Source organism: Sphingopyxis sp. JAI128 (assembly GCF_014207235.1).
Classification (GTDB): Bacteria; Pseudomonadota; Alphaproteobacteria; order Sphingomonadales; family Sphingomonadaceae; genus Sphingopyxis.
Genome location: NZ_JACHDA010000003.1, coordinates 57,545 through 284,549, shown reverse-complemented (window position 1 = coordinate 284,549; position 227,005 = coordinate 57,545). Strand labels below are relative to the sequence as shown.

The following is a 227,005-nucleotide window of genomic DNA, read 5'->3' as shown; positions in this document are numbered from 1 at the left end:
ACCGCGACATAGATGCAGTACAGCTTCTTCGATTCATCGTCGCCGGCGTTCGCCTGCTTCTGGTTGATGAAGGTGTCGATCGCGACGGCGGTCTTGCCGGTCTGGCGGTCGCCGATGATCAGTTCGCGCTGGCCGCGGCCGACGGGGACGAGCGCGTCGAGCGCCTTGAGGCCGGTCTGGACGGGTTCGTGGACCGAGGTGCGCGGGATGATGCCCGGCGCCTTGACCTCGACGCGCATGCGCTTGTCGGCCTTGATCGGGCCCTTGCCGTCGATCGGGTTGCCGAGGCCATCGACGACGCGGCCGAGCAGGCCCTTGCCGACGGGGACGTCGACGATCGTGCCGGTGCGCTTGACGGTGTCGCCTTCCTTGATCTCGGCGTCGCTGCCGAAGATCACGATGCCGACATTGTCGGCTTCGAGGTTGAGCGCCATGCCCTGCACGCCATTGGCGAATTCGACCATTTCACCGGCCTGGACATTGTCGAGGCCGTGGACGCGGGCGATGCCGTCGCCGACCGAGAGCACCGAACCGATTTCGCTGACCGTGGCTTCGGTCCCGAAATTGGCGATCTGGTCCTTGATGACCTTGCTGATTTCAGCGGCGCGGATTTCCATTATTCAGCCTTTCATCGGGGCATTTTGGCGTAGGGCGTTCAGCCCTTCATCGCCTGGGCGAAACTGTTGAGACGGGTACGGATGCTGCCGTCGATCAGCTGGCTGCCCAGCTGGACGACGAGGCCGCCAAGGATGGCGGGATCGACGGTCGCCGCGACGGTGACGTCGCGGCCGACACGGGATTTGAGGTTCGCGGTCAGCTCCTTGAGCTGCGCGGGCGTCAGCGGGTGCGCGCTGGTGACCTTGGCGGTCACTTCGCCGCGGTGATCGGCGACGATCGCGTCAAAGGCGTCGATCATCTTGGGCAGATCGGCGAGGCGGCGGTTCTCGGCGAGCACGCCGAGGAATTTGGCGGTCAGCGAATCGAGCTGCATCGCCTTGGCGACCGCAGCGATGGCGTTCGCGGCGTCGGTGCGGCCGACGACCGGGCTGGCGATCAGGTTCGCGAGGTCGGCCGAATCGGCGATGCCGGTTTTCAGCGTCGCGAGGCTCTTCTGCACCGCGTCGATGGCGTTCGATTCGCGCGCCAGATCGAACAGCGCGCTGGCATAGCGGCCCGCGAGGCCCGCCGTGATGTTGCCCTGAATGCCGCCGGAATTCTCCACGCGCGAAAGTCCTTTTCTTCGATCCCGAGGGGGATGGCTGCGCGGATTTGCCCGGCATCCGAAAATGCCCCCCGCTGCAAAGTCGGGGCGCGCGTAGCAACGATTGTGCCGCAATGCAAGGCGGGGGTGGCCCTAGTTGCAGGCAGATGCGGGAATCGAGTTTGCGACGCTTCGCCGAAGTTCCGAAAGTCGCTTTTGAAGAGCGTCATTTGCGGCGCCGGTCGAACCGTCGCGTGCGGGCGGTGCCGATTTCCAAGCCTTCTCGAGTTCGGTGACTTGATCGAGGTTGCAGACGTCGGGCGAGTCTTGCGATCCGGTGACATAGTAGGTCGCCGTACAGGCCCGCTCGCCGAGTTCGGGGTAGCAGGTATAGGAGCCGGCCAGCGGCGCCGAGGATTCGCCAAATCCTCCGGTTTCCAATCCGGCGGTCGCAGTTTTCAGGGCCTCGTCGACTTTCGAACTATCATGTCCCGCAAATTTGCAGAGGCAGGACTGCCGGGCGAGCCTTTCGATTTTTGGATCGATCGCCGTCGCCCTGCCTTCACTGGAGGACCCGGATCCGGACGGGGAGGCACAACTGCCCGCGAGAACAGCGACGGCGATCAGCAACAAGGCTGTTCGGTGTGCTTGCATTCACATTCCCCCCTCATAAACAGAGGGGCCAATAGCAAGGAGCGGACAATGGGCGAGATGATCCGGATGACGATGGACGACGGCGCCGAAATCGCCGTCTATCACGCCAACCCCGATGGCGAGCGCCGCGGTGGGCTGGTGCTGATCCAGGAAATCTTCGGCGTCACCGACCATATCCGCGAGCTGGCGGACGAATATGCCGCCGACGGCTATGAGGTGCTGGCCCCCGCGCTTTTCGACCGCGAGCATCCGGGGTTCGAAAGCGACTATTCGGGGCCGCAGTTCGAGCGCGCGGTCGAACTCGCGCGCAAGCTGCACCCGTTCGAACAGAGCCTGAAGGACGCGCAGACGTGCATCGACGCGCTCAAAGGAAAAGGCCCCGTCTTCATCACCGGCTATTGCTACGGCGGCTCGGTCGCGTGGCGGATGGCGCAGATCAGCCCCGACCTCGCCGCGGCGAGTGCCTATTATGGCAGCCTGGTGCCGACGACGTTCAAGGACGAGCCGCCACGCTGCGCGACGATCGCACATTTCGGACGCTATGACGCAGGTATCCCGATGGAAGGGGTCGAGGCGCTGATCGCAAGGGATCATCCGACCGCGCAGATCTTCGTCTATGACGCGAACCATGGGTTCAACAGCGACCGGCGCAAGGATTATCACGAAGCATCGAGCGAGCTTGCGCGCGACCGCACGTTGATGTTGTTCAAGGCATGCGGGGGGTGAGGCTCGGGGGCCGGCTGCGATCGGGTGGCCGGGCTCGGCTGACGGTCAGTTGCCGGCGGCACGCTCGATCGCTGCGCCACCCGCCGGCTGGCAGCGATAGACCAGCCGTTCGTTGGGGCTGGCGGGAAGCGCGCTGCGGATCGCATCCTGTTGCGCCGCGAGCCCCGCGAGCGCGTCGGGGTCGGCGGTGCAGCTCTTGAGCGTGACTGCCGCGCGCGTCTCGCGTGCCTTCGCCATCGTTTCGGCATCGAGCAGATAGCGGTCGACGCGATAGTCGCGTCCCGCCGAATCGATCGACGCGACGGTCACGGTCGCCTCCTCATTGGGCACGAGGATGCGCTGCCAGCGGTCGTCGGCCCCCCTTGTATATTGCGTGCGGCCGTTGACGCAGCCGTCCTTGCCGATCGTGATCGGCACGTCGGTCGTCGCCGACACGGTGATGCGGCTGCGGTCGGGCCGGATGGTGCAGAGGAAATTGCCTTGCGCGAGCGCGGGCGCGGCGACGCTTGTCGCCTTGGCGGCTTCTTCGCCGATTTCGGCGTGGGCGTCGGGGCGCGTCACGAACAGCACGGCCGCGCCGATCATCAGCACGGCGCCCGCACCGCCGGCGATCTTGGCGTTCCGGATATTCTTCTGGCTATGGAAAAGCAGCGCGGCGCCCGCGGCGAGCGCGCCGATCACGAAGAAGACGCCCGCGAGCGCGATACGGTTTTCGCGCGAGGCGAGCGCATCCTCTTCGGCGCGCGCCTGCTTCAATTCGCGGTCGAGCCGGGCGGCGGCTTCCTTCGCGGCGTCGGCCTGTTCGCGCGCGCGCGCTTCGGCATCCATCGCCGCGCGGTCGCGCGCGTCGGCCTCGGCCATCGACAGGCACGGCGTGCCGACACTGGCATATTCCTGCCCCGCGTCGGTCAGAAAGCGCGTCAACTCGCGCCCGGCAATCGCAAAGGCAAAGGGCGAATCTCCGTCGTCGGCGCGCGTGATCGCAGTATTGATCCCGGCGATGCGCCCGCACTGGTCGACCAGCGGGCCGCCCGAATTGCCGCGCGATATCTTTGCCGTGTGGATCAGCATCGCAACCCCGTCGACCGCCTGCATGTTCGACATATTGCCCTCGCTGCGCGTCGGGCTGCGCGGGGTGATATAATCATTGGCGCTGCGCGCGGTCGCCAGGTCGACATTGCCCGGATAGCCCAATGCCACGACATCGGCGCCCGAATCGAGCGGGCCGGTGTAGACGGCGGCGGGGGGCAGGCGCCCTTCGGTGATCTCGACGAGCGCGAGGTCGCGCGCGGTGTCGATCGCGACCAGCTTGCCCGCGTAGCTTTTCTGCCCTTCGGACGGGACGACGCCGAGCGCGACATTGCCCGGATATTTGGCGGCCGATTCGACGACATGCGCGTTGGTGACGATCCGGGTGGGCGAGATGGCGATGCCGCTGCCATGACCGAAACCGACGACCTCGCCATCGACCATCGCGACGGTGACGACGCGCACGACGCTGCGCGACGCGGCGCTGATATCGTCGGCGGCGCGCGCCGGCAGCGAAAGGGCAAAAAGGGCGAGCAGTAGCGCGAAGAGGCGGGTCATGCCGCGCACACTAGTCGCCCGAACTTTGAACGCAAGCATCGGGACGCGGTGCGAATCGCGCTGTGGCATTCGTCTTTCGACCGACGAGAAAGGATGTTCCCAATGACCTATCTGATCGAGGGGCTTTGCCCCGATGGCTTCGCCCCGCTGTTCGCGCTCGACGACGCGGGCCTCGCCGCGATCAACGCGCGGCGCGTCACCGCGACCGCCGACCACGGTTTCCCGTGCCGCATCAGCCTCGAGGATGCAAAGGCCGGCGAGGAGCTGATCCTGCTCCATCACACCAGCCACGATGTCGAAACGCCGTATCGCAGCGCTTATGCGATTTACGTCCGGCCGGGCGTGGAAGCCGCGACCTATCGCGACGAACCGCCGCCGGTGTTCGCGGGCCGCCCGCTGGCGCTGCGCGCTTTCGACGCTGACGGAATGCTGCGGACCGCGAGGCTGGCGGGGCCGGGTGAGGCCGACGGCGCGATCCGCGATCTGTTCGAGGATGAGGGCATCGCCTATATCGATGCGCACAATGCCGCGCACGGTTGCTTTGCCGCGCGCATCGAAAGGGATGCCGCATGAGCCGCGACCTGATGACCGACGACGATCGCTGGGCGGCTGTGCTGCGCCGCGACCGCGCGCTCGACGGGCGCTTCGTCACCGGCGTGCTCACCACCGGCATCTATTGCCGGCCGAGTTGTGCCGCGCGGCATCCGCTGCGCGAGAATGTGCGCTTTTTCCAGGATGGCGCGGCGGCGCGCGAAACCGGGCTGCGCCCGTGCAAACGCTGCCTGCCCGACGATGTCGCGCGCGACGACCGGGCGGTGATCAAGGCGATCGCGGCGATCAAGGACAGCGAAGAGCCGCTTGCGCTCGCCGACCTTGCCTGCCGCACCGGTTATTCGCCGACGCATTTCCAGCGCGTCTTCACCCGCCACACCGGCCTGTCGCCCGCGGCCTATGCCCGCGCGCTGCGCGAAGAGCGCGCACGGGCTGCGCTGAGCGACGGCAATCGCGTGACCGACGCGATTTACGACGCGGGCTTTTCGGGTCCGTCGCGCTTCTACGAGAATATGGAGGGACGCATGGGCATGACGGCGTCGGCGTGGGTGGGTGGCGGCAAGGGGGCGACGATCCACTGGGCGGTGGTACCGACCAGCCTGGGCGAGATGCTCGTCGCGGCGACCGAAAAGGGTGTGTGCCGCCTGTCGTTCGACGAGGGCCGCGCGGCTCTGGAAAAACGCTTCCCGGCGGCGACGCTGGTCGAAGGGGGCGCGGAATTCGCAGCGTTGCTGAAACAGGTCGTGGAGGCGGTGGAAGCGCCGACGGGCGGCTTCGACCATATTCCGATCGACGTGAAGGGCACTGCCTTTCAGGAAGCGGTGTGGCGCGAGCTGCGCAAGATACCCGCAGGCGAGACGCGCAGCTATGCCGACATCGCCGCAGCCGTAGGCAAGCCCAAGGCGGTGCGCGCGGCGGGGAGCGCCAATGGCGCGAACAATGTCGCGGTGCTGATCCCGTGCCACCGCGTCGTGCGCAGCGACGGGGCGCTCGGCGGCTATGCCTATGGGTTGCCGATCAAGGAAGAATTGCTGAAGCGCGAAGGGCGCTGAGCCGAACAGGCGCCGGGCCGTGCGAAAGGCGGCCCGGCGCTGTCGGTTCGTGACGCGATGCGGTCAGCTGTCTTCCTTGTCCTGGTCGGCAAAGATGCTCGCCATCGTCGCGCGGGCGGCGTCGATCTGTCCGGCGTCGATTTCATCGACCAGCTTGGCGACCTTGTTCGCCTTTTCCCGCTTGTGGCTCGAAAAGGCGAGCGGGGCGAGCACCGACCGGGCCAGCTTGCCCTTGTTTTCGTTGAGCAGCTGGCGGGCGAGGACCATGCGATAGCCATCGTCGTAGGACGAATATTCGAACACGCTTTCGAGCGCGATGATCGCGGGTTCGGGAATCGGCTCCTTCGCTTCGTAGAAGGACATATAATAGCCGATCGCCGCGCGCGGATCCTTGGGATCGAGGCGGTAGGCCTCGGCAAAGGATTGGCGCGCCGTTGCATAGAGCGCCGGGTTCTTCTCTTCGTCAGCGCGCGTCATGAACAGGCCGCCCATCAGGATATGCGCGTCTTCCGACTGCGGATCGAGCGCGAGCGCACGCTTCAATGCCGCCTCGGCCTTCGCAAACTCCTGCGCGTCGTTATAGGCTTCGGCCGTCATCAATTGCACGGCCAGATTGTCCGGATATTTCGCGTCCATTCCGTCGACATCGTCGGCCACGGAGCGCGCCTCGCGCTCGGTCACGCCGCGCTCGCTGAGGATATGCGCAGAGATCACGGCCTCTTCGCCCGGCGTAAGGCGACGGATATCGACCTTGGGCGCGACATAATTGGTCGGCCGGACGTCGAGTGTCGGGAACGGACCGCTTTTATATTTGCGCAATTCGCCCTGCAGCTTGTCGAGGTCGCCGAACACGCGCTGCGCTGCGGCCAGGCTGTCTTCGCCGGCGTTGAGCGCCTTCAGATATTGCGCCAGCTGGCCCTGCCGTTCCTTGTTGAAATTCAGATAATGCGCGATCATCCAGCCGAAGGAGTAGGATTGGTAATATTCCTGTCCATCGAGCCGCTTGTTGTGATCGAAGAGGCGCGTCAGCCGGATGCCCGGCAGTTCGAACAGGTCGTCGCCGCGATGCTGCGGGACGTTGCCGACCCGGAACGCGCCGTTGTCGAGCAGTTCGAGCGTGCCGTAAAGTTCGGCAAAGCCCTCGACATACCAGTGCGGATAGGCGGTGCTGAATTTCTGCAGCATGAAATGATGGACATATTCATGGAACAGCACGCCCTCGGCCGTCATTGCGGTTTTCTGCCGCAACTCCCGCTGGCGCAGATTGCGGCTGAACCGGTCGGTCTCGCTTTCGTTCGCCGGAACGAACGAAACGGCGGCGCCAGCGCGCGGGATATAGAACCCCGCGACCGTGGCGCTGCCGGCCAGGCGGCCGATATCGTCGGTGTCGCCGAAGCGATAGACGCGCACCTTGTTCGACCGGCCGATATCCGCCCCCGGAATCGGAAGCCCCTGCATATAGCGGAGCGCATTGTCGAAGCGTTCGAGCCGCGAGGCAAAACGCTCGACATCTTCCTTACTGCTTTCGGACGTAATGATGAAATGGCTTGTCTCGGCTTCCCACCATTCGGCGTGGGCTGTGCTGCTCAAGGCAAGGAGCGCAGCGACAAGGCCGCCGCGCAAAGCGGTTCTGAGATATGCGATCATTTGTTTTCCCCGGTAAATTTTCGCAAGGGCGACTATACCGACCGCGGCCGAGGCATCAACTGGTTGCGCATGTTCCTATTTCCGCCGCCATCCCCCAGCGCATCTGACAAGGAGAAGAGAGAATGACCGATAAAATTGCCGCCTTTCGCGCGCTGCACGTCCCTGGCGATCCGCTGATCCTCGTCAACATCTGGGACGCGGGCAGCGCGAAAGCGGTCGCCGCGGCCGGCGCCAGGGCGATCGCGACGGGCAGCTTCGGCGTCGCCGGCGCGCAGGGTCGTGCCGACGGCGAGGATTTTCCGATCGCCGACGTGTTCGAGAACCTCGACCGCATCCTTGCGATCACCGACCTGCCGGTGACCATCGACATGGAATCGGGCTATGGCGCCGATGCGGCGGCGGTGGGCGCCTCGGTGGCGCACGCGAAGGACGCGGGCGCGGCGGGGATCAACATGGAGGACCGGTTGCCGGGCGTGACGGAATTGCTGCCGGTCGCCGAAGCCGTCGCGCGCTATCGTGCCGCCGCCGATACCGGCATTTTCGTCAATGCGCGCTGCGATATGTTCCGCGGGGCGGACGCGGCGAAGGACGGTGATGCGCTGGTCGCGGCGACGCTCGACCGCGCGCGCGCCTACGCCGATGCGGGGGCGGGATCGCTGTTCGTGCCCTTCCTGCTCGATCCGAAATGCATCGGGGCAATCTGCGCGGCGTCACCGCTGCCGGTCAACATCCTGCGCGGCAAGGGCGGGCCGACGCACAAGGAACTCGCGGGTCTCGGCGTCGCGCGGATCAGCCACGGCCACCAGCCGTGGGCGGCGGCGATGGCGTGGCTTTCGGCGCAGGCGGAGCAGGTGCTGGGCGGCGGCGAACCCGATTATTGACCGGGCCTATTCGGCGGCGCCCGGCGCCCGCCTGCCCTCGCGCTGGTCGCGCAGCCGCAGCAATTGTTCGAGGAACGGCCGCGCCTGCGCGCCCATATGCGGGTCGAACGCGATCGACTGGGCGAGCCGGATCGCCGATGTGAAGCGACCCCGGTTGGCGAGCGCGAAGGCATGGGCAACGCGTATCTCGATATTTTCGGGGGCAAGCCGGAACGCCTGTTCGAGCCCGTCGACCGCGATGTCGGGCGGCGCCTCGCCCTGATCGATGAAGCTCTGGAAATAGACGTAGAGCGGCAGCGGATCGTCGGGATCGGTCCGGTTCGCAAGGGCGATGGGCTCGCGCGCCTTTTGCCAGCCGGCATCGTCATAATCGCCCTTTTGCTCGAGTTCGTGCATCAGCAGTTCGCCGAGCAGGACGTTGGCGCGGACATGATCGGGGTCGATCGCGATCGCGCGGTCGAGTGCGCTTCGTACCGTGGCGAGGTCGCGGCTTTCCTTGTCGAGCGCCCATTCGGCGGCCGCATATTCGAACCAGACCGCCGCGTCGCCCGCATGGGCCGATGCCAGCGTCCGAAGGCCGTCGCGGGCGGCGCGGGCATCGTCCGCCGAGCGGGCGTTCAGCCGCGCGAGCCGCAGCGGGATCGCGGCATCCTCGCCCGGGGGCAGGGCGGTCACGGCGATCCGGGTGGGAACGGGGATCGCGTCGCGCGTGATGCGATAATTGAGCGGGCGCCGGAGATAGGCGGCGAGATCCTTGTCGAGCCGGTCGAGGTCGCCGAACACCTGGCGCGCCGCCTGTTCGGCTTCGATCCCCGCATTGATCGCACGGGCATAGGCGACGAGTTGCCCGTCGCGCGGCGTATCGTGGAACAACATATGCGTCAAAAGCCAGGCGCGCCCATAATAGACATCGACCTGGCCGACCGTCTTCAGCGAATGGGGGTCGGTCGCAAGAAGCGTCTCGACCGGTATCTGCGGCAATTCCACAAGGCCATATTGCCGGCCATAGGCGGGTTTGCCGATCAGTGCCTTGCCATTCTTGTCGAAATCGATCGTCGAATAATATTCGGCAAACCCCTCGATAATCCACGCCGGATAGGCGCCGGTGCGATAGCGCTTCATGAAATGATGCGCATATTCGTGGAACAGCGTTTCCTGCGATGCCGAGGTGCCGCGCGAGCGCCCGCCATTCTCCCGGTGCGACACCGCGAAGCTGCCGTCGCGATCGGTCCGGTAGAAGCCGACGAAGGACGCGGACCGCGACCCGGTGTAGAGCTTTGCGACCTCGCCGGTCGAACCCAGCAGATAGATGGGCAGGCGATTGGCTTCGCCCTGTTCCTTGACCTCGAGCAGCAGGCGTAGCGCGACGTCGAACCGCTGAAGCGTCGCCGCGAACTCGCGCAGCGATTTTTCGCTGCCTTCGCTGTAGATGATGAAACTGTCGGTTTCCGCGCGCATCCAGCGCGCATCGGCCGCAGTTGCGACAAGTGCCGCGACCATTGCGGCCGCTGCTGCCCAAATCCTGATCATGAAAGCTCCCCCGGCTTTATTGTTTCCATGCTGACAGCACGGCGCCGAGGTGTAAAGTCCTGCCTTTCAGACGAAACTATAAGGGTCGATGTCGATCGCGAGCCGTGCCTTGGTCGACCATTCGACGCTGTCCACCCACGCGCGGATCGTCCCTTGCAGGTCGAAGCTGCGCGGCGCGTGGAGCAAGAGGCGGAAGCGGTGGCGGCCGCGCAGCATTGCGAGGGGCGCCGGCGCGGGCCCGTAGACGGCGAGCCCTTCGGCTACCGGCGCCTTCGCTCCCAGTCGCTGCGCCTGCCCGCGCGCGACCTCGATATCCTCCGACGAGATGACGAGCGCGGCGAAGCGGCCATAGGGCGGCGCGCCGGCGAATTTGCGCGCGGCGGCCTCGGCCGCGTAAAAACCGTCGCGGTCGTTTGCGACGAGTGCCGCCATCACCGGCGCCTCCGGCACGCGCGTCTGGATCAGCACCTCCCCCGGCTTGACCCCGCGCCCCGCGCGCCCCGCGACCTGCGCGATCTGCTGAAAGGTACGTTCGGAGGCGCGGAGGTCGCCGCCGTCGAGCCCGAGGTCGGCGTCTACGACGCCGACGAGCGTGAGGTTGGGGAAATGATAGCCCTTGGTGACGAGCTGGGTGCCGATGATGATGTCGACGAGGCCGCCTTCGACATTGTCGACGAACTCGGCGGCCTTGGCGGGCGACCAGAGCGTGTCCGAGGTGACGATAGCGGTGCGCGCTTCGGGGAAGCGCAGCGCCACCTCGTCGGCGACGCGCTCGACCCCGGGGCCGCACGCAACAAGACTGTCCTCGTCGTCGCATTCGGGGCAGAGCCGCGGCGGCGGCATCACGTGGCCGCAATGATGGCAGGCGAGGCGGTGGACGAGGCGGTGCTCGACCATCCACGCGGTGCAGTTGGGGCACTGGATGCGGTGGCCGCACGTCCGGCACAAGGTCAGCGGCGCGAAGCCGCGGCGGTTGAGGAACAGCAGGCTCTGCTCACCCTTTTGGAGCCGGTCGGCGAGCGCGTCGACGAGCGGCGGCGCGAGCCAGCGGCCGCGGTCGGGCGGGTCCTGCCGCATGTCGATCGCCGCAAGGTCGGGCAGCGTCGCGCCGCCGAAGCGCGCGGGCAGCTGGATATGGCGATAGCGGCCGGCCTCGACCATTGCGAGGCTTTCGAGCGCGGGGGTCGCGCTCGCGAGGATGACCGGCAGCCCTTCGAAATGGCCGCGCATCACTCCGACGTCGCGCGCGTGATAATGGACCCCGTCCTCCTGCTTGAAGCTCGTCTCATGCGCCTCGTCGACGACGATCACGCCGAGATTGGCGTAAGGGAGGAACAGTGCCGAGCGCGCGCCGACGACGATCTTCGCTTCGCCCGCGGCGATGCTGTGCCAGGCGCGGCGGCGCTCGGTCGAGCGCAGTCCCGAATGCCAGGCGACGGGCTCGCAGCCGAAGCGCGCGGCAAAGCGCGTCAGCATCGGTTCGGTCAGCGCGATTTCGGGGAGGAGGACGAGCGCTTGCTTGCCCGCGCCGATCGCGGCGGCGATCGCTTCCATATAGACTTCGGTCTTCCCCGATCCGGTGACGCCGTCGAGGAGCAGCGTTTCGAATTGCGCCGCCGCGACCGCGTCGCGAAGCTGCCGTGCCGCTGCCGTCTGTTCCGCCGACAGGTCGGGTGGAGCAAAGGTGGAATCGGGCTGCGGATAGGGCTGGTCGGCCGACACGCTCACTGCTTCGAGCGCGCCCGTCTGGACGAGCCCGCGGATCACCGCCTCGCTGACTTCGGCCATCGCGGCGAGTTCGCGCACGATGCCCTGCCGCCGGCCGATCTTTTCGAGCGCGACGGTGCGCTGCGGGGTCATACGGGCGGGGAGTTCGCCGGTGGCGCGATATTCGACGATCGGCCGCCGCGCATCGGCGAAGGCTGCGCCGGGCAGTACCATGCGCAGCACCGATCCCGGCGGCGCCAGATAATAATCGCTCGTCCATTCGATCAGGCGGCGGAGAGGCGCCGCGATTGGCGGCACGGCCACCACTTCGAAGAGGTTGCGCAGCCGGTTGTCGCCGACGGGTTCCGGCGCGCCGAACGCGCTGTCCTCCCACACCACGCCGCCCATCTTGCGCGGGCCGAGCGGCACGACGACGACGCTGCCGAGCGGCGCTTCGCTGCCCTGCGGAACGCGATAATCGAGCGGGCCGAGAGCGGCGGTCAAAAGGAGGACGCGGGCGCGGGTCATGGGCTGCGCAGGATATAGGGCGGCGGGTAAAATAGGAAAGCGCCTAGGGTGGCAGTGTCGGCTAGTGACCGATAGTTGCCCTAAATCCTCCCTGTGGCGAAGCCATGGGGAGGTGGCAGCGCGAAGCGCTGATGGAGAGGCTTAACGCGGCCCCTCCACCTCCCGATCGCTTCGACCCCGGATCAAGTCCGGGGTGACGAGGGGGGAGCTGGCTGTGACGGCTAACCACCCCGAAGCTGACGCGGCCCAGCGCGACTAGACCGATGCCAGCGCCGCTGTCGTTGCCGGTGGCTTCGCCGGCTTCGGCCGCCGGAACCAGAAACTCCACACCGCGAAGCTCCCGAGCAGCGTCAGCGCGAGGCCCGAGATCGTCATCACGATCCGCCACGTCCAGCCGCCGACCTTCGACGCGTGGATAGGGAAAGCCTTGTTGAACGCCTGGGCGCCGGACGGCATTGCGAGAGCGTCGCGCGCGCCAAGCAGTTTGCCGCTCGCCGCGTCGAACCACAGGGTCGAGCGACCGTTGGGGAGCCATTCCGCCTGTTGTCGCATGCGCAGGCTGATCGGATCGCCCGTCTTGCGCGGCAGGCTGAGGATGCGGAATTCGGCGTCGGGAAAACGGCGCCGCGCTTCAGCCAGCATCGCCGCATAATCGGGTTTTGTGGCGAGCGGGCCGCCCTTGTATTTCGGCGGTTCGATGGCCTTCGCGGCCTCGGCGGGCGAGCCGAAGGGCGCGATCATCATCATCGCGAAGGGGCGGAAGATCATCATCGTGCCGGTGACGATCGAGATCAGCAGCAAGGGCGCGACGACGATGCCGAGGTCGCGGTGGTGCATGAGGATCGACGGGCGCGACAGGCGCTTCGGCCACAGGCGAAGCTGGAATGTCCGCCGCGTGCGCCACCACAGGACGACGCCGCTGATCACGAAGAACAGCCCGCACAGCCCCGCGATGCCGATCACCCATTCGCCGCTGTCGCCGGCGAACAGGTGATGGTGGAAGTCGAAGATCCAGAGTTCGGGCCGTTCCCACTGGCTCGGCCAGCGCGTCGCGATCTCGCCCGACTGGCTGGCGTAGGCGCCCGCGCCCTCTCCAAAACGTAGTTGGTGCAGCCCGAAGCGCTCGTCGGCAAAGATGATGCCCTGCGCGCCCGGCGTCGCCATCAGCTTTTCGGTGGTCGCAGCGACCGTCGCGAGGTCGCCGCGCAGCGCATCGCCCGTGCCCGGCACGCCGATCCACAGATGCTCGTAGAGCAGGATCGTGCCCGACAGGCCGAGCAGCGCGAGCAGGAGGCCGATCAGGCCCCCCGTCCAGCGGTGTAGCGTGTCGAGCAGCTTCATCATTTAAAAGCGATAGTCCCAGCCGAGCGTGAAGGTCCTGCCGCGCCCCGCGAAGTTGAAGAAATTGTCGGTCGGGCGCTGGGTGTCGCTTGCGTAACTGATATATTGCTTGTCGAACAGGTTCGACACCGCGAAGCTGATCCCCCCGATGCTGGTCTGATAGCGGACGATCGCGTCGGTGAGGTTGTACCCTTCGAAATCGTTGCGCGCATCCCGGTTCGGGCCGCGGAAGGTGCGCGCCAGGTAGAATTGCGTCTGCACGCGCGCCGAGACAGGGCCCTTCGCGTAGGCCGCGGCCAGGTTCAGCCGGTCGGGCGAGATATTCGCGCCGTCGAGATCGGTTTCGACCACGCCGTCCTCGTCGTCGTCGAACCGGCCGGTGATATGCGCATAGCCCGCCGAGAGCGTGAGCCCGTCGACCGGCATCCTGACCGCGAGATTGATCTCCAGCCCCTCGATCTCGACGCGCTGGCGCTGCACGTCGAAAATTCCGTCGGGGCGCGCGATGAGCAACTGGCCCTTCTTGCTCGACGACCAGAAATAGGTGGCGCTGGCATCGAGCGGGCCGCGCTTGACCTCGACCCCCAGTTCGCGGTTGTTCGAGACGATCGGCGAGATATCGAGGAAATTGTCGATGTCGGTTCCCGCCGTGCGCACCGCGCGGGTGATGCGGCCGACGTCGGGGACGGTATAGCCCTCGGCATAGCTCGCATAGGCGCGAATGCCGGGGACCGGCTCGACGATCACGCCGCCGTTCAGCAGCACATCGTCGAAAGTCGGGCTGCCGCCGGCGACGGCAACACCGCCGTAGGTCGATTCATCGGTGCCGTCGAAGGTGGTCGACGCGAGCGTGCGATAATCGTCGATCGTGATCTTCACATTTTCATAGCGCACGCCGCCCGCGAGCCGGACAAGACCGTTCGCCAGCTTGAGGTTCGCCTGGCCGAAGGGCGCAAGGCTGCGGAAATCGGTCGGCGGCACCCAGGCGCGGTCGGTCGCGATCAGCCTTTGCTCGGTCGAATCCCACAGCGCGTCGAACCCCGCGATCAGCGTCAGCGCATCGAGCCCCGGCACCGTCCGTTCATAGCTCAGCTTGCCGCCATATTTGCGGCTGCGGTTCTGCGACTGGTCGAACAAGGTGCCGCGCGGCGCGATCGCCGGATCCTGGAAGGTCGCGATCGGGTTGGGTTCGCCGCCGAAGGTGTCGCGGCTGCGGTTCCAGAAAATCTGGCTGATGAAATTGCCGCCGCCAAGGTCGGTATCGGTGAGCGACAGCGCGACGCTTTCGGTGCGCCCCGTCGCGGGGACGCCCGGCGGGATGCCCGGTTCCGCGCTCGTCGGCACGCCGCCGAGCTTGTTGCCCGCGACCGCGGCATAATCGCCGTCGCCTTCGAGTTCGAAGCGGCTGGCGATCAGGTCGAGCCGCATCGTGTCGGTCACCGCGTAACCGAAGCGGCCGAACAGCGAGAGCGTTTCCGAATCCTGCGTTTCGCCCTGCGTCAGGTTGATCCCGACGGGCCGGCCTTCGCCGTCGAAAAAGACGCCGCGCCGTTCCCAGGCGGCGCCGACCGACGCATCGAAGCGCCCGGCCTTATATTGGACCAGCCCCGCGACCTTGCCGCCCATGCCCTCGTCGGAGAAATCATTATCGGCGGTTGCCTGGAGCAGCGCGCGGCCCGACACGCCCTCTTCGGCCGGTGCACCGACGGTGACCTGGTTGACGATGCCGCCGGTGCCGCCGACCCCCTGCAACGCGTTCGACCCGAAGATCAGCTCGACCCGGTCGACGAAAAAGCCGTCGATCGTGAAGCCGTCGCGGCTGCCGTCGCGCAGCGGGGTCGATTGAGGGATACCGTTGATCGCGTAAAGCGGCGATCGGCCGCGCAGCGTCTCGCCCGCGCCCGAGAGCTTCTGGCGCGTCGGCGAGAAGCTGGGCGAGAGCGTCGCGACCGCGTCGGTGACCGACCCCGAGATCGCGATCTGCTGGTCGAGCACATCCTTGTCGATCACATCGATCGTCAGCGGCAGCGCATTCGGCGGCAGGATCGTGCGCGCCGCGGTGACGATGATCGTGCCTTCGTCCTCCGCCGTGTCAGCGGGCGTCATATCCTGCGCGAACGCGGGCGAGGACAGCGCCGTGCAAGCGAGCGCGGCGAGAGCGAATGTGCGGTTCATCTAAAACTCCTGTTCGGAGCGCGCGCTAGTGCGACACATTCGCAAAAGCAAGAGGAAAGGCAATCCTGTATCGACCAAGGGACAGGGGACAGCCTCGTCAAAGCGCGCTATCATCTTAGCAATGCGGGAAAAGGAACTACGCTTCGCCCTGATCTGTTACGGCGGCATCAGCCTTGCCGTATATATGCACGGCATCACCAAGGAGATTTGGCGGCTCGCCGCAGCCTCGCGCGCCTTTCACGACCGCGCAGCGATGGACGGGTCGGGCGGCGTCTACCGCGACCTGCTCGCCGCGATCGCCGAGCGGGCCAATATCAAGCTGCGTGTCCTTCCCGACATTATCGCGGGGGCGAGCGCGGGCGGGATCAACGGCATCTTCCTCGCGCGCGGGCTCGCGACGGGCAAGTCGCTCGATCCGCTGACCGAACTGTGGCTGGACGACGCCGACGTCGACAGCCTGCTCGACCCCGACGCGCGGCCCTTGTCGGCGATGACGAAATTCTGGGCGGTGCCGATCGCCGGCTGGGCGATGAAGCGGCGCGGCAATGCGATCGACCGCACCGTCGGCGAGGGCGCGCAGGACGAGGTGCGGGCGAAGCTGTCGCGGTTCGTGCGCGCGCGCTGGTTCGAACCGCCCTTTGGCGGCGAGACGTTCACCAACCTGCTTCTGGACGCCTTCGACGCGATGGACGCGGGCACGCACGGCCCGCCGCTCGTTCCGGCCGCGCAGCCCATCGACCTGATCGTGTCGGTGACCGATTTTGCCGGGCACAAGGAACAGCTGACGCTCAACAGCCCGCCGCGCGTGACCGAGCAGGAGCATCGGTTGGTCATGCGATTCCGGCAGGACGGCCGCGCGGGCAAGCGGCTCGACGACGTGCCGGGGCTCGTCGCTGCGGCGCGCGCGACCGCAAGTTTTCCCGGCGCCTTCCCGCCCTTCACGCTGCGCGAGCTCGACACCGCGCTCGAAAAGCGCGGCGCCCGCTGGCCCGGCCGCGACGCCTTCATCCGCGCGCAGCTGCCGCGCGTTCCCGATGCCGACCCCGCCGACCGCGTGCTCATCGACGGGTCGGTGCTCGCGAATGCACCCTTCCGGCCGGCGATCGCGGCGCTCAAGCAGCGTCCGGCGCGGCGCGAGATCGACCGGCGCTTCATCTATATCGATCCCAAGCCCGACTATAAGTCGATCAGCATCGGCAGGCCGGGGGAACCCGACGAACAGGGCCAGCTTCCCGGCTTCCTGCCGACGATCCTTGGCTCGCTCTCGGCGATTCCGCGCGAACAGCCGATCCGCGAGAATATCGAGATGATCGAAGGCATGTCGCGCCGCATCCGCCGCATGCAGCACATCATCGACGCGATGAAGGTCGAGGTCGAGGAACAGGTCGCGGCGCTGTTCGGTACGACCTTCTTCCTCGACACGCCGACCCCGGCGCGGCTCGCGAAATGGCGCGCGAAGGCGCAGGACCAGGCGGCGGCGCGCGCAGGCTTTGCCTTTGCGCCTTATGGACATTTGAAGCTGTCGGCGGTGATCGACGAAATCGCGAACATCGTCGACCGGCTCGTCCCGCCCGAGGGGCCGGTGCATGTGATCAACCGCCGCATCGCGATGTGGACCGAGGCGCGCGCGCGGGGGCTCGACCGGATATCGGGCAAGAAGGGCGCGGGCGCGAGCAGCGATGCGATCGAGTTTTTCCGCACCCACGACCTCGGGTTCCGCATTCGCCGCCTGCGCTTCCTTGCGCGCGAACTCGATGCGTCGGTCGAGGCGACGCGCGAGCGGCGCGACCCGGTGTGCGAGGAAATGCGCGAGACGATCTTCGCCGCGCTCGGCCAATATCTCGAGCGCGAGGGTGACGCGTGGCTCGCCGAACTCGACGTGCCGGCCGATACCGAACCCGGACAGTGGATCGACGCGATCGCCGCGCGCCGCGACCTTGTCGCGCTCGATGCCGAAACCGACGAGGTGATCGCGGCGGCGCTTGCGAAGCTTCCCAAGGACGACCGGCGCACGATGCTCTTCGCCTATCTGGGCTATCCCTTTTACGACATCGCGACGTTGCCGCTCTTGCAGGGCGAGGGGTTCGACGAATTCGACCCGATCAAGATCGACCGCATTTCGCCGTCGGACGCCACCGCGATTCGCACCGGCGGCGCGGCGGCGATGCTGAAAGGCGTGGAATTCAACAGCTTCGGCGCCTTTTTCAGCCGCGCGTATCGCGAGAACGACTATTTGTGGGGTCGCCTCCACGGCGCCGACCGGCTGATCGATATCGTCGCGAGCAGCGTCACGGGCGAGGGCGCGTTCGCGGCGGAAGAGTTGACGGCGATCAAACGCCGCGCGTTCCACGCGATCCTCGACGAGGAGGAGGGGCGGTTGCCCAAGGTACAGGCGCTGATCGACGAAATCCGGGGCGAGGTCGGCTGACTCGACTCGTCAGTCCCGCTTTCGCGGGCGTGACGAAAAAGCATGTCGGGATAAACGATCAATCTGTCAGATCGTCCCACATTTCCTTGATGCGGCCGAAAAAGCCCTGGCTTGCGGGGCATTCCTCGCCCGTCTCGGTCTCGCGGAATTCGCAGAGCAATTCCTTCTGCCGCGCGGTGAGCCGCGTCGGCGTTTCGACGTCGATCTGGATGACGAGGTCGCCGTGGCCGCGACCGTTCAGGACCGGCATGCCCGCGCCGCGCTGGCGGAGCTGCTTGCCCGACTGGATGCCCGCCGGGATATTGATGTCGTGTTTCTTGCCGTCGAGCCCCGGAATGCTGATTTCCCCGCCGAGCGCGGCGGTGGTGAAGCTGATCGGCGCGCGGGTGAACAGCGTTGTGCCCTCGCGCTCGAAAACCTTGTGCCGCGCCATGTGCAGGAAGATGTAGAGGTCGCCCGGCGCCGCGCCGCGCGCGCCGCTCTCGCCCTCGCCAGACAGGCGGATGCGCGTGCCTTCGTCGACCCCGGCGGGGATGTTGACGGTCAGCGTCTTGCGCCGGTCGACGCGGCCTTCGCCGTGGCATGAATTGCAGGGGTCGGCGATGACCTCGCCCGCGCCCTGGCAGGTCGGGCAGGTGCGCTCGACCACGAAGAAGCCCTGCTGCGCGCGCACCTTGCCGTGACCGGCGCAGGTCGAGCAGCGGTTGGTCCGTGTGCCGGGCTTGGCGCCCGATCCGTCGCACGTCTCGCAGCGCGCCGCGACGTCGACCTGAATCTCGCGCGTAACGCCAGTGAATGCGTCCTCGAGCCGGATTTCCATGTCGTAGCGCAGGTCCGCCCCGCGCGCGGGGCCGCGCTGCTGGCGTCCGCCACCGAAGGCCGATCCGAAGATCGATTCGAAAATATCGCCGATGTCACCGAAATCGGCGCCATTGCCGCCGCCGAAACCGCCCGCGCCGCCATTGACGCCAGCTTTGCCGAAGCGGTCGTAGGCCGCGCGCTTCTGCGGGTCCTTCAGGCAGTCATAGGCTTCGCTGATCGCCTTGAAGCGCGCTTCGCTGTCGCCGCACCCCGGATTCTTGTCGGGGTGATATTTCATGGCGAGCTTGCGGTAGCTCGCCTTCAGCGCCGCCTCGTCGGCGGTGCGTTCGACTTCGAGAAGTTCGTAATAGTCGATGTCGAGAGACATAGGTCAAAGGCCCCCTCAACCCCGCCGCACCCCAAGGTGCGGCGGGGAGAGTTTCATTCTTACTTCTTGTCGTCTTCGACTTCCGAGAATTCGGCATCGACGACGTCTTCGTCGGTCTTGGCCGAATCGGCTTCGTCGGCGCCGGGGGACGCGGCCGACTGCTGCTCCTTCTCGTAGATCGCCTGGCCGAGCTTCATCGCGACCTGCGCGAGCGCGCCGGCCTTTTCGGTCATCGCGGCGGCGTCGCCGCCCTCGACCGCGGTCTTGGCTTCGGCGATCGCGGCCTCGATCTCGGACTTCAGCGCGGCATCGACCTTGTCGCCATGTTCGGCGATCTGGCGTTCGGTCGAGTGGATCAGGCTTTCGGCGTTGTTCTTCGCTTCGGCCGCTTCACGGCGCTGCTTATCCTCTTCGGCGAACTGCTCGGCGTCCTTGACCATCTGGTCGATGTCCGCGTCGCTGAGCCCGCCCGAGGCCTGGATCTTGATCTGCTGTTCCTTGCCGGTGCCCTTGTCCTTGGCATGGACCGACACGATGCCATTGGCGTCGATGTCGAACGTCACCTCGATCTGCGGCACGCCGCGCGGCGCGGGCGGGATGCCGACGAGGTCGAACTGACCGAGCAGCTTGTTATCCTGCGCCATTTCGCGCTCGCCCTGGAACACGCGGATCGTCACCGCCGACTGGTTATCGTCGGCGGTCGAATAGACCTGGCTCTTCTTGGTCGGGATCGTCGTGTTGCGGTCGATCATCTTGGTCATGATGCCGCCCAGCGTCTCGATGCCCAGCGAGAGCGGGGTCACGTCGAGCAGCAACACGTCCTTGACGTCACCCTGCAGCACGCCCGCCTGGATCGCGGCACCGATCGCGACGACTTCGTCGGGGTTGACGCCGGTATGGGGTTCCTTGCCGAAGAAATCCTTCACCACGTCGCGGACGCGCGGCATGCGCGTCATGCCGCCGACGAGGACGACCTCGTCGATCTCGCTGGCGCTGACGCCGGCGTCCTTGATCGCCTTCTTGCAGGGTTCGAGCGTACGCTTCACCAGCTCTTCGACCAGCTTTTCGAGGTCCGAACGCGTGATCGTCTTCACAAGGTGCTTCGGCCCGTTGGCGTCGGCGGTGATGAAGGGCAGGTTGACTTCGGTCGTCGCGGCCGACGACAGTTCGATCTTCGCCTTTTCGGCGGCTTCCTTCAGGCGCTGGAGCGCCAGCTTGTCACCGCGCAGGTCGATGCCTTCGTCCTTCTTGAAACCGTCGGCGAGATATTCGACCAGCTTGCTGTCGAAATCCTCGCCGCCGAGGAAGGTGTCGCCGTTGGTCGACTTCACTTCGAACACGCCATCGCCGACTTCGAGGATCGAGATGTCGAACGTGCCGCCGCCAAGGTCATAGACCGCGATCGTCTTGTTCTCGGTCTTGTCGAGGCCATAGGCGAGCGCGGCCGCGGTCGGCTCGTTGATGATCCGCAGCACTTCGAGGCCCGCGATCTTGCCGGCGTCCTTGGTCGCCTGACGCTGCGCGTCGTTGAAGTAGGCGGGAACGGTGATGACCGCCTGCTCGACTTTTTCGCCCAGATAGGCTTCGGCGGTTTCCTTCATCTTCTGGAGGATGAACGCGCTGATCTGCGACGGCGAATAATCTTCGCCGCCTGCCTTGACCCACGCGTCGCCGTTGGCGCCCTTGACGATGGTATAGGGGACGAGTTCCATGTCCTTCTTGGTCATGGGATCGTCAAAACGGCGGCCGATCAGGCGCTTCACCGCAAATATCGTGTTTTCGGGGTTGGTGACCGCCTGCCGCTTCGCCGGCTGGCCGATCAGGCGCTCGCCATCCTTGGCAAAGGCGACGATCGAGGGGGTCGTGCGCGTGCCTTCGACATTTTCGATAACCTTGGGTTTTCCGCCTTCCATCACCGCGACGCAGCTGTTCGTGGTGCCGAGGTCGATCCCGATCACTTTGGCCATTGATAATAGGTCCTTGTTGCTTCTCCGGCGCCCTGAAAAGGCACGCCGTTCGTTGAGTCCCATGGGGTTTGATGGGGGCGATATAGGTGCGCTAATCCTTGGCACAAGGGTTTTGACCGCCTATCTGGAATCCGGAAATATCGCGCTTTTACGGAGTCCTCCCAAAATGAAACCCTTTGCCCTTGCCACCCTTGCCGCCACTGCGCTCAGCCTGACCGGGTGCGGCGAAAATCTGGGCGCCGGAAAGCCGCTCAACGTCGTCAGCGGGCATATCGTGATGGGGGCGACGCCGGATCGTCCGGCGGTTGGCTATTTCCGCGTCCAGGGCGGACCCCAGCCGGTCGAACTCGTCGCGGTGACCTCCGATCTCGCGCAGCGGGTCGAGATGCACGAAAGCGTCAAGGAAAACGGCATGATGACGATGAAGCCGCTGCTCCGCGCCGAGGTTCCGGCGAAGGGCGAGCTGGTGTTCAAACAGGGCGGCAAGCATTTGATGATCTGGGGCATCAACGGTGCTGCGGTGCGCGCGGGCAAGCTGCCGATGGCGTTCGTCTTCACCAACAATAATAATGAGCGCATCCTCTTCGACATGGTGATCAAGCCCGCCGAAGGCGCGACCGCCACCGAGCATGGCGCGATGGATCATGGTTCGATGGAAAAGGGCACCGAAACGGCGGCGCCGGACGCCGCGAAGAAATAAGCATCGGTGCCGCGTCCCTCGCGACCGCTGACGCCGGGCGAAACCGCGCTCGCCCGGAGCGTGTTCGGCGAGGCCATCACCTATGAGCGGGTGCGCATCTGCCCCCACAAATGGATATTCTTCCAGCCGCGCCATGTCGCGATGGCGCCGATGGGCAGCATCCATTTCAACCCGCACGGCGATCTTTATTGCGACGATTTCAGCGCCGCGTCACAGCGGCTCCAGGGATTGTTCATCCACGAAATGACGCATGTGTGGCAGGCGCAGACGCGCGGCCGCTGGTATCTGGTGCTGATGCGCCACCCGTTCGCGACCTATGGCTACAGCCTCAAACCCGGCTGGCCGCTGACCCGCTACGGACTCGAGCAACAGGCCGAGATCGTGCGGCATTACTGGCTGCTGACGCAAGGCGTCGTCGTGGGTGGTGCGCCGGGGATCGAGGCGTATCGTGCGATGCTGCCCGGGGCGTGGAGCGCCGGGTGAGGTCTCGGTTCGACCGGGGCTGCCGTTTCAGTTCTAATGACGAATATGGGGTCTCCAAAGCAGACGAATGCAAATTCGCCTGAAAAAGGCCTTTCCTACAATATCCGGCTATGCCAGCCTTCGTCCCGGCTCTTTCCTCGGGTGGATAAACGGTGGTGATGGTCCCGCTTGCGCGTGAGGCCGCGGCAGGGTTTGCGTTATGCGTTCGGCGATCCTCCCGGTCCCGAACGGGCGGCGCAGAGGGCTGACTTTTACTGACCTTTGGAAATTCATGCCGCCATGGCGAAAGACGGTATGACGGATGTCCACCCCCAACCGGCGCCCGTCCATTCCCCAATTATCCGCTAGCCAAGTCCCCGGCGTTCGTCCTATGTTCCCTGTATGGATGGAAGTTCGCTCGTTGTCGCCCTTATCGCTCTCGCCATCGGCGCGCTGATCGGCTGGCTGTTCGCCGGCCGGCAAGCGGGCGGGCTCAAGGCCCAGCGCGACGGGCTTTCGGAACGCTTCAAGAGCGCGGTGACCGACCTCGCGGCCGAGGCCGAGGCGCGCAAGGCGGCGGATATCCGGCTTGCGGCGGTGCTCAGCGAACAAAAAGCGCGCGACGCAGCGCACGAAGCGCAAATCGCCCAGCTCAAGGACGCACAGGCGGCGCTCACCGCGCAATTCCGCGAGGTCGGGCAGGCGATGCTCGATAGCGCGCAAAAGACGTTTCTCGAACGCGCCGACCAGCGCTTCAAACAGAGCGAGGAGACGGCGGGGCAGAATCTCAAGGCGCTCCTGTCGCCGGTGCACGAACGGCTGCAGAAATATGAGGAGGCGGTCGGCAAGGTCGAGGCCGAGCGCCGCGACGCCTTCGGCATGCTGCACGGCCAGATCGCGGCGATGCGCGAGGGGACCGAGCGCGTGTCGAGCGAGGCGGCAAAGCTCGTCAACGCGCTGCGCAACGCGCCCAAGGCGCGCGGGCGCTGGGGCGAGCAGCAGCTTCGCAACGTGCTCGAAAGCTGCGGGCTCTCCGAACATGCCGATTTCCAGACCGAGGTGAGCGTTGCCGATGGCGAAGGCGGGCGGCTGCGCCCCGACGTCGTGGTGAAAGTGCCGGGCGGGCAGAGCCTCGTCATCGACGCCAAGGTTTCGCTCAACGCCTATCAGGACGCCTTCGGTGCGGTCGACGACGGAGAAAAGACGGCCCACCTTGCGGCGCATGCCGCGGCGATGAAGGCGCATGTCAACGCGCTGGGGGCCAAGGCCTATTGGAACCAGTTTGCCGATACCCCCGACTATGTCGTGATGTTCGTCCCCGGCGAACATTTCCTCGCGGCGGCGCTCGACCATGATCACGAGCTTTGGGACTATGCGTTCGAGCGCAAGGTGCTGCTCGCGACTCCGACCAATCTCATCGCGATCGCGCGCACCGTCGCGGCGGTGTGGCGGCAGGAAAAGCTGGCGGGGCAGGCGCGCGAGATCGCCGCGCTGGGGAAAGAACTTTACGCGCGCATGTCGGTGATGGGCGCGCATATCGCGCGCGTCGGCAGGAATCTCGATCAGGCGACCGGCGCCTACAACGCCTTCGTCGGCAGTTTCGAAAGCCAAGTGCTGACGCAGGCCAAGCGCTTCGAGGCGCTCGACGTCGAAACGGGCGGCAAGGAGATTCCGTCGCTTCCCGTCGCCGAACAGGCGGCACGTCCGCTCGCGAAGCTGGCCCCGGCGCCCGCGGCGGTCAACGACGCGGGGGAATAGGTCCATCTTGCAAAACCGCCGGCATCGAGCGAAGTCGAGATGTGGTAAGGTTCAACGAAACCGGCGTGTCTCGACTGTGCTCGACACGAACGGAGCAGCGATTGTCTAGATCGCCCGCTTCAGCACCGCGGTCTGCCCGTCGGCGCCGGTCAGGAGCAGCGTTCCGTCGGCGGGAAAACTGAGGCTCACCGGGCCGCGCATCAGCGCGAAGAAGGTGTTTTCCTGCGTCATTCCCGCGCCGGGACACGCCATTTCGGTCGCCGTCAACGGTCCTGCTGTCAGCGTCCGGTCTTTATGCTCGTAAGATCCCGAAAAGCGGTTGCAGCCCGCGCTGCCGCTCAACCGTTCGCCCTCGAAGACGAGCGAAGTCGGGCGATCGGCCGCGACGGGCAGGCCGCCGATCGAAACGAAGGTCCAGTTGGTTCCCGCCAGCTCGCTCGGCGGCAGGATTGCGCCGCCGCAACCCGTCACCGTCTTGCCGTCGGCAATGACCGTCACCGTGTCGGCATAGCGACGGTCGCTCATCCCGTCGCTGCATTCGCCATGCGTCACATCTACCGTCAGCCGCGTCGTGACATAGCGTTCGCCGTTGAGGCCCGCCTTGGCGCCGGGATTGGGAACCATGATCTTGGTCTCGCCATAATCGCCGTCGTAGTTGAGCCGCGACGGCGTAATCTCGAGCGTCCAGCCCGGCTCGGTGCCGAGCGCCATATAGGCCTTGCGTGGTTCGCCGGGGCCGCGGGGCATGTCGCCGGCGGGGGCACAGGCGGCGATGGCAGCAAAGGCGGGCAGGGCAATGAGGAGTGGAGTGCGGATCATCGAATGGACCTTTCCTCTTCGTCATCCCGGACTTGGTCCGGATCCGTCCGGCGTCTGCTTATCGGCCGAAAGGAAGAATGGATGCTGAATCAAGTTCAGCATGACGAAGTCTATAGCAGTTTGCCGGGCGAAACTATCGCCGCTGGTTCAGCACTTCATAGGCCATCACCGCGGTCGCGACCGCGGCGTTGAGGCTGTCGGCCTTGCCCATCATCGGCATCTTCACGCGCACGTCGGCGGCGGCGGCATAATCGGCGGGCATCCCCTGCGATTCATTGCCGGTCAGGATGAAGGTCGGCGCGGCATAGCGAACGGCCTGATAATCCTCCGTATCGTTGCCGAGCCAGGTTGCGACGAGCTGGCCCGATCCGCGACGGAGCCAGGGCAGAAACTCCTCCCAGCGCGCGATCACCAGCTTTTGCGTGAAAATCGCGCCCATGCTCGCGCGCACCGCCTCGACCGCATAGGGATCGGTGCTGTCGTCGAGCAGAATCAGCCCGCCCGCGCCGACCGCATCGCCGGTGCGCAGTATCGTGCCGAGGTTACCGGGATCGCGCAGCCGTTCGGCGACGAGCCAGATCGGCGCCGCATCGCGGTCGAGATCGGCGAGCGTCGTTTTCGGTTCGACATAGATGCCGACCACGGTTTGCGGATTGTCCTTGCCCGACAGCTTCGAAAGGATTGCGGGCGTGGTGTCGATCACCTCGCCGCCCGCCGCCATCGTCGCATCGGCCAGCGCCTTCGCCAACGGATGCGCCGCGCCCTCGGGACCAAGAAACAACCATTGCGGCAGCACACCCGCCTCGCGCGCTTCGGTCGCGATGCGCAGCCCTTCCGCGAGGAAAAGCCCCTCGGCCCGGCGATGACGTTTTTCGCGCAGCAACCGCATCCGCTTGATCAACGGGTTCGACAGACTTTCGATTTGGGAACGGCGACCGCTCGCCATGGGCTCAATCCTCGCCGAAGCTGTCCTTGACCAGCCCGACGAGCTTCAAGAGCGCCGCATCGGCACCGTCGCCCCGGGTATGGATCGTGATCGAGTCGCCCTTGGCGGCGCCGAGCATCATCAATCCCATGATCGAGGTGCCGTTGACGCGCGATCCACCTTTTTCGACCTCGACCGACACGGTTTCGGGAAGGCGGCTGACGAAGGTGACGAACTTGGCGCTGGCGCGCGCGTGCAACCCGCGCTGGTTGGTGATTTCGACGGTCTCGCTATTTTCGGTCAAGGGCCTACTCCCAGCATTTCCGACGCGACCGAGATATATTTCTGCCCCGCTTCCTTCGCCGCGATCACCGCGGCGCGAAGCTCCATCGCCTTGCGCGCGCTTTCAAGCCGGATCAGCATCGGCAGGTTGACCCCCGCGATCACTTCGGTCCGGCCCGATTCGAGCAAGCTGATGGCGAGGTTCGACGGTGTGCCGCCGAACAGGTCGGTCAGCATCACAACCCCGCGCCCCTCATCGACCTCGCGGATCGCATCCGCGATTTCCTTGCGGCGCATTTCCATATTGTCGTTGGGACCAATACATACGGTCGCGACGGCGCGCTGCGGACCGACCACATGCTCCATCGCGCGGACCATTTCCTCGGCAAGGCGGCCGTGCGTCACCAGCACCATTCCCAAAAGCGGCAGAGCCTTATCGTTCGGCATGCAGTCGTCGACCCTTATGTGTTGCCGCCGGACGCGGACGCCGCGGGCGGGGGCTTGCCCTCAAGCCCATCTTGCGGGGCGGAGTCAAGGTTGCGGTGGGTGACCGTCGGCGCATGACCCGCCGCACGAAGCGTTTGCGCCACGCGGTCCGCGACATGGACCGAGCGATGCCGGCCGCCCGTACAGCCAAACGCAATGGTGACATAGCTTTTGCCCTCGGCGCGGTAGCGCGGCAACAAGGTCAGCAGCAGTGCCTCGATCTGCGATATGCTGCTTTCATAGGCGGGATCGGCGATAACATAGGCCGCCACCGCGGGGTCGAGTCCCGTTCCCGGACGGAGCTTCGGATCCCAATGCGGGTTGCGCAGATAGCGCATGTCGAACACCAGGTCTGCGTTGCGCGGCAGCCCGCGCGCAAAACCGAAGCTCAATATCGTCAGCACCGGCTCCTCGGTATGGGTATCGCCAAAGCGCTGGCGCACCTCCTGCTGTAAGTCGTTACTGCTGTAATTGGTCGTATCGACGACATGCTCGGCCCAGCGCCGCAGCGACTCCATCATCTCGCGTTCACGCGCGATGCCGTCGGCGGCGGGGCGATCCTCGGCGAGCGGGTGGCGCCGCCGCGTTTCCGAAAAGCGCCGTTCGAGTTCGGCACCGGCGCAGTCGATGAACAGCGTCTGGACATCGCGGCCGCCGGCCTCACGCAGCGCCTTGATCTGCTTGACCAGGCCGGCGGGCTTGAAACCGCGGCTACGGCTGTCGATCCCGACCGCCAGCGGGCGCGTCGCCTCGCTGTCCTTGGTCGGCGCAACGATCAGCGCCTCGAGCAGCGCGAGCGGCAGATTGTCGACGACCTCCCAGTCCAGATCCTCGAGCACCTTGAGCACCGTCGACTTGCCGGCCCCCGACAGGCCGGTGACGAGCAGCAGGCGCGGTTCGGCCCCATCGGTCATGGACAGCGCTTCATTCGCCGCCGCCCAGCCGGTCGAGCGCGAGCAGGATTTTGATCGGGGCGGACGCTTCGAACGCGGACAGCATCAGCAATGGCATGGCGTGGCCGGCGACAGTTTCGGCCTGTCCTTCGGACGGCATGCGTTCATAGCGTTCGGCAAGGCGCACCGCGAGCGCGAGCGAGATCGGGGCGGTCCACGACTGTTCGACGATGCCGAGCCCGCGGACCTCGATCTTGCCGGCGAGTTCGGCGGGGGGGCTGCACCACAGGTGGCTGCGTTCGAACCAGATGTCGCAGCGGTCGTCGGCCACAAGCCGCGCGCCGCGGTCGATCAATCGCAGTGCGAGGTCGGACTTCCCCTGACCAGAGAGGCCGAGCAGCAGGACGCCGCGACTGCCCACGGCGACGCAGCTTGCGTGGATGTTGATGATGTCGGGTCTGGTCCGGCTCGGCAGCATAGACGACGCTTACCGGCGACGAAGCGGGGCGGCAAGGCGATAGGCGGATCGGGTCAGGCCGAATCTGCCCCGCCTTCGCGCGCGGGAAGCGTGATCAGCAGGCTGCCCCCCCGCCTGCCGTCGTCGCGGTCCTTGGCGTTAATCGTCCCGCTATGGCCCTCGACGATCGTCCGCGCGATTGCGAGGCCGAGTCCGCTGTGGCGGCCAAAGGCTTCGCTGGCGGGCCGTTCGCTGTGAAAACGGCGGAAAATGGCCTCGCGTTGCGCTGGATCGATACCTGGACCGTCGTCTTCGACCTTCACATGCACTTCGTCGCCGAGGCGGGTTGCCGAGATGCAGACGAGGCCGGAGGGGGGGGAGAAGCTGATGGCATTGTCGATGACATTGTCGATCGCGCGTTCGAGCCGGTGACCGTCGCCCATCACCATCGTCGTGCCCTTGCGCGGGCGCGCGAAGGCGATGCGGGGTTGCGATGGGTCGGCATCGTCGGCACGCGCCGCGCGCGACGCGAGCATCGATTCGATCATGATGCCGACGTCGATCGGTTCGAACAGGGTGCGCGACAACTGGGCGTCGACGCGGCTCGCCTCGCTGATGTCGTTGACCAGCCGGTCGAGCCGGCGCACATCCTCGTCGGCGATGGCGAGAAGCTGCGCGCGCTGCTCGTCGCTCTGGACGCGGCCCAGCCCCTCGATCGCCGAACGCACCGAGGCGATCGGGTTCTTGAGTTCGTGCGTGACGTCTGCGGCGAAATGCTCCCCGGCGTCGATGCGTTCGCGCAGCGCCTGCGTCATGTCGGACAGTGCACGGGCGAGCGTGCCGATCTCGTCGCGGCGGCTCGGCAGGCGCGGTACGACGACCTCGCGCGCGCGGCCAAGCCGGACGCGCACCGCAGCCCGCGCGAGGCGGCGCAGCGGCCGGACGATCGTGCGCGCGAGAAATAGCGAAAGCAGCACCGAGGCAAGCAGCACGACGAAGAGGACAATCGCGATGCGGAAGCGTTCGGCGCGGACGGTGCGCGTGATGTCGCGCGCGTTGAGTGTCATCAACACCGTCTGCGGTGTTTCGATATCGACGACACGCGCAGCGCTGAGCAGCGGGGTGCGTTCGGGGGCGTATCGGAAGCGGCTCGTCGCGATGTCGCCGGTCTGCGCTTCCATCACTTCGGGCCATGCACGGGCGTTGTCCACCGCCGGTTCGGTGAAATCGGGGTAGCTCGGCGCGCCGACGATCCAGTCGATGCCGCGGTCCATGGCGCGCGCGGCATCGCGTTTCCACGGCTGCAGATCGGGGTCGCGCAGCGTATAGGTCGCGGGTCCGCTTTCGAAACTGTCGGAGATGCGCGTGCCGTCGGCGGCATAGAAACGCAGCCGCGATTCGGTCGCCGCGGCAAATTCGTCGATCAGCCGCGCGCGCTGGTCGGGGCGCGCCGCCTCGAGCGCGCGGTCGAGCATAGCGAGTTGGTCCTTCATCACCTCGATGCGCGTGTCGACGAGTCGGCTGCGATAGGTGTCGAGATAATAAAAGCCGCCGGCGAGCAGGGCGATCGCAAGGATATTGACCGCGAGGATGCGCGTCGTCAGCGACCAGCGCGCGGACCAGACGAGCGGCGATTCCTCCTGCTCGGCAATGCTCGCGTCGGGTTTCAGGGCGGCGGGATCCGGCATGTCAGGCCTCGTCGGCAAAGCGATATCCCGCGCCATAAAGGGTTGCGATCGCGTCGAATTCAGGGTCGACCTCGCGGAACTTGCGCCGCAGCCGCTTTATATGGCTGTCGATCGTGCGGTCGTCGATATAGACATCCTCCTGATAGGCGGCGTCCATCAGCTGGTTGCGGCTGCGCACGATCCCCGGGCGCCCTGCCAGCGTTTCAAGGATCAGGAATTCGGTGACCGTCAGCGTAACGTCCTTGCCGTCCCAACTGACCTTGTGACGCGCCGGATCCATGCTGAGCCGTCCGCGCGTGATCGGTTCGGCGACGGGTTCGTCGTCGGCGCCGGGCGCCTGCCGATTGAGCTCGACGCGGCGCAGGATCGCGCGGATGCGCGCGATCACGAGGCGCTGCGAAAAGGGTTTGGCGATATAATCGTCGGCGCCCATCGCAAGGCCGAGCGCCTCATCGATCTCGTCGTCCTTGCTGGTAAGGAAGATGACGGGAAGCTGGCTCTTTTCACGCAGCCGACGCAGCAGTTCGAGCCCGTCCATCCGCGGCATCTTGATATCGAAGACGGCAAGGTCGGGCGGATTGTCGATCAGCGGCTTCAGCGCCGCCTCGCCGTCCGAATAGACGCGCGTGACGAAACCCTCCGCTTGCAGGGCGATCGACAAGGATTGCAGGATATTGCGGTCGTCGTCGACCAGCGCGATGGTTGCCGTCATGCTCTTTCCGTTGGGGCCGACCTGACGAGCAATTAGCCGATAAGCCCCGTCGCGACAACCGCGGGTAGCGCGACCGCTTCACAGTCATACGCCCGTCGCAAGCGAGGCAAGACGGCGCTTTAATCTTTTGACCTTGCCCCGCATCGCCGCTAACGCGACCGGGATTTCGGAATCGAAGCCCCGTCGGCACCCCATATTCATGCGGGCCCATCGCTTTCGCATGACATGTCTTGCATACCTATGCAAAAATGCGAACGGGACAGAGGAAAGGCGAAGAGAATGACGAAGCTTGTGATCGGCACCGACACCGTCGAGACCAAGGCGGATGTGGCCGAAAACCTGGGCGCGTCGGCGCTGATCGAGGATGCGGTGCGCCACGACGAAGGCCTGCTGGCCAAAGATGGCCCGCTCGTCGTCGCGACGGGCAAGCACACTGGGCGCAGCGCCAAGGACAAGTTCATCGTCCAGGACGACGAGACGCAGGACACGATCTGGTGGGGCAAGACAAACGTCCCCATGACCCCCGACCGTTTCGCTGCCCTGAAAGCCGATTTCTTTGCGCACCTTGCCGAGCGCCCGCGCCTTTATCGCCAGCAGCTGTTCGGCGGATCGCAGCCCGAACATCGCGTCGCGGTGCAGGTCATCACCGAGTTCGCCTGGCACAGCCAGTTTATCCGCACTTTGCTTTGCCGCCCCACTCCGGCAGAACTGGCGTCCTTCGCCGCCGAATATACGATCGTCGACCTGCCGAGCTTCCGCGCCGACCCAGCGAAGCATGGCACGCGCAGCGAAACGGTGATCGCGGTGAACTTCACCGAAAAGCTGATCCTGATCGGCGGTACGCAATATGCGGGCGAGATGAAAAAGTCGGTGTTCGGCATCCTCAACTATCTGCTTCCGGTGAAGGGCGTGATGCCGATGCACTGTTCGGCGAACATCGGCGCGAACGGCGACACCGCAGTCTTTTTCGGCCTCAGCGGCACCGGCAAGACCACTTTGTCGGCCGATGCGTCGCGCACACTGATCGGCGACGACGAGCATGGCTGGTCGGACACCGCCGTCTTTAATTTCGAGGGCGGCTGCTACGCCAAGATGATCCGCCTCTCGCCCGAAGCCGAGCCGGAGATATATGCCACCACCAAGCGTTTCGGCACCGTGCTCGAAAATGTCGTGATGGATGCCGAGACGCGCGAACTCGATTTCGACGACGCGAGCCTCGCCGAGAACAGCCGCGGTTCCTACCCGATCGATTTCATTCCGAACACGTCGGAACAGAATATGGGCCCGGTGCCGACGAACATCATCATGCTGACCGCCGATGCCTATGGCGTGCTACCCCCGATCGCGAAGCTGACCCCCGACCAGGCGATGTACCACTTCCTTTCGGGCTATACAGCGCGCGTCGCGGGGACCGAGATCGGCGTGACCGAGCCCGAGGCGACCTTCTCGACCTGCTTCGGCGCGCCCTTCATGCCGCGCCACCCGTCGGTCTATGGCAATCTGCTGAAAGAGCGCATCGCCAAGGGCGGCGTCCAGTGCTGGCTCGTCAACACCGGCTGGACCGGCGGCATGGCGACAATGGACGGTATCAAGCGCATGCCGATCAAGGCGACCCGCACGCTGCTCAACGCCGCGCTCGACGGCAGCCTGAACGACGCCGAATTCCGCAAGGACCCGAACTTCGGCTTCATGGTCCCCGTCGCCGTTCCGGGCGTCGATCCGGCGCTGCTCGACCCGCGCGAAGCCTGGGCCGACAAGGCGGCATACGACCGCACGGCGCAAACGCTCGTCGGCCAGTTCGTCGACAATTTCGCACAATTCGCCGACTACGTCGATGAAGGCGTCCGCCAGGCCGCGCCGCAGGCTGCCGTCGCTGCTTGATTGACCCGGATCGCTTCCGGGTGCTCCTCCACCCGGAAGGACCGGACCAATGACCACCGACTACCGCCCGCGCCTGTTCGAGCGCGACGAAGATATCCGCGCGATCGGCTCCGGTCTTCTCGCGCGCACCCTGCCGCGCGAGGCTTGGACGCACGAGGCGCATCTCGCCGCGTGCCTCTGGCTGCTCAGCGAGCGCCCCGACGTCAATGTCGATGCCGAGATCGCGACAATCATCCGCCGCTTCAACGAGAGTGTCGGCGGCGTGAACGATGACACACAGGGCTACCATGACAGCATCACGCGCGCGTATGTTGCCGGTGTTCGGGCGTTCCTGTCGCAGACCCCCGAAACAAGGTTGGCGGAGCGCGTCAACGCGCTGCTGCTGTCGGACATCGGGGGCCGCGACTGGCCGCTGCGATTTTACAGCCGCGAACTGCTTTTCTCGGTGCCGGCGCGGCGTGGCTTCGTCGAGCCCGATCTGGCGCCGCTGCCCTGATCCTCGGCCAATGCTCGCAGTGAATTGGGACCGCGATAGCGACACATTAGCCGCGGCTTGCTGTCGCTGGGGTCAGGACCGAGCTGCCCCCTAATAAAGATGCCCCGGTTTGGCTGATTTCAGTCCAAGATTCATATCCGAGGTCGCCCAAGAGCAGCCGCGAGCTTTGCACGACGATATGAATCTGTCGTGTTTCGGTGGGCAGCCTCCGGCGTTGGCGTTGCTGTCGAAAGCGACGGTGCGCCGTCTGTCGAGATGCCACTCCGCATCAGCTCTTCGCACCCTTCACATATTCGGCGACATTTTGCGCGAGCACGTCGAGCGGAACATTGCCGCCCTTGACCACGACATCGTCGAAATCGCGGAGGTCGTATTTCGCGCCCATCGCCTTTTGCGCTAGGCCGCGCTGGCGCACGATCTCGCTGTGTCCGACCTTGTAGCCGCACGCCTGCCCGGCCCAGCTGCAATAGCGGTCGACCTCGCTCGCGACTTCGAGCGGATTCGAGCCATTTTCCCGCACGAAAAACTCGACGCCCTGCTCGCGCGTCCAGCGTTTGGCATGGAGGCCGGTGTCGACGACGAGGCGGCACGCGCGGAACGCCAGCGACTGGAGATAGCCGAGCCGTCCGACCTCGAAATCGTCGTAGAGGCCAAGCTCGTCGGCAAGCTGCTCGGCATAGAGCGCCCACCCTTCGGAATAGGCGTTGAAAGCCAGCATCGTGCGGATCAGCGGCATCTGGTTGGCATATTCGCCCTGCCACACATGCCCGGGGATCGCTTCGTGCATCGTCAGGTCGGGAAGCGAATATTTGCTGTGCAGTTCGGTGGTGCGCAGGTTGATCCAGAATTTGCCCGGCACCGTGCCGTCGATCGACCCCGCACCGCCATAGGCCGCGGGCGCGCCAGGCTCCTCGGCGAGCGGCAGGCGCTTCACCTCGACATTGCCCTTGACCAGGGTGCGGAAGGCGCGCGGCAACTCAGCGCGGATTTTGCCGAGCCAGGTCTGGATATAGGCGTGGATTTCGGCGCGGCCGGCATCATTGTCGGGGAATTTGAAGCGCGGATCCTTGGCGAGTGCATTCATCCGGTCGCCGACCGAACCCTGCGTATAGCCCAGTTTCTTCAGGATCGGGTCCATCCGTCCGTGCAGTTCGGCCAGCTCGTCGCGGCCCATCTGGTGGACCTCTTCGGGCGTCATCCGTGTCGTTGTCGAGGCGCGGAGGCCCCACGCATACCATTCGTCGCCGCCGGGGCGTGCCCACATACCCGCGTCCATCGTCGCTCTGGGCAGCTGCGCCTTTAGTTCGGTAAGCTGGCGTTCGAGTGCTGCGGCTACCGGGCCCTGCACGATCTTCGCCGAACGCGCGTTCCAGTCGCCCGCGATCTTCGCCTCGCTGGTGCGGCGGACGAGGCTTTCGACCATCGATCCGCCGGCTTTGGCGTCGGCGATCGTCGCTTCCATCTGCTTGACCGCCTTGTCGATCAGGAAGGCGGGGGCAATCAAGCCTTGGCCGGCTGCCGCCTTCAACCGGTCGGTCTCGCCGTCGAGCACGCCGGGAAAGGCATTGAGGCGCGAGAGATAGGCTTCGGCATCGGCCGACGTCTTCACCGGATGATCGCTGTCGAGGAATTTGGGGACGTCGAGATAGGCGCCGACATTCTGGATCACGACATAGGGCGTGTTCCGCCAGCCCCCGACCGCAACATCGCCATAGGGCAGGGCAAAGCCGTCGAGCGCGACGCCATAGGCGCTTTCGATGACGGCAAGGCTGGTGCGCGTGCTGTGGTCGAGCCCGGCCTTGTCGAGCGCGCGCACGCGCGCGATGTCCGCCTTCAGCGTGTTGGCGACGGTCTTTTGTCCCGCCGCCGACCGGTCGCCGAGCTTGCCGCGTTCGGCGGCGCGCGCGCCGGTGTCGATGCCGAGCGAGGTGGCGCCCTCGGGCGACAGCGCGAGCAGGTTGTCAGCGATCGATGTGAGCAGGGTCTGCGCGCCCGTCTTGGCGGGCGATTGCAGCGCGACGGCGGGGCCCGCGATGGCAAGGCTGGCGGTGCCGGCGCCGAGCCCAGCGAGCGTCCGGCGGCGGTTGACGGGGGTGAAAAGCGGATTGAACATGCGGCGGCTCCCTGCGACTTGTTTCTGTTGAAACCTGTCTAGGGACGCGCGCGTCGCGGTCAACGAAAAGGGGCCGGGAAAGCCTGCGCACTCCCGGCCCCTCGTCGAAATTTATCGGCTTTTTGTCAGTCGGTAAGGTCGACTGGGACCTTGCCGCCGTTGGCGGCCAGCTCGCGCATCACGGCCTTGTGCAGCCAGATATTCATCTCGGCGCTGCCGTTGAGTTCGCCGGTATAGCCGAGTTCCTGCGCCAGCTCCTTGCGGTCGGCGAGGCTCGAATCGATGCCGAGCAGCTTCATCAGGTCGACGATCGACGTGCGCCAGTTGAGTTCCTGTCCGGCGTTCGCCGCCTCGGCTGTAAGGATCGCATCGACATCGACCGGAGCGGCGGTGGCGGACGCCATCGCCTGCTTCGCGGCGTCGAGCGCGCTGCCGACGGGGCTGGGGGCTACGGGCGCCGCGGGTTCCGCAGCGACCGCCTTCTTGCCGAAGATGGCGTCCTTTATCTTGCCGAAAATGCTCATTGTCTTGGCTCCCACTAGATGCGGCCCGGCCCGAGGGGCGAGTCGAACGGCCGCAGGCTAGGACTATGCATTTGAAAATGACAGCCAAATGAACGGCTCGCCCGCGGCCTGAACCTTGCTATACTTGCTTCGCGGGTACGGTTCGCACCGTGCCCGAGTGGGAGTATGACAGCATGAACCTGACCGACATATTGGCGCAAGCCGGCGGCATCGAATCGATGGCGAAGGAATTGGGCATTCCGCCTGCGATCGCGAAGCAGGGCGCCGACGCGCTGCTTCCCGCGATCCTCGGCGGGTTCAAGAAGCAGGCGCAATCGGGCGGCGGGATCGAGGGGCTCGGCGGTCTGATCGGCCAGCTCGGCGGTGGCGGGCTGCTCGATTCGGTGCTGGGGCCGCAGCCGACGCCGGTCGGACAGGGCAACGACGTGCTCGGGCAGATTTTCGGGTCGAAGGACGTCAGCCGGACGGTCGCCGGACAGGCGGCGACGCAGACCGGGATCGATTCGGGCATCCTCAAACAGATGCTGCCGTTCCTTGCGATGATGGTCGCGGGCTATCTGGCGAAGCAGGGCGGGCAGGGCAGCGCGAGCGGCGGGCTTTCGGGAGGTCTGGGCGGGATGCTCGGCAATGTGCTCGGCGGCGTGATGGGTGGCGGTGCGGCGCCTTCCGCTGGCGGTTTCGGCGGCGGATTGGGCGGCCTGGGCAAGATGCTCGACATGGACGGCGACGGCAATCCGCTCGACGACATCATGGGCATGGTGAACAAGATGCGGGGGTAAGCGACGTCCCCTCCCGCAAGCGGGAGGGGTGCGCTCACGCCGCCATCAGGCGCAATTCCTCGCGGAAATCCTCGTCCACCCCGATGCGGCTTCGCATCGGGGTGACACCAGCATCGGCATCGGCCTCGCCTTCCTCGAACAGCGCGCATGCCGCTTCGCCGCCGCGCGCCAGGCTGTAGCGCTGAGCGACCTTGCCGGTGGGTTTAAAGCCCAGCTTGCGCAGCACCGCGCCCGACGCCGGATTGTCGAGGAAATGGCCCGCCGACAGCCGGGGCAGGTTCATCGCGCGCGCGATGTGGAGCAACTGGCGCCCCGCCTCGGTCGCGAAACCGAGACCCCAATAGGGACGGGCGATCCAGTACCCCATTTCGAGATCACCTTCCGGGCTCGGCGAAATGCCGCAGCCGCCGACGAGGCGCGGTGCGCCGCCGGTACGGGCGAATATCAGGAAACGCGGCTGGTCGGGGTCGAGCGGCTTCGCCAGAAACTCTTGCGCCTGTTCTTCGCCGTAGGGCCAAGGTACGGTCGCGAGGTTGCGGACCACCGCCTCTTCGCCGATGGCATGGGCGAGCGCGGGAGCATCTTCCAGCCAGCCGGGCCGCAGCAACAGTCTTTCGGTACGCGCGAACATGTCTTCTAACTCCCAATGCCTGTCGCCTTGGCGCCAGATGGTGACGCTTTGACGACATTCGATATGGAGGGAGATGGATGGCCCCGTTTTCGCGCCCGTTCGCGGCAAGCGACGGATTTCGGGCAAGAAAAAAGGGAGTCCGGGGTGACCCGTCTCCCTCTTTTCGAACCTTGTTTCCGCTTGGGGCGGAAAGGACAGCTCCGGGTCATCCCTTGGATGGACGACCCTTTGGCGATCGTCCTTATTCGGCGGCTTCGGCCATCATGTCGACCGATACATATTTGCGGCCGAGCTTGCCGTCATGGAATCGGACGCGGCCGTCCGCGGTCGCGAACAGCGTGTGGTCCTTACCCATGCCAACATTGACACCCGGGTAAACCTTGGTGCCGCGCTGGCGCACGATAATGTTGCCGCCGATCACTTCCTGACCGCCGAACTTCTTCACGCCAAGGCGGCGGCCGGCTGAGTCGCGACCGTTGCGCGAAGAACCGCCTGCTTTCTTATGTGCCATGACTGATGCTCCTTAATTCGTTCGAGGGGCCGAGCCGCGTTGCCGCGCTCAGGCGTCCTTCTTGGGGGCTGCTTTCTTGGCAGCGGGCTTCTTTTCGATCGCTTCGGCCTTGGGTGCAGCGTCCTTCTTGGGAGCGGCGGCCTTCTTCGGCGCAGCTTCCTTCTTCGGAGCTTCCTGGGCGGGAGCAGCCTTGGCTTCGGCGGCGGGCGCGGTTTCGGCCTTCGGAGCGGCTTCCTTCTTCGGCGCGGCCTTCTTGGCGTCGCCGACGGCGAGGATGCGCAGCAGCGTCAGCGACTGGCGATGACCGTTGCGGCGACGATAATTGTGCCGACGGCGCTTCTTGAAGACGATGACCTTTTCGCCGCGCGTCTGGGCGATGATCTCGGCCGAAACGACGAGGCCTTCGGCGCTCTTCACTTCGCCGCCGTCGCCGGCCAGCAGGATGTCGCCGAGCGACACGGTATCGCCAGCTTCCCCGTCGATCTTCTCAACGGCGATCTTGTCTCCAGCGGCGACGCGATATTGCTTGCCGCCCGTGCGCACGATTGCGAACATGGTCTTCCATCCAATCAGAAACTAAAACACCCGCGCTGCCAGTCACCCGCCGAAGCAGGCGATTTTTCCGGCATGCGGGAAAGTCAGCGCCACTAGCGAGCCAGGGGCGTGCTGTCAACCGCATATTTCCGCGCTTTTTGCGGTTTTGTCGCGGGCGGAGCGATCGGACGGCGCCGTGCCCCGATTCGCGCTTGCTGCCCGGGCTTGCCGCCCATATCAGGAGCCATGATGAAGCGCGCCCTTTTTTTATTGCCCCTGTCGGCTGCCGCATCGCTGTCGCTCGCCGCCTGCGCGTCGGCGCAGAACGGCGTCGCGCCCTCGCTCGCAAAGCGCCCGGTCGAGGGGCGATTCGACGTGGCGCCGCCCGCGGTGGTCGTCGCGCCGCCGGGGCCGCTGCCCGCCGACCTGGCGGGGCGCCTCGCGCGGTGGGAGGCCGATGGCGCGGCGGGCCAGCAGGGCTTCGCCGCCGAACGCGATTCCACCGCGGCGCTCGTGTCCGCCGCGGCGGGCGCCCCCGTCGCCAGCGAACGCTGGGTTGTCGCGCAGCAGGCGATCTCGCGCCTGATCGCCACACGCGCGCCGCTCACCGGCGCGCTCGCGGATATCGACCGGCTCTATCTCGAACGCAGCGTCGACGAAGCGATCGACGGCCTGCCCGACATTTATGCGCTGCGCGACCGGCTTGCCGATCTTGTATCGACGCAGGACGCGGTGATCGAGGCTTTGAGCAGCCAGTTGCCGGGGCAATAGGGCGTCCCGCATTCGTTACCCCGACACCCCGACTTGATCCGGGGTCCATTCGCGGGCCGATGCGATCGACGCGGGATCCAGTCCGGCATGACAATCATGACAATGACGTGGGGATCGCCCTACTGATTCAGCCCGTGCTTCTTCAGTGCGTGGCGAATCTGGTCGTAGCTCAGGCCCAGCGCTTCGGCCGCGACTTTCTGGTTAAAGCGGCAGCGTGCCATCGTGTCGGACAATATCTGCCGTTCATAGGCATCGACCGCTGCGCGCAGGTCGCTCACCGGGCCCGAGAGCGGGGCGGTGGCGCCGGTCGCCGCCGACGCGCTCGCGGTCGTCGCGGGCGTCTCTGCCTTCGCTGCCGCCTCGCGCACCGCCGGCTGCCAGGGGCTCGCAAAGGGATCGAATGTCAGCGCGTCGACAGGCTTTTCGGGATCGGCCCAGCGATAGATGGCGCGCTCGATGACATTGCGCAGTTCGCGGACATTGCCGGGCCAGTCATGCCCTTCCATCGCCGCGAGCGCGCGCGGGCCGAAGCCCGGCCACTCCTCCCAACCGAGCACCGCTGCCATGCGCTGCCCGAAATAGGTCGCGAGCACTTCGATGTCGCCTTCGCGCGCACGCAGCGGGGGCAGGGTGATGACCTCGAACGACAGCCGGTCGAGCAGGTCGGCCCGGAACCGGTTTTCCTCGACCAGCGCGGGCAGATGCTCGTTGGTCGCTGCGACGATGCGCACATCGACGCGGATCGGGCGCGACGATCCGACGCGCGTAACCTCGCCATATTCGACCGCGCGGAGCAGCCGTTCCTGCGCACCCATCGACAGGGTCGCGAGTTCATCAAGGAAGAGCGTGCCGCCATCAGCCTCTTCGAAACGCCCGGCGCGGCTGCGCGTCGCGCCCGTGAAGGCGCCCGCCTCATGCCCGAAGAGTTCGCTCTCGATCAGCGTTTCGGGCATCGCGGCGCAGTTCATGATGACATAGGGGCGATCCCAGCGCGCCGACAGGCGGTGCAGGCGCTCGGCGATCAATTCCTTGCCCGTCCCGCGTTCGCCGATCACCAGCACCGGGCGGTCGAGCGCGGCGGCGAGGCTGGTGCGTTCGACCGCGTCCTGAAAGGTTGCCGACTGACCGATGAATTGCGTTTCGCGCTCCATTCCCAATCATTGGCAAAATTTCCCGTTGAGTGGCAAGCTAAATCGATATTGGGGGCCTTTTAAGCGTGAAATTTGGCGCTTTTCCGCCGCTTTGTGCAATTGGCACGCCTCCTGCAATGATTTCGATGAACCGGCGCAGATCGTGCCGGTGCAGCGAAAAGCAGAGGAGGGTTGTCCCATGAAGTCGATGTTTGCCCAAGCCGCCACCTTCGTGCTCAGCACGGCAGGCGCGTTGGCCATCCTCGTCGGCGTGATCGACCAGCCGCAAGCCGCCGCCAGCATCACCGGCACCCCTGCCGGCCCGCTGGTCGCCGCTGTCATGTCCCCGGCGGTCGGGCCCCTGGTCTGACCGGCACTGGTGCCGGGGCACTCTCCCCCCTTGCCCCGCCCCGGCACCAGCCTTTTTTCTGAGAACAGACACAGTCTCAAGATTTTCGACAGGAGTTTCAAAATGGGTATTTTCTCACGAACCCGCGACATCATCGCCGCCAACGTCACCGACCTGCTCGACCGGGCCGAAGATCCGGAAAAGATGATCCGCCAGATCATCTTCGAAATGAACGAAACGCTCGTCGAAGTCCGCGCTTCCGCCGCCCGCACGATCGCGGACCAGAAGGAAATGCGCCGCCACGTCGCCAAGCTCGAAAGCCTGCAGGACAGCTGGAAGGAAAAGGCCGAACTCGCGCTGTCGAAGGACCGCGAAGACCTTGCCACCGCCGCGCTTGTCGAAAAGCAGAAGGCGGGCGACATGGCCGAGAAGCTGAAGGCCGAGATCGCGGTCCTCGACGACGCGCTGACTGGTTACGAGGGCGACATCGCCAAGTTGCAAAAGAAGCTTTCGGAAGCGCGCGCGCGCCAGTCGAGCGTCGTCAACCGCCTCGAAAGCGCCGAGAACCGTTACAAGCTGCGCGAGATGACCAACGGCGACCGGGTCGAAGACGCCTTCTCGCGCTTCGAGATCCTCGAACGCCGCGTCGACGAAGCCGAAGGCCGCGCCGATGCGCTGAACCTCGGCTACAAAAAGTCGCTCGACGAAGAGATCGCCGAGTTGCAGGCCGCCGACAAGGTCGCCGACGAACTCGCCGCGCTGAAGGCCGCGCAGGGCAAGAAATAAGGAGCCGGACCGATGGAAGACATCATCATCGTCCCGATCGTCATCGGAACGCTCTTCCTCGGACTGCCCTGGCTGATTCTCCACTACATCACCAAGTGGAAACAGGCCAAGACGCTGACCGGAGAAGATGAACAGCTGCTCGACGAACTATATGATACGGCTCGCAGGCTCGAGAATCGTCTTCATACTGTCGAACGCATCATCAGCGCCGACCATCCCGACTTCCGCCCCGCGGTGCGTAGCGATGAAGACCTGGCGCAACTCGAAAATATGACCAGGAGGAACTGAGATGTCTGCCAGCCGCACGAAATTCTACCTCGACAAACAGAACGCCAAATGGAGCGGCGTGTGCGCCGGGATCGCGGACTATAGCGGTATCGACGTCCTCTGGGTCCGCGTCGGCGCGGTGCTACTGACGCTGATGGGCGGGTTCCCCTGGACGCTGATCGCATACTGGATGGTCGCCTGGATGGGCACGCCCAAACCCTTCGCGCTCTACGGCTCGAACGAAGAAGCGAAATTCTGGCAGGGCGTGCGATCGAACCCCAGCGCGTCGACCCGCGACATCCGCTCGCGTTTCCGCGACATCGATCGCCGGCTGGCCGACATCGAACAATATTATACCAGCCACAACCGCCGCCTCGCCGACGAGATCGACGCGCTTCGGTAAAGCGGAGCGCTGAGCGGAGCGCCCCGGCGGGCAAAGGCAACAGGGAGACAGAAAATGAATTTCGGTGGTACAGGTTTCGTCCTCGCCATTATCGCATTGTCGATCGGCGGCTGGATGTTCACCACCTGGATCCGTGCCAAGCACGGCTATCCGGTTGAAAATGAATGGGGCGGTACGGTTCATCGATCCGACCCCGACGCTGATCGAAAAATCGCGCTGCTCACCGACGACAATGCCAAGCTGGCGGATCAGGTCAGCCGGCTGGAGGAACGGATTTCGGTGCTCGAACGCATTGCGACCGAAAACCACGGACAGGCGGCGCAGCTCGCCGACCAGATCGACCGCCTGCGCTGAGAGGATTTGAGACGATGAATGCCGATCTTGCAAATGCCCTTGCTCCCGCTGCCACCATCATCGGCCTGTTCGGGGTCGGCGGCTGGGTTTTTACCACTTGGCTGCGCGTCAAACACGGCTATCCGCTCGAAAACAGCTGGGGCAAGGCGGTCTATCCGAAGACCAGCGACGAGGCGATGGAACGCGTCAAGCTGATCAGCCAGGAAAATGCCCAGCTGCGCGCCGAACTCGGTTCGGTGAAGGATCGCCTCGCGGTGGTCGAGCGCATCGTCACCGACGAGGGCCACCGGCTGAGCCACGAGATCGAGGCGCTGCGGCGCCCGGCGAACTGAGGAGAGCAACCATGGAAGCCATCGTCATCCTCCTGATCGTTGTCGGACTGCCCGTGACCCTCGGCATCGGCTACGCCGCTTATGAGCGCCATCTGAAGTTCAAGGAACGTCAGTTCAAAGCGATCACCAACGAAACTGCCGAAAAGGCCGCGCAATATGCGGCGCACACCGAACGGCTGGAGGCGCGCGTCCGCGTTCTCGAGCGCATCGTTACCGACAAGGGAATTGATGTCGCCGACGAGATCGAAAAGCTGCGCGACGCCCCGCTCAACTGACAAGAAAAAGAGAGACAGGAAAGGAACCTCCCCATGGGCCCGTTTGAAATGGTCATCGGCATCGTCCTCATCGTGACGATCGGCAGCATCGTCCGCGCCAAGCACGGAATCCGCCGCGACCACCACGGCAACGACTATGTCGCCGGAAACGACGCCGAGACCAAGGCGCTGCAGGCCGAGATCCGCGCGCTGAAGGAGCGCATCCAGGTGCTCGAACGCATCGCCACCGACAACAACCGCGCCGTCACGCTCGACCAGGAAATCGAGAGACTGCGCGACAGCAGCAAAATCTGAACGCCGGCAAAGGAGCAACGCTCATGGCTTTCATAACCCCCGATTTCACCACCGCCGCCGTCGCTCTGAGCGGGCTCAGCATCGTCAGTCTGGTCGCGCTGCGCGGCTGGCGCGACTGGATCCAGCTGAAGCGCGAGGAACTCGCTGCGGGGCACGCGCCGCTCGCGCAGGACCCGGCGGTACCGCACGCGGGTTCGCGGATCGAGATCGCCGACCTCAAGGAACGGCTGCGCAAACTGGAAGCGATCGCGGCGGGGGTCGACCTCTAAACGTCCCTCCGTCCGACGCGGCACCGGCCCGCTCCGCTGTCAGTTGCCTTCCGTCCGGCGGCTGACAGCGGAGCGGGCCGATGTCGTTTCAGGCCCTTCCAACTTGGCGGCATCTGTGCGAGGGGCCCGCCCATGCGCAGCCTCGACGACATTTTCGAAGAATATGATTTTCTCGACGGCGACGATCGTTATCGCCTGCTCATCGAGCTCGGGCGCGAGCTGGAGCCGATGCCCGAAGCGCTCAAGACCGACGCGACGCTCGTGCGCGGCTGTTCGGCGAGCGTCTGGGTCTATCCCGTGCCGCGCGAAGACGGGCAGCTCCATTTCCTCGCCGACAGCAATGCCGCGATCACCAAGGGCATCGTCGCGCTCGTCCTCGCCGCGGTGCAGGACAAACCGGCGAACGCGGTCGCGGCGATGGATGTCGCTGCCGCGCTCGCGCCCTTCGACCTCACGCGCCAGCTGTCGTCGAACCGCACGCAGGGCGTCCCCAACATGATCGCGCTCGTCCAGGACACAGCCCGCCGTATCGCCGCCGGCTGAGCGTCGTAGGCGGCTTCACCCGGTCGCCCTCGCATTTTGGGTAAGCTCATAAAAAAGGGCGCGGGAGTTTCCTCCCGCGCCCTGTTTCGTTCATTTGTCCTGCGATTAGAATTCGTACGACACGCCGATCTTCAGGCGCCACACCGACGACGACACGTTGATCTGGTTATCGTCGTTATAAGGATCGACGCCGTTGAAGCCGCTGATGATATACTGACCCGTCGCCGTATCGACACCGCCGGTTGCGATATCCTGCAGCCCCGCGAAGTTGCGGCGCTTCTGGACGTTCCAGTCGCTGTCGAGGAAGTTCAGGAAATTGTCCATCGTAGCATAGAGTTTGACCTTGTCGTTCCGACCGAACAGGCGGCCCGGCCCCGGCAGCTCCTGCGAGAAGCTGAGGTCGACGTCGAAATACCAGTCGTTCGAGCAGGTATTGCGCGGAATCGTGCGGCCAAGATATTTCTTGGCGCAGCCAAGGCCGCTGGTGAAGGCGACCAGGTCACGCACTGCGTCCATGTTCGACGAAGCCGAAAGATTGGGATCGTCGATGCCCGTGGGCAGATAGAGCAGCGCATTCTCGAAGCCCGAGGCGCTGTCGTTAAACACGCCGCCCCCGGTGAAGGTCAGGCTGTACGGACGGCCCGACCGCGCGACGAAGGTAACCGCAAGGCGCGTCGACAGCTCGTTGAAAAACTCCTCGCGGAAGGCGAGGCGCGTCGAGATATTGTGCTTGCTGCTGTAGAAACCGCGCGCGGCGCCCGGATTCTGGCGGTCGAACGCCGCGACGAGGTCGTAGTTCGAACCCGCCGTCGAGTTGTACATGCTCCGGCGGTCCTGCGCGTCGGTATAGGCATAGCCGATATTGAAATCGACATTGCCATTTTCGGTGAACAGCCCGCCGTCGAAGGTCTTCGACAGGATGATCGACGCGTTGTGGCTGCGATAGCCCGCGCTGTTGGTCAGCTGCAGTTCGTCGTCGCGGCTGGTGTTGAAGCAGACGGCGTTGACATTCTGCCAGACCGGCGCGGGGTTAAGCCCGACCAGTTCGGCCGTGCAGCCGGCGTTATTGGCATCGATCGCACGATAGATCGGACGACCATCGACGGTATATCCGTTGATCCCGAGCGCCGGGTTCACGGTCTGCGACAGGTCGACCAGCGTGAACGGGTTGCGATATTTGCTGTAGATATAGTCGAGGTTGAGGTTCCAGCCGCTGAAGAAGCCCGACGGGGCGAAATTCAGCTCCGAGGTGAAGCCGATGTTGGCGCGCAGAACCGACGGCATCTTGATGTTCGGGCTGATCGACTGCGTATCGCCGCGGCCCGCAGCCGCGTTGTTCGACGCCGACTGCTGGAAGCATCCCGGAACGCCATTAAACTGGCCCCCGGTGACGACGTCAATCTGCCCATTGGCATCCTTCAGCGGCGTGCACAGCGCGTCGTTGGTCGTTCCCGTCGCGAAGCCGCGGCCGTCGTTCTGGAAGGCGTTGCCGAACCAGACGAGCGGATCGCCGCCCGAGAAGATGCCGACGCCGGCGGTCAGTTTCGGCCGGCCGAACACGGCGAAATCGTCCATGTCATAGGTCAGCGCGAGGCGCGGCATGACGATCGGGTCGAGGTTGCTAAAGGCGGTGGTGTTCGAGAAGCCGTAACGCTGGAGGAACAATGGATTGGCGTTGGGCTGACCGCCCGAATACCAGTCCGCGCGTACGCCGACCACCGCCTTCAGGCGATCGGTGACTTCCCAGTCGTCCTGCGCGAAGATCGAATAGGTCGTGCGCTTGAACGCCGCCGCCGCGTCGCGGACATTGCCCGTCGCGGTGAAATTGCCCTCGGCGCCCACCGCGTCGCCGGCCGCGATCTGCGATGCGGTCGGGTTGGTCGTGCTACCGCCCGAGAGCAGCCCCTCGCGCAGATCGTCGATGTTCTCGAAATAGAGCGTGCCGGTGGCGTTCTGGACGAACAGGTTGAACAGGTCGGCCTGATTCATTTCGAAGCCGACCTTCAGCGAATGCGCGCCCTGCTCGAGCTTGGCAACGGCGCGATAAGCATTGACCGTCGTCCGCAAGTCGTTTGCGGCGCGCGAGAAGCCCGGTCCGGCAAGGATCTGGCCGAAGCTGCTGCCGTCGGCGCTTTCGACGCCGACGATGATGCGCGGGATCGGGTTGTCCGACTGCGCTTCGCCGCCGCCGATCGGATCCTGACGGTCGGTGATCTTCGAACGCGAATAGCGCAGTTCGGTCGAGAAATTATCGGTCCACTGCGAATAGAGACGTCCCGAATAATAATCCGACTTGGTGCCGCTGAGATAGAAGGTGTTGAGGCCCGTGACGCGCGGGTTGCTCGACGAGGTGCTGAAATCGTCGGGGCGGGTCGTCGCTTCTTCGAGCCGCTGATAGGTCAGCTCGAGACGGTGATCGTCGTTGATCTGCCAGTCGAGGCGGCCGAAATAACGGTCATTCTCGAACGGGCGGCTGCGGACCAGCGGACCGGTGTCGATGCCGTAGACGCTGCTCAGGATATCCGAGACTTCGTTGAAGGCCTCGACCGGCACGCCTTCCAGTTCGTTGGCATAGCCCGCGCCGGCCGGACCGTCGTCCTGCGACTGGCCGGCTTCCTGATGTTCATAGGCGCCGAAGAAGAAGAGACGGTCCTTGATGATCGGGCCGCTCAGCCACGCGCCCCAGCGCTTTTCGGTTTCGATCGGCGCGACCGGCTGGCCCTTGACCTTGTCGCCGCGCATGCCGTTGTCGCCATATTCGAAGAAGCCACCGAAATGATAGTCATTGGTGCCCGACTTGGTCACGACGTTGATCGCGCAGCCGGTGAACGAACCATAGTCGACGTCGAAGGGCGCGAACTGCACCTGCGTTTCGCGGACCGCGTCATAGGGAATCGGGGTCGAGCTGCGCGACGAGAAACCCGTGTCGTTCAGACCGTAAATATCGCCCTGGCTGATGCCGTCGACGGTGAAGGCGTTGCCGCGGTCGTTGCCCCCGAGGCACGAGATGCGGTCCTGGCCCGAACCGCCATCATCGCGGTCGAGGCTGACGCGCGGGTCGAGGCGGATGATGTCGCGGACGTCGCGGTTGAACGAGGGCGCGCTGGCGAGGACTTCGCTGGTGAAGCTGGTGCCGGGGCCGACTTCGAGCTGCGTCACGCGGACGCGGCTGCCGGTGACGACGATTTCGCCGCCGCCCGAAGTGAGCGCGAAGGTCAGGTCGGTGCTGCCCTGCAGCGTGGTGTAGATATCCTGGAGCGACTGGCCTTCATAGCTGTCGGCGTTGACGCTGACCGTGTAAGGGCCGCCGGTCGTAAGGCCGGTGGTCGAGAAGCGGCCATCGGCGCCCGTGGTGATCGTGCGCGCGGCGCCGGTGCGGGTGTCGGTGATGACGACCGTCGCGCCGCCGATCGCGGCGCCGCTGTCGTCGTTGACCTGGCCCTGGATGCCGGTCGTGATTTGCTGCGCCTGGGCGGGCGCCGCGACAACGGTCGCGACGCTGATAGCCATCAGGCTAGCCGCGATCGAATAACGAAGTTTCATGTCAGGATGTCCCCTATTGGTGCGTTCGGCAGGCACGCGAGCGGGGCGCGCCAAGACCTGCGAGCGCCCCTGAAGCCCGCATGTGGCACGATTGTGACAGCAATTGTGACAGTGCAAGCGGCGAGCCGTGCGCCGTTCAAAGAGGACTCGAAAAAGCCTGAATTTGCGTGACGCGCCCGATTTTATCCACAGGCGCGGTTTCGTTTTTCCGAGCTACTGTTGCTGCAATGCAACATAAAAGTCGCGCGCCGAATGCGCGCGACTCGGGTCAGGCGGCGTCGCCGGCCGCTTCCTTCGTTTTGTCGGCGTAGACGCGCACGGGATCCTTGCGGCCTTCGACGACATCCTTGTCGACGACGATCTCGACCACATCGGTGAGGTCGGGCAGGTCGAACATCGTGTCGAGCAGGATCGCCTCGACGATCGAGCGCAGCCCGCGCGCGCCGGTCTTGCGTTCGATCGCCTTCTTGGCGACCGCGACCAGCGCATCGTCGGTGAAGGTCAGCGACACGTCTTCGAGGTCGAACAGTTTCTTATATTGTTTCACGAGCGCGTTCTTGGGCTCGCCGAGGATCTTGACGAGCGCGTCGATGTCGAGATCCTCGAGCGTCGCGATGACCGGCAGGCGGCCGACAAATTCGGGAATCAGGCCGAATTTCAGCAGGTCTTCGGGCTCGATATTCTTGAGCACTTCGCCCTGGCGGCGCTCGTCGGGACCGGCGACATGCGCGCCGAAACCGATCGACTTGCCCTGCAGGCGGTCGCCGATGATCTTTTCGAGCCCGCTGAATGCGCCGCCCGCGATGAACAGGATGTTGGTCGTGTCGACCTGCAGGAATTCCTGCTGCGGATGCTTGCGCCCGCCCTGCGGCGGGACGCTCGCGGTCGTGCCTTCCATCAGCTTGAGCAAAGCCTGCTGCACGCCTTCGCCCGACACGTCGCGGGTGATCGACGGATTTTCGGCTTTGCGCGAGATTTTATCGATCTCGTCGATGTAGACGATGCCGCGCTGCGCCTTTTCGACATTATAGTCGCTGGCCTGGAGCAGCTTCAGGATGATATTTTCGACATCCTCGCCGACATAGCCCGCCTCGGTCAGCGTCGTCGCGTCGGCCATGGTGAAGGGCACGTCGAGGAATCGCGCGAGCGTCTGCGCGAGCAGCGTCTTGCCGCTGCCCGTCGGGCCGACGAGCAGGATATTCGACTTCGCCAGTTCGACATCTTCGCCGCGGCCGCTGTTCGCAAGGCGCTTGTAATGGTTGTGGACCGCCACCGACAGGACGCGCTTCGCCTTGTTCTGGCCGATCACATAGGAATCGAGATGCTGGCAGATTTCGAGCGGCGTCGGCACCGCGCCGTCCTTGCGCGCGGCGATCCCGCCCTTGATCTCTTCGCGGATGATGTCGTTGCACAGCTCGACGCATTCGTCGCAAATGAAAACGGTCGGGCCGGCAATCAGCTTGCGGACTTCGTGCTGCGACTTGCCGCAGAAGGAGCAGTAAAGGGTGCTCTTGCTGTCCGAGCCACTCAATTTCGTCATATAACTTCCTATGGAGAGCTCAAAAGGGGCTCTGCCGTCCTTATCCTAGCCCCCGGTCACCCAATTACAATATGGCAATTGGGTGACATGGGAGCAATGTTCCGCCTAGCGCCAACGGGCCAAGCGGATGTCAACAAACGCGGTTACCGGGGCTTGCGCTGGTGGGCGCGCCGGCTCGCTGCTCCATCAGGGCGTCGGGCCTTCGCTCACATCCTTGGGCGCCTCGTCGCCGGGCAGGCCGGGACGGCGGTCGTAGACATGGTCGACGATCCCGAATTCCTTCGCCTCATCGGCTTCGAGGAAAGTATCGCGGTCCATCGCCTTTTCGATCTCTTTTAGCGACTTGCCGGTATATTTGACGTACAGGTCGTTCATCCGTTTGCGGATGCGCAGGATTTCCTTCGCCTGGATCTCGATATCCGACGCCATGCCGCGCGCGCCGCCCGAGGGCTGGTGGACCATTACGCGCGCGTTGGTTAGCGCGACGCGCATGCCGGGCTCGCCCGCCGCGAGCAGGAAGCTGCCCATCGACGCGGCTTGACCGATGCAGACGGTGCCGACCCGGGGGCGGATATATTGCATCGTGTCATGGATCGCCATGCCCGCCGTAACGACACCCCCCGGCGAGTTGATGTACATATAGATGTCCTTCTTCGGATTTTCCGATTCGAGGAACAGCAGCTGGGCGACGATCAACGAGGCCATATTGTCCTCGACCTCGCCGGTGACGAAGACGATCCGTTCGCGCAGCAGGCGGGAGAAGATATCGAAGCTGCGTTCGCCGCGGCTTGTCTGTTCGACGACGACGGGAACAAGGGCAGCGAGCGGGTCGATCATTGGAAATTCGTCCTTCATTCTAGAGGCGCCCTGCCGAGAACCGGCGGGCTGGCCCCTTCGCCGTCTTACATCGTCGCCAAACGGACCTGTTTCAAGAGGGCAAAAAGAAGGGGCGGGAAAGCCCCGCCCCATTGTCTCGTATCGAAGCGATCAGTCGCCTTCGCCCGGTTCGGGCGAGAAATATTTGTCGAACTTGCCCTCGACACCTTTGAATTCGTCGGCGTCCGCAGGGGTTTCCTTCTTGACCGTGATGTTCGGCCATTCGGCGCTGAACTTGCTGTTCACCTCGAGCCATTTTTCGAGGCCGCTCTCGGTGTCGGGCAGGATCGCTTCGGCGGGGCATTCGGGTTCGCACACACCGCAGTCGATGCATTCGTTCGGGTTGATGACGAGCATATTCTCGCCCTCGTAGAAACAGTCGACGGGGCACACCTCGACGCAGTCCATATATTTGCACCGGACGCAGGCATCGGTGACGACATAGGTCATGGGTTCAGCTCCCTTTGTCGGCGGCACCCTTGCCGTCCGACATCTATCGGACCCGCCTCTATTCCGCGCGGACGCGGCACGTCAACGCAAAGCGACAGTTGCGAATCACTCTCAGTCGATACGCAAAAGCCGACGGTTTCGAGCGACAGTTTTTCCTCTCGCGCCGATAGTTCATCTGGGGGCGGCAGGCGCTTCCGCCTCAAGGCGGAGGTAACAGGCTTGCACCTCGGGTGCGGGGCCGCGGCGCTGCGGCAGCGAGAGCAGGCGGATCACCTCGATCCGCTCGCCGACGGGGAGTACCAGGGTCGATCCGGCATGCACCGCTGCGGATGAGCGCGTGACGCGCCGCCCGTCGAGCCGGATATGCCCTGCCTCGACCATTGCCTGCGCGATGCTGCGCGAGCGGGCAAAGCGCAGGAACCACAGCAGCTTGTCGAGCCGGATGCTTCCTGCGGCCCCCGGGCTTGCCATCAGTCCTCGCGGCCTTCAGCGAGCAGCGCCGCCAGCCCGGCAAAGGGGCTGTTCGGAGAGGGGCCGCGGCGCGCAGGACGCTTGTTACGCAGTGGCGGCGGGGCTGCGGGGGCGGGGCGCGGCGGCTTGCCGCGCTTGCCCTTCGCCTGGGGCGTGCCCTTGGCCGCGTGCCCAGGCGCGCGCTTCGTCTCGCGGTTCGCGGGCGCCTGCCTTGGCTGGTCCGCGCGCCGCGCCTGTCCTTTCCGGCGTTGGCGCTTTTCGGCCGCCTTGCGCAGCCCAGACCAGCGCCAGCGTTGCAGCGCGGGTTCGCCGATGGCCCGGAATCCGAAGCTGCCCAGCAGCGCGCGGCGCGTCTCTTCGTCGAGGCCGAGCGAGGTCGCGAGCGCCGGATCGATCACGAAACCGGGCGGCGGCGCGCCGTGCACCTCCTCGCCATGATCGTCATGATGATGGTCGTCGCCGCCCGCCACTGGCGAGGTCGGCGGCGCCGCGGCCTGCATCCGCGCCGCATGCGCCTGCCGCGCGAGCTTTTCGGCCATGTCGATGCGCAGCCAGCCACTGGCGCAGCGGCGAAAGCCGGCGACGGCCAAGCCTGCCTGGCTGCCGTTCTTTTGCAGCACCGCACCGTGCGGGGGTAGCGGGGGCACCGGCGCACCCTGCTGCGCCGCAATCAGCGCCGCGCGCCAGCGTACCGCCTCGGGCTTCAGCAGCAGCGGATGGAAGATGTCGAGCGACCCGATGGTGAAGCCAAGCTTGCGCAGCTGCGGCCGTTCCTCGGGTGTCAACGCCCCGAGCTGATCCTCGACCGCCGCGCGCGCGATCATGCCGCTGGTATCGGTCAGCGCCGCGAGCAGCGCGCGCACCCGCGGTGGGGTGAAAAGGTCGCTCGCTGCTTCTCCCATCGCCGCGAGCGGCGCGGCGTGGCGCGCCAACTGTTCGGCGACAAAACGTTGTAACCGCTCGGAAATTGCCTGTACCTGCGCGGGTTCGAGGCGGCGGAGCGAGGGATCGATCTGGATCGCCGGCTGCACCAGCGTCGGCCCGCGCGCGAGGGTGGCGACGACATGGCCGTGCCAGGCGAGCCGCGGCGCTGTTTCCGCTTCGGCGATCAGCGACAGCATCTTGTCGTCGCCTTCGGCCAGTGCAGTCGCGCGGCGCGCAAGTTCGGCGCGAAGATGCTTTTCGGCGGCGGCGAGGAGCAACCGGTGGTCGCTCGCCTTGGCGACGGGGTCGACCTTGAATTGAAAACCCTTGAGCGTACCGATCGCCTCGCCATCGACCGCAACGGTACCGTCGGCGCCGACCGCGACGGGCAGCGCGGCGTGGCGCTGTCCAGCATCGCGCAGCAGCAGCGCGAGGCGGCGGTCGACGAAGCGCTGGGCCAGCGCCGCATGCAGCGCGTCGGACAGGCGCGATTCGAGCAGCTGCGCCCGCTCGGTCCATCCCGCCGCATCGGCGATCCAGTCGCCGCGCTGCGCGATGAAGCAAAGCGTGCGCACCGCAGCGATACGGCTCGCAAGCTGGTCGATGTCGCCCTCGACATCGTCGAGCCGCGCAAGGCGTCGCGCGAACCAGTCGGGATCGATCATCCCGTTGCCGTTCGTGCGCCACTGCCACAGCTTGAACACGGTGCGGCTGTGATGCTCGGCGCCCAATTGTTCGAAATCGGGGAGGCCGCACACGTCCCACAGCCGCTGCACGGCGTCGAAATCGCCGCCGCGTGCGCGCACTTCCATGTCGCCCGTCAGATGCCGCAGCACCGCGATATCGACTGCCTCGGGCGCTGGGCGCAGCATCGGCTGGTCCGGCGGCTGGGCCAGGTCGGCGAGCAGCTGGTCGAGCGAGTCGAAGCGCGGGGTCGGGTTGCGCCAGAACAGGCTGGACAGCGGCGGGAAATGATGACCCTCGATCGCCGCGATTTCCTCGGGCGTGAAACCGCCCTGCGGCAGGCCGACGGTGCCGAAACTGCCGTCCTGCTGGTGTCGCCCGGCGCGGCCCGCGATCTGCGCCATTTCGGAAATTGTCAGGCGGCGGAGGCGCCGCCCGTCGAATTTCTGCAAGCTGGCGAAGGCGACATGCTGGACGTCGAGATTCAGCCCCATGCCGATCGCGTCGGTGGCGACCAGATAATCGACCTCGCCCGCCTCGAACATCGCGACCTGGGCATTGCGCGTCTTGGGGCTGAGCGCGCCCATCACAACAGCGGCGCCGCCCGAAAATCGGCGCAGCATCTCGGCGATCGCGTAAACCTCTTCGGCTGAAAAGGCGACGATCGCCGATCGTTTGGGCAGGCGCGACAGCTTCGACGATCCGGCATAGCTCAGTGTCGAAAAGCGCGGGCGGGTAATGATTTCGGCGCTGGGGACCAGCCCTTTGACCAGTCCCCTGATGCTCGCCGACCCGAGGATCATCGTCTCCTCGCGCCCGCGTGCGCGCAGCAGGCGATCGGTGAAGACATGGCCGCGTTCGGGGTCGGCGCCGAGCTGTGCCTCGTCGATCCCCACGAAAGCGACATCGCGCGTCACCGGCAGCGCTTCCATCGTGCCGAGCAGATAGCGCGCGTCGGGCGGCATGATCCGCTCTTCGCCGGTGACAAGCGCGACCTGCGCCGCACCCTTGATCGCGACGACGCGGTCATAGACCTCGCGCGCGAGCAGGCGCAGCGGAAAGCCGATCATGCCGCTGGACCGGGCGGTCAGGCGTTCGACCGCCAAATGGGTTTTGCCGGTGTTCGTGGGGCCAAGGACAGCCTTGACCGGCTGGGAAGAGGGTGGTGTCATTATCTTGCCCGCCAAGCTGGCATGAGCGCAGCCGCGGCGCAACAGCCGATCGTCGAACGAGAGGGGCGAGGCGGCTTTTTCGCTGGCGCTTGCATAATATCCCAACCCCGACACGATTCGCCGCAACGCCTTTCGACAAACCCGCCATTAAATTGACTTTAACGACCTTTCTTTACAGACAAACGCGTGAAAACATCATTCGGCGGCCGGGGTTACGGGAGGCTTGCCGGGCGGGGGTTGCAACTTGTTTCAGCGTCATGAACCCATCGCGGGGATGTCCGGCAATGCGGCCGCGCTTGCCATGTCGCAAGCGATCCCGCTGCGGCGCGCCGATTCGGACGCCGAACCGCGGCTCGGCTGGCGCGACCGGCTGGCCGGGCTCGACCTTGTTCCCGACCTTGGCGACAATATCGGTTCGGGTGAATGGTGGCGCGGCCTGGCCACATTAACCCTGCTTTGCGGGACGGCGATCGCCACCTTCCCGGGAATCAAGCCCTTCGCGGTCGGGGGGACGCCGGCGCTCGACGCCGCCGATTTCAACGAAGCGCGTGCACAGATGATCGTGCCGCTGGCGTTCGGCGGCGACACCGGACGCCATATGGCGGCGACCGACGCGGTCCGTCCCCTGACCCAGACGCCCGAACGGCCGCAAATCGAATTGACCGCCACGCTGGGCCGCGGCGACAGTTTCGCGCGCCTGCTCGAACGGTCGGGTGTCGGCAGCAGCGAAGCGCAAGCATTGGCGAATCAGGTCTCGGGCGCGGTCCCGCTCGCCGATATTGCGCCGGGCACGCGCATCGACCTGATCCTCGGCCGCCGCGCCGCGCGCACGATGCCCCGCCCGGTCGAGGCGCTGGCGATGCGGGCGCGTTTCGACCTTCGGATCGAGATGGAACGGCAGGGCGGGCAATTGGTGATGCGGCGTATCCCGATCGCCGTTGATACGACGCCGCTGCGTATCCGCGGCCGGGTCGGCGACAGCCTGTACCGCTCGGCACGCGCCGCGGGCGCGCCCGCGCAAGCGATCCAGTCGTACCTGCGCGTCGTCGGCAAGCAGATCTCGGTTGGCAGCGACATCCGCGCGAGCGACGAATTCGACATCATCGTCGATTACCGCCGCGCCGAAACGGGCGAAAGCGAAACCGGCAAGCTGCTCTATGCGGGTCTGATCCGAAACGGAAAACCGAAACTCTCGATGCTCGAATGGACCGTCGACGGCCGGACCCAATGGTTTGAGGCGTCGGGGGTCGGCGAACAGCGCGGCGGCATGGTACGCCCTACGAACGGCCGCGTGACCTCGACCTTCGGGATGCGGCGCCATCCGATCCTCGGATATAAGCGCATGCACAGCGGCATCGATTTCGGAGGCGGCTATGGCGCGCCAATTTATGCGGTCACCGACGGCGTGGTGACGATCGCCGGCCGCCATGGCGGTTTCGGCAATTATGTGAAGCTCAATCATGGCGGCGGGCTTGGCACGGGATATGGCCATATGAGCCGCATCGCGGTGCGCCCAGGACAGCGCGTCAATCGCGGCCAGGTAATCGGCTATATCGGCTCGACCGGCCTCTCGACCGGCCCGCACCTTCATTACGAACTGTATCGCAACGGCCGCGCAGTCAATCCGGCATCGGTGACCTTCGTTACGCGCGCGCTGCTCGAGGGCAAGGCGCTCGCCGATTTCCGCGCCCGTATCCGCGCGCTGACATCGGTCGCGCCGGGCGCCGCGCTGACCCCGATCGCGCCGAAACAGGTCGAGGGGCCGCAACTCGGCAGCCTCGCCGACGTCGCCTCGAAACGCGCCGAGGGCGGGATCTGATCGCGCTCAAGGTGCGGCAATATCCATTTGCCCGGCGGCGAAGCGCGGCTATGCACGCCGCATGACCCAAGCCGCCTTTCCCGACCTGCGCCTGCGCCGCACCCGCCGCACCGGCTGGAGCCGCGCGATGGTGCGCGAAACGCATCTTTCGCCCGCGAACCTCATCTGGCCGCTGTTTGTGTGCGACGGGTCTGGTGCCGAGGAACCGGTCGCGAGCCTGCCCGGCGTATCGCGCTGGTCGGTCGACCGGATCGTCGAGCGCGCGAAAGACGCGGTTGCCGCGGGCATCCCGTGCCTCGCGCTCTTTCCCTATACGCAGCCCGACCGGCGCAGCATGGACGGCGGCGAAGCGCTCAATCCCGACAACCTCATGTGCCGCGCAGTCGCGGCGATCAAGGATGCGCTCGGCGACGATATCGGCGTGCTCACCGACGTCGCGCTCGACCCCTATACCAGCCATGGGCAGGACGGGCTGATCGACGCGGGCGGCTATGTGCTCAACGACCCGACGGTCGAGGTGCTTGTCGGGCAGGCGCTCAATCAGGCGCGCGCCGGCGCCGATATCATCGCGCCGAGCGATATGATGGACGGCCGCATCGGCGCAATCCGGCAGGCGCTGGAGGCCGAAGGTTTCGGCCATATCCAGATCATGAGCTATGCCGCCAAATATGCGTCGGCCTTCTACGGTCCGTTTCGCGACGCGGTGGGCTCGCGCGGGCTGCTGAAAGGCGACAAGAAAACCTATCAGATGGACCCCGCGAACAGCGAGGAAGCGCTGCGCGAAGTCGCGCAGGATCTGGCCGAGGGCGCCGACAGCGTGATGGTGAAGCCGGGGCTGCCCTATCTCGACATCGTCGCCGCAGTGAAGGCGAATTTCGCCGTGCCGGTCTATGCCTATCAGGTGTCGGGCGAATATGCGATGATCGAGGCTGCCGCGGCCGCCGGCGCGGGCGACCGCGACGCGCTCGTCCTGGAAACCCTGCTCGCCTTCCGCCGCGCGGGTGCGGCGGGCGTGCTCAGCTATCATGCGCTGCACGCTGCGCGGCTGCTCGGCGCATGATCCTGACCGAACGGTTGGCGATGCGATCGTGGCGCGACGAGGATATTGCGCCTTTTCAGGCGATCTGCAGCAACCCGGAGGTCATGGCGACCCTTGGGCCTCCGCTCGATATGGCGGCGACGGAGGCGCTGATCGAACGGGTCAAGGCGCGCGAAGCCGAACATGGACATACGTTCTGGGCGCTGGAACGCCGCGAAGATGCGCGCCTGATCGGTTGGTGCGGCGTCATTCGCGGCGACATGGCGCCGGTGGCGGACAAGGCCGAGATCGGCTGGCGGCTCGCGCGCGACTGTTGGGGCGCCGGTTTTGCAAGCGAGGCCGCGCGCGGCGCGGTAGCGTGGAGCTTTGCAAATCTGCCCGACGATGAAATCCGTGCGATCACCTGGCGGGGCAATGTCCGCAGCCGCGCGGTGATGGAACGGCTCGGCATGCAATATTGCCCCGACCTCGACTTCGATCACCCGAAACTTGCCGGGGGCGATCCGCTTCGCCCTCACGTCACCTATTCCCTCTCACGTTTGGCATGGGAAACCGCATGACCGCAACCGCATCGCCGCGTCGCTGGCTTTTCGTGCTGACCATATTGGTCGGCAGCTTCCTGCTCTTTCAGGTGCAGCCGATGGTAGCGCGGATGGTGTTGCCGCGGTTGGGTGGGGCGCCGGCCGTGTGGAACAGCGCGATGCTCGTCTATCAGGCGCTGCTGCTCGGCGGCTATGCCTATGCGCACTGGCTCGGCCGCTTCGCGGTGCGAAAACAGGCGATCATCCACCTCGCGCTGTTCCTCGTCGCGGCGCTGTGGCTTCCGATCGGCATCGCGCAGCTCGCGCCGCCCGCGGCGGGGCAAGAGGCGCTGTGGGTGCCGCTGCTGCTGCTCGCATCGATCGGTCCCGTCTTCTTCGCCGTGTCGGCGCAGGCGCCGCTGATGCAGCGCTGGTTCGCCGCCGACAGCCGCGCTGGCGATCCCTATTATCTTTATGCCGCGTCGAATCTCGGCAGCTTCGCGGGGTTGATCAGCTACCCGGCCTTCGTCGAGCCGACCTTGCCGCTCGCGGCGCAAAGCTGGGGCTGGACGGCCGGCTATGCGCTGCTCGTGCTGCTCGTCGCGGCCAGCGCGGCGGCGCGCTGGCACGGCCCCGCCGAAACCGCGAACCATGGCGCCGATGCCGGGGATGCACCGCGCCCGACCTGGCGGCGCCAGGTCCATTGGCTGCTGATCGCCGCGGTCCCCTCGGGGCTGATGCTGTCGACGACGACACACCTCACCACGGACATCGTCGCGATGCCGCTGCTCTGGGTGCTGCCGCTGGGCCTCTATCTTTTGAGCTTCGTGATCGCCTTCTCGACGATGGAGCGGCCGACGCAGATCATCACCCTGATCGCACCGGTGGTCTTGCTCGCGGTTGGCGGGCTGGGGCTACTGAGTTCGGGCGGCGGGTCGATGACGATCGCCCTCGCCAGCCTTGCGATGCTGTTCGTGATCGCGACCGCGCTGCACGGCTATCTCTATCATCTTCGCCCCGCGGCGCAGCATCTGACGCTCTTCTATCTCATCATGTCGGCGGGCGGCGTGCTCGGCGGGCTGTTTGCGGCGCTGGTCGCACCGCTGCTGTTCGACTGGGTGTACGAACATCCGATCCTGATCCTTGCCGCAGCGGCGTTGCTGCCGCTGCCCGCGCTGTTCCCGTGGGATAAATGGCTGAAGCTCGAACAGCGGACGGTCCGCCTGGTCCTCCTGCTCCTGATCGCCGTCGCGATGTTTGCGGCGCGCAGCATGATGGGCAACTGGACGGGACGGATCGACGGCGCGACCGCGGCGTGGGGGCTGACGATCTTCGCGATCGGTATCCTCGTCATCGGCTGGCGCTGGGCGTTCGTGCCGGTGCTGGCGCTGCTGATGATCGGTGTCGGCGGCTGGGACACGATCCAGGAAAGCTTCACGGGATCGCGCGTGCGCAGCTATTTCGGCGTCTACACGGTCACCGACTATCCGGCGTCGAACCAGCGCCGGCTGGCGCATGGGACGACGCTGCACGGGTTGCAGCGCACCGATGCCGAACACCGGCGCGACCCCACCACCTATTATGGCCATGAATCGGGCGTGGGCCTGACCCTCGACAAGGCCGAAGCGCTGGCCGGGCCAAACGCATCGATCGGGATCGTCGGGCTGGGGGCGGGGACGCTCGCCTGCTACCGGAAACCGGGACAGCAATGGACGATTTTCGAGATCGATCCCGCGATGGTCGAAATCGCGCGCGACCCCTCGAAATTCACCTTCCTGTCCGACTGCGCGGGGAACACCCCGATCGTCCTCGGCGACGCGCGGCTTCAGATCGCGAAGCAGCCGGCGGGACGGTTCGATATCATAGTTATCGACGCCTTTTCGTCCGACGCGATCCCGCTTCACCTGCTCACCAAGGAAGCGATCGGCATCTATCGGCGCGCGATGAAACCCGACGGCATCCTCCTCATTCATATTTCGAACCGTTTTTTCGGGCTGGAACCGGTGCTGGCCGAAGAAGCGCGGGCGCGTGGCTGGACGGCGGCAATCCGTATGGACCCCGGCCCGGCCGACGATGAATTCGGCGACCTGGCGGGATCGAACTGGGTCGCGCTGACCGCGACGCCGCAACGGATGCAACAATTGACCGGCGGCATCCGTCCGCGCACCGAGGCGTCGGAGGACGGCGCGTGGGTGCCGCTCGAATCGCGGCGGAATTTCGAGCGCTGGACCGACAATTATGCTTCGACGCTGCCGGTCCTGCTGTGGGACCATATCATCGGGAAACGTGACGAATGACCTATACCGACGTCAGCATCATCAGCGTCAATGGCAAGACGCCGCAGATCGACCCCAGCGCCTTCATCGCGCCCGGCTGCCGGATCATCGGTGACGTGCGCGTGGGGCCCGACGTCAGCATCTGGTATAATTGCGTGTTGCGTGCCGATGTCAGCCAAATCGTCGTCGGTGCGCGGTCGAACATCCAGGACGGCAGTATCGTCCACTGCGACGGCCCGATGCCGCATCGGCCCGAGGGCTTTCCGACGATCATTGGAGAGGATGTGCTGATAGGCCATATGGCGATGGTCCACGGCTGCACGTTGGCCGACCGGGCCTTCGTCGGGCTTAAGGCAACGGTGATGAACGGCTGCCGCATCGGTAGCGACGCGATGCTCGCCGCGGGCGCGCTGCTGACCGAGAATAAGGAAATTCCGGACCGCGAGCTCTGGGCGGGCGCGCCCGCGCGGCGAGTTCGCGAGATCGACGATGCCCAGGCCGCGGGGATGCAGATGGGCGTCGCGCATTATGTGCTGAACGGCCGCATGCACAAGGCGGCGATCGAGCAAGGCTAAACCTAACCCGTTCGCATTGAGCGAAGTCGAGATGCCCTCGCTTGGCGCTATGGCGAGGGGTGTCTCGACTTCGCTCGACACGAACGGGAACAAAAAGGGGGCGCCCCGCTTTTCCGGAGCGCCCCCTTTTTAATCTTGCTGGCCGACTTAGCTGAAGTTCACCATTGCATAGAGCATCGGGATCGACAGCAGGGTGTTGGTCCGCGAAAAGATCATCGCGGTCCGCGCGGCTTTCGCCTTCGTCGCATCGTCAGCCTCGACGATGCCCAGCGCCTTCTTCTGGTTCGGCCAGATCAGGAACCACACGTTGAACGCCATGATTAAGCCCAGCCACATGCCGACGCCGATCAGCTTGTACGGGTCCTGAAGCCCGAGCGCGGGCGCCAGATATCGGGCGTGGCCGGCGATGGCGAGACCGAGCAGCACGGTCAGCAGCGCCGCCCAGCGAAACCAGAACAGTGCGGCGGGCGCGATATGTTTCGACACCGCCGGTTTCAGTTCAGCCGGGATTTTCGGCATCGTCGGCATCTGGACGAAGTTGAAATAGTAAAGCAGGCCGATCCAGAGCACGCCGAAGAAGGTATGCAGCCAGCGCATGATCGCATTGCCTGCGGCGATGCCGTCCTCGAAGTTCTGGCCGTTCAGGCACAGCATCAGGACGATCGCCAGCACCAGGCCGGTGCCAAGTATCGCATGCAGATTTCCGAAAAATTTGTCCATGGCAATTCCCCCTGTTTATCGCGGCGCCGCGTGCGACCCGGAGCCGGTGATGCAGCTATGCCAGTCCAAGTGGGAAATGCATCACTTTTCGTCGGCGGCTGCGTCCTCGGGCACGGCAAGACCGTTCTTCAGCATCACGGGAACCTGGCTCAACGTGAAAAGGAAGGAGAGGGCGGTGACGCCCCAGACCTTGATCGTGAGCCACAGGTCGAAGCTCATCTGCTTCGCCTGTATCAGCTCGTACATCACGTGGTTGGCGATACCGAGCGCGGCGAAGAAAATCCCCCAGTTGCGCGACAGGAGCAGCCAGCCGCGCTCGGTCAGCCCCTCGAGCGCCGATTGCAGAAGATATTTGAGCATTGGCTTCTTGAACCAGTAACCGCCGAGCAGCAGCGCGGCAAAGGCGGCATAGATGATCGTCGGCTTCATCACGATGAAGCGTTCGTCATGGAACCAGATGGTCAGCGCACCGAAGCCGAGAACGAGAATGCTCGACATCCACAGCATCGGCGAAATCTTGCCGAGCTTCCATTTCGATACCGTCATCGCAATGACGATCGCGACCATGAAGGCGACCGTGCCCTTTATCGCCGCGGTGGTCGCTGCGAAGGCGCCTTCGCCCCCGGAGGAGAATTTATAGGCGAGGAAGAATATGAGCAGCGGCCCGAAGTCGATCGCGAAGTTGAGCCAGCCATGCTTCGCCGGTGGCGGCGCGGGAACCGCTTCGGGGCCCGAGGGAAGCACGTCGCTCATCTGATATTTCCTGCAATGATACCCGCAATCTCGTCGGCATCGAACGGACGAAGATCGTCGATGGTTTCGCCGATGCCGATCGCGTGGATGGGGAGCCCGTGGCGTTCGGCCGCAGACACGAGCACGCCGCCGCGCGCGGTGCCGTCGAGTTTGGTCATGACCAGCCCGGTGACGCCCGCGACCTCGCGGAACACGTCGATCTGCGACAGCGCATTCTGACCCGTCGTCGCGTCGAGGACGAGCACGACGTCGTGCGGGGCGGCAGGGTTGAGCCGGCCGAGCACGCGCTTGATTTTCGCCAGCTCGTCCATCAGCTCGCGCTTGTTCTGTAGCCGGCCGGCAGTGTCGACGATCAGCACATCGATGCCGGTCGCGGTCGCCTGTTTCACCGCATCGAACACAATGCCCGCGCTGTCGCCGCCCTCGGCCCCCGCCATGACCGGTACGCCCAGCCGTTCTGCCCAGACCTTGAGCTGGCCGATCGCTGCGGCGCGGAAGGTGTCGCCCGCGACCAGCATCACGCCATAATCCTGTTCCTGAAACAGATGCGCGAGCTTGGCGATCGTCGTTGTCTTGCCCGATCCGTTGACCCCGATCACGAGGATGACCTGCGGGCGCGGAAAGGCGTCGATGTCGAGCGGCTCGGCGACGGGGCGCAGCACTGCGGCGATTTCGTCGGCGACGACCCGGCGCAGTTCCTCGGTGCCGTTCGCGGCGATGTCGCGCCGCTCGGACAGGCGATCGCGGATGCGCGCGGCCATTGCGGGGCCGAGGTCGGCGGTGATCAGCGCCTCCTCGATCCGGTCGAGATCATCCTCGTCGAGCCGCGCCTTGCCGGTCAGCCCGGCCAGATTCTCGCCGAGCCGTTCGGAGGTGCGGCGAAATCCGCCGAGCAGCCTTTCGCTCCAGCTTTTGCCGGTCATGCGGCGATGTCCTTTTCTTGCATGGGGGCTGCGACCATGCGGTCGCCGTCGCGCGCGCTTAGGCGCACATCGATGATGGTGCCGGGTGCCGCGGCGGCGGCCAGCATCACGGCAGCGAAATTTTCGGCGTGGCCGGTCACGCCGTCGCGCTCGACGAGCATCGACGCGCTGTGCCCGATCTGGGCATCGAGCCAGTTCTGCCGCCGCCGGGCATTGGCCTCGCGCAGCGTCGCGGCGCGCGCGCGCGCGCGCGCGCGGCCGACCTGCGGCATCCGCGCGGCGGGGGTTCCGGCGCGCGGGCTGTACGGAAAGATATGGCCGAAGACGATGTCGCAATCGTCGATCATCGCCAGCGAGTTTGCGAACATCGCGTCGCTCTCGGTCGGGAAGCCCGCGATCAGGTCGGCGCCGATTGCGATGTCGGCGCGCGCGGCCTTCAGCCGTTCGACCAGACGCACCGCATCGGCACGGCGATGGCGCCGCTTCATGCGCGTCAGCACCATATCGTCGCCCGCCTGCAACGACAGATGGACGTGCGGCATCACGCGCGGTTCCTGCGTCAGCAGCGCGAAGAGCGCATCGTCGATACGGTCAGGATCGAGTGACGAGAGGCGAAGGCGCTCGACGGGCAGCGTCAGCAGCGCCTCGACCAGCGCCGCAAGACTGGTGCCGCTGTCGTCGCCATAGCTCGCGAGATCGACCCCGGTCAGGATGATTTCGCGCTGGCCGCGGGCGAGTGCGGTGCGGGCGGAGGCAAGAACATCCTCCACCGTTGCCGACCGCGCCGTCCCGCGCGCGAGCACCGTCGCGCAAAAGGTGCAGCTGTGCGAGCAGCCCGTCTGCACGCCGAGAAAGGCGCGCGCATGGTCGGCGCCCGAGAGGGCAGGTTGATAAGGACGGCCGTTGGCGTTCCGCATTCTCTTCGGGTCCGACAGGCTCAGGGCGAACGATTCTGCCGATGTACCCCCCTTAAATCCGGTTCGTGCCGAGCTTGTCGAAGCACTGTTTTTTTCTTGGGGGGCGTAGCTGGCAACCAACCCCTTGGCATCGTTGCGCACCACCCGTGCACCCATTTCAGCAAAGCGCCCGGCCTCGAGCTCTGCCGCGCATCCCGTCACCACGACCTCGGCGCCGGGCCGTTCGCGCATACTCCGGCGCACCGCTTGCCGCGCCTGCCGCACGGCTTCGTCGGTCACGGCGCAGCTGTTGAAGACGATCATGTCCCCCGCGCCCGCCCCGTTGACGGCCAAGCGAATCGCCTCGCCCTCGGCGATGTTGAGCCGGCAACCGAAATTGACGACCTGCGGGCGGCCGGCGGTGGCAGCACTCATCCGAACTGCGCCCAGTCGGTCTCGCCCTCGTAAACGCGCGTCGCGGCGCCGCTCATCACGATCGGCTCGCCCGGCGCCCATCGGATGACGAGGTCGCCGCCCGGCAGCGAAACCGTGACCGGCGACTGGACGAGCCCGGCCCGGATCGCGGCGACCGCGGTTGCGCACGCGCCCGTGCCGCACGCTTGCGTCAACCCCACGCCGCGTTCCCAGACGCGCAATTGCAGCTGGTTCTCGCCGTCGAGGCTCGCAACATTTACGTTGACGCGCTCGGGAAAAAGCGGGTCGGTCTCGATCCGCGGGCCGAGTTCACCCAGCGCAACCGCATCGGCCTCGGGAACGAAAAAGACGATGTGCGGATTGCCGACATTGACCCCGGCGCCATGCTCCAGCTCGTCCCACGCGACGGGCATATCGCGCGTGTCCATCGGCATCGCGAGCGGGATATGTTCCCAGTCGAACACGGGTTCGCCCAGCGTGACTTCGGCGCCGCCATCGGCGGGCGTTACGCGCAGCATGCCGCCCAGCGTTTCGATCACCGCGGGCTTGCCGATCAGCGTCGCGACGCAGCGTGTCGCATTGCCGCACGCCTCGACTTCGCCACCGTCGGCGTTGAAGATGCGCATCTTCACGTCCGCGCTCGCCGAGGGTTCGAGCAGGATCAGCTGGTCGCACCCGATGCCGTGGCGGCGGTCGGCGATCGCATGCGCGCGCGCGGGCGTCATCTCGACGGCCTTTTCGCGCGCGTCGATCACGACAAAGTCGTTGCCGAGGCCGTGCATCTTGGTGAAGCGGTCTGCCATAGTCCGCGCATGTAAGGGCGCGCGGTCGCGAAGTCTAGCGACGCGGCGGCGTCAGGCACTCTTGCGCAGCGGCGTTTCCTCGCTCGTATCCGGGCCGGCGGGCGGCACCATCGGCGCGCGGAGCAGTCCGCGCTCGGCGAGCAGGCGGTCGGTGTCGGCGGCCGATGCGGCGCGCCCGAAATACCAACCCTGGCCTTTGGAGCAGCCAAGCCGCGTCAGTTCGATCGCGGTCGCCTCGTCCTCGACGCCCTCGGCGGTGATCGGCATGGCAAGGCTTTCGCCCAGCCGCACAATCGCGACGACGATGGCTTGCGCGTCGGGGCTGCCGCGCATCGCCGCGATGAAGCTGCGGTCGATCTTGATCCGGTCGAAGGGCAGCGCGCGCAGGTGCGACAGCGAGCTGTAGCCGGTACCGAAATCGTCGAGGCTCAAGGACACGCCCTGATTCTTGAGGCTGGTGACGATCGAGCGGACGAGCGGCAGATTTTCGAACAGCGAGCTTTCGGTAATCTCGACTTCCAACTGCGCGGCAGGGAAACCCGTTTCGACGAGCAGTTTCGTCAGCTTCTGGCTGAACCAGGGATCCTTCAATTGCTGGGGCGAGATATTCACCGCGAGCATGATCGACGGGTCCCAGCGTTTCGCGATCTCCATCGCATCGCGGATCACCTGCAACGACAATTCGCCGATTATTCCGCTTTCTTCGGCAACGGGGATGAAGCGCTCGGGCGGGATCATGCCATATTCGGGGGAGTCCCAGCGCATCAGCATCTCGAAGCCAAGCAACCGTCCGCTCGCAATATCGACCTGCGGTTCGAAATGCGGCGCGAATTCCCCGCGCGGCATACCTTCGCGGATGCCGGTCTCGATCTGGTTGCGGACCTGCACAGCCATTTCCATGCCGGGTTCGAACCAGATATGGCGGTTCCGTCCCTCGTCCTTGCAATGATACATCGCGATGTCGGCCTGGCGGACCATTGTTTCCATCGTGACGCTGGCATCGCTTGCAAGCGATATGCCGAGCGAGGCGCCGATGCGGATTTGCTGGCCGTCGTGGTTCACCGAATTGTCGAGCGCCGTCACCAGTTCGGCCGCCAGCGCGTCGATATCCGCGCGCGCGGCGGGGTCGAACGCCAGCATGGCTACAAATTCGTCGCCGCCCAGCCGCGCCTTGGTGGCGTTGGGCGGCAGGATGGCCGAGATGCGTTCGGCGGCGACCTGCAGCACGCGGTCGCCGGCGGCATGGCCGTGGATATCGTTGACGGTCTTGAAATGATCGAGATCGAGCAGGAACAGCGCGACCTGCCGTTTGTCGGCGATCGCGCTCGCGATCTGCCGCTGCCCTGTCGCAAGCAGGGCGCGCCGGTTAAGAAAACCGGTCAGCGGATCGGTATCGGCGAGGTAGCGCGCACGCTGTTCGGCTTCGGTCTTCTCGCGAATTTCGCGATTGAGATCCTCATACCGGCGCCAGCCGAACAGGATCAGCGCCACATTGAGTACCAGCGCCGCAGCGAGCGCCTGATCGGGGCCTCCGCCCAGCCCGCTCAGCGTCTGGACGATCGCCCTCATCACATTGCTGCCCGTCCCGACGAACAGGAGGATTGCCGCGACGACGATGCCGCCGGCGATGATTTCACGCCTGGCTCCCTCGCTGCGGTCCAGCTGCTTCGACGTCACGCTCATATGAAATTCCCCACCATCGCGCCTTGATGCGCGCAAAGCAGTGAAATTTGCGTTAAGTGAGGCGTCGTGGCGCTTGCTTGCCAAGAAGCGGTTTTTTGTGTAGAGGCCGCCGCGTTCGCGCGCATCTTGCGCACGGATTATCGATGTCCGCGACGGAAAACCTGTCCACGGATAGCCGCTGGTTGGCGAGGTTTCGCTCACCGGCGTCTTTTGCGTTGCGGGCCTCGAAAGCAAGGATTTGAGGCGCATGTTCGACAGTCTGAGCAATCGGCTTGGCGATGTTTTCGGGAAGCTCCGCGGCCGCGGCGCGCTGACCGAGGCCGATGTGCGCGCGGCCATGCGCGAAGTGCGAATCGCCCTCCTCGAAGCCGACGTTGCGCTACCCGTCGTGCGAAGCTTCGTCGATCAGGTCACCGAACTCGCGATCGGCCAGAATGTGCTCCGCTCGGTCACGCCGGGGCAGCAGGTGGTCAAGATCGTCAGCGATGCGCTGACCGAAATGCTGGGTTCGGAAACCGCAGAGCTCGACCTTGCCGTCACCCCGCCCGCCGTCATCATGATGGTCGGCCTGCAGGGCTCGGGCAAGACGACCACGACCGCGAAGATCGCGAAGCGGCTGAAGGACAAGGAACGCAAGAAGGTGCTGATGGCGTCGCTCGACGTCAATCGCCCGGCGGCGCAGGAACAACTCGCGGTTCTGGGGCAGCAGATCGACGTTGCGACGCTGCCGATCGTCGCGGGGCAGCAGCCGGTCGAGATTGCGCAGCGCGCCATGCAGGCAGCGAAGCTGCAAGGCTATGATGTGCTGATGCTCGACACCGCGGGCCGCCTCCACGTCGACCAGCAGCTGATGGACGAGATGCAGGCGGTGTCGCGTACGGCCAGCCCCGCCGAAACGCTGCTGGTCGTCGACAGCCTGACCGGCCAGGACGCGGTGCAGGTCGCGCAGCGCTTCACCGACCAGGTGCCGCTCACCGGCGTCGTCCTCACCCGCATGGACGGCGACGCGCGCGGCGGTGCCGCGCTCTCGATGCGCGCGGTGACCGGCAAGCCGATCAAATTTGCGGGGACGGGCGAGAAGCTCGACGGACTCGAACTCTTCCAGCCCTCGCGCATCGCGGGCCGCATCCTGGGCATGGGCGACGTCGTCAGCCTAGTCGAACGCGCCGCCGAAACGATCCAGGCCGAAGAGGCCGAGGCGATGGCGGCGAAGATGGCCAAGGGTCAGTTCGACCTCAACGACCTGCGCACCCAATTGAACCAGATGCGCCGCATGGGCGGCCTCGGCGCGCTCGCCGGCATGATCCCCGGTATCAAGAAGGCGCAGGCGGCGATGGCGCAGGGCGGCGCCGACGACAAGATGCTCGTGCATTTCGACGCGATCATGGGGTCGATGACGCCCAAGGAGCGCGCGAAGCCCGAACTCATTAATGCGAAGCGCAAGATCCGCATCGCCAACGGGTCGGGCACGACGGTGCAACAGGTGAACAAGGTGCTGAAGATGCATCAGGAAATGTCCACCGCGATGAAGAAAATCCGCAAGATGGGCGGGCTCAAGGGCCTCGGCGCGCTGTTCGGGCGTGGCGGCGGCATCCCGGGGATGCCCGGGCTTGGCGGTGGTGGAATGGGCGGCGGTGGTTTGCCCGGCCTCGGTGGTGGCGGCATGCCGCCGGATCTCGCCAACCTGCTCAATAAAAAGAAATGATTTAACCCGAATTTTTGAGTTCAAAACGAAAAGGAATTACGCATGGCTACCTCCATTCGCCTCGCACGCGGCGGTTCGAAAAAGCGTCCCTATTACAAGATCGTCGTCGCCGATTCGCGCAGCCCGCGCGATGGCCGCTTCATCGAACGTATCGGCAGCTACAATCCGCTGCTCGCCAAGGACAGCCCGGAACGCGTCAAGCTCGACGCCGACCGCGCGAAGCATTGGCTGAGCGTCGGCGCCCAGCCGAGCGACCGCGTCGCCCGCTTCCTCGACGCCGCGGGCATCAAGGAGCGCGCCGCGCGCAACAACCCGAACAAGGCCGTCCCGGGCGAAAAGGCCAAGGAACGCGCCGAAGAAAAGGCGCAGAAGCTGGCTGATGCCGAAGAAGCCGCAGCCGCCGCTGCCGCCACCCCGGCACCCGAACCCGAAGCTGCTGAAGAAGCCGCTCCTGCGGCCGAAGAAGCTGCGGCACCCGAAGCCGCTGAATCGGACGCTACCGGTTCGGTGAAGACCGAGGAAACCGCCGAAGCCGTTGCCGACGCCGTCGCCGACGAAACCCCCGCCGACGCGACCGCCGAAGACGCGGCTGCGATCGCCGAGGAAGTCGCCGAAGGCGGTCCGGTTGCACCCGAAGCCGAAGAAAAGGCCGAAGGCTAAGCCCTTATGAACGCCGATCGTCCCGTCACCCTCGCCGCCATCGCCGGCGCGCACGGGGTGCGGGGCGAGGTGCGTTTGAAGCTGTTTGGCGAAGGCGCGGAGGCTCTCCGCGCCTTTTCCGTTTTCGACGCGGGCGACCGCAAGCTCACGCTGAAATCGGTGCGTCCCGCCAATCAGGGCGCGGTCGCGACCTTCGCCGAAATCACCGACCGCGGCGCCGCCGAGGCGTTGCGCGGCACCATTCTCACCGTCCCGCGCTCTGCGCTGCCCGCCTTGGCCGAGGACGAATATTATCACCATGACCTGATCGGCCTGCCATGCGTATCGACCGACGGCACGGCGATCGGCCATGTCGCCGCGGTCGAGAATTTCGGCGCGGGCGATATCCTCGAGATCGAGAAGCCCGACGGCAAGCGCTTCATGGTGCCGATGATCGCGAAGGCGGTGCCGGCGTGGAGCGATGCGGGCGTGACCGTCAACGCGGCGTTCGTCGAGTAACGTCGGTTGGGGGTGGGCTCGCAGCCGCCGTCTGTGACGCTGTCCAAAGGTCAGTAAAGGTCAGCCTTGTGCGCCGCCCGATTTGACGCCGCGGGGATGCGGGACGCACCCGGCCGCGATCGATCGTGCCGAACGATGGGCAACCGCCTTTATCTACCGTATGAAAGAGCCGGGATGAAGGCTGGCATAGCCGGATATTGTAGGAAAGGGCTTTTTTGCAGGCGCCGGCTTTGGGGCGGGGAGCCGCCATACCCCATATTCGTCATCCCCGCGAAGGCGGGAACCCAGCGCCCGCGTAGGCTCGCTCCACACTGGGTTCCCGCTTTCGCGGGAATGACGAAGCTATCAGAACCGAAGCGACCGGTCGTTACCGGAAGAAACAGTTGGTGCCCGCGAACAGCGCGTCGATCTTCGCCGCGTCGGGCGGGGCGAAGATGCCGCCGATGACCCTGTCGCCCGTGCCGATGCTGAATTCCTCGCCGAGCGTGCTGTCTTCGAGGTCGACGATCGGAACCGATTCCTCAGCCTCGGTACGCGTTGTACCTACCGCGATTCCGCTCATCGTCGAATAGCTATCGGCGCCGGGTTCGTTGCCGAGGAACCAACCAACGAACTTCCCGTCCTGAAAATTCAATGTCATCGCGTCGTAACGGGTGAATTCCATCGCGCCGGCGCCGCATTCCGCATTCGCGCTGCGATCATCCTCCTTGCCGGCGACATTGGCGAGCGCGGCTTCCGCTTGCACCCGCGGTACGCCGAAGGCGAGAAGGCTGGTCCTGCCGCTCGTCTTGTCGATGAAGCGCAGCCCTTCGCCGTCGAGACCGACCGCCGTCGTCGCGGCGTTCGGCCCATCGGCCTTTGCCTCGGGCATTTGGGGCGCGGCGGGATCCGCGTCCGCAGGCGCTTTTTCGGCGGCCGGTTTACACGCGGCCAGCAAGCCGATCATCGCGAGGGTTTTGAACTTGCGCATGTCTGTCTCCTGCCGCCGGCTCCCGTCCGGACCATCATGACCAATATCGCACCCAGCGTGGCCAGCGCCATATCCTTTTGCGGGTCCCAGATGTCGCCCTGCTGGCCGTTGTAGCGGTTGGCCGTCTCACCCGCCGCGACGACGGTGAGCAGCCATTCGAAGATTTCGTAGAGGCACGAGACGGCGAGAACCCAGCCCAGCACGCCGACCGTCGCTCCGCGTGTCCCGAGCCCGCCCCAACGCCTTGCGGCTTCGGCGACCGGGATCACCGAGAGCGCGCCGAAAGCGAAATGGACGAGGCGGTCATAATGGTTGCGCGTCCAGCCGAAGGCGTCGGAGAAGCCCGCGCCTGTTAGCGCGCGCGCCCAGTCGTCATAAGGGACATTGCTGTAGGCATAGCGTCCGCCAAGCGTATGCAGCGCCATAAAGGCCACGATACACGCGACCGAGGCGGTCGAAAGCGGCCAGCGGCGCAGCAGCCAGGGCGCGGCCACGATCAGCAGCATCGTCGGGATATGCTGGAGCAGCGCGACCTCGGGATAGGGCTGGTCGACTTGCGCGGCGAGCAGCAGCGCGAGGAGCAAGCCGATCAGCCAGCGCTGCGCGGGCGGGATCGCGGCGATCACCAGCGCAGCGACATGCAGCTGAGCCCGGCATCGACATGCGCGATCTGATCGGTCGGCAGCGGACGAATCGCGATGCCGCGCGCCGTGAGCAAGGCATGGGTCGCAGTCCAGCTATCGCCAACGAGGATGGTATCGCGGACACGAAGAATATTGGCGGCAGGCTCTTCGCCCGGCGGGGTCGTCACGACCTCCAGACCATCGAATTGCGGACAACCGGCGAGCGCGGGAACAACCAGAATCGTGCCTTGGTCGATCAGCCCGCAACCGGTCTTGAAGTGGAGGACGCCGCGCGGCGTTTCGGCGATTTCGGCGCGGTAGCCGATTTCGCCGAGCAGATCGGCGACTTCGGCGGCGCCCGCACGGTCGGTGCGCGCCGACAGGCCGATGATCACGCGGTCGGCGAGGCGCAATATGTCGCCGCCGTCGGCGAAGCCCGGACCGGTCATTTCGAGGAGATTGGTGTGATGGGCAGCGAGAGCCTCGCGGATATGCGCAACCTCGCCCGCGCGGGTCGGCGCGCCGGGGCGGAGCAGGATCGCAGCATCGGGAAAGGTCAGCGCGACGTCTTCGGTGAAGAGCGCGTCAGGGAACTCCTCGATCGGTTCGAGGACCTCGACCGGGAGGCCGATGTCGCGCAGCGACCCGACATAGGCCCGATGCTCGGCGAGAAGGCCGCTGAAATCGGGATCGGGGCCGCCGCCGGCGCGGATGCCGTTCACAGCCGAACGCGCAGGCGCCCGGCAGAGAGCGTGGGTGAAGGCATAGGGGCTGGTCATGCCAGCGGCATAGCCTGAATGCCTGGATATCGCCAAGGCGATACTCCCCGTGCCCCCGGCATGGGGAGGTGGCAGCCTCGAAGAGGCTGACGGAGGGGCTTTTGACGCCAGGTCGCGGCCCCTCCACCATTCGCTTCGCGAACGGTCCCCTCCCCATCGCTTCGCGACAGAGAGGATTAGCTTTAGCCCTTCTTCAGATGCCTGCGTCCCAACAGCTCGGCGATCTGCACCGCGTTCAGCGCCGCGCCCTTGCGGAGGTTGTCGCTGACGCACCAGAGGTTGAGGCCGTTTTCGACCGTCGGGTCTTCGCGGACGCGCGACACGAAGGTCGCAAAGTCGCCGACGCATTCGACGGGGGTGGTGTAGCCGCCATCCTCCCGCTTGTCGTGGAGCACGACGCCCGGCGCCTCGCGCAGGATGCGCTGTGCATCCTCGGCCGACAGTTCCTCTTCGGTCTCGATGTTGATCGCTTCGGAGTGGCCGACGAAGACCGGGACGCGGACGCAGGTCGCGGTGACCTTGACCTTCGGATCGAGGATCTTCTTGGTCTCGACGACCATCTTCCATTCTTCCTTGGTCGAACCGTCGTCGAGGAATTTGTCGATGTGCGGGATGACGTTGAAGGCGATCTGCTTGGTGAACTTCTGCACGTCCTTTTCGTCGCCGACGAAGATCTGGCGCGTCTGGTTCCACAGCTCGTCCATGCCCGCCTTGCCCGCGCCCGACACCGACTGATAGGTCGAGACGACGACGCGCTTGATCGTCGCGGCATCATGCAGTGGCTTCAGCGCGACGACCATTTGCGCGGTCGAGCAGTTCGGGTTCGCGATGATATTCTTCGCGGTGTAGCCGTCGATCGCCTCGGGGTTTACCTCGGGCACGATCAGCGGCACATCGGGGTCCATGCGGTAGAGCGACGAGTTGTCGATCACGACGCAGCCCGCCGCGGCGGCCTTGGGCGCGTGGATCGCGGTCGCGTCGCTGCCGATCGCGAAAATCGCCATGTCCCAACCCGACCAGTCGAAATTTTCGATATTCTGGCACTTTACGGTCTTGCCCGTATCGCCGATTTCGATCTCGTCGCCCTGGCTGCGCGAGGATGCGACCGCCGCCAGTTCGTCGTAGGGAAATTCGCGCTCGGCGAGAATGGCGAGCACTTCGCGCCCGACATTGCCCGTGGCTCCGGCGACAACGATACGATAACCCATTTACTCACTCCTCAGTGCAAAAATTCGGTTGAAACTCTGGTCAGACTTTCCAGCGGAAATGGCCGGTCAGCGGGTGGTCGAACAGCGCGTCCTCCTCGCGCGTGCCGCCTCCGATATTGTGGAGAACGAGCGGAACGCCCGTGGTATCCTTGCGATCGGATACGATGCCGGTGTGTGGCATCCGCCCGCCGACCAACTGCGTGAAGATATCGCCGGGGCGCCAATCGGCGGGATTGTCGGTGACGGGGAGCGAAGCCCCCTGCCGCCGCCAGAAGGTCGAAAGGTTGGGAACGCGGCGATGATCGATATTTCGGTCGGGGCGACCCAGACCCCAATTCTTCGGATAGGCCCCAAAATTGGCACGCATGTCGGCATTTACAAGGGCCTGGAGGTCGGCGCCGAGCGCATCGCGGAAGGCGCGGATCACAACGTCGGTGCACACGCCTTTCGCACGGTCGACGTCGCCGTTCGGAAAGCGCAGCACGGTATAGGCGGGGTCATAGGTCAGGGTGACGCCGACCTGTCGCCGCGCCGCATTTACGATGCGCTGCGCATTGGTGAGCGCCATCGCCTCGCCCGACACGCCAAAGGCGAGCACCGCGCCAAGGAAGGCGCGCCGCGTCGGCTGGAACGGGAGGGGGAACGCTTGCATCAAATTCGCTTTGCCCAAAAGAAAACGACCGGCTCTGCCTGTTGGCGGAACCGGTCGTTTTTGAAAGCTGTTTCGGCTTTGGATGAGAGAAGCTCTCCTTAGCCTTCGCCGGCTTCCGACCGGTAATCGCGACGTTCCGCAATACGTGCCGATTTACCAGTGCGCCCACGCAGATAGTAAAGCTTCGCACGACGGACGGCGCCCTTGCGGACGACGGTAATGCTGTCGATGTTGGGCGAATAGAGCGGGAAGACGCGCTCGACACCTTCGCCGAACGACATTTTGCGCACGGTGAAGTTGGAGCCCATGCCCTTGTTCGAGCGGGCGATGCACACGCCTTCGAAATTCTGGACGCGGGTGCGTTCGCCTTCGACCACCTTCACGCCGACCTTCAGCGTATCGCCGGGACGAAATTCGGGGATCGCCTTGCCAGCCTTGGCAATTTCTTCGGCTTCGATCGTCTGGATGAGGTTCATATCCTCGAGTCCTCTTCTATTCGCCGCGCGCCAGAGGCAGGTCGGTCCCGAGCATCGACATGACGCTCCCAAAGGTCCGGCCTGCGTAACCGTGTCTATCGGCAAAGCCCCCCGATCGCAGCACTTCGGGAACCCTGCGCCCCGTCCGGCAGACCGGCCGGGGATAAGCGGGTGCGGACGCGCGCAATGAATGCGATTCGCCCGGTTCCGCCTGAAGCCGCGGCCACTACGCCGGAAAGCGACGAAATGCAAGCGGTTGCGGCCGCGGACGAGGGGGTGATTTAAACGGCCCTTAACCAAAATCGCCCATGGAGGGCACCGGAGGGACCGATGCCTTATGTGACCGCCATCAAGCCGCTGGCAATCCGCGTTTTCGCGCCTGCCGATGGCGCCGCGCTGGCTGCCTTCCTCAACTGGGCGCTGTGCTGGCTGCTGCTGCCCAACCTCGCTTTCCTGCCGATCACGATCATGGGCGGGCCGATGCGCGCGCCCGAAATCTGGCTGTGCGGCGCGGTCGGCCTTGTGGCGAGCCGGTTCGGATATTGGGTTCGCCTCACCACCTTCTTCGCGCTGCTGGTCTATCTGACGCTGGTTTTCATCGCGAGCATGTTCAACATGCACGTCAGCATGATCCTGTCGGTGGTCGCGCTCGTGCTCGACATTCGGCCCGCCGCCTCGCCCGAATATCTGACCGGCGGCGCGCTGCTCATCCTCGTCCTCGCGCTGGCCGCGCGCCAGCTTGGCCGGCCGGGCAAGCTGCGCGGCCTGCAATGGATCGCCGCGGCCGCCGCGCTGACCTACACGCTGGCAACGGCCGACTATGTCCGCGCCCGCGACAATGCGACCGCGTACAACCGGCTCGCCCCCGCCGCCGCGCCCTTCTCCTCGGCGACGCAGCAGGCCGGCTTTCTGACACTGGCCGATGGTAAAAGGCATGTGATGATCGTCGTTGTCGAGGCGATGGGACTGCCGACCGAACCTGCGTTGCGCACGCGCCTCGATGCCATCTGGACGCGCGCGGAACTCGCCGAACGGTTCGACATCAGCCGGGGCAGCACGACCTTCTATAATTCGACGACCAAGGGCGAAATCCGCGAATTGTGCGGGCGCTGGGGCGATTATACGGAGATCGTCGCGGCCGAGCCCGATTGCCTGCCCGCGACGCTCGCGCGCCGCGGTTATGCGACGCATGCCTATCATGGCTTTTCCCGGGCCTTTTTCGACCGCGACCGCTGGTATCCGCTGATCGGGTTCGAGCGGACGAGTTTTCGCGACGCGATCGAGGCGCGCGGCGCCGGCCATTGTCCCAATGTCTTTCCGGGCGCGTGCGACCGCGACATCCCGCGGCTGATCGGGCGCGACCTTGCCGCGGCGAAGCGACCGCAATTCGTCTATTGGCTGACGCTCAATTCGCACCTGCCGGTGGTCGCCAATGCCGAACTGCGCACTGAGGATTGCCGCCAGCTGGGTCCCGCCCTCGACGCCGACTATCCGCAGGTGTGCCGGCTCTTCGCGGTATGGGACGACACGGCGGCGGCGCTCGCCGCGATGACACACCAGCCCGGCTTTCCGCCGACCGACATCCTGATCGTGGGCGACCATATGCCGCCCTTTACCCAGCAGGCGAGCCGGATGAAGTTCGACAGCACGAAGGTGCCGTGGGTGTTGCTGCGTTATCGCCCGTCGCGCGCGGCGACATAGGCGGCCCACAGGTCGGGGCGGCGCGCCTTTGTATCGCGCTCGGCGCGCTCGCGGCGCCAGGCGGCGATCTTCTTATGGTTGCCCGAACGCAGGACATCGGGGATGTCATGCCCTTCCCAGCTGACCGGCCGGGTATAGTGCGGATATTCGAGCAACCCCTGTTCGAAGGATTCGTCGTCGCCGCTGGCCGACGCCCCCATTACGCCGGGCAGCAGGCGAATACAGGCGTCAAGCAGGAGCAGCGCCGCCATCTCGCCGCCCGACAGGATGATGTCGCCCATCGACACTTCCTCGATAGGCCGCGCGTCGAATATGCGCTCGTCGAATCCCTCGAACCGTCCGCAGAGAATGATTGCGCCCGGACCGGCCGCGAGCTGGCGCACGCGCGCCTGCGCAATCGGCGTACCCCGCGGGGTCATCGCAAGGACCGGCAGCCCGGGATGTGCGGTGGCCGCATGGTCGATCGCGGCCGCCAGAACGTCGGCCTTGAGCACCATGCCCGCCCCGCCGCCCGCCGGCGTATCGTCGACGGTGCGGTGCTTGTCGGTCGCAAAGTCGCGGATCTGCACCGGCGCGCAGTGCCAGGTCCCGCTTTCGAGCGCGCGTCCTGCCATGCTGTGCCCCAGCGGCCCGGGGAACATGTCGGGATAGAGGGTGAGGGGGACGGCGGTGAAGGTCATTCAATCGAACACTTTGGCATTGTGGAGCTTCCGGTCCCGGCGGACAAGAATTCTATGGAAAATCAACGAAATCAAGAATGCGCAACCGATAAACAACGCGACGTTGTCCCACTGGATGTGGGTGACATTGTCGCCCCATACGCGCACAACCATCGGAAAAACCACCGAAAGGATCGTGGCACCCGCCGCAACCAAGAGAGACGCCGTCCAAAATTTCTGTTTGTTCAGGCGAAACAAGACCCACGTCACGACGAGCGGGGCAGCGATCCAAAAGATCGTGACGACAAGTCCCTTTAGATTTACTAGCGGAACAGAAAATTCGATTGCCCCAACTCCTTATTCCAACATTGCGCTCCCATGGCGTTAAAAGTCATGGCAGCGGCTTCCATAGCGCCCCGGGCAGGATGTGGCGATCCTTGCCGATCTCGGCGTGCAGCCATTCGCGGAAGCGTTCGATCTTGCGCACCCCGACGCGGTTCTCGCGGTGGACGAGCCACATGCCCGATGATTCCGAGACATAGAGCGTGTCGAAGGGCTGCACCATGCGCCCGCTCGCGAGTTCGCCCTGCCAATAGAGCGGGGTCATCATCGCGACGCCGAACCCCGCCTGCACCGCGCTCGCTTCCTGCAACTGGCTGTCGAGCTCGATTCCGCGCCGCGACGGCACCGGCGGCGTTTCGACCCCGGCAAGGGCGAACCATTCGGCCCACCAGCTGTCGTTCGGCGCGAGCCGCTGGACGCGCAGCAGGTCGGCGGGCTCGCGGATATCATGTTCGGCGATAAACGCCGGCGAGGCGATCGGCGCCAGATATTGGCGCATCAGGAAATCGGCGCGCAGCCCCGGCCAGACGCCCTTGCCGATGCGGATCGCGACGTCGACGTTCGAGGCGTCGAAATCGACGAGCGCGTTGCTCATCGCCATGCGCACCGCCAGTTCGGGGTAGAGGAGCTGGAAGCTGCCGATGCGCGCGCTGAGCCAAGTGCCGCCAAAGCTGGTCGCGGCGTTGATCGTCAGCACATCGGCTTCATCGCTGCCGAGCGCGGCAAAGGCGTCACCCATTGTCGCAAAAGCGTTGCTGATCGCGGGCAGCAGCCGCAGCCCCGTTTCGGACAGCCGCACGCGGCCTTTCTCGCGCACGAAGAGCGCGCGGCCAAGCCGGTCCTCCAATTGGCGGACTTGATAACTTACCGCCGCCTGCGTCAGCCCCAGCTCTTCGGCAGCGCGCGAGAAATTCTGCAAGCGACCGGCGGCTTCGAAGGTGCGTATCGCGGCAAGCGGCGGCAGGCGGGCCATGCCACCTTATAAGCCAGCCTTATACTATGGTCTACGCCTTTTGTTGGCGGCGCGACGCCAAAGCGCGCATTTAGGACACACCGAAGCGAAAGGAAATGAGCGATGAAAGACGAGCAGTTCATGCGCGTTTGGAATGACGATCATGATCATTTCAGCGCCGATATCACCCGCGCCATCAAATGGCTGGTCGAACCCTTTCGCCGCATGGGCGAATATATGGGACCGGCCAGCGCGCCGGGCGAGGACAGTTTCTTCACCCGCGCCGCCGCGCGTTGCGGCATCAACCCCCGCCGCGCGCACTGAAATCCCTGCCCCCTTCTCAAAAGGTCCAGGGTGAAACGGGGTGGAGCCGTCCCTTGCAAGGCTCCACCCCGTTAATTTTTCAGGCGACGACATCATCGTGCGAATGGCAACGGAAGTCCGCTCACCACCCCTTGCGGTCACGGCCGCATATCCGCCGCCGAATTCAAACCCCTCCGCCGCTTCTGTTACCGTGCCGTGCATGTCCAGCTTCGTCCCCTGCGCGCCGCTCAATGTGCCCAAGCCGTTCGGCGAGCAGATATGGATCGTCGACCGCCCCGAAATCCGCATGGATTATGGCCCTACCTCGATACCCTGCGGCAAAGAGGCTGGACCCTTTCGGCCTGTCGCGGCATTGTAGCAATATGGAGACCGTTGCCACCTGGTTTACCGGCCAATTGCTGCTCGCGCTGCCCGGCATCGGCGATCCGCGCTTCGAGCATTCGGTCATCGCGATAATCAGCCATGACGAAGAGGGCGCGATGGGGATCGGCATCGCCGACCCGATCGCGGGCATGACCGTCGGTGCGGTGCTCGACCAGTTGGAGATCGAGCATGAGAAGCCGCTCGATCAGCCCGTGTTCCTGGGCGGACCCGTCGAGCCGTCGCGCGGCTTCGTGCTGCACAGCCGGGATTGGGGCGGCGAGGCTGCGGTGCAGGTTAGCGACCGCTGGATGGTGTCGAGCTCGCACGACATATTGCGCGCGATCGGCGAGGGGCGCGGTCCATCGCACTGGCTGGTTGCTTTGGGTTATGCCGGCTGGTCGCCGGGACAGCTCGAAAGCGAAATGGTGCGCCATGGCTGGCATGTGACGCCGGGAAGCGATGCGCTGTTGTTCGAAACGCCGCCTGCCGAACGTTGGCAGGCGGCGTTCGCCGAAGCGGGAGTGGACGCCCGCTTGTTGACCACCGAAGGCGGCGAGGCGTAGGGTTTTGCCTCAGCGCGCGAGCGCGAGCAGCGGTTTGCCCTGGTCAAGGTTCGCACGCGCGGCGCGTGCGGCCCAGCGCGAATCCATGTAGCGGCCGCTGGCGAGTTCGACATCATAGCGGATCGGGCTGCCGATCGCTGCGTCATAGGCGGCGGCGGCATCGGCGGTGCGACCCAGCCGGGCATAAGCGGTGCCAAGATTGATCAGCCGCGAGGGATCGCGGGCGTCGAGGGTCGTGGCGCCGGTCAGCTTGTCAATAGCGGCCTGATTCTCGCCGGCCTTGAGCTCGGCATAGGCGACCGGCAGCACCTCCGAATCGGCTTGCGGCGCCGTCACGACGACGATCGATTGCGCCGCGGCAGGGGTCGCAAAGGCAAGAGCGACGAGCGGCAGCAGAAAATTTTTCATCCTTGTATCTCCCGAAAACTTGAGCCGATTTTCTCGCGTGTCCGAAAAATTGTCAATATTTTCGGGACTTTGTAACACTGCTGTCACAAAGTCGAATTAAGCTGATCGCAGGGCGCATTATAAGTCAGATTTTTCAGAATCTTGGCTTTCGCGGCTTCATGTCACAATCGGCCGCGCCCGATTGTCACAATTGATGCGCGCAAAAATTATTTTTGCGGACGGTGCGTTTTCGCGCCGTCGATTCGTTTGTCGGGCGCTGCCGACGGGCGGTGCGCCGGGTACGATATAAAGAAAAGTTTATATTTGATCGGCGGGGGTGTTTCGGCTAGGGCGCGTAAGATAATTACGCAGTTTTCGTGGCCGCTCGCCTGCGGTCGTATATGCCAAAATGGAGACTCCCCCGTGGCCACTCTCGCCGCCGACGCCCGTGACTATGTCGTTGCCGACATCAGCCTCGCCGATTTCGGGCGCAAGGAAATCAACATCGCCGAAACCGAAATGCCGGGCCTGATGGCGCTGCGCGCCGAATATGGCGCGGCGCAGCCGCTGAAGGGCGCGCGCATCACGGGGTCGCTGCACATGACGATCCAGACCGCGGTGCTGATCGAAACGCTGACCGCATTGGGTGCCGAAGTCCGCTGGGCGACGTGCAACATCTTTTCGACGCAGGACCACGCCGCCGCCGCGATCGCCGCGACGGGCGTGCCCGTGTTCGCGGTGAAGGGCGAGAGCCTTGCCGATTATTGGGACTATGTCGGCCGCATCTTCGACTGGGGTGTCGAGGATGGCACGACCTGCAACCTGATCCTCGACGACGGCGGCGACGCCACGATGTTCGCGCTGTGGGGCGCGAAACTCGAGGCGGGCGAGACGATGCCGGCGCCCGAGAATGAGGAAGAGGTCGAAATGCAGCGCGCGCTGAAGGCATTCGTTGCCGCCAATCCGGGCTACCTCACCAAAACCGTCAAGGCGATCAAGGGCGTTTCGGAAGAAACAACGACCGGCGTCCACCGCCTGTATCACATCGCCAAGAAGGGCGAGCTGCCCTTCCCCGCGATCAACGTCAACGACAGCGTCACCAAGTCGAAGTTCGATAATCTTTACGGCTGTAAAGAGTCGCTCGTCGATGCGATCCGCCGCGGCACCGACGTGATGCTCGCGGGCAAGGTCGCGACCGTCGCGGGCTTCGGCGACGTCGGCAAGGGCAGCGCGCAGAGCCTCCGCAACGGCGGCGCACGCGTGCTCGTGACCGAAATCGACCCGATCTGCGCGCTGCAGGCTGCGATGGAAGGGTTCGAGGTCGTGTCGATGGACGAGGCCGTCAAGCGCTCCGACATCTTTGTCACCGCAACCGGCAATGCCGACGTCATCACCGCCGAACATATGGCCGCGATGAAAAATATGGCGATCGTCTGCAACATCGGCCACTTCGACAGCGAGATCCAGATCGCGGCGCTCGCCAACTACAAGTGGACCGAAGTGAAGCCGCAGGTCGATCTGGTCGAATTCCCCGACGGCAAGCAGATCATCATCCTGTCGAAGGGCCGCCTCGTGAACCTCGGCAATGCGACGGGCCACCCGTCGTTCGTGATGTCGGCGAGCTTCACCAACCAGACGCTTGCGCAGATCGAGCTTTGGACCCGCAGCGAGCAGTATAAGAACGACGTCTATGTCCTGCCCAAGCATCTCGACGAAAAGGTCGCGGCGCTGCACCTCGAAAAGCTGGGCGTGCATCTGTCGAAGCTGACGCAGAAGCAGGCCGACTATATCGGCGTGCCGGTCGAAGGGCCGTTCAAGCCCGACCATTACCGGTACTGATTTCGTCGCCTGACGGCGAAGCGGGCCGGTGCCGGCAGCGTTTCCGCATCGCGGAAACTCGGACGAAAATGTGGACGGCGCGCTCATCGGAAGATGTAGCGCGCCGTTTCGCGCTGACATGCGATTGAAACATGTCTTCATCGCCTTTAGGGCAAGCGATCATGTGCGCGGGACTTCCGGACAGAAGAGGGCTTGAGGCGGGATGAGCGACGCGCTTTCGCCGCCGCTCTTGTTCGCGCTTGGCCTGTTCGCGGCGCTGTGGCTGCTCGCGGGACTTTGGGCGGTCGGGCGCGGAATCGCGATGCAGCGGCGTTCGGCGTTCGTCGCCGGCCAGGCCGAACGGCTCGCAAGCCTGGTCGAAGCCTCGCCGCAGCTTCCGGTCATCGTGCGCGCCGACTGGCGGATCGAAGCGAGCGAGCGGCTCGGCCGCTGGCTCGGGCTTGAGCAGGGGCCGCGGAATTTCGACGAATTGCGCGGGCTCGGCAGCGGCCTCGGCCCAGACGCCCATGACGCGCTGCGTCAGGCGATTCTCGGCGCGCAGCGCGGGGCGAAACCCTTTGTCCTCAGCCTTAAACCCGAAGCGAGCAGGCGGACGATCATCGTGCATGGCGCCGCTGCGCCGCAGGCGGTGGGCGGGGCTGGTAGCGTCCTTCTGTGGCTGAGTGATGCAACCGAGGGGCAGCAGGCGCTGGCGCATGCGCGACAGGAACGCGACGAGGCGATGGCGGCGTTCGAGGCGCTGTCGGGCCTGATCGAGGCGGCACCCTTCCCCATGTGGTTCCGCGATACCGACCTTCAGTTGGCGCTGGTCAATGGCGCCTATGTCCGCGCGGTCGAAGCCAAGGGGCCGGCTGCGGTGATCGATGGCGGCATCGAATTGTGCGAAACCGTCGCCGGTGTCAGTGCGGCGGAGGCCGCCGAGACCGCCCGCGCCGCGGGGACCGCGCAGGTCCGTACCATTCCCGTGACGATCGAAGGCGAGCGACGGATCATGCGCGTCGTCGACGTTCCGCTGGCTCCCAAGGGTGGCCGTGCGATCGGGATCGCGGGCTATGCGATCGATATCCAGGAACTCGAAACCGAGCGCGGGGCGCATCGTCGTTTCGTCGATACGCAGCGCGAACTACTCGATCGGCTATCGGCCGCGGTTGCGCAATTCGGCCCCGACCAGAGCCTTGTCTTTGCAAACCAGCCGTTCCGCCGGCTGTTCGGCCTGTCGGCGGAAGATGTGTCGGAGGCGCGGCCCTTCGCACGGCTGCTCGATGCGTGGCGCGAGCGCGGGCGGATTCCGGAAGTTCGCAACTATCCCGAATGGCGGCAGACGCATGTCGACTGGTTCGCGCAGCCGGGCGCGAGCGAGGAGGACTGGTTGCTGCGCGACGGAACCCACCTGCATGTCGTCGCGCAGCCGACGCCCGACGGTGGGCTGTTGCTGATCGCCGAGGACAAGACAGAACAGGTGCAACTGGCCGGCGCGCGCGATACGCTGCTGCGCGTTCGCACCGCGACTTTCGACAATCTGTTCGAGGCGGTTGCGGTGTTCGCGCCCGACGGACGGCTTCATCTGTGGAACCAGCGCTTCCGCCGGCTGTGGGGCATCGACGAACCGACGCTGGCCGCGCATCCGCGCGTCGATGCTCTGATGGGCGGGCTTGCCGACCGGCTGGTCAAGCCGAACCAGATCAGCATCGTGCAGGAAGTCATCCGCGCCGCCACATTGGAACGGCAGCAACGCGGCGGCGAAATCGGTTTTGCCGATGGACGCTATTTCGATTTCGCCTCGATACCGTTGCCCGACGGCAACGCGCTTCTCATCATGCTCGACATCACGGCGAGCCGCCGGGTCGAAGGCGCGCTGCGCGAACGTAACGAGGCGCTTGAGACGGCGGACAAGGTCAAGACCGCGTTCCTGTCGCGGATGAGTTACGAGCTGCGCACGCCGCTTACATCGATCGGCGGTTTCGGCGAGATGTTGCAGGCGGGTTATGCTGGCAAGCTCGACGACCAGCAGCGCTCCTATGTCGATGCGATCATGGATTCGGTCGCAGTGCTATCCCGCCAGATCGACAACGTACTCGACCTCGCGCAGGGCGAGGCGGGGACGCTGGCGATCGAGCGCGCTCCGGTCGATGTGAAAACGCTGCTCGAAAACGCCCTCGCCGATGCGAAGCCGCTCGCGACGAGCGAGAAGGTCGAACTCGTGGGCAATATCGCCGCCGACCTGGGGCGGATCGAGGGCGACGCCCCTCGCTTGTCGCGGCTCGTCGCCGGGTTGCTCGACAATGCGATACGCTTCACCGCGCCTTCGCGCAAATCGGGTGGGCGCGTGCTGCTGCACGCCGAAGGCGATGCGGAGAGGGTCGATATCGTCGTGTCGGATAATGGTCCCGGCATGCCCGACACAGTGGTTGCGGTGACGCGGGGGACGCAGGCCGGAACACAGACAGGCGGCATCGGCCTCGCGCTCGCGAGGCAGCTCGTCGCAGCGCATGGCGGGACGATGGACGTGGTAAGCGAGCAGGGGCAGGGGACGCTCGTGCGGATCAGCCTGCCGCGCGGCGCATGACCGGCTTTTCGATGGGCTATGATCTGCCGGCTGCCGAGCGGATCGGCGCGGCGATCGGCGCGGCGTTGATCGCCGGCGACGTCGTGCTGTTGGCGGGCGACCTCGGCGCGGGCAAGACGACGCTGGCGCGCGCGATGCTGAAGGCGCGGGGGCTCGCCGGCGAAGCTCCGAGCCCCACCTTCGCGATCGTCCAGCCCTATGCGCCGCCCGAGGTCGACCTGCCCATCGCGCACGTCGATCTCTATCGCATCGAGGATCCGGACGAGCTGATCGAACTGGGGCTTGACGACTATCTTTACGATGGCGCCTTGCTGATCGAATGGCCCGAGCGGCTGGGCGATGAAGGATGGCCCGGTGCGCTGAGCCTCAGCATTTCGGGCGACGGCGACGCGCGCGTCTTGACAGCCGATGTGCCGGCGGCTTGGGGAGCACGATGGCCTCTTCGATGATTCCGCCCGCGCATGCGCCCGCCTTTCTTGCCGCGCATGGCTGGGGCGATGCCCAAATCTTGCCGCTGGCGGGCGACGCGTCCTTTCGCCGCTATTTCCGCGTCGTCGACAAGGACCGTCGGGCGGTGCTGATGGATGCGCCGCCGCCGCACGAGGACCCTCGGCCGTTCATCGCGGTTGCCGAATTTCTGTGCGCGCAGGGGCTCAATGCGCCGACGATTCTCGCGCGCGACCTTGCGCAAGGCCTGTTGCTGATCGAGGATTTCGGCGACGTGCGGCTGCGCGAAACGGTCGACGAAGCGCTGCACAAGGAGGCGGACTATTATGCCGGGGTGACCGACCTGCTGGTCCACCTCCACGCTCGGCCGCCGATGGACGGACTGCCGGCGCACGGGCTCGAGCAATGGCTCGACGAGGTGCTGCTGTTCATCGACTGGTATTGCCCGGCGCTCGGCATCGACGTCGATCGCGATGCGTTCCGCGCGGCGTGGGCGGCGGCGTTGGCGCCGGTCGAGCAGGACGGGCTGCCGCGCGTCACCGTGCTCCGCGATTTCCACGCCGAAAATATCATGCTGGTCGAGGGGCAGAACGGCATCGCGCATTATGGCCTGCTCGATTTTCAGGACGCGCTGGTGGGGCATCCCGCCTACGACCTGGCCTCGGTGCTCGAGGATGCTCGCCGCGATGTGAACCCCGCGGTCGAGGCGGCTATGCTCGCGCGTTACATCCAAGCGACCGGACGGGATATCGAGTCCGCCTATTGGGCGCTCGCCGCGCAGCGCAATACTCGCATCCTCGGCGTCTTCGTCCGCCTGTGGAAGCGCGACAACAAGCCGCACTACAAAAATTTCCAGCCGCGCATGTGGGGGCTGCTCGAACGCGACCTCGCCCATCCGGCGCTTGTCCCCGTTCGGCAATGGTTTGACGCCAATATCCCGTTCGCGAAGCGGGCGGAGATATGGAAAGCGATGGTTTTGTGAGCGCGAAGATCGAAAGCGCGATGGTGATGGCGGCGGGCATCGGCAAGCGCATGCGCCCGCTCACCGCCACGCGGCCCAAGCCGTTGGTGCGCGTCGCGGGAAAGGCGCTGATCGACCATAGTCTCGACCGGATCGAGGCAGCGGGCGTCGGGCATGTCGTCGTCAACGTCCATTATCTGGCGGATGCGCTCGAAGCGCATCTCGCGGCACAGAAGCGCAGTTTCACTATCGCGATTTCGGACGAGCGGGGGCAGCTGCTCGAAACCGGGGGCGGGATGGTCAAGGCGCTGCCGCAGCTGAAGGGCGACCCGATCCTGATCGCCAACAGCGATAATATCTGGATCGACGGGCCCGAAGACAGCATCCGGCATCTCGCGCGGCACTGGGACGGAACGAAGATGGATGCGTTGCTGCTGCTGATCCGGCAGGCGAGTGCGACGGGGCACAGCGGACGCGGCGATTTCCACATGGACGGCCACGGCAAGCTGTCGCGCCGCAAGCCGGGGCGGATTGCACCCTTCGTCTACACTGGCATCCAGCTGATCTCGCCGCGCCTGCTCGATGGGGCGCCCGAGGGGGCGTTTTCGACCAATATCCTGTGGGATCGCGCGATCGCGGCGGGGCGGCTCTATGGCGTGTCGCACATGGGCCAGTGGTTCGACGTGGGTACTCCGGCGAGCATCGCGCCGACCGAAGCCGCGCTGACGGATGGCTGACGCCAAGCCCACCGTCTTTTCGATTCCCGTCCAACGGGCCTTCGCCGATGCGCTCGCGGCGGGGCTGATCGACCGCCATGCCGACGGCGCGCTGGGGCTTGCGCAGGGCCTCATCCTGCTGCCGAGCAACCGCGCGCGGAGCGCGGTGCAGGCGGCGTTCGTGCGCGCGGGTGGTGCAGGACTCTTGATGCCCCGGCTTGTCGTGATCGGCGATGCCGACCTCGACGAATCGGTCGCGCTGGCGCTCGATCCGATCGACGAGATCGACGCGATCCCCCCCGCGATCGATGCGTTGAAACGGCGCCTGATGCTCGCGGAGCTGATAGAGAAGCATCATCCGCCGGGCGAGGATCCGATCACCGGTGCCGCGGCGTTCCAGCTCGCGGAGGGGCTGGGGCGCGTGATCGACCAGTTGCACTATGAGGAGGTCGCGCCGGCGCGGCTCGCCGACATCGAAAGCGCGCTCGGTGACCTTGCCGGGCATTGGCAGGCTTCGTGGCGGCGACTGTCGCTGCTCGTCGAACAATGGCCGGCGATGCTTGCAGCGACCGGGCATATCGACCGCGCCGACCGCCGCAACCGGCTGCTCGCACGGGTCGCACGGGGATGGCGCGCCGCACCGCCCGCGCGGTTCGTCGTCGCTGCGGGGATCACCACCGCCGCGCCCGCAATCGCACGGCTCCTGCGAACGGTTGCCGATCTGCCGCAGGGTCTGGTCGTGCTGCCCGGGGTCGACCTGGGCATGGCGGACGACGAATGGCGGGTGCTGGGGCCGGTGCAGGCCGATCCCGACAAGCCTCTTGAGCGTCCGCTGGAAACGCACCCCCAATATCATCTGAAGCTGCTGCTCGGCCGGATGGGAGTGTCGCGCGGCGAAGTGTTGGCGTGGGATGCGACTTCGCCGTTTGACGGCCCCGAAGCGCGCGAGGCCTTTACATCGCTGCTCTTTGCGCCTGCCGCCTATACCGCGCGCTGGCAGCAGGCGGGCGACCTTGGTACGGGCGTCGCGGGGGTTTGCGCCGCCACGTTCGCCGACGACGGGCAGGAGGCGCAAGGGATCGCGCTGATCATGCGCCACGCGCTCGAAACGCCCGCGCGCACCGCTGCATTGGTGACCCCCGACCGGGCGCTGGCGACGCGCGTAGCGGCGGCACTCGCGCGCTGGGACGTGACGGTCGACGACAGCGCGGGGCAGCCGCTCGGCCAGACGCCGCCGGGGGCGCTGCTGCTTGCACTCGCCGAGTTCGCTGCGGCCTTCGACCCGGTGCGGCTCGTCGCGCTGCTGGGGCATCCGCTGGTGCGCGCGGGCGAGGCGCGCCTCGGCTGGCTCGATCAGGTGCGGCGGCTTGACCTGGTGCTGCGCGGGCCCGGGCTGGTGCCGGGATGGGATGGCGTGACGATGCGGATCGCCGAACGCGCGGCCGACGCGAAAGCGCATGGTCATGCGGAGGCGCAGGCGATCGTCGATTGGTGGGCAGAGTTCGCCGCGGGCTTGCGCGCGGCGCTCGCGCCCTTCGCTGCTGCTGCGCCTGTGCCGCCCGCCGTGCTGCTCGGCGCATTGCAAGCGGCGCTCGACTGGCTGACGGGCGCGGGGGCATGGACCGGCCACGCCGGCCGCGCGCTGTCCGAATTATTCGACCGCTGGGCGTTGGCGAAGGACGCAGGTCCGGCGCTGGTCACGCCCGGTGACGTCCCGGCGATGCTCGCCGACCTCCTCGCCGGCGAAAGCGTCCGTCCGCCTTATGGCGGCCATCCACGCCTGTTCATATGGGGTCTGCTCGAAGCACGGTTGCAGCGTGCCGACCTGATGATCCTCGGCGGGCTCGACGAAGGCCGCTGGCCGCAACAACAGAGCCCCGATCCCTGGCTCGCGCCGGGGATCCGCCGGATGCTGGGGCTTGCGGCGCCCGAACGCCAGCAGGGCGCGGCGGCGCATGATTTCGCGGGCGCTTTCGCGGCGCGCGAGGTGGTCGTCACGCGCGCGCTGCGCAGCGGCGGGGATCCCGCGGTGGCGTCGCGCTTCTGGTTGCGGCTTGCCGCACTCGCCGGCGAACTGCCCGAAGCCCGCCTCGACGGGGCAAGCGTCACCGCACTCGCGGCGGCGCTCGACGTCCCGCCGGGGCCGGCCGTGCCCGCGCCGATGCCGCGCCCGCGCCCGCCTGCCGGAGCGCGGCCGGATCATATCAGCGTCACCGGCGTCGACCTGCTCGCGAAGGATCCTTATGCATTTTACGCAGGACGCATATTGCGGCTTTCAGTCCTCGACCCGCTCAGCGCCGGCCCCGATCCGCGCTGGCTCGGCACGCGCGTCCACGCATTCATGGAGAATTGGCAGCGGGCGGGCGCCACGCCCGCAGCGCTGGAAGCCGAACTAGCCCGCCTGCGTGACGATCCGGCGCTTGACGCGCTCGCACGCGCCTTCTGGTTTCCGCGGATCGAGCCGGCGCTGCGCTGGGCGGCGGGGCGGGTGTGGGCCGCGCGCGCGGAGGGGCGGGAGCCCATCGCGGCCGAAGCGTCGGGCATGCACGAACTGGGCGGTATCCGCTTGACAGGCAAGGCCGATCGTATCGACCGGCTGGGGAACGGCAGCCTCGCGATCGTCGATTACAAGACCGGGGCCGCACCAAGCGGGAGCGCCGCCGCCGAGGGGCTCGACAATCAGCTTGGCCTGCTTGGCCTGATGGCAGAAATGGGCAAGATGGACGGCGTCGCGCCGGGGTCGATCGATGCGCTCGAATATTGGAGCCTCAAAGCCGATCGCGCCAAGGGGATCGACGGAAGCGTGACGCCGACACATGGCTCGCGGCGCGAACTCAAGACCGCGGAGGATGCGGTAAGGCGCGCCTACGACGCATTCGCCGATCTCACCGCCGCTTATCTGCTCGGCGACGAGGTGTTCGCGCCGGGAGACAATGCGAAGCGTTTCACCGATTATGACCAGTTGATGCGCCGCGACGAATGGTTCGGACGGGGGAATGACGCGGCAGGAGATGCGCCATGACGCGGCTCCATGACCTCGATCCCGCGCAGCGGGCGGCGGCGGAGCCGCATGAGCATGTGTGGCTCGGCGCATCGGCCGGAACCGGCAAGACGCAGGTGTTGTCGGCGCGCGTGTTGCGGCTGATGCTTGCGGGAATCGCGCCCGATGCGATCCTGTGCATCACCTTTACCAAGGCGGGCGCCGCCGAAATGGCGCACCGCATTCACGAACGGCTGGCGCTCTGGGTGCGGATGAGCGACGGCGACCTTCGGATCGATCTCAACGCGCTCGGCGCCGACTGGCAGGAGCCCGGCATCCTCGACCGCGCGCGGTCGCTGTTCGCCACGGTGATCGATAGCGCCGCCGGCACGATCCGGGTGCAGACAATCCACAGCTTTTGCCAGACCCTGCTCGCAAGCTTTCCGCTCGAGGCGAAAATCCTGCCCGGCTTCCGCGCGCTCGAAGAGGGCGAAGCCGCCGAGTTGCAGCGACAGGTGCTCGCCAAGCTGCTCGCCGAACCCGGTGCCGAGGGCGACGCGATGCGCGCGCAGGCGGCAATGCTGTCGCGGCGGATGGGCCAGGACGCGGCGATGGCGTTCCTGACGCGCTGCGCCCACGCCTTTGCCGCGCCGTTCGAAACGCGCATCCTGCCCCCGCGCGCGTCCGATCTGCGTGCGGCGCTGGCGCTGCCCGATGGCGATGCCGAAGCGTGGCTGGTGGGCAAACTGGCGGCGGGCGCGATTGCCGAGGCGCCGATCCGAGCGGTTGCGGCGAGCGGAGGGGCTTGGGGCACCAAGACCGGACTCGGGTGCGCCGACGTCATGCAGCGGTGGCTGGCAGCCGACCCGGCGGGGCGAAGCGCGATGCTTGGCGAACTGCTTGGCTGTTTCCTTACAGGTAAGGGCGAGTTGCGCGCGGACTTCGCGGGCGACAAAGGCCGGATGACCGACTGTGCCGACAGTGCTGTGCAGATCGTCGAAGCCGCGCAGCAACTGCTCGAGACGGTCACGGCGATGCGTGTCGCCGACGACCTTGCCGCAGCGTGGGATTTGGGAAGCCGCTTTGCCGAAACCTACGCGCTGGCGAAGCGCGAGGGCGGGCTGGCCGATTTCGACGACCTGATCTCGATCGCGGGGGCGCTGCTCCGCCTCGGTCAATTCGGCGAATGGGTGCGTTTCAAGCTCGACCAGCGCACCGATCATATCCTCGTCGACGAAGCGCAGGATACAAACACACGCCAGTGGGCGATCGTCGCGGCGCTCGCGGGAGAATTTTTTGCGGGTGCGGGTGCGAAGGAAGAGCGTGTCCGCACCCTGTTCACCGTGGGCGACCGCAAGCAGGCGATCTTTGGCTTCCAGGGCACCGATCCCGCGGCCTTCGCGGCGGCGCGCATGGTATTCGGCCAACGCGCCGCCGACGGCGGGCAGCCCTTTGCCGAAGTCGATCTGGTCACCAACTACCGCTCCAGTCCCGCGGTGCTCGAAATCGTCGACGCGTGGCTTGCGCACGGCGGCACCGGATTGATGGGGCTGGCGAGCGACGAACCGCCGCATCTTCCCTTCCGCAGCGCGCACCCCGGCCGCGTCGAACTGTGGCAGCCGCTGCCTGTCGGCAAAGCCCTCGCGGCGGGGGAGAGCGAGGACACGGCCGACGACGACGCGAGCGAAGGCGGCGATCCGCTCGCGCCCGCAAACGACCCCGCCAGCCTCCGGCTGTCGCGCGCGATCGCGGACGAGGTTCGCGACTGGATCGAGCATGGCAAGGACGGGCGCAGCGTCGCACCGGGCGATATATTGATCCTCGTCCGCCGCCGCCGCGACCTTGCAGCGCGGATCGTTGCGCGACTGCAATCGCTTGGCGTGCCCGTCGCGGGGGTCGATCGCTTCGCGCTGACGCAGCCGCTCGGCGTTCAGGACCTGCTTGCAGCCATGCGCTTTGCGATCCAGCCGCTCGACGACCTCAACCTTGCGGCGCTGCTCGTGTCGCCACTGATCGGCTGGTCGCAGGACGATCTGTTCGGTTTTGCGCACGGGCGCGGCAAGCGCGCGCTGTGGGAGCAACTGCGCGCCCGCGAGGCCGAGGTGCCTGCGGAAACGATGGCGGCGCTGCGCCACCTCCTCGGCATGGCCGATCTGACGACGCCCTATCGTTTCCTCGATCGCATACTGTCGGGGCCGATGCAGGGGCGGCGGCGGCTCTACGCGCGGCTGGGGCGCGAAGCGCGCGATCCGATCGACGAACTTTTAAACCAGGCGCTTGCGTTCGAACGGCTGCATACCCCTTCGCTGCTCGCTTTCCTGAGCGAGGTCGAGGCGAGCCGCGCCGATATCAAGCGACAAACCGAAGCACGCAGCGATGTCGTGCGCGTGATGACGGTGCACGGGTCAAAGGGTTTGCAGGCGCCGATCGTCATCCTCGCCGACGCGACCGACGATCCGGTGCAGCGGCAACGCGGATTCGACCTGTCGCTGGAGGGTTGGGACAGGCTGCCGGTTTTCGGCCTGCCGGCGGAGGAGCGGCATGGACGAGTCGCGGCGGCGCACGACTCCAAGGCCGCGGCGGAGATCCAGGAACATTGGCGGCTGCTGTATGTTGCGATGACGCGTGCCGAGGAACTGCTGGTGGTCGCCGGCATCACGAAAAAGGAAGATCGCTCGCTACCCGAGCTTTGCTGGCACGCGGCGGTCGACGGCGTGATGGACGCCATGGGGCTCGGCTGGCAGGATGCCGGGCCGCGCTGGGGACAAAAGCGCGTTCATCAGGTCAATGCAAAGACGTGGGCGCGTCAGCGGACGAAGCCGGTTGCAGCGACCGCGGAAATTGCGATCCCCGACTGGGCTGGGCGACCGGCGCCCGAAGAAGCGCGCCCACCGCGCCCGCTCGCCCCCTCCGCTCTCGGCGAGGACGATGTCGCGTCGCCGCCGCAGGGCGGTGAACGCGCGGCGGCGGTCGAGCGGGGCCTGCTGCTTCACGCGCTATTCGAGCGGCTGCCCGCCGTCCGGTCAGAACGCCGCCGCGCCGCCGCGATGCACTGGCTGTCGACACAGGCTGCGGCGCTCGGCGAGAGTGCGCGTTCGGCGATGGTCGATGAAGTGCTGACGGTGCTCGACGATCCCGCGCACGCGGCGCTGTTCGGGATCGGCAGCCTCGCCGAGGTGCCGCTGTCGGCGGTGGTCGACGGCGTCGTCGTCGCAGGGATCGTCGACCGGTTACTGGTGACCGACGATGCGGTGACGGTGATCGACTACAAGACGGGGCGGCACGTCCCGGCGAACGGCGCCGAGGTCGCGTCCGCCTATCTGCGTCAGATGGCGGCCTATCGCGACGCGCTCCGGGTGATCTTTCCGGGGCGGCGCGTCGAGGCGGCCTTGCTCTATACCGCGGCGCCGCGGCTGATCCGCCTCGGCGATGCCTTGCTCGACGCCCACAAGCCGGGCTTGCTGGCAGCCAAGGCGAATTTGCGGGGCTCGGCCCTTGAGCCGGAGGCGCCGACGCCCTAGCTTGGTGGCAACAGCGTTTCAGGAGTTCTGATTATGGGTACCAAAGCCATTACCGACGACAGCTTTCAGGCCGACGTGCTCGACAGCGATACGCCCGTGCTTGTCGATTTCTGGGCCGAATGGTGCGGCCCGTGCAAGATGATCGGCCCGTCGCTCGAGGAAATCGCCGACGAACTGGGTGAAAAGGTCGTGATCGCGAAGCTGAACATCGATGACCATCCGAACGCCCCCGCCAAATATGGCGTGCGCGGTATCCCGACGATGATCCTGTTCAAAAATGGCGAGATCGCAGACACCAAGGTCGGCGCGGCGCCGAAGAGTGCGCTGAAGGGCTGGCTTGAAGGCGCGCTGTAATGGTGTGAACCCCGGCGAAAGCCGGGGCCATTTACGGTGCCGCATGGCCCCGGCTTTCGCCGGGGTTCCCATAAGCTAGCTCCGATAATCGGCGTTGATGCTGATGTAGCCGTGGGTCAGGTCGCAGGTCCAGACCGTCGCCCGGCCTTCGCCGAGGCCGAGGTCGGCGCCGACGCGAATGTCCCGACCCTTGAGATGCGCCGCGACCGGCGCTTCGTCATAGCCGTCGACAGGCAGACCGTCCTTCGCGACCCAATGATCGCCAAAGCGGATCGCGAGCCGGTCGCGGTCGGCGGGTTCGCCCGCCTTGCCCACCGCCATCACGACGCGGCCCCAATTGGCGTCCTCGCCCGCGATTGCGGTTTTCACGAGGGGCGAGTTGGCGATCGCGAGCGCGACGCGTTTGGCGCTGCCGTCGTTCACCGCGCCGTTCACTTGGATTTCGATGAATTTCGACGCGCCCTCGCCGTCGCGCACTACCTGTTGCGCGAGATCGAGCGCGACCTGCCGGATCGCGGCGTACAGTGCGTCGGCGCCCGGATCGTCGCGCGTGGTGAGCGTCGCATTTGCCGCCTGCCCCGTCGCGAACAGCAGCACCGTGTCGCTGGTCGATGTGTCGCTGTCTACGGTGATGCTGTTGAAGCTGCCGTCGGTCGCTTCGCTCAGCATATCCTGCAGCAGCGCCGGCGCGACCGCGGCGTCGGTGAAAAGATAGCCGAGCATCGTCGCCATGTCGGGGGCGATCATGCCCGATCCCTTGACGATCCCCGCGACCTGGATGGTCTTGCCACCGACGATCGCACTGGCGGCCGATCCCTTCGCAAAGGTATCGGTCGTGCCGATCGTCTCGGCGGCGGTTTCCCACGAACAAAGCTCGGCGGTGAGTGCGGTTTCGACGCCCGCGCGCGCCTTTTCCTTGGGCAACGGCACGCCGATGACGCCGGTCGAACTGACGAAGACCTCGCTCGCTTCGCAGCCGAGGTGAACGGCGACCTGCTCCATGATCTGTTCGACCGCCTCGCGGCCGCGATAGCCGGTGAAGGCGTTGCTGTTGCCCGCGTTGACGATCAGCGCGCGGCCCTTGCCACCCTTCACCTGCTCGCGGCCGAGTTCGACTTCGGACGAGCAGCAGACATTGCGCGTGAAGACGCCCGCGACCGTCGTCCCCGGCGACAGTTCGACATAAGTCAGATCGCAGCGATCCCAATCCTTGTAACGCGCGCGCGCGACGCGGCGCGTCACCCCGGCGATGTCGGGGAGGGCAGGAAAGGCGGCGGGGGCGAGCGGGGAGCGGGCGGTCATGATGCGTTCGCGCATAACGGCAGTTCGCTCAAAGCAAAACCCCTGCCGTAAACGGGAGGGGCTCGATCCTGCCTGTCGCGAAACGATGGGGAGGTGGCGGTCGCGATGCGGCTGACGGAGGGGCGGGTAGAGCGCGGCCCCTCCCACCACTCGTTTTATGCGGGTCGTCCCCCTCCCCATGGCCTGCGGCCACAGGGAGGAATATGGCTTACGCCGGGATGCCGCTGATCGACTTCACTTCCATGAAGTCCTTAAGGCCGAACACACCGCCTTCGCGCCCATTGCCCGACGCCTTGTATCCGCCGAACGCCGCGCCCGGTCCGGGACCCCAGGCATTGACGGCGACCATGCCGGCGCGCAGCTTGGGCGCGATTTCAGCGGCCTTGGCGGGATCGCCCGAAACGACGGCCGACAGGCCATATTCGGTATCGTTCGCGATATCGACCGCCTGGTCGAGCGTGTCGTAGGCCATGATCGTCGCGACCGGCCCGAACACCTCTTCCTTCGCGATACGCATGTCGGGGGTGACGCCCGAAAAGACGGTCGGCTTGATATAATAGCCGCGGTTGACGTTGCTCGGCAGGCCGGTGCCGCCGGTTTCGAGCGTCGCGCCTTCGTCGATTGCCGACTGGATCAGGCCCTGGATCTTGTCGAACTGTGCCTTGTTGACGACGGGGCCGATATGACCGCCTTCACTCATCGGGTCGCCGACCTGGGTGCCGTCGAACATCGCCTTGATCACACCGACCGCTTCGGCTTCGCGCTCTTTCTGGACGAGAATGCGCGTCGGCGCGATGCAGCTCTGCCCCGTGTTGACGAGCACGCCCTGCACCGTGGGCGGCAGCACCGCTTCGAAATCGGCGTCGGGCAGGACGATGTTCGGCGATTTGCCGCCGAGTTCCTGATGGACGCGCTTTACGGTGTCTGCCGCCGCCTTGGCGACGAGGATGCCCGCGCGGGTCGAGCCGGTAAAGCTCACCATTTCGATGCCGGGGTGCGCGCTGATCGCATTGCCGACGGTCGGACCGTCGCCCTGCACGAGGTTGAACACGCCCGGCGGGACGCCTGCGGCGTCGAGGATCTCGGCGAAGATCACCGCATTGCCTGGGCATTCTTCCGACGGCTTCAGCACCATCGTGTTGCCCGCGGCGAGCGCGGGGGCAACTTTGAGTGCGATCTGGTTGAGGGGCCAGTTCCACGGCGTGATCATGCCGACGACGCCGATCGGTTCATAGGCGATCATGCCCGCGGCATATTTTTCGGTGAAGCTGAAATCTTTCAGCGCGGCGATCGTGCCGAGGAAGCCGCCGATGCCGGCGCCGACCTGCGCGGTGCCCGCGAAGCTGACCGGCGCGCCCATTTCGGAGGCCATCGACTTGGCGAGGTCGGGTGCGCGCTTCTTATACTCTTCGACGATGCGGTTCAGTAGGTCGAGACGTTCCTCGCGCGTCGTCTGCGAGAAGCTTTTGAAGGCCTCTTTCGCCGCGGCGACCGCATCATCGACGTCGGCGGCGGTGCCGAGCACGACGGTCGAGGCCGCCTCCTCGGTCGCCGGGTTGATGACATCGTGGAGCTTGCCGCCCTTCGAATCGACCCAGCGGCCGCCGATATAATGTTGTTTGAGGTGCGTTTCGGTGCTCATGTCCTGTCTCCCATCGGCGGTGAATCCGTCTCGGATTGCCACCTAATCACTGTGGCGGATGAATCAAGCGAGGCCAACTGCCAAACGCGGCAGTTTAGCGCTTTTCAGCAGAAAGGCGTGACATCAGGATGGCAGCACGCGTCGCTTGCCGCGTGATGCTGGGGATGTCGACCGTTTCCTCGGGGCCGTGATCGCCCGTCGAATAGGCGCCAAGTCCGGCGAGGCTGTCGACGTGCGGCGCGACGAAACTGATGTCGGCGGCGCCGCGCTTTAATGGATCGAGCGCGGCCATTTCGGCCAGTCCGAGGTCGCGGTTGACGGCGTTGAGCCGGATCAGCAACGCGCGGTTGCCATCGGTGGGCGCCATCGCCGGATAGCCGCCGGGGTCGAAAGCGAGCGTGGCCCCGGTGCCGGGGGCGTGATCGGCAACGATCGCGGCCATCTTTTCCTTCACCCGCGCCGCCTGCTCGCCCGACAGCGTGCGCAGGTCGCCGCGCGCAATCGCGGTGGCGGCGATGATGTTGGTCTTGCCGTTCGCGCTTGCGCGAATCTTGCCCTCGTCGAGCGACACCTGCTCGCCGCCCGCGATCAGCCCGACGTTGAAGGTCAGGTTCGGTTCGGGCAGCTCGGTGCGAAAGCGGTGGATGATGCGCGCGAGTTCATAGATCGCGCCGTCGCCGGAATCGGCGCTGAAAATGCCCGAACTGTGTCCCGTCTTGCCCGTTGCGGTGACTTGCCAGCTTTCTGACGAGCGCCGGGCGATCGAGCTCATGTCGGCGCCGCCATCGCGGACCAGCCCCTCGAACCCCAGCGCGACGTCGACACGCTTGCCCGCGGCGATCAGGTCGGCGCGCGCTGTATCGACCGGGTCGCCCGCATCTTCCTCGTCGCCGGTCATATGAAATTCGATGTTCGCGCCCTTCAGCGTTCCCGCCTTGTGCATCGCGCGCAGCGCCGCGACGACGACGACCATTCCGCCCTTGTCGTCGCCGGCGCCCGGACCTTTCGCCTTGTCGCCCATGCGCTCGAAGCGCTGGAACGGCGAATCAGGTTCGAATACCGTATCGAGATGCGCGATGAGGAGCAGGCGCTTGGTGTCGGGCCTGCCGGCGTGCGTCGCGATCAGATGTCCGGCGCGGCCGGTTTCGTGCATCGGTTTCCATTCGACTTTGAAACCAAGGGGTTCGAGTTCGGCGCGCATCATCGCACCGACCTTTTCGACCCCTGCGAGGTTGAGCGAGCCGCTGTTCTGGTTGACCAGCTTTTCGAGCAGCGCGACGCTGCGCTCGCTTTCGGCTGCGACGGTGTGCACCATGCTGCTTTCCGCCTTGCTGAGCTTTGCCTCGGCGGTGGGCGCGAGGGCGAGCTGGAGGACGACGAGCGCGGCGAAGGGCAATGATTTCATGGGGGGCTCCTCTGAACGCCTCCCTTCTGCCGTCTTGGGCGTGCCCCGGCAACCTCTCCCGTCCGGCCAGGATACCGAGGCAGCGATCAGCTTCCTTGCCGCACCATGAAAATATCGCCGCCGAGACTGACTATGAACAGATTGCCCGCGCTGTCCTCGCCAAAGGAGGCGATCGAGTTCAGCGTCCCCGCGTCGGGCGCGAAATCCTCGTTCCGCAGCGCGAAACGCGACGACGCGAGCGTCTGTCCGGGGATGAAACCGGCAAAGGGAATCGTCCAGATATTGTCCGAAACGAAGTCCGCGAAGACATATTGACCCTGAAGCGAGGTGACCGGGCCGCGATAGACATAGCCGCCGGTAATCGACTTGCCCTGTCGCGGGCCGTCGCCATGGCCATATTCGGCGACCGGATCGGTCAGCCCGCCGGGCGGCGTGCCGCTATAGGGCTGGGTGCCTTCCCTGAAGCGCCAGCCGAAATTGAGGCCCGGCTGGGTGGTCGTCACCATATCGATTTCTTCGACGGCACCCTGACCGACGTCGCCGATGATCAGCGTCGATCCCGAGAAGGAAAAACGGAACGGATTGCGCAGGCCGAGCGCGTAGACATAGCGGTCGCCTCCACCGGCGAGATAGGGATTGCCCGGCGCGGGCGCCAGGAAACCCTCGTCGCTGGGAACCGATGCACCCGCATAGGGGTCTTCGACCACGCGGATACGCAATATTTTGCCGAGCCGCGAATTGGGATTCTGGGCATTGTTGCCGGGATCGCCCACGCCCCCGCCATCACCCACCCCGACATAGAGCAAGCCGTCGGGACCAAAGGCCATCGCGCCGCCATTATGGTTATTCGCCCCGGGATGCGGAACCGTCAGCCTCGCCAATATACGCGGCGATCCGGAGAGGCTGCCATATTCGCGAATCTCGATGTCGCCGGCGGCATTGGTGCAATAGATCATGAAGCGATCCGCATTCGCCGGGTTGGGCAGTAGCGCCATGCCGAGCAGGCCGCGCTCGCCATCGGTAGACAGGTCGCCGATCGTGAAGAGCAGCGTCTTTGCGCCGGTCGACGGGGTCAGGCGATAGACCCTCCCGGCTTTCTCGAGCACATAGACGTCGCTGCTGCCCGGAATGCCGAGAAGGAAAGTCGGTTGGTTGAATCCGCTACCGACGCGCTGGACCGATATGCCTTCCTTCGAGTTGGTCACCGTGACATTGACCGTCTGGCTGACGGCCGTTCTGCCGTCGCTGACGTTCAACCGCACCGAATAGACATTGTCGCCGTCGGCATCGCCCGGAAGGTCATAGTCGGGCGCCGCATTGAAACGCAGTGCGCCCGCGGCAGTGATCGAAAAGTGCGCCGCGTCGGCGCCGCCGTCGATGGTGAAGGTCAGCGCGTCGCCGTTGGGATCGGTGGCCGCTGCCTGATAGGCCGCAACGCCGTTTTCGGCGACGCTCGCGGTCTGGAGCGAGGTGAATGCCGGCGGGGCGTTCGCTTCGGGCGACGTTCCGCCATCGCCCCCTCCGCAGCCGGTCAGAAGCAGCGGAGAAAGAAAAATGGCGCGTATCCGCATGATGCAGAACCCCTTTTGCGATCTTGATCGCGGCAAGGTGGCATTTGCGGACCACCCGCGCAACCGCGCTGTTCGTGGGCGCGCGTCAGGCCGCTTCGTCGACCTGTTCGAAATCGTCGAGCTTGTTCAGCGCATCGCGCGCGATCCGCCTCAGCGCGGATCTGTTGACCTGCAGACCCTTCGCGCCGTCGCCGCTCAGTTCGTCGATGGCGAACGCCACGCGGGTCCGATCCGGGGCCAATTCCTCGAACGTGAACTTCAGCCCCGTTTCGAGCGCGCCATCGTCGACGCTGTAGATCAGATGCGCCTCGCGCGGGATTTCCATGGCGACCGCGATCTTGATCTTATAGGCCTCGGGCCGTTCCTCCGGCACCATCTTCTCGAACCCCGGTTCGCCTTTTTTGGTGACGAGTTCATAGAGCCGCGTCGATCCGCCGTTGGTGACGAGCGGCAGGCCCGCGAACATGCTGTCGTCGCCGAACATCCGGGCGAACACCTCTTCGCGTGGCGCGGCAACGGTGTGCGTCTGGTTCGCCAGCTCGACCATCTTGCCGCAGCCGGTGGCAAGAAACAGCGCCGCGACCGGGATCATCATTCGGAACATCGGACATACCCCCGCTTGTAGACGCGGCCGCTTTTAGCCGCGCGGGCTTACCAAAGCGTAAGCGGTAGGGAGGGTGTGCGCCCCGCAGGCGCGCAATCACGGCCGACGTAAACATGGCCGCGAGGGCCCATGCAAAAAGGGCGCCCGGTTCCCCCGAACCGGACGCCCCCTTGGCGTCGCTGATCGCGTGCGATCAGGCGCTGTAGTACATGTCGAATTCGACCGGGCTCGGCGTCTGTTCGAAATTGTAAACCTCGGCCCACTTCAGTTCGATATAGGCTTCGATCTGGTCCTTCGAGAACACGTCGCCCTTGAGCAGGAAGTCGTGGTCGGCGGCGAGGCTGTCGAGCGCTTCGCGCAAGCTTCCGCAGACGGTCGGCACTTCGGCCAGTTCTTCGGGCGGCAGGTCGTAGAGATTCTTGTCCATCGCGTCGCCGGGGTGAATCTTGTTCTGGATGCCGTCGAGCCCCGCCATCAGCAGCGCCGAATAGCAAAGATAGGGGTTCGCCATCGCGTCGGGGAAACGGAATTCGACGCGCTTCGCCTTGGCGCCAGCGCCATAGGGGATGCGGCACGAAGCCGAGCGGTTGCGCGACGAATAGGCGAGCAGAACCGGCGCTTCGAAACCCGGGACGAGGCGCTTGTAGCTGTTCGTGGTCGGGTTGGTGAAGGCATTGAGCGCCTTGGCGTGCTTGATCACGCCGCCGATGAAATAAAGACACATGTCGCTGAGGCCGGCATAGCCATTGCCCGCGAAGAGCGGCTTGCCCTTTTCCCAGATCGAGATGTGCGTGTGCATGCCGCTGCCATTATCGTCCTTGATCGGCTTGGGCATGAAGGTCGCGGTCTTGCCATAAGCATGCGCGACCTGGTGCACGACATATTTATAGATCTGCATGCGGTCGGCGGTCTGCGTCAGCGTACCGAAGGTCAGGCCGAGCTCGTGCTGCGCCGCGGCGACTTCATGGTGATGCTTGTCGCAGGGCAGGCCCATTTCGAGCATCGTCGACACCATCTCGGCGCGGATGTCGACCGCGCTGTCGACCGGCGCGACGGGGAAATAGCCGCCCTTGGCGCGCGGACGGTGACCGAGGTTGCCGCCCTCATAGCTGCGGCCCGTGTTCGTCGGCAGTTCGATATCGTCGATTTCGAAACCCGACTTGTTGTAGCCGGTTTCGAAACGAACGTCGTCGAACATGAAGAATTCGGCTTCGGGGCCGACATAGACGGTGTCGCCGATGCCGGTCGAGGCGACATAGGCTTCGGCGCGCTTGGCGGTGGTGCGGGGGTCGCGGGCATAGCCTTCGCCGGTCGAGGGCTCGACGATGTCGCAGAACATGACGAGCATCGGAGTGGCCGAGAAGGGATCGTCATAGACGGCGTCGAGGTCGGGTTTCAGGATCATGTCCGACTCGTTGATCGCCTTCCAACCCTCGATCGACGAGCCGTCGAACATCAGGCCGTCCTCGAGCGAATCCTCGTCGATGACGCCGGCGCACATGGTCAGGTGCTGCCATTTACCCTTGGGGTCGGTGAAGCGCAGGTCGACCCACTCGATGTCGTTATCCTTGATCCGCGCGATGATATCCTTGGGCTTCGTAGCCATCGTCTATGCTTCCTTCTTGCGAAATGGTCCGGCGTGCCGGGGGTTTTCGGGTTTTCGAAAATTGCGAAAGATCAGAGTGCGTCCTCGTTGCGCTCGCCGGTGCGAATGCGGAGCGCCGTTTCCACGGGGATGACGAAGATCTTGCCATCGCCAATGCGGCCGGTCTGCGCTGCGGCGGCGATCGCCTCCACGACGCGTTCGGCCATCGAGTCCTCGACGATGACTTCCAGTTTCACCTTGGGCAGAAAGTCGACGACATATTCCGCGCCGCGGTAGAGTTCGGTGTGACCCTTCTGCCGTCCGAACCCCTTGGCCTCGGTGACGGTAATCCCGCTGACACCGACTTCGTGCAGCGCTTCCTTCACTTCGTCGAGCTTGAACGGCTTGATGATCGCCTCAATCTTCTTCACGCTTTTCGTCCCCCTTTGGGCTGGCCGCCGCTCCTTGCGCGTCAAGCCGGATCAGGCCTGCCTGGTTCGGTCTGCCGTCGAGTCGGTGCGATGTCCCGCCATCTTGCACCAATCAAAAGCCGTGCCAATTGGCGAATCGCGGGGATTTGGTAAGAATTTTGAAACGAAATGGCGCCGTTGCCCAAGCTGTGAGCAACGGCGTTGTTTCGGTGCTTAAAATTTGGGCAATCAGCGTCCCATCGGCGCCGACGCCTCGGGCAGATTGGCCTTGGTCCAGTTCGACCGGTCGATGACATATGCGCGCAGCGCCTCGGCATCGGCGGGTGTGAGCACGCGTGCAAAACTGACCATTCCGCGATCCTTGAGCGCGCCATCCAAGATCACCGATTTCCACGCATCGGCATTGGTGAGCGTACCCGAGACGCGCAGGTCGGGGGTGAAGCCGTTGCCGATCGCGCTGTCGCCGTGGCAGACGATGCAATAGCGACCGAAATGCGCCTTGCCCGCGGCGATTTGCGCCGGCGTGCCGAACTGGGGCGGCGGGTTCCACGCCAGCGCCGCCGAAACCGGCGGGGCGGGAAGCTGCATCGTGCCGCCGATCTTCATCACGACGAGGCGCGGAATGTTGGGCACCTTGCGCGTCACGCCGCCGGCGACCCCGGCAACGAGTGGGAAGGCGCCGCCCTTGCTCGTCTGGAAGGCGACATATTGCACGCCGCCGACGCGGAAGGTCGAGGGCGCGCTGACGATCCCCGATTGCATGTCGAGGTCGAGCAATTGCTTGCCGGTGTCGGCGGCATAGGCACGGAAGCGCCCGGTGCTGGTGCCCTGGAAGACGAGATTGCCGGCCGTCGTCATCGTGCCGCCGTTCCACGCCGCGGGATGATCGACCGCCCAGGCGACCTTGCCGGTCCGCGGGTCGAAGGCGACGAGGCGCCCGGTGGTTGCGGCGACCGCGGCGCGATAGGCGGCCTTGTCGTCGGGCATCATCGTTGCGGTCAACGAGGAGCCGATGTTGAAGCCGACGACCTTGCGCTTGTCGAGCTCGGTCATGTCCTGAAGATAACCCTGGGGGATCTGCTGCGCGGGGATATAAACGAAGCCGGTTGCCGGGTTGAAGCTCATCGGATGCCAGTTGTGTGCGCCCAATGCGCCGGGGATGGCGATGAAGGGTTTGCCCGTCCTGTAGAAGCGTGCCTCGGGATTTTCGATCGGGCGGCCCGTGGCGAGGTCATAGCCGGTCGCCCAATTGATCCCGTCGACGAAGGGCTTGGCATCGATCAGCTTGCCGTTTGTGCGGTCGATGGTGAAGAAGAAGCCGTTTTTCGGTGCGTGATACAACACTTTGGTCGGCGTGCCGTTCACCGCCTGCTCGGCGAGGATGATCGGCTGGGTCGCGGTATAGTCCCACGTCTCGGCCGGCGTTTCCTGATAATGCCATTTATATTTGCCCGTCGTCGCCTCGAGCGCGACGATCGACGAGAGGAACCAGTTGTCGCCTTCGCCGTTCGAGCGCGTGCCATGGTTCCACGGGTTGCCATTGCCGACGCCGAGGTAGATCTGGTCAAGATCCTTGTCGTAGACGATCGCGTCCCAAACGGTGCCGCCGCCGCCCGAGGTCTGCCATTCGCCCGTGTCGGACCATGTGGCGTTCGCCTTGCTGGCGAAAATATCGTCGGATGCCGCCCCGTCCTTTGCCTTGGTCGGATTGGGTGCGGTGTAGAAGCGCCAGCGTTCCTTGCCGGTGTCGGCGTCATAAGCGGTGACATAGCCGCGCACCCCGAATTCGGCGCCGCCGTTGCCGATCAGCACCATGTCCTTCACGACGCGCGGAGCGCCGGTGATCGTATAGGGTTTCGAGGTGTCGAAGGTCTGGGTCGACCAGAGTTCCTTGCCGGTCTTTTTGTCGAGTGCGATCAGGCGACCGTCGAGCGCGCCGACGAAGACCTTGTCGCCCCACACGGCGACGCCGCGGTTGACGACGTCGCAGCAGGCCGAAACCGCCCGCTCGCCCGGCACCTTGGGGTCGAACTTCCATAGCGACTTGCCCGTCGCGGCGTCCCATGCACTGACCTTTGACCAAGCGTGCGTCACATACATCACGCCATCGACGACGACCGGGGTCGCCTCCTGCCCGCGCGCGTCGTCGAGATCGGCAGTCCACGCGATGCCGAGCTCGCCCACATTCCGGTCGTTGATGTCGGTGAGCGGGCTGAAACGCTGTTCGTCGTAGCTGTAGCCGATCGCGCCCCAATCGTCGCCGTTACCCCCGGTTTTGAGCAGGGTCTCGCTGGCTTTCTCTGCGTCGTCGAGCGACGCGCTGCCCGAGAGGCTCTCATTCTTCGATGCGTTGCATGAAGCCAATACCAGTGCCGCACAGCCCAGCAGCGCAGTCGAAAAGACCCGTTTCGCCATCCCTTGCTCTCCCGTTTTGACGCCTATCTTGACGTTAACGTCAAGTCTGCGCGCGAAGGCGCGAGGGTGCAAGCGGGAAAATGGGGGGCGGCGAGAGGGGGATCGCTTATCCTCCCCCTTGTTGGGGGAGGCAGCGAGACTTGCCAGCTCGATGGCAAGTCGCGGCGGTGGGGGGGGGGGGGGCGGTCTGAGGCGATCGCGTGATGGCGCGCCGCCACCCTCAACCAACTTCGCCTAATGCGTTCGGCTTAAGGCTTCATATCCTTCTCCCATCGAGAGGGAAGGAGGCTCAGTTCCAAGGCGGCGCGTTCAGACCCTTGGGGCTGGCGGTGAAAATCTCGCAGCCGGTCTCGGTGATCCCGATGCTGTGCTCGAACTGCGCCGAGAGCGAGCGGTCGCGCGTCACCGCGGTCCAGCCGTCGGCCAGCATCTTCACTGCAAATTTGCCGGTGTTGATCATTGGCTCGATCGTGAAGAACATGCCGGGGCGCAGCTCCGGCCCGGTGCCGGGGCGTCCCGCGTGGACCACTTCGGGCGCATCGTGGAACATCTGGCCGAGCCCGTGGCCACAGAAATCGCGCACGACCGAATAGCGGTGGCGCTCGGCGTGGCTCTGGATCGCATGCGCGACGTCGCCCATGCGGTTGCCGGGCTTTGCCTGCTCGATGCCGAGCATCAGGCATTCATAGGTGACTTCGACGAGGCGCTTTGCCTTGATCGGAGCATCGCCGACCAGATACATGCGGCTGGTGTCGCCGTGCCAGCCGTCGACGATGCTGGTGACGTCGATATTGACGATATCGCCCTCGCGCACCGGCTTGTCGTCGGGGATACCGTGGCACACGACATGGTTGATGCTCGTGCAGCAGCTGTGCGTGAAGCCGCGATAGCCGAGTGTCGCGGGGATACCGCCGCCGTCGAGCATCATCGTGCGGACAAGGTCGTCGATTGCGGCGGTGGTCACGCCCGGCTGGACGAAGGGAACCAGCGCATCGAGGATTTCAGCCGACAGCCGCCCCGCCTTGCGCATGCCAACAAAGCCCGCTTCGTCGTGCAGCTTGATCGTGCCGTCGCGCACGGGAGTGGGGCTCGCCGCATCGCCGGCGGTTACGGAGACATAGTCGTACATGGGAAGCGATATAGGCGATGTGGCGCCGAATTGCGAGGGCAGTAAGCCCCTCCCGCTTGCGGGAGGGGTTTGGGGGGGGGGGCAAGCACCGTCGCGGCGCCCACCCCGTTGCGACTAGCGGGCAGGCCCGCGAGTCTCGCTGCCCCTCCCGCCTGCGGGAGGGGAGCTAGTTACTCCGCCGCCTTCTTCGCCTTGTCGGGCTTCGCCTTGCCCTTGCCCGCCTTCGGCGCGGCGGGGGTGATTTCGAAGGCCAGCGGATTGCCGACATGGGCGTCCTCGCCGGTCTTCATCTTCACCTTGACCTCGCCGCCATGGACCAGCTTGCCGAACAGCAGTTCCTCGGCGAGCGGCTGCTTGATCTTCTCCTGGATCAGGCGGCCCATCGGGCGCGCGCCATAGAGCTTGTCATAGCCCTTGCCGGTCAGCCATTCGCGCGCCGCATCGTCCAGCTGGATGTGGACGTTGCGGTCGGCGAGTTGCAGTTCGAGTTCGAGGATGAACTTGTCGACGACGCGCGCGACAACCTCGGGCGGCAAATAGCCGAAAGGTACGATCGCATCGAGGCGGTTGCGGAATTCGGGGGTGAACATGCGCTTCACCGCCTCTTCCTGCACATCCTCGCGCGTCGACTGGCCGAAACCGATCGATTCGCGCGCCATGTCGCTGGCGCCCGCATTGGTCGTCATGATCAGGATGACGTTGCGGAAATCGACCGTCTTGCCGTGGTGATCGGTCAGGCGGCCGTTGTCCATCACCTGCAGCAAGATGTTGAACAGGTCGGGATGCGCCTTTTCGATCTCGTCGAGCAGCAGCACGCAATGCGGATTCTGGTCGATCGCATCGGTGAGCAGCCCGCCCTGATCATAACCGACATAGCCCGGCGGTGCGCCGATCAGGCGCGACACGCTGTGCCGCTCCATATATTCGCTCATGTCGAAGCGCTGGAGCGGGATGCCCATGATCGAAGCCAATTGCTTTGCGACCTCGGTCTTGCCGACGCCGGTCGGGCCCGAGAAGAGATAGTTGCCGATCGGCTTTTCGGGATCGCGCAGGCCCGCGCGGCTCAGCTTGATCGCCGACGACAGCACTTCGATCGCGGTGTTCTGGCCGAACACGACGCGCTTCAGGTCGGTTTCGAGGCTGGCGAGCGTCGCCTTGTCGTCGGTCGATACCGACTTGGGCGGGATGCGCGCCATTGTCGCGATCACCGCTTCGATTTCTTTCGCGGTGATCGTCTTCTTGCGCTTCGACGGAGCGACGAGCATCTGCATCGCGCCGACTTCGTCGATCACGTCGATCGCCTTGTCGGGCAATTTGCGGTCGTTGATGTAGCGCGCCGACAGGTCGACCGCGGCGTTGATCGCATCCGGCGTATAACGAACCTGATGATGCGCCTCGAATGCGCTGCGCAGCCCCGCGAGGATCTTTTTCGTATCTTCGAGCGTCGGTTCGACCACGTCGATTTTCTGGAAGCGGCGCAGCAGCGCCCGGTCCTTTTCGAAATGGTTGCGGAACTCCTTGTACGTCGTCGAGCCGATGCAGCGGATCACGCCGCCCGACAGCGCGGGCTTGAGCAGGTTCGACGCATCCATCGCGCCGCCGCTCGTCGCGCCCGCACCGATGACGGTGTGGATCTCGTCGATGAACAGGATCGCGTGCGGCAGGCCTTCGAGCTCGGTCACAACCTGTTTCAACCGCTCCTCGAAATCGCCGCGGTAGCGCGTGCCCGCGAGTAGCGCGCCCATGTCGAGCGAATAGATGACCGCGGGCAGCAGCACCTCGGGCACGTCGCCCTCGATGATCTTGCGCGCGAGGCCTTCGGCGATCGCGGTCTTGCCGACGCCGGGGTCGCCCACATAGAGCGGGTTGTTCTTGCTGCGGCGGCAGAGGATCTGGATCGTGCGATCGACCTCGGCATTGCGGCCGATCAGCGGGTCGACCTTGCCGACCTTCGCCTTTTCGTTGAGGTTGACGGTGAACTGGTCGAGCGCGGTTTCCTTCTTGTTCTTGGCGCTGTCCTTGTCCTTCGTCTCTTCCTTTTCCTCGGGTTCGGCCTGCGGCGAAGGCTTGCCGCCCTTGCCGACGCCGTGGCTCAAATAGGAGACCGCGTCGAGGCGCGTCAGGTCCTGCTGTTGGAGGAAATAGACCGCGTAGCTTTCGCGTTCGGAGAAGAGTGCGACGAGGACGTTGGCGCCCGTCACCTCATCCTTGCCCGACGACTGGACGTGCAGGATCGCGCGCTGGACGACGCGCTGGAATCCGCTGGTCGGGGAGGGGTCGCTGTGCCCCTCGACCTTCAGGCTGTCGAGTTCGGTATCGAGATAGTGGACGACCGCCGATTGCAGGTCGTCGGTCGCGACGCCGCACGCGCGCATCACTTCGGCGGCATGATCGTCGTCGATCAGCGCGAAGAGCAGATGTTCGAGCGTCGCATATTCGTGGTGACGCTCCGAAGCGGCCTTCAGCGCATTGTGTAGTGTCTTTTCGAGGCTTTCCGAAAAGGACGGCATGGTCTTCATCTCCTTGCGGGGACCAGGCCGGGGAGATGGCGGCCCCCTTGGAAACATAACGTGGCGATGCCGCCGCCCCACCGCAAGGGAAAAGCGGTCGGCTTTGTGAAATTACGATGACGGGGTTGTATTATGGATAACGTAGCGTTGATTCCCGCGCTACCTTTCGGAGTAGCTGATCGCTGCAGAGCCGTTGGTGTAATTTTCGATGATGATGAATCGGGCGATTTTTGCTCGCCCGCGAGCCGCGCCTTCAAATACGTCGCCCTTGGCACCATCTCTGTCGCCGCCGGTAATCCTGACGAAACGGTTTTGCTTGACCATATCGCGCGCAATGCCGGCAATTTGTTCGTATCCGGCGCCAACATAATCCAGCGTGCAGCGTTTTTCGGCCGGGTCGTATGAAACAGTCAGATTTCCTTTGCCGCCATCGCCTTTGAACCACAAGCTACGGCCAGGGGCGAGTGGAGCGGTGGCTTCGAAGCCCAACTTCGACAGTTCTTCGGTCGGTGGCGCCGCTTCGGTTCCGATCAGGCGGGGGCACAAATAGAAAGCGCCATTTACGGTTGTGTGAATCGGCGATTCCGGAGCTACCTGCGCATGTGCGGATGCAGGCAACAATAGCAACATCGGCACGTAGGCGAATGGCCGCCCTATCTGTGGAAACTCCACCTACCCCTCCCCGGAAAGACATCGTTTCCTTGGGGCAATTTGAAAGTGAATGATAGTTCAATAAAATCATTCAAATGCGGCCGGCTGTTCCGACGTTAATTCTCACCCGCCCGATCGACCATATCCATGAAGTCGCGCGCCAGATCGCGCTCGCCCTCATCCTTGAACGCGACGTCGAGGTCGGGCGCGACACCGAGCATATACATCAGCGCCCACAGCGCGAAGCGGCGGCCGGGGTTCGTCTCCAGCCCGAAGTCGACGCGCATGCGTTCGGTGCCCGCGGCGTGCGCCTCGGGATGGATCGCCGCGATGTCGGCGGTGCCGAAATAGCGTCGGAGCTGGTCGTCGAAATCCATGCGCGCCCTTTTGGCGCGTTAGCGCCGATTGGCAAGGTCGCATGGCAAAATCAGGCGATCCGAAGGCCCGCCCGGTTGTCTTTGCCCAAGCGCCCCGATAGGGCGGCCAGCGTGAAGACCAGCATCGACATCGGGACGGACGGCACGGGGCAGGGCGTGCGCATCGACGTGCAGGAGCTGCTCGCAACGCGCCTGCTCGTCCAGGGCAATTCGGGGTCGGGCAAGTCGCACCTTTTGCGCCGTATCCTCGAGGAAAGCGCCGAACTGGTGCAGCAGATCGTGATCGATCCCGAGGGCGATTTCGTCACGCTCGCTGACGCGTACAGCCATGTCGTGATCAACGGCGGCGACTATAATGAGCGGGAGATTGCGGCGATGGGCGCGCGCATCCGCGAACATCGCGCGTCGATCATCCTCAGTCTCGAATCGCTCGATATCGAGGCGCAGATGACCTGCGCCGCGGCGTTCCTCAACGCACTGTTCGATGCGCCGCGTGAACATTGGTTTCCGGCGCTGGTCGTGGTCGACGAGGCGCAGATGTTCGCGCCGAGCGTCGCGGGCGACGTCGCCGACAATGTCCGCCGCGCGAGCCTGTCGGCGATGACGAACCTGATGTGCCGCGGGCGCAAGCGCGGCCTTGCCGGCGCGATCGCGACGCAGCGGCTGGCGAAGCTCGCGAAGAATGTCGCTGCGGAGGCCAGCAACTTCCTGATGGGGCGCACCTTCCTCGACATTGACATGGCGCGCGCCGCCGACCTGCTCGGCATGGAGCGGCGGCAGGCCGAGGCGATCCGCGACCTCGAGCGCGGGCATTTCCTCGGGCTCGGTCCCGCGATCTCGCGGCGACCGATCGCGGTGCGGATCGGGTCGACGCAGACCTCGACGCGGCTGGGCACGCACGGGTTGATGCCGCTGCCGTCGGCGGGGGGAGAGGACATGCGCTCGATGCTCTTCACCGAATTGGAAGCGCCCGCCCAACCCCGCTTCTTCGCGCCCGAACCCGAGCCCGTAGCAGCGAGCGAAGTGCTGGAGCGGATCGCGGCGAGCGAGGGGCTGCACGAGGATCTCGACGCCCCGCCCGTGCTCGATATTCTCGAGGCGGTAGAGGAAGCCGAGCAGAGCGATGCCGTGGTGATCAAGACGTTGCAGGAGATGCTGTCGGACCCCGACTGCGCCTTCCAGCCCGAATCCTTCCTCTATCAGGATTTTTCGGTGCGCTGCCGGATGCAGAAACTGAAGAAGGTGCCGCTCGACCTTGCCGCCTTTCGCCGCCGTTTCGCGCTGGCCAAAGGGGGCGTGTTCGATCCTGCCGAGCCGCGCTGGCGCGAGGCGCTGATCGTCGCCGACCGGTTGCCGCACGACATGTTCGCGCCCTTCCTGCAGATCGCGCGCGCGGCGATGGACGGCGAGCCCTGTCCGGACGACGAGATTCTCGGCCGCGCCTATGGCAGCCGCTCGCCCGGACGCATCCGGCGGCTGGTCGAATATATGGAAAAGCAGGGGGTGATCGTCGTGCGCGCCGATTTCGGCGGGCGACGCTCGATCGGTATTCCCGAATTGGGGCTCAGCACCGAGGCGGAGTAATCAGCCCTTACGGAACAGCGCTTCGGCGGCGGCCTTCTGGCTCGTGGCGGCGGCGCGATGCGCCTTGATGCGTGCAATTTCGCCTTCCAGCGCGGCGATGCGGTCGTCGAGTTCGTCGACCGACAGCGGATCGAGCGGCTGTTTGACGAGCGCCGTCAGAACATCGTCGCGGCGGCGGGGAAGGTCGTCATCGTCCATGGCGTATCCTTTTGGTCCCTGTTGCCAATTTGGGCGCGCGACTGTTGACCCGTGTCGCAGCGCTGTCAATAAGGCGGGGCAGGGGATGGGGAATGACAGGACCAGTGGGGGATTTTCCGAAGTGACCAGCTTGCCATCGAGCATGACCGCCATCGCCATCAGCGCGCCGGGCGGGCCAGACGTCTTGCAGCCGGAGACGCGGCCAGTGCCGCAGCCGGCGCCGGGCGAGGCGCTGATACGCGTCGCCGCTGCGGGTGTGAACCGCCCCGATGTGCTGCAGCGCATGGGCCATTATCCGCCGCCGCCGGGCGCGTCCGACCTGCCGGGACTGGAAATTGCCGGGACTGTCGTCGCCGTCGGACCGGGCGGCGATCCGGAGCTTCTGGGGCAGGCGGTTTGCGCGCTCGTCGCGGGCGGGGGCTATGCCGAATATTGCGTCGCACCAGTCGGCAGCTGCCTGCCGGTGCCGGTGGGCTTTTCGATGGCCGAGGCCGCGGCGCTCCCCGAAACCGTGTTCACGGTATGGCACAATCTGTTCGAGCGCGGCTATGTTCGCGGGGGTGAAACGGTATTGGTCCACGGCGGCACCAGTGGCATCGGCACGACCGCGATCGGTCTCTGCAAATTGTTCGATATCAAGATCATCGTGACCTGTGGCAGCGCGGACAAATGCGCCGCCGCGACCGCGCTCGGCGCCGACCTCGCCATCGATTATTCGAGCGCGGACTATGTCGAGGCGGTGAAAGACTTTACTGGCGACAAAGGCGTCGACGTCGTGCTCGATATGGTCGGCGGCGATTATCTGCCGCGCAACCTCGCCTGTCTGACCGAGGACGGGCGGCACGTGACGATCGCATTCCAGCGCGGAATGAAGGTCGAAATCGACATCGCCGACGTGATGCGCCGCCGGCTGACGCTGACGGGTTCGACGCTGCGCGCGCGGAGCGCGGAGTTCAAGGCGCTGCTTGCCGACGAAATCCATCGTACTTTGTGGCCTCGCCTTGCCGACGGTGGGTGGAGGCCTGCAATGGATCAGGCCTTCCCTCTCGTCGAAGCCGCCGCGGCGCATACGCGCATGCAGGCAGGCGCGCATGTGGGAAAGATCGTGCTCATGGTGGGATGAGCCGAGGGAACGGCTTGCCATTTTCGACGGTTAGCCATGCGGGGGCAATCAAAAGGATAAATTCTCCCGATGAATATGCGCAGTTTGTTTCTTCCCGCCACCGCTCTTTCGCTTGCCCTCGCCGCCTGTTCGCAGCCCGCCGAAACCGACAAAACGCCGACCGCTTCCCACGACGGCGAGGTCGCTGTCGATGGCAAGGCGGCCAATATGCCGCCGCCCGCGATCAAGCCGACCGACGTCCCGACGCGCGGCGGCGACGGCTCGCCGATCGAGCTCGCCGCGTTGACCGAAGCGGATGTCGGCGGCGCCAAGCTGAAGGGGGAACTCGCCTGCATCTTCGCCGATGCAGAGGGCGCGCGGCCGATCCTGCTCGCGCAGGGCGACGTCGCGTCGCAGGACCCGTCGCGCGGAATCGTCAAGGTGGGCGACACGGTCGAACCGATATCGGCCAATGGCGGCTTCGACGCGATGGCGAAGGGCACCAAATTCTTCGCCAAGGGGCTCGAGCTTCGCGTCGCGCTTGTCGGTCCGGCGGCGGGCGGAGGCGAATCGCCGCCGCGCCCGGCGACGCTGACCGCCGACCGCGCCGACGGCGCGCAGCGCGTCTTCGCGGGGCTGTGGCAGTGCGGTCCGTAAGCGCCGCTGGCGCTTGGGCGCAGCCTGAGCGGCGCCCGAGCGCCCTTCGCGCTTGCTCCACCGGCCAAACGGGTCTACATCAACCGCCGAACGGCCGCCCCGCGAGGGGCGGCCCTTATTATTTCCGCTTGGAGTGTTTCGCCATGGCCAACGCCAATCCGACCCCGCTGATGCCGCACGCGACCGCCGCCTGGCTGGTCGACAACACCGGTCTGACCTTTGCCCAGATCGCCGAATATTGCGGCATCCACATCCTCGAAGTGCAGGCCATCGCCGACGAGACCGCCGCGACCAAATATACCGGCCGCGACCCTGTCCGCGCGCACGAGTTGTCGATGGAGGAAATCGAAAAGGGCCAGAAGGACCCGAACTACAAGCTCAAGATGAGCGTGCAGGCGCAGGATACGATCCGCCGCACGCGCGGCCCGCGCTATACCCCGGTCAGCAAGCGGCAGGACAAGCCCGACGGCATCGCGTGGATCCTGAAGAACCATCCCGAAGTGTCGGACGGCGCGATCGGCAAGCTGATCGGCACTACGCGCAACACCATCGGCGCAATTCGCGACCGCAGCCACTGGAACAGCGCGAACATCGTGCCCAAGGATCCGGTAACGCTCGGCCTCTGCTCGCAGCGCGAACTCGACGCGCTCGTTGCCAAGGCCGCGAAGAAGGCCGGAATCAAGGCGCCCGAGGACAGCCGGTTCGAGGGTGACCGCGAGGCGTTGCTCGAAGAACTACGCGCCGAACGCACCGCAGCCGCCGAAGCGCGTGCGGCCGAGGAAGCCGAAGCCGACGGCGAAGCCTGACGTCGTGGCGGCGGCGCGCGATGAGGATCATATCCCGGCGGCCAGCGGGTCGCCGGACGCTTCGCTGACCCAGGACGACAGCTTCACCGCGACCAGTCACGCGGGCCTGACCTATCCGTGGGGCGACGCGGCGCCGGGGGCGGGCGAAACGATCCGCATCGCGAACGGGATCAGCTGGGCGCGCATCCCGATGCCGGGCTCGCTCGGCCATATCAACAGCTGGCTGCTCGACGACGCCGACGACCGGGGGGACGGTATCGCGGTGGTCGATACCGGCATCTGCCTGACGATGTGTTCCGACGCGTGGAAGGCGCTCTATGCCGGTGCGCTCGACGGCAAGCGCATCACCCGCGTCATCGGCACCCACCTGCACCCCGACCATATCGGCCTCGCCGGCTGGATCGCGAAGAAACAGCAAGTGAAGTTGTGGATGACGCGCGGCGAGATGCTGACCGCGCGGGCGATCATCGCCGATTCCTCCGACACCGCACCCGACGAGGTGCTCGCCCAGTCGCGCGCCGCGGGCTGGGACGAAGATGCGATCGAAGCCCAGCGTTCGCACGGCTGGAACATGTTCCGGCGCATGATTTTCGCCCTGCCGCGCTCCTATGTGCGGATCCGCGACGGCGAGACGCTCGACATGGGGACGCACCGATGGCGCGTCGTGACCGGGTCGGGACATAGCCCCGAACATGCGTGCCTGTGGAACGAGCGCGAGGGCGTGCTCGTGTCGGGCGATCAGGTGCTGCCGCGGATCAGTTCGAACGTGTCGGTCAACATCACCGAACCCGATGCCGATCCACTCGGCGAATGGCTGGCGTCGATCGACAAGCTGATCGCGACGATACCAGCCGACGTCATCGTGTGTCCCGCGCATGGCGAGCCGTTCGAGGGGCTGCACGTCCGGTTGATGGCGCTGCGCGACGAGCATCGGATGCGGCTCTATAACCTCGCCGAAGCCGCGGCGAAGGCGCCGATGCGCGCGGTCGACGCCTTTCCACTGCTCTTCAACCGCCCGATCGGGGAGCATAACCGCGGCCTCGCGACGGGCGAGGCGCTCGCGCATCTTAAACGGCTCGAGGTCGAAGGGCGGGTGCAGCGCGAGGATCGCGGCGGCGTCTGGTGGTATCACGGCGTCGCATGATGCGGCGGTAGAAGACGCGGCTCGGGGTAAGTCTGAATATTGCCATCCCCTCGTCATTCCCGATTTGATCCGCGATCCGCGGCGCTGAAATCAGGAGCCCGGATCGGGTCCGGGATGACGATGATCGACAGAGCCGCTTGCGACCTGTTGCCGTCATCCCGACCTTAAGGTTGATGGCAGTCCGATTGCCCGGTGCAAACCATGCGGGCGCAAGCGAATTTCGCGAAATCGGTGAGGGCTCCCATCTTATGTAAAGCGCGCTTCCTGGCCACGACGTCGCACGACCGACCCCATCGCTCATCGGTCCCGCAAAATTTGGGACTGTCGTCGAACCGATCATCGTTTGCACCCGCGCGCGAATCCGGCTGCCGACCGAAATCATCGAGAAGATCGGACTCGACGCCGGGAGCCAGCCAATCGAGTCTATGTTGCGGACATTGAGCCTTCCAGGCCTTATCCCATCCGACGCCCGCGCGCCTGATCAATGCCGTCTCGACTTCGTTCGTCGTCGGAGCCGGGGATGCAGTCGAACTGCCACACCCGGCGAGAGCCGCCGCAACGGCGAAGACCAACAACCTGACCGCCACTGCTTTCGTCGCCTGCGAATGCCGCAACGCCCGGCTTTCAGATGCCGTCGACATCACGTAGCATAGGCGTCGCGCAATTCGCGCTTCAGCACCTTCCCGATCGGGCTGCGCGGCAATTCGTCCACCACAGCAATGGCGCTCAGGCGCTGGGTCTTTCCAACCTTGGCGTTGCAGTCGGCGCGGATATTTTCCGCATCGGCGCCGGGTTTCAGCACGACGAACGCCACCGGCGTCTCGCCCCACTCTTCGCTCGGCATGCCGACAACGGCGGCTTCGACGACGCGGTCGTCGGCGATCAATATGGCTTCGAGGTCGCTCGGGAAGATGTTGAAGCCGCCCGAAATGATCATGTCCTTCGCGCGGTCCATCAGCGTCAGGAACCCGTCTTCGTCGATCCGCCCGATGTCTCCGTGGCGATAGAAGAGATTTCCTTCCGCATCGTACCAGTGCATCGCCTTGGTCGCGTCGGGGCGGTTGTTATATCCGGTCATCATCGCTGGGCTGCGGCCGACGACTTCGCCCACCGAACCCTGCGGCAATTCCTTGCCCTCTTCGTCGATCACCTTTGCGATATGCCCCGGCGCGGGCTTGCCGACGGTGTGAAGCTTGTCGGGAAATTGATGCGCCTCGAGGATGAACGCCGCGCCGCCCTCGGTCATCCCGTAAATTTCGACCAGCCCGCCGGGCCAGCGTTGCAGGACATCGGCCTTCAGGGCCGCCGGGAAAGGCGCCGAAGTGCAATATTTGACCACGAAACTCGACAGGTCGAAATCGCCGAAATCGTCGAGCGCCATGATCCGGCGATATTGCACCGGCACCAGCATGCAATTTGTCGCACGCTCGCGCGCCGCGAGTTCGAGAAAGCCACGCGCGTCGAATTTCTTCATCAGCACGACCTGCCCGCCCGACCCGACCGTCGGCAGGAAGCTCGCCATCGTCGTGTTCGAATAAAGCGGCGTCGACAGGATCGTCACCGCATTGGGGCCATAGGCCGGGGCGCCGCGCAGGATATGCTGCCAGCGCATCGCATGGCTGTGGACGATGCCCTTTGGCGTTCCCGTCGTCCCCGACGAATAGATGATGTTAAACCCGTCCTCGGGCCGGATATCGACCGGCGCCGGCCTGGCACCCGCCAATGACAGCCAGGCATCGAGCGGCGTTCCCGCGTCGCCGCCGTCCATCGCGATCAGCTCGCTCGCGGTGATCATTTGCCCTTCAAGGCTCGCCTTGGCCGCGCCGTCGAGGAACAGGTGGCGCGCGCCGGTGTCGGCGATCATCGCCGCCATTTGCTCGCCGGTCGCGCTGTTGGTGACGAGCCCTGCGACGCCGCCCGCGCGCAGCGTGCCCAGGATCACCGCCATCTGTTCGACGCTGTTCAGTCCAGCAATCGCCGTGCGGTCCCCTTTCCGGAAACCGTCCTGCTGGAGGCGCGCGGCGATTCGGTCGGTCAATTGGTCCAGTTCGGACCAGCTCAGCCGCCGCACCGGGTCGGCAGCCGCTACGGCATCGGGGCGCTCCGCCGCATGGGCGCGAACAAGGTCGGACAGGGTGGCGAAATCGCCATCAAGCATTTCGATACTGGTCATGGCCTAGGGTTAGCACAGCCGAAAGGCGGTGCAATGCCGGTGGGGCGGCGAGGCGACAGGATGTTGCGTCGGCGACGGGGGTCGGGAATGGCATCAGCGGATCGCGCCGGGCAGGACGACAGGACGTTGCTCGTCGCCATATATCATCCGTGGACGGCGCGGGCCGAGCAGCTTTGCCTTGCCATCGAAGCCGTGGGTTGCCGCGTTCAAATCCTGCCGCCGCAGGCGAATGGCCTCCGCCCCTGGGTCGATGCCTGTTTCGACCTGCTCCTGATCAACCCCTTTCTCGATTGGCAGGAGCCCTTTCAATTCGTTCGCCTCGCGCGGTCGATCGCCGGACGGCGGCCGTTGATCGTGGTGTCGGATCGCGATTCGCTCGACGACCGGATGGTGGCGCTCTGCGCCGGGGCTGACGATGCCGTCGGCTGGACCGGCAATCTGCCCGAAGTGCAGGCCCGGGTCGCCAGCCTGTTGCGACGCAGTCGCATCGCTGCCGGCCAGCTCGGAGAGGGCGAATTGCGCATCGACCTGATCGATCGCCGCGTCGAACGCGCGGGGCGGTTGATCCGCCTGCCGCTTCGCGAATTCGACCTGCTCGCCAATCTTGCGCGCGTGCCCGATCGGCCGCTGTCGCGCGATGCGCTGCTCCGTGCGGTGTGGCGGCTCGATTTCGATCCCGGCACCAACCGGGTCGAGGTGCATATGTCGCGGTTGCGTGCCAAGGTCGACCGGGGGTTCGCCTGGCCCATGCTGCACACGGTCAAGGGCGTGGGATATACGCTCCGCTCGCGCCCGGAAACCTCTTCGCTTTGACGGGAGACGGCTTTGGGGTGGTCAGTTGCCGTACCCGATATTCGTCATCCTCGCGAAAGCGGGAACTCGGTAGCGGTTAGCCGGCGCACGCGCCCGATCCCCGCTTTCGCGGGGATGACGACGTCGGGAGAAGGGCCGCACCCGGTCAGCCCGGTTTACGGAAGCGCAATGCGAATTGGTCGGTCTTGCCACGGATTTCCTTGTCGAAGACATTGGCGCTACGCGGATCGTCGGGGCGGCGGTAAAGGTCGCTTTCGGCTTCCAGCTCGAAACCCGCGCTGGTCAGCGCGGCGACGACCGCATCCTTGTCAATGCGGTGCAGGCTGTCGGACAAGGTCGTGCCGCTGCCGTCGGCCGCGCTATGGTCGACGACGACGAGCGTGCCGCCGGGTTTCAGCGCCGCGAACAAGGCCGCACTCGCCTTGTCGCCCGTCCCCTCGGGAAAGGGCTTCAGATAGAGATCGTGGAAATTCTGCACGGTGATGATCGTGTCGAGCGGCTCGGGAAAGGCGGGTGCGGCGAAGGGCCCCGCCACGGCATCGACATTGGCATAGGCGGCGTCCACCGCGGCCTGGTCGTCGCCATATTGTTTCTTGAAGGCGATGAATTCGGCGGGCTGGAAGCCATAGACCTTGCCCGCCGGGCCGACCGCGGCGGCGAGCAGGCGCGTGACATAGCCGCCGCCCATGACGAAATCGCCGACCTTTTCGTCCGGGGCAATCTGCGCAAAGGCGAGCAGGTCGGCGGGTTTGCGCGCGGCGTCGCGCTCGCGGTCGGCGGCAGGGCGCGCGGGGTCGGCGAGCGCGGCCTTGTAGCTGACGGTGCTTTCCTTGGCGGCAAGTGGGGTCGCCGAAATGGCGAGGAGGACGGCGAGGGTAAGCGGACGGATCATGGCATCGACTCCCTTTGGTGTATCGTGCGAGTATAACAGCATTGCGCCGCCTTCGCCCGATTATTTGCATCTCGCGAATTTGATGATAGGTTTTTCTGTGAAACTAAAAAATCGGGAGACGGACATGCATGATCTGGTGATTCGCGGCGGCACCGTCGTCGATGGCTCGGGCGGCGCGCCCTTTGTCGCGGACGTCGCGATCGATGGCGACCGGATCGTCGCCGTGGGCGAGAAGCTTGGCGCTGGCCGCGAGGAAATCGACGCGACCGGCAAGATCGTCACCCCCGGCTTCGTCGACGTCCACACGCACTATGACGGCCAGGCGACGTGGGACTCCGAAATGGCGCCGTCGAGCTGGCACGGCGTCACCACGGTCGTGATGGGCAATTGCGGCGTCGGCTTCGCGCCCGCCAAGCCCGATCGCCACGACTGGCTGATTTCGCTGATGGAAGGCGTCGAGGACATCCCCGGCACCGCATTGGCCGAGGGCATGACGTGGGACTGGGAAACCTTCCCCGAATATATGGATGCGCTCGAAAAGCTGCCGCGCACCGTCGATGTCGCGTGCCACGTCCCGCACGGCGCAGTGCGTGCCTATGTGCTCGGCGACCGCGAAAAGCCCGGCGCGATCCCGACCGAGGCCGACATCGCCGAAATGTCGCGGATCGTCGAAGAAGGCGTGCGTGCCGGCGCGCTCGGTTTCTCGACCAGCCGCACCGTGCTCCACAAGTCGGTCGATGGCGAGCTCGTCCCCGGTACCACCGCGACCGCCGAGGAGTTGATCGCGATCGGCCGCGCGATGGGGCGCGTCGGTTATGGCGTGTTCGAAATGGCGAGCGACCTGAAGCGCGAGTGGAACGAGTTTCAGTGGATGGGCGATTTGAGCCGCGAAACCGGGCTGCCGGTGACCTTCGCCGCGCTCCAGTCGATCGCCAAGGAACTGCCGCTCGAGGAGCAGATCGAGGAAATGCGGCGCCAGAATGCGAGCGGCGCGAACATCGTCGCGCAGATCGCGCTGCGCGGCAACGGCGTGATCATGGCGTGGCAGGGAACGGTGCATCCCTTCCGCTTCAAGCCCGCTTGGGAAGAGATCATCGACCTGCCGTGGGAAGAGCAGCTCGCAAAACTCAGGGATCCGGCGTTCAAGGCCCGGATGATCGAGGAAGAAAATATCTGGCCCGAAAGCGACATCATCGACTTTCTGAAAGTCGTCGCACTGGGCTGGCCGGTCCAGTTCGAAATGGACCCCGATTTCAATTACGAGCCCAAGATGGACGAAAGCATCATGGCGCGCGCTGCGGCGGCGGGGGCCTCGCCGGCCGAATATGCTTATGACCTGCTCATGAAGGACGACGGCAAGGGCTTCATCTATTTCCCGATTTTGAATTATCGCGATGGCAACCTCAATTTCCTTGAGGATTTGCAGGCCGCCGACGACACGGTGAACAGCCTGTCCGATGGCGGCGCGCATTGCGGGACGATCTGCGACGCGGCTTCGCCGACCTTCATGCTCCAACATTGGGTGCGCGACCGCAAAGGCCAACGTATCGCGCTCGAACATGCGGTCAAGCGCCAGTGCCGCGATACCGCGATGCTCTATGGCCTCGAAGATCGCGGCGTCCTCGCGCCGGGCTATCTCGCCGACCTCAATGTCATCGACATGGATGCGCTCAAGCTCGGCAAGCCGTGGCTCGCCTTCGACCTGCCCGCGGGCGGCAAGCGTCTGCTGCAAAAGGCCGACGGCTATGTCGCGACGGTGAAATCGGGGGTCGTCACCTTCAGGGACGGCGCGATGCAGGGGCCGACCCCCGGCGGCGTGATCCGCGGGCCGCAGCGCGTCGAAATGGCGATGGCGGCGGAATAGGCCGCTCCCCGGAACGGGCGGCGGCGCGGTTCAACCCAGCGCCGCCGCTGTCTTTTCGACGTCCGCGACGCTGCTGTAGGCGTGGAACGACAGGCGCAGGATCGACCCGCGAAAGTCGGCGTGTAACTGGTGCCGGTCGAGCGCCTCGGCAACACGCGGCTGGCCGGCGCCGGTGTCGATGCACAGCGTGCCGCCGATCTCGCCCGTCGGCCAGCGCCATTGCGGCGTCCTTGGTTCAAGCGCCTCGCGTAACATTGCTTGCAGCGCCCGGTTGTGCGCGCGAACCGCATCGACGCCAACCGCGGCGATCTCGCCGATCCCTGCGGCCGACAGCACGAACGGCGCGACATCGGGCGTGCCGCCCCACCAGCGCCGCGCGTCGGGGGCGTAACGGAAATCGTGGATATTCATCTCGAAAGGATTTTCGTGGCTCCACCAGCCACGCTCCATCGGATCGAGCGCGGTGCGGTCGTGGGGTGCAACCCACAGCCACGCCGCGCCGGGGCCGCCGCACAGCCATTTGACGCTGGTGCCGAGCACCGCGTCGATGCCCCATGCGGCCGGGGCGACGGGCACCACGCCGACCGATTGCGCGCAGTCCGCAATGCACCGGGCGCCGGCTGCCCTCGCCGCCGAAGCGATGGCAGCGATATCGGTCAGCGCGCCGCTGTTCGAGCTGACATGCATCGCGATGACGAGCGCGACATCGTCGCCCAGCGCCGCCGTCCAGTTTTCGGGGTCGCGGACGTCGGAATCGCGCGGTAGGTAACGCGTCTTCCACCCCACCGCCGCGAGTCCGCTCGCGAGATAGCCGATCGTCGGAAAGGCGCTCGGCGCGAGCAGGATCGTCCGCCGGTCGGTCGCCTGTCCCAGCGCCGAGATGTAGCGCGATAGCGCCGCGGTGACGTTGGTCGCGGGGCAGAGATCTTGTGCCTCGACGCCGATCAGCCCGGCGAGCTCGGCGCGCCATGCGCCGATCGCCTCCAGCCAATGCGGCCAGGCCTCGCCCGCCTCGCGCCAGGGCGTCAGCAGCCGGTCGCGGAGCAGCGCTTCGGCGGCACGCGGCTGGCAGCCGACGCTATGGCTCTTGAGATAGGTGACGCCGGGCGGCAGATGGAAGCGGTCGCGGATCGCTTCCGCCAGCAGCGCGCCACTCACAGCCCGCTGCCGTGTCCGGCGGGGGAGGGATTGCTAATGCTGTCGCGCTTGACGCCATATTCGGCGCCCCAGCGGTCGGTCATGTCGGCGCGAATGTCCCACAGCTCGGGGAAGAATCGGTGCCGCGCGCCCGCGTTGAGCAGTTCGACCGGGCGGCCCTTCAGCGATTTCGACCCCATCCCGATCGACCGGTGGATCAGGTAGATGTGATGCGCGCGGAAGATCTGGAACAGTTCGTCGAACTCGATCAGCGCCTCGGCCACCATATAAGCCTCGTCATGCTTGTAGCCGGTGTCGTAAACGTCGGCGACGCTGCGCCCCGCGGGGTCGAGATAGGCGGCCTTGTACCGCGCCCACAATGGCTGCGGCAGTGTCAGGAGCAGCTGGAAGCCCGGGCTTTCCTGCCCCGATCCGTTGCCGAGCTGGAGCCGGATCGACTGATAATCGAAGGGACTCATCGTTTCGAGCAGCGCGAGCTGGTCGGTCATCATCCGCATGATGCGGTTCACGCGGTCGAACAACGTCAGCACGCGCATCGTCTCGCCCGCAGCCATATGGCCGTCGATTTCGACGAGAGTGAAAGCCATCAGCTTCATCCACAGTTCCTCGACCTGGTGGACGATCTGGAACTGCAATTCGTCGGGAGTGCAAAGATCGGCGAGCGGCTTCTGGCAGTCGAGCAAGCGGTCGACCGCGAGGTAGACGCCATAATCCTTCATCTCGGGCGTCTCGATACGGCGATGGGTTTCGGTCTTGTCGAGCATGATCTGCTCCTGGTGAATTGGTTGCAGGGATAATCGGCGGCGCAACGATGCGCCGGTTCCTATCCGTGCGGGGCGACCCCCGCCGGCGGGCGGCGGGGCGAGCCCGCCTGGCCGAGCCACAGGAGCGGTACGCCGCCGGTCATGGCGCCAGCAGGTCCGCCGGCAGCGTGGGCTCGCCGAGGATCAGCGCCATGCGGCGCCAGATTTCGTCGCGGTCCGGTGCGCCGCGTTCGATGAAATCGCGAACAATCTCTTCGCCGAGACCATAGTTGATCACATAGCTGCGATATCGGTCTGTAAAGGCCGTCATCTGTTCGGCGCGCGCCGCCGACACAAGCAGATATTTCCGGGTGAGCGCGACCGCCGCCGCCCGGTCGATTTGCCCGTCGAGATACTGCTGCGCGATCGTTAGCCGCGCGCCCTGCAAAGCCTTCATCGCGTCGAGCAACTGCCAGTAGCGGTCATCGGCGGGCGGCGCGATTTCGGCGAGCGGCATCAGGATGTCGCGTTCGGTGTCGGGCCGCGTCTTGTCGGGAAAGGCGAGATCGATGCCATAGTTGGCCGTGCCTTCGGCGATCAGGCTTTGCGGGCTGTAGAGCGGATAGACGCTGAACTCGATCCAGCCGCGGCCGCGCACCAGCTGTTCCTCGATCTTCATGTTCAGCAGGTGGTGGCCCGGATAGCCTTCGTGGCAACCAAGATCGAGCGCGCGCGACAGGCGGATCGGCAGGTCGGTGTTGACCTGGATGATGCTGTGATAGCCGCCCATGTAATAATTATAGCCGCTCCAGCTTTTGCCGGTGACGAACTGGAGGTCGAAGCTTTCGCCCTCGGGCATTGCGACATGGGTCGCGGTTCGGCCGCGGCATCGCGCGATGGCGGCGTCGAACACCTTCTGCAGCCGGTCGGCGGGGATGGTGAAGCGATCGAGATAGGCTTCGACCCGTTCCGCGAGCGGTTTGTCGCCGGGAAGCATCGCCGCGACGGTCGCGAGCGGCGCGTCATAGGCAGTGAGCGGTTTCAGTTCGGGGCGGACACCGAACAGCCGTTCGGATTCATCGGCGAACGAAAATCGCACGCCCTGCATCATTTCCAGCCGCGTTTCCGCCGCGCGCAACTGCGCGGCCAGGAAGGCGGCGCGGCGGCGTTCGATCGGATCGGTGAGACCGGGCATCGCCACCCTGATCTTTTCGGCCAGCCGCCGCGTGGCCAGCAACAGTGCGTCCTTGTCGCGCGGTTTTGCCGTCGCGGTTTCGAACAGCTGTTTCGGGCCATAATAAGCGTCGATATAGCCCTTTTCGTGCGTCCCGACCTCAAGGCTCAACGCGACATAGGCGGCGGCGACCTCGCCGATCGCCTGTCCTGCCTGGCTTGCCGCCGCCGGATCGACCGCGGGGCGCGGTTCGGGCCAGCCGGACTGTCCGTCGGTACGCCGCACGTCGACGACGGGAACCTCGGGGGCCGATACCGGCGGCGCGATTTCGGGAGCGGCCGCGGGCGCACGCTCGCGCGCCTTGCGTTCGGCGACCGTGCGCTTCATTTCGGGGTCGAGCGCATAACAGCCGGACAGCGCCAGGCTCGCGCCCAGCATCGCCCCGGTCAGCCGCACGCGCCGTCGCATCAGGCCGGCCGCTCGCCCGCGGGCGTCTCGCTGTCGCAGATGTCGCGCACGTCGCCATCGGAATTGATTTCGGCATCGGACGCGCCTTCGATCGCGTCATGCTGCGAATGGGCAGGGGCAAAGCGCAGCACCGCAAAGCCGGCCAGCGCCGCCGCCAGCGATCCCATCAAGATACCGATCTTCGCTTCCTCGACGAGCGTCGGATCGCCGGGGAAGGCGAGCCCGCCGATAAACAGACTCATCGTGAAGCCGATACCGCACAGCATGGCGACGCCGTAGATCTGGAGCCAGGTCGCGCCGCGCAGCTTGCCCGCGATGCCAAGTTTGACCGACAGCCAGACGCTGCCGAAAATGCCGATCTGCTTGCCGAAGAACAGCCCCGCCGCGATACCGAGCGGCAGCGGCGCAAAAATCTGTTCGGCGGTCAATCCGCCGACATCGACTCCGGCATTGGCGAAACCGAACAGCGGCACGATCGCAAAGGCGACCCACGGATGCAGCGCATGTTCGAGCCGGTGCAGCGGCGAGGTCGCGCTGTCGGGCGCGCCGGGCGTGTGTTCGAAGGGGATCATCATCGCGGCGAGCACGCCCGCGATCGTCGCATGGACGCCCGACAGCAGCATCGCATACCAGAGGAGGAGGAACATCAGCAGGTAGAGGATGAGGCTTTTCACCCCTGCGCGGTTCATCGCGAACATGAGGGCAAGGACCGCCGCGGCGGCACCGAGGGCGACCATGTTGATCTCCGCGGTGTAGAAAAGCGCGATGATCGCGACCGCACCCATATCGTCGACGATTGCGACCGTGACGAGGAAAAGCTTAAGCGACGTCGGCGCGCGCTTTCCGAGCAGTGCGAGCACCCCCATCGCAAAGGCGATGTCGGTCGCCGCCGGGATCGCCCAACCCTGCGCGAGCCCCGGCTCTTTCCCCGCGAAGAGCATGTAGAGCGCGGCCGGCACCGCCATGCCCGCCGCCGCGGCGATGAAGGGCAGCCGTCGCCGGTCCCAGCTCGCGAGTCGGCCGTCGACGAACTCGCGCTTGATCTCCAGCCCGACGAGCAGGAAAAATATCGCCATCAATCCGTCGTTGATCCACAGATGGACCGTCATCGGGCCCAGCTTGTCGGTCAGCACCGGACCGGTTACTGCGTGGATGGCATGTTCATAGGTTTCGCCAAGCGACGAATTGGCGACAATCATCGCCAAAATGGCTGCGAAAATCAGCAATATGCCTCCCGCACTTTCGCTCTCGAGAAAGTCGCGCAGCGCTGAACGGGGCGGAAAACTGCGGTTCACGATCGGCCAATTCCCTTGTGACGATGAAGGATGGCGGGTTCCTATCGACAAGCGCCGCGCTTTACAAATTTGCCTTGCGGATTACCCCTTTGCCAAGGGGCATTGGGCCGCGAGGGGGGCGGGCTGGCAGGTGGAGCTTTCGACTGCATGGCTGGAATGGCTGGTCCACGGGGCCGGCCACGAACTGATGCTGTTTGCATCGGTCGGCATCCTGTTGATCGGACTCGACGATTTGCTGTTCGACGCTTGTTGGCTGGCGATCGGCCGGTCGCGCCCGGCCGATCGTTCCGCTACGTCGCCGATCGCTGGCGCGCTCGCGATATTCGTGCCCGCGTGGGACGAGGCGCGTGTCTTGCCGGCGATGCTGCGCCGGACGCTCGCCACTTGGGCGGACGAGGACTTCATCCTTTATGTCGGATGTTATCCTAACGACGCAGCGACGCTTTTCGCCATTTCCCCCTTGATCGCGCGCGACCCGCGGCTGCGCCTCGTCATCCACGAGGCAGAAGGCCCGACGACCAAGGGAGACAATCTCAACCGGCTGTGGGCGGCCCTTTGTAACGATGAGCGCGCTGGCGACATGCGCTTTGCCGCGGTCGTCCTCCACGATGCCGAAGATCATGTCCATCCCGACGAACTTGCGCTGTATCGCATCGGCCTTGCCGACAATGCGATGGTGCAAATTCCGGTGGTCCCCTGGCTCGTGCGCGGGGCGCATTGGGTCGGCGGTCATTATGGCGACGAATTTGCCGAAGCGCATGGCAAGGAACTGGTCGTGCGGTCGCGCCTGCGAATGCCGCTGCCGTCGGCCGGCGTGGGCTGCGCGCTCGCGCGCAATACGCTGGCGTTGCTCGCGATCGAACGTGGGGGCGATCCGTTTCGCCGCGACAGCCTGACCGAAGATTATGAGATCGGGATGCTCCTTGGGACCTATGGCCTTGGCTCGCAATTCCTGCAGGCCATCGGCCCGACCGGCACTCCCATTGTATCGCGGGGTCTTTTCCCCGACAGCATCGACGCCGCGGTGCGGCAGAAGGCGCGCTGGATCGCGGGAATCGCGCTTGCGGGCTGGGACCATCTGGGCTGGCCCGGATCGCGGAACGGCGATTCCGGGCGGTCCGCGGGACAGGGCTGGCTTGCGCGCTGGATGCTCTGGCGCGACCGGCGTGCGCCGCTTGCCGCGCTGATCCTGCTGGCGGCCTATGCGGGATCGATCGTCATGGCGATCGGCTGGGCCGGCCGGATGCTGCTGGGGTGGGAGCCGGTCGTGGTCGGCGATGGCCTGCGCCTTCTCCTCGCGCTCAATGCGGTGCTGCTGCTTTGGCGGCTCGGCATGCGCAGCCATTTTACCGCGCGCTGGTACGGCTGGAGGCAGGGTTGCCTGGCGCTGCCGCGCGCCTTTGTCGCAAATATCATCGCGATGCTCGCGGCGAGGCGCGCGGTGGCGATCTATTGGCGCATCCTGCGGTCGGGCGAGGTCGTGTGGGACAAGACCGATCACATGGAAAGCGACATCGCCGCGCAGCCTGCCGCGCTGCCGGTGTCGAGGCGATGATGGTGCGCCGGTCCGCGATGCGGCGCGAAGCGGGGGCGCTGCGGTTCCTGATCCTGTGTTTGGGCGGCTGGATTTCCTTGCGTGTCCTGATGGCCTGGAACCCGGCGGTGCCGCCGCCGCCCGCTGCGGTGACGAACCCCTGGTCGATGCCCCCTCCCTTCGCGGCGAGCGGCGTCTCGCCGATCGCCGGGCGGACGAAGGGCGCCGGGGTTGCGCCTCCCGCGGTGCCTGCGCCGCAAGGCAAACGTCCCATGGGCATGATGGCGCTGCTGCGAGCGGATACGGGATTCGCTTTGGGCGAGGCGGGAATGGAAGCGCGCCCGTCCGGGCCGACGGGCGGAGGTTTCGGTGCGGACCGGCACAGTCTTCGCCTTGCGCTGATGGCGCGCTTATTGCCCGCGATTTCGGCGCGCGCAGGACGATCGGCCGTCGCGACCGGCGAACCCATGTGGCAACACGCGCCGGTCGCCGCGCACGCCGAACCGGGGCAGGGCAAGCCATTCTGGATTCGCCGTCAACTCGCCGGATGGTCGCTTGGCGGGTGGGCCTATGTGCATGGCGGCGACCAGCCGTCGCCCGAAGGCATTGCGGCGGCCAGCCAGCTTGGGGGCAGTCAGGCCGGACTGCGGCTGGCCTATGGCTTTGGCGATACCGGCCGTGTGCGGGCCTATGGCCGGGCGACGATGGCGATACGCCGGACCGAACAGCGTGAGGTTGCGCTTGGGCTTGCCTTTGCGCCATTGCCGCGGTTTCCGGTCGACCTGGCTGTCGAACGCAGGATCGCGGCCGGGCAAGAAGGGCGGAGCGCGTTCGCCGTGATGGTCAGCGGCGGCGTGGGCGACGTTTCGCTGCCCGGCGGCTTCCGGCTCGATGCCTATGGGCAGGCGGGCGTCGTCGGCGCGCGGCGGCGCGACGGTTTCGTCGACGGTGCGGTCGTGGTCGACCGCCGCCTCGGCCCCGATGACGATGCGCCGTTGCGCCTCGGCGCGCTGGCGGCGGGTGCCGCACAGCCCGGCGCCGCGCGCGTCGATGTGGGCCCGCGACTGACGCTTCGCCTTCCCGATATCGGCGAAGGGAGCCGGGTGGCGCTCGACTGGCGGCAGCGCGTCGCGGGCGACGCGCGTCCCGAAAGCGGGCTGGCCCTGACGCTCGCCACCGACTTCTGACCCGCGAAGAAAATAGCCGCAGCAACGATTCCCCGCTTCGACAAAATCGTCTAGGGTCCTGGAATCGGTGCCGCTCGGCGCCGCCTAGGTCGTCCGGAGCCCATGGATCTTTACCTCCCCGTCGCCAATTTGTCGGTCAACGCGCTGGTCATCGTGCTGCTTGGCGGCGGCGTCGGATTCCTGTCGGGCATGTTCGGTGTCGGCGGCGGTTTCCTGACCACGCCGCTGCTGATCTTTTACGGCATTCCGCCCACGGTCGCGGCGGCATCGGCCGCGACGCAGGTGACGGGCGCCAGCGTGTCGGGCGCGCTCGCGCATCTCGAGCGCGGCGGGGTCGACCTGCGCATGGGCTGGGTGCTCGTCGCCGGGGGGCTGCTCGGCTCGCTGCTTGGCGCCGCCTTGTTCGAACTGCTCGCCGCCTGGGGGCAGATCGATACCGTGATCAACATCCTGTATGTCGCGTTGCTCGGGTCCGTCGGCGGGCTGATGGCGCGCGAGGCATGGACGGCGTTGCGCGCGGCCCGCGCGGGCCTCCCCGCGCCGGCCCGCAAACGGCGCCATCATCCGATGGTCGCCAACCTGCCGATGCGCTGGCGCTTCTATCGGTCGGGGCTTTATATCTCGCCGCTCGCGCCGCTCTTGCTGGGCATGGCGGTCGGTGTTCTGACGATGCTGCTGGGTGTCGGCGGCGGCTTCATCATGGTTCCCGCGATGCTCTATCTGCTGGGCATGGGGACGCAGGTGGTCGTGGGCACCTCGCTGTTCCAGATTCTGTTCGTGACCATCGCGACGACGATGGTTCACGCGATGACGACGGGCGCGGTCGATATCGTGCTTGCGGGGCTGCTGCTGCTCGGCAGCGTCACCGGCGCGCAATTCGGCGCCCGCTTCGCGCAAAAGGTGAAGCCCGAATATCTACGCATGGCGCTCGCCGCGATCGTGTTGCTTGTCGCGCTGCGCATGGCGGTCGATCTGTTCATCCGTCCCGATGAAATCTACACGGTCCAATGATTATTGCGCGCGCCTTGATCGTCGGGCTCGCGCTGGCGCTGCTCCCGGCGACCGCCGTGCACGCCGCCGATCCGCGGCTGGTCCCCGACGTGTCGAGCCGCGCGATCGATATCCAGTACAGCTTTACGGGCGAGGAACTGCTGCTGTTCGGCGCGATCCTCTATCCCGGCCAGCGGCTTCCCAACGACCGCGCCGATATCGTCGTCGTGCTGAAGGGGCCGGTGCGGCCGATCATCCTGCGCGAAAAGCGTCGCGTCGCGGGAATATGGGTCAATGCGAACAGCCTGCGCCTGCGCACCTCGCCCGGATTTTACGCGATCGGTTCGTCGCGTCCCATCGACAAGATCGTCGACGAACGCACTGCCGCCATCTTTGAACTCGGGCTCGCCAACCTGTCGATGTCGCCCAGCGGATTTTCCGAAGCGAAGAAACTCGAACGGTTCGAGGCGGGACTCGCCGACCTCTATCGCCGGATCGGGCTGTTCTACGAAAATCCCGCGGCGGTCGAGATCACCGAAGGCGTCCTTTATCGTGCCCGCATTCCCGTTCCGGCGCGCGTTCCCGTCGGCACCTATCGCGCGGAAACCTATCTGATCAGCCGGGGCCGCGTGCTTGCAGTCGCCTCGCGCGATGTCCAGATCCGCAAGGCCGGTTTCGAACGTTTCGTCGCGCTAGCGGCGGAGCGCCACGGCTTTCTCTATGGGCTGAGCGCGGTGCTTCTGTCGCTCGTGCTCGGTTATGGCGCATCGGCCATATTCCGCCGCCGCTGACCGCCTTCAGCCAATATTTACCCTCAGCTGCGATACCGGGCCCGGGGACCATGATAGGCGGGGCAAATTGATGGATATGCAGGGCGGCGGATTGAGCGCCGGGGATTCGACAGCGGTACAGCATGTTCGGCTCGCGGGTGGGGGCATCGCCGCGCCGGTCGCGCCGGTCGCGCCCGCCACCGTGCATCATCGCGACGACCTGATGATCGGCGAAGTGATCGATATTTCGGGTTCGGCGTCGCGTATCCTGCTCGATGCCGAGACGATCGGCAAATTGTCGTCGTCCAGCGATGCCGCCGTGGCGATGGCGGGACAGGTCGGCGCGCAGGTCAAGATACGGGTCGGCAATGTCTGGCTGATCGCGAGTATCCGCGACCAGCAACTCCACGAACGCGGCGAAGGCCTGATCGTCGCGACAATCGATTTCCTCGGCGAAGGCGAAGAGGAAAAGATCACCGGGCGTATCCATAATTTCCGGCGCGGCGTGACGCGCTATCCGATTCCGGGTAGCCAGGTTTTCGCCGCCACCAGCGCCGATCTCAAACAGATATACGCCGCCGACGAGCGCGCGCATGTCGAAATCGGCACCGTCTATCCGACCAAGGACATCCGCGGTTCGCTCTATGTCGATGCGATGCTCGGCAAACATTTTGCGCTGCTCGGTTCGACGGGTACGGGTAAATCGACCAGCGCCGCGCTGATCCTCCACAAGATCTGCGAAATGGCGCCGCAGGGCCATATCGTGATGATCGACCCGCACGGCGAATATTCGGCCGCTTTCAAGGGCACCGGCGCGCTGTTCGACGTCGACAATCTGGCGATGCCCTATTGGCTGATGAATTTCGAGGAACATTGCGAGGTCTTCATCACGGCGGAGGGCCGCGATCGACAGGCCGACTGCGACGTGCTCGCACGTTGCCTGCTGCAGGCGCGTACCAAGAACCGGCTCGCCGAAGGCATGAGCAAGATCACGGTCGATTCGCCGATCCCCTATCTGCTCTCCGACCTGCTCAACATCCTGCAGAACGAGATGGGCAAGCTCGACAAGGCCACCTCTTCGGCGCCGTTCATGCGCATCAAGGGCAAGATCGAGGAAATGCGCGCCGACCCGCGCTATAATTTCATGTTCTCGGGCATGCTCGTTGCCGACACCATGGCGAATTTCCTCGGAAAGATTTTCCGCCTGCCGTCGGACGGCCGGCCCATCTCCATCATCGACGTGTCGGGCGTCCCGTCGGATATCACGGGAGTTGTCGTCGCGGTGCTGTCGCGCCTGACCTTCGACTATGCGATCTGGTCGCGCGGCGAACCGCAGCGTCCGATCCTGCTCGTCTGCGAAGAAGCGCATCGCTACATCCCGTCGAAGGACGTCGGGGGGGGACAGGCGGTGCGCAAGATCCTGGAGCGGATCGCCAAGGAAGGCCGTAAATATGGCGTTTCGCTGGGGCTCATCACCCAGCGCCCGTCGGATCTTGCCGAAGGCGTGCTGTCGCAGTGCGGCACGATCATCTCGATGCGCCTCAACAACGAGCGCGACCAGCATTTCGTGAAGGCGGCTATGCCCGAAGGCGCGCGCGGGTTCATCGATTCGATCCCGGCGCTGCGCAACCGCGAGTGCATCGTCTGCGGCGAGGGCGTGTCGATCCCGATCCGCGTCTATCTCGACACGCTGGAAGAGGAAAAGCGGCCGGCGTCGAGCGATCCTCTCTTTTCGAAGCTGTGGCGCGAAACCGGCGGCGAGGTCGAAATCGTGGAGCGTGTCGTCAAGCGCTGGCGCAGCCAGGGGCGTTAAGCCCCTCCGTCAGCGCTTCGCGCTGCCACCTCCCCATGGCTTCGCCAGAGGGAGGATCTTACGTCCGCAACCGGTCGAAACCGGCCGTTCCAACTGGCTGCGCGGTTAGCCTTTCGGCAGTTCCCAAAGCTCGATCGGATTGCCTTCGGGGTCGTGCACGCGCGCGAAGCGGCCGATCGCCGGATCATCCCAGTCGGCCTTGGTGATGATTTCATCGCCGGCCTCGCGAAACGGGGCCAGCACGGCGTCGAGATCATCGACGCGCAGGTTGATCATGAACTGGCGGTCGGCAGCGAAATAGTCGGTGTCGGCCTTGAAGGGCGAAAAGACCAGCGGGCCCGCTGAGACGTTCCAGACCCACTGGTTCGGCGGCACGCTGTCGTCCGCGCTGCACCCGCCGCCAACGCCCAGCCGGTCGCGATACCATGCGGCGAGCGCCGCGGGGTCGTGCGCCCGGAAAAACAGTCCCCCGATGCCTTTGACATGTCCCATGATGGCCTCCCGTGAAGATATCGGAAGCCTAGGCCGAAAGGCTCAGCCTTTCCACTCTCCGCTCTTGCTGAATTCTTCACGGATCTGGCCCGACTGGTTGAGCCGCGGGTCGGTGTAGGTCGGCGCGGCGGCCGGCGGCGGGGTGGGCGCGGGTGGTGCGGCGGGCGCCATCGCCCCGGGCAGCGGTGCCGGGCCGGCGTCGGGCAGCGGCGCGGCGGGGCCGGTGAGAGCGGCAACCGGGCCCGCGCCGGGCGGAAGCCCCTGACCCTTCAGGATCGCAAGCTGCTGCGCGATCGGCAGATAGGGGCCGGGTACCGGCTCGCGGCCCGGATAGGGCGCGCGAAACGCGTCGGGCATCCCCCAGCGCCCGCGCCAGCGGTGAAAGATATGCGCGCCGACAATGTTGGTCATCACCAGGCTCTTGCCCCAGCGCGGCCAGATTGCCTGCGTGTGATAATGGGTGGCAAGCCCGACCTTTGGAAAGACGAATCCGCCAAGCGCGGCCGAGGCGACGCGGCTCGCGCGCAGCCAGTTCCGCCGTTCGGGCGCGCGCGCCATCGCACCGTCGCAGCTGAAGGTGAACTGGCACACGCCGGCGCGCTGCGATCCCTGGAAAACGACGCCGCATATTGTGTTCGGAAAGCTTGGGTGGCGGACGCGGTTGACGACCGTCTGTGCGACGCCGCGCATCCCGTCGTCGGTTTCCGACGCGGCTTCATAATAGATGGCGGCGGTCAGGCAATAATGCGCGCGCTCGCGGTCGAGCGCGGTCAGTCCGCGGAAAATATAGGGTTTTGCGGGCGGGCCCACAAAGGCCTCCTCGCGCAGAAGCGCGGGATCGGCCGGGGGCATCGCGGTCGCGTCGCCATAGCCCACGCTGGCCGGATCGGGCAGCGTCGGATCGATCTTCAGCGCCGTCTCATAATCCTCGGCATTCATGATCGCCCAGCGTTCGGGGTCATAAGCCTTGAAATCGAGCGGGACCGACACGCTGTAAGGCCCAAAGACCGCCGGCGCGCGAAGCTGTCCGCTCGACAGCAGGAAGGCGAGACAGGCGACCGCGACCACCGCGATAATCGCCGCCCAGAAGGCGCGCCCCGGCCCCACCGGCTTTTCCGGTATCGGGTCGCGCCACGTCGATCGGGCGGTCAGGGTCAGTTCGGGCTTCATGCGTTCGTTACATTTCCATGGGTGCTCCCCGCGCGATTCGCGCAGGACGGGCCAGCCCGCCTTATACGCGGAAACGCCAACAAAATGTTGCACGGCAGATCTGGCGATCCGCCGCCGATGCCATTCCCCCTTGCCGACTCGCCGCCACGCGCCTATATGCGGCCCTACTTCTTGACATGGTTAGCCAGTTGGGACGTCGGGGCCGCGGGCCGCGGCGGCTATACCCACATGCTTTCCGGTCATCCGGATTGGGAAGATAGCTTGGTCGATTTCGACTCCCTCAACGCGATCATCGCACCCGAAGCCGAAGCGATGGGCCTTGCGCTCGTGCGCGTCGCCTTTTTCGGCGGCGAGAGCGATCCGACCTTGCAGGTAATGGCCGAACGCCCCGACACGCGTCAGCTGACGATCGAAGATTGCGCCGACCTGTCGCGCCGTATTTCGGAGAAGCTCGACGCACTCGAAGAGGCGGGTAAGGACCCGATCGAGATCGCCTACCGGCTCGAGGTGTCGTCGCCCGGCATCGACCGGCCGCTGACGCGCCGCGCCGACTTCGCCGACTGGGCGGGGCATGAGGCGAAAGTGGCGCTCAAGGAAAAGCTGGACGGGCGCCAGCGCTTCAACGGCATGCTCGTCGGTATCGACGGCGATGTCGTGATGATTTCGGATAAGGAAGGGGTGGAACACAGGCTGCCGTTCGACGCGATCGATACTGCAAAGCTGGTTCTCACCGACAAATTGATTGCCGCAACCGTCCCGCTCTCGGTCGAGGGTGCCGACGAAATGGAAGAAGAAGGACAGGACTGATGGCCACTGCCATTTCCGCCAACAAGGCCGAGCTGCTCGCGATTGCCAACAGCGTCGCCAGCGAGAAGATGATCGACAAGGCCATCGTCATCGAGGCCATCGAGGAAGCGATCCAGCGCGCCGCGCGCGCGCGTTATGGTGCCGAGAACGACATTCGGGCCAAGCTCGACGCGCAGACCGGCGACCTTCGCTTGTGGCGCGTCGTCGAGGTGGTCGAGCAGGTCGAGGATTATTTCAAGCAGGTCGATCTGGCCGCGGGCCAGAAATTGCAGAAGGACGCGAAAATCGGCGACTTCATCGTCGATCCGCTGCCCGCGGTCGATCTGGGCCGCATCGACGCGCAGTCGGCGAAGCAGGTGATCTTCCAAAAGGTCCGCGAGGCCGATCGCGAGCGCCAGTACGCCGAATTCAAGGACCGCGCGGGCGAGATCATCACCGGCGTCGTGAAATCGGTCGAATTCGGCCATATCGTCGTCAACCTCGGCCGCGCCGAGGGCGTCATCCGCCGCGACCAGCAGATTCCGCGCGAACTGATGCGTGTCGGCGACCGCGTCCGCGCGCTGATCCTGTCGGTGCGCAGCGAAACGCGCGGCCCGCAGATTTTTCTCAGCCGCGCGCACCCCGACTTCATGAAAAAGCTGTTCGCGCAGGAAGTGCCCGAAATCTACGATGGCATCATCGAGATCAAGGCCGCCGCCCGCGATCCGGGCAGCCGCGCCAAGATCGGCGTGATCAGCTATGACGGCAGCATCGACCCCGTCGGCGCGTGCGTCGGCATGAAGGGCAGCCGCGTTCAGGCAGTCGTCCAGGAAATGCAGGGTGAAAAGATCGACATCATCCCCTGGTCGGAAGATACGGCGACCTTCGTCGTCAACGCGCTCCAGCCCGCGACGGTGCAGCGCGTGGTTATCGACGAGGATGACAGCCGCATCGAAGTCGTCGTTCCCGACGACCAGTTGAGCCTTGCCATTGGTCGCCGCGGCCAGAATGTCCGTCTCGCGAGCCAGCTGACCGGCAGCCAGATCGACATCATGACCGAGGCCGACGCGAGCGAGAAGCGCCAGCGCGAATTCGTCGAGCGCTCGACGATGTTCCAGGAAGAACTCGACGTCGACGAAACGCTCGCGCAGCTGCTCGTTGCCGAAGGCTTCGGCGAACTCGAGGAAGTCGCCTATGTCGGCATCGACGAGCTCGCGAGCATCGAAGGGTTCGACGAGGAGCTGGCGCAGGAACTGCAAAGCCGCGCCTCCGAAGGACTCGAACGCCGCGAGGAAGCGTCGCGTCAGGAACGCCGCGAACTGGGCGTCGAGGATGCGCTGGCCGATATCCCGCACCTCACCGAAGCGATGCTCGTCGTGCTCGGCAAGGCAGGGATCAAGACGCTCGACGACCTCGCCGACCTTGCGACCGACGAACTCATCGCCAAGAAGCGCCAGGACAACCGCCGCGGTCCGGCGCGCAGCGAGCGCGCCGAGGACAAGGGCGGCGTTCTGGGCGAATATGGCCTGAGCGAAGAGCAGGGTAACGAGATCATCATGGCGGCGCGTGCGCACTGGTTCGACGATGAGCCCGAAGCGGCTGCCCCTGCCGAAGCTGGGCCCGCGGCGGAGCCGCAAACCGGGGAGGCCGCCGATGCGGACCCCGCGCAATGATCAGCTGACCGAAACCGACCGCGCAAAGGGGCGCGGCCAGCATGTGCCCGAGCGGCGCTGCGTAGTCACCGGCGATGTTTTGCCGGCGGAGCGGCTCGTGCGCCTTGCGCTCGGCCCCGACGGCAGCATCGCCCCCGATGTGCTAGGCAAGGCGCCGGGCCGCGGCGCGTGGATCGGCGTGTCGCGCGCCGAGCTTGAGGCTGCGCAAACCAAGGGCAAGCTGAAAGGCGGGCTCGCGCGCGCGCTGCACGAAAGCCATATCGCGATCCCCGACGATCTCGGAGCGCGTATCGAGGCGCAGCTCAAGCGCGCGACGCTCGACCGGCTCGGCCTGGAATCGCGCTCGGGCACGCTGATCAGCGGCAATGAAAAGATCGAAACGGCGGCGCGCAAGGGGCAGGTTCGCCTGCTTCTCCACGCCAGCGACGCGGGCGAAGACGGCCGCAAGAAACTGGCGCAGGCGTGGCGCGTCGGCGACGATGCCGAAGGGTCGGGACGCGAGGGGATGGTCTTGCCGGTGGACCGCGGCACCCTATCTATGGCATTGGGCCGCGAGAATGCGGTGCATCTGGCGATTACCGACGCCCGCGCTGCGGACAGGGTGCTGGCGCATTTGAGCCGCTGGCAGTTTTTCACAGGATGGAGTAGGGACGCGGCCAACCGCGATTCCGATCCGCACGCCCCGCCGCCCGCCGGCGAGGAAAAAACAGGGACGGCGCCAGCTGGCACCGCCGCTTCGGACGCGTTTTGAAGGAATGATGTTTTTCGATGAGTGACGAACAGGACAAGCCGACCCTTACCCGCAAGCCCCTGGGGCTGAAGCGGACGGTCGAGGCCGGACAGGTGCAGCAGCAATTCAGCCATGGCCGTCGCAACACGGTGGTGGTCGAGGTGAAGCGTCGCCGCGTGATCGGCCGTCCGGGCGAAGCCGCGCCGGCACCCGAGGCCGAAGACGTCGAGGCCGCTCCGGCGCCGGCGCCTGCCCCCACCCCTGCGCCCGCTCCGAAGCCGGCCGCGCCGAGGGCGAGCGAGAATGACAGCCTGATGACGCGTCAGGAACGTCAGGCGCAGCTGCTCCGCGAGGCCGAAGAGGCGCGTATGGCGGCGCTCGAGGAAAATCGCCGTCGCGACGAAGCCGCGCGCGCCCGCGCCGCCGAAGAAGAAAAGGCCCGCGCCGAAGCGCGTCAGGAACAGGCCGCCGCCAAGGAGGCCGAGCCGGCTCCCGCCGCGCCTACCGCCGCCGAACCCGCCGCCGAAGCGCCGGCGGCCGAAGCGCGCGACGAGGCGGCGCCTGCTGCGCCGCGTCCGGCCGCGAGCGCGGCTCCGGCTCCGCGCCGCTTTACCCCGGTCGAGGCGCCGAAACGTCCCGAACCGAAGCGCCCCGAGCCCAAGGCCGCCCGCGGCACCGACAATCGCCGCCAGTCGGGCAAGCTGACCGTCACGCGTGCACTTAACGAGGATGAGGGCGCGCGGGCGCGCAGCCTGGCCGCCTTGAAGCGCGCGCGCGAAAAGGAAAAGCGTTCGCACATGACCTCGTCGGGGCCGCGCGAAAAGCAGGTCCGCGAAGTCGTCGTGCCCGACAGCATCACGGTGCAGGAACTGGCGAACCGCATGGCCGAAAAGGGCGCCGACCTGGTCAAGGCGCTGTTCAAGATGGGTATGCCGGTGACCGTCAACCAGACGATCGACCAGGATACCGCCGAGCTGCTCGTCACCGAATTCGGGCACGAGATCAAGCGCGTCAGCGAAGCCGATATCGACATCCGCCACGACGAGGATGTCGACGACGCCGCGCAGCTCAAGCCGCGCGCGCCGGTAGTCACGATCATGGGCCATGTCGATCACGGCAAGACGAGCCTGCTCGACGCGTTGCGCGGCGCCAATGTCGTCGCGGGCGAAGCCGGCGGCATCACCCAGCATATCGGCGCCTATCAGGTGAAGGCGAAGGACGGCAGCCTTATCACCTTCCTCGATACGCCGGGCCACGAAGCCTTTACCGAGATGCGCCAGCGCGGTGCCAACGTGACCGACATCGTGATCCTGGTGGTGGCGGCCGACGACGGCCTCAAGCCGCAGTCGATCGAGGCGATCAGCCATGCGAAGGCGGCGGGCGTGCCGATCATCGTCGCGATCAACAAGATCGACAAGGAAGGCGCCAACCCGCAGCGCGTCCGCGAACGCCTGCTCGAACACGAGCTGGTGGTCGAGGAAATGGGCGGCGACGTCCAGAATGTCGAAGTGTCGGCGCTGAAGAAGACCGGTCTCGACAAGCTGCTCGATGCGATCGCGTTGCAGGCCGAGATCATGGAGCTGAAGGCCAACCCCGATCGCAACGCCGAAGGCACGGTGATCGAGGCGAAGCTCGACAAGGGCCGCGGCCCGGTCGCGACGATCCTCGTGCGCCGCGGCACGCTCAACGTGGGCGACATCTTCGTCTGCGGCGCCGAAAGCGGCCGCGTCCGGGCGCTCGTCGACGATCACGGCAAGCAGATCAAGGCCGCCGGACCGTCGATGCCGGTCGAGGTCCTCGGCCTCGGCGGCGTGCCGATGGCGGGGGATACGCTCACGGTCGTCGAGAATGAGGCGCGCGCGCGCGAAGTCGCCGCCTATCGCCAGGAACAGGCGCTCAAGAAGCGGACGGCGCAGGCGCCGGTCAGCCTCGAGGGCATGTTCTCGGCGCTCGCCGACAAGGCCAAGGTGATTGAATATCCGGTGGTCATCAAGGGCGACGTGCAGGGCAGCGTCGAAGCGATCGTCAACGCGCTCAACCGCCTGTCGACCGACGAAATCCGCGTCCGCGTGCTCCAGTCGGGCGCCGGCGCGATCACCGAGAGCGACGTGACGCTGGCGGCTGCCACCGGCGCGCCGATCATCGGCTTCAACGTCCGTCCGAACGCCAAGGCGCGCGAGATCGCGAACCGCGAAAAAGTGCGCTTCATGTATTATGACGTCATCTATCACCTGACCGCCGACGTGGCGAAGGAGATGGCGGGCGAGCTGGGTCCGGAACGCATCGAAAATGTCGTCGGCCGCGCCGAGGTCAAGGATGTCTTCCCGGCCGGCAAGCGCGACAAGGCTGCCGGTCTGCTCGTGCTTGAAGGTTCGATCCGCAAGGGGCTCCACGCGCGCCTCACGCGCGACGACGTCATCGTCTCGGCGACGACCATCGCGTCGCTTCGCCGCTTCAAGGACGACGTCGCCGAAGTGCGCGCCGGCCTGGAGTGCGGTGTCGTGCTCGCCGATACGAACGACATCAAGCCGGGCGACCATCTCGAAGTCTTCGAGGTCGAGCTGCGCGAACGTACGCTATAACTATGCCATCCCTGCACCCCCGCCGGCGCGGGGGTGCAGGAGGAATTGACCGATGCGCCACAAGGAACAATCCGAAGGCCCCTCCGTCCGCGTCCTGCGCGTGGGCGAACAGGTGCGCCATGTGCTGAGCGAGATCCTCGCGCGCGGCGACGTGCACGACGATGTGCTGGCCACGCACCCGGTCAGCGTAACCGAAGTGCGCATGTCGCCCGACCTCCGCCACGCGACCGTGTTCGTGAAGCCCCTGCTCGGCAAGGATGAGGAGGCGGTGCTGAAGGCTCTCCGCACCAACACCGCCTATCTGCAGCGCGAGGTCGCGCACCGCATCCGCATGAAATATGCCGCAAAGCTCAAATTCCTCGCCGACGAAAGCTTCGATGAGGCGAGCCATATCGACCAATTGCTGCGCGATCCGAAGGTGGCGCGGGATCTCGCGGCGCCGGACAGCGAGGACAACGCCTGATGTCCGTTTGTGTCGAGCGAAGTCGAGGCAGGCTGGCACTGCGCTAGGCTGCGACGCATCTCGACTTCGCTCGATGTGAATGGGTCAGATTTTGGACTTGGATGATTTGATCCCCGCCGCCGCTTCCAGTTCGACCAGCGCTTCCTCCAGATAGTCGATCATCCGCTGTGCATGCGGCACGCTGCGGCGGCACGCGGTGATGCCGAAGTCGATATTCTTGAAGTTCGAGACCTGCGTGATGTTCATCGCCATGCCGTCGACCGGGATGCTCGCGGGATACATGCCGTCAAGCCGCGCGCCGTTCCAGTACATCTGCTCGCGCGGGCCGGGAACGTTCGAGATCGTCACCGAATAGGCCGGGAATCTGTCGGCGGTGCGCGTCAGCGCGGTGAGCATCATCGGGAAGCTGGTGATCGCGGTATAGAGCTGGATCTGCGCCGCGGTCATCGCGCGCAGCTGCGCCTTTGCCGAATTCATAGACTCCTGGATCATCGCCATGCGCGTCGCCGGATCGTCGATGTGCGTCGCGAGGTTCGCGGTGACCGAGGCGACCGAATTGCTCGAATCGATATCGTCCTTCGGGCGGATCGACACGGGCGCCATGGCTTTGAGCGGCTTGTCGGGGAGTTCGTTCAGCGATTGCAGATATTTGCGCATCGCGCCCGCGCACATGCCGAGCACCGCGTCGTTGATCGTTCCGTCATAGGCCTTGCCCACCGCGCGCACGCGTTCCAGCGACCAGCTTTGCGCGACGAAGCGGCGGGCGCCGGTGATGTTGCGGTTGAAACTGGTACGCGGCACGCCCGCAAAGGGGGTGACCAGCCCGTCGCCGCCGATGCTGAACATCGCGGCGAGATATTGGTTCATCGCCTTGGTCACCCCGACGCTGTTGCCCCATTGCTCCTTCAGGAAGTCGCCGATCGCCTTGATGTCGGTCAGGTTCGGGCGCGCAGGCTTTTTGGCGGGTGGGAAGAGACGCTTGTACGCTTCATAGGCCTCGACCGAGAGCGGCGACGCGGCGCGGCGTTCCTTGGGATCGGCCGACAGCATCGAATTATAGAAATGGATGCTCGCCGCGCCGTCCATCAGCGCGTGGTGGACCTTTTTGAAGGTCGCGATCTGGCGGTTGGGCAGGCCGGAGATCAGCGTGATCTCCCACAAGGGCCGGGTGCGGTCCAGAAGCCCCGAATGGAGCCGCGAGGCGAGCTCGAACATCTCGCGATAGCGCCCCGGCTTCGGCAGCGCCGCGGCGCGGACATGGTAATGCATGTCGATGTCGCGGTCGGGTTCAAGGCGGATCGGACCATATTGGCCGAGCGGGGTCAGCTTCAGCACCTCGCTGAACGGCCGCCTGAGGCCCTCCGACTGGCGGAGCAGCGCGAGTTGTTCGTTCAGCCATTCGGTCTCGTCGACCCCGTCGGGCAGCGTGTAAAGATTGATGCCGCCGATGTGCATCGGCATTTCGCGGCTCTCCCCCCACAGGAACATTGCGTCGGTTACCGGCATCAGGCGCATCGCAGCTCTCCCCACTGTTTATGCTGCTTCTTTTGCCGCGCAGCATGACAGGGGGCGGGATCGTGTCAAGCGGCGGCCGGCTCGTGTGGATAATAGTTGACATTGGCAACTATTTGCTCGACGAAGCGGGCATGATGCAATCAACAACTTCTTGTCCCAACCCGGCGATCGCGCCCGCCGTCGCCGCCTTGCGACGTTTCAACCGATTCTATACCCGCCGGATGGGCGCGCTCGATCCGCATTATATGGGTAGCGAGCTGTCGCTGATCGAAGCGCGCATATTCTATGAGATCGCGGTCGGCGAACCCGTTCTTGCCAAACGGATTCAGGAAGATCTGGGGGTCGATCCGGGCTATCTGAGCCGTATTGTGGGCAAGTTCACGCGGAGTGGATGGATCGCGCGTGGGCGCGGCACCGACGGACGCGAGCGGCCCATCGCCTTGACGGACGCGGGCAGGGCGGCCTTTGCGGCGCTCGATGCCCGCACCTTTGAAGAGACCGCGCGGCTCCTCGAGGGGCTATCGGAACAGGAGGTCGCGGGGCTGAGTGCCGCCGTCGATTGGATCGCCGACCGACTGGGTAACGCTAAAGGGCAGGCATATAATATCCGGACTTGGGGGGTCGGCGACATGGGCATGGTCACCGCGCGACAAGCGATCCTGTATGATCAGGCCTATGGCTGGGGGCCGCCCATGGAGGCTCTGATCGGCGAGATCGCCGCCAGCTTCATCCGCAATTTCCGGCCGGGACGCGAGCAATGCTGGATCGCCGAGCGGGCGGGACGGATGCTCGGTTCGGTCTTTCTGGTCGCCGAGGGCGAGCACGTGGCGCGGCTGCGACTGCTCTATGTCGAGCCTGAGGCGCGGGGGCTCGGGATCGGCGGCGACCTTGTCACGCGCTGCGTCGAATTCGCCCGCGCCGCAGGGTATCGCGAGATTGTGCTGTGGACGCATGCCGTTTTGACCAGCGCCCGTAAAATCTATGCGGCGCAGGGATTCGAGGTCGAGTCGGTGGAAACGCATGACGATTTCGGCAAACCCGAAGTGAGCGAAAGCTGGCGGCTGCGGCTTCGCGATTGAACGGGGTGGAACCACGTCCGTATTGATCCTAAGCATCGGCGCATGGCGAAGCTCTATTTCTATTATGCCAGCATGAACGCCGGCAAATCGACGACGCTGTTGCAGGCGGATTTCAACTATCGCGAGCGCGGCATGGAAACGATGCTGTGGACCGCCGCGCTCGACGATCGTTATGGTGTCGGGCAGGTGACGAGCCGTATCGGGCTGATGGCCGAGGCCCATAAATTCGACCCCGACAGCGACCTGTTCGCATCGGCGAGCGATGAGAACAGGCAGCGCCCGCTCGCTTGTGTGCTCGTGGATGAGGCGCAATTCCTGTCGCGGGAGCAGGTGCTCGGGCTCGCCCGGCTCGCCGACGAAGTCGATGTTCCGGTGCTCTGCTATGGCTTGCGTACCGATTTTTCGGCCGAGCTTTTCCCCGGATCGGCGGCGCTGCTCGGCATCGCCGACGCGCTCGTCGAACTGAAGGCGGTGTGCGAATGCGGGCGCAAGGCGACGATGAACCTGCGCGTCGATGAGGCGGGCCGCGCGGTGGTCGAGGGCGCGCAGACCGAGATCGGCGGCAACGACCGCTATGTCGCGATGTGCCGGCGGCATTTCATGGCGAAACGGCGCGAGGCGGCGACGTCGCTGATGCCGGCCTGATCCGGGCGCCGGTCCCGCGCGCTGTATTTTCGCGAAAGGAGAAACCATGCGTAATTTCGTGTCGCTGAGCCTCGCCGCCGCGCTGCTTGCTGTGTCGCCCGTGCAGGCGACCCCGGCTTCGCAGCCGGAGGCGGTGCTCAAGACCAAGGGCTATCGCGCGGCGGTCGAGATTCTCGACCGCGATCACGACCGGATGGTCGAGGAGATCGTCAAGCTGACCGAAATCCCCGCGCCGCCGTTCAAGGAAGCGGCGCGCGCCGCCGCCTATCGCGACATGCTCATGGACGCGGGGCTCGAAGATGTCGAAATCGACGCGGCAGGTAATGCGATGGGCGTCTATCGCGGCACCGGCCCGGCGGGCGGTCCCGCGGTGATGATCGCAGCGCACCTCGACACCGTCTTTCCCGAAGGCACGCCGGTCAAGGTCCGCCGCGAAGGCACACGCCTTCACGCTCCCGGCATCGGCGACGATACGCGCGGCCTTGCGGTGCTGCTCGCCTATGCCCGCGCGATGAAGGAAAGCGGCGTCAAGGTGAAACGGGACGTCATCTTTGTCGGCAATGTCGGCGAAGAGGGGCCCGGCGACCTGCGCGGCGTTCGCTACCTTTTGACCAAGGGGAAATATAAGGATCGGGTGAAGGCCTTTTTCTCGATGGACGGGACCGACCCATCGCGCATCGTCACCGGCGGCGTCGGGTCGAAACGCTATCGCATCACCTGGAAGGGGCCGGGTGGTCACAGCTATGGCGCCTTCGGGCTCGTCAATCCGATGGCGGCGATGAGCCAGGCGGTTGTCGATTTCTACAAGATCCCGGTCCCCGCGACACCCAAGACGACCTATTCGGCCAGCGTGGCAGCGGGCGGCACCTCGGTCAATTCGATCCCGAACGAGGCCTATATGGAGTTCGACATGCGCTCGGTGAGCCCGGCCGAACTCGCCAAGCTCGAACAAGCCTTCCTTGCGGTCGTCCAAAAGAGCGTCGAAGTCGAAAATGCGGCGCGTTCGGTGAACGAAGGGCCGATCACTGCCGATATCAAGGTGATCGGCGATCGTCCCGCGGGCGAGACCGCGGCAACCCAGCCGATCGTGCTGGGCGCCCATGCCATTATCCGCGCGAACGGCCTCGAACCGAAAGCCTCCTTCTCGTCGACCGATTCGAACCTGCCGATGAGCCTCGGCATTCCGGCGGTGACGATCGGGTCGGGCGGCGAGGGCGGGCGGGCGCACGCCCTCGAAGAGTGGATCGACGTCGAAAAGACCAAGAGCCTGAGCGGCGCGATGATCGGCCTCGGCATGCTGCTCGCGACCGCCGGGGTCCAGTGATGCGCGACGCGCTGTATGTCGAACTCGCCGACGGCGACCTGCGCCTCGCCAAGCTGGAGGAGACGCACCGCGAGGCGTTGCGCGTCGCCTGCTTCGCCGACCCCGACATCTGGCCGATCTATTCGTCGAGTTTCGATCCCGATCATTTCGATGCGAGCTTTACGGCGCTGCTCGCCCACGACAGCCGGATGCCCTATGCCATTTTCGGTGGCGAGACGCTCGTCGGGATGACCGCATGGCTGCGCCCGGACTGGTCGGCGCAGACGATCGAGATCGGCAACAGCTTCATCCATCCCGCCGCGCGCGGAACGGGCTTCAACGGGCGGCTGAAAAATCTGATGATCGACCATGCGTTCGCGGTCGGCATCCGTCGCATCGAATTTCGCATCGACGAGCGCAACAAACGCAGCCAGGCGGCGGTCGCGAAGCTCGGCTGTACCAAGGAAGGCGTGCTGCGCTCTGAACGCATCACCTGGACCGGCCATGTCCGCGATACGGGACTCTGGTCGTTGCTCGCGAAGGAGTGGGAGGGGCGGGCGGAGCGCTGAACGAGATGCTTTTGCGGGAAAATTCATCTATGCTCAGGCATCCCGCACCGCCGCAATCGAAGGATGGAGCATGAAACCACAATTGTTACTCTCGCTCGCGCTGCTCGCGATTCCTTCGGGGGCGGTGGCGGAAGAGCCGGCTAAGGAACCGCGACCGCTCGGCGTCGAGGCGGCGATCATTTTCCCCGGCAACAGCTCGATTCGCAGCTGGAAGGCGGATCGCGACCGCGGAATATGGATTCAGGACCGGCGCCGGAACTGGTTTTATGGGACCTTTATCGGGACATGTCCCAGCCTCAGCTTCGCGCAGGCCTTCGGCGTCGAGACGCGCGGCGCCGGTCGGCTCGACCGTCTGGCGTCGATCATCGTCCGGGGTGACAGCTGCCCGCTGAACTCGTTCGTCACCTCCGCGCCGCCGCCATCGAAGGAAGAAAGCGAGGCGGCGCGCAAAGCCGAAGAGGCCGCGCAAAATTGACAAACGGCATGGCGGCGCCCTAGCGGCGCTGCGATGAACGGCTGGATCATATTGGATAAACCCGTCGGCCTCGGCTCGACCCAGGCGGTCGGCGCGGTCAAGCGTGTGTGCCGCGAGGCGGGGCTGGGCAAGGTCAAGGTCGGCCATGGCGGGACGCTCGATCCGCTGGCATCGGGGGTGTTGCCGATCGCGCTCGGCGAGGCGACGAAGCTGTGCGGGCGGATGCTCGACGCGAGCAAGACTTACGACTTCACCATCGCTTTCGGAACCGAGACCGAGGGACTCGATGCCGAGGGCGAGATTGTCGCGACGAGCGATGTGCGGCCGACGCTGGCCGACGTCGAGGCGGTGCTGCCGCGCTTCACCGGGCCGATCGAGCAGGTTCCGCCGGCCTATTCGGCGATCAAGATCGACGGCCAGCGCGCCTATGACCGCGCGCGCAAGGGCGAGGCGGTCGAGATGAAGGCGCGGCGGGTAACCGTCCATTCTCTTCATCGTGCCGGACTCGATCCGGCATCTGTTGCCGCGGGCGCCGAATGGACCCCGGATCAAGTCCGGGGTGACGAAAGTAGGGATGCACTGGAATCCATCACCCTCACCGCGCATGTCTCGAAGGGCACCTATATCCGCTCCCTTGCGCGCGACATCGCGCGCGCGGCCGGCAGCGTCGGGCATGTCGCGATGCTTCGGCGGACCAAGGCGGGGCCCTTTGCGCTCGAACAGGCGATTTTGCTGGACAAATTGAACGCTTTCGGCCAAGGCGCCGCGCAATCAGAGATTATTCTGCCGCTCGAGGCAGGGCTGGTCGACATCCCGGCTCTGAACCTTTCCCCGGAAGCGGCAGGGGCGATCCGACAGGGTCGCGTCTGGACCGGGGGTAGCACGGATGACGGGCTCTATTGGGGAAGGGACAGCGATATGCGTCCCGTTGCCCTGATCGAAGCTTTGGCGGGAACGCTGAAAGTCGTCCGGGGCTTCAATCTGTAACAAGGATGTTCGAGGAAAAGAACTATGTCGATTACCGCCGAGCGCAAAGCCGAAGTCATCAAGGACAATGCCCGCGAAAAGGGCGACACCGGTTCGCCGGAAGTCCAGGTCGCGATCCTGACCGACCGCATCAATACGCTGACCGATCACTTCAAGGCGCACCACAAGGACAACCACAGCCGCCGCGGTCTTTTGATGATGGTCAACAAGCGCCGCAGCCTCCTCGACTATCTTAAAAAGAAGGACGAGGCCCGCTATCAGGCGCTGATCGCGAAGCTGGGTCTTCGTAAATAAGAGTTTCTGGCGGCCCCGGACTTCCGGGGCCGCTGTCATATTGGTCCCGCGCAATCGCGCCGGGCCGCAGGGCCGTTTCCGCATCCGGCGGGACCGCCATAGGGCAGACCGATGCCCTGAACCGCCCCGGGCCGGACTGCCCGGACACAGAGGCCCCGCCCGGCATAGGGCCCGGCGGGCGAAGGAAACCACATGTTTGACGTGAAAAAAGTATCGATCGAGTGGGGCGGCGAAACGCTGACGCTCGAAACGGGCAAGGTTGCCCGCCAGGCCGACGGCGCCGTGATGGCGACGCTGGGCGAAACGGTCGTCCTGTGCGCCGTGACCGCCGCCAAGTCGGTGAAGGACGGGCAAGACTTCTTCCCGCTCACCGTCCATTATCAGGAAAAATATTCGGCCGCCGGCCGCATCCCGGGCGGCTTCTTCAAGCGCGAACGCGGCGCGACCGAAAAGGAAACTTTGGTCAGCCGCCTGATCGACCGCCCGATCCGCCCGCTGTTCCCCGAAGGTTTCTACAACGAAATCAACGCCATCGCCCAGGTGCTGAGCTATGACGGCCACAATGAGCCCGACATCCTTGCAATGGTCGCCGCGTCCGCAGCTCTCACGATCTCGGGCGTGCCCTTCATGGGGCCGATCGGCGCCGCGCGCGTCGGTTATGTCGATGGCGAATATATCCTGAACCCGACCGACGCGCAGGTTGCCGAAGGCGATCTCGATCTGGTCGTCGCCGCGACCTACGACGCGGTGATGATGGTCGAATCCGAAGCCAATGAGCTGTCGGAAGAGATCATGCTCGGCGCCGTGCTGTTCGCGCATGACGCATGCAAGGAAGTCGTCAAGGCGATCGTCAAGCTGGCCGAACAGGCTGCCAAGGAGCCTTGGGAAATCGCATCGTCGGACGACAATGCGGCGCTCAAGGACAAGCTCAAGAAGCTGATCGGCAAGGACATTGCCGCCGCCTACAAGCTGACCGACAAGTCGGCGCGCTCGAACGCGCTCAACGAAGCGCGCGCGAAGGCGAAGGAACAGTTCACCGCCGACGGGCTCGAACCACAGCAGGTGATGGCGGGCATCAAGCTCACCAAGAAGCTCGAAGCCGAAATCGTCCGCGGCGCGATCCTGAAGGACGGCAAGCGCATCGACGGCCGCACGACGACGCAGATTCGTCCGATCGTCGCCGAAACGCATTTCCTGCCGCGCGCGCACGGCTCGGCGCTGTTCACCCGCGGCGAGACGCAGACGATCGCGACCTGCACCCTTGGCACCAAGGATGCGGAGCAGATGATCGACGGCCTCAACGGCCTGTCGTACCAGAACTTCATGCTGCACTATAACTTCCCGCCCTATTCGGTCGGCGAAGTTGGCCGCTTCGGCGCGCCGGGCCGCCGCGAAGTCGGCCACGGCAAGCTCGCGTGGCGCGCGCTGCACCCCGTGCTGCCGACCAAGGACGAGTTCCCCTATACGATCCGCCTCACCAGCGACATCACCGAGTCGAACGGCTCGTCGTCGATGGCGTCGGTTTGCGGCGGCAGCCTTGCGATGATGGACGCCGGCGTGCCGATCGCGCGCCCCGTTTCGGGCATCGCGATGGGCCTGATCCTCGAAGGCAAGGATTATGCGATCCTGTCGGACATCCTGGGCGACGAGGATCACCTTGGCGACATGGACTTCAAGGTCGCGGGCACGTCCGAAGGCATCACCACGATGCAGATGGACATCAAGATCGCGGGCATCACGAAGGAAATCTTCGAAGCCGCGCTGACGCAGGCGAAGGAAGGCCGCGCGCACATCCTCGGTGAGATGAACAAGGCGCTCGGCGAAACCCGCAGCGAATTGTCGGCGCACGCGCCGCGCATCGAGACGATGCAGATCGACAAGGCGAAGATCCGCGACGTCATCGGCACCGGCGGCAAGGTGATCCGCGAGATCGTCGCGACCACCGGCGCCAAGGTCGACATCGACGACGAAGGCCTGATCAAGATCTCGTCGAGCGACCTCGACCAGATCGAAGCCGCGCGCAAGTGGATCGCCGGCATCGTCGAGGAAGCCGAAGTCGGCAAAATCTATGACGGCAAGGTTGTCAACCTTGTCGATTTCGGTGCGTTCGTCAATTTCATGGGCGGCAAGGACGGCCTGGTCCACGTCAGCGAAATCAAGAATGAGCGCGTCGAAAAGGTCGCCGACGTCCTCGCCGAAGGCCAGGAAGTCAAGGTCAAGGTGCTCGAGATCGATCCGCGTGGCAAGGTCCGCCTGTCGATGCGCGTCGTCGATCAGGAAACCGGCGAGGAACTCGAAGACACCCGCCCGGCACGCGAACCCCGCGAACCGCGCGGCGATCGCGGACCGCGCCGTGACGGCGGCGACCGCGGTCGTGGCGGCCGCGACCGTGGCCCGCGCCGCGACGGTGAAGGCCGGAGCGACCGCGGCCCGCGCCGCGAGCGCAGCGAAGACGGTCCGGAAGACCAGGGCCATGTGCCCGACTTCCTGAAGGACTAAGTCCTTCCGCTGGCGGACAAGAGAAGGGGCTGCCGAGAGGCGGCCCTTTTTTGCTGCGATGGAATGGCGGCTGTGGGGTGGGGTGGGAAGCGGACGGTAAAATCCTCCTTGTCGCCAAGCGATGGGGAGGGGGACCGCCGCCGCAAGCGGTGATGGAGGGGCGGCGACGTCGCGCCATCAGCCCCTCCGTCAGCGCTTCGCGCTGCCACCTCCCCATGGCTTCGCCACAGGGAGGACTAGGGACCGCAACCGGTGGTTTCCCGCTATAGGGAAAGGGCTGCAGCGCATCGCTCTCCTTTCAGCATCGCAGGCAAATCAGCCGAATAGCCGCTCGGCATATTCGGTTCGCAGTCTGGTCCAATTGTCCCAGTGCGGTTCGGCCCGCGTCCCGTGTACCCGCGCTTCGAGGACGTCGAGATGCGCGTGCCAGCCGGCGCTGACATTGAGCCGCACTTCGGGGTCCTCGATCCGCTGGTGGACGATCGTCAGCAGCACTTCGTCGCCCTTTTCCTCGAGCGTGAAGGTCACGCCCCCGGTGCTGCCCCAGCTGATCGACAACAGGTGCGGCGCATCGATCCGGGTGACCTCGCATGTCATCCTATGTTCGTCGCCGAACCCATCGGGCCTCTGTCCCGGCGGGTCGGTGAGTTCGTCGTTGCGCCACACGAGTTCGACCGGCGCGCCGGCCTTTTCTTCCATCGCGCCCGCAGCAAGCCACTGACGCCGCAGGTCGCTATCGGTCAGATAGGCCCACACCCGTTCGACTGGGCCGGGCAGCAAGCGCGCGATCGTCAGCGTCGCGGGTTCGGTGAGTGTGCCGTAGCGGTCCTGGTCAAGCATCGTCGTCATCGTCATTCTCCTTCTTTCCCGGGGAGGGGTTTCTGGGGGGAGGGGGCGCCGCCTTTTCCGTGCGCAGGATTTTTTCGAGCAGGTCGAGGCGATCGGTCCAGAAGCGGCGATAGATGCCGATCCACTGGTCGGCGAGCATCAGCGGCGCGGGATCGAGGCTGCACATATGCGTCCGGCCGCGGATGTCGCGGCGGACGAGGCCGGCGGCTTCGAGTACCTTGATATGTTTCGACGCCGCGGCGAGCGACATGGCGAAGGGTTCGGCGAGTTCGCCCACGCTGCGTTCGCCGCTGGCAAGTTCGCCGAGCATTGCGCGGCGCGTCGTATCGCCGAGCGCGTGGAAGATCGTATCGAGGGCGTGCGAATCATATTCAACCATAAAGTTGAATATGACGTCCCTTTTTTCATTGTCAACCGATTGGTTGAATTATCGCGTCCGGACCCCGCCGATCCGGTTCCCCGCATCCTCGCGGTAAAGCGTCCAGTCGGCGGGGCATGTGTTCACGGCCTTGGGCAGTCCCTGCATGCCCTCGGTTACCCAGCAGTCGTTGAAGATCGAACAATAGCAGGCCCGGACCTCGAGTTTCCATCGTTCCTTGTTGAATGTCTGCCAGACTTTGTCCGAGGCAGGCGTATAGGGAAAACTGACGAACTCGATGGTTTCGCCGGGCCGCACCGCGATTCCGGTCGAAGGCGACGTCGAAAAGCGCAAGGGGGGCGCGTCGCTTTCCGTGCAGCATGTTCTGAGCAGATCGACCGGAGTGGTTATCGGTTTCCCCTCATAGCGGATTTCGATAGGGCCGAGGATCGCAGGGCCCACACCGTTGTTCGTCAGCGTTAGCGCGATGTCGCGATTGCCCTGTTCGTCCCCGTTGCTCGTCCCGAAAGTGACGAAGGGCATAACCCCTCCGGTCTGCATCTTTTGCGTCGCATCGGCCTGGACGAAGGCGAAATAGGCCAGCGCGAGCGAGGCGATGAGCGCCGGCAACCCGATCAGGAAATGCAGGGTGGTGATCAACGGCAGATAACGCAGGAGTCGCGATCCGACCTCGGCGGGGGACGGAGCGGACGTGGGTGCGGTATCGGGCGCGGTGTCGCGGTTCGGCGTCTCGGTCATTATTTTCCTCTTCGCTTCCGGTCCTGCTCGTGCCTACCGGGCCGCGCCGCATTTTCCAATGTGAGCTTGCCGTCAAACAGCCGATGCGGTGCAATCGGGGTCGCCAGCGCTGCGCATTATTGTTTATGTATCGGCCATGCTGACGATCTTCTCCGCGTTCGCCCCCATGCTCGCCCTTGCTGCGCAGGCCACCGCCTCGCCGCCGCAGGCCACGCAATTGCCGCCGCCCGTCCCGCCGGTGCCCGCTCCCGTCCTGCCGGCGGTCCAAGCAGATACGCGGCCATATGTCGCGCTCGTCACCGACCTTGGCACCATCACGCTGCGGATCGAGAACAAACGCGCGCCGATCACCAGCGCTAATTTCCTGCGTTATGTCGATACGAAGCGGATGGACGGGTTCAAATTCTATCGCTCGACGCGAAGCTGGGGGCCGGCGAACCAGTTGATCCAGGCGGGCAACCGCGGCGATGCGCGCAAGAATTTCCCGCCGATCGCGCACGAGCCGACGAAGGCGACGGGACTTACCAACTGCAAGGGCGCGCTGTCGATGGCGCGGCTCAATCCCGGCGATGCGACAACCGATTTCTTCCTGCTATTGTCGGATATCAAGGGTTTCGACAGTGATGCCCCTGGCGGCGACGGCGCCGGTTTTGCGGTGTTCGGCGAAGTCGTGGCGGGCGCCGACGTTGCCGAAGCGATCTTCAATGCGCCGATTTCGCCCACCGCGGGCGAAGGCGTGATGGCCGGCCAGATGATCGAGCCGCAGGTGACGATCAAGACGGCGCGCCGCGTGTCAACACCGGCAAATGCCCCGCAAGGCTGTGTCGTCAAAACGCCGTAAAGCTGCGCCGAACCCCCATCATTTATTTTGCGTTCATCTGCGCTGTGGCTATACCGCGCGCATGACTCGCTTTGACCCTTCGCGCGCGACCGTGCGCCTGCTCGCCGCCGCACTGATGATCACGCCCCTGGCGGCCTGTGCCGGCGGCGGCGGGGTCAAGAAGGATACACGGTACGTCGCGCGCGACGTGAACACGCTGTATCGCGCGGCGCAGGACCGGCTCGACCGCAAGCAATATGGCTTGGCGGCCGCGCTGTTCGACGAGGTAGAGCGCCAGCATCCCTATTCGCCCTGGGCGCGCCGCGCGCAGTTGATGAGCAGCTTCAGCTATTATATGGACCGCGAATATACCCCGGCGATCGAAGCGGCGCAGCGGTTCCTTGCGATTCACCCGGGCAACAAGGACGCGCCCTACGCCTATTATCTGATCGGCCTTTCCTATTATGAGCAGATCAGCGACGTCACCCGCGACCAGAAGATCACCCAGCAGGCGCAGAACGCGCTCGGCGAAGTGATCCGACGTTATCCCGACAGCCGTTATGCGGCCGACGCGCGGCTCAAGATCGATCTCGTGCGCGACCATCTCGCGGGCAAGGAAATGGAAATCGGCCGTTTTTACCAGCGCAGTTCGAACTGGCTCGCTGCGTCGATCCGCTTCCGCGAGGTCGTCGACAAATATCAGACGACGAGCCACGCGCCCGAAGCGCTGTATCGCCTGACCGAATCTTATCTCGCGCTCGGTATTCCCGCCGAAGCCAAGAAGTCGGCCGCCGTACTCGGTGCCAACTATCCCGGCAACGAATGGTATGAGCGCGCGTACAAACTGATGCAGAGGTACGCCCCCAGCGCCTGATACTGCGCATAGATTCTGTCTTTGTTCTGCGGTAAGGGCGGGGCATGCTGACGGCGCTTTCTATCGCCAATATCGTGCTGATCGAACGGCTCGACCTCGATTTCGAGGCCGGGCTGGGCGTGCTGACGGGCGAGACAGGGGCGGGCAAGTCGATCCTGCTCGACGCGCTGGGATTGGCGCTCGGCATGCGCGCCGACAGCGCGCTCGTGCGGCAGGGTAGCGACAAGGCGCAGGTGACCGCCAGTTTCGCCGCGCCGGCGCCCGGCACGCCGCTGGCGGTGCTGCTTGCGGACAACGACATTGCGCTGGAGGCGGGCGAACCGCTGTTGATCCGCCGGACACTTAAGGCCGACGGCGGCAGCCGCGCCTTTCTGAACGACCAGCCCTGCTCGGCGGCATTGCTGCGCGAAGTCGGGGGGCATCTCGTCGAGATCCACGGCCAGCACGACGACCGCGGCCTGCTCGCGCCCGCAGGGCACCGCGCGCTCCTCGACGCCTATGCGCGCGCCGACACCGGCGCGGTCGCGGCGGCACATGCCGCGTGGCGCGCGGCGGAGGACAAGCTCGCCGTCGCGCACGCTGCCATTTCGGAGGCCGAGCGCGACCGCGAATGGCTCGACCATTGCGTTGCCGAACTGCAGGCGCTCGCGCCCCAGCCGGGTGAGGAAGCTGAACTCGCCGAAGCGCGCGCCGCGATGCAGAAGGGCGAACGGCTGGCCGGCGATATGGGCGCGATCATGGAAGCGTTCGAGGGCAGCGACAGCGGCCCGGCGCAACTGCGCGCCGCGGCGCGGCGGCTCGACCGGCTCGCCGGCGATCATCCGTTGCTCGCCGAGGCGCTGGCCGGCCTCGACCGCGCGATCATTGAGGCTGACGAGGCCGAGACGAAGCTCCACGAGGCCGCGCGCGCGATGGAATATGACCCAGAACGGCTCGAGGCGACCGAGACGCGGCTGTTCGAACTTAGGGCCATGGCGCGGAAGCATAATGTTCAGCCCGACGAACTCGCCGAACTGACGGGCACGCTCGCCGCGCGGCTCGACGCGATCGAGGGCGGCAGCGCGGGGCTCGCCATGCTCGAGGCCGCGGTGGCGGAGACCGCCGCAGCCTATACCCATGCCGCGACTGCGCTCTCGGACCAGCGCGCAAAGGCTGCGATCCGGCTCGACGCTGCTGTCGCGGGCGAACTCATGCCGCTGAAACTCGACGCTGCGCGTTTCCGGACGCTCGTCGAACGGCTGCCCGCCGATCGCTGGGGGCCGGAGGGCATGGACCGCATCGAATTCCTCATCTCGACCAATCCCGGCGCGCCCTTCGCGCCACTCGCCAAGATCGCCTCGGGCGGCGAATTGTCGCGCTTCATCCTCGCGCTGAAGGTCGCGCTCGCCGAAGAGGGCGGCGCCGACACGATCGTCTTCGACGAAATCGACCGCGGCGTCGGCGGCGCGGTGGCGAGCGCGATCGGCGAGCGGCTGGCGCGGCTTGCGGACGCGGGCAAGCAATTGCTCGCGGTGACGCATAGCCCGCAGGTGGCGGCGAAAGGCGCCGTGCATTTCGTCATCGCCAAATCGAGCGAGGGCGTCGTGACGCGTACAACCGTCCGGATGCTCAACGATGCCGGGCGCCGCGAGGAAATCGCGCGCATGCTGTCGGGCGCCGAGGTGACCGAGGAAGCGCGCGCGCAGGCCGAGCGGTTGCTGGAGGTGGCGACTTGACGCCCGCTCATCCGCTCGACCGTCCGGTCTGGAGCATGCTCACAGGCCGGCAGGCGCATCTCGCCGAAGGCGACGCACGCGCGGTGCGAATCGACCGCGGTTACGGCGTTTTTGGTGCCGCCGCGGACGCCGGCGCCGAGGCGCAGGCGGCGCTCGCCGCACTCGTGCCCGACGACGGCGAGATTTGGATCGTCGAGGGTGAGCGCTGGCCCGTGCCCGGCGGCACGCGCGAGGTGAAGCGCGCTCTACTCGCGCAGATGGTCGCCGACGGGGCGCCGCCCGCGCCGCGCGCAGGCGAATCGGAAATCATTGTGCTCGGTGAAACGGACGCCGCCGAGATGGCAGCGCTCGCCGATCATGCGAAGCCGGGCCCCTGGGGCGCGAGGACGCATCGCTATGGTCCCTTTTTCGGCATCCGCGAGCAGGGACGCCTGCTCGCGATGGCGGGACAACGCATACTCGTCCCGGGCATGGCCGAGGTCAGCGGCGTCGCGACGTGGGAGGATTGCCGTGGCCGCGGCCTCGCGCGGACGTTGATCGGCCATGTGATGCGCGCGATGGTGGCGCGTGGCGAGACGCCGTTCCTGCACAGCTATGCCGACAATGCGGGCGCGATCGCGCTTTATAAATCGCTCGGCTTCCGCATCCGGCGAGAGGTGCATGTGCTGGCGATCGCGAAATGAACCGGCGCACGCATCTTGCCGCGATGCTGGCGATGGCGGCGGCGCTGCTCCCCGCGACCAAACTCCGGGCCCTAGAGGCGAAGATGGAAGTAACCGATCCGCAATATGGCCTGCTCGGTCAGATGATGGCGCGGCCGGGACAGCGCGCCGAACGTGTCGCGATCCTGTCCGATCCCGACGCGATCTGGATCGTCAAGCTGTGGGACAGCAAGGCGGCGCACGCCGCCTCGCTAAAGCTCCCCGCGGTGCAGACGGCGATCGCCAAAGGGCGCCCGCTTATTGCAGGATTTGGTACTCGCGCCGAGTTCAGGCCGGTGGCAAAGACCGGCCGATGACCGAAATCGAATCCATGTCCGAAGCCGAGGCCGCCAACGAACTGATGCGGCTGGCAAAGCAGATCGCCCACCACAACAAACTCTATCATGCCGAGGATTCGCCCGAGATTTCGGACGCCGATTATGACGCGCTCGTTCGCCGCAATAATGCGATCGAGGCGGCTTTCCCGCATCTGATCCGCGCCGATAGCCCGAACCGGCTCGTCGGCGCCGCGGTCGAGGCGTCGCCGCTCGCGAAGGTGACGCATGCGGTACGGATGATGAGCCTCGACAACGCCTTTTCGGGTGAGGATGTCGAGGAATTCGCTGCGCGCGTCCGGCGCTTCCTCAATCTCGGCACCGACGCGGCGGTTGCGATGACGGCCGAGGATAAGATCGACGGCCTCTCCTGCTCGCTTCGCTACGAAAAAGGCAAGCTGGTGCAGGCGGCGACGCGGGGCGACGGCAGCGTCGGCGAGGATGTCACCGCGAACGTCTGCCATATCGCCGATATTCCGCAGGAACTGAAAGGCGCCGCCCCCGATGTTTTCGAAATTCGCGGCGAGGTCTATATGGCCAAGGCCGATTTCACAGCATTGAATGCGCGCCTGCTTGCCGAGGCCGAAGACCCGGAAAAGGCGCGCCAGTTCGCGAACCCGCGCAATGCCGCCGCAGGCTCGTTGCGTCAGAAGGACGCAAGCGTGACCGCGTCACGCCCGCTACGTTTTCTAGCGCACGGCTGGGGCGAGGTCAGCGCGCTGCCTGCCGAGACGCAATTCGACGTGATGCAGGCTATCGAGCGCTGGGGCGTGCCGGTGTCGCCGCTGCTCCGGCGTCTCGAAAGCGTCGAGGCCGTGCTTGCGCACTACCGGAAGATCGAGGGCGAGCGCGCCGAGTTGCCCTATGATATCGATGGCGTCGTCTACAAGATCGACCGCCTCGACTGGCAACAACGGCTGGGGTTTGTCGCCAAGGCGCCGCGCTGGGCCATCGCCCATAAATTCCCTGCCGAGCGCGCGCAGACGACTTTGGAAGCGATCGACATCCAGGTCGGCCGGACCGGAAAGCTGACCCCCGTCGGGCGGCTCAAGCCGGTTACGGTCGGCGGCGTCGTCGTGTCGAACGTCACGCTCCACAACCGCGACGAGATCGGTCGGTTGGGCGTGCGCCCCGGCGACCGCGTCGTCATCCAGCGGGCGGGCGACGTGATCCCGCAGGTGGTCAAGAATCTGACTCGCGACGAGGATCGCGCGTCGTTCGTCTTCCCCGACCATTGCCCCGTGTGCGACAGCGAAGCCGTCGCCGAGGAGGGCGAGGTCGACGTGCGCTGCACCGGCGGCCTCATCTGTAACGCGCAGAAGTTCGAGCGCCTGCGCCACTTCGTCAGCCGCGGCGCGCTCGACATCGAGGGGCTGGGCGAAAAGAGCATCGCGGAGTTTCTGGAACTCGGCTGGCTCGACAAGGGTCCGGCCGATATCTTTCGCCTGAAGACCCACCGCGACGAGTTGCTCGGGCGCGAGGGGTGGAAGGAAAAATCGGTCGACAATCTGTTCGCCGCAATCGAAGCGAAGCGCGCGCCCGACGCCGCGCGCCTGCTATTCGGGCTCGGCATCCGCCACGTCGGTGCCGTGACCGCCCGCGACCTGCTCAAGGGGCTGGGCGACATCCGGTGCCTTCCCGAAAAGGCCGCCGAAATTCATGCCTATCTGGAGAAAAATCCGCGCACCGAAGGCGAATCGGACGGCAAATATACGGCCCGCCGTGTCGAAGCGTTCAAGGCGATCCTCGAAGTGCGCGCCGACGGAATCGGCATCGCGGTCGGTGAAGCGCTTTCCGATTTCTTCCACGAACCGCACAACCGCGACCTGTGGGACGATCTTCTGTCCGAAGTCGCGCCACCGCTCTACATCGTCGAAACGCGCGAGAGTGAGGTGTCGGGCATGACCATCGTGTTTACCGGTAAGCTCGAAACGATGAGCCGCGATGAGGCGAAGGCGCAGGCGGAAGCGCTCGGCGCAAAAGCGGCCGGCAGCGTCAGTGCCAAGACCGACTTGGTGGTTGCAGGACCGGGGGCGGGATCGAAGCTCAAGCAGGCGAGCGCGCTCGGTATCCGCGTGATCGATGAGGCCGAATGGGCGAAGATTGTCGAGATGGCGGGATAAGATGTCCGCGCCTTCATTCGTCACCCCGGACTTGATCCAGGGCCCATGGCGTCGGAGTAGGAATGGATGCCGGATCACGCCCGGCATGACGAAAATGGAGTTAGCGTGACAACGAGCCGTGCGCGCCGTCACAGAACGCGGGGCCGAAATGCTGTGAGGGGCCGACATGGCAAAGCTTGACTATCTTCAGAATCTGATGCGCGATCTTGAATCGCATACCGAGGTGCGGCGCTTCGGCAGCGGCTGGCTGTCGGGCTTTTTCGGGTTGCTCTTCGCGATCGCGGGCTTTTTTATGGTCGTCGCGCTGCGGTTCCCCGACTGGTTCGCGACGCCCGAGCTGGAAATCGTCAAGGACTGGAGTGGCTTCCGCGGGGTTGTCCACGCGGTTCTGCTTGTCAGCTACGGACTCTCCCTGCTCAGCCTGCTGCTGCGCCCCCGGAAAGTGCTCGGGCTCTCCGCGCTGATGATCGGGCTCGCGGCGATTCTCGTTGGCGGCGCCAACGTCCAGCCGCAGGAGACGCGCGACTGGGGCATTTTCTTCGGGCTCGACTTCTTCGTCGTAAACCTGCTCGTGACCGGCTTCATGTTCGCGCCATTGGAACGCGCTTTCCCGCATCGCCGGACCCAAAGATTGTTCCGCACAGAATGGCGCGAGGATCTCTTCTACTATCTCGTCAGCACGATGTTCGTGCAGGTGTTGGGCTTCCTCGCCCTTGCGCCCTCGACGATCATTAACGAGAATACGGGCAATTGGGAGGCGTTTCGCGCTGGGGTCGCTTCGCTGCCGTGGATTGCCCAGTTCGTGATCGTGCTCGTCGCGTCGGACATGGCGCAATATTTCTTTCACCGTAGCTTCCACCGCTACCCCTTTCTCTGGGGCTTCCACGCGGTGCACCACAGCGCCAAGTCGATGGACTGGCTCGCGGGATCGCGGATGCATTTCGTCGAGATCATCCTCTTGCGCTCGATCACGTCGCTGCCGCTCTTCACGCTCGGCTTCGTTCCCTCGGTGATGCAGGCCTATATTGGCTTCGTCTATGTCTGGTCGTCGCTGCTTCACGCCAATGTCGGCGGCAATTTCAACCGGCTGGGGCACTGGATCGCGACCCCGCGCTTTCACCATTGGCATCACGGCTTGGAGCGCGAGGCGTTCGACGTCAATTTCGCGATCCACTTCCCGTGGATCGACAAGTGCTTCGGCACCTTTCATCTGCCCAAAGACCGCTGGCCCGAAAATTACGGCATCCCCGAGGATGTGCCGAAACATTATTGGGGTCAGTTTCTCTATCCTTGGACGCGCACTGGCAAGAAGACCGACGAGAAGCCGGCGGAATAGGTCGGACCGGCGAGGCAATCTGTCCGCTTGTCAGCCGCTCGGCCGCGCCGTAAGACGCGGCGCGTGGGGATTTTCGCCGCCTTTCGCCGTCCGGGCCTATTTCTGCTGTTGCCGCTGATCCTCGCGCTCGCGGCGCGGGTGCTTGTCGCGCCGGGCTGGATGATCGAAAGCGACGCGGGCGGGTCGATAACCGTCCGCATCTGTTCGGACCCCACCAATCCCGGCGGAACGATGACGATCACGTTCGAGAAATCGGGCGAAAAGGCAGGTAGCCACGATGCGGGCAACGCGCAGCAGCATTGCCCGTGGGGTGCGCTCGCCAATGCGCCGATCGTTCCTGACCTGCCGACGCTCGCCGCGGCGCCAGCCATCGCCGACCCCGCGCCTGTCGCTTTGCCGTCGCTCGGCTTCGCGCCGGGGATCGCATCGCCGCTCCCGCCGAGTACCGGACCACCTCGCTTCGCCTGATCCAGCCTGAACTGCCACCTGCGCACCGTGCGGCGTGGCGCCATGCCTGTTTCCGGAGAAGTATATCAATGATCAAATCCGCTTATCGCGGAGCGCCCTTGCTGGCGCTCGTCACCTGTCTTTCGACCGCTCCTGTTCATGCCGAAGAGGCGAACTCGACGATTATCGTCACCGCGCCGCAGCTCACGAACGAAGCCGAAGGGCGCGCCGCAAAAACCGCCGGCGGCACCGACATCGTCGGGCATCAGGACTATGCCGACAAATCGATCGTCAGCCTGCGCGACACATTGGCGTTTTCGCCCGGCGTCTATCTTCAGCCGCGCTATGGGCAGGAAGTCCGCATCTCGATCCGCGGTTCGGGCCTGTCGCGCGGCTTCCACATGCGCGGGCTCACGCTGCTGCAGGACGGCGTGCCGACCAATCTTGCCGACGACAATGGCGATTTCCAGGAGCTTGAGCCGATCTTCTTCGATCATCTCGAGGTCTATCGCGGCGGTAATGCGCTGCGTTTCGGGTCGGGAACGCTCGGCGGCGCGATCAACGGCGTCACACCGACCGGCCGCACTGCGGAGGGCTTCTACCTTCGCGGCGATGTGGGCAGCTTCGACAGCTACCGCGGGCTCATCTCGACGGGCGTCGCGGGCGAGCGCGTCGATGCGTGGGCGGCGGTTGGCGCCGACACGTCGGATGGCGACCGCGACCATGCGAAGCGTAGGAGCTTCCGCTTTCACGGCAATGTCGGGATGCAGTTCAGCGATGTTCTGTCGAACCGGCTCTATGTCAGCTTCAACAACATCAATCAGGAAATCCCGGGCGCATTGACTCGCACACAGGCGCTTACCTCGGCGCGCATGGCGAGTGGCGGAGCGGTCACGCTCGACCAGGCACGCGACGTCGATTCGCTGCGCATCCAGAACCGCACGCGCCTCGACTGGGGCGCGCTAACGCTCGACGTCGGTGCTTTCTTCAACGTCAAGTCGCTCTATCACCCGATCTTCGAGCTGATCGATCACGAGAGTGCCGATCGCGGCGGCTTTTTCCGCTTCGACTATGCGGGCGACGTTGTCGAGGCGACCGTCGGCGGCGAATTGCGGGTCGGCGACATCCGCTCGAAACGCTTCGTCAATCTTGCCGGCAAGCGGGGCACGCTCCGCTTCAACGCCGATCAGGACGCGCGCGCTGCGACGCTTTATGGGGAAGTACGCCTGAAGCCGGTGGAGCGGCTGTCGCTGATCGCGGGCGGCATCTACGCCGACGGCAGGCGCAAACAGGTCATCAATTTCAACGCCGCCGCACCGGCACAGAATGGCACCGTCGGTCGCGCCGACTTCGACGCCTTCTCGCCCAAGTTCGGCCTGCTGTTCGAACCCGCAGCGGACGTCCAGCTTTACGCCAATTACAACCGCTCCGCCGAATTCCCCGGTTTCAACGAGCTGGCGCAGATCGCAAGCTTCGTCGCACTCGATCCGCAGCGTGCCTGGACCGCCGAGATCGGAACGCGTGGCCGCGCCGGGTCGGCGAGCTGGGACCTCACCTACTATCGTAGCGACATCAAGGGCGAGCTGCTCCAGTTCAACGTCGGCCCGACGATCCCGGCGTCGACTTTCAACGCAGGTCGTACCCGCCACGAAGGTGTCGAGGCCGCTTTGCAGTTCGATGTCGCCGATTGGCTTCGGCTGCGGCAGGTCTATACCTACAGCAACTTTCGCTTCCGGGGCGATGCCGACTATGGCGACAATCGCCTGCCGGTCGTGCCGAAGCATGTCTATCGCGCCGAGATCAGGATCGGGTCCGATACGCTCCACATCGCGCCCAACCTCGAATGGGTCCCCGATGGGCCTTTCGCCGATTACCATAACCGCGTTTCGACACCCGACTATGCGCTGATCGGCGTAACCGGCGGCGCGACGATCGCCGACGGAATCGACGCCTTTGTCGATGTTCGCAATGTCACGGGTAAAAAGGCACTCGGCGACATCAGCGCGGCGGTCACGGTCACCGATATGTCGGCGATTTATTACCCCGTCGAACGCCGCGCGATTTCCGCCGGTATCCGCGCGCGCTTTTAAGGAGTGGGGGAATGACCGACAGCAATCGCATTCCGCTCTATCGCACGATCTGGCGCTGGCATTTCTATGCCGGGCTGTTCGTCATCCCCTTCTTGCTTGTCCTGTCGGCGACGGGCGCGGCCTATCTGTTCAAGCCCGAGCTCGACCGGTGGGAGGAGCGCGCCTGGCGCGGTCTGCCCACTATGGGCGCGGTCGACGCCGATGCGCAGGTGACCGCGGCGCTCGCCGATTTTCCGGGCGCCAGCTTCCACTATTATCGCATACCCCAGGCGCCCGGCGATGCCGCGGTCGTCCATCTTGGGCTGACGAACGGCACGATGCGCGACGTCGCGGTCTCGCCGCAGGGCCGCGTGATCGGCGCGGCCGACCCCGACGCGCGCCTGTCGGCGTGGCTCGCCAGAATCCACGGAAGCCTCCTGATCGGCCGCGCCGGCGGCCTGCTCGTCGAGCTAGCGGCAAGCTGGGCGATCGTGATGATCCTGACCGGCCTTTACCTATGGTGGCCACGCGGGCGCGGCGCGGCCGGCGTGCTCTGGCCGCGCTTGTCGCTCGGCGGCCGCACCGCGCTGCGCGATCTCCACGCCGTTACGGGATTCTGGGTCGCCGGCTTCGCGCTGGTCCTGCTCTTCACCGCGCTGCCGTGGACCGATGTATGGGCCAGCGGCTTCCGCGCCGTGCGCGCCGAAATGGGCTGGGTGTCGGGGGTGCAGGACTGGAAAGGCGGTGCGAACCCCCATTCCGCGCACGATCATCGCGCGATGGCCGCCGCGCAGCCAGCCGCGCCACCGCCGCGCGCGCGGCTCGACTATATCGTACTGCGCGCCCGCGGCGAGCATATGCCCGCCCCCGCGATCATCCAGCCGCCGGGCGCGCCCAATGCCTTCGGGCCACCCAACGGCAATGTCTGGACGCTGACCACGCTCACGCAGAACCGGCCGCAGGTGCGCAAGGTCAGCTACGACCCGGAAACCAGCCTGGAAGTTGCGCGCAGCGGCTTTGCCGACAAGCATGTCATCGACCGCGCCGTCGGCTATGGCATCGCCTGGCATGAGGGGCAGCTGTTCGGCTTCGCCAACCAGCTGATCGGGGTTGTCACGGCGCTCGCGCTCTTCGCGCTCGCGATCTCGGGCTTTCTAATGTGGCGCCGCCGCAAGCCCGACGACGCGCTCGGCGCGCCGCCCCCGGCGCGCGGCACCGCGCGGCTGCGCGGCGTCGCGGCGATCATCCTGCTGCTCGCGGCGCTACTGCCCTTGCTCGCAGCCTCGCTGATCCTGCTCTGGATCGTCGAGCGCCTGCTGCTACCACACCTCCCGCGTGCGGCGCGCTGGCTCGGCGTCGCGGCCTAGGTCGTAACCGCTGCCGTCCCCGGCGCCATCGGCGCGGCGCCAGGGATTCGCGCATCCATGTCCCTGTTCTCGGGAAAGATCGGCCATAGCAGCTGCTGTCCCAAGGTTGCAGGCGGCAGATTTTCGACGCCATAGCTTTTCGGATAGTGGCGCGTGATTTTCGCGGTGCCGAACAAGACGTCCCAGAAGAAGAGCAGATTCCCGAAATTGCCCTTGTAGTTCACCGCTGGATCGTCGGCGTGGCGGCCATGGTGCGCATGGTGGGTCGCGGGGGTGCTGATCGAGCGTTCGACGACCCACATCAGCGGCGACAGCGCCTTGATCCGGTAGAGGGGCGCATCCCATGCGACATCGCTGTGCGCGCCGATGATCACCGCCATCTTGACCACCAGATAGCCCGCATAGAACCAGCCGAGCCCGAGATAGACGAGTACGCCCGCCAACCAGATGCTCGGCATCATCGCATAATAAATGATGTTGTTCCGGTACACGAGCCGCACGCTCATGTAGCGCGCATTGTGGTGCGCGCGGTGGAGGTTGTAGAGCCACGCGAAGCTGTGGCTCGCGCGGTGCCACCAATATTGCATCATATCCTCGAAGACGAGGAACAGCGCGAGCGCCGCAAGGAACGGCACATTCGCCAGCGCGCCCTCATATTGCGGAAAGAAGCGGTGCCCGAGCGCGCCGACGATCAGCAGGATCGTCGGCTGCGTGACGATCAGCAGCGTGAAGGTGCTGATCACCTCGATGATCCCGTCGTGCCGCGATTGCTCGCCCTTTGCGAACAGGCGCGTGCGGATCAACTCGATGAGGCAGAAGCCGAGAAAGATCGCCGCAACGATTGCGCTCGACTGGGCGGTGGTCAGGTGCATCCTCAATCTCCCGTTGCGGCCGCGCCGCTTGTCTTTGATCGCGTCGTGCCGCAAAAGCGGCGACAGAAATGCAAAGATCTTATCAATTGGCGCTCGCCGAGCGCACGCGCCTCGCAGGCGAGGAACGCGACCGCCTGCTTGCGGCGCGCGAGCCGCGCGGTTTCGCCGACGGCCAGTTCGTCCAGCATCAGGGGGACCCCGGCGACGCCTTCTGGGCGGTGATCGAGGGGAATGTTCTTGTCGGCCGCTATGCCGAGGACGGAGCCTTCACCGCCTTCGCGGTGCTCGGGCCCGGCGATATTTTCGGCGAGCTCGCCTTCTTTACCGGCTTGGAACGCCAAGTCGATGCGATCGCCAGCGGCCCTGCGCGGCTGGTCGCGATCGATCGCTCGCTGCTCCGCCGGCTGATGCAGGAGGATGTCGGCTGGGCCGAGCTGTTGCTGCGCAGCCTCGGGCGCCAGCTTGCGGTGTCGCTCGACATCATCGACGCCGAGCGGCGGCTGCCGACCGCCGAGCGATTGCGACACCTGCTCGCGGCGATGGCCGCCGACGCGCCTGACGGTTGTACGGTCGCGGCGACGCAACAGCAGCTCGCCGACCTGCTCGGCGTATCGCGCGTGACGCTCGGCGCCGCGCTCCGTTCCCTCGAGGCGCGCGGGGAGCTCGCCTGCGGCTACCGCCATATCAGGCTGCGCGCGCCGCTTTCGCCGGGTGGGTGAGGGCGCTATAGCTTGCCGATGGCCCGTTTTCTTCACCTGTTCGCGCTGCTCTTGGCTTTGTTGCTGACGCCCGCGGCGATCGCACGGGAGCACGGGCCGGTAGTGCTCGCGGCGGCGAGCCTGCAGGAATCGCTCACCGAAGCCGCCAACGCCTGGGCCGCCAAAGGACACGCCAAACCCGTCATCTCCTTCGCGGCGTCGTCGGCGCTCGCGCGGCAGGTGATCGCGGGCGCGCCCGCCGACCTTTTCGTTTCGGCCGACGAGCCGTGGATGGATGCGGTAGCGAAAGCGGGGATGATCCGGGCGGGCACGCGCGCGATCTTGCTCGGCAACCGGCTGGTGCTGGTCGCTCCCGCCGCGAGCCGCGCGAAGCTCACGATCATGCGCGGCTTTCCGCTCACGCGGGCGCTCGGCACCCGCCGCCTCGCGCTCGCCGATCCAGACGCGGTGCCCGCGGGCAAATATGCGAAGGCCGCGCTCACCCGGCTTGGTGTGTGGCCGGGGGTCGCGGCGAAGGTCGCTCCCGCCGAAAATGTCCGCGCCGCGTTGGCGCTCGTCGAGCGCGGCGCCGCGCCCTTTGGTATCGTTTACGCAACGGACGCGCACGCGTCGAAAGCCGTCCGCGTCGTCGGCACTTTCCCTGCGACCAGCGATCCCCCGATCCGCTATCCGGTTGCGCTGCTCAAGGCATCGCGGCACCGGGAGGCGGCTGCCTTCCGCGCTTTCCTCTTTTCGAAACAGGGTCGCGCGATCTTCGCCCGCCACGGCTTTTCGGCTTCCTGATGCTGTCGCCCGAAGAGTGGGGGATCGTCGCGCTGTCGCTGAAGGTCGGCGGCGTCGCCGTGCTCGCCACGCTTCCCATTGCCTTCGGTCTCGCGTGGGTGCTCGCGCGTTACCGCTTTCCCGGCCGCGTGATCCTCGACGGGCTCGTCCACCTGCCGCTCGTCTTGCCGCCCGTCGTCACCGGCTGGCTGTTGCTCATTGCCTTCGGTCCATTGGGCCCCGCCGGCCGCTGGCTCGAAAGCTGGTTCGGCGCGACCCTGATGTTCCGCTGGACGGGCGCCGCGCTTGCGGCCGCGATCATGGCATTGCCGCTGATGGTGCGCGCGATGCGGCTGTCGATCGAGGGGATCGACCGGCGGCTCGAGGGTGCGGCTAGGACGCTTGGCGCGAGTCCATGGCATAGTTTCTGGAGCGTCAGCCTCCCGCTCGCGCTTCCCGGCATCCTCGCCGCGCTCGTGCTCGGTTTCGCGCGCTCGATCGGCGAGTTCGGCGCGACGATCACCTTCGTCTCGAACATCCCCGGCGAAACGCGCACCTTACCGCTTGCCATCTATTCGGCGCTGCAGGTGCCGGGCGGCGAAGCGATGGTGACGCGGCTCGCTCTGCTCTCGGTTTTGCTGTCGCTCGGCGCGCTAATCCTCTCCGAATGGCTCGCGCGCCGGACGCATGGCGGAAGGCAGCGGCATGGCGATTGATATCGACGTCGAAAAGCGGCGCGGCGACCGCGTCATCGCCGTTCGCTTCTCCGCCGGGCCGGGGCTGACCGCGCTGTTCGGCCCCTCGGGCGCGGGCAAGACGAGCATACTCGCGATGGTCGCGGGGCTGCTGCGGCCCGACCGCGGCCATATCCGCATCGGCGAGCGGACGCTGTTCGGCGACGGCATCGACCTGCCGCCCGAGGTGCGCCGCGTCGGCTATGTTTTTCAGGATGGCCGGTTGTTCCCGCATCGCCGCGTCCGCGCGAACCTGACCTATGGTTACGACCTTGCCGAACCCGCCGATCGCTGGATGACGCTCGACGAGGCGACGCTGTTCCTCGGCATCGACCACCTCCTTGACCGTTGGCCGTACACGCTTTCGGGCGGCGAGGCGCAGCGCGTCGCGATCGGGCGCGCGCTGCTCGCGGGGCCCGAAATCCTGCTGATGGACGAACCCTTGTCGTCGCTCGACGCCGCGCGGCGCGGCGACATCATGACGGTGATCGAGCGGATTCGCGACGAGCTTAAACTGCCGATCCTCTATGTCAGCCACGACCGCGCCGAGGTCGATCGCCTCGCGACGAGGGTCGTGGAGATCGGCGAATAAGTTTCGCTTGAAACCATTTTGATGGTAGAAGCTGTCCTATGGAAAGCCAGTTTGCCCACGTCCATGATAAGCCGCCGCCGGGCGCCGCGCCCGATTGGACGATTCCACAGCGTTGGGACGCCTTCACCGCAGACGAGCATGCGATGTGGGACCGCCTCTTCGCGCGCCAGTCGGACATGCTTCCCGGCCGCGCGTCCGACGCCTTCCTGCGCGGTATCGACGTACTCCGCCTCGAAAAGCCGGGGATTCCCGACTATCGCGAGCTCAATGCGCGCCTGACGGCGGCGACAGGGTGGCAGGTCGTCGCGGTGCCGGGGCTTGTCCCCGACGATGTCTTCTTCGATCATCTCGCGAACCGGCGCTTTCCTGCGGGCAACTTCATCCGCGCGCCCGAACAGCTTGACTATCTGCAGGAACCCGACGTTTTCCACGACGTCTTCGGCCATGTCCCGATGCTCGCCGATCCGGTGTTCGCCGATTATATGGTGGCTTATGGCGAAGGCGGGCTGCGCAGCCTGAAATTCGACGCATTGAAACAGCTCGCGCGGCTTTACTGGTATACGGTCGAATTCGGCCTGATCCGCGACGCGGGCGGCCTGCGCATCTATGGCGCGGGGATCGTCTCCTCCTTTGCCGAGAGCGTATTTGCGCTCGACAGCGATAGCCCGAACCGCATCGGTTTCGACCTGGCGCGGGTGATGCGCACCGATTACCGGATCGACGATTTCCAGCAGAATTATTTCGTCATCGACAGCCTCGACCAGCTGCTCGACACGACGGTCAACACCGATTTTGCGCCGCTCTATGCCGCCAATGCCGCGCTGCCGCCGATCCCGATCGCCGATATCCTGCCCGAGGATGCGGTCATTACCCGCGGCACGCAGGACTATGCGTCGGCGAAGGCCTGACCCCTACCAGCTCCCGAAGCTCGCGTCCGCGGGGTCCGAGCGGTGGAAGGCGCGTTCCTTGCGGCGCCAGCCGTAACGGCGGCGCTTGACGAGCAGCAGGCACGGCCATTCGGCGCTGCCGCCGCGCGCGGCAAGGCGGAAGCCCTGCGCGCGCCAGGCGGCGAGGACGGGCTCCATCTGGCGCGCGATCAGCCCGGCAAGGATCGCATGACCGCCGGGCGCGGTCACGGCGGCGATATCGGGGGCGAGCGTGATCAGCGGCCCGGCGAGGATGTTGGCGATGACAAGGTCATAGGGCGCGCGGTGGCGGATCGCGGGATGGTCGGTCCCCGGCGCGACCGCAAGCGCCAGCCGCCCGCCGCCGCGCCCCAGCGGCACGCCGTTGATCGCGGCATTGTCGCGCGTCACGACAATGCTCGCGGGGTCGATGTCCGACGCGATCGTCCGCGCGCGCGGCCACAGCGCCATCGCGGCAAAGGCGAGCAGCCCGGTGCCGGTACCGATGTCGGCGATGTTGCGCGGGGCGGCGCCTTGCCGCGCCAGCCGGTCGAGCATGGCGAGGCACCCCGCGGTGGTGTCGTGCCCGCCGGTCCCGAACGCCTGGCTCGCGTCGATCAGGAAGGCGGTGGTGCCCGCGGGCACGCGGTCCGCGTGGCTGCTCGTATGGACGAAAAACCGCCCCGCGCGCACGGGTTCGAGCCCCTGCTGCGACAGCGTGACCCAATCCTCCTCGGGCAATCGCTCGACGGTGGGTTTCACCCCCTTGGCGCTCGGCACGAACGACTGGAGCAGCGCGAGCAACGCCGCGCCGGGCCGATCGTCGAGATAGGCGTCGAGCTGCCAGCGCCCCGCATCCTCGTCGATCTCGCGCGTCACGACGACGGGGGCTTCGGACAGCGCGTCGAGTTCGGGGATTTCGCCCGACAGCGCCTCGGCCTCGGCGCGGGTGCAGGGGAGCGAAACGATCCAGCTCATGCGATGCCATCCCCCCTGCCATCCCCCCTGCCGCGCGGCGGGTGGTGGAGCGGCGGGCGCGTTATTGCCCCTCCGTCAGCCGCGCCGCGGCTGCCACCTCCCCATGGCTGCGCCACAGGGAGGATTAACGGGTCCGCGGCCGCGGCGTCAGCGGACATAGCTCGCGCCATTGACGTCGAGCACCGCGCCGGTCATCGACGCGGGGGCGTCCGTCGCGCACCAGCGCGCCATTTCGCCGACTTCGCCCGGCATCGCGACGCGCCCCAGCGGAATGTCGGCGAGCAATTTGTCGCCGCCGCGGCTTGCCAGATAGTCGTCGGCCATGCCCGTCATCGTGAAGCCGGGGCAGATGGCAAAGGCGAGGATGCCGTCCTTTGCATAAGCGCGCGCGATCGTCTTGGTCATCGCGACCATCCCCGCTTTCGACGCCGCATAATGCCAGTGCGCCGGGCTGTCGCCGCGATACGCCGCGCGGCTCGCGATATTGACGATGCGCCCGCCCGATCCGCGCGCCTGCCAGTGCCGCACCGCGTGGCGGCAGAGCTGCGCGCTCGCGGTCAGATTGACCTGCATCGTGCGGTTCCAGCCCGCCAGCCAGTCGGCGTCGGCGGCATCGGCCGGGTTCGCCTCGAACACCCCGGCATTGTTCACCAGCCCGTCGATGCGTCCGTCCAGCCGGTCGAGGCTCGATTGCCACAGCCGGTCGGGGGTGGCGGGGTCGGCAAGGTCGCCGTCGGCGCTCGACAGCGCGACGACGCGCGCGCCGCCGCCCGCCAGCGCCGCGGCGATCGCGGCGCCGATACCGCGGCTGGCGCCGGTGATCAGGATATGCGTGCTCATGCCCCCCGCCTTAGGCAGCGCCGCGGGGCTTGCCAAGCGGGCTGAGGGCGGGGTGGGGGGCAGGGGCCGCGTCCCGACCCCGGCCTTGTCCAACGGCGCTGAACATCCAAAGGTCAGTAAAGGTCAGCCCAATGGCGATCCCCTGACCGTCGGTCCGGCCGGTCGGTGCGGCGCGAAGGAAGGAGTGCTGCTCATCGGCCAGTTTGAAGCATGGCGGAATAATGTAGGAAAGCATTTTTTTTTGCGGGCGGGGCCGTGGAACTAGAGAAACCCGGCGTCATTCGACCGCCGTCTGGAACGCCCGCGCCTCGACCAGCGGTTCGCGGGTGCGCAGCGTCACCGCCTTGCGGTTCTCGATCCGGTCGAAGGCGAGCGGAAAGGGCGGAGCGGCGAAGCTGTCTCCTCGAAGTCAGTTTCTCAATATTACTCAATCATGCTCCCGACCACACGCGCCCATATACAGCCCGCGCCCCGTATCCTCATAGACTTGGCTCATTTCCGCCATGCCCTTCTCGGCTTCCTCGAATTACGGTGACAGGTACAACGACCCCTAATCTCAGTTGTCAGTTTACGGCGGGCGTGTGACCATATTCGGCGTAGAGTTCGAGTAACCGTTCCGCGCTGATACCCTCCTGCTGGGCAGTCGCCAATTCATGCGCGTTTTCGTCCAGGCTGATCGCCGGTCGTTGTCGGCCCAACTGCGGATAGACCCAGCAGCCTTGATTGAGCGTTTCGGGAAAACCTTTAAGGCTGTTCGCGAACCAGCCCCACCACGGCCCCAAGTCGCGGTATTTGCCGTCGTCGAAGCCGTCGACATAGCGGTCGAAATTCTCGCGCGAGAGCGTCGACCAGACACCGTAGCCGAATTTTTCGGGCATGCCGTGAACGGGGATGTCGAAAACGCAGCGGACGAAAAAATGTTCGCCGCCGATGACGCAGAAATCTTCGGACAGGAAATCGCCGTCGAGGCGTAGCGCACTGTTGGGTTCGAGCTCCTCGGCCTTGCCCCAATGATCGGGAGCGAGCGCCCCGATGTCGAACATGCCTTCATGCTCGACATCGCAGTTCGCGCATTTCCAGCGGGCGGATTGCAGGATTTCGCGCGCGGACGGCTTGCGCCGTCCGAACAGCTTTCCGAAAATGCCGCGTTCGGCCATCTGCTCTGTCTCCGAAGGGTCCGATTATGAGTGTCTTGGCAGCGGGCCGCTTTCGGGGTCGATCTGATCATCCAAGCCCTCTTTGCGCAAGCGCTCGATCCAGTCGGGCTTGCAGGCGTGGACGCGGATGCAGTCGACTTCGCCGACCCGCATCGCTTCCATCATCCGCTCGAACTCCTCGTCGGTTTCGGGCTGGCGCTGGACGTAGCAATGCGGGACGTCGTCATCCTCCAGCCAAGCGAGCAAGTCGGGGGCGACATCTTCCCAAACGCCGCAGCTGATGCAGCAGCCGTCCTCGACATAGAAGGGGCCGGGGACATTCGCGGGATGCGGGGGGAGACGGGTTGCGGTGGGCATCACGCCGCTACCGAGGAGCGCCTCCCATCGATCCCGCACCCAGCGAAACATCAGTCGTGTTCGCGGCCACCCGCCCCCATATACAGTTCGCTGCCCGTTTCTTTGAACAGCTCGCTCATCTGCTTCATGCCTGCTTCGAATTACGGTGACAGCTTACTTAACCCCCAAACTCACGCGGCCCTCGCTGCAGGCGCACCTCTAAGCAACCCTTCGGTGCTCAAATCCTCGTCCACGTCGGGCCAGTGGATGCCATAGCCGCCGCCGCATTTTTCCCAATGCGCGCGCTGTTCGGGGGTGGCGGCAGCGAGGCGCGGATACCAGGCGAGCGGGACGGAGATGGTGCGGCCGTCCATCAGGTCCACAATCAGGCGGTGTTCGTCGAAGCGGACGTCGAGGACGCGCTCGTCGGTTACCTTAGCCGAAATATTCATGCCACTTCTCCACGAACATCGTGCGATGCTCGGCTGTCATTGCGATGATGCCAGAAATCTCGTGCGCGCGAAAGCCCCGGCTTTTCGCCACTTCGAGGCTGTCGAGCCAGATTTTGATCGTCGCCTCGCCGCAGTCGATGTGCACGTGCGGCGGCTCGTTCGGTTCGTGGCTGTAGAAGTAGAAACGAAAGCCGTTCAGGCGGAGAAGGGTTGGCATGGGGTGTCATCCTTTATCCGCCCGATGGGTATCAGTCGTGTTCGCGGCCACCCGCGCCCATATAGAGTTCGCTGCCCGTTTCCTTGAACAGCTCGCTCATCTGCTTCATGCCTGCTTCGGCGTCCTGCGGGTCGAGCGTCGCGGCCCCTCCGTCAGCCGTTCCGGCTGCCACCTCCCCATCGCGGCGCGACAGGGAGGAGCTATCGCCCAGCACGCCGTTGGGGTTATTGGCCGCAAACTCGCGCACCTCTTGCGAAATCTTCATCGAACAGAATTTCGGCCCGCACATGCTGCAGAAATGCGCGGTCTTGGCGCCTTCCGCTGGCAGCGTCTGGTCGTGATATTGCTCCGCCGTGTCGGGGTCGAGGCTCAGGTTGAACTGGTCGCGCCAGCGGAATTCGAAGCGCGCTTTGCTTAGCGCGTCGTCGCGGACCTGCGCCGCGGGATGGCCTTTCGCGAGGTCGGCGGCGTGGGCGGCGAGCTTGTAGGTGACGACGCCGACCTTCACATCGTCGCGGTCGGGGAGGCCGAGATGCTCCTTCGGCGTGACGTAGCAGAGCATCGCGGTGCCGTACCAGCCGATCATCGCGGCGCCGATGCCGCTGGTGATATGGTCGTAGCCCGGCGCAATGTCGGTGGTCAGCGGCCCGAGCGTGTAGAAGGGCGCCTCGCCGCACGCCTCGAGCTGCTTGTCCATATTCTCCTTGATCTTGTGCATCGGGACATGCCCCGGACCCTCGATCATCACCTGCACATCCTGGTCCCACGCGCGCTTGGTGAGCTCGCCCAAGGTGTAGAGCTCGGCGAACTGCGCTTCGTCATTCGCGTCGGCGATGCTGCCGGGGCGGAGGCCGTCGCCGAGGGAGTAGGCGATGTCATAGGCCTTCATGATCTCGGTAATCTCGTCGAAGCGTTCGTAGAGGAAGCTTTCCTTGTGATGCGCGAGGCACCACTTCGCCATGATGCTGCCGCCGCGGCTGACGATGCCGGTGACGCGCTTCGCGGCGAGGGGGACGTAAGGCAGGCGGACGCCGGCATGGATGGTGAAATAGTCGACGCCCTGTTCGGCCTGTTCGATCAGCGTGTCGCGGAAGATTTCCCAGCTCAGCTCCTCGGCGATGCCGCCGACCTTTTCGAGCGCCTGATAGATGGGGACGGTGCCGATCGGGACGGGCGAGTTGCGCAGGATCCATTCGCGCGTGTCGTGGATGTTGCGGCCGGTCGAGAGGTCCATGACGGTATCGGCGCCCCAGCGGATCGACCAGACCATCTTGTCGACTTCGGCAGCCACGTCGGACGCGACCGCGCTGTTGCCGATATTGGCGTTGATCTTGACGAGGAAATTGCGGCCGATCGCCATCGGCTCGCTTTCGGGGTGGTTGATATTGTTGGGGATGATCGCGCGGCCGCGCGCGACTTCGTCGCGGACGAATTCGGGGGTGACATAGTCGGGGATGCTGGCGCCCCAGTCCTGCCCGTCGCGGACATATTCGGCGAGGCGTTCGCGGCCGAGATTTTCGCGGGTCGCGACATATTCCATCTCGGGCGTGATGATGCCGCGGCGGGCATAGTGCATCTGGCTGACGTTCGCGCCGGGCTTCGCGCGCAGCACCGTCTTGCGGACATTGGGGAAGGCGGGGACGCCGCCCGAACGGTCGGGGCCGAGCTGGCCGTTATCCTCGGGCCGGACTTCGCGCTGAGCGACTTCCTCGACGTCGCCGCGCGCGCGGATCCAGCTTGCGCGCAGTTCGGGGAGGCCCTGCGCGATGTCGATCTTCGCATCGGGGTCGGTGTAGGGGCCGCTGGTGTCGTAGACGCGGACGCTGGGTTCGCCGCTGTGCGGATCGAGGTCGATCTCGCGCATCGCGACGCGGATGCCGCTGCCGGTGGGGGAGGCGACATGGACCTTGCGGCTGCCACGGATGGGGCCGGTGGTGACGCCGATGGGTTCGGCTTGTTTCACGTCGAGGCGGGAATCGATGTCGGCCATGTGCAGTCGCTCCATTGTTCGGAGCGAGAATAGGGATTCCGCCTGGGGAATACCGACCCTCCCTCCGCCGGTATTACCCGGATCAGGTTCAACGGGTCGCGGCTTGTTCCGCTCTCAACCTGTTTCTGCACACAGGCTCCCCGGGGATGGGGAGGGTTATAGGAACGAGTGGCGCGCGAGGCCACCCCCTATCTTGTCGATCGCGGCTGCGCCGCGATGCGGGGGAGGGGGTTTACGCGACGCGGCGGCTGAAGTCGCTTGCCGCCCTTTCCAGCTGTTGCAACCGGTCGCCCATCCTGGCGAACTCGTCGCTCAGCGTGCTGATCTCGCCGGCGACCATGCCCGAATCGTTGCGGATGCTGGCGATGGTCGACGACATCGAGTCGGCGGCGAGCGCGGTTTCGTCGACCGCGGCGGTGATCGAGGTGACGGTCTGCGCCTGCGCGTCCATCGCGTCGCGGATGCGCTGTGCCGACCGCTGCACCTCGACGATCGTCGCCTGGATCGACTGGTTCGCCGACACCGACCCGCGCGTCGCCTGCTGGATCGCGGCGATCTTGCCCGCAATATCGTCGGTCGCGCGCGCGGTTTCGTTGGCGAGGCTCTTCACTTCCTGCGCGACGACGGCAAAGCCGCGGCCCGATTCGCCGGCGCGCGCCGCCTCGATCGTCGCGTTCAATGCGAGAAGGTTGGTCTGCCCCGCGATCTCGCGGATCAGGCCCAGAATCGATTCGATCGATTCGGCGTGATGCGACAGCGCTTCGGACATGGCGACGGCTTCGCCCGCCTGTTCGGAGGCGCGCGTCGCGACCGTGGCCGAGGCTTCGACCTCGCTGCGCGCATCCTCGATCGCGCGGATCAGCCCGGCGGCGGTCGAGGCGGCCTCGCGCATCGCCATCGCCGATTGTTCGGACGCGGCGGCGACTTCGCTTGTCTTGGCGATCATACCCTTGGCCGCCTGGTCGGCCGAGGCCGCCTGCCGCGCAAGCTGTTCGCGCACGCCGTCGGTATCCTGCACCAGCGACGCGATCGAGCGGTCGAAATCGCCCGCCAGCGCCTGCCGCTCGCTCGAAAAGACCGCGCGGTCGAGCTTGGCCGCATAACGCTGCATGATGTCGAATTCGAGCAGCGCGAGCCGGTTGATCGCGCTCGTCAGGCGCGCGAGGCGCTCGGCATCGCCGATGCACGCCTCGACGACATATTCGATGGTGAGACGCTGGCTTTCGGCGATGCACGACATGACCGATGCGAGCGGCAGTTTCACGCGCCGCGCCATATGCGTGTTCTGGCACGCGATCGTCGCGACCTCCTGCCCCGCGGCGTCGGCATATTTGGTGAAGGTGTGGCGCGCGCTGCCGCGGACATAGCTGTCGTAAAGCTCGCCCTCGACCTTGCGCTCGACGCCGGGCAACTGGTTGAATGCGTCCCAATAGGCGCGCGCGACTGCGTCCTCGCGGCCCGCGATGATCGCGTGGATTTCCGCACCGCTGGCCGTGAGCCGGCCGTCGAGGTCGTAATAGGGAAAACGCTCCGACATCAAAATCGGGTCGATCTGCTGCTTATGAATCGGATTGTCCTTCACCATGATCCTGCTTCCCTGATCACCCAAAGACGTGCGGGTCTGTCGTCCGCATTCATCCTGCCAAACTGGTGAACGGGATATGCGATGAAGTGGTAAATTCGCCGTTAACCGGCGAATGCGACCGGATATCCCTCGAACGCCTTGATCGTGCGCAGCGCAAAGGCGCTGTGCATCGCCGCGACGCCGGGCAGGCGCGACAGGCAGTGGCGGTGCAGCCGGTCGAAATCGGCAACGTTGCGCGCCGCGACGCGGAGGCGATAGTCCGACGCGCCCGACAGGAGTTGGCACTCCAATATCTCGTCGAAACTTTTGACCGCGCTTTCGAAGGCGGTGAGCGCCTCTTCGCTCTGCGAGGTCAGGCTGATGTCGACGAACACGTCGAGCCCGAGGCCGATGCGATCGGGAGCCAGTCGCGCGGCATAGCCAGTGATGATCCCCGCCGCCTCGAGCGCGCGGACGCGGCGGTGGCACGCCGATGCCGACAGCCCGACGATCTCGCCCAGTTCGGCGGCCGGCTTGGGCCCCTCGCGTTGCAGCAGGTGAAGCAGCTTTGCGTCGATGCGGTCAATCATATTGCGCGATCAGCCCATATGGCGCGAAAATATCGCGCACTTGTGCAAAATCAAAGGAGCATATGCAAGCACCTCGCACGCGATTCCTGCTAAAAGCGCCGACAAGATTTCGGCGGTCCTGTCGATCGCCGACAACATTCATATGCGGAGAGCGACCATGATCATCGGCACCCCGAAGGAAATCAAGAATCACGAATATCGCGTCGGCCTGACCCCCGAAAGCGCGCGCGAACTCGTCGTTCACGGCCACCGCGTGCTGGTGCAGACCGGCGCCGGCGAGGGCATCGGCGCGCACGACCGCTTCTACGTCGAGGCGGGCGCCGAGATCGTGGCGGCCGCCGAGGACATCTTCGCGACCTGCGAGATGGTCGTGAAGGTCAAAGAGCCGCAGCCGGTCGAGCGCGCGATGCTGCGCGAGGGGCAAATCCTCTACACCTATCTCCACCTCGCCCCCGATCCCGACCAGACGCGCGACCTGATGAAGTCGGGCGCGGTGTGCATCGCCTATGAAACCGTCACCAGCCCGCACGGCGGCCTGCCGCTCCTGAAGCCGATGAGCCAGGTCGCGGGCCGCATGTCGATCCAGGCCGGCGCGACCGCGCTCGAAAAAGCGCATGGCGGCCGCGGCGTGCTCTTGGGCGGCGTTCCGGGCGTCGCGCCGGGCAAGATCTGCGTGATCGGCGGCGGCGTCGTCGGTTTCAACGCGGCGCAGATGGCGGCGGGGCTCGGCGCCGATGTCACCATCCTCGACCGCGATCCCGAGGTGCTCGAACGCGTCGGCACCTTTTTCGAAGCGCGGGCGAAGACGCGCTTCTCGAACCGCGCGAACCTCGCCGAATGCGTCGCCGAGGCCGACCTTGTCATCGGCGCGGTGCTGATCCCCGGCGCCGAGGCGCCGAAGCTTGTCACGCGCGAGATGCTCGGCACGATGCGTCCGGGTTCGGTGCTCGTCGACGTCGCGATCGATCAGGGCGGCTGTTTCGAGACGAGCCACGCGACGACGCACGCCGACCCGACCTATATCGTCGACGGCATCGTCCATTATGCGGTGGCGAACATGCCGGGCGCGGTGGCGCGGACCAGCACCTATGCGCTCAACAACGTCACCCTGCCGCACGCGCTGCGCATCGCCGACCTCGGCTGGAAGGAAGCTTTGCGACGCGACATGCATCTTGCGCAGGGTTTGAACGTTTGGAATGGTAAGGTGACGTTCGAAGCCGTAGCGGAGGCGATCGGAACCGATTATGTGCCTGTCGATCGGGCACTCGCCTGACAACAAGGACCCGTAAAGACGATGACTGACCAAGTGCCGCCGCCCCCGCCCGCTCAGGACGATGAAACGGAAGAAGAAAATGAAGTGCTGCGCGCCGCGCGCGAAACGCAGCAGCAGCGCGAGGCCGCCGAAGCCACCGAGGCGGCCGACAAGGACGCGGGCAAGGCCAGACGCGGCTGGAAGACTGCGGCCGCCGCGGGGCTCGGCATCGGGTCGGCGGCGGTGATCGCGGCACTGCTTTACGCGAACCGCGGCAAGATCAAGTGAGATATTCCCCGCGCATCGCGTGCGCGGGGATCGAAGCGAGGGGCTCCAGGAAGGGCGGAGCCCGAATGGGTGGTTGCGGCCGCCTATATTTGTGCGCGCGTGATGGCGGCTTTGGGCGGGGAGGGGGACCGCCGCGTAGCGGTGGTGGAGGGGGCCGCGAGCTCGCGCCATCAGCCCCTCCGTCAGCGCTTCGCGCTGCCACCTCCCCATGGCTTCGCCACAGGGAGGATCGAGGACCGCAACCGGTCGATAGCTGCCCTGCGTGCACTGCGGCGGAAGCCGGGGTCCGGCGCGGGAAAACGCAAGGTTGGTCTGGCAATTCCGGGCCCCGGCTTTCGCCGGGGTTTACATCCCTAGCGAGCGCAACCGGGCGAAGCCCGCCAATCGGTTCAAGCTGGCGGTTCGGCGAGGTCGAGCCGCGCCGCGCGCTCGAATATCTGGGTCAGCACCGGTTCGGTATCGGCGACGCGCATCGCGACGTGGAACTCGACCGGGGCGAGCGCGGGCATCGCGGCGATTTGGACCAGCGTCCCGCGCGCGACCTCGCCGCGGACCATCGGCTGCGGAAAAATGCCGATGCCGCCGCCCGCCCTGGCGATGTCGATCATCGTGCGCGCATTGTTGCAGAGGTTGAGCGACTTTTGCGCGATGCGCGACGCCGCGATCGCCTCACGCATCCGGCCGTGGATCGGCGAATGGCTGGCGAGCGACCAGACCGGCAGCGCCGCCGCGCCGCCCGCGAAAGCCGACGCGACCGCGGGGCTCGCGAGCCACACCAGTTCGACCTCGCCGATCGGGCTGGTCTTGAGCGCGGGGTGCGCGATCGGTCCGGCGGCGAAGGCCATGTCGGTGCGGCCGGTGAGCAGCTGCTGGATCAGGTTCGCGGTGAGGTCGATTTCGATCTCGAGCCCGACCTGGGGCATATCGGCCTTGAGTTCGGCGACGAAGGCCGGAAGGCAGCTTGCCGCCGCGATCTCGCCCGCACCGATCCGCACCACCCCGCTCGCCTCGCCATAGCCGCCGCTGCCGAGCAGCGCATATTGCATGTCGCGGAGCAAGGGGTCGCAGTCGCGCACCAGCTTGCGCCCCGCCGCGGTCAGCGTCATCGCGCGGCCTTCGCGGCGGAAGAGCGGGGTGCCGAGCCTTTGTTCGAGTTCGCGCATCCGCGCCGAGACCGTCGGCTGCGTCGTGTTGAGCCGCTCGGCCGCCGCCGAAAAGGTACCGAGCCGATCGATCCACAGCAGCGTTTCGAGATGATAGAGCGCGACGCGATTAATAGACATTATCTATGTATAATCCAAAAATCGAACAATTAGAATTGATGGATCAAATGGGCCAATGTCGCGCCCGACATCCCGGCAAGGAGGCCCCTTTCATGGCGAACAAGCAATATTCCGACGCAGCAGCCGCGCTCGACGGCCTCCTCTTCGACGGCATGCAGATTTGCGCGGGCGGGTTCGGCCTGTGCGGCATTCCCGAACGGCTGATCGACGCGATCCGCGACGCCGGCACGAAGGACCTCACCATCGCGAGCAACAATGCCGGAATCGACGGCGAGGGCCTTGGCAAGCTGCTCCGCACGAAGCAGGTCAAAAAGATGATCTCGTCTTACGTTGGCGAGAACAAGGAGTTCGAGCGGCAATATCTGGCGGGCGAGCTCGAGGTCGAATTCTGCCCCCAAGGCACGCTCGCCGAACGCTGCCGTGCGGGCGGCGCGGGCATCCCCGGTTTCTATACCAAGACAGGCGTCGGCACGCTCGTTGCCGAGGGCAAGGAAGTGAAGAATTTCGACGGACAGGATTATATCCTCGAACGCGGCATCTTTGCCGACCTGGCGATCATCAAGGGGTGGAAGGCCGACGAGAGCGGCAACCTCATCTTCCGCAAGACCGCGCGCAACTTCAACCAGCCCATGGCAACCGCGGCGAGGATCTGCGTCGCCGAGGTCGAGGAAATCGTGCCCACGGGCAGCCTCGACCCCGACTGTATCCACCTGCCCGGCATCTATGTGAAGCGCATGATCGTCGGCGCGCCCTATGACAAGAAGATCGAGTTCCGCACTACGCGCCCGCGCGAGGCGGCGTGATGCGTAGCGTCGCCATCGTAAGCGCGCTGCTGCTGGCGGGCTGCGCAAGTACGACGCCAGGGGTGGCGACGGCGCCGACCGCACCCGTTGGTCCGGTCGAAACTCCCAAACCGCCGGCCCGGCTGCAATATCTCTATGGCTCGCCCGAGGCGGCGGTCGCGGTGCGCGCAACCAACGCGCGGATCGCCGATTATGGCGCGTGGCGGATCAAGCAGCGGCCGAAGGATAGCGTTGTGCTGGCGCCCGGCGCGACGATGGATGCGCCCGCGTTCGAGCCGTGCGGGGACAAACCCTTCGCGGCGGTGTTCGACGCCGACGAGACGCTGATCTGGAACCTCGGCCCGATGCGTTACTTCGCCGAGAAGGGAACCCCCTTCGACGTGAAGGTCTGGGACCAGTGGGAAAAAACCGGCGCGGGCAAGGCGCTCGCGATGCCCGGCAGCGTCGAGATGGTAACCAGGCTCCGCGCCGCGGGCATCGCCGTCATCGCGAACACCAACCGCAGCGCCGCCAATGCAAAAGGCAGCGAAGATACGCTGCGCGCCGCCGGACTCGGCGAGTTCAAGCATGGCGAAACGCTGTTCCTGATGGGCGACGATGCCGGCGGGTCGAGCAAGGACGACCGCCGCGCCACGATCGCATCGAAATATTGCGTGATCCTGATGGCAGGCGACCAGCTCGGCGATTTCAGCCAGCAGTTCAACGCCCGGGACCTGCCCGCCGCGCGGCGCATGGCGCTCGCGACGAGCGCCGCCGCAAACGCATTGTGGGACAAGGGCTGGTTCCTTTTCCCCAACCCCGTCTACGGCCCTTGGGAAAAACTGGGCTGGGACGATGTTTTCCCTGCTGCGAGCAACTGGACACCCGAGTGAGCACGGAGGCGAACACCCCGGACCGTGAATTGATGGAGCGCGTGCAGACGATCCCGAACGCGGCCAGCAGTCTGCAGGCAGCCTTTGCGGAGATGGAGATCGGGACGGCGATCGACCAGTTGAATAATCTCGTCACGCATTATTCGACCGAACTGCGCCGCGTCGAGGGTGTGTTCGTCGCGCTGTTGCTGCCCGCTGCGGTAGCGCTGATCGTCGCGCAGGTGCGGCCCGCTGACGTCGATCCCGCGCGCGCCGGCCTCATCGGATTTTTTGCCGTCTACGCGATTCTCATCTTCGTCGATCTCTGGTCGGCGGAGCGCCGCCTGTCGCACGCGCGCGATCTGCGCTCGGTCCTCTTTCACTATCGAAACGACACCGGCGTCGAGCATTTGAAGACGGTCGCAGCCAGGGCCGATGACGCTGTATTCGCCGCGCGCTATGCCTATGTGCAGACATGCGCCGAGCGACCCTATCTGTTGGGCGCGCGCATCAAGCCTGTCGTGGGCTTGGCCGGCGCCTTTCTGATCTGGCTGATTGTTCGAGGAGGGGGTGTATGACGGTTCAAGAATGCCTCGAAAAGTGCCGGACGCGATGTTTCGCCGCCTCGCCCGCAGGGCTGATGCCGCCGCTGACCGACATGGAGGCGCTGGCGCGCTATCAGGAGGCGGCGATGGCGCTGATCGCGGCGCATGAAAACCTGCAGCAATGGATGGTGGGCGACGGAATGAATCCGGCCGACCCTGTCCATGTCATCGCGATCGCTGCGGCGGCGGCGAGCGAAACCGTACCCGCCGGCGAAGCGATCGCCACCGAATTTTGACGAGGAGATAATGGAGTGAGCTGGACGCGTGATGACATGGCGGCGCGCGCCGCGAAGGAGCTGCAGGATGGCTATTACGTCAACCTCGGCATCGGCATCCCGACGCTGGTGGCGAACCATATCCCTGCGGGGATGACGGTGACGCTCCAGTCCGAGAACGGCATGCTCGGCATCGGCCCCTTCCCCTATGAGGGCGAGGAGGATGCCGACCTGATCAACGCGGGCAAGCAGACGATCAGCGAACTGCCGCAATCGGCCTATTTCAGCTCGTCCGACAGTTTCGCGATGATCCGCGGCGGGCACATCGACCTGACCGTATTGGGCGCGATGGAGATCGCCGAAAATGGCGACATCGCCAACTGGATGATCCCCGGCAAGATGATCAAGGGCATGGGCGGCGCGATGGACCTCGTCGCCGGGGTCAAGAAGATCATCGTCGTGATGGAGCATAATGCCAAGGACGGCAGCCCCAAGTTCATCCCCGCGTGTACGCTGCCGCTCACCGGCCAGAATGTCGTCGACATGATCATCACCGACCTCGCGGTGTTCAAGCGCGACGATCATGACAGCCCGTTCCGGCTGATCGAACTGGCGCCGGGGGTCACCGCCGAAGAAGTCGCTGAAAAGACGACGGCGCATTATATTTTCCCGGGGTGACGACCGGGCGAGTCGCGGCTAAGACAGCCAACCTATAACAAGGTCGCAACCCGTCGCGAGGTCATGAAACGCGTTTTTGTCATCCTGATCGCCGTCGTCACCCTGGCGTTGACGGGCTGGTTCGGCGTTCGATTTGCGGGGGGCAGCCACACGCTTGCCAGCGTTCCGATTCCGATCAAGGCCGCGGAAAACCTGCCCGACACGCCAGCCGAATGGCGCGGGCGGATCGATTATAAACTGCTCGATCGGCAATTGTCGGATCTTGCCCGGCGGCCCGAAATGGCGGGGCTGGCCGTCGCGGTGGTCGAAGACGGCGAATTGCGCTTCGTACGCACCTATGGCGTCGCCGATGCCTCCACCGGTGCGCCCGTGACGCCGCACACTTTGTTTCGCTGGGCATCGGTTTCCAAGACCGCGACGGGCGTGCTCGCGGCGGCGCTGGCGCGCGAGGGCCGCGTCGATCTCGACCGGCCGCTTGCCCGCTCCCGCACGACGCTGCGCCTGCCCGGCGGCGGCGAAGCGCGGGTTACGCTCGAAGATCTGCTCGCGCAGCGCACCGGCCTCACCAAAAACGCCTATGACGAAAAGCTGGAGGACGGGCAGAGCCCCGAACTGCTGCGCGCCAGCCTCGCGCTCGCGCCGCTGCAATGCGACCCCGGCACGTGCCATACCTATCAGAATATCGCCTTCGACGCGGCGAACGAAATATTGGGCGAGGCGGCGGAAAAGCCGTTCGCCGAAACCGTCGAGGACCGGTTTTTTCTTCCCCTCGGCATGGTCAGCGCGGGCTATGGGATGGACCGGCTGACGGGCGCGAAAGACTGGGCGAAACCGCACCGCGGCGCGCATGTCCGCCCGGTCAAGGAGGCCTATTGGCGCGTTCCCGCCGCCGCGGGCGTCGAAAGCGATATCGTCGATTTCGCGACGTGGATGCGCGCGATGATGGGCGCCCGCCCCGATGTGCTGCCCGGCCCGGTGCTCGAACTGGCGCACCGACCGCGCGTCGGCACCGCGCGCCTTTACGGCGGTGCGCTGCGGCAGGCGACCGATGACGCGTCCTATGCCCTTGGCTGGCGCAATTTCACTTATGCCGGACACCGGCTCGCCGGCCATTCGGGCGCGGTCGCGGGATATCGCGCGACGATGATCTTCGAACCCGCGACGCGAACGGGCGTCGTCGCGCTGTGGAACAGCGATTGGGGTTTTCCCTTTCGCATCCCCTTCGCGGCGATCGACAGCTATCACAAGCGCGCCGATGCGCGCTGGCTCGACCTCGGCGAATTGCCGCCGGTGACGGGCGGCGCGGCCGCAGCGGGCCCCGTTACCGTGAATTTGAAGGAATAACGGCCCCTGTGTATCAGGCGCGCATCCGAACTCGAGGGGAGAATCATCGATGCGGGTGCTGCTGACCGGTTCCTCTGGCTGGCTCGGGCGCTACCTCGCGCCGTTGCTCGCCCGGAACGGCCATGACGTTACCGGGTTCGATGTCGTTCCCGGCGCGCATACCGAGGTTATCGGCACCGTAGCCGACCGCCCGCTCATCGATCGGACGATGGGTGCGCATGGGATCGAGGCGATCGTCCACGCCGGCGCGCTGCACAAGCCCGACATCGCGCGCTATCCGCGGCAGGCGTTCGTCGACGTCAATGTGACGGGCACGCTGAACCTGCTCGAAGCGGCGGTCGCGGCGGGGAACGACCGCTTCCTCTTCACCTCGACCACCTCGCTGATGGTGCGCGCCGATGTTCGCGCGGGCGCGGGCGAAGCGGGCGCGTGGTGGATGGACGAGGATTTCGCGCCCGTGGAACCGCGCAACATCTATGGCATCACCAAGCTCGCCGCAGAACAGGCGTGCCGGCTGTTTCACCGCGAGCATGGCATCGACGTGGCGATCCTGCGCACCGGTCGCTTCTTTCCCGAGGATGACGACACGCATGCGGTGCCGAGCGGCGAGAATCTCAAGGCCAATGAACTGCTCAATCGCCGCCTGACGGTCGAGGATGCCGCGGCGGCGCATCTCGCGGCGCTCGAGGCCGCATCCGCGATCGGATGCGACACCTTCATCCTGTCGGCCCCGCCGCCCTTCGCGCGCGCGGACGCCGAAGAACTCGCCCGCGACGCGCGCGCGGTGATCGCGCGCCATTACCCCGACGCCGCCGAACTTTATGCGGCCAAAGGCTGGGTGCTCCCCCAGATCATCGACCGCGTCTACGACCCGTCGCGCGCCGAACGCCGCTTCGGATGGCGCGCGCGGACCGATTTCGGCAGCGTGCTCGCGGCGCTCCGCGACCGCACCGGCCTGCCCTTCGCGCACGACCCCGACTACACCTCGCCCATCATCGCTCAGGAGCGCGACGCATGTATGTGCTGATCACCGCCAACCGCAATTATTCGAGCTGGTCGCTGCGCCCGTGGATGCTGATGAAGGGACTCGGTATCGCGTTCGAGGACCGGATCGAGCCCTTTGCCCGGCCGGTGAATTATGAGGCGTTCCGCAGCTTCTCACCCACCGGACAGGTCCCCGCGCTCCTCCACGAAGGGAGGACGATTTACGACTCGCTGGGGATCGCGCTCTATCTCGCCGACCGGCACGACGGCGTATGGCCCACCGACCCGGACGCGCGGGCCTGGGCGCAATGTGCGACGGCAGAAATGCACAGCGGCTTTTCGGCGCTGCGGAACGATTGCACGATGAACGTCGGCGTGCGCGTGACGCCGAAGCCGATGTCGGATGCGCTGAAGGCCAATGTCGCGCGCCTCCGCGAGTTGTTCGAGGATGGGTTGGCGAAGTTTGGCGGCCCTTGGCTCGCGGGTAACAATTTCTCGGCGGTCGATGCCTTCTTTGCGCCCGTCGCCTTCCGCATCCGTACCTATGGCCTCGACGTCGGCGCCGGGCAGGCATGGGTCGACCATATGCTCGCGCATCCGGCGATGCTCGAATGGGATCGGCAGGCACTGCTCGAAACCTGGCGCGAGGAAGGCCACGAAGCCGAACTGGCAGCGGCGGGGGTGGTTACGGCGGATTACCGCACCGCTTAATCGGCGAGCGCCTCGCGCACCACCGCCACGCCCGCCTCGCGCTGCACCTTGAGTTCCGCCTTCAGCTTCGCGGGGTCGCGCGCGAACACGAAGCCGAAGCTGACCCCGCCTTCCTTGCCGATCGTCGCATGGTGGAGCTTGTGCGCCTGCACCAGCCGCTTCGCATAGCCACGCCGCGGAACCCATTTGAAATAGCGCTGGTGGACGAGGCCGTCGTGGACCAGCGTGTAGATGATCCCGTAGAACAGGATCCCGAGGCCGATCCATGTCCCCGGCTCCCACGCACCGCCGCCCATGATCATGGGGCTGCCAAGCGCGAACATCGAGATGCTCATCGCGGCGCCGAAGATCGCGAACAAGTCGTTCTTTTCCAGCTTCCTGTCGTGCGGCTCGTGATGGTCGCGGTGCCAGGCCCAGCCAAAGCCGTGCATGATATATTTGTGGCTCGCCCACGCGACGAATTCCATCGCCACGACGGTCGCGAGGATGAGGGCGAGAATGGCGAGGATCGACATGGGGGGATTATAGGCGCGCTGCGTACGCGAAGCCACATCCCGCTTGTCGACACGATTGCGACCGAAAATTGCGTTTTTGATCGCCACCGGCTTGCAAAGTTATGCTGCAGGCGTAAGTGAGCCGCATGACTCGGCCCCGCACCCTTTACGAGAAAATCTGGGACGCGCATGTCGTCGAACAGCGCCCCGACGGTACCTGCCTGATCTTCATCGACCGCCATCTCGTCCATGAAGTCACCAGCCCGCAGGCGTTCGCGGGGCTTCGCGCGAACGGTCGCACGGTGCGCCGCCCCGATCTGACGCTCGCGGTGCCCGACCATAATGTGCCGACGACCGCGCGGCTCGACGCGGCGGGCAATCGGCTGCCGATCGCCGACCCCGAAAGCGCGGCGCAATTGGCAGCGCTCGAAAAGAACGCCCCCGAATATGGCATCCGCTATATCGACGCGGTCGCGCCCGAACAGGGCATCGTCCATGTCGTCGGCCCCGAGCAGGGCTTTTCGCTGCCCGGCACGACGATCGTCTGCGGCGACAGCCATACCGCCTGCCACGGCGGCATCGGCGCGCTGGCCTTCGGGATCGGGACGAGCGAGGTGGAACATGTGCTCGCGACGCAGACGCTGTTGCTCCAGCCGTCGAAGACGATGGAAGTGCGCGTCGAGGGCGAAGTCGGCCCCGGCGTCACTGCGAAGGACATCATCCTCCACATAACGGGAACGATCGGCGCTGCGGGCGGCACCGGCCATGTCATCGAATATACCGGCAGCGCGATCCGCGCGCTCAGCGTCGAGGGCCGGCTGACCGTCAGCAATATGGCGATCGAGGGCGGCGCGCGCGCCGGGCTGATCGCGCCCGATGAGACGACGTTCGAATATCTGAAGGGCCGACCCTATGCGCCGAAAGGCGCCGACTGGGACGCGGCGGTCGCCTGGTGGAAGAGCCTCACGACCGACCCCGGCGCCACCTACGACAAGGTCGTGGTGATCGACGCCGCCGACATCGCGCCGAGCGTGACCTGGGGCACCAGCCCCGAGGATGTCGTGCCGATCACCGGCGTCGTTCCCGACCCCGCCAGCTTCGCCGACCCGTCGAAGCAGGTCGCGGCCGCCAAGTCGCTCGCCTACATGGGCCTCGAACCCGGCACGCGGATGCAGGACGTCAGCATCGAGAATATCTTCATCGGCAGCTGCACCAACAGCCGCATCGAGGACATGCGCGCCGCCGCCGCGATCGTGAAGGGCCGCAAGAAGGCCGACAATGTGAAATGGGCGATCGTCGTCCCGGGCTCCGGCCTCGTGAAAGCGCAGGCCGAGGCCGAGGGGCTCGACCGCATCTTCACCGAGGCCGGCCTCGAATGGCGCGAGCCGGGCTGTTCGGCGTGCCTCGCGATGAATCCCGACAAGGTGTCCGCGGGCGAACGCTGCGCCTCGACGAGCAACCGCAATTTCGTCGGCCGCCAAGGCCCCGGCAGCCGCACCCATCTGGTCAGCCCCGCAATGGCGGCGGCGGCGGCCGTGACGGGCAAGCTCACCGACGTGCGGGAGCTGATGGCATGAACGTACGGAAGAGGGAACCGAAACGCATGATCGGGAAAGCCGTTGTATCGATCGCGGCGGCGCTGGCGCTTGCCGCCCCCGCGCTGGCACAGGACAAGCCCGCACCGGCAAAGCTCAGCCTGACCCGGCTCGATTGCGGGACGGTGCGCGTCAACCGGCTGAACGCCTTTTCGGATACAGCGGCCTATCCGGGGCAAAGCCGCGACCTGACGGTCGGTTGCTACCTGATCCGCCACGGCGACCAGCTGATGCTGTGGGACCTTGGCCTGCCGGCCGCGCTGAAGGACGCGGCGTTCAACAGCGACGGCGACATGTCGGCGACGGTGCGCAAAAGCCTGGTCGAACAGCTCGCCGAACTGGGCATCAAGCCTGCGGACATCGACGTCGTTGGCATCAGCCATTTTCACTTCGACCATATCGGCCAGCTTCCCGATTTTCCGGCCGCGAAGCTCTATATCGGCAAGCGCGACTGGGACTGGCTGATCGACAGCGGCCGCCCGGCGTGGGTCAATCCCGAACCCTTTACGCACTGGATCAACGGGGGTGGCACCGTCGAACCGGTCGAACGCGACAAGGACATATTCGGCGACGGCCGCATCGTGATGCTCGACATGCCGGGGCACACACCCGGCCACCACACGCTGCTCGTGCGGCTCGCGGGCACTGGTCCGGTGCTGCTCAGCGGCGACCAGGCGCATTTTCAGGAGAATTACGACAGCGACGGCGTCCCGGAGTTCAACACCGACCGCGCCGAAACGCTCGCCTCGTTCGACCGGTTCAAGGGGTTGGCGAAAAATCTGGGCGCGACGGTCATCATCCAGCACGAGCCGCGCGACGTCGCGAAGCTGCCGCCCTTTCCCAAGCCGGCCGAATGACATGACGCCGCTCAATCAGGTCGAGGGCCGCGCGATCCCGCTGGGCCTTAAAAATGTCGATACCGACGTCATTATCCCCGCGCATTGGCTGAAGACCACGACGCGCGAGGGCATGGGGCGCGGCGCATTCGAGTCGATCCGCAAGGACCCCGACAATCTGTTCGACCGCGCCGAATTCAAAGGCGCGCCGATCCTGATTGCGGGCGACAATTTCGGTTGCGGATCGAGCCGCGAACACGCCGCCTGGGCATTGGGCGACCTGGGTATCCGCGTCGTGATCGCGCCGAGCTATTCGGACATTTTCTCGGGCAATGCGGTCAAGAATGGCATCCTGCCCGTCGTTTTGCCGCAGGCGGCGATCGATCGCCTGATGGAAGTCGCAGCGACCGATCCCGTGCATGTAGACCTTGAGCACCAGACGGTGACGACGCAGTTTCAGGACCGCTTCACCTTCGAGATCGATCCGTTCCGCAAGATGTGCCTGATCGAAGGGCTCGACGAGATTTCGCTGACGGAAAAGAGCGATGCGGCGATCGGCGATTATGAAAAGCAACTCGACGCCGAGCGTCCGTGGATGCGACCCGCAGCTTAACAGCAAAAAGAGGAGAAGATGATGAAGGCTCTCTTGTCGACCGCAACCGGCGGCCCCGAAACGCTCCAGCTTGGCGAACTGCCGCGCCCGACCGCCGGCAAGGGCCAGATCGTGATCGATGTGCGGGCCTGCGCGGTCAATTTTCCTGATACGTTGATCATCGAGGATAAATATCAGTTCAAGCCCGAACGCCCCTTCGCGCCCGGGGGCGAAGTGGCGGGGCTTGTCGCGGAAGTTGGCGAAGGCGTCACCGATTTCAAGGTCGGCGACCGCGTGATCGCGGGCTGCGGCAACGGCGGCATGTCGGAGGCGGTCGCGGTTTCGGTCCACAATGTCTATCATCTGCCCGAAGGCCATGACTTCGCCGAAGGCGCCTCCTTGCTGATGACCTATGGCACCAGCATCCACGCGCTCGTCGATCGTGGCCATATCCAGGAAGGCGATACCCTGCTCGTGCTCGGCGCGTCGGGCGGGGTCGGCATCGCCGCGGTCGAACTCGGCAAGGCATTCGGCGCGCGCGTCGTCGCGGGCGTGTCGAGCGAGGAGAAGGCCGAGATCGCGCGTGAGGCCGGCGCCGACGAAGTCATCGTCTATGGCCGCCAGCCGTTCGACAAGGACCAGTCGAAGGCGCTCGCGAACAAGTTCAAGGAAGCGGTCGGCCCGAACGGCGCCAATGTCATCTATGACGCGGTCGGCGGCGATTATGCCGAGCCCGCGCTGCGCTCGATCGCGTGGGAGGGGCGCTATCTCGTCGTCGGCTTCCCCGCCGGGATCCCGCGCCTGCCGCTCAACCTGACGTTGCTCAAAAGCTGCGACGTCGCGGGTGTGTTCTGGGGCGCCTTCGTGATGCGCGAACCCGCGCGCAACCGTGCGAATATCGCGCGGCTGTTCCAGCTGTGGGAGCAGGGCAAGATCAAGCCGCGCGTCACCGGCACATATGCGCTCGCGGACGGCGGCAAGGCGATCGCGAAGCTCGGCGACCGCAGCGCGGTCGGCAAGCTGGTCGTCACCATCTGAAATACCGCCCCGACCCCGCGCTGACCGACGCGCTGCGCGCGCTGGCGGCGTCGGGGCGGATCGAGGTGCGCGTGACGCCCGGCGCGAGCCGCGACGACGTGAAGATCGCGGACGGCCGGGTACAGCTTCGCGTCACCGCGCCGCCGGCCGATGGCGCGGCGAACGATGCGGTCATCCGGCTGCTCGCCGCCGCGCTCGACCGTCCGCCGCGCCACCTGACGCTGCTGCGCGGCGCGACGGCGCGGATCAAATTGATCGGGGTTGCTAACGCTTCGTCGCATTTCGGGCGGTCCGGTTAACGCTTTGGCAGGAGCTGGCGGCTATATCCGGCAGCAGGACTAGCTGGGGCCAGGGTGCATCGATGGCGACTCGCCGACCGACAGTGACGGGCAATCGTAACGAGAGTATCGCGAACATCTCGCGGACGCGCCGTGCGCAGCTCGTCGCCGAATTCGAAGGCGAGCTGGGCATCGATTATAAGGCGCGTGCTGCCGCCGCCGAAGCCGAACGCCGCTGGCAGTCGCGCAAGACCTTCATCGTCTGGACGGTCGCGCTGATCTTTTTCACCGTCGCGTGCCAGAAGCTGTGGACGATCGGGCAAAAGGTCGATGTGCCTTTTGCCGACGTCAACCCGATTCACGACTTTTTCGGAGAATAAAGGTTCGCCCGATCAATCGACCGGGCTTCTCCGACAGGAATCCGATCGACAATCTGCTCGGCAAGGGTGACGCGCCCGCGCGGTGGCCCGAGGGCCCCGCGACGGACTTCCAATCGTTCCAGAAAAACGCAGTTAGTAAACGCGCGCCTTCGGCTTGATATAGTCGACGTCGTCCGACAGCGTATATTCGTGGACCGGGCGATAATCGAGGCGGACACCGCCGCCCTTGCCGCCCCAGCCGTCGAACCACGCCACGGTGTGCTTCATCCACGTCGCGTCGTCGCGATTCGGGAAATCCTCGTGCGCGTGGGCGCCGCGGCTTTCCTTGCGATTGAACGCCGAGTGCATCGTCACCGTCGCCTGGCTGATGAGGTTGTCGAGCTCGAGCGTTTCGATGAGGTCGGTGTTCCAGATCAGGCTGCGGTCGGTGACATGGACGTCGTTCATGCGGCTGTAGGTCTTGGTGAGCTTTTCCTTGCCCTCCGCCATCAGCTCGTCGGTGCGGAACACCGCCGCGTGCTGCGACATCGCGCGCTGCATCTCGGTCCGGATTTCCGCGGTCGGCGAACCACCGTTGGCATTGCGGAAATGGTCGAGCCGCGCGAGCGCGAGGTCGGCGCTGTCCTTGGGCAGCGGCGCCTGCGCGGCGCCGGGGGTCAGGATTTCCTTGAGGCGATGCCCCGTCGCGCGGCCGAAGACGACAAGGTCGATCAGGCTGTTCGAGCCGAGACGGTTCGCGCCATGGACCGACACGCACGCGGCTTCACCGACCGCGAACAGGCCGGGGACGACGGTGTCGGGGCCGTCCTTGCCGAGCGTGACGACTTCGCCATGATAGTTACAGGGAATGCCGCCCATATTGTAATGGACCGTCGGCACGACCGGGAGCGGCTGGCGCGTCAGGTCGACGCCCGCGAAAATCTTGCCGCTCTCGGTGATCCCCGGCAGGCGCTCGGCGAGAACCGCGGGATCGATATGGTCGAGGTGCAGGTAGATATGGTCGCCATGGGGACCGACGCCGCGGCCTTCGCGGATTTCGAGCGCCATCGACCGCGAGACGACGTCGCGCGACGCCAGATCCTTCGCCGACGGGGCATAGCGTTCCATGAACCGCTCGCCTTCCGAATTGGTGAGATAGCCGCCTTCGCCGCGCGCACCCTCGGTGATGAGCACGCCCGCACCGTAAATTCCGGTCGGGTGGAACTGGACGAATTCCATGTCCTGCAAGGGAAGCCCCGCGCGCAGCACCATGCCGCCGCCGTCGCCGGTGCAGGTGTGCGCCGAGGTCGCAGTGAAATAGCAACGGCCATAGCCGCCGGTCGCCAGCACGACAGCCTGCGACCGGAAGCGGTGGATGCTGCCATCCTCCATGCAGAGCGCGATGACGCCGCGGCAGACCTTGCCGTCGGGGCCGTCTTCCATGATCAGGTCGAGCGCGAAATATTCGACGAAGAAGTCCGCGTCATATTTCAGCGACTGCTGATAGAGCGCGTGGAGCATCGCGTGGCCGGTGCGGTCGGCCGCGGCGCAGGTGCGCTGCACCGGCGGGCCTTCGCCCATATTCTGCATATGGCCGCCGAACGGGCGCTGGTAGATGGTGCCGTCGGCATTGCGGCTGAACGGCACGCCCGCATGTTCGAGTTCATAGACCGCGTTCGGAGCCTCGCGCACCATATATTCGATCGCGTCCTGGTCGCCGAGCCAGTCGGAGCCCTTGACGGTGTCGTACATATGCCATTGCCAATGGTCGGGCGAATTGTTGCCGAGCGACGCGGCGATGCCGCCCTGCGCCGCGACCGTGTGGCTGCGCGTCGGGAACACCTTGGTGATGCACGCGGTCTTGAGCCCGGCTTCGGCGCTGCCCATCGTGGCGCGCAGGCCGGAGCCGCCGGCGCCGACGACGACGGTGTCATAGATATGGTCGATGATCTTGTAGGCGTCGGTCATCTTACATGCCCCCCGGAGCAAGCCCGGCGGCGGGCGCAAGCGCGATGCGGACGATGGCGAAAATGCCATAGGCGGCGCCGCCGATCGCGTAGAAGTTCAACAGGACGAGCGACAGCAATTTGGTCGCTTCGCCGTGGACATAATCCTCGATCATCACCTGAAGCCCCAAACGCAGGTGCCAGAAGACGCTGACCGTCATCAGGATCAGCGCCAGCGCGACGGTCGGGTTCGACGCCCAGCGCAGCACCGCCGCATGATCGGTCATCGGCAGGCGCAGGAACGACACGAAGAGGAAGCCGACGAGCAGGATGTTGCCGAGCGCGGTCAGGCGCTGTTGCAGCCAGTGGGCCGAACCATGGTGCGACGAGCCGAGCCCGCGCACGCGGCCGAGACGCGTTCCGTTACCCATTGAGCGTCTCCGCAAAGATATAGAGCCACACCGCGATCGTCGCGGTGATCGAGCCGACGAAGACGAGGATCGACCAGAGCTTGTTGGTCTTGAGCTCATAGCCCGCGCCCGCGTCGAGGACGAAGTGGCGAAGGCCCGAGAAAAGATGCTGGAAAAAGGCCCAGGTCAGGCCGATCAGCACGATTTTGCCGACAAGGTTGGTGACCATGTGGAAGGTGCCGGCATCGGGGCTGGGATCGTGCCACACGCAGGCGATGAAGGCGTTATAGGCGTCGGGCCCCGCGGCGATCGCGCCGAGCCACCAGAGGAACATCAGCCCACCGACGATCGCGAGACCGTCGCCGGAAACACGGTGAAAGATCGAGACCGCCATCGCGGGCCCCCATTTATACACCTGCAAATGCGGGGAGCGCGGACGCGCACTCGGTTCGTTGCCAGCCATATCAGCCCTGTCTTGACTCTAAACGGTCGATGCGGTGCCGGTTAAGCCTTCCCGCCACGATATGCAATTGCTTAGGAGCATAGGGGATTAAATCCTTTGCCGGACGGCGACGGCGATGCTTTCCTTGCTCCAACGGTTCACGAGATGGCAGCTTGCCACCCCGAAACCCCCGTCCTTCGTGCGGTCGAACAGAGCAACCGTCAGGGCAATGGCATGCCCAGCGCCGCCGACAGGTCGGCGAGCGCCTGGTCGCCGCTCGTCACCTTGATCGCGTGCATGCCGAGCTGGCTCGCGGGTTTGCAGTTGATGCCCAGGTCGTCGAGATAGACGCAATTCGTGGGCCGGGCGCCGAGTGCCTCGCACATCATTTCGTAAATCCGCGGGTCGGGCTTGCGCACGCCGACCTTGCTCGATTCGATCACATGGTCAAAGCGCGCCATGATCGCCGCGACTTCGGCGGCGAGCGCTTCGCTTCGCGCCATGCCCGCGCCTTTGCCGCTGGGCACGTTGTTGGTGATGCACGCGATGCCGAATCCGCTCGCTTTCAGCGTATCGAGTGCCGCGACCATCGCGGGACGCACTGCCCCCGCCAGCACCGCGAGCACCGCTTCGCCCTCGAGTTCGTGCCCCATCGCCCTCGCCTCGGCCGCAAATAGTACATCGAACGCCGCGGCGTCGATCTCGGCGCGTTCGAAGCGCGCCCAGGCGTTGCTGTCGGGGTCGGCGGCGTTGACGCGGCGCACGAAGTCGCGCGGCAACCCGCGCGCTTCTTCGAGGCGGTTGAAGGCTTCGAAGGGCGAGGCGGTGATGACGCCGCCGAAGTCGAAGATGACATGCGTGTATCGGGACATGCGCGGGCTAGAGCGCAGATTGACGTTAACGTCAACTGCGGCGATCAGGGTTCGACAATGATTCCGGCCCTGGGGTCGGCGCGGCCCGAAAGCATCTCGTGATAAGCCGCCAGCGCCGCGTCGCCGCCGCCACGCTTGTCGATCGACGCCAGCCGCGGGGCGATGTCCATGAAGGCGAGCCAGGCCGCGGCAATCTTCTGCCCGAACGCCGCACCGCCCCAGTCGGCGATGCGTTTCTGGCTGCGGCCGGGCGCGAAAAAGCCTTGCCGCTCGGGCCCGGGAAGCGCGGCTCCGCCTGCGTCGGCATCCCAGTGCGACTTGCCGACGATGATCGAGGCCTTGAGGTTGTTCCCGAAATGGCTGTGCACGACGCGCGTGACCGCGCCATTGCCCGCCATGTCGACCAATGCCGACAGCGTAGCGGGGTTGAGCGTAAGGATGTCGTCGTAGGCGATGACGCGGTCGTAAATGCGCTGCGCATCGAGGGCGGCGACATGGGCCTTGCTGGTAAGGCCGACGGTTTCGGGGCGGTGTCCGGCGCGCCGCGCGAGCGAGAAGCCGAGCCCGATCGCGGTCTTGCTCGATGCGCTCGCGATCAGGATCTGGCTCGCCCCATAATCGCCCTCATCCTCGAACTGGTCGGCGATCAGCCAGCCGGTCAGGAAGAGCGGGCGGAAGACCGGCCAATAATCATGGTCGGCTGCGCGGTAATCGGCCAGCGCTTCGATCCGCTGATAATTGTTGTAGATGGGGGGCAGGGTGGTGCGGCGCGGGGTGACGTCGGTGAAGCCGCCCGGACCCGCCTTGCCGACGCTCAGTACCGCGCCCTCCGCCATCGGATAATAGCCATAGAAGCGATCACCGACCGCAATGCCGTCGACATTGCTTTCGGTCACCGTCGCAAAGCCCCACACCGGCAGTCGGCCGGGCGCGCCTCGCTCGGCGAAGAAATCCCAATAGCCCTGGTCGTTTCCGAACAGCCCCGCGGGCTTGCCGAACACCGCATAGGTGATGTTGTTCGCGGTCATCGCATAGCTGTCGAGGCGAACGCGAACCTGTCCGTGTGCCAGCGGCGCGCCTTCGTCGGCGGTCAATGTGGCTTGCGTGATATCATCGCGATCGATGTCGATCGCCCAGCTCTTTGCGCTCATTTCGGACCCCTCCGATTGATGATCCCGCGGACGCGGGGTCGACAGTCATACAGATGACGGCGTCCCTGACAATCGCGGCCCGACGCGCATCCGGTCCCGGCGGCGGCGCGGATCAGCCGACAGTCGTTCCGAGCAGCGACCCGATCGCGATCGTCGCGGCCATGGCACAGGCGCCCCAGAAGGTGACGCGAAGGACGGGACGCAGCATCGGCGCATTGCCTGCCCGCGCGCCGAGCGCGCCGAGGACCGCGAGGAAGATAAGCGACGCGCCCGATACCGTGAAAGGCAGCGTGTCGCCCTGGTCGACCAGCACCGTCGCCAGCGGCAGCGCCGCGCCGGTCGCGAAGCTCGCCGCCGAAGCCGCCGCAGCCTGCACCGGCCGCGCCGCCGTCACGTCGGTCATGCCCAGTTCGTCGCGCAGATGCGTGTCGAGCGCATTATGCGCCGTGAGTTGCACCGCGACCTGTTCGGCGAGCGAGCGATCGAGCCCGCGCTGCTCGTAAATCTGCGTCAACTCCTCCAGCTCGAACTCGGGATCGGTGGCGAGGTGACGTTTCTCCAGCTCGACGTCGGCTTTCTCTGCGTCACCCTGCGAGCTCACCGACACATATTCGCCCGCCGCCATCGACATTGCACCTGCGACGAGCCCCGCGGTGCCGGTGACGAGGATCGACGATTGCGACGCGCCCGCCGCGGCGACCCCGGCGATCAGGCTGGCGGTCGAGACGATCCCGTCGTTGGCGCCGAGGATCGCGGCGCGCAGCCAGCCGACTCGCGTGACGGCGTGGGTTTCCTCGTGCATGCGGCGCCCTTCAATATTGCAGCTGCAGCCCGGGCCGCGCCCAGCGCGTCTTCACCAGCCGCCCTGTGCCCGACAGGGTGATATAAGCATCCTGCCGGTCGGGCCCGCCGAAAGCGATATTGGTGGTGAAAATGTCATCGGTCGCGACGAACTCGACCAATTCTCCTTGCGGCGAGACGACGCTGATCCCGCATTCGCCGATCGTCGCGACGCAGATATTGCCGTTCGCCTCCATCGCGAGGCTGTCGAAGAATTTATAGCCCGCCGGGCGATAGAGCGGGATGCCAGGGCCGCCGGGGCCCGCCGCGTCGTCGACCTTGCCGGGGGCGACGATGTTGAACTGGGTCAGGCGGCAGGTATAGGTTTCGGCGGCATAGAGCCTGGTCCCGTCGGGCGATATGCCGATGCCGTTGGGGTTGTAACTCGGGAAAATCACCTCCTCGATGAAGCTGCCGTCAGCCTTGGCGTAAAAAATGCCGACGATGTCGTGGCAGCGCGCGGCATAATCGACCTTGCCATGATCGGTGAACCAGAAGCCGCCGTGCGCATCGAACATGATGTCGTTGGGGCCGCGCAGGACGACGCCATGGTCGCCCGACTTGTAGAGGATTTCGACTTCGCCCGTCTCGATGTCGATGCGCTCGATCCGTCCGCCCGAATAGTCGTCGGCGATGCCGTGGGGGGCGAGGTAGCCGTTCGATTCGACATAGTTGAACCCGCCATTGTTGCAGCAATAAAGCTTGCCATCCGGACCGATGGCGAGGCCGTTGGGGCCGCCGCCAGGTTCGGCAATGACCTCCTTCTTTCCGCCGGGCCAGCAGCGCGTGATCCGCTTCGCCTCGATCTCGACGATAATGACGCTGCCGTCGTCCATTACGACCGGCGCTTCGGGAAAGCGCAATCCGTCGGCGATCAGTTCAAACTCGGCCATCCTCGTCTCCCTTGCTTGTCTGTCCTGGCTGTGCTTTGCGGCCATCATGCCCGTTCGCACGCTCTTCGCCACCAATTTTTACGAGGCCGATATCGGCTCGCCCGCCCTGCTCGACGAGCTGGAGGCAAGCAGCCGCCTGTTCGCCGAAGAGGATGGCGCGGGGAAGGCGTGGAGCCGCGAGCATGGCTATAGGGGATATACCAGTTACGCGAGCCTTGGCGACCTGCCCGAGCGCGATCCGGCCTTTTACGACCTGAAGAAACTCCTCGACAAGCAAGTGAAGGCCTTTGCCCAGGCGTGTCATTTCGACCTCGCCAAGCCGCTCAAGCTCGACAGCCTGTGGGTCAATATATTGAAACCCGGCGGCACCCACAGCGGCCATATTCACCCGCACAGCATCGTGTCGGGCACCTTCTATGTCGCCGTCCCGCCGGGATCGGGCGCGCTCAAGCTCGAGGATCCCCGCCTGCCGATGCTGATGGCGGCGCCGGGGCGCACCGACGATGCGCCCGATCATCTCCATCCCTTCATCTACGCCGAACCCGCCGCAGGTCGCGTTTTCCTGTGGGAAAGCTGGCTGCGGCACGAGGTGATGCCGCATTCGGGCAAGGGCGAACGGATCAGCATCAGCTTTAACTATCGCTGAGGCGGCCTATATGGGGCGCATCTGACCAACCCCCATCCGTTTGTGTCGAGCGAAGTCGAGACACGCCGCGCTGCGCGAGAGGCATTTCGACTTCGCTGTGATGCTAATGGACCAGTTAGGAAGTCCTCCCATGACCGACACCGCGACCTACGACGCCGACCTCCAGCTCTTCATCGATGGCGCATGGCGGAGCGGCGAGGGGCGCGATGCGCGGCCGGTCTATAACCCCGCGACCGCGGGCACGATCGCCGAGCTGCCGGTCGCGACCGCCGCCGACCTCGACGAAGCGCTTGCTGCCGCGACACGCGGCTGGCCGGTGTGGCGCGCGAAGACCCCCGACGAGCGCGCCGCGCTGATGCACAAGGCCGCCGGACTGATCCGCGAGCGGGTCGACCATATCGCTACCTTGCTGACGCTCGAACAGGGCAAGCCGATCGGCGAGGCGCGCGGCGAAGTGCTCTCGGCCGCGGGACTGTTCGATTATTTCGCCGAACAGGGCAAACGTATCGAGGGCCGCGTCCTCCAGCGCCCGCTCGGCCAGCGCGCCATGGTGACGAAGCATCCGGTCGGTCCTGTCGCGGGCTTCAGCCCGTGGAATTTCCCGGTCAACCTGATGGTCAAGAAAATCGCGCCCGCGCTCGCCGCGGGCTGCGTCGTCATCGCCAAGGCGCCCGAGGAAACGCCGGGCTGCACCAGCGCGGTGATGCGCTGCATCGCCGACGCGGGCATTCCCGGCGACGTCGTCCAGCTCGTCTATGGCGATCCCGACATGATCAGCCGCCACCTGCTCGCCAGCCCGGTGATCCGCAAGGTCAGCTTCACCGGCTCGACCGCGGTGGGCAAGCATCTGATGCGGCTCGCCGCCGACGGGGTGAAGCGGATCACGATGGAACTCGGCGGCCACGCCCCGGTGCTGATCTTCGACGATTGCGATCTCGAAGCGACGCTCGACAGGGTCGTGTGGCAGAAGTTCCGCAACGCGGGTCAGGTCTGCATCTCGCCGACGCGCTTCTATGTGCAGCAGGGCATCTACGACGCCTTTGTGAAGGGTTTTGCCGAGCGCACGGCGAAGGTGAAGGTCGGCAGCGGCCTCGACGCCGACACGCAGATGGGCCCGCTTGCCAACGCGCGCCGCATCCCCGCACTGGAAGCGCTGGTCGCCGATGCCAAGGCCAAAGGTGCGCGTGTGATCGCGGGCGGCGAAGCGACCGGCAACGGCTATTTCTTCCAGCCGACCGCGATCGCCGACGTGCCGATCGATGCCGACGCGATGGTCAACGAACCCTTCGGCCCGATGGCGCTGATCCGCCCGTTCGGTTCGGAAGAGGAAGCGCTGGAGCAGGCAAACCGGCTCCCCTACGGCCTCGCCGCCTTCGCCTTCACCGAGAATGGCCGCCGCATCAACCGCATCGTCGACAGCATCGAAAGCGGCATGGTCGGCGTGAACAGCTTCGTGATCTCGGCGCTCGACACGCCGTTCGGCGGGATCAAGGAATCGGGCTTTGGCAGCGAGAGCGGACCCGAGGGGCTCGACGGCTATCTGGTGACGAAGGCGGTTCACATCTATTGAACCGCCTCCCAACCCGTTCGTGCTGAGCTGGTCGACGCACTGTCCTTTTCGTCGACGTCCCCTTCGTCACTCCGGACTTGATCCGGGATCCAGGACGACGAGGCGGCTATGGATCCCGGATCAAGTCCGGGATGACGATGAAATAAAGGATCGCGTTACTTGTCAGCGACCTCAAATCCTCCCTGTCACGAAGCCATGGGGAGGGGGACCGCTCGCGTAGCGAGGGGGTGGAGGGGCCGCGACGTTGCGCCATTAGCCCCTCCGGCAGCCCTGCGGGCTGCCACCTCCCCATGCCTGCGGCACAGGGAGGATCGAACGTCCGCAACCGGTCGTTTGCGGACATCACGCCACCGCGACGCTAGTCCCGCTCCAACGCCACAAAATCGCGCGCCATCGGCGCCAGATGCGCGCCGCCGTCGACGAAGATCGTCTGCCCCGTGACCGCCTCGGCGCGCGCCAGATAGACGACGGCATCGGCGATCTGCCCCGGCGTCGGCAGCGCGCCCAGCGGCATAAGCTTCGCCAATCGCTCGACCTGCGCCGCCGAATAATCGTCGGTCGCCATCGTCAGTCCCGGTGCGACGGCATTGACGCGCGCGCGGCTTCCGAACGCCACCGCCAGCGTTTGCGTCGCCTGCCACAGCGCCGATTTCGACAGGCTGTAGGCGATCTGGTCGGGCACCGGATGGGCAACGCGCTGATCGACGATATTGACGATCGCGGGGCGCCGCCCTTCGCTCGCCGCGACGAGTGCCTTTGCCAGCATGACCGGGGCGTGATGATTGACCTGCATCATTTCGGCCAGCGCATCGGCGGTCAGGTCGGCCCATTCGCCCTCGGCGAACAGCGCGGCGTTGTTGACGAGCAGGTCGGGCGCGCGGCCGAATTTTTCGATCACCGCCGGGATCAGCGCATCGACCACCGCCGGGTCGGCTAGGTCGGCGGCGAAACGATGGCTGATCGCGCCCGTCTCTGCAAGCGCTTCGGCAAGCACCGGGTCCGCTTCGCCGGGACTGCGCTTGTGGATCGCCAGCGCATAGCCTTCGCGCGCAAGCCGCGCGGCAATCGCGGCGCCGACGCGGTGGAGCCCGCCCGTGACGAGAGCGAGCTTCCGGGTCATTTGCGGGTCCGCCGCATGGTGATGCCGATCTCTTCGCCTTCCTCGGCGATCGCGAGCTTGACGATCTTGACCTCGACCTCTTCGATCTTTTCGTCCTGCAGGAACAGCGTGTCGATGATATGGTCGGCGACGCTTTCGATCAGCACGAAATGGACGTCCTTGGGAATGCCCTCAGTCGCCGCGAATTTGAGGTGCATGTAATTTTTCGAGCGGCTGAGCGGCGTCGTCGGCTCGTAATGATCGGCCATCGCCAGCTTCGCCCGCACCGAGATGCGCAGCGGCTGCGGCAAATGCGTTTCTTCGGAATAGATGCCGGTCAATACGTCGACGGTCAGCCCGGTCACTTCCAACCACAATATATCGGTCACAAGAAAATCCTGTCGAACGGGCGCGACATTCGGCTTTCCATCGCCGTGCCCTCACCCTAAAGCGCCGCCGCATTAGCGAAAGGGTGCGCGTTGGTCGAGTTACTTCCATTGTCCGATATCGAGCCGCAGGCGGTCGAGGCGCTTCTCGACGCTGCTTTCGGTCCGGATCGCTTTGGACGAACCGCCTATCGCATCCGCGAAGGCATCGATGCGGTGCGCGCCTTGAGCTTCGCCGCGGTCGAGGATGGCGCGCTGATCGGCACGATCCAGTGCTGGCCCGTCGCGCACCGTACGGCAAACGGCACCGCGACGCCGCTGGTGATGGTCGGGCCGGTCGCGGTGCGCCCCGACGTCCAGCGCGGTGGCCACGGCCGTTTGCTGATGGCGCATATGCTGGAGGCCGCCGAGCACGAGGCCGACGGCGCGCTGATGATGATCGGCGACCCCGAATATTACGGACGTTTCTTCGGCTTTGCCGCCGATGCGACGGGGGCGTGGGATTTGCCCGGCCCGTATGAGAAGCGCCGCCTGCTCGCGCGGGCGGTCAACGGGCACGTCCTGCCGACGGGCGCGGGACGGATCGGGCCGCGCTGAGCGGGCTTGGGGTTGCGCGCTCCGCCCTTCCGCCTATGTCGGATGGATGGTCAGCCCCGCACCCTCGCTTCCAAAGGACTTCGCCCAGCTTTCGCTGGCCGAGGCGGCCGAGCTGCTCGCCGCGCGCAAGCTGCCGCCGGTCGAAAGCTGGCACCCCGAACGCAGCGGCGACAGCGCGATGGAGATTCGCGCCGATGGCAGCTGGTATCACGAGGGCGGTCGCATCAACCGGCCTGCGATGGTACGGCTCTTCTCGACGATCCTGCGGCGCGAACCCGACGGCAGCCACGTCCTTGTCACCCCGGCCGAGAAGCTGGCGATCACCGTCGAGGACACCCCGTTCCGCGCGGTCGAGATGAAGAGCGAGGGCAAGGGTGAAGCGCGCAGGCTCGTCTTCCGGCTCGATACCGACGACCTTGTGATGGCGGGAGCGGACCACCCCCTGAGTTTCGGTGACGATCCCGACCACCCCGACCCGCGACTCCACGTCCGCGGTGCGATCGGCAACGGGCTGGAGGCCCGCATCGACCGCGCGCTCTATTACGAACTTGTTGAAATGGCGCTGGCTGCGGGCGAAGAAGTGCCCGCGATCTGGTCGAACGGTGTCCGTTTTCCCCTGGTGGATCGCTGATGCTTTCCGAAAAGCTGCGCGACGCGCTCGATAATCTGCTTCCCGACGCAGGCGAGGACGAAGCCTATCTCGGCACGCCGACGCTGCGCGATGCCGCGGTGCTGATCGCCTTTACCGACAGGGCCGACCCCGGCGTCATCCTGACGCAGCGACCGCAATGGTTGCGCAGCCATGCCGGGCAGGTCGCCTTCCCCGGGGGCAAGATCGATCCGGGCGACCGCGACGCAATCGACGCGGCGCTGCGCGAGGCCGAGGAAGAAATCGGGCTCAATCGCCGCGACGTGATGATCGCGGGCGCGACCGAACCCTACCAGTCGGGCAGCGGCTATCGGATCACCCCGGTGCTCGGCGTCATCCCCCCCGACCTGGCGTTCGATCCCAATCCCGACGAGGTCGAGGACTGGTTCGAGGTACCGCTCGACATCCTGTTCGATCCTGCCAATTATGCGCGCCAGCATGCGAATTTTCAGGGGCACGACCGCCATTATTACGACATGGACTGGCAGGGACGGCGGATCTGGGGCGTGACGGCGGGGATCATCATCAATCTGGCGCGGCGCCTGCCCGCGGGGTGGCACCGGTGACGACGCTGCCCGAAGCGCCTTGGCGCGACCGCGCCGGGCTGCGGCGGATCGTCGCGGCGCTGACCGCCGATGGCGGCGCCGTGCGGCTGGTGGGTGGCGCGGTGCGCGACACATTGCTCGGCCTGCCGGTCGCCGACATCGATCTTGCGACGCCCTTGTTGCCGGAGGAGGTGACGCGGCGGCTCGCCGCGGCGAATATCAAGGTGATTCCGACGGGGATCGCGCACGGCACCGTCACCGCGATCGCGAGCGGCGACCATCATGAAATCACGACGCTGCGGCGCGATGTCGAAACCGACGGGCGCCGGGCAACGGTCGCCTTTGCCGACGACTGGCGCGACGATGCGGCGCGGCGCGACTTCACGATCAACGCGCTTTATGCCGATCCCGACAGCGGCGCGATCGACGACTGGTTCGACGGGATCGACGATCTGCGGAACGGGTGCGTGCGCTTCATCGGCGACGCCGCGACACGGATCGCCGAAGATCATTTGCGCATCCTGCGCTTCTATCGCTTTGCCGCGCGTTTCGGTCGCGGCCCGCTGGAACCGGCCAGCCATGCGGCGGTGATCGCGGCACGCCAGTCGCTGAAAAGCCTGTCGCGCGAACGGATCGCCGACGAACTGCTCAAGCTATTATCGCTGCCCGACCCGCGCGCCATTGTCGGCCAGATGGCGGCGGACGGCATTTTCGAGGTGCTGCTGCCCGAACTGGACCCCGCATTTGCCGGGGGGCTCGATCGCCTGCTTTCCAATGAGACGGCCGCGGGCGCCACGCCGGGACCGCTGCGCCGCCTGTCGGTGCTGCTTCCCGCCGACGCCGCGGTCGCCGAGCAGGTGGCGAGCCGGCTGCGCCTGTCGACGCGGCAGCGTAAGCATCTGGCCGCGATCGCCGCACGTCGCGGCGACGTCGACCGTCCGGCTCGGCAGCTTGCGCACGCCATCGGGATCGACGCGGCGCGCGATGTCCACCTGATTGCGGGCCGCCCCGACGCGGTGCAGGCGCTCGCGGGCTGGCAGGTGCCGTTGCTGCCGGTGAAAGGTGGCGACATCGTCGCGCGCGGGGTTGCCGCCGGCCCCGACGTGGCGCGCATATTGAAAGCGGTCGAAGCCCAATGGGTGGCGGAGGATTTTCCCGATGCGGCGCGCGTCGCCGAGCTGGTCGATCAGAAGATCGGGCGTACCAGCGACTGACGCCAGTAATCGAGCGCGGCCTTGCTATCCATCGGCCGCGCAAACAGGAACCCCTGTCCGAAGTCGCAGCCGAGCGCCGACAGCAACCTTGCCTGATCGGTGGTTTCGACGCCCTCGGCGGTGGTGCGCATGCCGAGCACTTCGGCGAGGCTCTGGATCGTTCGCACGATGGCGACCTTGTCGCGGTCGTCGACCATATGTTCGACGAAACTGCGATCGATCTTGAGCACGTCGATCGGCAGGCGCTGCAAATAGGCGAGGTTCGAATAGCCGGTGCCGAAATCGTCCATCGCGACGCGAGCGTGCAGCGCTTTGAGTTCGCTGAGCACCGACAGCGCAAGGTCGGGATCGCCGATGATTGCGCTTTCGGTGAGTTCGATCATCAGCCGTTCGCCACCGATGCGGTGTTTTTCGAGCGCGTTTCGCACCACCCCCGCGACATCGTCGCGGACCAGTTGGATCGCCGAAACATTGACCGAGAAATAGGCGTTGACGATCTCGCCGCCATTCTGGGCGTCCCATTCGGCGAGCGTCGCCGCCGCCTTGCTGACCGCCCATTGGCCGAGCGGGACGATCAGCCCCGAATCCTCGGCGATCGGGATGAATTCGGCGGGCGAGACCGAATGGCCACTGCTGTGGTCCCAGCGCGCGAGCGCCTCGAAACCCGCGACGCGCCCGCTCGACATTTCGATCAGCGGCTGGAAGGCAAGGTGGAGCCGGTCTTCCTCGATCGCGTTGCGCAGTTCGGTTTCGAGCCCGAACCTGTTGTCGGAAAGCATAGCCGCTTCGGGTTCGTAGATTTCGATGCGGTCGGTCTGCTTCGCGCGTTTCAGGGCAATCTGGGCATGGCGAATCTGATCGGCGACATCGGTGTCAGCTGTGGGTTGGATCGCGCAGCCGAGCGCGCAGTCGACGCTGACTTTCAATTCACCGATGCGGAAGGGGTGGTCGAAACAGCCGCGGATGCGCCGCGCCATTTCGCGCACGTCGGCGCGGCCGCCGGTGACCCGCGACGAAATGGCGAATTCGTCGCCGCCCGTGCGCCCCAATATGTCGCCGCTGCGCAGGCTCGATTTCAGCCGGCGGGCAACGGTGATGATCAGTTCGTCGCCCGCCATCGGACCGATATGTTCGTTGATCCGTGAAAAGCGCGCAAGGTCGAGCAGCAGGATCGCATGATCGGCGCCGGCGCCTCCGGCCAGCGTGCGCTGCTCGACCAGTTCCTCGAACCCTGCGCGATTGGGAAGGCCGGTCAGGCTGTCGGACACAAGTTCGCGGCGCAGGTTGCGCTCCGTCATCATTTCCTGCGTGCGATCGATCAGCGTCAGCAGGAACAGCCCTTCGTCGCCCGCTTCGGTGGGCAGCGGGCCGATCGATCCGCGCAGGTCGCGCGCCGCCGGACCTTCGCCCAGCTGGCATGAAAATTCCTGGGCTTCGTCGGACCGTTTGGCGGCGCGTTCGATCGCGCGGAGCATTTCGATCGGCGCATCGACGCCCACCGGCGACAATTTCAACCGGTCGAAGGCGGCATTGCTGGCATGGAGGCGAAAATTGCCACGACCCAGCGGGCGGATAAGCGCCGCCGGGACCGGCAGCGCATCGATCCATCCGACAAACAGCGAGGGCCGGTCTTCACCGGTTCGATCAATAGGCATGACAGCGGGTTTTAAGCGACCTTTCCCCATTGGTCCTTGCGTAATTGCCGGGGGGTAAAGAAGCTGTTTACGGCAACAACAAAATAAGGTCAGTCGAAGCGGTTATTGCGCGGAAAGCCGGTCGGCGGCATCCGGCCGGCCGCGCCGCGCGCGACGCGCCATGGCGCAAGGTCGGTTTCGGTCCGCGTGCGGCCGGTATCGCCGCCCATCGCCCAGCTCAGACCGTCGGCAAAGACAAAGCTGATCGCGTCGGACAGGCCACCGTCACGATAGCGTTGCAGCATCACCCCCTGACCGCGCGCCATCACCGGCACTTCGGCGAGCGGGAAAACGACGAGTTTCCGGTTCTCGCCCACCGCAGCGACGCTGTCGTCGCCCGGCGCGATCGGGCGGACGACCGCCAGGACGGCCTTGGGTTTGAGGTTGACGACGCCCCGCCCCTTGCGCGTTTCGGCGACCACTTCGGACATTTGCGCGACGAAACCGTGCCCGCTCGACGATGCGAGCAACAGCCGGCCCTCGGCACTGGCCGGGAACAGCGCGACGATCCGCGCGTCGGGGTCGATGTCGACCATCAACCGCAACGGTTCGCCGAACCCGCGCCCGCCGGGCAATTTGTCGGCGCCGACGGTGAAGAAGCGCCCGTCGCTCGCCGCGACCAACAGCTTGTCGGTCGTCTGCGCGTGCGCCGCGAACAGCAGCTCGTCGCCTTCCTTGAATTTGAACTCGGCCCACTGGTCCGCCGCAACATGGCCGCGCTGGGCGCGAATCCAGCCGCGTTTCGAGAGGATTACCGTCACCGGCTCCTTCTCGATCATCGCGTCGAGCGGGATTTCGCGCGTCGGCGCGGCTTCGGCGATCGTCGTGCGCCGCGCGCCGAGCCGGGTTTCGAGGCCATAGACGTCACGCAGCTTTTCGAGGTCCTTGCGCAGCCGCGTCTTCTGCCGCGCGGGGCTTTCGACCAGCTTTGCGAGCTCCTCGCGCTCGGCGGTCAGATCGGCCTGCTCGCGCTTGAGCTCCATTTCCTCGAGCCGGCGCAAGCTGCGCAGCCGCATGTTGAGGATCGCCTCGGCCTGCCGGTCGGTGAGGATGAATTCCGCGATCATCACCGGTTTGGGCTCGTCCTCGGTTCGGATGATCTCGATGATCCGGTCGAGGTTGAGGAAGGCGATGATATAGCCCGCGACCAGCTCCAAACGGTCGTCGATCTTGTTGATGCGGTGCTGCGCACGGCGGACGAGGACGATGATCTGGTGCTGTAGCCATTCGGTGAGCAGCTGTTTCAGCCCCATCACCTTCGGCGTGCGGGTCGCATCGAGGACGTTGAGGTTGAGCGCGAAGCGGCTTTCGAGGTCGGTCAGCCGGAACAGGCTGTCCTTCAGTACCTCGGGATCGACGTTGCGGCTCTTGGGTTCGAGGACGACGCGCAAATCCTCGGCGCTTTCGTCGCGGACATCCTCCAGGATCGGCAATTTCTTGTCGGCGATCAGCTGCGCGATCTGTTCGATCAGCTTGCCCTTGGCGACGCCGTAAGGAATTTCGCTGATGACGAGCTGCCAGGTGCCGCCGGGCAGCTTCTCGATGCCGCTGTCTTCCCAGCTGCCATCGGCAGTCTTGCCGGTCGAGAAACGCGCGCGGACGCGAAAGCCGCCGCGGCCCGTTTCATAGGCGTGGGCTATCGTCTCGGGGCTGTCGACGACGATGCCGCCGGTCGGGAAATCGGGGCCCTTCACATGGTCGAGCAATTCGGCGAGCTCGGCGTTCGGCTTTTCGATCAGCAAGAGCGCGGCGCCGATCACCTCGGCGGCATTGTGCGGCGGGATGTTCGTTGCCATGCCGACCGCGATCCCGCTCGCGCCATTGGCGAGCAGGTTCGGGAACAGTCCCGGCATGATCTCGGGCTCTTCATCCTCGCCATTATAGGTCGGGCGGAAATCGACCGTGCCCTCGTCGAGCCCCTGCATCAGGTCGATCGCGACGCGCGTCAGCCGCGCCTCGGTATAGCGGTAGGCCGCGGCATTATCGCCATCGATATTGCCGAAATTGCCCTGACCGTCGACGAGCGGGTAACGCAGCGAGAAATCCTGCGCGAGGCGGACCATCGCGTCGTAGACCGCGGTATCGCCGTGCGGGTGGAATTTGCCGATGACGTCGCCGACGACGCGCGCCGATTTTTTATAACCCTGCGAAGGATCGAGCCGCATCGCACGCATCGCCCAGAGCAGGCGGCGATGCACCGGTTTCAACCCGTCGCGCAGGTCGGGCAGCGAGCGCGCGGTGATCGTCGAGAGCGCATAGACGAGATAACGTTCGGACAGCGCGCTGTCGAACGGGGTATCGATCATGCCGGGGACGGGTTCTGGATTGTCGGGATCGTCGGTGGTGCTGGCCATTGTCCGCAGCCGATAGCAAGGCTGATGCGCCAAGGCAAAGGCTTGCGTCGACGCCCAGCGACACTAGCTTGGTCTTTCCACTGAGGGAGGGTCGGCATTTTGAGCGAAACCACTGGCGCCGTTCGCAAAGGCATCTGGTCGCGCGCGAAGGAAATGGCGCTTCAAGCGCCGCCCGAGCGCAATCGCTACGTCGATTTCCTGCGGGCGCTGTCGATCCTCGCGGTTGTCGTCGGCCATTGGCTGGTTGCCGCGCCCTATATGAAGGACGGCGCGGTCGAGGGCGGGCATCTGCTCGGTATCCTGCCGTGGACGCAGTGGCTGACCTGGGGATTCCAGGTAATGCCGCTCTTCTTCCTCGTCGGCGGTTTCTCGAACGGCATGTCGTGGGCGGCGACGCGGCGCAAGGGCGACAGTTACGAAAGCTGGTACAGCGGGCGGCTGCAACGGCTGATCAACCCGGTGCTGCCCTTGTTCCTGATCTGGACATTCGTCGCGATGTTCGGAACCCTGGCGGGGATCGAGCGCGGGGTGGTCGCGATGGCGGCGCAGCTCGCGCTGATCCCGGTATGGTTCCTGTCGGTCTATCTGATGGTCGCGGCGGTCGTGCCGCTGACGTGGCGCGCGTGGCGGCGCTGGGGCTTCGGTTCCTTCTGGGCGCTCGTCGCGGGCGCCGTCGCGATCGACGTCGCGGCGCTGCGTTTCGACGTTCCTTACGTCAATTTCCTCAACTTCGCCTTTGTCTGGCTCGCGATCCACCAGCTCGGCTTTGCGTGGAGCGAGGGGCGGTTGGCGCCGCGCAAGGCGCTGTTGTGGGGCATCGGCGGGCTGGCCGCGCTGGCGCTGCTCGTCGGGCTTGGCCCCTATCCGGTGGCGATGATCGGCGTACCGGGATCGGATCTCAGCAATTCGATGCCGCCGACACTTGCCCTGCTCGCCCTCGGCATCGCACAGGCGGGCTTCGCGCTCGCGCTCGAACCCGCGGGGCGACGGATGCTCGGCAATATCCGCATCTGGACCAGCGTCGTGCTCGTCAACGGGATGATCATGACGATCTACCTCTGGCACCTCACCGCCTTCGTACTCGTCATGGTTGCGGCGTGGCTGCTCGGCGGGGTGGGGCTCGACGTCGCGCCGGGCAGCGCGGCGTGGTGGCTCGCGCGGCCGGTCTGGTTCCTGCTCTACATCGCGGCGCTCTTTCCGCTGATCATGGCCTTCGCGCGCTATGAAAGCGCGAGCAAGGATAGCGGCGCGGTGCCGCACTGGCGGTTGATCGCAGGGCTCGTGCTGATTTGCGCGGGGCTCGGGGCGACGGCAGCGATCAGTATCGCGAGCCCCTTGGGGGTGACCGGCGTGCGGCTCTGGCTCGTTGCGCTGCCATTCGTGGGGGCGGCGGTGGCGCAGTTCGGTCCAGTGCATCGGTTGACGCAATCGCGGACTTGAAGGTCGGCTTTCGCCGGGTTTCACCTCGACAAGGGCCGCAACCCCATCCTCGTCAGTTCCAGCGCAACGCTCGCTTTACCCCCCACGCCCCAGCCGCTCGACAAGGAAGTCGACGAACACGCGCACCCGCGCAGGGGTGTTCGCGCCGCCCGCGAACACCGCATGGATCACCTCGATATCGCCGGGATTATATTCTTCGAGGATCGGGACGAGCGCACCGCTTGCGATCTGGTCGGCGATGCTGAACGCGCCGACGCGCGCGATGCCGACGCCCGCCGCCGCCAATTGCCCCAGCGTTTCGCCATTATTCGCCTCGATATTGCCTTTGACCGACAGCGCATACTGCCGCGCGCCGTCGCGAAACGGCCACACCGGTTCGGCGCGGCGGAAATTGAAGTTGAGGCAATTATGATCGTGCAGCTCCTCGGGCACGCGCGGCGTGCCGTGCGCCGCCAGATAGGCGGGCGAGGCAACGATCACGCGGCGGCTTTCGCCGAGCTTGCGCGCGGTGAGCGGGCTGTCGGCGAGCGGGCCGAAACGGATTGCGATATCGGCCTGCCCCGCCGCGATATCGACGAGCCGGTCGGCGAGGCTGATATCGACGAGGATATGCGGATAGAGCGCCACGAACTCGCCGATCAGCGGCACGATGGTCAGCCGCCCGTGCGCCTGCGCCGCGCTGACGCGCAGCCGCCCGCGCGGCGCGCCCTGATCGGCGATCGCCTGTTCGGCATCGCCGAGGTCGGCAAGGATGCGCCGCGCCGCGCGCAGATAGGCCTCGCCCTCGGGGGTCAGGGTCAGCGCGCGGGTCGAGCGCAGGAGCAGCCGCACCCCCAGCCGCGCCTCGATCCGGTCGATCGTGCGGCTCACCGCCGACGGTGTGAGCCCCAGGCAGCGCCCGGCGGCCGAAAAACTCCCTTCGGCGACCGTCGCGGCAAAGACTTCCATCGACCGTGCGCGGTCGCCGCTTCCATCCATCTTTGCGTTCATTTCAAAAATCCTTCGCTTTGCGCGACGCTACTCCGGCCATGCACGCGCGTCCATCTATGCGTTCGACACGCAATCGAAAGGGTGGATCATGGAATATCGCCAATTGGGATCGTCGGGGCTGCGCGTTCCGGCCTTGAGCTTCGGAACCGGCACCTTCGGCGGGCAGGGGCCATTGTTCAGCGCGTGGGGGACGAGCGACGCCGCCGAGGCGCGGCGCCTGATCGACATCAGCCTCGACGCCGGGGTGACGTTGTTCGACACCGCCGACGTCTATTCGAACGGCGCTTCGGAAGAGATTTTGGGCGAAGCGATCAAGGGCCGCCGCGACGCGGTGCTGATCTCGACCAAGACCGGGCTGCCGATGGGCGACGGGCCGCAGGATTGGGGCGCCTCGCGCAGCCGGCTGATCGGCGCGGTCGAGGATGCGCTCCGCCGGCTCGGCACCGACCATATCGACCTGCTCCAGCTCCACGCCTTCGACGCCTCGACCCCGGTCGACGAGCTGATGGACACGCTCGCGACGCTCATCGCCGCGGGCAAGCTGCGTTATGCCGGCGTCTCGAACTATCCGGGCTGGCAGCTGATGAAGGCGCAGGCGGCGGCCGACCGGCTCGGCACGCCGCGCTTCGTCGCGCACCAGGTCTATTATTCGCTGATCGGCCGCGCATATGAAGCCGATTTGATGCCGCTCGCCGCCGACCAGGGGATCGGCGCGCTCGTCTGGAGCCCGCTCGGCTGGGGACGCCTCACCGGCAAGATTGGGCGCGGGCGCCCGCTCCCTGCGGGCAGCCGCCTCCACGAAACCGAACAGTTCGCGCCGCCGGTGACCGAAGATCTGCTCTACCGTGTGATCGACGCGCTGGAAGCTGTCGCCGCCGAAACCGACAAGACGGTGCCGCAGGTCGCGATCAACTGGCTGCTCCGGCGGCCGACCGTGTCGTCGGTGATCATCGGTGCGCGGAACGAGGAACAGCTTCGCCAGAATCTCGGCGCGGTCGGCTGGGCGCTCAGCGCCGAACAAGTGGCGACACTCGACGCCGCGAGCGACGTGCTGCCGCCCTATCCGCACACGCCGTACCGGCAACAGGCGGGCTTCGCGCGCCTGAACCCGCCGCTCGTCTGATCGGAAGAACCGACATGAAAATCAACTTTCCCCTCCTGGCGCTCGCAACCGGCGCCTTCGGCATCGGCATCACCGAATTTGCCCCGATGGGGCTGCTCCCCGACATGGCCCAGGGGCTGGGCGTCTCGATCCCCGCCGCCGGGCTGCTCGTGTCGGCCTATGCGCTCGGCGTCATGCTCGGCGCGCCGCTGATGACGCTCGCCACCGCGCGGATGAACCGCCGCACCTTGCTGATCGGCCTGATGGCGATCTTCACGCTCGGCAATTTCCTCTCCGCCGTCGCGGGCGACTACACGACGCTGATGGTCGCGCGCGTGATCACGTCGCTTAATCATGGCGCCTTTTTCGGCGTCGGATCGGTCGTCGCGGCGAGCCTCGTCGCGGCCGAAAAGCGCGCTAGCGCGGTCGCGGCGATGTTCATGGGACTGACGCTCGCCAATGTCATCGGCGTGCCGCTCGCGCCGTGGGTCGGCGAGGCGTTCGGCTGGCGCACCGCGTTCGGAGCGATCGCCGTCTGGGGGCTGATCACCATGGCGGCGCTGCGTTTCGCGCTGCCCGACATCGGCCGCGACGCGGGCGGCAACATGCTCGCCGAACTCGGCGTGCTGAAGCGCCGGGAGGTGCTGATCGCGCTCGCTTTAACCGCGATTGGATCGTCGGCGATGTTCACCGTCTTCACCTATATCGCGCCGATCCTGCGCGATGCGGCGGGGGCAGGGACCTTGTTCGTCACCGCGATGCTTGTCGTCTACGGGCTCGGGCTCACCGCGGGCAACTGGCTCGGCGGCCTGTTCGCCGACAAGTCGATCGACCGCACTTTGATCGTCTCGCTCGCCGGGCTCGCCGCGACGCTCGTCGTCTTTGCGGGCGCGATGTTCCAGCCGTTCGCGGCGGCGGTCACCATCTTCGTCTGGGGCGTCGCGACCTTCGCCATCGTTCCCCCGCTCCAGATGCGCGTGATGGAAGCGGCGTCCGACGCGCCCAATCTGGCCTCGGCGGTCAACATCGGCGCCTTCAACCTGGGCAACGCCGTCGGCGCCGCGGTTGGCGGCGGGGTGATCGGCCTCGGGCTCGGCTATCCGGCGGTGTCGTTCGCGGGGGCGGCAATGGCGGTGGCCGGGCTCGCGATCGTGCTCGCGACGCGGACGCAAAAGGCACCCGCGCTGGCCAAAGCCTGATGATTGCCATTTCTGCAGCGGGTCCTATGCAATCGGCGGCATGAAGACCCCGATTCTCGCAGTCCTGACGGGCAAGGCTCGCCCCTTTCGCGGTGACGAACCGAGCGCGATCGGCAAGCTGCCGGTCGCCGAAGCGGTCGCGGTCGATGCGATGGGGCTCGCCGGCGACGAACAGGCCGACCGCAGCGTCCATGGCGGCATCGACAAGGCGGTCCACCATTATCCCGCCGACCATTATGACTGGTGGCGCGGCCAGCTCGGCGCCGCCCCGCTGCTCGATGCGGCGGGCGCGTTCGGCGAGAATATCTCGACCATCGGGCTCGACGAAAACAGCGTCTTCCTCGGCGACCGCTTCCGCCTCGGCAGCGCGCTCGTCGAAGTGACGCAGGCGCGCCAGCCGTGCTGGAAACTCGACCATCGCTTCGGAACGAAGGGCGTGATGGCGGGGGTCGTCAGGTCGCGGCGCTCGGGCTGGTATTACCGCGTGCTCGAACCCGGCACGGTGCGCGCCGGCGACGATCTCGATCTGGTCGACCGGCCATATCCCGACTGGCCGCTCGCCTCGCTCTTCGGCCTGCTGATCGGGGGCGAGGCGAAAGATCGCATCGCCGATCTCCGCGCGCTCCGCGACGTGCCAGCGCTCGCCGAAACCTGGAAAATCCGCCGCGCCAAGCTCGCCGAACAGTTCGGCGCCGATTAGGCGGTGGTCCCCGACTCCGCCGATCCGCTATTCACACGGCCTTCGAAATAGTCCGGATCGGCCAGCCGCGCTTCGGCAACGAACCGCTCGGCATGCGCGGCAAGGCGCGCCACCTCGTCGACGCTGAAATGCAGGCCCAGCTTGCTGCGCCGCCAGAGGATATCGTCGGTCGTCCGCGCCCATTCGCGCGTCACCATCCAGCGGACTTCGGCGACGCTGAGCCCGTGCGCGATCTCGCCGCCCAATGCGTCCCAGCCGGTCGCGCCCGCCAGCCAGCGGCGCGCGTCGGTGCCATAGGCCTGCGCGATACGATCGACCGTCGCGGCGGGCAGGAAGGGGTAGGCGAGCCTATATTCGGCGTTCAGCGCCGCGGCGCCATCGGTCGCGAAATCGCCGCCGGGCAGCGGCGCTTTCGCCGTCCAATGCCTGTTTGCGAGCGCGTCGATGTGCCCGGCGAGTTCGTCGACGGCCTCTTCGGCCACATGGCGATAGCTGGTGATCTTGCCGCCATAGATGGTGAGCAAGGGCGCGCCCTCGTCCATATCGACGTCGATGCGGTATCCGCGCGTCGCTGCCTCGGGGCGCCCCGATCCATCCTCGACCAGTGGCCGCACGCCCGAATAGGTCCACACGACATCGGCGGGGGTGACGGGCGCGCGGAAATAGAGGCTCGCGCCTTCGCACAGATAGGCGATTTCCTCGTCGTTCGCCCTGGCTTCGCTCGCCGGACCCTCATGATCCTGATCGGTCGTCCCGATCAGTGTGAAGTCGCGTTCGTAGGGGATAGAAAAGAAGATGCGCCCGTCGGGCAGCTGGAAGAAATAGGCATAGTCGTGCTCGAACAGCTTGCGCACGACGATATGCGACCCGCGAACCAGCCGCATCTGGTGGTCGGGTTCGGCATCGGCGCGCTTCAGCAGGTCGAGCACAGCCGGGCCTGCCGCATTGACGACGCTGCGCCCGGTAAAGCGATATTGATGCCCCTGGTCGTCGCGCGCATCGACGATCCACAGCCCGTCCTCGCAGCGCAGCATCTCGGCGCGCGTGCGTGTGCGGACGCGCGCGCCGCGATCGGCGGCGTCGCGTGCGTTGAGCGCGACAAGTCGCGCATCGTCGACCCAGCCGTCCGAATATTCGAAGCCCTTGACATATTGCGGCTGGAGCGGTCCGCCGGCGGAGTGGCGGCGAAGGTCGATAGACCGCGTCGCGGGCAGCTTCTTGCGGCCGCCGATATGATCGTAAAGAAACAGCCCGAGCCGCAGCAGCCAGCGCGGGCGAAGCCCGTCGCGATAGGGTAGGACGAAGCGCAGCGGCCGGATGATATGCGGCGCGATGCCCCAGAGGATCTCGCGTTCCTTCAGCGCCTCGCGCACCAGGCCGAACTCATAATGTTCGAGGTAGCGCAGCCCGCCGTGGATCAGCTTGGTCGATTTCGACGATGTCCCTTCGGCAAGGTCGTTCGCTTCGAGCAGCAACACGCGCGCCCCGCGCCCGGCGGCATCGCGTGCCACGCCCGCCCCATTGACACCGCCGCCGACGACGATGACATCATAGGGCTGTACGCTATCGGGCATGCGAATCCCTATGGCAGCGTTGTCCGATTTTCCAAGGGGCGACATCGTATGCGGCTTACGTATGCGCGTTGCATTCGCGGGGTGCATCCGCCAATTCCGAAAAACTATCCAAGGGGACTATAGTGAGCGTGAAAGTCGAAACCCTGATCCTGTTCGGCGCAACGGGCGACCTCGCGCAGCGCATGCTCTTTCCCTCGCTCTACAATCTCCACGTCGACGGCCTGCTCGAAGATGCGCTGACGATCCTCGCGTCGGGGCGTTCGAAGATGGATCGTGCGGCGTGTCACCAGATGGTGCGCGAGGCGCTGACCGAGCATCTTCCCGAAGACCGGCTCGACGACGGCGCGATTGCAGGCTTCCTCGATCGCGTCGATTATTGTCCGGTCGATGCCGGCGCGGGTACGGGCTATGACGAACTTGCGGCGCAGCTCGGCGACCGGCTCGGCCGCCCGATCGGCGCCTATCTCTCGACCCCGCCGTCGATGTTCGGCCCGATCGCGCAAGGCCTCAAGGCCGCGAATATCGCGTGCGCCGAATGCCGCATCGCGATGGAAAAGCCGATCGGTCACGACCTCGCCTCGTCGCGCGAGGTGAATGCCGAGGTCGGCGACGCCTTTGCCGAGGACCGGGTGTTCCGCATCGACCATTATCTGGGCAAGGAAACGGTCCAGAACCTGCTCGCGCTGCGCTTCGCCAACATGCTCTTCGAACCGCTGTGGAACGCGCAGGCGATCGACCATGTCCAGATCACCGTCGCCGAGACGGTCGGGCTCGAAGGCCGCGTTTCCTATTATGACGGCGTCGGCGCGCTGAAGGACATGGTGCAGAACCATATGCTCCAGCTGCTCGCGATCATCGCGATGGAGCCGCCCGCGAGCGTTTCGTCGACCGCGGTGCGCGACGAAAAGGTCAAGCTGCTGCGGAGCCTGCGCAAGATGAGCGCCGACGATGTGAAGGCGCACAGCGTGAAGGGGCAATATAGCAGCGGCGCGGTCAATGGCGGCGCGGTCGCGGGCTATGCCGACGAGCTTGGCAATCCGTCGAACACCGAAACCTTCGTCGCGCTGAAGGCCTATATCGACAATTGGCGCTGGAAGGGTGTGCCCTTCTACCTGCGCACGGGCAAACGCATGCCGCAGCGCAAGTCCGAAGTTCTGATCCAGTTCAAGCCGGTGCCGCACAATATCTTTGCGCGCGTCGGCGCGGGCAAGCTCGATGCAAACAGCATGATCATCAACCTCCAGCCCGAGGAAAATATCCGGGTCAAGGTGATGGCGAAACAGCCCGGCCTCGACCGCGACGGGGTAAAGCTGAAAGAGGTGACGATGGACGTCTCACTATCGCACAGCTTCGCCGGCGAGCGGCGACGGATCGCCTATGAGCGCCTGCTGCTCGATTTTATCGAGGGCGACCAGACGTTGTTCGTGCGCCGCGACGAAGTCGAGGCGCAGTGGCAGTGGATCGATTCGATCCGCGACGCCTGGGCGGCGGTCGACATGGCGCCGCAGACTTACACCGCGGGAAGCTGGGGGCCGAGTTCCTCGATCGCGCTGATCGAACGTGACGGAGCGAGCTGGCATGACTGATCTGAACCCCGTAATCGCCAAGGTTACCGACCGCATTATCGCGCGGAGTGCTCCGCGCCGTGCCGCCTATCTCGAGCTGATGGATCGCCAGCGCGAGGCCGGAACCAACCGCGGCAACCTGTCGTGCGGGAACCTCGCGCATGGCTTCGCGGCCTCGGGCGAGGACAAGCCCGCGATCCGCACCGGCGCGGCGATGAACATCGGCATCGTCACCAGCTACAACGACATGCTCTCGGCGCATCAGCCCTATGGCCGCTATCCCGAGCAGATCAAGCTGTTCGCGCGCGAAGTCGGCGTCACCGCGCAGGTCGCGGGCGGCGTCCCGGCGATGTGCGACGGGGTGACGCAGGGGCAGGCGGGCATGGATCTGTCGCTGTTCAGCCGCGACAATATCGCGCAGGGGACGGTGATTGCCCTCAGCCATGCGATGTTCGAGGGTGCGCTGTTGCTCGGCATCTGCGACAAGATCGTTCCCGGCCTGCTGATCGGCGCGCTGCGGTTTGGGCATCTGCCGCAGATATTGATTCCCGCCGGGCCGATGCCCTCGGGCCTCGCGAACAAGGAAAAGCAGCGCGTCCGCCAGCTCTATGCCGAGGGTAAGGCAACCCGCGACGAACTGCTCGAAGCCGAGGCTGCGAGCTATCACGGCGCGGGCACCTGCACCTTCTATGGCACCGCGAACTCGAACCAGATGATGATGGAACTGATGGGGCTGCATATCCCCGGCAGCGCCTTCACCAATCCCGGCACCAAGTTGCGTCAGGAACTGACGCGCGCTGCGACGCACCGGATCGCCGAGATCGGCTGGGACGGCGGCGATTATCGCCCGCTGGCGCGCTGCATCGACGAAAAGGCGATCGTCAACGCCGCGATCGGCCTGCTGGCGACCGGCGGCTCGACCAACCATGCGATCCACTTGCCCGCGATCGCGCGCGCCGCCGGGATCGTCATCGACTGGCAGGATTTTGACGAGCTGAGCCATGCGGTGCCGTTGCTCGCGCGCGTCTATCCGAACGGCGCGGGCGACGTGAACAATTTCCACGCCGCGGGCGGCATCGGCTATGTCGTGCGCGAACTGCTCGCCGCCGGATTGCTTCACGGCGACGTACTGACCGTCGGCGGGACGATGGCCGATTATGGCTATGAGCCGGTCCTGCAAGATGTGATCGCCGGCGAAAGCCGGGGCCCAGTCCCATCGTCCGCAGACAGGCCCCCGCTTTCGCCGGGAATCACATCGCTGGCATGGCGACCCGCTCCCGAAATTTCGCGCGACGATACGATGCTGCGCCCTGTGGCCGCGCCCTTCTCGCCCGACGGTGGGATGCGCCTGCTCGCGGGTAATCTCGGCCGCGCGATCATCAAGACCAGCGCGGTCGCCGAGGATCGCTGGACGATCGAGGCGCCGTGCCGGATCTTCGACGACCAGAATCAGGTACTGACCGCGTTCAAGGCGGGCGACCTCGACCGCGACCTCGTCGTCGTCGTCCGTTTCCAGGGGCCGCGCGCCAACGGCATGCCCGAACTGCACAAGCTGACCCCGGCCTTGGGCGTGTTGCAGGACAAGGGTTACCGCGTCGCTTTGCTCACCGACGGCCGCATGTCGGGCGCCAGCGGCAAGGTGCCCGCGGTGATCCATCTGTCGCCCGAGGCGCTGCCCGGCCCCGACGGGATCAGCGGCCCGCTCGCCTATCTTCAGGACGGCGACATCGTCCGTATTTGCGCGGTGAACGGTGAAGTCGTGGCGCTCGTCGACGAAGCCGGATGGGCCGCGCGCCAGCCCGCCGCCGCGCCTCCGCCGGCGGTTGGCGTCGGCCGCGAACTGTTCGCCCTGTTTCGTCACCACGCCGACGAAGCCGAAAAGGGCGGGTCGGCCGTTCTTGCTGCCATGGAGTCCGTCATTTGAGCCAGTCCATCGACCAGATCATGCGCCTCGCACCCGTCATCCCGGTGATCGTCATCGATCGCGTCGAGGATGCGGTGCCGATGGCCGACGCGCTCGTCGCGGGGGGGCTCCGCGTCCTCGAAGTGACGATGCGCACCCCCGCCGCGCTCGATGCGATCCGGGCGATGAAGGCGGTGCCCGGCGCGGTGGTCGGCGCGGGAACGGTGCTCAATCCCGCGATGCTGAAGGACGCGATCGATGCAGGCTCCGAATTCATCGTCTCGCCGGGTCTGACGGACAAGCTGGGCGAGGCCGCCGTTGCCAGCGGCATTCCCTTCCTGCCCGGCACCGCCAACGCCGGCGACATCATGCGCGGGATGGACCTTGGTCTCGAGCGTTTCAAATTCTTCCCTGCGGCGACGAGCGGCGGCATTCCGGCGCTGAAGGCGCTCGCGGGCCCCTTCGGCAACGCGCGCTTCTGCCCGACGGGGGGGATCAGCGCCGCGACCGCCCCCGAATGGCTCGCGCTCGAAGCGGTGCTGTGCGTCGGCGGCAGCTGGGTCGTCCCGTCGGGGCCGCTCGATCCGGTCCGGATCGAGGCGCTGGCGCGCGAGGCGTCCGCACTTTCGCGCCATTGATTAACCCCATTTTACCTGTCATCGTGCAGGGATAAGCGGCAACATAGCCGCCGTGGGGAGATGTGCGTGCCAAGACCGCAGCCGCATTTGGAAGAAGTTCTGAGTTCCGAACCCGGGCCGCACATCGCCGCGCTCTTCGATTTCGACGGCACGATCATCTCGGGCTATTCCGCGACCGCGATGCTGCGCGAGAAATTCCAGCGCCGCGAAATGTCGGTCGAGGAAATCGCCGAGACCGCGCAGGTCGTCGCGCAGCACAGCCTGGGCACCATCGGCTTTTCGGGGCTGATGTCTGGCGCCGCCAAGTTCATGAAGGGCGTCGAGGAGCAAAGCTTCATCGAATTCGGCGAGGAACTTTACAAAAAACATATCGCTCGGAAAATCTATCCCGAGACGCGCGCGATCATCGAGGCGCATCAGGCAAAGGGGCACCGCGTCGCGATCATCTCGTCGGCGACGATCTACCAGATCGAACCGACCGCGCGCGACCTCGGCATCACCGACATCAAATGTTCGGCCTACGAAATCGAAGACGGCGTCTTCACCGGGGAAATCATCCGCCCGCTCTGCTTCGGCGAGGGCAAGGTGCTCGCCGCCGAAGAACTCGCCGCCGAATATGGCCTCGATCTCGACCAGAGCTTTTTCTATTCGGACAGCGACGACGATATCGAACTGCTCGAACGCGTCGGCAAGCCGCGCCCGCTCAACCCGAACATGAAATTGAAGGCCATCGCCGACGAACATGGCTGGCCCGTCCAGCGGTTCGCAAGCCGCGGCACGCCGTCGTGGATCGATTATACGCGCACCATCTATGCCACCGGCTCGCTCGTCGGCGCCTTCGCCGCGGGCCTGCCGATCTGGGCGCTCACCCGCTCGCAGCGCGAGGCGGCGAATTTCTCGATCGGCCTCTTCGGCGATTTCGCGACGGCGATCACCGGGGTCGAGCTCGAGGTCGAGGATGAAAAGCACCTCTGGTCGTCGCGCCCGTGCGTCTTCATCTTCAACCACCAGAGCAAGGCGGACGTGATGATCCTTGCCAAGCTTATCCGCCGCGACATGGGCGGGGTGGGCAAGAAGGAGATCAAGGACATCCCCATCCTCGGCAAGCTGATGGAATGGGGCGGCACCGTCTTCGTCGACCGCGCCGACGGCAAGAGCGCGATCAAGGCAATGGAGCCGCTGGTCGACGCGATCCAGAAAGAGGGCAAGTCGATCTGCATCGCCCCCGAGGGCACGCGCAGCCTGACGCCAAAGCTCGAACCCTTCAAGAAGGGCGCCTTCCACCTCGCGATGCAGGCCGGGGTGCCGGTCGTCCCGATCGTGATCCATAACGCGACCGACGTCGCGCCGAAGAACGAGTTTGTGATGCGCCCCGCGACGGTGCGCGTGACGGTGCTGCCGCCGGTCGATACGTCCAAATGGACCCCGAGGACGATCAATCATCATGTCCGCAATGTGCGGAACATGTTCCTGCGTACGCTCGGGCAGCCCGAGGAAAGCGTGGCGGAATCGGTCGCGACCGAAACGCCTCCCACGGCAAAGCCTGAAAAGCCGAAGGCAAAGAAGGCGACGGGGAAGAAGCCCGCCCCAAAGAAAAAGGCGCCGGCGGAAAAGCCGGCCGCCCGCAAGGGAAAGACCGGCTAAGCGGTGGCCGACGGAACGCCCCGCAACCCGATCGCGGCGGAGCAGGCGGCCGACCGGCTTTACATCATCGACGCGCGCAACGGAGTCGAACGGCGCCTGTTGCTCGACTGGATTCATGCGACGAGTGGCGATGACGAGCCCGCCTGGGCGAGCCTCGATATCGAGGACGGCGACCATGCGCTGCCCGTCGATGTGTTGCAGGCGCGGCTTGGCGGTGCCTCGTCGCGGCTGGTCGTGCCGCTGCGCGTGGCGTGGCGCATCCCGGGTTTCGACAAGGACCGCGCGCTCAAATTCCGTCACCTGATCTTCGGCGATCCGCGCCACCCGGGGCCGCTTCGCGCGCGTGCGATCCTGATCCGCGATCGCCGCCGCGCGCAGATACTGGTGGGCGAGGCGGCGACGCTCGACGCGCTCCGGACGCGCTTTTGCGCGCAGACCGGCGGCGGCGACGGCGCAGGCGAGGGCAGCCCGGAATTTGCGCGCTTCGTCGCGCGTCAGGCGGCGCTTGCGCTCGACGTGGCCGAGCGCGGCATTCGGGGAACGCGTTACAAGGTGCCCCGCTTCGTCGCCGATGGCCTGCGCACCAGCCCCAAATTCCGCGCCGCGCTCGCCGATCTGGCCGAGGCCACCGGCCGCCCCGTCGCCGACCTTTACCGCGAGGCGCGCCCGTTGATGAAGGAGGTGATCGCGCGGCCGTCGGCGCTGTTCCTCGATCTGCGCGCGCGGCTCGATCGCATGATGTTCGGCGGTTACGCGCCCGAGATGGAGATCGACGCCGCCGAACTTGCGAAACTCCGCAATATCCTCCGCGAGCATCCCACCGCGATCCTGTTCACGCACAAAACCTATATCGACGGCGCGACGCCCAGCCGGCTGACCTATGAAAAGGACATGCCGATGCTGCACAGCTTTGGCGGCGCCAATCTCGACTTCGCGGTGATGGGCGAGTTCTTCCGTCGCTCGGGGATGATCTTCATCCGCCGCAGCTTCCAGGACCAGGCGGTCTACAAGCTCGTGCTGCGCCACTATATCGCCTGGCTGCTCGCCAAGCGCTTTCCGTTGAGCTGGGCGTTCGAGGGGACACGCTCGCGGCTCGGCAAGCTGATGCCGCCCAAATACGGCCTGATGAAATATGTGCTCGACGCGGCGCACGCCACGGGGACGCGCGGCGTGCATTTCGTCCCCTTCGTCACCAGTTTCGACCTGATCCGCGACGTCGAGGAATATGCCGCCGAACAGACCGGGCGGAACAAAAAGCCCGAAAGCCTGTCGTGGTTCATCGGATATATGAAGAGCCTGAAGGAGCCGTCGGGGCGTATCCGCCTCGACATCGGCGAGCCCGTCGTGATCGAGGACGCACCCGGCCCCGACGATCGGCGCGCGCTCGAACAGATCGCCTTTGCGGTGGCGGTCGAGGCCAACCGCGTCACCCCGCTTACCGTCACCTCGGTGATGTGCCTGATCCTGCTCGGCATGGCGCCGCGCGGTGCGACCTCGGCCGAATTGTTGGGGGCGATCGGCGCGGTGACCGACTGGGCGCGCGCGCGTGGCATCAGGCTCAGCAAGGAACTCGAAGGCGGCGACGATGGGGCGCTGTCGGCGACCGTCGATACGCTGGTCGCGAGCGGGCTGCTCGCGCGCTACGAAGCGGGCCGCGAGACGATCTATTCGATCGACCCCGCCAAGCATCCGATGGCGAGCTATTATCGCAACATCATCGCGCATCATTTCCTCGACCGCGCGATGATCGAACTCGCGCTCGTCGAACTGCGCGATGCCGACAGCGGCGACGCGACCACCGCCTTCTGGGCGAGGATCGACCGGCTGCGCGACCTGTTCAAATTCGAATTTTTCTATCCGCCGCGGGGCGAGCATCTCGCCGCGATCGAAGCCGAGCTTTCGCGCATCGACCCCGTCTGGGACCGGCGGCTCGCGAGCGGCGACCGCGGCATTGCGCAGCTGCTGCGCCGCTGCCAGCCGGTCGTCGGCCACGCGATCCTGTTGCCCTTTGCCGAGGCCTATTCGGTTGTCGCCGAACAGCTTGCGCGCGCGAACCCCGGCGACATGGTCGACGAAACGGCGCTGCTCGATGCCGCACTGGTCGAGGGGCGGCAGGCCTATCTGCTCCGCCGGATCAGCAGCGAGGCGGCGATCGGCAAATTGCTCTTCGCCAACGGCCTGTCGCTGATACGCCATATGGGGCTCGCCGAGGAGGCGACGCCGGACACGCTCGCCGCGCGCCGCGCGCTGCTGATGGAACTGCGCGGGCTTGCCAACATCATGGAAACGATGCGGCTTTCGACCGTCGCGCTCGCGGACCGGCTGCCGGAGGTTGGCAATGAACGAGTGTAGCCTTCGCTCGTCATTCCCGCGAAAGCGGGAACCCAGCAGCAACGCTGGCTCGCTCGGTTCCCGCTTTCGCGGGAATGACGAAATTTTTGATTTCGACAGGAACTGAACATGCTCAAACAGCTCAGCGCGCAGGACGCCCAGTTCCTCTATACGCAAACCGCGAACAACCTGACGCATATCATGGGGGTCTATATCTACGACCCCTCGACCGCGCCCGGCGGCTTCGTGCGCTTCAAGGACATCATCCGCCACGTCGAAAGCCGGGTCGACACGTCGCCGCTGTTCAAACGACGCCTCCACCGGCTGCCCTTCGACATCGACCATCCCTATTGGGTCGAGGACGAGCATTTCGATATCGAGGCGCATATGAGCCACGCGCGGCTGCCCGAACCCGGCGACTGGCGGCAATTCTGCATCGCGGTCGCACGCTGGTTTTCAAAGCCGATGGACATGAATCGTCCGCTCTGGGATATTTATATCATCGAGGGGCTCGATCGCATTCCCGGCATACCCAAGGGCAGCTTCGCGATGCTCCACCGGGTCCATCATGCCGCGGTCGATGGCGCATCGGGGGCGCACGCCTTCATTGCGATGAGCGACATCGACGCGAAAGGCACCCCCGCCATTCGCGAACCGCCGCCGATCGAGGAATTGGGCAAGGCGCCGTCGAGCGCCGAAACGCTGTCGCGTGCCTGGTCGGCTTCGATGCAGTCGCCGGTCAAGTTCATGAACGCGCTGATGAAGATGTCGCCCGCGATCGTCGCCTCGGCGCGCAAGTCGATCGCCGAAGGCGGGATGACCGCAGGGGTTCCCGAAACGCGCTTCAACGTGCCCGTCGGCCCGCACAAGATGTTCGATGCGACGACGGTCGCGCTGGCCGACGTGGCAGAGATCCGCAAGAAGGTGCCTGGCGCGACGGTCAACGACGTCGTGCTCGCCACGGTCGGCGGCGCGCTGCGCAAATATCTCGCCAAGCACAAGGAATTGCCGAAAGAGAGCCTTGTCGCGGTCGCGCCGGTCAATCTGCGCGGCAAGGGCGGCAAGGCGGCGACGCCGGGCAATCAGGTGTCGGCGATGAGCGTGCCGATCCGCACCGACATTGCCGATCCGCTCGAACGGCTCGCCGCGGTGCGCGACTATACGGTCGAGGCAAAGGAAGCGAAGGCCGGCGTCAGCGCCCGGATCATGACCGACCTGTCGCAGCATATTCCCGGTGCGACGATGGCGGCGGTGGCGCGGCTGGTCACCAGCGAGCGTTTTGCGGTGCGCGGGACCAACCTCTTCATCTCCAACGTCCCCGGTGCGCAGGTGCCGCTCTACCTTGCGGGTGCCAAACTCGTGCAGCAGCACGGCATGGCGCCGCTCGCGAACAATATGGGGCTGTTCGTCGCGACCCCCAGCTACAACGGTCGCATCGCCTTCTCGCTCATTTCGGAACGCGCGATCATGCCCGACATCGCCTTTTTCCGCGAATGCATCGACGAAAGTTTCGCCGATTTGATGGTGGCGCCGCCGGAACCTGCAAGACCGAAAGCCGTTACGGTAAAGTCGAAAGCGGCGCCCAAACCCAAGGCGAAGGTGAAAGCCGCGCCGAAACCTGCCGCGAAGATCAGGGTGAAACCGGTTGCAAAAAAGAACGCAACCGGCAAGAATCCGAAAAAATAACGATGCTCTCGCAGGATTACCGAATGCTTTTCACCCCGACGCTCAGCGCCGACCGCGACCTTGTGACCGCGCCCGACTATGCCGCCTGGACCCGGGCAGCACAGGAGCATGACAAGAAATCGGGAATGCAGGCGTGGCGCGATACCGACGAAAGCAAGCATTTCGACTATAAGGCGATCCGCGCCCGGCTCGCAAAGCTGCGCAAGCTGTCGGCGGCGGGTGACGTCAAGGGCCTGCTCTTCGTCCTCAACGAGGGCATCCACGGCAATATCGACGGCATGGGGCACGAGCGGCTGTATCAAAAGGCGCGCTTCGGCACGAAAAGGCTGGTCGAGGATTATGTCGCCGAGGTCGTCGCATCCTTGGACAAGATCGCCGCAGCACGCAGCATCGGCCGCGAGGAAAAGCGCGATTTCTTCCGCCGCGCGCAGCATTGTTACGGCCGATCGGCGCTGTTGCTGTCGGGATCGGGCAGCTTCCTTTTCTTTCACATCGGCGTCGTGAAGGCGCTGTGGGAAGAGGGCGTGCTGCCTTCGATCATGTCGGGCGCGAGCGGCGGGTCGATCGTCGCCGCGGTCGTCTGCACGCGCAAGAATGTCGATATCGGCGCCTTCCTCGAAAGCGACCGCCTCGCCAATCCCGACCGCGATCCCGAGGGACGCCGCCTCGCCTCCGACCAAGTTCGCGAGCGGCTCGCGGACCTCATCCCCGACCTGACCTTTCAGGAAGCCTATGAGGTCAGCGGGCGGCATCTCAACGTCTCGGTCGCGCCCGCCGAAAAGCATCAGAATGGCCGGCTCTTGAACGCGATCACCGCGCCCAATGTGCTGATCCGCGAAGCCGTGCTGGCGTCGTGCGCGGTTCCGGGCGTCTTTCCGCCGGTCATGCTGATGGCGCGCGACGATGCGGGCGAGCGCGTTCCCTACCAGCCCGACCGGCGCTGGGTCGACGGGTCGGTGACGCACGATATCCCGACCAAACGGCTCGAACGCCTGTACGGCGTCAATCACCATATCGTCAGCCAGGCGAACCCGATCGCGCTGCCCTTCGCCACCGACACGCGCAAGCAGATGGCGCCGATCGAGGCGATCCAGCATGCGTCGATGACGACCTTCAAGGCATGGCTCAACGCCAATATGGTGATTTTCCAGAAGCCGCTCGAACTGATCCCGCCGCTGAACAGCATCGCCAATATGGCGCGATCGGTGATCAATCAGGAATATACCGGCGACATCAACATCATCCGCCCGCCCAAATTCTGGTCGCCGGCGAAGATATTGTCGGACCTCGGTCAGGACGACATCGACGAGCTCATCGACACCGGCATGCGCACCGCCTGGCCGAAGATCGAAATGGTACGCACCCAGACCGCGATCAGCCGCGCGCTCGAAGCGATACTGGCAAAGATCGACAAGGCGGGCGACGACGGCCCGGGGCACCGCAGCGGCGCGCTGCAAAAGGCGGTTCGCTGACCATGGCGGCCGGCGCCGTCATCCTGCCCGCCGAATCCGCCGGGGCGGGCGCGCGGCTGCGCGTCACCCACTGGCTTCCCGACGGCCGCCCGCGCGCCATCGTCCTGCTCGCGCACGGCTATGCCGAACATGCCGGGCGCTACGCCCATGTCGCGACGCGGCTGACCGACGCCGGCTACGCGATGTACGCCGTCGATCATTGGGGGCATGGCCAATCGGATGGGGAGGGCGGCTATGTCCCGCGCTTTTCGGCCTTTCTCGACGGGATGAGCGAACTGCTGACGCTCGTCGAAATCAACCATGGCGACACGCCGCGCCTGCTGCTTGGGCACAGCATGGGCGGGCTGATCGCGACCCTGTTCCTTGTCGAGCGGCAGCAGGCGTTCGTTGCCGCCGCGCTTTCGGGTCCCGCGATCCTGCCTGCCGAACCGCCATCGCGCTTCACCGTCTGGATCAGCCGCTTTCTCTCGCGCTTCTTTCCCCGCCTTGGCGTGCTGTCGCTCGATGCAAGCGGCGTCAGCCGCGATCCGCAAGTCGTCGCCGCCTATCGGGCCGACCCGCTCGTCTACGGCGGCAAGATCGGGGCGCGGCTCGGCAAGGAATTCATGGACGCGATGGCGGCGGCGCAGGCCGATGCGTCGAAAATCCGCCTGCCGATCCTCATCCAGCATGGCGCGGCCGACCGGCTGACCGCGCCCGCCGGTTCGCGCTACCTGTTCGACAACGTCGGCTCGACCGACAAGCGCCTCGAAATCTATCCCGGCCTGTTCCACGAAATCTACAACGAGCCCGAGCGCGATGCCGTGCTCGATGACCTTATCGGCTGGTTCGACGCGCATGTGAAAGGCCCCGCTGCGGCATGAGAATCCTGCTTGTCCTCATCTTCGCGCCGCTGATTGCGCTCGCGCTCATGTATTTCGTCTTTCCCGGCCGCCTCGTCGCGATCGGGCGCGCGCTGCTGCGGCGGCGCGGCGGGATGGTGCAGAAGAGCGTCGTCGTCGACGGTCGCACCTGGCCCTATCTGGAGGGCGGCGATCGGTCGAAACCCTTGCTTCTCCTCGTTCACGGCTTTGCGGGCGACAAGGATAACTGGTCGATGATCGCGCCCTATCTGACGCGCGACTATCATGTCATCGCGCCCGACCTGCCGGGGTTTGGCGAGAATGAGCGCAACCCCGACCTCGCCTATGATTTGCAGGCGCAGACCGCGCGGTTGAAAGCCTTTGCCGACACGCTCGGCCTATGTCGCCCGCATGTCGGCGGCAACAGCATGGGCGGCTGGATCGCACTGCGCTACGCGATCGACTATCCGGACGCGCTCGCCAGTCTGATCCTGCTCGACAATGCCGGCGTCAACGGCGCCAACGAAAGCACGCTTCAGAAACAGGCGGCGAACGAGGATTATAATCCGCTCGTCCTCGCCAATCTGGAAGACGCCGACCGGCTGGTTGCGATGGTCGTCCACAAGCCGCCCTATATTCCGTCGCGGCTGAAGCCGGTGCTTTATGCCGACGGCCTCAAATATCGCGACCAGCTCGACACGATCTTCTGGGTAATCGCGACCGAGGGGCGCGACCATCCGCTCAACGACCGGCTCGGTGAGGTGAAGGTGCCGACGCTGATCATCTGGGGCCGTCACGACCGGCTGATCGACGTCAGCTGCGTCCCCGTTCTCGAAGCGGGCATCGCGGGCAGCGAGAGCCACATCTTCGAACATGTCGGCCATGTTCCGATGATCGAGGATCCAAAAGCGACCGCGGCGGTGATGAAGGCGTTTCTGGCCAAGCATTAATCCTCCCTGTCGCGCAGCGATGGGGAGGTGGCAGCGCGAAGCGGTGACGGAGGGGCTTTGGCGCTGCCGTCGCGGCCCCTCCACCACTCGCTGCGCGAGCGGTCCCCCTCCCCATGGCTTCGCCACAGGGAGGATCGCAAGCTTGCCAACCCGCCATTCCCCCGCCACTCTCCCCAAAAACAGGGGAGAGACATATGCGCCTGAAGGTCGGCCTGCTCGGTGGGGGCAGCTGGGGGACGACGGTCGCATCGGTGGTGTCACGCAACGCGCCGATCACGCTCTGGGCGCGCGACGCCGAGACGGTCGACGGCATCAACGCCGACAACGAGAACCGCAAATATCTGCCCGGCATCAGGCTGCCTGCCGCGCTGCGTGCGACGCTGGATATGGCCGAGGCGGTCGCGGGCGCCGATGTGCTCGTCATGGGTGTCCCCTCGCACAGCTTTCGCGCCGTGCTCGAAGAGGCGAAGCAGCATCTTCGTCCGTGGGTTCCGGTGATCAGCCTGACCAAGGGGCTCGAACTCGCTTCGGGCAAGCGCATGACCGAACTGATCGAGGACGTCTTGCCCGGCCACCCCGTCGGCGTGCTCACCGGCCCCAACCTCGCGCGCGAGATCATGACGGGGCAGGCAGCAGCGAGCGTGCTGTCGATGGAGGACGAGATCGTCGTGCGCGCGCTCCAGCCGGTTTTCCACTCCGGCCTGTTCCGCGTCTACACCAACACCGACCTCTTGGGCTGCGAACTCGGCGGGGTGCTCAAGAATATCATCGCGATCGCGGTCGGCATGGGCGACGGGCTCGGCGCGGGCGACAATACAAGGTCGGCGCTGATGACGCGCGGACTGGCCGAGATCACGCGGCTCGGCGTCGCGATGGGCGGCCGCCCCGAAACCTTCGCGGGCCTCACCGGCATGGGCGACCTGATCGCGACCTGCACCAGCCCCCTGTCGCGCAACCGGCATGTCGGCGTCGAACTCGGCAAGGGGCGCCCGATCGAGGAGATCATCGCAGGCATGAACATGGTCGCCGAGGGAGTGAAGAGCGCACCCACGGTGATCGCGCTTGCCGAACGCCATGGCCTCGACATGCCGATCGCGCGCGACGTCTATGATGTAACGCAGGGAAAACGCAGCGCGCAGGAGGTGTTCCGCGGCCTCTTACGGTCGGCTGTCGGCGACGAAGCGCATCCCGGCTGAGCGTTTTTCGGGCAATTCCGCCGCGACCCGTGACATTTCGTCGATCAGTCGGGAAGAAAAGCAGGCCATGCTTCGTTGACTCCCTGACCCGCCCGCCAGCGGGCAGGAAATCAGGAGATGGACGATGAAAAAATGGACCACCCTCGCCGCAATTCTGGCTCTTCCCGCCACCGTCGCCGTGGCTGCCGTTCCCTATGACGCGATGCCGCCGGGGTTCGAGGCGCCGCATATCCGCACCGCCCCGATCGCAGGCGTCGTCAACCAGCAATGGTATAATTACAAGGCCGACATCCTCGAAGCCGAGAAGGAACTCACCAGCGACCTTCGCCGCGCCACCGACCGCGAGGACCGCTGGGACGCGTGGGACGAATGGACGGTCGAAGTCGTCGATGCCGACAAGGATTATGTGAAGGAAATGCGCAAGAAGGGCTATCGCGCCGGTCGCGTGACGGTCGGCAGCTAAGCCGCGCGAATTTTCCCGGAGCGCTCTCGGGTCGCAGGGAAGGGCGGGTGTCATGGGGCACCCGCCTTTTCTTGTTTTCAGGATTTCGCCTCCGCCAGCAGCGCCTTCGCCTCGGCACCCTGCCAGTCGATCGCGCCGATGACGCGCC

At 65.7% G+C, this 227,005-nt stretch carries 215 protein-coding genes, 1 pseudogene and 1 riboswitch (2 of these 217 cut by a window edge); of the genes and pseudogenes, 118 read left to right on the top strand and 98 right to left on the bottom strand.

From position 1 onward, the window contains the following. The 3 genes from atpA to HDC35_RS08730 form a co-directional block, all read right to left on the bottom strand. A protein-coding gene (gene atpA, locus HDC35_RS08740) for a F0F1 ATP synthase subunit alpha (RefSeq protein WP_184645761.1) crosses the window boundary here: on the bottom strand, positions 1-617 show its beginning. Its footprint begins 913 nt before the window's first position; only the first 617 of its 1,530 coding nucleotides appear in the window; the start codon lies at positions 615-617; its stop codon lies beyond the left edge, outside the window. A 38-nt stretch (positions 618-655) separates the two neighbouring features. Continuing rightward, entirely contained in the window at positions 656-1,222 is a 567-nt protein-coding gene (locus tag HDC35_RS08735) for a F0F1 ATP synthase subunit delta (RefSeq protein ID WP_184645759.1), read from the bottom strand. 132 nt (positions 1,223-1,354) lie between these two features. Then, entirely contained in the window at positions 1,355-1,834 is a 480-nt protein-coding gene (locus HDC35_RS08730) for a hypothetical protein (protein WP_184645757.1), read from the bottom strand. 69 nt (positions 1,835-1,903) lie between these two features. Between HDC35_RS08730 and HDC35_RS08725 the strand changes: the two genes are divergently transcribed. After that, the gene (locus tag HDC35_RS08725; RefSeq protein ID WP_184645755.1) at positions 1,904-2,581 is read left to right on the top strand and encodes a dienelactone hydrolase family protein; all 678 of its coding nucleotides are present in this window, start codon (positions 1,904-1,906) and stop codon (positions 2,579-2,581) included. Positions 2,582-2,626: 45 nt separating this feature from the next. On the opposite strand, the gene HDC35_RS08720 is transcribed toward HDC35_RS08725, so the two are convergent. Continuing rightward, positions 2,627-4,168 (bottom strand): S1C family serine protease, encoded by a 1,542-nt coding sequence (locus HDC35_RS08720; RefSeq protein WP_184645753.1) that lies wholly within the window; start codon positions 4,166-4,168, stop codon positions 2,627-2,629. Positions 4,169-4,270: 102 nt separating this feature from the next. Between HDC35_RS08720 and HDC35_RS08715 the strand changes: the two genes are divergently transcribed. Both HDC35_RS08715 and ada read left to right on the top strand, forming a co-directional pair. Continuing rightward, entirely contained in the window at positions 4,271-4,741 is a 471-nt protein-coding gene (locus HDC35_RS08715) for a DUF1203 domain-containing protein (RefSeq protein ID WP_184645751.1), read from the top strand. After that, a complete protein-coding gene (gene ada / locus HDC35_RS08710; protein WP_184645749.1) occupies positions 4,738-5,772 on the top strand; it encodes a bifunctional DNA-binding transcriptional regulator/O6-methylguanine-DNA methyltransferase Ada in 1,035 nt (344 codons plus the stop codon). The genes HDC35_RS08715 and ada overlap by 4 nt, the downstream gene beginning before the upstream one ends. Before the next feature lie 63 nt (positions 5,773-5,835). Here the strand turns inward: ada and HDC35_RS08705 are convergent, their stop codons facing one another. After that, positions 5,836-7,419 carry a tetratricopeptide repeat protein gene (locus HDC35_RS08705; protein ID WP_184645747.1) on the bottom strand — a complete coding sequence of 528 codons (1,584 nt, stop codon included), beginning with the start codon at positions 7,417-7,419 and terminating at the stop codon, positions 5,836-5,838. Positions 7,420-7,541: 122 nt separating this feature from the next. Here HDC35_RS08705 and HDC35_RS08700 point away from each other — a divergent pair, with 122 nt between their 5' ends. Continuing rightward, positions 7,542-8,300 (top strand): isocitrate lyase/phosphoenolpyruvate mutase family protein, encoded by a 759-nt coding sequence (locus tag HDC35_RS08700; protein WP_184645745.1) that lies wholly within the window; start codon positions 7,542-7,544, stop codon positions 8,298-8,300. A gap of 6 nt (positions 8,301-8,306) precedes the next feature. Here the strand turns inward: HDC35_RS08700 and HDC35_RS08695 are convergent, their stop codons facing one another. The 4 genes from HDC35_RS08695 to HDC35_RS08680 all read right to left on the bottom strand — a co-directional run bounded on the left by HDC35_RS08695 (position 8,307) and on the right by HDC35_RS08680 (position 15,581). Beyond that, positions 8,307-9,830: a hypothetical protein gene (locus tag HDC35_RS08695; RefSeq protein WP_184645743.1), complete on the bottom strand. Its 1,524-nt coding sequence runs from the start codon at positions 9,828-9,830 to the stop codon at positions 8,307-8,309. Positions 9,831-9,896: 66 nt separating this feature from the next. Further along, positions 9,897-12,065, bottom strand: a complete 2,169-nt coding sequence (locus HDC35_RS08690) for a primosomal protein N' (RefSeq protein ID WP_184645741.1) — start codon at positions 12,063-12,065, stop codon at positions 9,897-9,899. A gap of 255 nt (positions 12,066-12,320) precedes the next feature. Next, positions 12,321-13,406, bottom strand: a complete 1,086-nt coding sequence (locus HDC35_RS08685) for a PepSY domain-containing protein (protein WP_184646505.1) — start codon at positions 13,404-13,406, stop codon at positions 12,321-12,323. A 3-nt stretch (positions 13,407-13,409) separates the two neighbouring features. Further along, a complete protein-coding gene (locus tag HDC35_RS08680) occupies positions 13,410-15,581 on the bottom strand; it encodes a TonB-dependent receptor (protein WP_184645739.1) in 2,172 nt (723 codons plus the stop codon). A gap of 121 nt (positions 15,582-15,702) precedes the next feature. Here HDC35_RS08680 and HDC35_RS08675 point away from each other — a divergent pair, with 121 nt between their 5' ends. Further along, positions 15,703-18,009 carry a patatin-like protein gene (locus tag HDC35_RS08675; protein WP_184645737.1) on the top strand — a complete coding sequence of 769 codons (2,307 nt, stop codon included), beginning with the start codon at positions 15,703-15,705 and terminating at the stop codon, positions 18,007-18,009. 58 nt (positions 18,010-18,067) lie between these two features. Here HDC35_RS08675 and dnaJ read toward each other — a convergent pair whose 3' ends face one another. Together dnaJ and dnaK are read right to left on the bottom strand one after the other, a co-directional pair. Then, positions 18,068-19,198 carry a molecular chaperone DnaJ gene (gene dnaJ / locus HDC35_RS08670; RefSeq protein ID WP_184645735.1) on the bottom strand — a complete coding sequence of 377 codons (1,131 nt, stop codon included), beginning with the start codon at positions 19,196-19,198 and terminating at the stop codon, positions 18,068-18,070. A 59-nt stretch (positions 19,199-19,257) separates the two neighbouring features. Continuing rightward, the gene (gene dnaK, locus HDC35_RS08665) at positions 19,258-21,165 is read right to left on the bottom strand and encodes a molecular chaperone DnaK (RefSeq protein WP_184645733.1); all 1,908 of its coding nucleotides are present in this window, start codon (positions 21,163-21,165) and stop codon (positions 19,258-19,260) included. Positions 21,166-21,331: 166 nt separating this feature from the next. Between dnaK and HDC35_RS08660 the strand changes: the two genes are divergently transcribed. From HDC35_RS08660 to HDC35_RS08650, 3 genes are all read left to right on the top strand, one after another. Next, the gene (locus HDC35_RS08660; RefSeq protein ID WP_184645731.1) at positions 21,332-21,865 is read left to right on the top strand and encodes a copper chaperone PCu(A)C; all 534 of its coding nucleotides are present in this window, start codon (positions 21,332-21,334) and stop codon (positions 21,863-21,865) included. Between the two features lie 6 nt (positions 21,866-21,871). Continuing rightward, the gene (locus HDC35_RS08655) at positions 21,872-22,348 is read left to right on the top strand and encodes a vgr related protein (RefSeq protein ID WP_184645729.1); all 477 of its coding nucleotides are present in this window, start codon (positions 21,872-21,874) and stop codon (positions 22,346-22,348) included. Between the two features lie 381 nt (positions 22,349-22,729). Continuing rightward, complete coding sequence (locus HDC35_RS08650; protein ID WP_184645726.1) at positions 22,730-24,085, top strand: DNA recombination protein RmuC; 1,356 nt, start codon at positions 22,730-22,732, stop codon at positions 24,083-24,085. A gap of 105 nt (positions 24,086-24,190) precedes the next feature. Here HDC35_RS08650 and HDC35_RS08645 read toward each other — a convergent pair whose 3' ends face one another. The 8 genes from HDC35_RS08645 to HDC35_RS08610 all read right to left on the bottom strand — a co-directional run bounded on the left by HDC35_RS08645 (position 24,191) and on the right by HDC35_RS08610 (position 30,347). Further along, positions 24,191-24,904 carry an META domain-containing protein gene (locus HDC35_RS08645; RefSeq protein WP_184645723.1) on the bottom strand — a complete coding sequence of 238 codons (714 nt, stop codon included), beginning with the start codon at positions 24,902-24,904 and terminating at the stop codon, positions 24,191-24,193. Between the two features lie 133 nt (positions 24,905-25,037). Next, positions 25,038-25,850: an RNA methyltransferase gene (locus HDC35_RS08640; RefSeq protein ID WP_184645721.1), complete on the bottom strand. Its 813-nt coding sequence runs from the start codon at positions 25,848-25,850 to the stop codon at positions 25,038-25,040. A gap of 4 nt (positions 25,851-25,854) precedes the next feature. Next, positions 25,855-26,133, bottom strand: coding sequence for an HPr family phosphocarrier protein (locus HDC35_RS08635; RefSeq protein WP_184645719.1), 279 nt, complete (start codon positions 26,131-26,133; stop codon positions 25,855-25,857). Next, positions 26,130-26,558 (bottom strand): PTS sugar transporter subunit IIA, encoded by a 429-nt coding sequence (locus HDC35_RS08630; RefSeq protein ID WP_184645717.1) that lies wholly within the window; start codon positions 26,556-26,558, stop codon positions 26,130-26,132. The genes HDC35_RS08635 and HDC35_RS08630 overlap by 4 nt, the downstream gene beginning before the upstream one ends. 14 nt (positions 26,559-26,572) lie before the next feature. After that, positions 26,573-27,511, bottom strand: a complete 939-nt coding sequence (gene rapZ / locus HDC35_RS08625; protein ID WP_184645715.1) for an RNase adapter RapZ — start codon at positions 27,509-27,511, stop codon at positions 26,573-26,575. Positions 27,512-27,521: 10 nt separating this feature from the next. Continuing rightward, positions 27,522-27,968 carry an HPr kinase/phosphorylase gene (locus tag HDC35_RS08620; protein ID WP_184645713.1) on the bottom strand — a complete coding sequence of 149 codons (447 nt, stop codon included), beginning with the start codon at positions 27,966-27,968 and terminating at the stop codon, positions 27,522-27,524. Positions 27,969-28,021: 53 nt separating this feature from the next. Next, entirely contained in the window at positions 28,022-29,635 is a 1,614-nt protein-coding gene (locus HDC35_RS08615) for a stimulus-sensing domain-containing protein (protein ID WP_184645711.1), read from the bottom strand. A gap of 1 nt (position 29,636) precedes the next feature. Then, positions 29,637-30,347 carry a response regulator transcription factor gene (locus HDC35_RS08610; protein WP_184645709.1) on the bottom strand — a complete coding sequence of 237 codons (711 nt, stop codon included), beginning with the start codon at positions 30,345-30,347 and terminating at the stop codon, positions 29,637-29,639. A 279-nt stretch (positions 30,348-30,626) separates the two neighbouring features. Here HDC35_RS08610 and HDC35_RS08605 point away from each other — a divergent pair, with 279 nt between their 5' ends. Beyond that, positions 30,627-32,228 (top strand): phosphoenolpyruvate carboxykinase, encoded by a 1,602-nt coding sequence (locus HDC35_RS08605; RefSeq protein WP_184645707.1) that lies wholly within the window; start codon positions 30,627-30,629, stop codon positions 32,226-32,228. A gap of 49 nt (positions 32,229-32,277) precedes the next feature. Continuing rightward, the gene (locus HDC35_RS08600) at positions 32,278-32,724 is read left to right on the top strand and encodes a hypothetical protein (protein ID WP_184645705.1); all 447 of its coding nucleotides are present in this window, start codon (positions 32,278-32,280) and stop codon (positions 32,722-32,724) included. Positions 32,725-32,992: 268 nt separating this feature from the next. Here HDC35_RS08600 and HDC35_RS08595 read toward each other — a convergent pair whose 3' ends face one another. Together HDC35_RS08595 and HDC35_RS08590 are read right to left on the bottom strand one after the other, a co-directional pair. Then, positions 32,993-34,837, bottom strand: a complete 1,845-nt coding sequence (locus HDC35_RS08595) for a DUF885 family protein (protein ID WP_184645702.1) — start codon at positions 34,835-34,837, stop codon at positions 32,993-32,995. Positions 34,838-34,962: 125 nt separating this feature from the next. Next, entirely contained in the window at positions 34,963-35,361 is a 399-nt protein-coding gene (locus HDC35_RS08590) for a DUF3597 domain-containing protein (protein ID WP_184645700.1), read from the bottom strand. Positions 35,362-35,534: 173 nt separating this feature from the next. On the opposite strand from HDC35_RS08590, the gene HDC35_RS08585 reads away from it, so the two are divergent. Beyond that, complete coding sequence (locus tag HDC35_RS08585; RefSeq protein ID WP_184645698.1) at positions 35,535-36,140, top strand: DUF937 domain-containing protein; 606 nt, start codon at positions 35,535-35,537, stop codon at positions 36,138-36,140. Between the two features lie 34 nt (positions 36,141-36,174). Here the strand turns inward: HDC35_RS08585 and HDC35_RS08580 are convergent, their stop codons facing one another. From HDC35_RS08580 to rplU, 3 genes are all read right to left on the bottom strand, one after another. Then, positions 36,175-36,771, bottom strand: a complete 597-nt coding sequence (locus tag HDC35_RS08580) for a GNAT family N-acetyltransferase (RefSeq protein WP_184645696.1) — start codon at positions 36,769-36,771, stop codon at positions 36,175-36,177. 241 nt (positions 36,772-37,012) lie between these two features. Next, the gene (gene rpmA / locus HDC35_RS08575) at positions 37,013-37,282 is read right to left on the bottom strand and encodes a 50S ribosomal protein L27 (RefSeq protein WP_058804062.1); all 270 of its coding nucleotides are present in this window, start codon (positions 37,280-37,282) and stop codon (positions 37,013-37,015) included. A gap of 48 nt (positions 37,283-37,330) precedes the next feature. Further along, positions 37,331-37,837, bottom strand: a complete 507-nt coding sequence (gene rplU, locus HDC35_RS08570) for a 50S ribosomal protein L21 (protein ID WP_184645694.1) — start codon at positions 37,835-37,837, stop codon at positions 37,331-37,333. Positions 37,838-38,062: 225 nt separating this feature from the next. Here rplU and HDC35_RS08565 point away from each other — a divergent pair, with 225 nt between their 5' ends. Next, positions 38,063-38,587, top strand: a complete 525-nt coding sequence (locus HDC35_RS08565) for a hypothetical protein (RefSeq protein ID WP_260397628.1) — start codon at positions 38,063-38,065, stop codon at positions 38,585-38,587. 119 nt (positions 38,588-38,706) lie between these two features. On the opposite strand, the gene pspF is transcribed toward HDC35_RS08565, so the two are convergent. Beyond that, entirely contained in the window at positions 38,707-39,738 is a 1,032-nt protein-coding gene (gene pspF, locus HDC35_RS08560) for a phage shock protein operon transcriptional activator (protein WP_184645692.1), read from the bottom strand. Positions 39,739-39,916: 178 nt separating this feature from the next. Between pspF and HDC35_RS08555 the strand changes: the two genes are divergently transcribed. The 10 genes from HDC35_RS08555 to HDC35_RS08510 all read left to right on the top strand — a co-directional run bounded on the left by HDC35_RS08555 (position 39,917) and on the right by HDC35_RS08510 (position 43,589). Further along, entirely contained in the window at positions 39,917-40,087 is a 171-nt protein-coding gene (locus HDC35_RS08555; protein WP_160328042.1) for a hypothetical protein, read from the top strand. Between the two features lie 102 nt (positions 40,088-40,189). After that, a complete protein-coding gene (gene pspA / locus HDC35_RS08550; RefSeq protein WP_184645690.1) occupies positions 40,190-40,852 on the top strand; it encodes a phage shock protein PspA in 663 nt (220 codons plus the stop codon). Between the two features lie 12 nt (positions 40,853-40,864). Next, positions 40,865-41,140: an envelope stress response membrane protein PspB gene (gene pspB / locus HDC35_RS08545; protein ID WP_184645688.1), complete on the top strand. Its 276-nt coding sequence runs from the start codon at positions 40,865-40,867 to the stop codon at positions 41,138-41,140. 1 nt (position 41,141) lies between these two features. After that, positions 41,142-41,522: an envelope stress response membrane protein PspC gene (gene pspC, locus HDC35_RS08540; protein ID WP_058804067.1), complete on the top strand. Its 381-nt coding sequence runs from the start codon at positions 41,142-41,144 to the stop codon at positions 41,520-41,522. Positions 41,523-41,576: 54 nt separating this feature from the next. Then, on the top strand, positions 41,577-41,876 hold the full coding sequence (locus HDC35_RS08535) for a hypothetical protein (protein ID WP_184645686.1): 300 nt from the start codon (positions 41,577-41,579) through the stop codon (positions 41,874-41,876). Between the two features lie 14 nt (positions 41,877-41,890). Further along, the gene (locus HDC35_RS08530; protein WP_184645684.1) at positions 41,891-42,208 is read left to right on the top strand and encodes a hypothetical protein; all 318 of its coding nucleotides are present in this window, start codon (positions 41,891-41,893) and stop codon (positions 42,206-42,208) included. Positions 42,209-42,219: 11 nt separating this feature from the next. Beyond that, positions 42,220-42,483, top strand: coding sequence for a hypothetical protein (locus HDC35_RS08525; protein ID WP_037554916.1), 264 nt, complete (start codon positions 42,220-42,222; stop codon positions 42,481-42,483). 33 nt (positions 42,484-42,516) lie between these two features. Further along, positions 42,517-42,777 carry a hypothetical protein gene (locus tag HDC35_RS08520; RefSeq protein WP_184645682.1) on the top strand — a complete coding sequence of 87 codons (261 nt, stop codon included), beginning with the start codon at positions 42,517-42,519 and terminating at the stop codon, positions 42,775-42,777. A 23-nt stretch (positions 42,778-42,800) separates the two neighbouring features. Further along, entirely contained in the window at positions 42,801-43,046 is a 246-nt protein-coding gene (locus HDC35_RS08515) for a hypothetical protein (protein ID WP_184645680.1), read from the top strand. A gap of 132 nt (positions 43,047-43,178) precedes the next feature. After that, positions 43,179-43,589, top strand: coding sequence for a SufE family protein (locus HDC35_RS08510; protein WP_184645678.1), 411 nt, complete (start codon positions 43,179-43,181; stop codon positions 43,587-43,589). Positions 43,590-43,694: 105 nt separating this feature from the next. Here HDC35_RS08510 and HDC35_RS08505 read toward each other — a convergent pair whose 3' ends face one another. The 6 genes from HDC35_RS08505 to HDC35_RS08480 all read right to left on the bottom strand — a co-directional run bounded on the left by HDC35_RS08505 (position 43,695) and on the right by HDC35_RS08480 (position 53,249). Beyond that, positions 43,695-47,132: a TonB-dependent receptor gene (locus HDC35_RS08505; protein ID WP_184645676.1), complete on the bottom strand. Its 3,438-nt coding sequence runs from the start codon at positions 47,130-47,132 to the stop codon at positions 43,695-43,697. Positions 47,133-47,400: 268 nt separating this feature from the next. After that, positions 47,401-48,672: an ATP-dependent Clp protease ATP-binding subunit ClpX gene (clpX, locus tag HDC35_RS08500; RefSeq protein ID WP_184645674.1), complete on the bottom strand. Its 1,272-nt coding sequence runs from the start codon at positions 48,670-48,672 to the stop codon at positions 47,401-47,403. A gap of 186 nt (positions 48,673-48,858) precedes the next feature. After that, positions 48,859-49,509 (bottom strand): ATP-dependent Clp endopeptidase proteolytic subunit ClpP, encoded by a 651-nt coding sequence (clpP, locus tag HDC35_RS08495; RefSeq protein WP_058804112.1) that lies wholly within the window; start codon positions 49,507-49,509, stop codon positions 48,859-48,861. Between the two features lie 150 nt (positions 49,510-49,659). Then, positions 49,660-49,998 (bottom strand): ferredoxin FdxA, encoded by a 339-nt coding sequence (gene fdxA, locus HDC35_RS08490; protein ID WP_184645672.1) that lies wholly within the window; start codon positions 49,996-49,998, stop codon positions 49,660-49,662. Positions 49,999-50,169: 171 nt separating this feature from the next. Beyond that, positions 50,170-50,469 carry an RNA-binding S4 domain-containing protein gene (locus HDC35_RS08485; protein WP_184645670.1) on the bottom strand — a complete coding sequence of 100 codons (300 nt, stop codon included), beginning with the start codon at positions 50,467-50,469 and terminating at the stop codon, positions 50,170-50,172. After that, the gene (locus HDC35_RS08480) at positions 50,469-53,249 is read right to left on the bottom strand and encodes a helicase-related protein (RefSeq protein ID WP_184645669.1); all 2,781 of its coding nucleotides are present in this window, start codon (positions 53,247-53,249) and stop codon (positions 50,469-50,471) included. The genes HDC35_RS08485 and HDC35_RS08480 overlap by 1 nt, the downstream gene beginning before the upstream one ends. A 274-nt stretch (positions 53,250-53,523) precedes the next feature. Between HDC35_RS08480 and HDC35_RS08475 the strand changes: the two genes are divergently transcribed. The 5 genes from HDC35_RS08475 (at position 53,524) to HDC35_RS08455 (ending at position 59,479) form a co-directional block, all read left to right on the top strand. Then, positions 53,524-55,068: a M23 family metallopeptidase gene (locus tag HDC35_RS08475; RefSeq protein WP_184646501.1), complete on the top strand. Its 1,545-nt coding sequence runs from the start codon at positions 53,524-53,526 to the stop codon at positions 55,066-55,068. 61 nt (positions 55,069-55,129) lie between these two features. Beyond that, on the top strand, positions 55,130-56,128 hold the full coding sequence (gene hemB / locus HDC35_RS08470) for a porphobilinogen synthase (RefSeq protein ID WP_184645667.1): 999 nt from the start codon (positions 55,130-55,132) through the stop codon (positions 56,126-56,128). Next, positions 56,125-56,667 carry a GNAT family N-acetyltransferase gene (locus tag HDC35_RS08465; protein WP_184645665.1) on the top strand — a complete coding sequence of 181 codons (543 nt, stop codon included), beginning with the start codon at positions 56,125-56,127 and terminating at the stop codon, positions 56,665-56,667. Before hemB ends, HDC35_RS08465 begins: the two co-directional genes overlap by 4 nt. Next, on the top strand, positions 56,664-58,925 hold the full coding sequence (locus tag HDC35_RS08460) for a spermidine synthase (protein ID WP_184645663.1): 2,262 nt from the start codon (positions 56,664-56,666) through the stop codon (positions 58,923-58,925). The genes HDC35_RS08465 and HDC35_RS08460 overlap by 4 nt, the downstream gene beginning before the upstream one ends. Beyond that, positions 58,922-59,479: a gamma carbonic anhydrase family protein gene (locus HDC35_RS08455; protein WP_184645660.1), complete on the top strand. Its 558-nt coding sequence runs from the start codon at positions 58,922-58,924 to the stop codon at positions 59,477-59,479. The genes HDC35_RS08460 and HDC35_RS08455 overlap by 4 nt, the downstream gene beginning before the upstream one ends. Before the next feature lie 147 nt (positions 59,480-59,626). Here HDC35_RS08455 and HDC35_RS08450 read toward each other — a convergent pair whose 3' ends face one another. The 6 genes from HDC35_RS08450 to HDC35_RS08425 all read right to left on the bottom strand — a co-directional run bounded on the left by HDC35_RS08450 (position 59,627) and on the right by HDC35_RS08425 (position 65,692). Next, positions 59,627-60,199 carry a urate hydroxylase PuuD gene (locus HDC35_RS08450; protein WP_184645658.1) on the bottom strand — a complete coding sequence of 191 codons (573 nt, stop codon included), beginning with the start codon at positions 60,197-60,199 and terminating at the stop codon, positions 59,627-59,629. Between the two features lie 81 nt (positions 60,200-60,280). Then, complete coding sequence (locus HDC35_RS08445; RefSeq protein WP_184645656.1) at positions 60,281-60,952, bottom strand: inner membrane-spanning protein YciB; 672 nt, start codon at positions 60,950-60,952, stop codon at positions 60,281-60,283. Next, the gene (gene ftsY, locus HDC35_RS08440; protein ID WP_184645654.1) at positions 60,949-61,875 is read right to left on the bottom strand and encodes a signal recognition particle-docking protein FtsY; all 927 of its coding nucleotides are present in this window, start codon (positions 61,873-61,875) and stop codon (positions 60,949-60,951) included. Before ftsY ends, HDC35_RS08445 begins: the two co-directional genes overlap by 4 nt. Then, positions 61,872-63,206, bottom strand: coding sequence for a MiaB/RimO family radical SAM methylthiotransferase (locus tag HDC35_RS08435; RefSeq protein WP_184645652.1), 1,335 nt, complete (start codon positions 63,204-63,206; stop codon positions 61,872-61,874). The genes ftsY and HDC35_RS08435 overlap by 4 nt, the downstream gene beginning before the upstream one ends. Beyond that, positions 63,203-64,009 carry a diaminopimelate epimerase gene (dapF, locus tag HDC35_RS08430; protein WP_184645650.1) on the bottom strand — a complete coding sequence of 269 codons (807 nt, stop codon included), beginning with the start codon at positions 64,007-64,009 and terminating at the stop codon, positions 63,203-63,205. Before dapF ends, HDC35_RS08435 begins: the two co-directional genes overlap by 4 nt. Positions 64,010-64,060: 51 nt before the next feature. Continuing rightward, on the bottom strand, positions 64,061-65,692 hold the full coding sequence (locus tag HDC35_RS08425; protein WP_184645648.1) for a bifunctional diguanylate cyclase/phosphodiesterase: 1,632 nt from the start codon (positions 65,690-65,692) through the stop codon (positions 64,061-64,063). A gap of 247 nt (positions 65,693-65,939) precedes the next feature. Here HDC35_RS08425 and ffh point away from each other — a divergent pair, with 247 nt between their 5' ends. The 3 genes and pseudogenes from ffh (at position 65,940) to rimM (ending at position 68,555) form a co-directional block, all read left to right on the top strand. Then, a complete protein-coding gene (gene ffh, locus HDC35_RS08420; protein WP_184645646.1) occupies positions 65,940-67,397 on the top strand; it encodes a signal recognition particle protein in 1,458 nt (485 codons plus the stop codon). A gap of 42 nt (positions 67,398-67,439) precedes the next feature. Further along, positions 67,440-67,898 (top strand): annotated as a pseudogene (gene rpsP / locus HDC35_RS08415) (30S ribosomal protein S16); the annotation flags it as partial. Positions 67,899-68,063: 165 nt separating this feature from the next. After that, a complete protein-coding gene (rimM, locus tag HDC35_RS08410) occupies positions 68,064-68,555 on the top strand; it encodes a ribosome maturation factor RimM (RefSeq protein WP_184645641.1) in 492 nt (163 codons plus the stop codon). Between the two features lie 367 nt (positions 68,556-68,922). Here rimM and HDC35_RS08405 read toward each other — a convergent pair whose 3' ends face one another. The 6 genes from HDC35_RS08405 to rplS form a co-directional block, all read right to left on the bottom strand. Then, on the bottom strand, positions 68,923-69,525 hold the full coding sequence (locus tag HDC35_RS08405; protein ID WP_184645639.1) for a hypothetical protein: 603 nt from the start codon (positions 69,523-69,525) through the stop codon (positions 68,923-68,925). Continuing rightward, a complete protein-coding gene (locus HDC35_RS08400) occupies positions 69,498-70,151 on the bottom strand; it encodes a DUF2238 domain-containing protein (protein ID WP_311770739.1) in 654 nt (217 codons plus the stop codon). The genes HDC35_RS08405 and HDC35_RS08400 overlap by 28 nt, the downstream gene beginning before the upstream one ends. Beyond that, positions 70,148-70,927 carry an arginine deiminase-related protein gene (locus HDC35_RS08395; protein WP_260397627.1) on the bottom strand — a complete coding sequence of 260 codons (780 nt, stop codon included), beginning with the start codon at positions 70,925-70,927 and terminating at the stop codon, positions 70,148-70,150. The genes HDC35_RS08400 and HDC35_RS08395 overlap by 4 nt, the downstream gene beginning before the upstream one ends. A 182-nt stretch (positions 70,928-71,109) precedes the next feature. Beyond that, positions 71,110-72,135: an aspartate-semialdehyde dehydrogenase gene (locus HDC35_RS08390; protein ID WP_184645635.1), complete on the bottom strand. Its 1,026-nt coding sequence runs from the start codon at positions 72,133-72,135 to the stop codon at positions 71,110-71,112. 40 nt (positions 72,136-72,175) lie between these two features. After that, positions 72,176-72,787: a DUF1287 domain-containing protein gene (locus HDC35_RS08385; protein WP_221438182.1), complete on the bottom strand. Its 612-nt coding sequence runs from the start codon at positions 72,785-72,787 to the stop codon at positions 72,176-72,178. A 98-nt stretch (positions 72,788-72,885) separates the two neighbouring features. Further along, positions 72,886-73,263 carry a 50S ribosomal protein L19 gene (gene rplS, locus HDC35_RS08380; RefSeq protein WP_184645633.1) on the bottom strand — a complete coding sequence of 126 codons (378 nt, stop codon included), beginning with the start codon at positions 73,261-73,263 and terminating at the stop codon, positions 72,886-72,888. A 330-nt stretch (positions 73,264-73,593) separates the two neighbouring features. Between rplS and HDC35_RS08375 the strand changes: the two genes are divergently transcribed. After that, entirely contained in the window at positions 73,594-74,964 is a 1,371-nt protein-coding gene (locus HDC35_RS08375) for a sulfatase-like hydrolase/transferase (protein WP_184645632.1), read from the top strand. On the opposite strand, the gene trmD is transcribed toward HDC35_RS08375, so the two are convergent. From trmD to HDC35_RS08360, 3 genes are all read right to left on the bottom strand, one after another. After that, complete coding sequence (gene trmD / locus HDC35_RS08370; RefSeq protein WP_184645630.1) at positions 74,937-75,644, bottom strand: tRNA (guanosine(37)-N1)-methyltransferase TrmD; 708 nt, start codon at positions 75,642-75,644, stop codon at positions 74,937-74,939. The two genes, HDC35_RS08375 and trmD, sit on opposite strands and share 28 nt — an antisense overlap. Then, positions 75,645-75,881, bottom strand: a complete 237-nt coding sequence (locus tag HDC35_RS08365) for a hypothetical protein (RefSeq protein ID WP_184645627.1) — start codon at positions 75,879-75,881, stop codon at positions 75,645-75,647. A 133-nt stretch (positions 75,882-76,014) separates the two neighbouring features. Then, a complete protein-coding gene (locus HDC35_RS08360; protein WP_184645625.1) occupies positions 76,015-76,938 on the bottom strand; it encodes a LysR substrate-binding domain-containing protein in 924 nt (307 codons plus the stop codon). A gap of 102 nt (positions 76,939-77,040) precedes the next feature. Between HDC35_RS08360 and HDC35_RS08355 the strand changes: the two genes are divergently transcribed. Beyond that, on the top strand, positions 77,041-77,241 hold the full coding sequence (locus tag HDC35_RS08355; RefSeq protein WP_184645623.1) for a hypothetical protein: 201 nt from the start codon (positions 77,041-77,043) through the stop codon (positions 77,239-77,241). 362 nt (positions 77,242-77,603) lie between these two features. After that, positions 77,604-78,167, top strand: coding sequence for a YqgE/AlgH family protein (locus HDC35_RS08350; RefSeq protein WP_184645621.1), 564 nt, complete (start codon positions 77,604-77,606; stop codon positions 78,165-78,167). A 9-nt stretch (positions 78,168-78,176) separates the two neighbouring features. On the opposite strand, the gene HDC35_RS08345 is transcribed toward HDC35_RS08350, so the two are convergent. Then, positions 78,177-78,575: a hypothetical protein gene (locus HDC35_RS08345; protein WP_184645619.1), complete on the bottom strand. Its 399-nt coding sequence runs from the start codon at positions 78,573-78,575 to the stop codon at positions 78,177-78,179. A 402-nt stretch (positions 78,576-78,977) separates the two neighbouring features. Here HDC35_RS08345 and ahcY point away from each other — a divergent pair, with 402 nt between their 5' ends. From ahcY to trxA, 8 genes are all read left to right on the top strand, one after another. Beyond that, positions 78,978-80,393, top strand: a complete 1,416-nt coding sequence (gene ahcY, locus HDC35_RS08340; RefSeq protein WP_184645617.1) for an adenosylhomocysteinase — start codon at positions 78,978-78,980, stop codon at positions 80,391-80,393. A 202-nt stretch (positions 80,394-80,595) separates the two neighbouring features. Further along, complete coding sequence (locus HDC35_RS08335) at positions 80,596-82,959, top strand: PAS domain-containing sensor histidine kinase (RefSeq protein WP_184645615.1); 2,364 nt, start codon at positions 80,596-80,598, stop codon at positions 82,957-82,959. Then, on the top strand, positions 82,956-83,408 hold the full coding sequence (gene tsaE, locus HDC35_RS08330; protein ID WP_184645613.1) for a tRNA (adenosine(37)-N6)-threonylcarbamoyltransferase complex ATPase subunit type 1 TsaE: 453 nt from the start codon (positions 82,956-82,958) through the stop codon (positions 83,406-83,408). The genes HDC35_RS08335 and tsaE overlap by 4 nt, the downstream gene beginning before the upstream one ends. Further along, complete coding sequence (locus HDC35_RS08325) at positions 83,405-84,388, top strand: aminoglycoside phosphotransferase family protein (protein ID WP_184646496.1); 984 nt, start codon at positions 83,405-83,407, stop codon at positions 84,386-84,388. The genes tsaE and HDC35_RS08325 overlap by 4 nt, the downstream gene beginning before the upstream one ends. Further along, entirely contained in the window at positions 84,385-85,104 is a 720-nt protein-coding gene (locus HDC35_RS08320; RefSeq protein WP_311770738.1) for a nucleotidyltransferase family protein, read from the top strand. The genes HDC35_RS08325 and HDC35_RS08320 overlap by 4 nt, the downstream gene beginning before the upstream one ends. Next, on the top strand, positions 85,097-88,105 hold the full coding sequence (addB, locus tag HDC35_RS08315; RefSeq protein WP_184645609.1) for a double-strand break repair protein AddB: 3,009 nt from the start codon (positions 85,097-85,099) through the stop codon (positions 88,103-88,105). Before HDC35_RS08320 ends, addB begins: the two co-directional genes overlap by 8 nt. After that, positions 88,102-91,584 carry a double-strand break repair helicase AddA gene (gene addA, locus HDC35_RS08310; protein ID WP_184645607.1) on the top strand — a complete coding sequence of 1,161 codons (3,483 nt, stop codon included), beginning with the start codon at positions 88,102-88,104 and terminating at the stop codon, positions 91,582-91,584. The genes addB and addA overlap by 4 nt, the downstream gene beginning before the upstream one ends. Before the next feature lie 33 nt (positions 91,585-91,617). Continuing rightward, a complete protein-coding gene (trxA, locus tag HDC35_RS08305; RefSeq protein WP_058804108.1) occupies positions 91,618-91,938 on the top strand; it encodes a thioredoxin TrxA in 321 nt (106 codons plus the stop codon). Between the two features lie 75 nt (positions 91,939-92,013). Here trxA and argJ read toward each other — a convergent pair whose 3' ends face one another. The 12 genes from argJ to HDC35_RS08245 all read right to left on the bottom strand — a co-directional run bounded on the left by argJ (position 92,014) and on the right by HDC35_RS08245 (position 107,560). Then, positions 92,014-93,240, bottom strand: coding sequence for a bifunctional glutamate N-acetyltransferase/amino-acid acetyltransferase ArgJ (gene argJ / locus HDC35_RS08300; RefSeq protein WP_184645605.1), 1,227 nt, complete (start codon positions 93,238-93,240; stop codon positions 92,014-92,016). 208 nt (positions 93,241-93,448) lie between these two features. Further along, on the bottom strand, positions 93,449-94,882 hold the full coding sequence (locus tag HDC35_RS08295; protein ID WP_184645603.1) for an aldehyde dehydrogenase family protein: 1,434 nt from the start codon (positions 94,880-94,882) through the stop codon (positions 93,449-93,451). Between the two features lie 94 nt (positions 94,883-94,976). Further along, positions 94,977-96,287 (bottom strand): M20/M25/M40 family metallo-hydrolase, encoded by a 1,311-nt coding sequence (locus tag HDC35_RS08290; RefSeq protein WP_184645601.1) that lies wholly within the window; start codon positions 96,285-96,287, stop codon positions 94,977-94,979. Positions 96,288-96,373: 86 nt separating this feature from the next. After that, positions 96,374-97,858 (bottom strand): sorbosone dehydrogenase family protein, encoded by a 1,485-nt coding sequence (locus HDC35_RS08285; RefSeq protein ID WP_184645599.1) that lies wholly within the window; start codon positions 97,856-97,858, stop codon positions 96,374-96,376. Between the two features lie 85 nt (positions 97,859-97,943). Then, positions 97,944-98,462, bottom strand: coding sequence for a hypothetical protein (locus HDC35_RS08280; RefSeq protein ID WP_184645597.1), 519 nt, complete (start codon positions 98,460-98,462; stop codon positions 97,944-97,946). A gap of 193 nt (positions 98,463-98,655) precedes the next feature. Continuing rightward, positions 98,656-100,068, bottom strand: coding sequence for a type I glutamate--ammonia ligase (glnA, locus tag HDC35_RS08275; protein ID WP_184645595.1), 1,413 nt, complete (start codon positions 100,066-100,068; stop codon positions 98,656-98,658). Between the two features lie 71 nt (positions 100,069-100,139). Further along, positions 100,140-100,478, bottom strand: a complete 339-nt coding sequence (locus HDC35_RS08270) for a P-II family nitrogen regulator (protein WP_037518110.1) — start codon at positions 100,476-100,478, stop codon at positions 100,140-100,142. A 228-nt stretch (positions 100,479-100,706) separates the two neighbouring features. Then, positions 100,707-102,893: a PQQ-dependent dehydrogenase, methanol/ethanol family gene (locus HDC35_RS08265; protein WP_184645593.1), complete on the bottom strand. Its 2,187-nt coding sequence runs from the start codon at positions 102,891-102,893 to the stop codon at positions 100,707-100,709. 289 nt (positions 102,894-103,182) lie between these two features. Next, positions 103,183-104,022 carry a type I methionyl aminopeptidase gene (gene map / locus HDC35_RS08260; RefSeq protein ID WP_184645591.1) on the bottom strand — a complete coding sequence of 280 codons (840 nt, stop codon included), beginning with the start codon at positions 104,020-104,022 and terminating at the stop codon, positions 103,183-103,185. Between the two features lie 170 nt (positions 104,023-104,192). Then, positions 104,193-106,532, bottom strand: coding sequence for an ATP-dependent Clp protease ATP-binding subunit ClpA (clpA, locus tag HDC35_RS08255; protein ID WP_184645589.1), 2,340 nt, complete (start codon positions 106,530-106,532; stop codon positions 104,193-104,195). 159 nt (positions 106,533-106,691) lie between these two features. Further along, the gene (locus HDC35_RS08250; RefSeq protein ID WP_184645587.1) at positions 106,692-107,204 is read right to left on the bottom strand and encodes a hypothetical protein; all 513 of its coding nucleotides are present in this window, start codon (positions 107,202-107,204) and stop codon (positions 106,692-106,694) included. 95 nt (positions 107,205-107,299) lie between these two features. Further along, on the bottom strand, positions 107,300-107,560 hold the full coding sequence (locus tag HDC35_RS08245; protein ID WP_184645585.1) for a hypothetical protein: 261 nt from the start codon (positions 107,558-107,560) through the stop codon (positions 107,300-107,302). A gap of 111 nt (positions 107,561-107,671) precedes the next feature. Between HDC35_RS08245 and HDC35_RS08240 the strand changes: the two genes are divergently transcribed. Continuing rightward, positions 107,672-109,144, top strand: coding sequence for an ATP-binding protein (locus HDC35_RS08240; protein WP_184645583.1), 1,473 nt, complete (start codon positions 107,672-107,674; stop codon positions 109,142-109,144). Here the strand turns inward: HDC35_RS08240 and HDC35_RS08235 are convergent, their stop codons facing one another. Then, positions 109,145-109,342 carry a DUF1192 domain-containing protein gene (locus tag HDC35_RS08235; RefSeq protein WP_184645581.1) on the bottom strand — a complete coding sequence of 66 codons (198 nt, stop codon included), beginning with the start codon at positions 109,340-109,342 and terminating at the stop codon, positions 109,145-109,147. A 142-nt stretch (positions 109,343-109,484) separates the two neighbouring features. On the opposite strand from HDC35_RS08235, the gene HDC35_RS08230 reads away from it, so the two are divergent. From HDC35_RS08230 to HDC35_RS08215, 4 genes are all read left to right on the top strand, one after another. Then, positions 109,485-110,465 (top strand): NAD(P)H-quinone oxidoreductase, encoded by a 981-nt coding sequence (locus tag HDC35_RS08230; RefSeq protein ID WP_260397626.1) that lies wholly within the window; start codon positions 109,485-109,487, stop codon positions 110,463-110,465. Positions 110,466-110,534: 69 nt separating this feature from the next. Further along, a complete protein-coding gene (locus tag HDC35_RS08225; RefSeq protein ID WP_184645577.1) occupies positions 110,535-111,101 on the top strand; it encodes a hypothetical protein in 567 nt (188 codons plus the stop codon). 143 nt (positions 111,102-111,244) lie between these two features. Next, a complete protein-coding gene (locus tag HDC35_RS08220; protein WP_260397625.1) occupies positions 111,245-111,907 on the top strand; it encodes a DUF1013 domain-containing protein in 663 nt (220 codons plus the stop codon). 4 nt (positions 111,908-111,911) lie between these two features. Further along, complete coding sequence (locus tag HDC35_RS08215; protein WP_184645575.1) at positions 111,912-113,051, top strand: MBL fold metallo-hydrolase; 1,140 nt, start codon at positions 111,912-111,914, stop codon at positions 113,049-113,051. Positions 113,052-113,691: 640 nt separating this feature from the next. Here HDC35_RS08215 and HDC35_RS08210 read toward each other — a convergent pair. Further along, positions 113,692-115,224, bottom strand: coding sequence for a class I adenylate-forming enzyme family protein (locus HDC35_RS08210; RefSeq protein WP_184645573.1), 1,533 nt, complete (start codon positions 115,222-115,224; stop codon positions 113,692-113,694). Positions 115,225-115,311: 87 nt separating this feature from the next. Between HDC35_RS08210 and HDC35_RS19615 the strand changes: the two genes are divergently transcribed. Further along, entirely contained in the window at positions 115,312-116,037 is a 726-nt protein-coding gene (locus HDC35_RS19615; RefSeq protein WP_260397624.1) for a response regulator transcription factor, read from the top strand. A gap of 145 nt (positions 116,038-116,182) precedes the next feature. Here the strand turns inward: HDC35_RS19615 and HDC35_RS08200 are convergent, their stop codons facing one another. Beyond that, positions 116,183-116,929, bottom strand: coding sequence for a class I SAM-dependent methyltransferase (locus tag HDC35_RS08200; RefSeq protein WP_184645571.1), 747 nt, complete (start codon positions 116,927-116,929; stop codon positions 116,183-116,185). 124 nt (positions 116,930-117,053) lie between these two features. On the opposite strand from HDC35_RS08200, the gene HDC35_RS08195 reads away from it, so the two are divergent. After that, entirely contained in the window at positions 117,054-118,793 is a 1,740-nt protein-coding gene (locus HDC35_RS08195) for an amidohydrolase family protein (RefSeq protein WP_184645569.1), read from the top strand. Positions 118,794-118,823: 30 nt separating this feature from the next. Here the strand turns inward: HDC35_RS08195 and HDC35_RS08190 are convergent, their stop codons facing one another. From HDC35_RS08190 to nhaA, 4 genes are all read right to left on the bottom strand, one after another. Further along, positions 118,824-119,951 carry an aminotransferase class V-fold PLP-dependent enzyme gene (locus HDC35_RS08190; protein WP_184645567.1) on the bottom strand — a complete coding sequence of 376 codons (1,128 nt, stop codon included), beginning with the start codon at positions 119,949-119,951 and terminating at the stop codon, positions 118,824-118,826. Then, entirely contained in the window at positions 119,948-120,715 is a 768-nt protein-coding gene (locus tag HDC35_RS08185; RefSeq protein ID WP_184645565.1) for a tryptophan 2,3-dioxygenase family protein, read from the bottom strand. Before HDC35_RS08185 ends, HDC35_RS08190 begins: the two co-directional genes overlap by 4 nt. Positions 120,716-120,854: 139 nt before the next feature. Continuing rightward, on the bottom strand, positions 120,855-122,336 hold the full coding sequence (locus tag HDC35_RS08180; RefSeq protein WP_184645563.1) for a hypothetical protein: 1,482 nt from the start codon (positions 122,334-122,336) through the stop codon (positions 120,855-120,857). Continuing rightward, a complete protein-coding gene (nhaA, locus tag HDC35_RS08175) occupies positions 122,336-123,631 on the bottom strand; it encodes a Na+/H+ antiporter NhaA (protein ID WP_409437937.1) in 1,296 nt (431 codons plus the stop codon). The genes HDC35_RS08180 and nhaA overlap by 1 nt, the downstream gene beginning before the upstream one ends. 130 nt (positions 123,632-123,761) lie before the next feature. On the opposite strand from nhaA, the gene HDC35_RS08170 reads away from it, so the two are divergent. The 5 genes from HDC35_RS08170 (at position 123,762) to HDC35_RS08150 (ending at position 129,925) form a co-directional block, all read left to right on the top strand. After that, a complete protein-coding gene (locus tag HDC35_RS08170) occupies positions 123,762-125,186 on the top strand; it encodes a glycosyl transferase family protein (RefSeq protein WP_311770737.1) in 1,425 nt (474 codons plus the stop codon). Further along, positions 125,183-126,352: a hypothetical protein gene (locus HDC35_RS08165; protein ID WP_184645559.1), complete on the top strand. Its 1,170-nt coding sequence runs from the start codon at positions 125,183-125,185 to the stop codon at positions 126,350-126,352. Before HDC35_RS08170 ends, HDC35_RS08165 begins: the two co-directional genes overlap by 4 nt. A 102-nt stretch (positions 126,353-126,454) precedes the next feature. Next, the gene (locus HDC35_RS08160) at positions 126,455-127,363 is read left to right on the top strand and encodes a sulfite exporter TauE/SafE family protein (RefSeq protein WP_184645557.1); all 909 of its coding nucleotides are present in this window, start codon (positions 126,455-126,457) and stop codon (positions 127,361-127,363) included. Beyond that, complete coding sequence (locus HDC35_RS08155) at positions 127,360-128,133, top strand: TIGR02186 family protein (protein ID WP_184645555.1); 774 nt, start codon at positions 127,360-127,362, stop codon at positions 128,131-128,133. Before HDC35_RS08160 ends, HDC35_RS08155 begins: the two co-directional genes overlap by 4 nt. 70 nt (positions 128,134-128,203) lie before the next feature. Continuing rightward, positions 128,204-129,925, top strand: coding sequence for an ATP-binding protein (locus tag HDC35_RS08150; RefSeq protein ID WP_184646480.1), 1,722 nt, complete (start codon positions 128,204-128,206; stop codon positions 129,923-129,925). Between the two features lie 105 nt (positions 129,926-130,030). On the opposite strand, the gene HDC35_RS08145 is transcribed toward HDC35_RS08150, so the two are convergent. Beyond that, a complete protein-coding gene (locus HDC35_RS08145; RefSeq protein ID WP_184645553.1) occupies positions 130,031-130,417 on the bottom strand; it encodes a VOC family protein in 387 nt (128 codons plus the stop codon). A gap of 42 nt (positions 130,418-130,459) precedes the next feature. Beyond that, positions 130,460-131,587 (bottom strand): cell wall hydrolase, encoded by a 1,128-nt coding sequence (locus tag HDC35_RS08140; protein WP_184645551.1) that lies wholly within the window; start codon positions 131,585-131,587, stop codon positions 130,460-130,462. A gap of 261 nt (positions 131,588-131,848) precedes the next feature. Here HDC35_RS08140 and rimP point away from each other — a divergent pair, with 261 nt between their 5' ends. From rimP to rbfA, 5 genes are read left to right on the top strand one after another with little or no spacing between them, the layout of a single operon-like run. Then, the gene (rimP, locus tag HDC35_RS08135; RefSeq protein ID WP_260397623.1) at positions 131,849-132,394 is read left to right on the top strand and encodes a ribosome maturation protein RimP; all 546 of its coding nucleotides are present in this window, start codon (positions 131,849-131,851) and stop codon (positions 132,392-132,394) included. Beyond that, positions 132,394-134,046, top strand: a complete 1,653-nt coding sequence (gene nusA, locus HDC35_RS08130; RefSeq protein ID WP_184645549.1) for a transcription termination factor NusA — start codon at positions 132,394-132,396, stop codon at positions 134,044-134,046. Before rimP ends, nusA begins: the two co-directional genes overlap by 1 nt. Beyond that, positions 134,027-134,797, top strand: coding sequence for a DUF448 domain-containing protein (locus HDC35_RS08125; protein WP_184645546.1), 771 nt, complete (start codon positions 134,027-134,029; stop codon positions 134,795-134,797). Before nusA ends, HDC35_RS08125 begins: the two co-directional genes overlap by 20 nt. A 17-nt stretch (positions 134,798-134,814) precedes the next feature. Beyond that, entirely contained in the window at positions 134,815-137,358 is a 2,544-nt protein-coding gene (infB, locus tag HDC35_RS08120; RefSeq protein WP_184645545.1) for a translation initiation factor IF-2, read from the top strand. 52 nt (positions 137,359-137,410) lie between these two features. After that, the gene (gene rbfA, locus HDC35_RS08115; protein WP_184645543.1) at positions 137,411-137,821 is read left to right on the top strand and encodes a 30S ribosome-binding factor RbfA; all 411 of its coding nucleotides are present in this window, start codon (positions 137,411-137,413) and stop codon (positions 137,819-137,821) included. Positions 137,822-137,905: 84 nt separating this feature from the next. On the opposite strand, the gene HDC35_RS08110 is transcribed toward rbfA, so the two are convergent. Continuing rightward, entirely contained in the window at positions 137,906-139,336 is a 1,431-nt protein-coding gene (locus HDC35_RS08110; RefSeq protein ID WP_184645541.1) for a wax ester/triacylglycerol synthase family O-acyltransferase, read from the bottom strand. Positions 139,337-139,398: 62 nt separating this feature from the next. Here HDC35_RS08110 and HDC35_RS19835 point away from each other — a divergent pair, with 62 nt between their 5' ends. The 8 genes from HDC35_RS19835 to pnp all read left to right on the top strand — a co-directional run bounded on the left by HDC35_RS19835 (position 139,399) and on the right by pnp (position 147,187). Beyond that, positions 139,399-140,415, top strand: coding sequence for a bifunctional helix-turn-helix transcriptional regulator/GNAT family N-acetyltransferase (locus tag HDC35_RS19835; RefSeq protein WP_221438178.1), 1,017 nt, complete (start codon positions 139,399-139,401; stop codon positions 140,413-140,415). 42 nt (positions 140,416-140,457) lie between these two features. Further along, the gene (locus HDC35_RS08100) at positions 140,458-141,060 is read left to right on the top strand and encodes a thymidine kinase (protein WP_184645539.1); all 603 of its coding nucleotides are present in this window, start codon (positions 140,458-140,460) and stop codon (positions 141,058-141,060) included. A gap of 46 nt (positions 141,061-141,106) precedes the next feature. Beyond that, the gene (locus tag HDC35_RS08095) at positions 141,107-142,384 is read left to right on the top strand and encodes a M20/M25/M40 family metallo-hydrolase (protein ID WP_184645537.1); all 1,278 of its coding nucleotides are present in this window, start codon (positions 141,107-141,109) and stop codon (positions 142,382-142,384) included. Continuing rightward, positions 142,384-142,932: a GNAT family N-acetyltransferase gene (locus HDC35_RS08090; RefSeq protein ID WP_184645535.1), complete on the top strand. Its 549-nt coding sequence runs from the start codon at positions 142,384-142,386 to the stop codon at positions 142,930-142,932. The genes HDC35_RS08095 and HDC35_RS08090 overlap by 1 nt, the downstream gene beginning before the upstream one ends. A gap of 70 nt (positions 142,933-143,002) precedes the next feature. Beyond that, the gene (locus HDC35_RS08085) at positions 143,003-143,407 is read left to right on the top strand and encodes a DUF6491 family protein (protein WP_221438177.1); all 405 of its coding nucleotides are present in this window, start codon (positions 143,003-143,005) and stop codon (positions 143,405-143,407) included. Between the two features lie 33 nt (positions 143,408-143,440). Then, positions 143,441-144,394 (top strand): tRNA pseudouridine(55) synthase TruB, encoded by a 954-nt coding sequence (truB, locus tag HDC35_RS08080; protein WP_184645533.1) that lies wholly within the window; start codon positions 143,441-143,443, stop codon positions 144,392-144,394. Between the two features lie 24 nt (positions 144,395-144,418). Further along, positions 144,419-144,688, top strand: coding sequence for a 30S ribosomal protein S15 (gene rpsO, locus HDC35_RS08075; protein WP_184645531.1), 270 nt, complete (start codon positions 144,419-144,421; stop codon positions 144,686-144,688). Positions 144,689-144,880: 192 nt separating this feature from the next. Further along, the gene (pnp, locus tag HDC35_RS08070; protein ID WP_184645529.1) at positions 144,881-147,187 is read left to right on the top strand and encodes a polyribonucleotide nucleotidyltransferase; all 2,307 of its coding nucleotides are present in this window, start codon (positions 144,881-144,883) and stop codon (positions 147,185-147,187) included. A gap of 315 nt (positions 147,188-147,502) precedes the next feature. Here the strand turns inward: pnp and HDC35_RS08065 are convergent, their stop codons facing one another. From HDC35_RS08065 to HDC35_RS08055, 3 genes are read right to left on the bottom strand one after another with little or no spacing between them, the layout of a single operon-like run. Beyond that, positions 147,503-148,036 (bottom strand): SRPBCC family protein, encoded by a 534-nt coding sequence (locus HDC35_RS08065; RefSeq protein ID WP_184645527.1) that lies wholly within the window; start codon positions 148,034-148,036, stop codon positions 147,503-147,505. Further along, positions 148,020-148,415: a helix-turn-helix transcriptional regulator gene (locus tag HDC35_RS08060; RefSeq protein ID WP_184645525.1), complete on the bottom strand. Its 396-nt coding sequence runs from the start codon at positions 148,413-148,415 to the stop codon at positions 148,020-148,022. Before HDC35_RS08060 ends, HDC35_RS08065 begins: the two co-directional genes overlap by 17 nt. A 48-nt stretch (positions 148,416-148,463) precedes the next feature. After that, positions 148,464-149,153 carry a hypothetical protein gene (locus HDC35_RS08055; protein WP_184645523.1) on the bottom strand — a complete coding sequence of 230 codons (690 nt, stop codon included), beginning with the start codon at positions 149,151-149,153 and terminating at the stop codon, positions 148,464-148,466. A gap of 136 nt (positions 149,154-149,289) precedes the next feature. On the opposite strand from HDC35_RS08055, the gene HDC35_RS08050 reads away from it, so the two are divergent. The 10 genes from HDC35_RS08050 to HDC35_RS08005 all read left to right on the top strand — a co-directional run bounded on the left by HDC35_RS08050 (position 149,290) and on the right by HDC35_RS08005 (position 160,940). Continuing rightward, positions 149,290-149,994 carry a peptidylprolyl isomerase gene (locus HDC35_RS08050; RefSeq protein ID WP_184645521.1) on the top strand — a complete coding sequence of 235 codons (705 nt, stop codon included), beginning with the start codon at positions 149,290-149,292 and terminating at the stop codon, positions 149,992-149,994. A gap of 61 nt (positions 149,995-150,055) precedes the next feature. Further along, positions 150,056-150,847: an outer membrane protein assembly factor BamD gene (locus HDC35_RS08045; RefSeq protein WP_184645519.1), complete on the top strand. Its 792-nt coding sequence runs from the start codon at positions 150,056-150,058 to the stop codon at positions 150,845-150,847. 44 nt (positions 150,848-150,891) lie between these two features. Further along, on the top strand, positions 150,892-152,562 hold the full coding sequence (recN, locus tag HDC35_RS08040) for a DNA repair protein RecN (RefSeq protein ID WP_184645517.1): 1,671 nt from the start codon (positions 150,892-150,894) through the stop codon (positions 152,560-152,562). Continuing rightward, on the top strand, positions 152,559-153,245 hold the full coding sequence (locus HDC35_RS08035; RefSeq protein WP_260397622.1) for a GNAT family N-acetyltransferase: 687 nt from the start codon (positions 152,559-152,561) through the stop codon (positions 153,243-153,245). Before recN ends, HDC35_RS08035 begins: the two co-directional genes overlap by 4 nt. After that, entirely contained in the window at positions 153,242-153,580 is a 339-nt protein-coding gene (locus tag HDC35_RS08030) for a putative quinol monooxygenase (protein WP_184645515.1), read from the top strand. The genes HDC35_RS08035 and HDC35_RS08030 overlap by 4 nt, the downstream gene beginning before the upstream one ends. Continuing rightward, entirely contained in the window at positions 153,577-155,721 is a 2,145-nt protein-coding gene (gene ligA / locus HDC35_RS08025) for an NAD-dependent DNA ligase LigA (protein ID WP_184645513.1), read from the top strand. The genes HDC35_RS08030 and ligA overlap by 4 nt, the downstream gene beginning before the upstream one ends. Positions 155,722-155,887: 166 nt before the next feature. Beyond that, positions 155,888-157,057 (top strand): sterol desaturase family protein, encoded by a 1,170-nt coding sequence (locus tag HDC35_RS08020; RefSeq protein WP_184645511.1) that lies wholly within the window; start codon positions 155,888-155,890, stop codon positions 157,055-157,057. Positions 157,058-157,120: 63 nt separating this feature from the next. Further along, a complete protein-coding gene (locus tag HDC35_RS08015) occupies positions 157,121-157,525 on the top strand; it encodes a DUF2946 family protein (protein WP_184645509.1) in 405 nt (134 codons plus the stop codon). A 68-nt stretch (positions 157,526-157,593) separates the two neighbouring features. Continuing rightward, positions 157,594-159,594 (top strand): TonB-dependent receptor domain-containing protein, encoded by a 2,001-nt coding sequence (locus HDC35_RS08010; RefSeq protein WP_184645507.1) that lies wholly within the window; start codon positions 157,594-157,596, stop codon positions 159,592-159,594. Positions 159,595-159,605: 11 nt separating this feature from the next. Further along, positions 159,606-160,940 (top strand): PepSY domain-containing protein, encoded by a 1,335-nt coding sequence (locus HDC35_RS08005; RefSeq protein ID WP_184645505.1) that lies wholly within the window; start codon positions 159,606-159,608, stop codon positions 160,938-160,940. Here the strand turns inward: HDC35_RS08005 and HDC35_RS08000 are convergent. Next, on the bottom strand, positions 160,937-161,812 hold the full coding sequence (locus HDC35_RS08000) for a sterol desaturase family protein (RefSeq protein ID WP_184645503.1): 876 nt from the start codon (positions 161,810-161,812) through the stop codon (positions 160,937-160,939). The genes HDC35_RS08005 and HDC35_RS08000 overlap by 4 nt on opposite strands. A gap of 68 nt (positions 161,813-161,880) precedes the next feature. Between HDC35_RS08000 and HDC35_RS07995 the strand changes: the two genes are divergently transcribed. The 5 genes from HDC35_RS07995 to phhA are packed head-to-tail and all read left to right on the top strand — an operon-like array spanning position 161,881 to position 165,527. Beyond that, positions 161,881-162,531: a Crp/Fnr family transcriptional regulator gene (locus HDC35_RS07995; RefSeq protein ID WP_184645501.1), complete on the top strand. Its 651-nt coding sequence runs from the start codon at positions 161,881-161,883 to the stop codon at positions 162,529-162,531. 18 nt (positions 162,532-162,549) lie between these two features. Next, complete coding sequence (gene modA / locus HDC35_RS07990; protein WP_184645499.1) at positions 162,550-163,314, top strand: molybdate ABC transporter substrate-binding protein; 765 nt, start codon at positions 162,550-162,552, stop codon at positions 163,312-163,314. Next, the gene (modB, locus tag HDC35_RS07985) at positions 163,314-164,009 is read left to right on the top strand and encodes a molybdate ABC transporter permease subunit (protein WP_184645497.1); all 696 of its coding nucleotides are present in this window, start codon (positions 163,314-163,316) and stop codon (positions 164,007-164,009) included. The genes modA and modB overlap by 1 nt, the downstream gene beginning before the upstream one ends. Next, entirely contained in the window at positions 163,999-164,619 is a 621-nt protein-coding gene (locus HDC35_RS07980; protein ID WP_184645495.1) for an ATP-binding cassette domain-containing protein, read from the top strand. Before modB ends, HDC35_RS07980 begins: the two co-directional genes overlap by 11 nt. Before the next feature lie 38 nt (positions 164,620-164,657). Next, complete coding sequence (gene phhA, locus HDC35_RS07975; RefSeq protein WP_184645493.1) at positions 164,658-165,527, top strand: phenylalanine 4-monooxygenase; 870 nt, start codon at positions 164,658-164,660, stop codon at positions 165,525-165,527. 3 nt (positions 165,528-165,530) lie between these two features. Here the strand turns inward: phhA and HDC35_RS07970 are convergent, their stop codons facing one another. From HDC35_RS07970 to HDC35_RS07930, 9 genes are all read right to left on the bottom strand, one after another. Beyond that, complete coding sequence (locus HDC35_RS07970) at positions 165,531-166,502, bottom strand: 50S ribosomal protein L11 methyltransferase (RefSeq protein ID WP_184645491.1); 972 nt, start codon at positions 166,500-166,502, stop codon at positions 165,531-165,533. 147 nt (positions 166,503-166,649) lie between these two features. Next, positions 166,650-167,342: an SDR family NAD(P)-dependent oxidoreductase gene (locus HDC35_RS07965; protein ID WP_184645489.1), complete on the bottom strand. Its 693-nt coding sequence runs from the start codon at positions 167,340-167,342 to the stop codon at positions 166,650-166,652. A gap of 563 nt (positions 167,343-167,905) precedes the next feature. Continuing rightward, positions 167,906-168,499 carry a DUF2199 domain-containing protein gene (locus HDC35_RS07960; RefSeq protein ID WP_184645487.1) on the bottom strand — a complete coding sequence of 198 codons (594 nt, stop codon included), beginning with the start codon at positions 168,497-168,499 and terminating at the stop codon, positions 167,906-167,908. A 24-nt stretch (positions 168,500-168,523) separates the two neighbouring features. Beyond that, entirely contained in the window at positions 168,524-168,856 is a 333-nt protein-coding gene (locus tag HDC35_RS07955) for a ferredoxin (protein WP_184645485.1), read from the bottom strand. A gap of 170 nt (positions 168,857-169,026) precedes the next feature. Then, positions 169,027-169,287 carry a DUF2442 domain-containing protein gene (locus HDC35_RS07950; RefSeq protein WP_184645483.1) on the bottom strand — a complete coding sequence of 87 codons (261 nt, stop codon included), beginning with the start codon at positions 169,285-169,287 and terminating at the stop codon, positions 169,027-169,029. Next, positions 169,271-169,504 (bottom strand): DUF4160 domain-containing protein, encoded by a 234-nt coding sequence (locus tag HDC35_RS07945; RefSeq protein ID WP_184645481.1) that lies wholly within the window; start codon positions 169,502-169,504, stop codon positions 169,271-169,273. Before HDC35_RS07945 ends, HDC35_RS07950 begins: the two co-directional genes overlap by 17 nt. Positions 169,505-169,535: 31 nt before the next feature. Then, on the bottom strand, positions 169,536-171,494 hold the full coding sequence (thiC, locus tag HDC35_RS07940) for a phosphomethylpyrimidine synthase ThiC (RefSeq protein WP_221438176.1): 1,959 nt from the start codon (positions 171,492-171,494) through the stop codon (positions 169,536-169,538). 42 nt (positions 171,495-171,536) lie between these two features. Further along, positions 171,537-171,647, bottom strand: a riboswitch (TPP riboswitch). Between the two features lie 79 nt (positions 171,648-171,726). Continuing rightward, entirely contained in the window at positions 171,727-173,079 is a 1,353-nt protein-coding gene (locus HDC35_RS07935) for a methyl-accepting chemotaxis protein (protein ID WP_184645479.1), read from the bottom strand. Positions 173,080-173,180: 101 nt separating this feature from the next. Beyond that, positions 173,181-173,648 carry an Lrp/AsnC family transcriptional regulator gene (locus HDC35_RS07930; RefSeq protein WP_184645477.1) on the bottom strand — a complete coding sequence of 156 codons (468 nt, stop codon included), beginning with the start codon at positions 173,646-173,648 and terminating at the stop codon, positions 173,181-173,183. A 157-nt stretch (positions 173,649-173,805) separates the two neighbouring features. Here HDC35_RS07930 and ald point away from each other — a divergent pair, with 157 nt between their 5' ends. Both ald and HDC35_RS07920 read left to right on the top strand, forming a co-directional pair. Continuing rightward, the gene (gene ald / locus HDC35_RS07925) at positions 173,806-174,921 is read left to right on the top strand and encodes an alanine dehydrogenase (protein WP_184645474.1); all 1,116 of its coding nucleotides are present in this window, start codon (positions 173,806-173,808) and stop codon (positions 174,919-174,921) included. A gap of 21 nt (positions 174,922-174,942) precedes the next feature. Continuing rightward, positions 174,943-175,188 carry a hypothetical protein gene (locus HDC35_RS07920; RefSeq protein WP_184645472.1) on the top strand — a complete coding sequence of 82 codons (246 nt, stop codon included), beginning with the start codon at positions 174,943-174,945 and terminating at the stop codon, positions 175,186-175,188. A gap of 389 nt (positions 175,189-175,577) precedes the next feature. Here the strand turns inward: HDC35_RS07920 and HDC35_RS07915 are convergent, their stop codons facing one another. Further along, entirely contained in the window at positions 175,578-176,471 is an 894-nt protein-coding gene (locus tag HDC35_RS07915; RefSeq protein WP_184645470.1) for a LysR family transcriptional regulator, read from the bottom strand. 92 nt (positions 176,472-176,563) lie between these two features. On the opposite strand from HDC35_RS07915, the gene HDC35_RS07910 reads away from it, so the two are divergent. The 8 genes from HDC35_RS07910 to HDC35_RS07875 all read left to right on the top strand — a co-directional run bounded on the left by HDC35_RS07910 (position 176,564) and on the right by HDC35_RS07875 (position 182,662). Further along, positions 176,564-177,274 carry a CoA transferase subunit A gene (locus HDC35_RS07910; protein ID WP_184645468.1) on the top strand — a complete coding sequence of 237 codons (711 nt, stop codon included), beginning with the start codon at positions 176,564-176,566 and terminating at the stop codon, positions 177,272-177,274. Beyond that, entirely contained in the window at positions 177,274-178,146 is an 873-nt protein-coding gene (locus HDC35_RS07905) for an HAD family acid phosphatase (RefSeq protein ID WP_184645466.1), read from the top strand. Before HDC35_RS07910 ends, HDC35_RS07905 begins: the two co-directional genes overlap by 1 nt. Next, positions 178,143-178,703: a hypothetical protein gene (locus HDC35_RS07900; protein ID WP_184645464.1), complete on the top strand. Its 561-nt coding sequence runs from the start codon at positions 178,143-178,145 to the stop codon at positions 178,701-178,703. Before HDC35_RS07905 ends, HDC35_RS07900 begins: the two co-directional genes overlap by 4 nt. Then, on the top strand, positions 178,700-178,966 hold the full coding sequence (locus tag HDC35_RS07895) for a hypothetical protein (RefSeq protein ID WP_184645462.1): 267 nt from the start codon (positions 178,700-178,702) through the stop codon (positions 178,964-178,966). Before HDC35_RS07900 ends, HDC35_RS07895 begins: the two co-directional genes overlap by 4 nt. 15 nt (positions 178,967-178,981) lie before the next feature. Continuing rightward, on the top strand, positions 178,982-179,623 hold the full coding sequence (locus tag HDC35_RS07890) for a CoA transferase subunit B (RefSeq protein ID WP_184645460.1): 642 nt from the start codon (positions 178,982-178,984) through the stop codon (positions 179,621-179,623). Positions 179,624-179,686: 63 nt separating this feature from the next. Then, entirely contained in the window at positions 179,687-180,967 is a 1,281-nt protein-coding gene (locus tag HDC35_RS07885; protein WP_184645458.1) for a serine hydrolase, read from the top strand. A gap of 49 nt (positions 180,968-181,016) precedes the next feature. Continuing rightward, positions 181,017-181,994, top strand: coding sequence for an NAD(P)-dependent oxidoreductase (locus HDC35_RS07880; RefSeq protein ID WP_184645456.1), 978 nt, complete (start codon positions 181,017-181,019; stop codon positions 181,992-181,994). Next, positions 181,982-182,662 carry a glutathione S-transferase family protein gene (locus HDC35_RS07875; protein WP_184645454.1) on the top strand — a complete coding sequence of 227 codons (681 nt, stop codon included), beginning with the start codon at positions 181,982-181,984 and terminating at the stop codon, positions 182,660-182,662. The genes HDC35_RS07880 and HDC35_RS07875 overlap by 13 nt, the downstream gene beginning before the upstream one ends. Here HDC35_RS07875 and HDC35_RS07870 read toward each other — a convergent pair. Next, a complete protein-coding gene (locus HDC35_RS07870) occupies positions 182,659-183,177 on the bottom strand; it encodes a sterol desaturase family protein (RefSeq protein WP_184646467.1) in 519 nt (172 codons plus the stop codon). The genes HDC35_RS07875 and HDC35_RS07870 overlap by 4 nt on opposite strands. A gap of 125 nt (positions 183,178-183,302) precedes the next feature. Here HDC35_RS07870 and leuC point away from each other — a divergent pair, with 125 nt between their 5' ends. The 6 genes from leuC to HDC35_RS07840 all read left to right on the top strand — a co-directional run bounded on the left by leuC (position 183,303) and on the right by HDC35_RS07840 (position 187,875). Beyond that, the gene (leuC, locus tag HDC35_RS07865) at positions 183,303-184,733 is read left to right on the top strand and encodes a 3-isopropylmalate dehydratase large subunit (protein ID WP_184645452.1); all 1,431 of its coding nucleotides are present in this window, start codon (positions 183,303-183,305) and stop codon (positions 184,731-184,733) included. 26 nt (positions 184,734-184,759) lie between these two features. Then, a complete protein-coding gene (locus HDC35_RS07860) occupies positions 184,760-185,608 on the top strand; it encodes an N-acyl homoserine lactonase family protein (protein WP_184645450.1) in 849 nt (282 codons plus the stop codon). Position 185,609: 1 nt separating this feature from the next. Continuing rightward, on the top strand, positions 185,610-186,200 hold the full coding sequence (leuD, locus tag HDC35_RS07855) for a 3-isopropylmalate dehydratase small subunit (protein ID WP_184645448.1): 591 nt from the start codon (positions 185,610-185,612) through the stop codon (positions 186,198-186,200). 21 nt (positions 186,201-186,221) lie between these two features. Then, positions 186,222-187,217 (top strand): NADPH:quinone oxidoreductase family protein, encoded by a 996-nt coding sequence (locus HDC35_RS07850; RefSeq protein ID WP_184646465.1) that lies wholly within the window; start codon positions 186,222-186,224, stop codon positions 187,215-187,217. A 65-nt stretch (positions 187,218-187,282) separates the two neighbouring features. Further along, on the top strand, positions 187,283-187,516 hold the full coding sequence (locus HDC35_RS07845) for a DUF167 domain-containing protein (protein ID WP_311770736.1): 234 nt from the start codon (positions 187,283-187,285) through the stop codon (positions 187,514-187,516). A gap of 62 nt (positions 187,517-187,578) precedes the next feature. Further along, positions 187,579-187,875 (top strand): hypothetical protein, encoded by a 297-nt coding sequence (locus HDC35_RS07840; protein ID WP_184645446.1) that lies wholly within the window; start codon positions 187,579-187,581, stop codon positions 187,873-187,875. A 132-nt stretch (positions 187,876-188,007) separates the two neighbouring features. Here the strand turns inward: HDC35_RS07840 and sdhA are convergent, their stop codons facing one another. The 7 genes from sdhA to HDC35_RS07805 all read right to left on the bottom strand — a co-directional run bounded on the left by sdhA (position 188,008) and on the right by HDC35_RS07805 (position 194,408). After that, entirely contained in the window at positions 188,008-189,822 is a 1,815-nt protein-coding gene (gene sdhA, locus HDC35_RS07835) for a succinate dehydrogenase flavoprotein subunit (RefSeq protein WP_184645444.1), read from the bottom strand. A 1-nt stretch (position 189,823) separates the two neighbouring features. Further along, the gene (sdhD, locus tag HDC35_RS07830; RefSeq protein ID WP_184645442.1) at positions 189,824-190,231 is read right to left on the bottom strand and encodes a succinate dehydrogenase, hydrophobic membrane anchor protein; all 408 of its coding nucleotides are present in this window, start codon (positions 190,229-190,231) and stop codon (positions 189,824-189,826) included. Continuing rightward, positions 190,224-190,604, bottom strand: coding sequence for a succinate dehydrogenase, cytochrome b556 subunit (gene sdhC, locus HDC35_RS07825; RefSeq protein ID WP_409437936.1), 381 nt, complete (start codon positions 190,602-190,604; stop codon positions 190,224-190,226). The genes sdhD and sdhC overlap by 8 nt, the downstream gene beginning before the upstream one ends. A 269-nt stretch (positions 190,605-190,873) precedes the next feature. Continuing rightward, complete coding sequence (locus HDC35_RS07820) at positions 190,874-191,524, bottom strand: HAD-IA family hydrolase (protein ID WP_184645438.1); 651 nt, start codon at positions 191,522-191,524, stop codon at positions 190,874-190,876. Positions 191,525-191,568: 44 nt separating this feature from the next. Further along, entirely contained in the window at positions 191,569-192,675 is a 1,107-nt protein-coding gene (locus HDC35_RS07815) for a DUF2855 family protein (protein ID WP_184645436.1), read from the bottom strand. A 112-nt stretch (positions 192,676-192,787) separates the two neighbouring features. Continuing rightward, entirely contained in the window at positions 192,788-193,477 is a 690-nt protein-coding gene (locus tag HDC35_RS07810; protein ID WP_184645434.1) for a VIT family protein, read from the bottom strand. Between the two features lie 10 nt (positions 193,478-193,487). Beyond that, complete coding sequence (locus HDC35_RS07805) at positions 193,488-194,408, bottom strand: SMP-30/gluconolactonase/LRE family protein (protein ID WP_184645432.1); 921 nt, start codon at positions 194,406-194,408, stop codon at positions 193,488-193,490. A 46-nt stretch (positions 194,409-194,454) separates the two neighbouring features. Here HDC35_RS07805 and HDC35_RS07800 point away from each other — a divergent pair, with 46 nt between their 5' ends. Beyond that, entirely contained in the window at positions 194,455-195,054 is a 600-nt protein-coding gene (locus HDC35_RS07800) for a TIGR02466 family protein (protein ID WP_184645430.1), read from the top strand. A 130-nt stretch (positions 195,055-195,184) separates the two neighbouring features. Then, the gene (locus tag HDC35_RS07795) at positions 195,185-196,624 is read left to right on the top strand and encodes an NAD-dependent succinate-semialdehyde dehydrogenase (protein WP_184645428.1); all 1,440 of its coding nucleotides are present in this window, start codon (positions 195,185-195,187) and stop codon (positions 196,622-196,624) included. 358 nt (positions 196,625-196,982) lie between these two features. Here HDC35_RS07795 and HDC35_RS07790 read toward each other — a convergent pair whose 3' ends face one another. After that, positions 196,983-197,744 (bottom strand): SDR family oxidoreductase, encoded by a 762-nt coding sequence (locus HDC35_RS07790; RefSeq protein WP_184645426.1) that lies wholly within the window; start codon positions 197,742-197,744, stop codon positions 196,983-196,985. Continuing rightward, positions 197,741-198,112, bottom strand: a complete 372-nt coding sequence (locus tag HDC35_RS07785) for a dihydroneopterin aldolase (RefSeq protein ID WP_184645424.1) — start codon at positions 198,110-198,112, stop codon at positions 197,741-197,743. Before HDC35_RS07785 ends, HDC35_RS07790 begins: the two co-directional genes overlap by 4 nt. A gap of 90 nt (positions 198,113-198,202) precedes the next feature. Here HDC35_RS07785 and HDC35_RS07780 point away from each other — a divergent pair, with 90 nt between their 5' ends. From HDC35_RS07780 to HDC35_RS07765, 4 genes are read left to right on the top strand one after another with little or no spacing between them, the layout of a single operon-like run. After that, positions 198,203-198,706 carry a GNAT family N-acetyltransferase gene (locus HDC35_RS07780; RefSeq protein WP_184645422.1) on the top strand — a complete coding sequence of 168 codons (504 nt, stop codon included), beginning with the start codon at positions 198,203-198,205 and terminating at the stop codon, positions 198,704-198,706. Positions 198,707-198,752: 46 nt separating this feature from the next. Next, entirely contained in the window at positions 198,753-199,337 is a 585-nt protein-coding gene (locus HDC35_RS07775; RefSeq protein WP_184645420.1) for a DUF1285 domain-containing protein, read from the top strand. After that, positions 199,337-199,921 carry a CoA pyrophosphatase gene (locus HDC35_RS07770; RefSeq protein ID WP_184645418.1) on the top strand — a complete coding sequence of 195 codons (585 nt, stop codon included), beginning with the start codon at positions 199,337-199,339 and terminating at the stop codon, positions 199,919-199,921. The genes HDC35_RS07775 and HDC35_RS07770 overlap by 1 nt, the downstream gene beginning before the upstream one ends. Beyond that, the gene (locus HDC35_RS07765) at positions 199,918-201,114 is read left to right on the top strand and encodes a CCA tRNA nucleotidyltransferase (RefSeq protein ID WP_184645416.1); all 1,197 of its coding nucleotides are present in this window, start codon (positions 199,918-199,920) and stop codon (positions 201,112-201,114) included. The genes HDC35_RS07770 and HDC35_RS07765 overlap by 4 nt, the downstream gene beginning before the upstream one ends. Here HDC35_RS07765 and HDC35_RS07760 read toward each other — a convergent pair. Continuing rightward, a complete protein-coding gene (locus tag HDC35_RS07760) occupies positions 201,087-202,769 on the bottom strand; it encodes a putative bifunctional diguanylate cyclase/phosphodiesterase (protein ID WP_260397621.1) in 1,683 nt (560 codons plus the stop codon). The genes HDC35_RS07765 and HDC35_RS07760 overlap by 28 nt on opposite strands. An 89-nt stretch (positions 202,770-202,858) precedes the next feature. Continuing rightward, a complete protein-coding gene (parC, locus tag HDC35_RS07755; protein WP_184645411.1) occupies positions 202,859-205,162 on the bottom strand; it encodes a DNA topoisomerase IV subunit A in 2,304 nt (767 codons plus the stop codon). Positions 205,163-205,261: 99 nt separating this feature from the next. Here parC and HDC35_RS07750 point away from each other — a divergent pair, with 99 nt between their 5' ends. After that, a complete protein-coding gene (locus HDC35_RS07750; RefSeq protein ID WP_184645409.1) occupies positions 205,262-206,602 on the top strand; it encodes an acyltransferase in 1,341 nt (446 codons plus the stop codon). A 75-nt stretch (positions 206,603-206,677) separates the two neighbouring features. Here HDC35_RS07750 and HDC35_RS07745 read toward each other — a convergent pair whose 3' ends face one another. Further along, positions 206,678-207,592, bottom strand: a complete 915-nt coding sequence (locus HDC35_RS07745; protein ID WP_184645407.1) for a LysR family transcriptional regulator — start codon at positions 207,590-207,592, stop codon at positions 206,678-206,680. Between the two features lie 88 nt (positions 207,593-207,680). Between HDC35_RS07745 and HDC35_RS07740 the strand changes: the two genes are divergently transcribed. The 3 genes from HDC35_RS07740 to HDC35_RS07730 are packed head-to-tail and all read left to right on the top strand — an operon-like array spanning position 207,681 to position 210,593. Next, the gene (locus HDC35_RS07740) at positions 207,681-208,715 is read left to right on the top strand and encodes an aldo/keto reductase (RefSeq protein ID WP_184645405.1); all 1,035 of its coding nucleotides are present in this window, start codon (positions 207,681-207,683) and stop codon (positions 208,713-208,715) included. A 14-nt stretch (positions 208,716-208,729) separates the two neighbouring features. After that, positions 208,730-209,893, top strand: coding sequence for an MFS transporter (locus tag HDC35_RS07735; protein ID WP_184645404.1), 1,164 nt, complete (start codon positions 208,730-208,732; stop codon positions 209,891-209,893). 40 nt (positions 209,894-209,933) lie between these two features. Then, positions 209,934-210,593: an MOSC domain-containing protein gene (locus HDC35_RS07730; protein WP_184645402.1), complete on the top strand. Its 660-nt coding sequence runs from the start codon at positions 209,934-209,936 to the stop codon at positions 210,591-210,593. On the opposite strand, the gene glpD is transcribed toward HDC35_RS07730, so the two are convergent. Continuing rightward, positions 210,590-212,167, bottom strand: a complete 1,578-nt coding sequence (gene glpD / locus HDC35_RS07725) for a glycerol-3-phosphate dehydrogenase (RefSeq protein ID WP_184645400.1) — start codon at positions 212,165-212,167, stop codon at positions 210,590-210,592. The two genes, HDC35_RS07730 and glpD, sit on opposite strands and share 4 nt — an antisense overlap. A gap of 182 nt (positions 212,168-212,349) precedes the next feature. Between glpD and zwf the strand changes: the two genes are divergently transcribed. The 11 genes from zwf to HDC35_RS07670 all read left to right on the top strand — a co-directional run bounded on the left by zwf (position 212,350) and on the right by HDC35_RS07670 (position 226,857). After that, positions 212,350-213,753, top strand: coding sequence for a glucose-6-phosphate dehydrogenase (gene zwf / locus HDC35_RS07720; RefSeq protein ID WP_260397656.1), 1,404 nt, complete (start codon positions 212,350-212,352; stop codon positions 213,751-213,753). After that, positions 213,746-215,656, top strand: a complete 1,911-nt coding sequence (edd, locus tag HDC35_RS07715) for a phosphogluconate dehydratase (protein WP_184645396.1) — start codon at positions 213,746-213,748, stop codon at positions 215,654-215,656. Before zwf ends, edd begins: the two co-directional genes overlap by 8 nt. Beyond that, entirely contained in the window at positions 215,653-216,273 is a 621-nt protein-coding gene (locus HDC35_RS07710; RefSeq protein ID WP_184645394.1) for a bifunctional 4-hydroxy-2-oxoglutarate aldolase/2-dehydro-3-deoxy-phosphogluconate aldolase, read from the top strand. Before edd ends, HDC35_RS07710 begins: the two co-directional genes overlap by 4 nt. 60 nt (positions 216,274-216,333) lie before the next feature. Next, a complete protein-coding gene (locus tag HDC35_RS07705) occupies positions 216,334-217,917 on the top strand; it encodes an HAD-IB family hydrolase (protein ID WP_184645392.1) in 1,584 nt (527 codons plus the stop codon). Positions 217,918-217,920: 3 nt separating this feature from the next. Beyond that, the gene (locus tag HDC35_RS07700) at positions 217,921-220,269 is read left to right on the top strand and encodes a glycerol-3-phosphate 1-O-acyltransferase (RefSeq protein WP_184645390.1); all 2,349 of its coding nucleotides are present in this window, start codon (positions 217,921-217,923) and stop codon (positions 220,267-220,269) included. Between the two features lie 108 nt (positions 220,270-220,377). Beyond that, entirely contained in the window at positions 220,378-221,934 is a 1,557-nt protein-coding gene (locus HDC35_RS07695; protein ID WP_184645388.1) for a wax ester/triacylglycerol synthase family O-acyltransferase, read from the top strand. Between the two features lie 23 nt (positions 221,935-221,957). After that, positions 221,958-223,406 (top strand): DUF3336 domain-containing protein, encoded by a 1,449-nt coding sequence (locus HDC35_RS07690; RefSeq protein ID WP_184645386.1) that lies wholly within the window; start codon positions 221,958-221,960, stop codon positions 223,404-223,406. A gap of 2 nt (positions 223,407-223,408) precedes the next feature. Beyond that, positions 223,409-224,269 carry an alpha/beta hydrolase gene (locus HDC35_RS07685; RefSeq protein ID WP_184645384.1) on the top strand — a complete coding sequence of 287 codons (861 nt, stop codon included), beginning with the start codon at positions 223,409-223,411 and terminating at the stop codon, positions 224,267-224,269. Continuing rightward, on the top strand, positions 224,266-225,198 hold the full coding sequence (locus HDC35_RS07680) for an alpha/beta fold hydrolase (protein ID WP_184645382.1): 933 nt from the start codon (positions 224,266-224,268) through the stop codon (positions 225,196-225,198). The genes HDC35_RS07685 and HDC35_RS07680 overlap by 4 nt, the downstream gene beginning before the upstream one ends. A 194-nt stretch (positions 225,199-225,392) precedes the next feature. Continuing rightward, on the top strand, positions 225,393-226,394 hold the full coding sequence (locus HDC35_RS07675; protein ID WP_184645380.1) for an NAD(P)H-dependent glycerol-3-phosphate dehydrogenase: 1,002 nt from the start codon (positions 225,393-225,395) through the stop codon (positions 226,392-226,394). Between the two features lie 124 nt (positions 226,395-226,518). Further along, complete coding sequence (locus tag HDC35_RS07670) at positions 226,519-226,857, top strand: hypothetical protein (RefSeq protein ID WP_184645378.1); 339 nt, start codon at positions 226,519-226,521, stop codon at positions 226,855-226,857. Positions 226,858-226,934: 77 nt separating this feature from the next. On the opposite strand, the gene HDC35_RS07665 is transcribed toward HDC35_RS07670, so the two are convergent. Continuing rightward, a protein-coding gene (locus HDC35_RS07665; RefSeq protein ID WP_184645376.1) for a TlpA disulfide reductase family protein crosses the window boundary here: on the bottom strand, positions 226,935-227,005 show its 3' portion. Its footprint extends 553 nt past the window's final position; the window shows 71 of its 624 coding nt (coding positions 554-624); the start codon falls outside the window, past its right edge — the gene reads right to left on this strand; its stop codon occupies positions 226,935-226,937.

Coding starts and splice junctions, on each gene's coding strand:
- HDC35_RS07955 (WP_184645485.1), bottom strand. CDS start 168,856: ATGCCCACCGCAACCCGTCTCCCCCCGCATCCCGCGAATGTCCCCGGC.
- HDC35_RS07875 (WP_184645454.1), top strand. CDS start 181,982: ATGTATGTGCTGATCACCGCCAACCGCAATTATTCGAGCTGGTCGCTG.
- HDC35_RS08600 (WP_184645705.1), top strand. CDS start 32,278: ATGACCACCGACTACCGCCCGCGCCTGTTCGAGCGCGACGAAGATATC.
- HDC35_RS08465 (WP_184645665.1), top strand. CDS start 56,125: ATGATCCTGACCGAACGGTTGGCGATGCGATCGTGGCGCGACGAGGAT.
- HDC35_RS08180 (WP_184645563.1), bottom strand. CDS start 122,336: ATGCGACGGCGCGTGCGGCTGACCGGGGCGATGCTGGGCGCGAGCCTG.
- ftsY (WP_184645654.1), bottom strand. CDS start 61,875: ATGACCGGCAAAAGCTGGAGCGAAAGGCTGCTCGGCGGATTTCGCCGC.
- HDC35_RS08705 (WP_184645747.1), bottom strand. CDS start 7,419: ATGATCGCATATCTCAGAACCGCTTTGCGCGGCGGCCTTGTCGCTGCG.
- HDC35_RS08335 (WP_184645615.1), top strand. CDS start 80,596: ATGAGCGACGCGCTTTCGCCGCCGCTCTTGTTCGCGCTTGGCCTGTTC.
- thiC (WP_221438176.1), bottom strand. CDS start 171,494: ATGGCCGACATCGATTCCCGCCTCGACGTGAAACAAGCCGAACCCATC.
- pspB (WP_184645688.1), top strand. CDS start 40,865: ATGGAAGACATCATCATCGTCCCGATCGTCATCGGAACGCTCTTCCTC.
- trxA (WP_058804108.1), top strand. CDS start 91,618: ATGGGTACCAAAGCCATTACCGACGACAGCTTTCAGGCCGACGTGCTC.
- HDC35_RS08045 (WP_184645519.1), top strand. CDS start 150,056: ATGACTCGCTTTGACCCTTCGCGCGCGACCGTGCGCCTGCTCGCCGCC.
- HDC35_RS08095 (WP_184645537.1), top strand. CDS start 141,107: ATGCGTAATTTCGTGTCGCTGAGCCTCGCCGCCGCGCTGCTTGCTGTG.
- rplS (WP_184645633.1), bottom strand. CDS start 73,263: ATGAACCTCATCCAGACGATCGAAGCCGAAGAAATTGCCAAGGCTGGC.
- HDC35_RS08515 (WP_184645680.1), top strand. CDS start 42,801: ATGGCTTTCATAACCCCCGATTTCACCACCGCCGCCGTCGCTCTGAGC.
- ffh (WP_184645646.1), top strand. CDS start 65,940: ATGTTCGACAGTCTGAGCAATCGGCTTGGCGATGTTTTCGGGAAGCTC.
- trmD (WP_184645630.1), bottom strand. CDS start 75,644: ATGACCTTCACCGCCGTCCCCCTCACCCTCTATCCCGACATGTTCCCC.
- dnaJ (WP_184645735.1), bottom strand. CDS start 19,198: ATGTCTCTCGACATCGACTATTACGAACTTCTCGAAGTCGAACGCACC.
- dnaK (WP_184645733.1), bottom strand. CDS start 21,165: ATGGCCAAAGTGATCGGGATCGACCTCGGCACCACGAACAGCTGCGTC.
- HDC35_RS08480 (WP_184645669.1), bottom strand. CDS start 53,249: ATGACACCACCCTCTTCCCAGCCGGTCAAGGCTGTCCTTGGCCCCACG.
- clpX (WP_184645674.1), bottom strand. CDS start 48,672: ATGACGAAATTGAGTGGCTCGGACAGCAAGAGCACCCTTTACTGCTCC.
- rpmA (WP_058804062.1), bottom strand. CDS start 37,282: ATGGCACATAAGAAAGCAGGCGGTTCTTCGCGCAACGGTCGCGACTCA.
- HDC35_RS08295 (WP_184645603.1), bottom strand. CDS start 94,882: ATGAGCACCGAAACGCACCTCAAACAACATTATATCGGCGGCCGCTGG.
- sdhC (WP_409437936.1), bottom strand. CDS start 190,604: ATGGCGGTCTCGATCTTTCACCGTGTTTCCGGCGACGGTCTCGCGATC.
- HDC35_RS07980 (WP_184645495.1), top strand. CDS start 163,999: ATGGCGATTGATATCGACGTCGAAAAGCGGCGCGGCGACCGCGTCATC.
- modA (WP_184645499.1), top strand. CDS start 162,550: ATGGCCCGTTTTCTTCACCTGTTCGCGCTGCTCTTGGCTTTGTTGCTG.
- HDC35_RS08695 (WP_184645743.1), bottom strand. CDS start 9,830: ATGATCAGGATTTGGGCAGCAGCGGCCGCAATGGTCGCGGCACTTGTC.
- fdxA (WP_184645672.1), bottom strand. CDS start 49,998: ATGACCTATGTCGTCACCGATGCCTGCGTCCGGTGCAAATATATGGAC.
- HDC35_RS08530 (WP_184645684.1), top strand. CDS start 41,891: ATGAATGCCGATCTTGCAAATGCCCTTGCTCCCGCTGCCACCATCATC.
- HDC35_RS07675 (WP_184645380.1), top strand. CDS start 225,393: ATGCGCCTGAAGGTCGGCCTGCTCGGTGGGGGCAGCTGGGGGACGACG.
- ada (WP_184645749.1), top strand. CDS start 4,738: ATGAGCCGCGACCTGATGACCGACGACGATCGCTGGGCGGCTGTGCTG.
- HDC35_RS07670 (WP_184645378.1), top strand. CDS start 226,519: ATGAAAAAATGGACCACCCTCGCCGCAATTCTGGCTCTTCCCGCCACC.
- HDC35_RS08375 (WP_184645632.1), top strand. CDS start 73,594: ATGCCTTATGTGACCGCCATCAAGCCGCTGGCAATCCGCGTTTTCGCG.
- HDC35_RS08660 (WP_184645731.1), top strand. CDS start 21,332: ATGAAACCCTTTGCCCTTGCCACCCTTGCCGCCACTGCGCTCAGCCTG.
- HDC35_RS07950 (WP_184645483.1), bottom strand. CDS start 169,287: ATGAATATTTCGGCTAAGGTAACCGACGAGCGCGTCCTCGACGTCCGC.
- sdhD (WP_184645442.1), bottom strand. CDS start 190,231: ATGGGTAACGGAACGCGTCTCGGCCGCGTGCGCGGGCTCGGCTCGTCG.
- HDC35_RS08615 (WP_184645711.1), bottom strand. CDS start 29,635: ATGCCGGATCCCGCCGCCCTGAAACCCGACGCGAGCATTGCCGAGCAG.
- HDC35_RS08485 (WP_184645670.1), bottom strand. CDS start 50,469: ATGGCAAGCCCGGGGGCCGCAGGAAGCATCCGGCTCGACAAGCTGCTG.
- HDC35_RS07690 (WP_184645386.1), top strand. CDS start 221,958: ATGCTTTTCACCCCGACGCTCAGCGCCGACCGCGACCTTGTGACCGCG.
- HDC35_RS08425 (WP_184645648.1), bottom strand. CDS start 65,692: ATGAGCGTGACGTCGAAGCAGCTGGACCGCAGCGAGGGAGCCAGGCGT.
- HDC35_RS08280 (WP_184645597.1), bottom strand. CDS start 98,462: ATGTTCCGAATGATGATCCCGGTCGCGGCGCTGTTTCTTGCCACCGGC.
- HDC35_RS08510 (WP_184645678.1), top strand. CDS start 43,179: ATGCGCAGCCTCGACGACATTTTCGAAGAATATGATTTTCTCGACGGC.
- leuC (WP_184645452.1), top strand. CDS start 183,303: ATGACTCGGCCCCGCACCCTTTACGAGAAAATCTGGGACGCGCATGTC.
- HDC35_RS08620 (WP_184645713.1), bottom strand. CDS start 27,968: ATGCTGCCGAGCCGGACCAGACCCGACATCATCAACATCCACGCAAGC.
- HDC35_RS07840 (WP_184645446.1), top strand. CDS start 187,579: ATGGCGACTCGCCGACCGACAGTGACGGGCAATCGTAACGAGAGTATC.
- HDC35_RS07745 (WP_184645407.1), bottom strand. CDS start 207,592: ATGAACGCAAAGATGGATGGAAGCGGCGACCGCGCACGGTCGATGGAA.
- pnp (WP_184645529.1), top strand. CDS start 144,881: ATGTTTGACGTGAAAAAAGTATCGATCGAGTGGGGCGGCGAAACGCTG.
- HDC35_RS08005 (WP_184645505.1), top strand. CDS start 159,606: ATGACCGACAGCAATCGCATTCCGCTCTATCGCACGATCTGGCGCTGG.
- HDC35_RS08355 (WP_184645623.1), top strand. CDS start 77,041: ATGAAAGACGAGCAGTTCATGCGCGTTTGGAATGACGATCATGATCAT.
- HDC35_RS07895 (WP_184645462.1), top strand. CDS start 178,700: ATGACGGTTCAAGAATGCCTCGAAAAGTGCCGGACGCGATGTTTCGCC.
- HDC35_RS08145 (WP_184645553.1), bottom strand. CDS start 130,417: ATGGGACATGTCAAAGGCATCGGGGGACTGTTTTTCCGGGCGCACGAC.
- HDC35_RS07685 (WP_184645384.1), top strand. CDS start 223,409: ATGGCGGCCGGCGCCGTCATCCTGCCCGCCGAATCCGCCGGGGCGGGC.
- dapF (WP_184645650.1), bottom strand. CDS start 64,009: ATGGCAGACCGCTTCACCAAGATGCACGGCCTCGGCAACGACTTTGTC.
- HDC35_RS08185 (WP_184645565.1), bottom strand. CDS start 120,715: ATGCTCGACAAGACCGAAACCCATCGCCGTATCGAGACGCCCGAGATG.
- HDC35_RS08235 (WP_184645581.1), bottom strand. CDS start 109,342: ATGGACGATGACGACCTTCCCCGCCGCCGCGACGATGTTCTGACGGCG.
- parC (WP_184645411.1), bottom strand. CDS start 205,162: ATGGCCAGCACCACCGACGATCCCGACAATCCAGAACCCGTCCCCGGC.
- HDC35_RS08230 (WP_260397626.1), top strand. CDS start 109,485: ATGACCGCCATCGCCATCAGCGCGCCGGGCGGGCCAGACGTCTTGCAG.
- HDC35_RS08405 (WP_184645639.1), bottom strand. CDS start 69,525: ATGCGCAAGTTCAAAACCCTCGCGATGATCGGCTTGCTGGCCGCGTGT.
- addA (WP_184645607.1), top strand. CDS start 88,102: ATGACGCGGCTCCATGACCTCGATCCCGCGCAGCGGGCGGCGGCGGAG.
- HDC35_RS08650 (WP_184645726.1), top strand. CDS start 22,730: ATGGATGGAAGTTCGCTCGTTGTCGCCCTTATCGCTCTCGCCATCGGC.
- sdhA (WP_184645444.1), bottom strand. CDS start 189,822: ATGACCGACGCCTACAAGATCATCGACCATATCTATGACACCGTCGTC.
- HDC35_RS07800 (WP_184645430.1), top strand. CDS start 194,455: ATGCCCGTTCGCACGCTCTTCGCCACCAATTTTTACGAGGCCGATATC.
- HDC35_RS08610 (WP_184645709.1), bottom strand. CDS start 30,347: ATGACGGCAACCATCGCGCTGGTCGACGACGACCGCAATATCCTGCAA.
- HDC35_RS08505 (WP_184645676.1), bottom strand. CDS start 47,132: ATGAAACTTCGTTATTCGATCGCGGCTAGCCTGATGGCTATCAGCGTC.
- HDC35_RS08590 (WP_184645700.1), bottom strand. CDS start 35,361: ATGAGCATTTTCGGCAAGATAAAGGACGCCATCTTCGGCAAGAAGGCG.
- HDC35_RS08535 (WP_184645686.1), top strand. CDS start 41,577: ATGAATTTCGGTGGTACAGGTTTCGTCCTCGCCATTATCGCATTGTCG.
- HDC35_RS08565 (WP_260397628.1), top strand. CDS start 38,063: ATGATGAAGCGCGCCCTTTTTTTATTGCCCCTGTCGGCTGCCGCATCG.
- HDC35_RS08395 (WP_260397627.1), bottom strand. CDS start 70,927: ATGACCAGCCCCTATGCCTTCACCCACGCTCTCTGCCGGGCGCCTGCG.
- HDC35_RS08390 (WP_184645635.1), bottom strand. CDS start 72,135: ATGGGTTATCGTATCGTTGTCGCCGGAGCCACGGGCAATGTCGGGCGC.
- HDC35_RS07680 (WP_184645382.1), top strand. CDS start 224,266: ATGAGAATCCTGCTTGTCCTCATCTTCGCGCCGCTGATTGCGCTCGCG.
- HDC35_RS08225 (WP_184645577.1), top strand. CDS start 110,535: ATGAATATGCGCAGTTTGTTTCTTCCCGCCACCGCTCTTTCGCTTGCC.
- HDC35_RS08580 (WP_184645696.1), bottom strand. CDS start 36,771: ATGTTCGCGCGTACCGAAAGACTGTTGCTGCGGCCCGGCTGGCTGGAA.
- argJ (WP_184645605.1), bottom strand. CDS start 93,240: ATGACCGCCCGCTCCCCGCTCGCCCCCGCCGCCTTTCCTGCCCTCCCC.
- HDC35_RS08060 (WP_184645525.1), bottom strand. CDS start 148,415: ATGGTTGAATATGATTCGCACGCCCTCGATACGATCTTCCACGCGCTC.
- HDC35_RS08350 (WP_184645621.1), top strand. CDS start 77,604: ATGGAGACCGTTGCCACCTGGTTTACCGGCCAATTGCTGCTCGCGCTG.
- HDC35_RS08605 (WP_184645707.1), top strand. CDS start 30,627: ATGACGAAGCTTGTGATCGGCACCGACACCGTCGAGACCAAGGCGGAT.
- HDC35_RS07820 (WP_184645438.1), bottom strand. CDS start 191,524: ATGTCCCGATACACGCATGTCATCTTCGACTTCGGCGGCGTCATCACC.
- HDC35_RS07815 (WP_184645436.1), bottom strand. CDS start 192,675: ATGAGCGCAAAGAGCTGGGCGATCGACATCGATCGCGATGATATCACG.
- HDC35_RS07770 (WP_184645418.1), top strand. CDS start 199,337: ATGCTTTCCGAAAAGCTGCGCGACGCGCTCGATAATCTGCTTCCCGAC.
- HDC35_RS08195 (WP_184645569.1), top strand. CDS start 117,054: ATGCATGATCTGGTGATTCGCGGCGGCACCGTCGTCGATGGCTCGGGC.
- HDC35_RS07910 (WP_184645468.1), top strand. CDS start 176,564: ATGGCGAACAAGCAATATTCCGACGCAGCAGCCGCGCTCGACGGCCTC.
- HDC35_RS08290 (WP_184645601.1), bottom strand. CDS start 96,287: ATGAAATCATTGCCCTTCGCCGCGCTCGTCGTCCTCCAGCTCGCCCTC.
- HDC35_RS08055 (WP_184645523.1), bottom strand. CDS start 149,153: ATGACCGAGACGCCGAACCGCGACACCGCGCCCGATACCGCACCCACG.
- HDC35_RS07905 (WP_184645466.1), top strand. CDS start 177,274: ATGCGTAGCGTCGCCATCGTAAGCGCGCTGCTGCTGGCGGGCTGCGCA.
- clpA (WP_184645589.1), bottom strand. CDS start 106,532: ATGCCGTCCTTTTCGGAAAGCCTCGAAAAGACACTACACAATGCGCTG.
- HDC35_RS08100 (WP_184645539.1), top strand. CDS start 140,458: ATGGCGAAGCTCTATTTCTATTATGCCAGCATGAACGCCGGCAAATCG.
- HDC35_RS08680 (WP_184645739.1), bottom strand. CDS start 15,581: ATGAACCGCACATTCGCTCTCGCCGCGCTCGCTTGCACGGCGCTGTCC.
- HDC35_RS08450 (WP_184645658.1), bottom strand. CDS start 60,199: ATGGACAAATTTTTCGGAAATCTGCATGCGATACTTGGCACCGGCCTG.
- HDC35_RS07880 (WP_184645456.1), top strand. CDS start 181,017: ATGCGGGTGCTGCTGACCGGTTCCTCTGGCTGGCTCGGGCGCTACCTC.
- HDC35_RS07965 (WP_184645489.1), bottom strand. CDS start 167,342: ATGAGCACGCATATCCTGATCACCGGCGCCAGCCGCGGTATCGGCGCC.
- HDC35_RS08265 (WP_184645593.1), bottom strand. CDS start 102,893: ATGGCGAAACGGGTCTTTTCGACTGCGCTGCTGGGCTGTGCGGCACTG.
- edd (WP_184645396.1), top strand. CDS start 213,746: ATGACTGATCTGAACCCCGTAATCGCCAAGGTTACCGACCGCATTATC.
- HDC35_RS07810 (WP_184645434.1), bottom strand. CDS start 193,477: ATGCACGAGGAAACCCACGCCGTCACGCGAGTCGGCTGGCTGCGCGCC.
- HDC35_RS07760 (WP_260397621.1), bottom strand. CDS start 202,769: ATGCCTATTGATCGAACCGGTGAAGACCGGCCCTCGCTGTTTGTCGGA.
- HDC35_RS08525 (WP_037554916.1), top strand. CDS start 42,220: ATGGAAGCCATCGTCATCCTCCTGATCGTTGTCGGACTGCCCGTGACC.
- HDC35_RS08700 (WP_184645745.1), top strand. CDS start 7,542: ATGACCGATAAAATTGCCGCCTTTCGCGCGCTGCACGTCCCTGGCGAT.
- HDC35_RS07775 (WP_184645420.1), top strand. CDS start 198,753: ATGGTCAGCCCCGCACCCTCGCTTCCAAAGGACTTCGCCCAGCTTTCG.
- HDC35_RS08150 (WP_184646480.1), top strand. CDS start 128,204: ATGGATATGCAGGGCGGCGGATTGAGCGCCGGGGATTCGACAGCGGTA.
- rbfA (WP_184645543.1), top strand. CDS start 137,411: ATGCGCCACAAGGAACAATCCGAAGGCCCCTCCGTCCGCGTCCTGCGC.
- HDC35_RS08000 (WP_184645503.1), bottom strand. CDS start 161,812: ATGCACCTGACCACCGCCCAGTCGAGCGCAATCGTTGCGGCGATCTTT.
- HDC35_RS07730 (WP_184645402.1), top strand. CDS start 209,934: ATGAAGACCCCGATTCTCGCAGTCCTGACGGGCAAGGCTCGCCCCTTT.
- HDC35_RS07805 (WP_184645432.1), bottom strand. CDS start 194,408: ATGGCCGAGTTTGAACTGATCGCCGACGGATTGCGCTTTCCCGAAGCG.
- HDC35_RS08085 (WP_221438177.1), top strand. CDS start 143,003: ATGAAACCACAATTGTTACTCTCGCTCGCGCTGCTCGCGATTCCTTCG.
- HDC35_RS08520 (WP_184645682.1), top strand. CDS start 42,517: ATGGGCCCGTTTGAAATGGTCATCGGCATCGTCCTCATCGTGACGATC.
- recN (WP_184645517.1), top strand. CDS start 150,892: ATGCTGACGGCGCTTTCTATCGCCAATATCGTGCTGATCGAACGGCTC.
- pspC (WP_058804067.1), top strand. CDS start 41,142: ATGTCTGCCAGCCGCACGAAATTCTACCTCGACAAACAGAACGCCAAA.
- HDC35_RS08020 (WP_184645511.1), top strand. CDS start 155,888: ATGGCAAAGCTTGACTATCTTCAGAATCTGATGCGCGATCTTGAATCG.
- HDC35_RS07705 (WP_184645392.1), top strand. CDS start 216,334: ATGTGCGTGCCAAGACCGCAGCCGCATTTGGAAGAAGTTCTGAGTTCC.
- HDC35_RS08165 (WP_184645559.1), top strand. CDS start 125,183: ATGATGGTGCGCCGGTCCGCGATGCGGCGCGAAGCGGGGGCGCTGCGG.
- HDC35_RS07935 (WP_184645479.1), bottom strand. CDS start 173,079: ATGGTGAAGGACAATCCGATTCATAAGCAGCAGATCGACCCGATTTTG.
- HDC35_RS08155 (WP_184645555.1), top strand. CDS start 127,360: ATGATTATTGCGCGCGCCTTGATCGTCGGGCTCGCGCTGGCGCTGCTC.
- rapZ (WP_184645715.1), bottom strand. CDS start 27,511: ATGACCGATGGGGCCGAACCGCGCCTGCTGCTCGTCACCGGCCTGTCG.
- pspF (WP_184645692.1), bottom strand. CDS start 39,738: ATGGAGCGCGAAACGCAATTCATCGGTCAGTCGGCAACCTTTCAGGAC.
- HDC35_RS08630 (WP_184645717.1), bottom strand. CDS start 26,558: ATGCCGAACGATAAGGCTCTGCCGCTTTTGGGAATGGTGCTGGTGACG.
- tsaE (WP_184645613.1), top strand. CDS start 82,956: ATGACCGGCTTTTCGATGGGCTATGATCTGCCGGCTGCCGAGCGGATC.
- HDC35_RS08555 (WP_160328042.1), top strand. CDS start 39,917: ATGAAGTCGATGTTTGCCCAAGCCGCCACCTTCGTGCTCAGCACGGCA.
- HDC35_RS08385 (WP_221438182.1), bottom strand. CDS start 72,787: ATGCAAGCGTTCCCCCTCCCGTTCCAGCCGACGCGGCGCGCCTTCCTT.
- HDC35_RS07870 (WP_184646467.1), bottom strand. CDS start 183,177: ATGTCGATCCTCGCCATTCTCGCCCTCATCCTCGCGACCGTCGTGGCG.
- addB (WP_184645609.1), top strand. CDS start 85,097: ATGGCTGACGCCAAGCCCACCGTCTTTTCGATTCCCGTCCAACGGGCC.
- HDC35_RS08110 (WP_184645541.1), bottom strand. CDS start 139,336: ATGCGCCTGATGCCGGTAACCGACGCAATGTTCCTGTGGGGGGAGAGC.
- HDC35_RS08675 (WP_184645737.1), top strand. CDS start 15,703: ATGCGGGAAAAGGAACTACGCTTCGCCCTGATCTGTTACGGCGGCATC.
- HDC35_RS08720 (WP_184645753.1), bottom strand. CDS start 4,168: ATGACCCGCCTCTTCGCGCTACTGCTCGCCCTTTTTGCCCTTTCGCTG.
- HDC35_RS07920 (WP_184645472.1), top strand. CDS start 174,943: ATGACTGACCAAGTGCCGCCGCCCCCGCCCGCTCAGGACGATGAAACG.
- glnA (WP_184645595.1), bottom strand. CDS start 100,068: ATGGCTACGAAGCCCAAGGATATCATCGCGCGGATCAAGGATAACGAC.
- HDC35_RS08715 (WP_184645751.1), top strand. CDS start 4,271: ATGACCTATCTGATCGAGGGGCTTTGCCCCGATGGCTTCGCCCCGCTG.
- HDC35_RS08325 (WP_184646496.1), top strand. CDS start 83,405: ATGATTCCGCCCGCGCATGCGCCCGCCTTTCTTGCCGCGCATGGCTGG.
- ligA (WP_184645513.1), top strand. CDS start 153,577: ATGACCGAAATCGAATCCATGTCCGAAGCCGAGGCCGCCAACGAACTG.
- HDC35_RS08685 (WP_184646505.1), bottom strand. CDS start 13,406: ATGAAGCTGCTCGACACGCTACACCGCTGGACGGGGGGCCTGATCGGC.
- rplU (WP_184645694.1), bottom strand. CDS start 37,837: ATGTTCGCAATCGTGCGCACGGGCGGCAAGCAATATCGCGTCGCCGCT.
- HDC35_RS07930 (WP_184645477.1), bottom strand. CDS start 173,648: ATGATTGACCGCATCGACGCAAAGCTGCTTCACCTGCTGCAACGCGAG.
- leuD (WP_184645448.1), top strand. CDS start 185,610: ATGACGCCGCTCAATCAGGTCGAGGGCCGCGCGATCCCGCTGGGCCTT.
- HDC35_RS07790 (WP_184645426.1), bottom strand. CDS start 197,744: ATGACCCGGAAGCTCGCTCTCGTCACGGGCGGGCTCCACCGCGTCGGC.
- HDC35_RS08285 (WP_184645599.1), bottom strand. CDS start 97,858: ATGCGGATACGCGCCATTTTTCTTTCTCCGCTGCTTCTGACCGGCTGC.
- HDC35_RS08200 (WP_184645571.1), bottom strand. CDS start 116,929: ATGATCCGTCCGCTTACCCTCGCCGTCCTCCTCGCCATTTCGGCGACC.
- HDC35_RS07695 (WP_184645388.1), top strand. CDS start 220,378: ATGCTCAAACAGCTCAGCGCGCAGGACGCCCAGTTCCTCTATACGCAA.
- HDC35_RS07995 (WP_184645501.1), top strand. CDS start 161,881: ATGCAAAGATCTTATCAATTGGCGCTCGCCGAGCGCACGCGCCTCGCA.
- HDC35_RS08640 (WP_184645721.1), bottom strand. CDS start 25,850: ATGGCGAGCGGTCGCCGTTCCCAAATCGAAAGTCTGTCGAACCCGTTG.
- HDC35_RS08360 (WP_184645625.1), bottom strand. CDS start 76,938: ATGGCCCGCCTGCCGCCGCTTGCCGCGATACGCACCTTCGAAGCCGCC.
- rpsO (WP_184645531.1), top strand. CDS start 144,419: ATGTCGATTACCGCCGAGCGCAAAGCCGAAGTCATCAAGGACAATGCC.
- HDC35_RS07960 (WP_184645487.1), bottom strand. CDS start 168,499: ATGGCCGAACGCGGCATTTTCGGAAAGCTGTTCGGACGGCGCAAGCCG.
- HDC35_RS07860 (WP_184645450.1), top strand. CDS start 184,760: ATGATCGGGAAAGCCGTTGTATCGATCGCGGCGGCGCTGGCGCTTGCC.
- HDC35_RS19615 (WP_260397624.1), top strand. CDS start 115,312: ATGGCATCAGCGGATCGCGCCGGGCAGGACGACAGGACGTTGCTCGTC.
- modB (WP_184645497.1), top strand. CDS start 163,314: ATGCTGTCGCCCGAAGAGTGGGGGATCGTCGCGCTGTCGCTGAAGGTC.
- HDC35_RS07795 (WP_184645428.1), top strand. CDS start 195,185: ATGACCGACACCGCGACCTACGACGCCGACCTCCAGCTCTTCATCGAT.
- glpD (WP_184645400.1), bottom strand. CDS start 212,167: ATGCCCGATAGCGTACAGCCCTATGATGTCATCGTCGTCGGCGGCGGT.
- HDC35_RS07740 (WP_184645405.1), top strand. CDS start 207,681: ATGGAATATCGCCAATTGGGATCGTCGGGGCTGCGCGTTCCGGCCTTG.
- phhA (WP_184645493.1), top strand. CDS start 164,658: ATGGAAAGCCAGTTTGCCCACGTCCATGATAAGCCGCCGCCGGGCGCC.
- HDC35_RS08475 (WP_184646501.1), top strand. CDS start 53,524: ATGTCCGGCAATGCGGCCGCGCTTGCCATGTCGCAAGCGATCCCGCTG.
- clpP (WP_058804112.1), bottom strand. CDS start 49,509: ATGATCGACCCGCTCGCTGCCCTTGTTCCCGTCGTCGTCGAACAGACA.
- HDC35_RS08245 (WP_184645585.1), bottom strand. CDS start 107,560: ATGGATTTCGACGACCAGCTCCGACGCTATTTCGGCACCGCCGACATC.
- HDC35_RS08030 (WP_184645515.1), top strand. CDS start 153,242: ATGAACCGGCGCACGCATCTTGCCGCGATGCTGGCGATGGCGGCGGCG.
- HDC35_RS07885 (WP_184645458.1), top strand. CDS start 179,687: ATGAAACGCGTTTTTGTCATCCTGATCGCCGTCGTCACCCTGGCGTTG.
- zwf (WP_260397656.1), top strand. CDS start 212,350: ATGCTCTTTCCCTCGCTCTACAATCTCCACGTCGACGGCCTGCTCGAA.
- HDC35_RS08645 (WP_184645723.1), bottom strand. CDS start 24,904: ATGATCCGCACTCCACTCCTCATTGCCCTGCCCGCCTTTGCTGCCATC.
- HDC35_RS08125 (WP_184645546.1), top strand. CDS start 134,027: ATGCGGACCCCGCGCAATGATCAGCTGACCGAAACCGACCGCGCAAAG.
- HDC35_RS08140 (WP_184645551.1), bottom strand. CDS start 131,587: ATGAAGCCCGAACTGACCCTGACCGCCCGATCGACGTGGCGCGACCCG.
- HDC35_RS07945 (WP_184645481.1), bottom strand. CDS start 169,504: ATGCCAACCCTTCTCCGCCTGAACGGCTTTCGTTTCTACTTCTACAGC.
- HDC35_RS08435 (WP_184645652.1), bottom strand. CDS start 63,206: ATGAGTGCTGCCACCGCCGGCCGCCCGCAGGTCGTCAATTTCGGTTGC.
- infB (WP_184645545.1), top strand. CDS start 134,815: ATGAGTGACGAACAGGACAAGCCGACCCTTACCCGCAAGCCCCTGGGG.
- HDC35_RS08690 (WP_184645741.1), bottom strand. CDS start 12,065: ATGACCCGCGCCCGCGTCCTCCTTTTGACCGCCGCTCTCGGCCCGCTC.
- ald (WP_184645474.1), top strand. CDS start 173,806: ATGATCATCGGCACCCCGAAGGAAATCAAGAATCACGAATATCGCGTC.
- HDC35_RS08445 (WP_184645656.1), bottom strand. CDS start 60,952: ATGAGCGACGTGCTTCCCTCGGGCCCCGAAGCGGTTCCCGCGCCGCCA.
- HDC35_RS08160 (WP_184645557.1), top strand. CDS start 126,455: ATGGATCTTTACCTCCCCGTCGCCAATTTGTCGGTCAACGCGCTGGTC.
- HDC35_RS08585 (WP_184645698.1), top strand. CDS start 35,535: ATGAACCTGACCGACATATTGGCGCAAGCCGGCGGCATCGAATCGATG.
- map (WP_184645591.1), bottom strand. CDS start 104,022: ATGTACGACTATGTCTCCGTAACCGCCGGCGATGCGGCGAGCCCCACT.
- HDC35_RS08065 (WP_184645527.1), bottom strand. CDS start 148,036: ATGACGACGATGCTTGACCAGGACCGCTACGGCACACTCACCGAACCC.
- truB (WP_184645533.1), top strand. CDS start 143,441: ATGAACGGCTGGATCATATTGGATAAACCCGTCGGCCTCGGCTCGACC.
- HDC35_RS08210 (WP_184645573.1), bottom strand. CDS start 115,224: ATGACCAGTATCGAAATGCTTGATGGCGATTTCGCCACCCTGTCCGAC.
- hemB (WP_184645667.1), top strand. CDS start 55,130: ATGACCCAAGCCGCCTTTCCCGACCTGCGCCTGCGCCGCACCCGCCGC.
- HDC35_RS08050 (WP_184645521.1), top strand. CDS start 149,290: ATGCTGACGATCTTCTCCGCGTTCGCCCCCATGCTCGCCCTTGCTGCG.
- HDC35_RS08090 (WP_184645535.1), top strand. CDS start 142,384: ATGCGCGACGCGCTGTATGTCGAACTCGCCGACGGCGACCTGCGCCTC.
- pspA (WP_184645690.1), top strand. CDS start 40,190: ATGGGTATTTTCTCACGAACCCGCGACATCATCGCCGCCAACGTCACC.
- HDC35_RS08455 (WP_184645660.1), top strand. CDS start 58,922: ATGACCTATACCGACGTCAGCATCATCAGCGTCAATGGCAAGACGCCG.
- nusA (WP_184645549.1), top strand. CDS start 132,394: ATGGCCACTGCCATTTCCGCCAACAAGGCCGAGCTGCTCGCGATTGCC.
- HDC35_RS07915 (WP_184645470.1), bottom strand. CDS start 176,471: ATGTCTATTAATCGCGTCGCGCTCTATCATCTCGAAACGCTGCTGTGG.
- rimM (WP_184645641.1), top strand. CDS start 68,064: ATGAACGCCGATCGTCCCGTCACCCTCGCCGCCATCGCCGGCGCGCAC.
- HDC35_RS08725 (WP_184645755.1), top strand. CDS start 1,904: ATGGGCGAGATGATCCGGATGACGATGGACGACGGCGCCGAAATCGCC.
- HDC35_RS07850 (WP_184646465.1), top strand. CDS start 186,222: ATGAAGGCTCTCTTGTCGACCGCAACCGGCGGCCCCGAAACGCTCCAG.
- HDC35_RS08010 (WP_184645507.1), top strand. CDS start 157,594: ATGATCAAATCCGCTTATCGCGGAGCGCCCTTGCTGGCGCTCGTCACC.
- HDC35_RS08220 (WP_260397625.1), top strand. CDS start 111,245: ATGGCCAACGCCAATCCGACCCCGCTGATGCCGCACGCGACCGCCGCC.
- HDC35_RS07970 (WP_184645491.1), bottom strand. CDS start 166,502: ATGAGCTGGATCGTTTCGCTCCCCTGCACCCGCGCCGAGGCCGAGGCG.
- HDC35_RS08345 (WP_184645619.1), bottom strand. CDS start 78,575: ATGAAAAATTTTCTGCTGCCGCTCGTCGCTCTTGCCTTTGCGACCCCT.
- HDC35_RS07735 (WP_184645404.1), top strand. CDS start 208,730: ATGAAAATCAACTTTCCCCTCCTGGCGCTCGCAACCGGCGCCTTCGGC.
- HDC35_RS08595 (WP_184645702.1), bottom strand. CDS start 34,837: ATGTTCAATCCGCTTTTCACCCCCGTCAACCGCCGCCGGACGCTCGCT.
- HDC35_RS08460 (WP_184645663.1), top strand. CDS start 56,664: ATGACCGCAACCGCATCGCCGCGTCGCTGGCTTTTCGTGCTGACCATA.